This is a genomic window from Spiractinospora alimapuensis, assembly GCF_018437505.1.
In the GTDB taxonomy this organism is placed as follows: domain Bacteria; phylum Actinomycetota; class Actinomycetes; order Streptosporangiales; family Streptosporangiaceae; genus Spiractinospora; species Spiractinospora alimapuensis.
Window position 1 is genome coordinate 2,459,539 of record NZ_CP072467.1, and the last position, 228,428, is coordinate 2,687,966.

The window sequence follows — 228,428 nt, forward strand, 5'->3', positions numbered from 1 at the left end:
TCGGTGCCCGCGTCGCGCAGGTCGGCGGTGGTGAAGGAATCGGTCCGCGGGTAGACGCCCCAGGACTCCGGTACGGGAAGTGTCATGCCCCGATAGTCCGCGTCCTGGGTGGCGGCCTCGTCCGCGTCCTCGTCCTCATCGTTTCCGGAGTTCTCGCCGTTGTCAGTGTCCTCGCCATCGTCGGAGTCCTCGCCGGCCCCTTCCCCGTCCGGGTCGGGGGCCTCCTGCTCGGGGGCGGCCTCTCCCGGCTCCTCGGCGCCGTCGTCGGACACGAGAGCGTAGCCGCCGGTCGCCAGGGCCGGCGGCGACGATCGATCCGACTCCGATGGCGACCTTGGCACCGAGGGAGATCCCGGTGGCGGTGCCACCCGCGCCGGTCATGCCGCCGATCTGCCCACCGGCCGCGCCACCGGAGGCGGTGGCCGCGGGCGGACTCGCGGCCACCGGGCCTCCCTTCAGTGGTACTCCTCCTCGCATGAGCGCGGTGAGTCCGGCCGTCGCTCCCGCGGCCGCGACACCGGATCCGAGCGCGGCCCAGGCACGTGGATCGTGGCCGGCGGCGTCGAACCCGGTCCAGGCGCGCGCGAGCGTGGTCACGAGCCGGCCGCGCTCCTCCTGCGTGGCGGGAACGGTGTCGATCTCGTCCACGGAGAGCACCTCGACGGTGGGCGCGGCCATCCGCAGGCTCTCCCGGAAGCACTCGACCGCCGTGGGCCGGTCCACGGCGTCCCCCGACAGGGCGCGCTCGACGAGCTCGCGCAGGTCGTCGGGGACGCCGGTGAGGTCGTACTGCCCGGAGCGCACTCGACGCAGGACGTCCTGGGTCTCGCCGCGGCCGAACGGCGGTCGGCCGGTGGCCGCGAACGCGACCATCCCGCCCCAGGCGAACACGTCGCCCGCGGTGGAGGAGGGTTCTCCGGCGAGGCGTTCCGGTGGCAGGTATCCCGGAGTTCCGTGGACGCCCTGCTCCGGCGTGGACTCGGTGGCACCGCGCGCGATGCCGAAGTCCAGGATCTTCGGCCCGTCCGGGGACAGGATGACGTTGCCCGGCTTGATGTCGCGGTGGATCACGTCGGCGTCGTGGATGGCCCCGATGGCCTCCGCGGTTCCCGCGGCGAAGGCGTGCAGCGTCGGCCCGGCGAGGGGGCCGAACTCGCGCACGTGTTCGCTCAGGGTGTGGCCGGGAACGAATTCGGTCGCCATCCACGGCTGTTCCGCGTGGGGGTCGGCGCCGAGGAACGCGGGCACGCATTCCGCGTCGAGCCCACGCAGCAGGTCGACCTCACGCTCGAACCGTTCGCGGTATTCGGCTTGTTCGGCGAATTCCGGATGAATGACCTTGACCGCGACACACTGTCCGGTCCCGTCAAGCGCTCCGTACACCACACCCATTCCACCGGCACCCAGTCGGCCGATCACCTCGAAGGGACCGATCGTCCGCGGATCGGCTTCCTCCAGTTCGGCGAGTTCCTCCGGCAGGGGCGTGGGCTGGTCAACCATGACAGCGCCTCCCCACGCGAATCGTGTGTCCGTTATTGGGACGCGTCCCTGGGGTGTTTGGTTTCCTTCGCCGCGGCCTTGTACCACGCGCCGGGGTTCGTGATCGCCGTATTCGTCGCCCATGGGAAAGGCCCCCGCAGGGTGACCTGCGGGGGCCTTTCTCTACTGAGTGCAGAATTGGCCGGATGAGGCCACCATCAATGGCTTCATCCGGAATTGGTTACATTCCTGGGGTCGTTCCGATGCCTTTACGGCGGCGCACCATGAGGGCCGTTCCGGTGGCGGTGAGGGCCACGGCGGCGAGCACGATCGCGAGGATCCCGGGGCCGGTCTGGGGCAGGCCGCCTCCGCCGCCGGCTCCGTCGCCCGGACCCTGCTTGTCGTCACCGTCGCCCCACAGGTCCACGTCCTCCGACGTGGTCAGGGTGATGGTGACGGGGTCGAGCGCGTCGCCCTCCATGTAGAAGTGATCGAAGGCGGGCACGCCGTCGCTGGTCAACTCGGCGGGGATGTCCTCCCAGACGATGAGGTCGCCGTCGATGTCGGCGTCGCTGACCTCGAGGTCGGCGAGCGCGACGTCGGGGTAGTCGACGAGTTCACCCTCGATGAGTCCCCGGCTGGTGACGTCCGCGAAGAGGGTTCCGTCGGCACCGTCGAACTCGACGCGGGGGTCGCTCAGGGTGAGTTCCAGTTCGGGGCCGGACCCGTAGTCGTGGCCGTCGAACAGGACGGTCCCGCCGAACGAGAGGTCCGCCGTCGGCGGGGTGAGCGCGCCCTCGGTGTAGCGGAAGGCGAAGGTGCCGTCGTCGTTACGGCGGGCGTCGTCGGAGACGGAGATGCTGCCCTCGGCGATGTCGCCCTCGATGTAGGTGCGGAAGGACTCCTTCACGCCCCAGTCGATGCGGCCATCGACGATGTCCCCGGTCTCGGGGATCGGGTCTTCGTCCTCGTCACCGTTGCCGTTGCCGTCGCCGCCGGGCTGGGTCGTGGTGGCGAAGGAGAAGGGGTCCATCGGGTCCCCCTCGTCGTAGAAGTCCGCGAATCCCTCCACGGCCTCGGCGTGGAGGGAGCCCGCCTCGCTGTCGAAGGAGAAGGCGTCGTCGTCGAAGGTCGCGTCCACGCCGTCCAGTTCCGCGACGGCGACCGTGCCGAACTCGACCAAGTCGCCCGGCGGGATGGAGGGGTCGGCACCGTTGAACTCGCGGCTGGAGAGGTCGGCGTAGACGGTCGCGCCGTCCTCGTCACCCTCGACCCGCGGGTTGGCGACGTGGACCTCGAGCACGGGGCCGGATCCGTAGTCGTGGCCCTCGAAGGCCACCGAGCCGGAGAACTGGACCGAGAACTCACCGGAGTCGCTGTCGGCGGTACCGGACTCGACCGGCCAGGCGAAGGTGCCGTCGTCGTTCCGCGACGCCCCCTCCGACGGAGTGATCTCCCCGTCGGCGACCGGACTCCCGAGGTAGTTGCGGAAGGACTCCTTCACACCCCAGTCACCGGAACCGTCGACGATCTCGCGCTCGCCGCCCTCGTCGTCGGAGTCCTCGCCCTGAGCGAAGCTCACCGGCGTCGCGACGTCCTGGGACCGGTCGGTGATGGCGGTGTGGTCGTTGGCCACCAGTACGTAGCACTGGTCCTCCAGACAGTCCACGACCTCCTGGTCCTCGGCGCCGTCCTCGCCTTCCTCGTCGTCGCCGTCACCAAGCGTGTAGCTGCCGACGACCTCGATCTCGGCGGTGAACGTGCCGTCGTCGTCGATGGCGTCGGCGCGGATCCACGCCTGTGCCGCGCCGGGGGCCTGCCCCGACGGGGCCTCCCCTTCCTCGGGGAGGGTCGCGGTGAGCATGGCGTAGACGCCCTGGTCCGGGGCGAAGCCGGTGCCGGTCACCTCGACCGTCTCGCCCTCGGGGTCCAGGTCGGTGGACTTGGAGAGTTCCACGCTGGGGCCGTCCGGGTCGGTCTCCCCTCCTCCGTCGTCGGAGTCGAGGGACGCGGTGAACGCGAAGGGGTCCATGGCGTCCCCGGCGTCGTAGAACTCGGCGAAGCCGGCCACCGCCTCCTCGCGCAGGCTGCCGGACTCGGTGGTCACGGTCAGCGTGTCCTCGGCGACGGCGACGTCCACGCCGTCCAGGTCGGCGACGGCGACCGTTCCGTAGTCGACCATCTCGCCCGGTGGGATGTTCGGGTCGGCGCCGTGGAACTCGCGGCTGGAGAGGTCGGCGTAGACGGTGGCACCGTCCTCGTCGCCCTCGACCCGCGGGTTGGCGACGTGGACCTCGAGGACCGCGCCCTGGCCGTAATCGTGGCCCTCGAAGGCCACCGAGCCGGAGAACTGGACGGTGAACTCACCGGACTCCGCGTCGGCGGTACCGGAGTCGAGGGGCCAGGCGAAGGTGCCGTCGTCGTTCCGCGACGCGCCTTCGGACGGAGTGACCTCACCGTCGGCGATCGGGCCGCCGACGTAGTTGCGGAAGGACTCCTTCACGCCCCAGTCACCGGATCCCTCGAGGGCGGTGTCCGCGGACGCGGCGGGCGCGAACGTGAACAGCCCAGCGGCGGCGACGCTCGCCGCGGCGAAGCCGGCCAGGCCGACACGGCCGGCACGGCCGCGCCGAGAGGATTGCGGGGGTCTCATCTCTGCGTGTGCTCCTGTCAGTGCTGCGAGGGTAGGGGGTGGATTGGGCCGGCGGGGTCAGCGCGTGGTCGACCGGCGACGGGCGAGGCGCATGGTCGCGCCACCGGCGACGCAGGCCGCGGTGGCGACCGCGACGAGGCCGGCGAGCGCCGCGCCGGTCCGCGGCAGCGACCCCGACGAGCCGGACCCCGATGGACCCGCCCCTCCGTTCGCGCTGTTCGGGCCACCGCCGGCGTCGGAATCGTCCCCGGATCCGCCGGAACCTTCCGATCCACCCGAACCATCTTGACCGGCGAAGGTCACGGGCACGAATACGTCCTGGCCGCGGTCGCTTCCGCGTGTGTGGTCGTTGCGGGTCGCGACGGCGCACTCGGTGCCGGAGTCCAGGCAGTCGGTGAACTCGTCGGCGGCCTGGACGCGGAGTTGGACGGTGAAGCCGCCGTCGGTGCCGCTGCCGTCGTAGGGTTCCGCGAGTCCCTCACCGTAGGGCGGGGGGTTGGAGGAGATCCACACGGAGTGGCCGCCTTCGCCCTCCATGTCGACGCCGCCGAGGCAGGGGCTGGGCGGCTGGGAGGAGCTGGCGCCGGAGACGTCGCAGAGGGCGACGTAGATGCCCTTGCTGGTGTCGTAGCCGGATCCGGTGACGGTCACGGTCTCGCCGTCGGGGTCGAGATCCGAGGTCTTGGAGACGGAGAGTTCCTGCCCGCCGGACCCCTCCTCCTCACGCGGGGAGGCCGGGGCGTTGGCGGGGGACTCGGCGCCGGAGGAGTCGGCGGGCGGGTCGGAGTCGCCGGGCGCGGCTGGGCTCGCGGGGGCCGCGGCGGGCTGGGCCGCGGCGAACTGGAGGGGGAGCCGCGCCGGATCGGTCGGGACGCTCGCGGCGACCGTGTCCGCAGCCGGGTCTTCCTCGGCCGGGTCCTCGTCGGGCGACCACACGCGGAGTTCGAAGGGGTCCGTCTCGGGGTCGAAGCCGGCGTCGTGGGCGAAGTCGGTGGCGACGTCGAGGTCGGTGCTGAACACGCCCCGCGCGTCCACGTCGATGTCCACGGTGCGTTCCGCGTCGGGCGCTCCGTCGGGCGGGGGCGGACCGTCCTCGGGGATCTCGCCGTGCCCTTCCGGCAGTACCCAGAGCTGGACGCGGACGGTGGCGTGGGGCGTGTACCCGGTGCCGACGACGGTGACTTCGTCCCCGGTCGGGTCCAGGTCCTGGTCGCGGTCGACCGCGGTGAGGACCTCGCGGTCCGGCGTCGCGTCCGTTTCGGTGCGCGAGGTTTCGGGCGGCTCCGCCTCTCCCGTCGCGCCGTGGGCGGCGGGGGCCAGGAGGAAGACTCCGGCCGCCGCGATACCGGCCGTGGCGGTTCTGGCTAGGCGGCGCATGTGCCCTCCCGTCGTGCACGAGAGGTGAACGCACTGTTCAGAGGAATCACGGGGGCTCCGTTCCCGTCGGAGAACAGGGGTGGTCGGCGACCGGGAGGAACCGGCGCACCCGCTCGGACGGAAGGTCTGAATAGGTTAGGCTTACCAACGAGAATTAGGTTCACCTAAGTTGCGGCGGTAAGCCTAACCTAATTCCGGACAATACGGAAGTGACCCCCTCATGTCTCCTTCGCCCCGGAACGCGCGGCGCTCCGTCGCCGTCGCGCTCCTCCTCCCGGTGCTCGGACTGCTCGGTTGCGTTCCCACCGTGGAACCCGACGACGAATCCGGGACGGCCTCCTCGGACGTCCCCGAACTGGCGGAGAACCGCACCCAACCCCTCGACGAGACGGCGGACCCGGAGCTCCCGGTGACCGTCCCCTCCGTCGACCTCGACTCCGTGGCCAGTGGCGCCGACGCCGAGGAACTCACCTACGAGGACGTCGAGGTCACCGACACCAGCCGGATCCTCCCGCTCACCGGAATGATCGCCGAGGTGGTGTTCACGCTGGGGCTCGGCGACAACGTCGTCGGACGCGACGCGGCGGCGGACTTCGTCGAGGCGGAGGACCTCCCCGTCGTCAGTGAGGGACACGACGTCTCCCCCGAGAACGCCCTCGCCCAAGAACCGACCGTCATCCTGGCCGACACCTGGACCGGGCCGCCCGAGGCACTCGACCAGCTCCAGGCCTCGGGGATTCCGCTCGTGATCCTGGAGGAGGCCTGGACGTTCGACGACATGTACCCCCGGTTCGAACGCGTCGCGGAGGCGCTGGGGGTGCCCGAGCTCGGGACGCGGCTGGTGGAACGCACCCAGAGCCAGATGGAGGAGGTGGGCGAGAACGCCCCCACCGGGGACCCCCTCTCGGTGGCGTTCCTCTACCTCCGCGGCACCGCCGGCGTGTACCTGCTCGGCGGCCGGGGCTCCGGGGCGGACGCGCTGATCGAGGAGGTCGGCGCCGTGGACGCCGGTGTGGAGATCGGACTGGAGGAGCCCTTCACCCCGATCACCACCGAGGCGCTCATCTCGGCCCAACCCGACGTCCTCCTCGTGATGTCCAACGGCCTGGAGTCGGTCGGTGGCGTGGACGGCCTGGCCGAGATTCCCGGCATCGCCCAGACCCCCGCGGGTCAGGAGGGGCGCGTCATCGACATGCCCGACGGCGTGCTGCTGAACTACGGCCCTCGGACGCCCCAGGTCGTCGCGGCACTCGCCGAGGAGCTCTACGGCGCGGACGAGGACACCGACGGCGGCGACACCACCGGCGCGGAGGACGGCCAGTGACCCTGCGCGTCGCGGATCGCGCGTCCGAATCCCCCCAACGCCACCTCCGCGGACCCGCAGTCCTCACCACGCTGGCGGTCGGGCTGGTGGCGGTGGCCGTGGTCGCCTCGGGGTTAGGGGCCTACCCCGTCCCGCCCGCCGAGGTCCTCGGATCCATCCTGCACCGCGCCGGCCTGGATCTGGGCCCCCGACCAGACCAGGTCGCCGAGACCGTCCTGTGGGAGGTGCGGTTCCCCCGCGTCCTGCTCGCGTTGGGCGTGGGAGCCGCTCTGGGCTGCGCGGGGGCCATGATGCAGGGCATCTTCGGCAACCCGCTCGCCGAGCCCGGCGTCATCGGTATCTCCTCGGGCGCCGCCGTGGGCGCGATCCTCGTCATCTTCAGCGGGCTGTCCGTGCTGGGCTACTGGACCATCATCGCCTCGGGGTTCGTGTTCGGGCTGGCCACAACACTGTTCGTCTATCTCTTCGCCCGTTCCCAGGGACGCACCGAGGTCGTCACTCTCCTGCTCACCGGCATCGCCGTCAACGCGGTGGCGGGCGCGGCCATCGGGCTGATGATCAACTTTTCGCAGAGCGCCGAGATCCAGTCGATCACCTTCTGGCAGCTCGGCAGCGTCGGCGCCGCGAACTGGCCCAAGGTCTGGGCGCTGCTGCCGTGCCTCGCCCTGGGCTTCCTCGCCGTCCCGATCTACGCGCGACGACTAGATCTGTTGGCGCTCGGCGAGGGGTCGGCCCGACACCTCGGCGTCAACGTCGAACGGATGCGGTTGTGGCTCATCGTCGCCCTCGCATTGCTGACCTCGGCGGCGGTGGCGTTCGCCGGCATCGTGAGCTTCGTCGGCCTCGTCGTCCCCCACATCGTCCGCATGCTGGCCGGCCCCGGCCACCGGGTGCTGCTGCCGGCCAGCGTCCTCGGCGGTGCGTTGCTCGTGGCCGCCGACCTCGCCGCGCGCACGGTCGCGGCCCCGGCGGAGATCCCGCTCGGGGTCGTCACCGCCCTCATCGGCGGCCCCTTCTTCTTCTGGCTACTGCGCCGGGCCCGTGGACGTCAGGGAGGGTGGGCGTGAGAACACTGTCACGGATGGCGCGCGAGGCGCTCAGCCGCGCCGGGCTCCGCTTCGCCGGCCCACCCCCCGCCACCACGCCCGGCGAGACGGTGCTGAGCGCCCACGGCGTCACGGTCCGCTACGGGTCACACACCGTGCTCGACGACGTGGACATCGACATCACCGCCGGCGAGCTCGTCTGCCTGGTGGGGCCGAACGGCGCGGGCAAGAGCACACTGCTCTCAGTGCTCAGCGGCGACACCGGCCGATCGGCGCGGGGCGGCGCCGTACTCCTGCACGGTCGGCCGATCCAGGAGTTCACGGCCGCGGAACTCGCGCTGCGCCGCTCCGTTCTGTCGCAGGACCACGCGGTCAGTTTCCCGTTCCCGGTGGGCGAGATCGTCGCCATGGGGAGGGCCCCCTGGGCTGGGCTCCGCTCCCCAGAGGAGGACGAGTCGATCGTCGCCCGGGCGATGGAAGCGACGGATATCACACACCTCGCGCACCGCCGCTTCCCGACCCTGTCGGGTGGCGAACGGGCGCGGGTCGCGCTGGCTCGGGTCATCGCCCAGGAAGCCCCGGTGACGCTGTGGGACGAGCCGACCGCGGCCCTGGACATCCGACACCAGGAGATGGTGCTGCGCATGGCCCGCGAGCACACGCGGCGGGGGGACGCCGTGGTCGTGGTTCTCCACGATCTGGATCTGGCTGCTGCCTATGCGGACAGAGTCGCGATAGTCTCCGATGCGAGGATCGCCGCGTTCGGCGCTCCGGAGAAGGTCTTTACGGCACCGTTACTCGGCCGGGTGTATCAACAGGACGTCGAAATCGTGTCCCACCCCCGCACCGGTATTCCGCTGGTTCAGCCAGTCCGGGAGGGGGTAACCCCGCCGGGGATCACGTAACTCCACGGGTAGGTGAGATGACCTCAACAGCCGATCGGTACGTGGGTCGCCGACGGTACGGGGGAGACGGCCGATACGGCTCCCCCCGCGAGCCACGCACCGGGGGCGACTACGTCCGCGGTGCGGTCCGCGTCTTCGGTGAGCTGCTGTTCACCGCGGGCGTGATCATGCTGCTGTTCGCCGGGTACCAGGTCTACGGCAAGCAGTTCGCGACCAACGCCGAACAGGACCGGCTCGTCCAGGCGATGAACGACGGCTTCGAGGGCGACGTCGAGGCCGAGCCGCTGCCCGGTGAGGCCCACAGCCGCATGTACCTGCCGACTCTCGGCATGGACTGGGTCGTCGTCAACGGCGTCACCCAGGCCGACATCGAGTACGGCCCCGGACACTATCCCGGTACCGCGAACCCCGGCGAGATCGGCAACTACGCGATCGCCGGCCACCGCGTGCCCGCTGTCTTCTGGGACGCGGACCTGCTGAACGACGGCGACGAGATCGTGCTCGAGGGCGCCGACGCGTTCTACAGCTACGAGGTCGTGGAGAGTCTGACCGTCACCCCCGACCAGGTCCAGGTGGTGGATCCCAACCCCTACGACCCCGGTGCCGAGCCCGACCGCGCGCTGCTCACCATCACGACGTGCGCGCCGAAGCTGAGTAACTCCCACCGGCTCGTCGTCCACGCGGAACTCGTCAGCGAACACGACAAGGAGGACGGCGTGCCCGCCTCCATCCAGGACATGGTCGGGGAGGCCTGATCGTATGTTCTCCCTTCTGTGGCGGATCCTTCCCGGACCCGCGTTCGTCAAGTTCGTCCTCATGCTGGGGATCATCGGTGCCGCCGGCTACGGCCTGTGGTTCCACGCCTTCCCCTGGGTCGACCCCTACCTCCCCTTCAACGACGTCACCGTCGAGGCCGAGGGCGGCGGCGTCCCCGACGAGACCGTCCCCGAGGGCGAGGACGCGCCGGTGATGGGCGAGGACGGTGAGGGCGGTGACGAGGAGGGCATCGTCGGCGTCGACATCCCCATCGGCGACGAGACACCCGAGGAGTGACCCGGCGGCGGGGTCCTGACGGCTCCGCCCTGGCGCCCCGCCGACACGCCCCTGACCACGGTGCTTGGGTGGGGTGGCGGCGCGCCGGCCCGCTTCCCAGTACCGTGTCACCCACCCCATGTCACCGATGACGTGACCTCGGCGTGCCCTGTGCCGATGTGGCACACCCGACGGGCCCGAACCGCGTCCAGCCCCGTCCCGACGCCGGTGGTCGGTTAATCTCGGTGTCGTGCGTATGTCAGGAGCCCCGCCACGATGACGATCACCGACCCCGCGACACGGGCGGACGTGAGCGGGCTGCGGGAATGGCAGCGCGAGGCCTTCACCTCCTACTTCGACCGCGAGCCCCGCGACTTCCTCGCCGTCGCCACTCCCGGAGCCGGAAAGACCACCTTCGCCCTCACCATCGCCGCCGAGCTGCTCGCGCGCCGCACGATCCGGTCCATCACCATCGTGTGCCCCACCGAGCACCTCAAGAAGCAGTGGGCGGACGCCGCCGCGCGCTTCCGACTCGCGATCGACCCGGAGTTCAAGAACGGTCAGGGGGCGTTGGGCAGCCACTTCATCGGCGCCGCCGTCACCTACGCCCAGGTCGCCGCGCAGCCGATGCTGCACCGCAACCGGACCGAGGCCCGCCGCACTCTGGTGATCTTCGACGAGGTGCACCACGCCGGCGACGCGCTGTCCTGGGGTGAGGCGGTGCGGGAGGCCTTCGACCCGGCCGCGCGCCGTCTGTCGCTCACCGGCACCCCCTTCCGTTCCGACGTGAACCCGATCCCGTTCGTCGACTACGTCGCCGACCGGAACGGGGTGCGTCGATGCGCCTGGGACTACAGCTACGGCTACTCCCCCGCGCTCGCCGACGGCGTGGTTCGGCCGGTCATCTTCCTCGCCTACTCAGGCGAGATGCGGTGGCGAACCCGGGCTGGTGACGAGCTCGCCGCCCGACTCGGTGAGCCGCTCACCCAGGACGCGCTCGCCCAGGCCTGGAAGGCGGCGCTCGACCCCAAGGGCGACTGGATCAAGCGGGTGCTCGCCGCCGCGGACCGCCGACTCAGCGAGGTCCGGGTCACGAGCCCCGACGCCGGGGGCCTCGTCATCGCCTCCGACCACGAGAACGCCCGCGCCTACGCGCGGATCCTGCGCCAGATCACGGGGCACGGCGCGACCGTCGTGCTGTCCGACGACCCGAGCGCGAGCAAGAAGATCAAGCGGTTCGCCGAGTCCGAGGAACGCTGGATGGTGGCGGTCCGGATGGTGTCGGAGGGTGTGGACGTGCCGCGCCTGATGGTGGGGGTCTACGCGACGTCCACCAGCACCGCGCTGTTCTTCGCCCAGGCGGTCGGCCGGTTCGTGCGGGTGCGGCGCCGTGGCGAGATGGCGTCGGTGTTCCTGCCGTCGGTGCCGACCCTGCTGGAGTACGCGGGCGAACTCGAACGGGAGCGGGACCACGTCCTGGACCGGTCCCCCGCCGAGGACGGCCTGGACGACGAGGCGTTGGACGAGGCGAAGAAGCGCCGCGACACCCCGGACGCGGGCGACGAGATCCCCTTCGAGACGATGGAGGCCTCCGCCGAGTTCGACCGGGTGCTCTACGACGGCGGCGAGTTCGGGGGCGGGGCACCGGGGTCGCCGGAGGAGGAGGACTTCCTCGGACTCCCAGGGCTGTTGGAGCCCGAACAGGTCTCCCAACTCCTGCGCAAACGTAAAGCCGAGGAGGCGGCGGAACGACGCCGTGGGGCGGCCGAGGAGTCAACCGCCGACCGCCGCGCCGAACACGAGATCGTCGCCGAGTTGCGCAAGGAGCTCAACGCGCTGGTGGGGGCGTGGCACCACCGCACCAACCAACCGCACGGGATGATCCACACCGAGCTGCGCCGTTCCTGCGGTGGCCCTCCGGTGGCCCAGGCCAGCGCCGACCAGTTGCGGGAACGGATCACGGCCCTGCGCCGCTGGGCGACCTCCCGCAGTAGCTGAGCACGCCGCGATACACGACGCCCGTGCGCCGGGTATCGCGCGGACCACGCCACGGCAAACACTTCGCCATGCCACGCGTGCCCGTGTCGTCCGTAGTGTCTGATATGCATACGGTCGCCCCATATGTGCATCGCGACGATCGGTCACGGCGGGCGCCTGACGTCCGCTCTGGCCGCCCTGGCGATCAGCACGGCGGGAACCCTCTTCCTGGCCGTGGCGGACAACGAACCGGCCGGAGGTGACCCGCCCGCGCGGGTGTGTGGCAGCGGCACGGTCGAGGACGGCCGGGGACAGATTCCCCGCGTCCCCGATCCACACGCGATCACCCCGGAGGAGGCCGCCGAGCTCGACGAACAGCTCCGGCGCGACGCCCCCGACCGGGTGGCCCAGGGGGCGCGCGAGGTGACCATCCCCGTCGTGTTCCACGTGATCTCCGGCTCCGACGGGACCGGTGCCCACTCCGACGCCTCCGTCGACGACCAGGTCGAGGTCCTGAATCAGGCCTTCGCGGGCGAACTCGGGGGACACGACACCGGTTTCCGCTTCACGCTCCGCGACACCACCCGCACCGCGGACGACGACGCCTTCCACGACTTCCCGACCCACGAGGAACGACTGAAGTCCGACCTCCGCCAGGGCGGGGCCGACGTCCTCAACATCTACAGCGTTGACCTCGGCGAGGGGATCCTGGGCCGGTCCACGTTCCCCCAGCGGGTTGGCGAGAACCTCGCCGACGACGGGCTGGTGGTGGACTACCGCACCCTCCCCGACGGGGGACGCACCGACTTCGACCTGGGCCACACCGTCGTCCACGAGACCGGCCACTGGCTCGCCCTGTTCCACACCTTCCAGAACGGCTGCTCCGCCCCGGGAGACTACGTGGACGACACCCCCTACGAACGCGAGGCCGCCAAGGGATGCCCCGTCGGCCGCGACACCTGCCCCCACCGGGCCGGCGAGGACCCGGTCACCAACTTCATGAACTACTCCGACGACGCCTGCATGCGCGAGTTCACCGCCGGCCAGTCCGACCGCATGTGGCGCGCCTGGCTCGCCTACCGCGCCCCATAGACGTGAGGTGTGGTGGTGTGTCCGTGGGGGTCGCGGGTGCGCGTCGACCCGGGCGGCGCGCGGTCCCGGCCGACGGCTGGAGTCCGTCAGATCACGCAGGGTCCGCCCCGACGCGCGGGGATGAGCGTGGATGCTCCCCGGTGCGTCGCCGCGTGAGGGGCGCGGTGTGTCCGCTCTGGGGGGGGCCGGCCGGGGTCGCACCGCGCACTCATCGTGACTCCGGTGAAGGGAAGACGGTCTCAGGCTCCCGCTCGCGGTCACCTGTCGCGGAGAGCGATCCGGGGCCACACCCCCGGGACCACACGGGTGAGCAAGGTTCCCGATGCCCCGCCCGCTGATGCGAGGCGGAAAGCGTGTCCCTTGGGGGGCCGGGGGAAGGGTGCGCGGGCACCCACCCAGGGAAAGGCGCGCCGTGCCCGCCAGGGCCCGTGGGCACGCGGAGACCGCCCTTCCGGAGGCGCGACGCCGTGCGGGAGATGGGACCTGTCAGACATGTTCGGACGGCGACGGATCAGGCCCAGCAGAACAGGGCCCCTCCGACCTCGACCATCAGCGATCCGCGTGGACGCTCCCCGCGAAGCTACGGGCCCACGTCCGAACGTGCGGGTCCCTATCGCCCAGGCGTCGCCGCGCGAACGGCCGAGGCCACCGCCCGAGCGGAACGCGCCAGCCAGAAGGCACAACACGCGAAGCGTGTCCGTTCGGGGGGCGGGGGACCCGGCTGGGGTGGTACCACACACCATCGTGCCGGCGGGAAAGGCGGTCTCGGGCTCCCGCTTACGGTCACCCGTCGTGGAGGGCGCCCCGGGCACGCCCCAGAGCCCCACGGGCGAGTGAAGATCCCGACGCCACGCCCGCTGGTACGAGGCGGAAGGCGTGTCCCTTGTGGGGAGTGGGGGCCGAGGGCGCGTGGGCACCCGAACCCGAGGACCCAGAGAAAGGCGCGCCATGCCCGCCAGGGCCCGTGGGCACGCGGAGACCGCCCTTCCGGAGGCGCGACGCCGTGCGGATGATGGGACCTATCAGACCTGTTGGGACGGCGACGGATCAGGCCCAGCAGAACAGGGCCCCTCCGACCTCGACCATCAGCGATCCGCGTGGACGCTCCCCCCGAAGCTACGGGCCCACGCCCAAACATGCGCGTCCCTGACGCCCAGGCGTCGCCGCGCGAACGGCCGAGGCCACCGCCCGAGCGGAACGCGCCAGCCAGAAGGCACAACACGCGAAGCGTGTCCGTTCGGGGGGCGGGGGACCCGGCTGGGGTGGTACCACACACCATCGTGCCGGCGGGAAAGGCGGTCTCGGGCTCCCGCTTACGGTCACCCGTCGTGGAGGGCGCCCCGGGCACGCCCCAGAGCCCCACGGGCGAATGAAGGTTTCCGGCGCCACGCCCGCTGGTGCGCGGCGCCCAGTGGGCACGCGGAGACCGCCTTCCGGAGGCGCGGCGCCGTGCGGGTGATGGGACCTGTCAGACCTGTTGGGACTGCGATGGACCCGGCCCAGTAGAACAGGGCCCCTCCACCCCCGACTACCAGCGATCCGCGTGGATGCTCCCCCCGAAGCTACGGGCCCGCGCCCAAACATGCGCGTCCCTGACGCCCAGGCGTCGCCGCGTGAGGGGCGCGGTGTGTCCGCTCGGGCGGAGGAACGGGGGCGTGCAGGCGCACGGAAGGGTGGGCGCGTGTCACCTCGGCGGGGCCGGGGTGACACGCGACGGTCGAGGCGACGTGGCCATGACCTCCGTTGGGTCGGTCAGCCCATCATCTCTTCGTAGATCTTCTTGCAGTCAGGACAGATCGGGAACTTCTTCGGGTCCCGGTTGGGGACCCATACCTTGCCGCACAACGCGATCACGGGGTTACCCGTCACCGCGCTCTCGGTGATCTTGTCCTTCTGCACGTAGTGCGCGAAGCGCTCGTTGTCGCCGTCGTCACCGTGTGATAGGTCGGGCCGAGTCTCACTCTCGGGGACGACCTTGTTCAGGATCTTCATTGCCACCGCGCTCACCTGCCCGTCGACTGCCTCAGCTACGCCCCCCGCGCAGCGCCGCGTCCCGAACGGCCGCGGCGACCGACTGGGCGACGTCGGCGTGGAACACGCTCGGCACAATATAGTGCGGGCCCAGCTCCTCGTCCGACACTGTACCCGCAAGAGCGTCGGCCGCGGCCGCCATCATGTCCGTCTCCACGGTACGACTCTGCGCGTCGAGCAGCCCGCGGAACATTCCCGGGAAGACCAACACGTTGTTGATCTGGTTAGGGTAGTCGCTGCGGCCCGTCGCGACGACCGCCGCGTGGAGCTGGGCGACGTCGGGGTCGATCTCGGGGACCGGGTTGGCCAGGGCGAAGATGATGGCGTCGTCGGCCATGCCCGCGATGTCGTCGCCGCCAAGGAGGTTGGGGGCCGAGACACCGACGAAGACGTCGGCGCCCTGGACGGCTCCGGCGAGGTCCCCGGAGTAGTTGTCCTTGTTGGTGTGTTCGGCGATCCAGGCAAGGTTGGGGTCGCCGTCGCCACGGTTGGCGTGGATGGCGCCGTGGACGTCGCACACCACCACGTTCTCCGCGCCCGCGTGCAGCAGGAGCTTGAGGATGGCGGTGCCCGCCGCGCCCGCGCCCGACATCGCGATCCGGACGTCGGCGATGTCCTTGCCGACAACGCGCAGGGCGTTCTTGAGGGCGGCGAGGACCACGATCGCGGTGCCGTGCTGGTCGTCGTGGAACACGGGGATGTCGACCAGTTCACGCAGGCGTGCCTCGACCTCGAAGCAGCGCGGCGCGGAGATGTCCTCGAGGTTGATGCCGCCGAAGGTGGGGGCGAGGAGCTGCACGGTGCGGACGATCTCGTCGACGTCCTGGGTGTCCAGGCAGATCGGCCAGGCGTCGATGTCGGCGAACCGCTTGAACAGCGCGGCCTTGCCCTCCATCACGGGCATCGCCGCTTCGGGGCCGATGTTGCCGAGCCCGAGCACAGCCGATCCGTCGCTCACGACCGCGACGCTGTTGCGTTTTATGGTCAGGCGGCGGGCGTCGTCCTTGTTCTGGGCGATCGCCTGGCACACGCGGGCCACGCCCGGGGTGTAGGCCATGGACAGGTCGTCACGGTTGCGCAGCGGCACCTTGGACCGCATCTCGATCTTCCCGCCGAGGTGCAACAGGAAGGTACGGTCACTGACCTTGTGGACAGTGACGCCCTCGACTCCCTGCAGGGCCTCGACGATCTCGCGTGCGTGGTCGGTGTCGCGTGCCGCGCAGGTGACATCGATCCGGATCCGGTCGTGTCCCGAACCGGCGACGTCGAGGGCGGAGACGACTCCGCCGACGCTCTCGACGGCTCGGGTCAGGCTGCTGACAGCGCTCCCCTGACCGTCGAGTTCGAGACGCACCGTCATCGAGTAGGACACGCTGGGGACTGCGGCCACGTCAACTCCTTGTCGCTCACTCATGGAGCCGCGGCCACGTCCTCAGCAGGCGCTGACTCCCCCGAGCACTGCTCACGGTGGGACCCGTGGTGGCTGGCGCAGCGCGGGCCCGCGGAAAGGGGCCGCACGGACGGGCTGTTCGCTGTCCGTCAGGGGGACGCCGCGAGACTTCCCGGCTCCTCCTGGCGGACACTATATGGCCTGTTCGCGGGCGAGCTGTCCCACTTCTGCGGATCGGCGACGTCAGAAAAGGGCTGATGTGAGGTCGCGTCGGCCCTTGATGAGGCGCGGGTCGTTCGCCGGGAGTACGTCGAAGAGTCCGAGGAGGTGCTGGCGCGCCTGATCTCTCGCGTCCTCGCGGGTGCGGCGCACCAGACCGACCAGGCGGGTGAAGGCCTCCTCGACCTGCCCGGCCGCCATCTCGGCGTCGGCCACCTCACACTGGGCTGTGACGTCGTCGGCGTTCTCCGCGACCCGGCGCTGGGCGTCCTGCACGTCGATCGCCTGTACGCGGGCGACCAGCCGGACGTAGCCCAGGCCGGCCTTGGCCTCGGCGTCGTTCGGGTCGGCCTCCAGCGCGCGGGTGAACGCCGCCTCCGCGGCGGGGATGTCGCCGCGCTGCAGAGCCGCCGCGGCTTCGGCCTCGGCGCTGCCCTGCTCCGGTTCGTCCAGGTCGTCGGTCTCCGGCCCCACGCCGGGCGCGTCCTCGGGGATCACGCCCTGCTGGCGCAGCGCGTCGAAGATCTGGGTCAGCCAGTCGCGGAGCTGCGGCTCGGTCGCGGGGCCGGCCGGGCCGGGCACGACCTGACCGCCGACGACCATGGCGACCATGGGCACGGTCTGGGCGCGCAGTGCCTGCGCGAGCTGCGGCGACGCCTCGGTGTCGATCTTCGCGAGGTGCCACTGGCCGCCCGAGGCCGCGACGAGCCGGTCCAGCGCCGTCTCCACCTGCTGGGACTGGTCCGACCACGAGGCCAACAGGGCCAGCACCACCGGGACCTGGGTCGAACGCTCCAGAACGTCGGTCTGGAAGTTCTGTTCCGTGACGTCGAAGGAGAACTGGCTGGCCGCACCGGAGGACCCGGCGGACTGCCGTTTGGCTTCACGCTCCATGGCGGCCTTGCGGGCTCCGAGGTCTACCGCGCCGTGCGAGGAAAAGTCCGATGGCTGCATGCTTCCATCCTGCCCTATACGGAGCACCGCACGTGGCCGGTGGGCGGGGTTGTCGCGGGCTTGGCAGCGGGAACGTGTTGGCGGCGTGGCGGGCGCCTCACTCCCCGCCGTCGCGCGGGCCGCCACCGGGTCGCTGGCGTCCCCGTCGCGTTCGGTGGGCCCGCCGGGGCGGTCGTCTTCGGGGCCTCGGCGGGCGGGTGGGTCAGAAGCGTGGGGTCTCCACGTAGGGACCGAACTCCTGGCCCATCGTCGAGCAGATCTCGCCCAGCGTGGCCTCGGCGCGCACGGCGGCGAGGATGGCGGGGATGAGGTTCGGGGTCGCGGGGTCACGGGTAGCGGTGAGCAGCGCGGCGAGGGTGTCGTCCACGGCCCGCTGGTCGCGTTCGGCGCGGCGTTGGGCGAGGCGCTCCCGCTGGCCGCGCTCCACCTCGTGGCTGATCCGGAGAATCTCCAAGGGGCCGGAGATGGTGCTGGTGTGGGTGTTCACGCCGACGATGCGCTTCTCGTCCTTCTCCAGCGCCTGCTGGTGGCGGGTCGCCGACTCCGCGATCTCGGCGGAGAACCAGCCGTCCCGGATCCCGGCGAGGAGCCCGGAGGTGATGGGCCCGATCGGGTGGTCGGCCGTGCCCTTGGCGCGGATCTGCTCGAAGATGAGCTCCGCCTGTTCCTCCATGCGGTCGGTGAGGGCCTCCAGGTACCAGGATCCGCCGAGCGGGTCGGCGACGTTGCCGACACCGGTCTCCTCCATGATGACGGCCTGCGTGCGCAGCGCGATCTCCGCCGCCTGCTCGGTCGGCAGGGCGAGCGTCTCGTCCAAGGCGTTGGTGTGCAGGGAGTTGGTTCCCCCCAACACCGCCGACAGCGCCTCCAGCGCGGTGCGCACCACGTTGTTGTAGGGCTGCTGCGCGGTCAGGGACACACCGGCCGTCTGGGTGTGGAACCGCAGCCACTGCGCCCGTTCGGTGGTGGCGCCGAAGTGGTCGCGCATCCAGCGGGCCCAGATGCGGCGCGCGGCGCGGAACTTGGCGATCTCCTCGAAGAAGTCCACGTGGGCGTCGAAGAAAAAGGACAGCCCCGGAGCGAAGGTCTCGATGTCGAGCCCGCGGGAGAGCCCCAGCTCCACGTACCCGAAACCGTCGGCGAGGGTGTAGGCCAGCTCCTGCGCGGCCGTGGCTCCGGCCTCCCGGATGTGGTAGCCGGAGACGGAGAGCGGCTTGAAGGCGGGGATCTCGTTGGTGCAGTGCTCCATGAGGTCGCCGATGAGCCGCAGGTGTGGCTCCGGCGGGTACAGCCACTCCTTCTGCGCGATGTACTCCTTGAAGATGTCGGTCTGCAGCGTCCCGTTCAGGCGGGAGACGTCCCGCCCCTGCCGCTCGGCGGCCACGAGGTACATGCAGAAGATGGGGATCGCGGGACCGCTGATCGTCATCGACGTCGTGACCTGGCCGAGGTCGATCCCGTCGAAGAGGGCTTCCATGTCGGCCACCGAGTCGATGGCGACGCCACAGTGGCCCACCTCGCCCAGGGAGAAGGGGTCGTCGGAGTCCCGGCCCATCAGGGTGGGCATGTCGAACGCGACCGACAGTCCGCCGCCGCCGGAGGCGAGGATCATCTTGTAGCGCTCGTTGGTCTGCTCGGCGTCGGCGAACCCCGCGAACTGCCGCACCGTCCAGGTGCGCCCGCGGTATCCCGTGGGGTACAGGCCGCGCGTGTAGGGGAACTCCCCCGGCCAGCCGATCCGCTCGAAGCCGGGGACGTCGACCCCGGGGGGCGGCCCGTACACCGGTTCCACGGGTTCCCCGGACAGGGTGGAGAAGTCAGCGTCCCGAGTCCGAGCCGCGTCGTACCGCGCCTGCCACCGCGCGTGCCCCTGGGCGATCTCCTCAGCGTCAGCCATACCCCCAATACTAGGACGTCCAATTAATTTCCGAAAGGGTGGGGGTGCCAGGCGGCGGACACGCTGCCCCGTCGGGGATCTCCCGCGCGTGGGGCGTCGCGGCGGACCCCGCGGATAGGGGTGGCTCGAGACGGGCGGGGCGGTAAGCCATGACCTACCCTGAGGAACTATGCGGGAATTCGACAGGGTTGGCGTGATCGGGCTCGGCGCCATGGGTGCTGGAATCGCCGAGGTGTTCGCACGAGCGGGATTCGACGTCGTTGGCGTCGAGATCGACGACGACGCGCTGGAGAAGGGACGACGACGTCTCCACTCCTCCCTCGCGCGCGCCCTCGACAAGGGGCGGATCTCGGCCGAGGAGGAGAGCGCGATCCGGGGCCGCGTGTCGTTCTCCACCGACCGCACCGCGCTGGCCAACGCCGACTTCGTGGTGGAGGCCGTCCCGGAACGAATGGACATCAAGCGGGACGTCTTCACCGACCTGGACCGGATCTGTGCCCGCGGCACGATCCTGGCCACCAACACCTCGTCCCTGTCCGTCACCGAGATCGCGTCCCTGACCTCACGCCCGCACAACGTCGTGGGTCTGCACTTCTTCAACCCCGCACCCGTGATGAAGCTGGTGGAGGTCGTCGGCACCGTCGCGACCGACCCCGGAGCGCTCGACGTCGCCCGGGAGGTCGCCAAGCGCCTGGGCAAGACGCCCATCGTCGTCTCCGACCGCGCGGGTTTCGTCGCCAACGCGCTGCTCGTGCCCTACATCAACCACGCGATCTCGTTGTACGAGCGCCGGGTGGCGAGCCGCGAGGAGATCGACGCCGCCGCCGTGGCGGCGGCCGAGGTCCCGATGGGCCCGCTCACGCTCGCGGACATGGTGGGGCTGGAGGTGTGCCTCGCGGTGATGGACGTGCTGTGGGAGGAGTTCCGCACGCCACGCTTCGCCGCCGCCCCGCTGCTGCGCCGGATGGTCGCCGCCGGGATGCACGGCCGTAAGTCGGGACGCGGATTCTACGACTACTCGGCCGGCGCGACCGCCACCGCCGAGCCCAGCCCGGACAGCCCCCTGGCCGCGCTGATCGAGGAGTCTCCGTTCGCTCTCGGGGACCTCATGTTCGCCCCGCACCTAAACGACGCCCTGTGGATGGTCACCGAGGGCTACGCCTCCGCCGACGACGTCGACACCGCCGTCCGGCTCGGTTGCGGCTACCCGCGCGGGCCCATCCAACTCGCCGACGAGTACGGGCACGACGCGCTCCTGGCCACCCTCGCCGCCATCCACGACGCCGGGTTGGGGTCCGGGTCCGTCCCGGCCCCGCTGCTGTCCAGTGACACCGGCGACGCCGACGACCCCGAATAGCACCGTGCCCCGCCGCAACACACCCCGTCGACGCGGGGACAACGGCCGAGCCCACGCGCCGATCGACCTCCTGCGGGCCACCGGCGCCGAGCGACGCGAGAGCGCGCCGGACGGCGACTGGGCGGTGCGCAGCGTCAGTGCCACCGCCGCCACGAAGGCCTACTGGTGTCCCGGCTGCGGACAGCAGATCCCGCCCGGCATGCCCCACGTGGTCGCCTGGCGCGCCGGTGGGCAGGGTGAGGACCGGCGGCACTGGCATTCGTCGTGTTGGAGCAAGCGGGCCGACCGTTCGACGCGACCGCCGCGCCGGTAGTCGACTCTGGGGAAGGAACTCGTATGGATATCCGTGCCAGCACCGTGCTGCCCGCCGCGCGGCACAACATCACGCTGCACACCGCCGACGGGCTGAAGCTCGTCGGCGAACTGGCGCTGCCTCCGGAGGATCGCACTCCGGTGGCGACCCTGGTCTGTCTCCACCCCCTCCCCACCGCGGAGGGCATGATGGACAGCCACGTGCTGCGCAAGGCGTCCTTCCGGCTCCCCGCACTCGCCGACGTCGCGGTGCTGCGCTTCAACACGCGCGGTACGACCTCACGTCGCGGCACCAGTGAGGGCTCGTTCGGTGACGGCGAGACCGAGCAGCACGACGTTCTCGCCGCCATCGAGTTCGCGGAGTTCGAGGAGCTTCCCCACCCCTGGCTGCTGGGATGGTCGTTCGGCACCGAGCTCGCGCTCAAGTGGGGCTGCGACCCCGACGTCGCGGGCGCCATCCTGCTGTCCCCACCCCTCAAGCGCGCCGACGACGCCGACCTCGCGGTCTGGGCCGACTCCGGCAAACCGGTGGTCGCCCTCATCCCCGAGTTCGACGACTACCTCCGCCCCGAAGAAGCTAAGCAGCGCTTCGCCGCCATCCCCCAGGCCGAGGTGATCCCCGTCGAAGGCGCCAAACACCTCTGGGTCGGCGAACCCTACGTCCGAACCGTCCTCAACGAGATCACCCGCCACATCGCCCCCCAGTCCGCCCCCCTCCCCACCGAATGGGACGGCGAGTACGGAGTCGACAAGGGCCTGTAGGAGGCCGCGAGCCCGTGGACGATGTGCGGCCACTTCCCCGCCCACGCAGGGATGGACCGGTTCTCGGGGTGTGTGGCTTGCCCCCGTGAGATCCACAGACGATCCGTGCGCTTTGGGCCCTGTACTTCGGAAGCGGTTGTGGTCTGATGGCTGAGGGAGTCACGGAGTTGACGTTCGAGCCGACCACGGGACAGGTGCCTGATATGTCCGAATTTCGAGAAGTGATGAAATTCGAGGCTTGCCAGTGGTAAGCGCGCAGGTCAGAGAGTATGCGTCCCCCGCGCGCGGGGATGGTCCCATGGGTCTCTGTCTGACGAACTGATGCGACTGATGCGTTCCCCGCGCGCGGGGATGGTCCCTCGATTCCGGCCTCTTGCATGCTGGCCAGGTGGTGCGTTCCCCGCGTGCGGGGGTGACCGCTCTTGCGGTTCGCTTCAGCTCACTGGGCGGGACCAACCACTTGACTTCAAGGTCACTTGAATTTCTAGGGTCTCCCCCATGACGACATCAACGCACCGCACCCAGATCGCGCCGGAGATCGTCGACAAGGGTGGGGACCATGAGGCCGACCGGGTGGCGATCGCGGCGATCGTCAAGGATGTGGAGGACGGGTTCAACGGGAACGACGCCGGGCTGTTGGTGGAGCACTTCGCCGAGAACGGGTACACCGTCAACGCTTTCGGGGGCGTGCTGACGGGACGTGGGGCGATGGCGGAGACGAACGCCGCGTTGTTGGCGGGGCCGTTGCGGGAGGAGACCGCGCGGTACGAGCTCGACCACGTGGAGTTCCTGCGGCCCGACGTGGCGGTGGCGCGGAAGCTGGCCTGGGCCACCGACGCCGACGGTACGCCGCGGTCGGAGCGGCACTCCATGATCGCGACCTACGTGCTGGTGAAGGAAGGCGACCGCTGGTGGGTCACCGCGCGGCAGAACACCACGGTGCCCGAGGCGTAGCGCCACACACTCAACGACTGAGGCCCGGCCTTCACGGCGAACCACCGCGAGGGCCGGGCCTCAGTCATTCACGCTTGTTGGTCAAGGACCGGCGGCCTACTCCTGCCACCACTCCTCGTCGTCCCCGGACTTGGCCTTGGCCTGCTTGGGCGCCGCGGGTGCGGGAGCCTCGGCCGGGGCCGCTTCGGCGGCGGGGGGCGGTGTCCGGTCGATCGCCGGCTGCTCGGCCTTGGGCGCCTGCTCGATCGTCGGCGCCTCCTGCTGGGCGGCGACGGCGGCCTGCGCGGCGAGGCCCGCTCCTCCGCTGCCGAAGCTCGACAGCATCTGCTGGAACTGCGCCGCCGCGGCCTCGATGCCTTCCTTCTGCTTCTGCAGTCGGTCGACTTCCTGCTGCATCGCGGTGACCTGGCGGTCCCGCTCGGCCTTGGCGTCGCTGACCATGTGCTCGGCCTTGGCCTTAGCGTCGCTCAGGACCTGCTCGGCGTTCTTCTTCGCCGTGGACTGCACCTGCTTGGCGTGGGCCTCGGCGTCGCGGCGGGCCTGGTCGGCCTGGGCGTTGGCCTTGTCCTTGCGCTGTTCGGCGGCGTAGGCGAGCTCCTCGGCCTCCGACACGCGCTTCTGGATCGCGGCCTGGGACTCGGCGAGGCGCTGCTCGTCCAGACGCTCCGCCTCTTCGCGGCGGGCCGCCATCTGGATCTCGAAGTCGGCCTCTTCCTGCGCCCGCTTGGCCTCGCTCTCCTCCAAGACCCGCTGGGCCTGCGCGCGCATCTCGTCGGCCTGGCGCTTGGCGGCCTGGATGGTGTCGTCGCGCTCCCGCTTGGCGGTGGTGCGGAGCTGGGTGCACTCACGCTCGGTGGTGGTGCGCAGCTTCTTGATCTCGGCGTCGAAGGAGCGCTGCTTCTCCGCGATTTCCTGCTCAGCGGCGGAGCGCTTCTTCAGGACCTCGCGCTCGGTGGTGGAGGTGAGCTCGTCGGCCTCGCGCCGGGCGGTGGTGCGGATCTCCTCGGCCTCGGACTCCGCGGCGTTGCGCATCTCCGTGGCCTCGCGCTGCGCGGTGGAGCGCGCCTCGGAGGCGTCGTTCTCCGCGTTGGCCCGCATGTCGGCCGCTTCGACCTTCGCGGCAGCCTCGATCTCGTTGGCCTCGGTGCGCGCGCCCTGCACCAGCTCGATGGCCTGTTCCTCGGCCAGACGCAGAAGCTGCTCGATCCGCGCGCCGAGTCCCGCGTACGTGGGGCGCTCCTGCTCCTCCAACTGGCGTCGCGTGTCGGCTAGGTCCTGCTGGTACTTCTGCGCCGACTCCTGCGCCTGTTGCTTCTTGCTCTCGAGCTCGGCGATGAAGGCGTGTACCTGCGGCCGGTCGTACCCGCGTAGGACCACATCGAACTCGGCCGGCTGGTTATCGCTGTTGTGGATGTCTTGGAGCTGGGAATCAATGTTCGACGGCATGAGGTGAAATCCTGAACGGGAGACGAGACGGCTGTTTGCTTATCGTGCGCCGGGGCGCTGCCGAGGGTGACGACAATTACGGTCCTTCGTGCATTGCCTCAACTTCGGCTTCCCCGAGCCTGGTTGAGTCGCGAGCTGCGCCCCACCCCGTGGCTGCGCTAGGCAGGTTACTGCGGCGAGTTCTCAATCAGCGGCGAACGTCGCCAAACCGGCAGTGAGGCGACTTTATCAAGACCGCGCCAGTCGGGAAGGGGTTTCGGGGGGAGGTCTCACGCACCTTTGGACGTCCGACCCAGTAGACATGGGCGAAAAACGAAAAGTGACGACCTTGTTACGTCTGGTGTGTCTCTGTGCCGGAGGCCTGGACCATCTCGGTGAGTACCCCACCACAGTCCTTCGGGTGCAGAAACATGATGGACGAGCCCATTGACCCGTTTCGGGGATGTTCACTCAGAGTTCTGAGGCCACGGTCGCGCATCGCCTGGCCGGCGGCGGCGACGTCGTCGGTGCCGAAGGCGACGTGGTGCACGCCCTCACCGTTGCGGGCCAGGAACTTCCCGACCGGGGAGTCCTCCCGCAGCGGCTGCAGAAGCTGGATGTAGCTGGCCTGGCCGTCGTCCGTGCCGTTGGCCCGCAGCATGGCCTCGCGGACGCCCTGCTCCTCGTTCACCTCCTCATGGCTCACGGTGAACCCGAAGGTGTCCCGATAGAAGGCGATTGAGGCGTCGAGGTCGTGGCACGCGATCCCGACGTGATCGATCCGAGAGAACACCGGCGACTACCTCCATACCGACACTGCCCCACCGCTTACCTCCGGACATGATCTCAAACGCGGGGCCGGCCACCACTTCGCCCCCGCTCGAGCCGCTGGCCGGGAATCCCGGAAGGGGGTCACCATGCTTTCATGGGAGGAGGAGCGCATCGCAGAAAGGTCCACGCCATGCCTGGTGCCGTCATTGTCAGTGCAGCCCGCACCCCGATCGGACGCCTGATGGGGGCGCTGTCTCCCCTGACCGGGGCGCAACTTGGGGGCGCGGCCATCGGCGCGGCGCTCGACCGGGCGGGACTCGCCGGCGAGCGGGCGGGCGAGGTCGACTACGTGGTCATGGGCCAGGTTCTCCAGGCCGGCGCGGGACAGAACCCGGCGCGCCAGGCGGCCCTGGCCGGCGGTCTTCCCCTCCCCGTACCGGCGCTGACCATCAACAAGGTCTGCCTGTCCGGGCTGAACGCGATCGCCCTCGCCGACCAGCTCATCAACGCCGGCGAGTGCGAGGTCGTCGTCGCGGGCGGCATGGAGTCGATGACGGGGGCGCCGCACCTGCTGCCCAAGGCGCGCGGTGGCTACAAGTACGGCTCCGTCGAGGTGCTCGACGTCATCGCTCGGGACGGCCTCACCGACGCCTATGACGACGAGTCGATGGGCGCCGGCACCGAACGCGGGAACGCCAAGCGCGGGATCACCCGCGAGGAGCAGGACGCCTTCGCCGCCCGCTCACACCAGCGTGCCGCGGCCGCCATGAAGGACGGCCGCTTCACGGCGGAGATCGCCCCGGTGGACATCCCGCAGCGGGGTGGGCAGGTGAAGACCGTCGCGGAGGACGAGGGCGTGCGCCCCGACACCACAGCCGAGTCCCTCGCCCGGCTGCGTCCCGCGTTCGCCAAGGACGGCACGATCACCGCGGGATCCGCCTCCCAGATCTCCGACGGCGCCGCCGCCGTGGTGGTGATGAGTCGGGCCGCGGCTGAGCGTCACGGCTGCGAGATCCTCGCCGAGATCGGCGCGCACGGCGCCGTCGCCGGACCGGACGACACCGACCTGCACTCCCAGCCGTCCAACGCCATCCACAAGGCGCTGGACAAGGCCGGACTGCGCGTCGCCGACCTGGACCTGATCGAGATCAACGAGGCGTTCGCCAGCGTCGGTATCCACTCGGCTCGTGACCTCGGCCTCGCACCCGACTCCGACGTGATCAACCCCGACGGTGGCGCCATCGCCCTCGGCCACCCGATCGGAGCCTCCGGCGCCCGCCTGGTGGTGCACCTGGTGCACGAGCTGCGGCGACGTGGCGGCGGGCGGGGCGCGGCGGGGCTGTGCGGTGGCGGCGGTCAGGGTGACGCGCTACTGCTGGACGTCGCCGGTGCCTGATCTCCGTGCACACCCCGAGCATGATGTCCCTATCCCGACGGTAGGAGGCCAGGTGGATCCGGAGGATCTGGTCAAGCGGCTCATCAACGGGGATCGGCGCGCTCTGGCGCGCGCCCTCTCCCTGGTTGAGGCCGGTGCCGAGACCCAGGAGGAGGTGATGGCCGGCCTCGCCCCGCACGCGGGGGGAGCCCGCGTGATCGGGCTCACCGGCCCGCCCGGGGTCGGCAAGTCCACCTCCACCAACGCGCTGGTGTCCGCGCTGCGTGCCCAGGGCGAGCAGGTCGCGGTGCTGGCGATCGACCCCTCCTCACCGTTCACCGGCGGCGCCCTGCTCGGGGACCGGGTACGGATGCAGGACCACTCGGGCGACGCCGGGGTGTTCATCCGGTCGATGGCCAACCGAGGGCACCTCGGCGGCCTGTCCCGCGCCGCTCCGCACGCCGTCCGCGTGTTCGACGCCGCGGGCTTCGACACCGTGCTGTTGGAGACGGTGGGCGTGGGCCAGGCCGAGGTTGCGGTGGCGTCCCTGGCCGACACCACGGTCGTGCTCGTGGCGCCCGGCGGCGGCGACGGCATCCAGGCGGCCAAGGCGGGTGTGCTCGAGATCGGCGACGTGTTCGTCGTGAACAAGGCCGACCACGACGGCGCGCGCAGCATGGTGCGCGAGATCCGGGAGATGGCGGCGCGCGGGGAACGCGCCGAGCACGACTGGCGCCCACCGGTGTTGACCACGATCGCGAACACCGGTGAGGGAATCGACGAGCTCGTGCAGCGGCTCGACCAGCACTCGGATTACCTGATGGAGAGCGGCGAGGGGGCGCGGCGACGGCGGTCACGCACCCGGGCGGAGGTCGAGGCGATCGCCGTGGACCGCATCCGCGCCTGGCTGCACGCCGGCCCTCGGGGGGAGCGCCTGGACGGCCTGGCCGAGGAAGTGGCCGAGGGGAGGATCGACCCCTACGCCGCGGTGGACCGGCTGCTGAGCTCGCACGAGAACCAGTCGGGACTCCTCCGGGCGATAGAGTGACGGAGTGTTGAACCTGCCTTTCGACCCCATCGAACGTGCGCACGAAAACTGGGTCAACCGGTGGGGAGCGTCGCCTCCCATGGCAGCGGTGACGTCGATCATGCGGGCACAGCAGATCCTCATCGCGCAACTGGACGCGACCTTACGCCCCTACGGGCTGACCTTCGCCCGCTACGAGGCCTTGGTGCTGCTGACCTTCAGCTCCACCGGCGCTCTGCCACTCAACAAGATCGGCGAGCGGCTGATGGTGCACCCCACGAGTGTCACCAACACGATCGACCGCCTGGAGGTCCAGGGTCTGGTCCAGCGCCGCCCCAACCCCAACGACGGCCGCGGCAAGCTCGCCGAGATCACCCCCGAGGGCCGCAACGTCGTCGAGAAGGCCACCCGCGACCTCCTCGCCATGGACTTCGGCCTCGGCACCTACACCGAAGAGCAGCACTGGGAGCTCTTCACCGTCCTCCGCCAACTCCGCGTCAGCCACGGCGACTTCCAGGACCCCACCCCCCACACCCCACCCCTCGCGGACTGACCCGGTCCGCGATCCCCACCCGACAGAACGCGCACCCCTCGGAGATCTGGGCGATATCGCACCGCTCACCCGATTAGCCCAACTGAATTATGGCCACCTTTCGTCCACGCGCCCTCATTGACCATTGCAGAACGGTAACGCCCCCACATCACCCCAGCTCATTCGCTGAAACCCCCGCGCACGCGGGAATGGACCGCGCACGTGACACGGTGGCCCGGGAGCATTCCTGAAACCCCCGCGCACGCGGGAATGGACCGACGTCGACGTCGAACATGACCCTGCGTTCGCCGAAACCCCCGCGCACGCGGGGATGGACCGGCACGAGTGCCTCGAGGTCTGATGTCGGCTCCGAAACCCCCGCGCACGCGGGGATGGACCGTCGACGCATTCACCGTCTTTCTGGTGGTCGTCGAAACCCCCGCGCACGCGGGGATGGACCGCTCGATCGGGGCGTGGCCCAGCCCTGCGTTGGGAAACCCCCGCGCACGCGGGGATGGACCGCCACTGGTGTCCGGGCATGGTGTGCTCGGTGAGAAACCCCCGCGCACGCGGGGATGGACCGGTGCCATTCAAGGCCGCATGGGCCCCATCCGAGAAACCCCCGCGCACGCGGGGATGGACCGTGGTTGCGCTCAACCGCCCAGAAGCTGACGACGAAACCCCTGCGCACGCAGGGTGGACCGCCGGTCGGGTTCCTGACTTCGGACGGCGGGGCCTAGCCCCCACACCACTCGGGGCTGGACCTGGGTGGCGGGGCCGCTGGGCGGGCACGTCCGCCACATGAAAAGCGGCCGTGCGTCGCACGGCCGTTGGGGCCACGGGCGTGGGGGGTTACGCCCGTGGGTGGGGCGTGTGGGTTCCCCCTAGCGGTGGTGGCCGCGAACCCACACGAGAGTGCGCGTTAGCAGTCGACCAGTTCTGGGGACTGGTTGAGCAACTGGGCGCGGGGGGTGACGAAGGCCGCGTGGGCCGCTGTCTCCGTGGCGGCGAACAGGGCGACCTTGTGGCAGTTCTGGAACGCGATGCGCATCCCGAAGTGGCGTTCGAGTGCGGCGCGCATCGCGTCGCTGGCCATGGCGCGGAGGAGCTGGCCGCGTTCGGCCTCTCCCGGTGGGGGTACCTCGTTGGCGGCGGAGGGCGCCCCCGCGCGGACCTCCTCCGCGAGACCGCTGACCGTTGCCCACGCGTAGGGCAGCGACTCCCGGATGCAGTCGATGAAGGCGGCGTCCTCGACCTCTCCCCGCTCGGCCCGTTCCAGTAGCTGTGGCGAGACCGTCAGCGACATGAAATCCCCTTCCCAATGGTCGATCGTGCAGTGGAGACGTTAGGGCCGAGCGGGGCCGCAGGTCATGACTCCTGTAGGTGAGAAGTGCGTAGCGCCGACGCCACATGAAAATGGTTATGGCGTTCATTGTGGTCTTGGATGACGCACAGGGTCCCTGTTCGCGGTAACGTGCGTTGCTGTGCGTCTCGTTATCGCCCGCTGCAGCGTCGACTATGTGGGGCGGCTCACCGCCCACCTCCCGATGGCCCCGCGTCTGGTCCTGATGAAGGCCGACGGTTCGGTGTCCATCCACGCCGACGATCGCGCCTTCAAACCGTTGAACTGGATGAACCCGCCGTGCACCGTGCGCGAGCGGGTGGACGAGGAAACCGGCGACGCCGTGTGGACCGTCACCCACGACAAGTCGGGGGAGAAACTGGTCCTCACGATCGAGGATTTGATCCACGACAGTTCCCACGAGCTCGGCCCCGACCCCGGCCTGCAGAAGGACGGGGTGGAGGCGCACCTCCAGGAGCTGCTCGCCGACCACATCAACGTCCTGGGCGAGGGCTACTCGCTGATCCGCCGCGAGTACCCCACGGCGATCGGCCCGGTGGACATCCTCTGCCGCGACGCCGACGGCGCCACGGTCGCGGTGGAGATCAAGCGCCGTGGCGAGATCGACGGGGTGGAGCAACTGACGCGCTACCTGGAGCTGCTCAACCGCGACACCACCCTGGCCCCGGTCCGGGGTATCTTCGCGGCGCAGGAGATCAAGCCACAGGCGCGGACCCTGGCCGAGGACCGCGATATCGGGTGTGTGGTGCTGGACTACGAGGAGATGCGCGGCATCGAGCCCGACATGCTCCGCCTCTTCTGACCCCCACACCCCCAGCCCTGCTCCCCCACCAGGATTCCGCCACATCCAACCGGTGGGTGTGCACGTCCACCTGCCCTGGCGGGGTCAGTTCCCCACGACGCAGTCCAGTCCCCACGGGCGTCCCGCGCGTTGGGGTTCGCGGAGCTCGACGTGCCAGTCGAGCTCGGTGAGGTCTCGGGCCAGGTCCTGTGGGGACTCGGGGGTCGCGTCGGCGGCGATCAGGGCGCGGGCCACCGCGCCCCGGGTCGCCTTGGCCATGTGGCTGACGACGCTGCGCCGCCCGTCCACCTCGCGCAGGACGCGGACCGTGACGCCGCGTTCGCCCGGGTTCCAGGCCGCGGCGTAGGCGGCGGAGCGCATGTCCACCACCAGTCCGTCCCGGGCGCCGAGGGTCTCCTGGAGTGCGGGCCGCCAGGCCGCGCCGAGTGGTCCCACGGGCGGCAGGGTGACGCCCATGGACAGTCGGTAGGGCGGCACCCGGTCCTCCGGTGAGAGCGCGCCCCACAGGCCGGAGAAGATGACGAGACGCTCGGTGCTCGGCAGGGTCGCCAAGCCCAGGTTGTCGTAGAGCACTCCGGTGTAAAGCGTGGCCGCGCGCAGGGTGGGGGCGGAACGCAACGCCCTGTTGTGGTCCAGGGCCGTCGCCTGGCGCGGGGTGAGCCCGAGGACGTCGGCGGCGTCGGGGGCGTGGGAGGTCTCGACGAGAGCGTCGACCACCTTCTCGCGGGTGGAGGTGAGGCCGGGGAGGCTCAGCCGGCTCAGGTCCAGGGGCGGTCCGTCACCGGCGGACGCCTTGCCTTCCGAGGGGGGCAGGAGGATCAGCACGCCCGCCGAGCTTACCCGTGCGGCGGGGGCCGGGTGTGCGGTTCGCGGGGGTGTCGCGCGGTGATTGTGTGGTCTCTCGCGCCCTGGCCGGAGGATCACTGCCTCCTCCGATCGGAGGAGGCGGGTCGGACCTGGTGGCGGTGCCGCCGACGGGGGTCCGCTCGACAGACTCGAAGGTATGACCAAGACAACCAGTACAGACGCGGCGGTGTCCGTGTCCGAGCTGCGCAAGGCCTACGGCGCCAACGTGGCCGTTGACGGGATCGACCTGGAGATCCACCGAGGCGAGATCTTCGCCGTGCTGGGGCCGAACGGGGCCGGAAAGTCCACCACCGTGGAGATCCTGGAGGGGTTCCGAACGCGTGACGCCGGCACGGTCCGCGTCCTCGGCGTCGACCCGGGTGCGGCCGACCGCGCGTGGCGGGCCCGGATCGGGATCGTGTGGCAGAAGCCGGTGGAGAGTTCCCCACTGCGCGTCGTGGACATCCTCGAGCACTTCGCCACCTACTACCCCAGGGCGCGTCCCGTGGCGGAGGTCCTGGACCTCATCGGCCTGACGGAGAAGGCCCGCGCCTCGGTGCGTTCGCTCTCCGGTGGGCAGTTGCGCCGGTTGGACGTGGGGCTGGGGATCATCGGCCGCCCGGAGCTGCTGTTCCTGGACGAGCCGACGACCGGCTTCGACCCCGCGGCCCGTCGCCACTTCTGGGAGCTGATCCGCGGACTGGCCCAGGACGGCACCACCATCCTGCTCACCACCCACTACCTCGACGAGGCCGAGGCGCTCGCCAACCGGGTGGCCGTGATCGCCAGCGGGCGGATCGTCGCCGAGGGCGACCCCGACACCCTGGGCGGACGCGCGGACGGACGCGCCACGGTGAGTTGGCTGGAGGACGCCCAACGCCAGGAGGTCACGACCGACGAACCCACCAGGGTCGTGGCGGGGCTGGTCCAGCGGTTCCCCGGGGAGATCCCAGAGCTGAGCGTGCACCGGCCGACGCTGGAGGAGACCTACCTGCGGCTGATCGCTGAGAACACCGTCGAGGACGCAACCACGGAAACGCAGGAGGTCGCGGCATGAGCGACACACGCACGCCCCCGGCCGCGCGCCCCACGACCGACGCCCCCGCCCTTCCCGGTGCGCTGCGCATCGGGGCGGCCCGGGCGTGGTTGGAGACCCGCGAGTTTTTCCGGGAGAAGGAGACCGTCTTCTTCACCTTCTCGCTGCCGGCCCTGATCCTGGTCCTCTTCTCGTTGATCTTCGACGGCGGCACCGGGGACATCAATCCCACCGCGTTCTTCCTGCCCGGCCTGATCGCCATGGGCCTGATGTCGGTGTCCTTCCAGAACCTGGGCATCAGCATCGCCTACGAACGCACCTCCGGCGTACTGCGTCGCCTGCGCGGTACACCGATGCCGCCCGCCGCCTACTTCATCGGCAAGACGTTCCTCGTCTTCGTACTCGCGCTGGGCCAGTTGGCCCTCCTGTTCCTCATCGCGACGGTCTTCTACGGGGTGACCCTCCCCGACGACGCGGCCGCCTGGCTGACGTTCGCCTGGGTGATGGTGCTGGGCACCATCACCTGTGCCCTGCTCGGGATGGCGATCAGCAGTGTCGCCCGCAGCGTGAACTCCGCGTCGGGCATCGTCGTCGGCCCGTTCCTGATCCTGCAGTTCGTGTCCGGCATCTTCGTTCCGATCTCGGAGCTGCCCGACTGGGTGGTGAACGTCGCGTCGGCGTTCCCGCTGAAGTGGATGGCGCAGGGCATGCGCGCGGCCCTCTACCCGGACGGTATGGAGGCGATGGAACCCTCCGGTGCCTACGACCTGCCCCTCGTCGCCGGGATGCTCGGCCTATGGTGTGTCGTTGGGTTCGTACTGTGTCTTCTCACCTTCCGGTGGAAGACGGCGAGAGACGGGTAAGGAATCACCGGTGAACATGCAGGCTGGGGATGGGACGGCGGAGACTCTCGATCCCATGAACCCCGTGTCCACGAGTTGGCAGGTGTTCTTCGCCGTCGGCCTGGTCGTGATCACCGTGGTGTCGGCCGTCACCAGTGACCCGCCGTGGATCTGGGTGGCGCTGCCGCTCGTGGCGCTGCTGGCGATCTGGTACCTGACGCTCGGGATGCGCATCCTGCGGGACCAGGACCGCTACTACGAGAGCGGGACCGCCTGGGTGTTCGCCATCGGCGCGATGGTGCTGTATCTCCCCGTCGTCCTCATCTCGCCGATGGCGCTGTTCGGGCTGTTCATCATCTCCCCGTTGCTGTTCATGACGGCGGGGGCGGCGGCCGGCACCCTCTCCGGGGGCGCGATCCTGATCCTGCCGGAGCTCGTCAGGGCCTCCACAGGGGCGGTCGAGTGGTCGGACCTGCCGATCACGATGATGGTCAACGTCCTCATCCTGCTGTTCGCCTACTGGTTCGGTACGTGGATCAAGCGGGTCGTGATGGAGAGCGAGATCCGGGGCGAGCTCATCGCCCAGCTCCGCCGCAGTCAGGCCGACGTGGAGCGACTCTCGGAGGAGACGGGGGCAATGGCCGAACGCGAGCGGCTCGCCCGGGAGATCCACGACACGCTCGCCCAGGGATTCACCAGCATCGTCACCCTCGCCCAGGTGGTGGAGTCCGAACTCGACACCGATCGTGAGGCGGCGCGGCGCCACGTGGGCCTGATGCGGGAGACGGCGCAGGAGAACCTCGCCGAGGCCCGGGCGCTGGTGGCGGCGTTGGCTCCGGTGCAGCTGGCGGAGAGCACGCTGGACGCCGCCCTGCGCCGACTCGCGAGCCGGCTGGGCGACGAGCTCGGCATCCGCAGTCACCTGGACGTCGTCGGGGAGTCGACCGACCTGGGCCAGCCGGTACAAGTCGGCCTGCTCCGCGCCGCCCAGGAGGCGCTCGCCAACATCCGCAAGCACGCCCGGGCCGAGACCGTGGTGCTCCGCCTGGAGTACGGGGAGGACGCCGTTCGTCTCACCGTCACCGACGACGGGGTGGGCTTCGACCCGACGGCCGCCTCGTCCGGCCATGGCCAGGACAACATCCAACACCGTGTACGTCACGTCGGCGGGACCTGTACCGTGCGCAGCTCCCCCGGCGAGGGGACCACCGTCTCCCTCGACGTACCCCGACTCCGGACCGAAAAGAGCCCCGCATGATCCGCGTGCTCCTGGTGGACGACCACCCCATCGTGCGGGAGGGTGTCCGCGGCATGCTGACCGCCGAACCCGACCTGGAGGTCGTGGGCGAGGCCGCCTCCGGCCCCGAGGCCGTCACCGTCGCCGCCTCACTGCGCCCGGACGTGGTGCTGATGGACCTACGCATGCCGGGCGGCGACGGTGTCGACGCGACGACCGACCTACTACGCGACCAACCCGACTGTCGGGTCCTGGTGCTCACCACATACGACACCGACTCCGACATCCTGCGCGCCGTGGAGGCGGGCGCCGCGGGATACCTGCTCAAGGACACGCCGCGGCGGGAACTCGCCGACGCGGTGCGTTCCGCCGCGCGGGGCGAGACCGTGCTCGCCCCCGGTGTCGCCGGCAAGCTCGTGTCCGGGATGCGGGAGCGCCGCGACACCCCACAGCTCACCGAACGCGAACTGGAGGTCCTCCGCCTGGCGGCGGAGGGGCTGAGTAACGCCAGGATCGCGGGGCGGCTGTACATCGGCGCCACCACGGTGAAGACCCACCTGATGAACTGCTACGCCAAGCTCGGAGTCTCTGACCGCACCGCCGCGGTCACCACCGCGATCCGGCAGGGGATCCTGCCGCCGCACTGAATCTCGGGAACGGGTTCCCGGTCGGCGACTATCTGGCCCGACCGCGATGCGTCGTGTCCGCGCGACGCCGGAGGCGAGACACATGACAGCGCCACGATTGAGCACGATACTCAGAATCATGAATGAAATTCCCCCTTCGGAGAACAACGATCCATCCCAGATGCGCGCCTCGGACGCCGAACGGGACGCGGTCGCCGCCCGGCTCCGGGAGGCCTTCGCCGAAGGTCGACTCGACGCCGACGAACACACCGAACGCCTCGACAAGGCCTACGGCGCGAAGACGACGGGGGACCTCGTTCCGCTGCTCGCCGACCTCCCCGACGCCCCCGGCAACGCGGTGGAGAACCAGCCCAAGGCCGCTCCGGCCGAGGGATCCTCGGCCCCGATCTACGGCGCCAGCCGGATCGTGGACAAGCAGCCCACCTCCCGGTTCTCCTTCGCGCTCATGTCCGGGTCCGGGGTGTCGGGCGGCTGGACCATGTCGGAGACCTACGTCGCCGTAGCGGTGATGGGGGCCGTGGAGATCGACCTGCGGGAGGCGAGTTTCACCGCGCGGGAGTCCACCATCCACGCGAACGCGGTCATGGGCGGCGTGGAGATCATCGTCCCGGACGACGTCCGGGTCCGGGTGCACGGTATCGGGATCATGGGCGGCTACGGGCTCGAGGGCGACCAGCCCAGCGTCAGCGACCCCGCGGCCCCGATCGTGAACATCGTGGGCGTGGCCCTGATGGGAGCGGTCGAGGTTCGTTACGCCCAGCGGAAACACCAGAAGCGGATCCGGCGCCGCAAGCGCGGCCAGATCGAGGATTAAGGGCGACACTCCGACGTTATCTGGGCCTTGTGGGAGGAACCGGACGGTGGCAGGCTGCCGCTCATCCGGCACACCCTGTGCTGGCGTCCGTCAATCCGTGGCGGACCCATGGGACCCACTTGGAGGACGATCGATGTCCCAATCCCGCGGATCCATCCCCCCGTCGCGTAAACGGCGCGCTCTGACCACAGTCGGAGCCGTCACCGCGACGTTCGGACTCACCCTGTCCCTCGCGCCTGCCGCGGCGGCGGACCCCGGCGATCTCGGGGTCCTGGTGAAGACCGAGAACATCCTGACGCACATGGAGCGGCTGCAGACCATCGCGGACTACAACGATGGGAACCGCGCCTTCGGGACCGACGGCTACGAGGTCTCGATGATGTACGTCATGGACCAACTGGAGCAGGCCGGCTACAGTCCCGAACGCGTCCCGTTCGAGTTCGAGGTGCCCGTCGAGCACAGCGACCCCGGTCTGTCCCGGGTGGAGCCCGACCCGCGTGACTTCGTCGCCGGCGACGACTTCCTGACGCTCCAGTACTCCGCGGCCGGCGACCTCACGGCCCAGGGCGTCCCGGTGGAGCCGGACGCCGCCGACAGTGCCTGTTCCGCGGACCACTTCGCGGACTTCCCCGAGGGGGCGATCGCCATCGCCCAGCGTGGGGAGTGCGACTTCGCCGTCAAGACGCAGAACGCGGCCGACGCCGGGGCGGCCGGCATCGTCATCTTCAACAACGTGGACGAAGGGCCGATCGACGGCACGCTGAGCTACCCCGCGGACATCCCCTCGCTGGGTGCCGCCCAGGACGTGGGTCAGGAGCTGGTCGACAACGCGGCCAGCGGGGAACTCACCCTGAACATGGTGGTCGACACCGAGATCGTCACGGAGACCGGGTACAACGTCGTCGCCGAGACCGAGGGCGGCGCCAAGGACAACGTCGTGACCCTGGGCGCCCACCTCGACAGCGTGGAGAACGGCCCGGGCATCAACGACAACGGCAGTGGCAGCGCGACGATCCTGGAGATCGCGCTTCAGCTCGCCCGGCTCGACGAGCCGAACAACGCCGTCCGCTTCGCGTGGTGGGACGCCGAGGAGCTGGGCCTGCACGGCTCCGAGCAGTACGTGTTGGGGCTGAGCGAGGAGGAGCGGGACGACATCGCGCTCTACCTCAACTTCGACATGCTGGGCTCCTCCAACTACGGGCGGTTCGTCTTCGACGGACGCAACGAGCTCGGAGGGTCGGACGTGGACCCGGCCCCGGGTTCGGTCGCGATCCAGAACATGTTCGAGGAGTACTTCGACGACGCCGAACTGGTGACGGAGCCGACCGCGATCGACGGACGGTCCGACTACAAGGCGTTCCTCGACCACGGGATCCCGGTCGGGGGCCTGTTCTCCGGCGCCGACGGATACAAGACCGAGGAGCAGGTCGAGTGGTACGGCGGTGTCGCGGGTGAGCCCTACGACTTCTACTACCACACGCCCGATGACACCTACGAGAACGTGAACGTCGACAGCCTGGACGAACTGTCCGGCGGTGTGGTGCACGCGGTGGAGACCTACGCCGACAGCACCCTCCCGGTGAACGGGCGCATCCGCAGCATGTGGCAGCCCGGGGAGATCCAGTGGGAGCGGCACGGAGACGCCTGGCTGCGCTGACACCCGCCACCACCGTTGCGGGATCGACACCGGGCGGACGGTGCGTCTCGCTCGCCCAGTGCCCCGACAACGACGCGGCCCCCTCCAGCGCCATGCGCTGGAGGGGGCCGCGTCGCGTCAGCCCTGTTTCGCGTCCGAACCGTCCGACGCCACGGAACCGGCCGCGCCGTCCGCGCCGTCGGCTCCCGAGGTCATGTCCGAGGTGGTCGCCCGCACGTGGCTGTTGGACTCCGCGCGGGATCGCAGCAGGCTGGCTACCGTGGTGACGACGAGGATGACCCCGATGACACCGAGGGAGAAGAACTCGGTGGGTTCCCACACGTTGAGGTCGGTGGTGTGCGCGACCGCGTGCAGCATGAGGGTGATCCCGATGTAGCCGAGGATGAGCGCGAGGCCCTTGTTCAGGTACACCAGGCGGGTCAACAGCCCGCCGACGAGGAAGAACAACTGGCGCAGCCCCATCAGGGCGAAGGCGTTCGCGGTGAACACCAGGTAGGGCTCGCGCGTGATCCCGAAGATCGCCGGGATGGAGTCCAACGCGAAGACGATGTCCGCCAGGCCCACCGCGAGCATGACGAGCAGCAGCGGCGTGATGTGCAGCCGGCCGTCGATGCGTGTCACGAGCTTGGCGTCGTGGTACTCCCGCGTCGTGGGGACCACCTTGCGGATCGACCGCAGCAGCACGTTCTCGCGGTACTCGCCGTGGTCGGCGGAGTGCGCGCTGGAGACGAGCAGCTTGATCGCGGTGAAGAGCAGGATCGCGCCGAACAGGTAGAAGACGCCGATGAACGCCTCCACCGCCGCCGCACCCACCGCGATGAACACGGCGCGGAACGCGAGCGCCATGACGATACCCACCAGCAGCACCCGCTGGCGGTGTTCCCGTGGCACCGCGAAGGAGCCGATGATCAGCAGGAAAACGAAGAGGTTGTCGATGCTCAGTGAGTACTCGACGATCCATCCGGTGAAGAACGCGACGCTCTGCTGGACGTCGGTCACGACGCCCAGCACGATGCCGAAGATGATCGCGAAGCTGACGTAGACGCCCACCCAGGCCGCTGACTCACCGAGTCCGGGTTCGTGCGGCTTGCGGATCACCAGCACGAAGTCCACCGCGATGATCAACAGCATGACCGCGATGGTCACTGCCCAGACCAGGAACGGGACGTCCACGGATCAGCTCCTCATTCGTTCGGTACTACCGGTGTGTCAGGCCGAGCGTCAGGTTCCACGCCCAGCCTCCGGTAGCGCAAGAGGCGTTGATCCCGCCGATCGGTGGGGTCGGTTCGAAGTAGGTCCACCAATTCGTGGCGCAGGTGCTCGCCCACCCGCTCGCAGAATGATATGACCTCTTCGGCCGCGTCGTCGTGCTCGGGCACGATTCGGTCAACAATCCCGGACCGCAACAGGTCGAGAGAACGCACTCCCTGTTTCTCCGCGAGTTCGGGCCCCCGGTCCACGGTCCGGTAGACGATCGCGCTGGCCCCCTCCGGCGGGAGGGGGGACAGCCAGGCGTGCTGGGCGGCCAGCACCCGGTCCGCGGGGATGAGCGCGAGCGCCCCGCCGCCGGTTCCCTGCCCCAGCAGGACCGAGACGGTCGGCGCCGGCAGCATCACCAGTTCGGCGAGACAGCGGGCGATCGAGGCCGCCATGCCGCGCTCCTCCGCTTCCTTGGAGAGCGCCGCGCCCGGGGTGTCGATCACGGTGACCAGTGGGATGCCGAGTTCCTGGGCCATGCGCATGCCACGGCGGGCCTCCCGCAGCGCCGCCGGTCCCAGGGGTCGCTCCGGGGTCTGGCGTGCCCGGTCCTGGCCGAGCAGCACGCACGGCGCTTCCCCGAACTTGGCCAGGGCGAACAGCAGCCCCGGGTCGCGTTCGCCGTCGCCCGTCCCGTTCAGGGGAATCACGTCACGAGCGGCGTGCCGCAGCAACTGGCGCACACCCGGCCGGTCCTCACGTCGTGACCGGAGGATCGAGTCCCACGCGGGGACGTCGGTGACAGGCTCCTGGCGCCGCTCCGGGCCGGGTTCCAGGCCGTCCGTGGAGGCCATGAGCACGTTGAGGGCGCGGTCGGCGAGCTCGGGCACGTCCTCGGGCTCCAGCACGGCGTCGATCAGCCCGCGCCGGTAGAGGTTCTCCGCGGTCTGGACCCCCTCGGGGAACTCCCGCTCGTAGAGGGCCTCGTACACCCGCGGGCCCAGGAACCCGATCAGGGCGCCCGGTTCGGCGACGGTGACATGCCCCTGGGACCCCCAGGAGGCCAGCACGCCGCCGGTCGTGGGATTGCGGAGGTACACGAGGTAGGGCAACTGGGCCGCCTTGTGCGCCGCGATCGCCGCGGAGATCTTGACCATGGACAGGAAGGCGACCGTGCCCTCCTGCATGCGTGTTCCCCCGGACGCGGGCGCGGCTAGGAGCGCCAGACCCTCGGCGGTCGCACGCTCCACGGCCTCGACGAGCCGTTGTGCGGCCGCGACCCCGATCGATCCGGCGAGGAACGAGAACTCGCAGGCCACGACCGCCACGCGGCGGCCCCGGATCAGCCCTTCGCCGGTGATCACGGCCTCGTCGGCGCCGCTGCGTTCCCGCGCGGCGGCCAGTTCCGCCGCGTACTCCGGCGAGGGATTGACGTCCAGTGGCGTCGAGTCCCATGAGACGAAGGAACCCGCGTCGAGGGTGCGTTCCAGCAACTGTCGTGCGCTGATGCGACTCGCCATACTCTCCCCCCGGTCCGTGGACCGTGACCGCCCCAGACGGTGGGGCAATACTGTGTGCCTGACACTCGCCACGATTGGCTCAGTGGCCTAGCCAAAATAACCCGCCGAGCCCCCTAACGGAAAGGCAGGCATGTCCCAGCGCTCCGTCAATCCCCGCCCGGTCTCTCGTCCCCGGCTGTACGAGCAGCTCGTGCAGCGCTTGTGTGAGTACATCGGTGACGCCGGACTCGGCCCCGGCGACCGGCTTCCGCCCGAACGTGAGCTCGCCACCGCACTTGGAGTGAGTCGTGCCACGCTCAGCCAGGCGCTCGTCGCCATGGAGGTGCACGGCGTCATCGAGGTCCGGCACGGCGACGGCGCCATCATCCGACGCACGGTGGTCGAGGAACAGGTGCTGGCGATGCTGCGCGACCGGGGGAACCGACACGAGGAGGTGATCGAGGCACGGCAGGCCCTGGAGGTGAAGCTCGCCGAACTCGCCGCGCGGCGACGCGAACCGGCGGACCTCGCCGAGATCGACGACGCGCTGACCCAGATGCGCGAGGAGATCCACACGGGCCGGCGCGGCGTCGGTGGGGACGAGAGGTTCCACGCCGCGATCGCCACCGCGGCCAGGTCCCGCCTCCTCTCCCGGATGATGACCGAAATCGCGCCCCTTATCGCCGAAACCCGGCTGGGCTCCCTCTCCCAGCCGGGACGCCCCGACGCCTCGCTCGCCGGACACGAGCACGTCGCCGCCGCCATCCGGGCCGGCGACCCCGACGCGGCCGCCACCGCCATGCGCGACCACCTGCGTCTGGTGTCCATCATCGACAGCGAGGAGTGAGTGGCCGACCCTCTTCTCGCTGGTCCGGGGTACCGCCGGCCAGGTCGGGAACAACCCAACCAGGACACCGGAGCGTGCCGGGGGGAAGACATGGGAGTCACTCGATTTCAGGTGGCGGTCTCGCTGGACGGCTACATCGCCGGCCCACGACAGAGCCAGAGCGAACCGCTGGGCGAGGGCGGGGAGCGGCTGCACGACTGGATGACCCCGCTGGAGGCGTGGCGCCGCCAACACGAGGGCTACGCCGGCGGCACGGCCACCCCGAGCACACCTGTGTTGGAGGAGGTCCAGGCCAACATCGGCGCCGTCGTCATGGGACGCAACATGTTCGGGGGTGGCCCCGGTCCCTGGAAGGACACCTCCTGGCGCGGCTGGTGGGGCGAGAACCCGCCCTTCCACACCCCCGTATACGTCGTCACACACCACGCCCGCCCGTCGGCGGAGATGGAGGGCGGGACCACCTTCCACTTCGTGACCGACGGGGTCGACGCCGCGATCCAGGCCGCACGGGACACCGCGGGCGAACGCGACGTCCTGATCAGCGGCGGCGCCAACGTCATCCAGCAAGCCCTGGCCCTCGGAGCCGTGGACGAGTTCTTCCTGCACATCACGCCGCTCATCCTGGGCGACGGAGAACGTCTGCTGGTCAACGTCGGCGACCTGCGGTTGCGTCAGATCCGGGGCGTCGTCGCCTCGAACGTCACCCATCTCAAGTACCACGTCGAACCGCCCGAGCGGCGCGCTCCTTCCTGACGTCCGGAGCTCCGAGGGCCGAACGGATCGCGACGGATCGCGACGGAGCGCGACCGGCCCTGTCTCGAGAGTCCCCACCACTGTTAGGGTCCGGATGAGTCGTCCTCGATCCCCCGGAGTGACCTCCATGCGTGACACCTCGAGCAAACGCCGTGTGATCAGCCCCGGCGGCTTGCTTCTGGTCGCGGTGTGCTTCTTCCTGCCCTTCCTCACCGTGTCGTGTGAGTCAAGTTTCGGTGGGGGGAGTGTCACCTACACCGGTTTCGACCTCGCCTTCAACGGAGCCCCCTCGGTGAGCGGCTTCGGGGGTGAGGCCTCGTCGTCGGACCTGGACGACCTGCGGGCCGGGTTCCAACCCCTCGCGATCCTGTCCCTTCTCGGCCTCGTAGCGGGCATCGGGCTGGGACTCGCGCTCCCCACGCCGTTCGCCCGCTGGCTCGGCGGCGCCACGGCCACACTCGTCGCCCTGGCGAGCGCCATCGCCCAGCAGGTCTGGATTCGCCGGGCCCTCGACGAAGCCATCGAGTCCGAGGCGTCCGGGGCCGGCTTCGGTATCACCGCGGACATGCTGAACACCAGTACCGAGTTCGGGTTCACGATCGTCCTCACCCTGCTGCTCGTCGTCCTGGCCTACAACGTCGTCGAAGCGGTGTTCCAGGCCCGGCCCGATCTGCTACCCGGTGGGAACGGGCCGACCCACGTTCCACCGCCGGGATTCCCGCCCCAGGGCCCACCGCCTCCCAACCATGCGGTCTGGTCTCCGCCACCCGGCCACCCGAGCGGAGGGACACCACCGGGATACGGTCCTCCGCCGGGCACCCCGCCCCCGGGTCCCGCGACAGGCCCCCACCCGCACGCCCACCCCGCTCCCGCTCCGCCACCTCCCCCTCGGACACCGCCACCGTGGGGAAACACACCATAACCTCCGGAGAGCTCTCCGCCCCCACGGTGAGTATCGGAGGCAGCGAGCCAGCGCCGAGGGGAAACCGTAGAGTCGGGACATGACCAAGCGCGACATCGACAAGCCCGTGGTGCTCTCCCGCATCTACACCCGAACCGGGGACGGCGGCCGCACCAGTCTCGGCGACGGGAGCGGGACCTCCAAGAACGATCCCCGGCTGGTGGCCTACGCCGACGTCGAGGAGGGCAACGCCGCGATCGGAGTCGCCCTGGCACTGGGGGACGTGCCCGAGGACGTCCGGCGGCTGCTGCTGCGGGTGCAGAACGAACTGTTCGACGTCGGCGCCGACCTCGCATCCCCCGTGGTGGAGAACCCCGAGTTCCCGCCGCTGCGGGTGGAGGAGGACTACGTCACCCGGCTCGAGACCGAGTGCGACACCTACAACGCCGACCTGCCCACCCTCCGCAGCTTCGTCCTGCCCGGCGGCAGCCCGGCCGCCGCGCTGCTCCACACCGCGCGCACGGTGGTCCGACGAGCCGAACGATCCGCCTGGGCCGCCGTCGCCGAACACGGCGACACCGTCAGCCCACTGCCGGCGAAGTACCTGAACCGCCTGTCCGACCTTCTGTTCATCCTGTGCCGGACGGTGAACCCCGGCGGCGAGGTGCTGTGGAAGCCGGGCGGCGAGCGGAGCTGACCCGCGAGCGGCAACGCCTCCCACGCGGGAGAGGCCGGCGGGCCAGGCTGCGGCGAATGGCGCCCCCAGGGGAAACCGCCGCGGAGCACGCTCCCCCCGACCGTCTATCCCGCGGTGCGCGCGGTGTCGCTGGTGCACCGCGCGCACGCCGATCCGGCGGGACCTACCGCCCGCCTGGAGCCGCCTCGGCCGCCAAACACCACCGTCGGCCTCAACACCGCAGTGGTGCGCGGCACTGCCGCGCACCACGCACACAGTAGCCCGGCGGGCCAGGCTGCGACGGAACGCCGCCCGGGGGGAGGACAGCCGCGAAGCACGCCGTGTGGCTTCAGGGGTACTCCCCAAGGGCCGCCACCTTGTGAGCATGGCCCTCAGACCACGCCCCTCCCGGATATCCGCACTGTGGGGTACAACTGACCCGCACGATGGGGCGGCTGGGGCACCGCCACGCACCCCACGCACGCTGATTCGTCGAGGCCAACCGTCCGTCGGGGGCGACACGACGGTGAACACCAGCGCCGCCCCCAGGGCGGCCCGTCAGGAGCCGCGGAGGTGCTCCTCTACGGCGTCCACCTTGTGGGACAGGCCGTCGACCATGCCCTCGCGGATGTCGGCCTTCAGGGTGAGGCTGACCCGTGAGGCGCCCTGGCCGGCGGCCTCGACCGCTCGGCGCACGACGTCCATGACCTCGTCCCACTCCCCTTCGACGCTGGTGAACATGGCATCGGTCCGGTTGGGGAGCCCACTCTCGCGGACCACCCGCACGGCTTCGGCGACTGGCTCGGCAACGGATTCGCCGACCCCCATCGGGGTCACAGAGAACGCGACGATCATGTGGGCCAGCCTACGGTTCACGGCCCGCGTTGGCACGCCCTCGTTCAGCGCGCCGAGGGGTCAGGAAAGGTAGCGGGGGCCGGGCGGAACGGCCTCCACCCACGACAGGAACCCGGTCAGAGCGGCCTCGCTCATGGCCAACTCGTGGGTGGGCACGCCGGAGTCCTCGTCGTGGTTGTGGGTTCTCCCCACCTCGACGACGACCATCTGGGGGCGGTTCCGGAACTCCTGCGCGTCCGGCTCCCTGCGCCCCAAAACGACAAGACCCCTGCGCGGCAGACGAACTGCCGGCAGGGGCCGAAGTGAGAAGGTGCGGAACCAGCGAAGCTCCTCGCTGCCGTACCGCACACAACCGCGGCGCCACGGTCCGTGGGGGCGTTTCGCCCCTTCACCCGTCTCCACAGCGTGGGAGAGAGGAACCGTGCGTACGGAACAGGGCACGGTCCCGCGCCGCAACGAGTAGCGGCGCAGGCCGAACAGCACCAGGAGCGTGGCCGCCATCACGGCCACGACGATGACGAGTGACTCCCCGGTACTGGACAGGTGCACCTCCACCGTGGCTCCTGGTACGCCGCGTGCCTCAGACGCTGACGTCGGCGCCGGCCGCGCGGAGACGGGCGCGAGCGTGCGCGGCCCGGTCCCGACCCTCGTCGTCGTCGGCGTCCTTGTTCTTCGCCAGCTGGGCGCGCGCGCTCTCGACGTCCACCCGGTCCCCGAGCTCCGCGAGCTCGGCCAGAACGGAGACGCGGTTGTCCTCCATGGACACGAACCCACCGTGCACCGCGGCCGTGAGTTCACCGGTTTCGCGGGCACCCAGGACACGCACGACGCAGTCCGGGGCCAGGGCGGCGAGCACCGGAACGTGGTCGGGCAGGATCCCGATCTCACCTTCCACCGTCTTGGCGATCACCATCTCGCCCTCGCCGGACCACAGCTCACCCTCGGGCGTCACCAGCGCAACCTGGAGCTTCTTCGCCGACAACGCGGCCACTTGTCATCAACTCCCGTCGCTAATGCCGCGGGACCGACGGTCCCGCGGCACCCGATCAGCCTTGCAGGGTCTCTGCCTTCTTGACGGCTTCCTCGATGTTTCCGACCTCGAGGAACGCTTGCTCCGGCAGGTGGTCGTACTCGCCCTCGGACAGAGCCTTGAACGACGCCACCGTCTCCGACACCGGGACGAACACGCCCGGGTTCTGGGTGAACTTCTCGGCGACGAACATGTTCTGCGAGAGGAACCGCTCGATGCGACGCGCCCGGTTGACGATGATCTTGTCCTCTTCGGACAGCTCGTCGATACCGAGAATCGCAATCTGGTCCTGCAGGTCGTTGTAGCGCTGCAGGATCTCCTTCACGCGCTGCGCCACCTGGTAGTGCTCCTCGCCCACGAACTGCGGGTCCAGGATCCGCGAGGTCGAGGTGAGCGGGTCCACCGCCGGGTAGATACCCTTCTGCGAAATCGGCCGGGAAAGCTCCGTGGTCGCGTCCAGGTGGGCGAAGGTGGTGGCCGGTGCCGGGTCGGTGTAGTCGTCGGCCGGCACGTAGATCGCCTGCATGGAGGTGATCGAGTGGCCACGCGTCGAGGTGATGCGCTCCTGCAACTGGCCCATCTCGTCAGCCAGGTTGGGCTGGTAGCCCACCGCGGAGGGCATCCGGCCCAGCAGGGTGGACACCTCCTGGCCGGCCTGGGTGAAGCGGAAGATGTTGTCGACGAACAGCAGAACGTCCTGCTGCTGCACGTCACGGAAGTACTCCGCCATCGTCAGACCGGACAGCGCCACCCGGAGACGGGTCCCTGGCGGTTCGTCCATCTGGCCGAACACGAGCGCGGTGTCGGGCAGTACGCCCATCTCGTCCATCTCGAGGAAGAGGTCGGTACCCTCACGGGTCCGCTCCCCCACCCCGGCGAACACCGACACACCGCTGAACTCGCGCGCGATACGGGTGATCATCTCCTGGATGAGCACGGTCTTGCCGACACCCGCACCACCGAAGAGTCCGATCTTCCCGCCACGCACGTACGGCGTGAGCAGGTCGATGACCTTGATGCCGGTCTCCAGCATCTCGGTCTTGGACTCGAGCTGGTCGAAGGGCGGAGCCTCACGGTGGATCGGCCACCGCTCCTGGACCTTCAGCTCGGAGGTCGGCACGTCCATGGACTCGCCCAGGGCGTTGAACACGTGCCCCTTCACGACGTCGCCCACGGGCACCGAGATCGGGCTTCCGGTGTCGCGGACCTCACGGCCACGCACCAGACCGTCCTGCGGCTGCAGGGCGATGCACCGCACGAGGTTGTCACCCAGGTGCTGGGCGACCTCGAGGGTCAGGGTCTTGGTCTCGCCGTCCAGCTCCACCTCGGTGTGCAGAGCGTTGTAGATGCCGGGCAGGGAGCCGACGGGGAACTCCACGTCGACGACCGGGCCGGTCACCCGGGCGATACGGCCGGTGGTCACGCCAGGCCCGGCCGCCTTGTCAGCAGTCGAAGTCACTTTCCTACTCTCTTCCCGCGCTGGCAGCAGCAAGAGCATCGGCACCACCGACGATCTCGCTGATCTCACTGGTGATCTCCGCCTGGCGGGCCTGGTTGGCCTGGCGGGTCAGGGTGTTGATGAGTTCCTCCGCGTTGTCCGTCGCCGCCTTCATGGCGGCGCGACGCGAGGCCCACTGTGACGCCGCGGACTCCAGGAGTGCGAAGTAGATCCGGTTCGTTACGTAACGCGGCAGGACCTGCTCCAACACGCCCTCGGCGCTGGGTGGCTCGAACTCGTAGAGCGGCAGCACCCCACCCTGGTGTTCGGTCAGTTCCTCTTCCTCGACCTCCTCGACCTCCAACGGCAGTGCCCGACGGGCCGAGGCCCGCTGCGTCAGCATGGACACGAACTCGGTGGAGACGATGTGGATCTCGTCCACCCCGGATGCGTTGTCCTGCGCGTCGAGCAGGAACGCCTCCTGGAGCGCGGAACTGATCTCCATCGCGTCGGCGTAGGTCGGGCGTTCGGTGACCCCCACCCACTTGCGGACCAAGGGACGATCGCGGAACTCGAAGTAGTCCACGCCCTTGCGGCCCACCATGTAGGTGCGGACCTCCTTGCCCTCCTCCTCCAACAAGGCGGTGAGGGACTCGGCTTCCTTGATGGCGTTGGCGGTGTAGGCGCCGGCGAGCCCCTTGTCGCTGGTCACCACGAGAACGGCCGCACGCACTGGCTGCTCGGCCTCGTTCAGCAGCGGATGCTCGGAGGTGTGTGTCGCCACCGCCGAGACGGCGCGCATCAGCTCACGGGCATAGGGACCGGCAGCCTGCATCTGCTGCTGCGCGCGCGTCACCCGCGTCGCGGCGATCAGCTCCATGGCCCGCGTGATCTTCGCCATCGACTTGGTCGAGCGAATCCGCCGGCGATAGACGCGAAGCTGTGCTCCCATGGGCTACTTCCCGCCGCGCTTGCTGATCTTGATCTTTTCCTGGCCCACGTCCTCGGCCTCCAGCGCCTCGGCCTCCTCCTCGGTACCGAGCAGGGTGCCGGAGCTGGTCTCGAAGGTCCGCTTGAACTCGTCGACCACGGACTTCAGGGCGTCCTCGGTCTCGGAGCTGAACTTGCCGGTCTCCCGGATGTCGTCCAGGATCTTTCCGTGCTCCAGCGCGAGGTGCTCGAGGAGGTCCCGCTCGAACCGGCGCACGTCCTCCACCGGGACGTCGTCGAGCTGACCCGTGGTTCCGGCCCAGATGGACACGACCTGGTTCTCGACCGGGAAGGGCGAGTACTGGCCCTGCTTGAGGATCTCCATCAGGCGGCCACCGCGCTCGAGCTGCGCCTTGGACGCGGCGTCGAGGTCGGAGCCGAAGGCGGCGAAGGCCTCCAGCTCGCGGTACTGGGCGAGCCCGGTCCGCAGGCCACCACTGACACTCTTCATGGCCTTGGTCTGCGCGGCGCCACCGACACGGGACACCGAGATACCGACGTTCATGGCGGGCCGCTGGCCCTGGTTGAACAGGTCGGACTCCAGGAACACCTGACCGTCGGTGATGGAGATGACGTTGGTCGGGATGTAGGCGGAGACGTCGTTGGCCTTGGTCTCGATGATCGGCAGACCCGTCATCGAACCGGCGCCCATCTCGTCGGACAGCTTGGCGCAACGCTCCAGCAGCCGGGAGTGGAGGTAGAAGACGTCACCCGGGTAGGCCTCACGGCCCGGAGGACGACGCAGCAGCAGCGACACCGCACGGTAGGCCTCGGCCTGCTTGGTGAGGTCGTCGAAGACGATGAGGACGTGCTTGCCCTCGTACATCCAGTGCTGCCCGATCGCCGAACCGGCGTAGGGGGCGATGTACTTGAAGCCCGCGGGGTCGGAGGCGGGAGCGGCCACGATGGTGGTGTACTCCATCGCGCCGGCCTCTTCCAGCGCTCCGCGCACACCCGCGATGGTCGAGCCCTTCTGGCCGACCGCGACGTACACGCAGTGCACCTCCTTGTCGGGGTCTCCGGAGTCCCAACCGGCCTTCTGGTTGATGATGGTGTCCACGCAGACCGCGGTCTTCCCGGTCTGGCGGTCGCCGATCACCAACTGACGCTGACCACGGCCGATCGGCGTGATCGCGTCGATCGCCTTGGTTCCGGTCTGCAGGGGCTCGCCGACCGGCTGGCGCTCCATCACGGTGGGGGCCTGCAGTTCCAGCGCACGGCGCGCCGACGCCTCGATCTCGCCCTTGCCGTCGATCGGACGCCCCATGGCGTCCACGACGCGGCCGAGGAAGCCGTCGCCAACCGGCACCGAGAGAACCTCGCCGGTGCGGCGCACCGACTGTCCCTCCTCGATGCTGACAAAGTCACCGAGGACGACGGCACCGATCTCGCCAACCTCAAGGTTGAGCGCCAGTCCCAGCGTCCCGTCTTCGAATTCCAGCAGCTCGTTCGCCATCGCCGAGGGAAGGCCACCGACACGCGCGATGCCATCACCGGAGTAGGTGACGGTTCCGATTTCCTCCGCGCGCGCGGCGTCAGGCTCGTACGACTGGACGAAACGCTGCAACGCGTCCCGGATTTCCTCCGGCCGGATTGTCAGCTCCGCCATCTCAACGTTGTCCTTGCTCCTCATGGCGCCTGGTTGCGCGGCGCCGTGCGTACTGTCCAGTTGCTCGGCCGAGTGCCTGTCAGCCGGCCAAACGGCGCCTGACCTCAGCGACGCGTCCCGCGATCGTGCCGTCCATCTCCTCGTCGCCGACGCGGATGGACATCCCGCCGATAAGCTCCGGCGCGATCTCGATGTCCAGGTGCATCTCGCGCCCGTACCGAGTGCTCAGCAGCCGCCGCAGTCGGGACTGCTGCTCGTCGGTGAGCGGCGTGGCCGTGCGGATGACGGCCACGTAGCGCTGTGCGCGCTCTGCCACCAGCAGCCGGTAGGCCTCGAGGCCCTGTTCCAGGGTACGTCCCCGCGGATCCGCGACAACCTCGCTGATCAGCAGAGACGAGGCGGGGGTGCCCTTGCCCTGGAGCAGGTCCGCCACGAGCGCACGGCGGTGCGTCTCGGCGACCTCGAGCTGGGTGAGCGCGGAGCGCAGCTCGGGCTGCGCCGCGACGACCCGGTCGAACCGGAAGAGGTCGTCCTCCAGCTCCTCGACCTGTCCGGCGCCGCCGGCGATCCCGACCGCGGCGAACACGGCCAGGCGCTCCACGGCGTCGGTCATGTCACGTGCCGACGACCACTCCGCCTTCGCGACCTCGTTGACCACCAGGATGGTGGCCGGAGAGACCTGCGACTCGAGCAGTTCTCCGACCAGTCCGGTCTTGCGGTCACCGTCGGCGGCGGAGTCGGCGAGCAGGCGCCGCAGGCCGTGCTCCCGGTCGAGCAGGTGCAGGACCTGGAACAGCTCCCGGGACAGGGTGCTGGCGTCGGCCGACTCCAGCACCGTGTCCAGGTGACGCGTCACCTCAACGAGTGATCCTCGGCTCGCCCCGAACATCAGCGCACCTCGGCCTTGTCGGAGGACTGCTCCTCCAGCTCGGCCAGGAACCGGTCGACGACCCGCTCCTGCGCCTGCTGGTCCTGTAGCGTCTCGCCGACGATCCGACTGGCCAGCTCCGTGGAGAGCTGACCGATCTCGGCGCGCAGCCGCACGATGGCTTGCTGCCGGTCGGCCTCGATCTGAGTGTGCGCACTCGCAACAATGCGCTGCTTCTCGGCCTCGGCCTCATCGCGCATCTCGGCGAGGATGGCCTTGCCCTGCTCCTTGGCCTTGTCCCGAAGCTGCGCGGCTTCCTGACGGGCCTCGGCGAGCTGCGCCTGGTAACGCTCGAGCGTCTCCTGGGCTTCGGCCTGGGCCGCCTTCGCGCGCTCCAGTCCACCCTCGATCTCGTCCTGGCGCTCGTCCAGGACCTTGGTGATCCTCGGGACGAACTTGCGAGCGACGAAGAAGTAGATCAACGCCAACGCGATCAGGCCGAACAGCGCCTTGACGGGGTCAATGCGCAGGATCTCGAAACCGCCAGATGCCAGTTCCAATGCCATGGTCAGCGCTCCTTCGCTTCCATAGTCATCACGCGTCCGGTCTCAGGCCGGATCAGCTGATGATCGCGAGGACGAAGCCGAGAACGGCCAGGGCCTCGACCAGTGCCATGCCGAGGTAGATGTTGATCTGGATCACGCCGCGCGCCTCGGGCTGACGGGCGATGGCCTGCATGCCCATACCGAAGATGATGCCGACGCCGATGCCGGAGCCGATCGCACTCGCGCCGTAACCGATGACGCTGAGGCTGCCCTCCATGGATGTTCTCCTTCTTTCTGTCCGGCGGAGCGGTTAGTCGAGCCCGCCGGGGCTTTGGTGTGCTTCGCTGCCGGCGGTTGCGGCCGCGGACTTAAGACGGTCAGACGGTCAGTGAGCTTCTTCGAGCGCTTGGCCGAAGTAGAGACTGCTCAAGAGGGTGAAGACGAAGGCCTGGATCAGCATGATCAACACCTCGAAGAGCACGAAGCCCACGTAGGCGGCCAGCGCGATACCAGCGAAGGCGGTCGACAGCGCACCCAGCGCCGGTCCGGCCGCCCAGTTCATCATGTAGGCCCCGCCGTAGGCGAACACCGCGAGCACCAGGCTTCCCGCGAACATCGTCGCGAAGAGACGCAGGGTGTGCGTGAACGGGTAGACGAGGAAGGATGAGACGAACTTGATCGGGGTGACCAGGACGTACAGCGGCGCGGGGACACCCGGGGGGAAGATCTGGCCCTTGATGTACTGCCATCCGCCCTGGTACTTGACCGCCAGGTAGAAGCGCATGATGAAGATCACCAAGGCGAGCACCGCCGGGAAGGCGATGTTGCTGTTCACCGGGAACATGCCGGGGATGATCCCGGTCAGGTTCATGAACAGGATGAACGTGAACAGCGAGACGAGGAAGGGGATGAGGAAGTCACCCTTCTTCCCCATCGTGGGGCGCGCCACGTTGTCCCGGATGAACTGCACGAGTATTTCGGCCAAGCTCTGACGCCGGCTGGGCACCAAACGCGCGTTCCTGCTGAACCAGGCCCACACACCGATGGTGACGAGCACCGCCACAATCAACAGCGGCGTGTAGAGATCGATGCCGTTCGACCACGGGATGTTCAGCGGGATCCAGGGTTCTGGGCTGAACATCGCCGGGGACGGAGGCTTGAACTCGCAACCGGGATCGAACAGGCGGCAGTCCGGCTCAGCCGCGAGAGTGCGCACGTCAACACTCACGGCGAATCCTTTCGTCGTGACGCAAGAAGACCTCGTTGGTATTTACTCGGACCGCCGCACCGGACAGTCCACACAGCTTCGGACAAGCGGAGAGAGTCAGGAGGGAATCGACTGACGCCAGATCAAATAGATCGCGCCCGCCATCCCGAGCACCATTCCGATGGGAAGGAACAGTGCGTCGAAATCCAGTAAGGCGTCGGCGATCCAGCCGATGCCGCCCCACAGGAGAATGCCCGAAAGCAGTAGGGATACGATCGCCCAACCGTCGGACCCGTGCGGTGACACGGAGCCGCGCTCCTCTTGGGTTTCTGCAGGCCGGTCGCTCATCTCGCTCGTGAACATAGCACACGCCCTCCAGGTCGATTGCACCCCCCGGGGAGCACCGGTTGGCCGCCCCCGCTCCGTTCACTGCGTCCGCTCCGCGTCGGAGCCGGACTCAGACGGTTCGGGCTCCACATGCGGGATCTTGGCGGAGGCCATGCCACGCATCTGGAGGGTCAGCCAGGTCAGTACACAAAGGAGTGCGGTCACCGCGAAGGCCGTGCTGTGCAGGCCTTCCATGAACTCGCTGCGTCCCAGGGTCACGAGCAGGATGCCCAGCACCGCGATCTTGAGGATGAAGCCGAACATGGAGGCCGGCAGCATCAGGTCGCGGTTGTACCGGGTCGCGAGGATGACGAGCAATTGTCCGACACCGAAACAACCCAGAACGATGCCGTAACCGAGGGCTGCGCCCCAGGCTCCGGGGGTACCGACCATGAGTGCGGCGACAACGATCGAAACGATTCCGCACAGGGTGGTGGCGATCGCGGCGCCGCGGAGAATCCGGGCGTCGTGTTGCTGCATGCGTTAGGGCTCCAGTGTCGGCAGGTGGTGAACCGTGTGTGCTGAACCGCAGCACACGCCCACCGTCGATACATCAATCCGCCTTGTGAAACGTATCACAAGGCAGCGGGAGATCCCTGCCCGACCACTGGGGCAGGGCAGTCACTTGTACTTTATGTCAGTTTCATCTGTGCTCTGGCCAAGGGCCCTCCTCCGTCGCGCGCGCATTCGCCGCAAACGCGGCCATGTTACGAGGAGTACGGCGCACAGCGCGACGAGAGCTGTGACGGTCAGCACCAGATATGGGGTGTTGAAGACCGACAACGTCACCGCGGCGAAGGCGATGATCGCCGCCCACAGGTACATGAGCAGCACCGCGCGGGGGTGGGAGTGGCCCAGTTCCAACATGCGGTGGTGCAGGTGCTTCCGGTCGGGTGCGACGGGCGACTGGCCGGCCAGGGTGCGGCGGACCACCGCGAGGAGGAGGTCGAGGAACGGCAGCGCCAGCACCAGGAGCGGCAGCACGATCGGCAGGTATACGACCAGGCCGGAGTCGAAGAACCCTCCGGTGCTGAGCTCACGCGCGGTGTTGGCGTCGAACTGCCCGGTCACGGTGATGGTGATCGAGGCAAGGAGCAGACCGATCAGCATCGCGCCGGTGTCGCCCATGAAGATGCGGGCCGGGTGGAAGTTGTGCAGGAGGAACCCCACACAGACACCGGCCAGGATGACGGCGATCATCGCGGGGTAGGTCTGCCGGTCGAAGCCCTGGTCGACGGCGATCACGTAGTAGTAGGCGAAGAACGCGAACGCGGAGATCGCGACGATGCCGGCCGCCAGGCCGTCCAGTCCGTCGGCGAAGTTCACGGCGTTGATCGTGACCACGATCAACAACACCGAGAGCACCGTCCCGAGCTCCGGGCCGAGCACCAGTGTCATCCCGGGCAGGGGCAGCCAGAGGAGCTGGACCCCCTTCCAGACCAGGATCCCGGCCGCGGCCACCTGCCCCGCCAGCTTGGGAAGCGGATCCAGCCCCCAGCGGTCGTCGACGATGCCCACCACCGTGATCACGGCGCCGGCCAGCAGGAGTCCCTGCCAGGTCGGGCCGAGGAACACCTCGCTGAGGTGCGGCAGCCGGTAGGAGATCAGCAGCGCCGCCGCGACCCCGAAGAACATGGCCACACCACCGAGCCGTGGCACCGGCTCTGTGTGGACGTCCCTCTCCCGCACGGGCGGCACGGCACCAAAGGCAACGGCGACCCGACGCACGAGTGGCGTCAACAAGTAGGTAACGGCGACGGCAATGACGAAAGTCAGCGCGTACTCACGCACCCCAGCAAGTTAGCAGTTGTCGCGGAACGCTCAGGCCCACGGACTCCCCGCACACCCCGCGCGGCGGGTGTGGCCGGAGGGACGGGTGACGCCTGGCTCGGGACGCTCTGGCGCGCTCCGTGCGGCCCGCCCACACGGAACGCCCGGTGGAGGAGGGGACGCCGTGGCAGGGGCTCGGGTCGCCGTCGCCGTGACGCGTCACGGCGACCTGGGGATCGTCCTGCTGGTCTTCGACCACCGCGACCACGTCAGGGTTCCCACCCAGGTTCCCGCTGGAGGAATGGTCCGCGGCGTGACGGTGTCCAACGCCGTGCGCCACGAGGGACGCGAGGAGGCGGGCGCCGACACCATCGCGCGGCGCACGGTGCTGGGGGTGCGGCGGAGCCCACACCCCGTGATCGGCGACGAACGCGTGACCGCCGGACGCACTGGCATCACACGGTGCGCGGGGACGACGATGAGGACGACGGTTTCGTCTTCTCGTGCCTCTTCGTCCCGCTCGGACGAGCGGACGAACTCCTCAGCGATGACGACTGTCCGAACCGCCGACTGAGGCCCACCCCGCGTCTGGATCGAGTTGTTCTCCCGCTGTGCCATCTGGGGTATCGGAGGCGCTGGGGCTCGCGATCGTCAGCATGACGTTCGCTACGCCGATCCTCTCCAACAGCCAACCAGGATGCTCCGCACGGACCGCCGTGCGAGGGGCCGCTCATCGGTGGTGGGTGTTGTCGCCCCCGGTATAGCGGGTCGATGTGCGCCCCCACCGGATGGATGTGGCGTAGTCCCGGCGGGGTGGAGAAATCCTGATGGGGGGACTCATCACTGCGACCAGCCCGCTCACGAAAGACGACCCAGCGGCCGCGGCCCGCTCCCTCGCCCGGGAGCCCGCGAAAGAGGCGCCCTAGCGCTCGGGCTCGGCGTCCGGGGGCTCGCTCTCGTGCCGCTCCCCTGCCTCGGCCTTGTCCGTCGCCCCCGTCTGGTCTCCCGCCTCGGCCTTGTCCGTCGCCTCGTCCTGCTCCGGCGTGCGGCGGCGCGGTCGCTTGGAGACACCGATCACGGTGCCGCAGATCTTGCGGAGGTCCTCGATCGGGATGGCGCCCTCGCGCAGGACGCGCGGGACGGCGTAGGTGAGGTCCACGATCGTCGAGGGGGTCACGTCCTCGGGGGCGGGCCCGTTCTCCAGGTAGACCGAGACGCTGTCCCCGAGCTGCTCCAAGGCCTCGGCGGCGGTGAGCGCGGGCGGCTCACCGCTCAGGTTGGCGCTGCTGACGGCGGTGGGTCCCACCTGCCGGAGGAGGTCGAGGGCGAGCTCGTTGTCGGGCATCCGCACGCCGACCGTCCCCTTGGTGTCACCGAGGTCCCAGGTCAAGCTGGAACGTGCCGGACACACGAGGGTCAGCGGGCCGGGCCAGAACGCGTCGATCAAGTCCTGGCCGTGCTTACCGAAGTCCTCGACCAACGCGGACGCGGCGTCGACGGTGCCGACCAACACCGGTGCGGGCATGTCCCGGCCGCGTCCCTTCGCGTCCAGGAGGACGGCCACCGCCTCGGGGTTGAAGGCGTCGGCGCCGATCCCGTACACGGTGTCGGTGGGCAGGACCACCAGTTCGCCCTTGCGCAGCGACGAGGCCGCGTCGGCGATACCGGCCGTGCGGTTCTCCTCGTCCCAGCAGTCGTATACCCGGCTCACGTGCTCCTCCGTCAGTCCTCGCTCTCGGCTCGACGCATGACGACGAAGCGGTCACGTCGCGCGAGATCCTTGTGGTTGACCACGTCCCGCCAGCCCGCTGACTCGGGGAAGAGACGCGGCATCTCGATTCCCTGGCCGTCGCCGTGCTCGATGGCCATGTGTCCCCCGGGGCGCAGGAGTCGGGCCCCCGTGGTGGTGAGGCCGCGGACGGCGTCCAGGCCGTCCTGACCACTCCACAGGGCCAACTGTGGGTCGTACTGGCGCACCTCGGGCGGCACCTGGTCCCGCTCCGCGCTGGGCACGTAGGGAGGGTTGCTGATCACCAGGTCCGCGCGGCCGTTGAGTTCGGGCACGGCGGAGTGCATGTCGCCCAGGTGCACGGTGACCCGCCCCGCGTGCCCGGTGGTCTCCACGTTGTGGCGCGCCCACTCCGCGGCCTTCGGGTCGAGTTCGACCGCGTGCACCCGGGACCGTGGCACCTCCTGCGCGATCGAGATCGCGATGGCGCCGGATCCGGTGCCGAGGTCGACGACGAGCGGGTCGGCGACGTCCATGGCGTGCAGGGTGGTGATCGCCCAGTCGACCATGATCTCGGTCTCGGGCCGCGGCACGAACACCCCGGGGCCTACCTGGAGCTCCAGGTAGCGGAAGTAGGCGCGGCCCGTGATGTGCTGCAGGGGTTCCCGCACCTCGCGACGCGCGACACACTCCCAGTAGAGGGCGTCGAACTCGGCGTCGGAGACGGTGTGCAGGGAGTCCCGACGGACGCCGTGGACGAAAGCCGCGAGTTCCTCGGCGTCGGTTCGTGGGGAGGAGATCCCGGCTTCCGCGAGCCGTTGGGTGGCTCGTGCGATCTCGTCGAGCAGGAAGTTCATTCTCCCGCGCTCTGCATCCTCTCCGCGGTGTCGGCGTCGATCAGGGCCTGGATGACTGCACTGAGATCGCCGTCGAGCACCTGGTCCAAATTGTAGGCCTTGAAGCCCACCCGGTGGTCCGAGATCCGGTTCTCCGGGAAGTTGTAGGTCCGCACGCGTTCAGACCGGTCCACGGTACGCACCTGGCTCTTGCGCTCGGCCTGGGCCTCGGCGTCGGCCTGCGCCTGGGCCTCGGCCAGCAGGCGGGCCCGCAGGATGCGCATCGCCTGCTCCTTGTTCTGGAGCTGGCTCTTCTCGTTCTGGCACGAGACGACGATGCCGGTGGGAAGGTGGGTGATCCGCACCGCCGAGTCGGTGGTGTTGACGCTTTGGCCGCCAGGGCCGGAGGAGCGGTAGACGTCGATGCGCAGGTCGTTCTCGTGCACCTCGATCTCCACCTCCTCGGCTTCGGGAACCACCAACACACCGGCGGCCGAGGTGTGGATGCGTCCCTGCGACTCGGTGACGGGGACCCGCTGCACGCGGTGGACGCCGCCCTCGTACTTGAGCTGGGTCCACACACCGCGCCCGGGCTCCATCTGGCCCTTCATCTTGAACGCGATGGTGATGTCCTTGTAGCCGCCGAGGTCGGAGTGCGTGGCGCCGATGACCTCGGTCTTCCAGCCCTGCCGTTCGGCGTAGCGCAGGTACATCCGCACCAGGTCGCCGGCGAACAGGGCGGACTCCTCGCCGCCCTCCCCGGCTTTGACCTCCATGATGACGTCCTTGTCATCGTTGGGGTCGCGGGGGATCAGCATCTGCCGCAGGCGCTCGGTGAGCTCGTCGCCACGACGGCGCAGCTCCTTGGCCTCCTCGGCGAAGGCGGGGTCCTCCTCGGCGAGCTCGAGTGCGGCCTCGGCGTCCTGCTCGACCTGCTCCAGCTCCCGCTGCGCGGTGACGATCGGGGTCAGCTCGGAGAAGCGTTTGCCGAGCTTACGGGCCTGTGACTGGTCCGCGTGCACGGCGGGATCCGCGAGCTGGGCCTCCAGCTCGGCGTATTCTCCCAGCAGATCGTCGAGTTTCACGGTGCCGTCCTCTTCGGGCGAGTGAGTCTGATAGCCGCAGCGGCGCCGACCGGAACTCCTGTGTCGGGTCCGGCCGGCGCCGCGGAAAGCGAGCTATCGGCGCTTGCCGAAGCGCTTCTCGAAGCGGGCGACCCGGCCACCGGTGTCGAGAATCTTCTGCTTGCCCGTGTAGAACGGGTGGCAGGCGGAGCAGATGTCGGTGCGGATCTCGCCGCTCTCCTGGGTGCTCCGGGTGGTAAAGCTAGCGCCACAGGTGCACGTCACGTGCGTGACGTTGTACTGCGGGTGAATGTCGGACTTCACGGGGAATCTCCTCGCTTAGGGCGGTCGCCGGGCGCGCGTGCGGGAACCGGTACCGCGGCGGTCGATATACCAGTCTGCCAGACGTCTCAACCACTCGTGTCTGGAGCTATTCCCTCCCCGAGCACCCCAACCGTGGGGGCCGCACGCCCGTGAGCAGGAAGAACGGTACGGGCGGTGCGGCCCGGCGGGGTCACGTCCGTGCGTCACCCGCCTTCGCCTGGGTGGCGTAGGCACGGCCCGACGCGCGGATCCGGAGCGCCAACGCGACGAGCGCGGCGACGAGCAGGGCGAACATGACGGTCCCGCTGTTGAGTCCGATGCCGTAGATCCACATGTAGGCCACCGACCCGGCGGCCAGCAGGTAGTAGGTCATCGGGATGATGGTCTGGCGGATGAGGTCGCCCTCGCGTCCGGCGAGCCCGACCACCGCGGACGCGGCCACCACGTTGTGCACCGCGATCATGTTCCCCGCCGCGCCGCCCACCGCCTGCGCGGCGACGATGTTCTCCGGGCTGACTCCGATCTGTTCCGCGGTGGAGAACTGGAACAGGGAGAACATGAGGTTGGAGACCGTGTTGCTTCCGGCCGCGAACGCCCCCAGGGCGCCGATCCAGGGAGCGAGGAGCGGCCACTGGGCACCCATCACGGTCGCCGCTCCCTCCGCGAGGGTGAGCGGCATGCTCGCGAGGTCGGAGGCGCTGAACTCGGTCCCGGAGTTGATGAAGACGCGCACCATCGGGACGGCGAACAGCAGCGCCACGGCGGCGCCGGCCAACTGTCGGCCGGCGAGGGAGAAGGACTCCACCATCGCGCGCGGACGCATGGCGAACAGCCCGAAGGTCATCAGTACCGCGATGAGGAACAGTCCGCCAGGCGAGTAGAACGGCTCCACGCTGGCGGCGATGCCGGTGCCGAAGATGCTCTCGCCGCCGATCGTCATCGCCTCGCCGAAACCGACCGTGATCGACTGCGCCCACTCCTGGACCGGTTCGATCAGACGCGTGAGCAGGATCAGTCCGACGACGAAGACGTAGGGCATCCACGCCCGCACCTGTCCGATGTCGCTGGCCTTGGTGGCGTCCTCACCGTCGCCCGGGGCGAGCTTCCCGGTCCACCGGTCGAGCCAGCGCTCCTTCGGCGGGAAGTCCCAGGTCTCCTTCGGCAGGAGGAACCCCCGGCGTGCGGCGAAGACCACGATGAGCAGCCCGGTTGCCCCGCCGAGGAGGGAGGTGAACTCGACGGCCAGGAAGTAGTTCCACAGAACCGACGGGATGGTCATGGCGAAGGCGGCAAACAGGGCGAACGGCCACACCTTGAGGCCGTCGGCGAAACCGGCCAGCCCCGGTTTGCGGCCGTAGAAGCCGCAGAGGAGACAGCACATGAACAGCGGGACCAGAGTGCCGGCTACCGCGTGGAGCAGGACCACCTCCAACCCGATCTGGGAGATGTACCCGGCGTAGTCCAGGTTGAGGGCGCTCGCCCGAGCCGCGACCTCCGAGGTACCCGACCCCAGGCCGTCACCGACGCCGACCAGGACCGGTGTCCCGACCGCGCCGAAGCTGACCGGTGTGCTCTGGATGACGAGGCCGACCATGACCGCGGCCATCGCGGGGAACCCCAGGGCGAACATGAGGGGGGCGACGACGGCGGCCGGGGTACCGAATCCGGAGGCGCCTTCGATGAAGCTGCCGAACAACCAGCCGATGATGATGGCCTGCACTCGACGGTCCGTGCTGATGGTGGTGAACCCGGAGCGGATCGTCTGGATGGCGCCACTGCGGGTCAACGTGGCCAGCAGGAGGAGGGCGCCGAAGATGATGTAGAGCAGGCCGGCGGCGATGATGAGGCCTTCGAGCGTGGAGGCCACCACGGCGAGCCACTCCACGCGCCAGACGAAGGCGGCGACCAACACCGCGACGAGGTAGCCAAGCGGCATGGCGTACTTGGCGGGCCATCGCAGCCCCACCAGGAGTACGCCGACGACCAGGATGGGGAGCAGGGCGAACAGACTCAGTACCGCGAGATTGTCCATCGGGCGCACTCCGAGGGGGAGGAGGGGGCCTGCGTTGGTCCATGACGTAGGTCACATCATTCACCTCCAACACGAACCGGTCAATCATTCCGCGGAATCGTTCTTCCACATTCCGGACGGCTCGTCCCTCACCGCTCCCACGGCTCCATCCCCCGACACGACGAACGGCCGCCGGGAAGGACTCCCGACGGCCGTTCGTCGTGTGCGTTGTCGTGCGGTCAGCCCTGGTCGGGGCCCACCGTGGTCTTCTGCACCTGCAGCAGGAACTCCGCGTTGCTCTTGGAGTCCTTCATCCGGTCCAGGAGCAGCTCCACCGCCTGCTGCGTGTCCAGGGCGTGCAGCACCCGGCGGAGCTTCCAGATGATGCTGAGCTCCTCCGGGCTGAGCAGGATCTCCTCCTTGCGGGTGCTGGACGCCTCCACGTCCACCGCGGGGAAGATCCGCTTGTCCGCGAGCTGCCGGTTGAGCTTGAGCTCCATGTTGCCGGTGCCCTTGAACTCCTCGAAGATGACCTCGTCCATCCGGGATCCGGTCTCCACGAGCGCTGTCGCCAGGATCGTCAGCGAACCGCCGTTCTCGATGTTGCGCGCCGCGCCGAAGAACTTCTTCGGCGGGTAGAGCGCGGTGGAGTCCACACCACCGGAGAGGATGCGGCCACTCGCCGGGGCGGCCAGGTTGTAGGCCCGGCCCAGACGGGTGATCGAGTCCAGCAGGACGACGACGTCCATGCCGTCCTCCACCAGACGCTTGGCGCGCTCGATCGCCAGCTCCGAGACCGCGGTGTGGTCCTCGGCCGGACGGTCGAAGGTGGAGTGGATGACCTCGCCCTTCACCGTGCGCTGCATGTCGGTGACTTCTTCGGGGCGCTCGTCGACCAGCACCACCATCAGGTGGCACTCCGGGTTGTTCTCCGTGATCGCGTTGGCGATGGCCTGCAGCACCATCGTCTTACCGGCCTTCGGCGGCGAGACGATGAGCCCACGCTGGCCCTTGCCGATGGGCGCGATCAGGTCGATGATCCGCGTCGTCTGGATATTGGGCTCGGTCTCCAGGCGCAGCCGCTCCTGCGGGTACAGGGGCACCAGCTTGGAGAAGTCCGCCCGGTTGCGGGCCTGGTCCGCGGGCCGGCCGTTCACCGTGTCCAGCCGGACCAACGCGTTGAACTTCTCGCGGCGCTCGCCCTCGCGCGGCTGACGCACGGCGCCGGTGACGGCGTCGCCCTTGCGCAGGCCGTTCTTGCGGACCTGTGCCAGCGAGACGTAGACGTCGCTCGGCCCCGCCAGGAACCCGGTCGTCCGGACGAACGCGTAGTTGTCCAGGATGTCCAGTATTCCGGCGACGGGGATCAGCACGTCGTCATCGCTCACCGTCGGCTCGGCGTCCTGACGGTCGCGGTTGCGCTGACGCTCCCGGTTGCGGAAGCGACGCCCGCGCCGCCGGCCACCGCCGCCGTCATCGTCGTCGCGGCCGCCGCCCTGCTGCTGGTTCTGCGGACCCTGCTGGCCCTGTTGACCTCCGGACTGCTGCTGGTCGTCGTCGCGGCCCTGCCGGCCGTCGCGACCCCGTCGGTTGCGCTGACGCTCCCGGGGCTGCTGTTCCCGGCCGTTCCCCTGGCCGCCACCCTGCTGGGCGCTGCCCTGGTCACCGGAACTGGTCTTCTGGGATGTGTTGGACACGCTGTTGGCCGTGGTTGAGGAGTCGGCGCCGCCACCGCGCGCCTGCTGGTCCTTGGAACCGCCCGACGACTTCCCAGACGTCTTGCGCTGAGAACTCGACTTGGGGGACTCCGCGGCGGCTTCGGGGGTGGCTTGGGAGTCGCGGTTCTTGCGCTCCTGGCCGCCGGCGGCCTCGACCTTACCCGTGTCGGCGGCCGCCTTGGTGCCGTTCCCGGAACTCGACGAGCCACCACCGCCCTGTCTGGCTTCGATGGCCTGGATGATGTCGTTCTTGCGCATTCGCCCAGTACCGGTGATGCCCAGACTCGAGGCCAAGCGTTGAAGCTCGGTGAGCTTCAACGCGGACAGGCCGGTACCGCCGGAACGGCCCCGAGAACGCGGCCGGGCGCTCTGGTCGGTCGCGGCCTCGCCGGATTCCACACCGGAGGAGGCATCGCTCCCGCTCACCGCCCTATCCGTGTGGAGTTCGGTGGTGTCGCTCACTAAGGGTCCTTCCCAGGAAACGGACTGGCTGGCCGAATGGTGGCCAGTCCGGAAATGCGATCCGGCGGGGGCCGGTGCGGTCATGTCCCACGCGGACAAGGCAAACCGTCAGAGGACGGAACCCCATCCATTCGCGGTGGACTCTGGACACGGCCATATGTCAAGGTGACGGGCTCGTCGAGCACTTCGCGGCCCGGTGCATCCGCCAGTCCGCGACCCTCGCGAACGAGGACCGAACCCGCGGTGGCCCGGTGGGCGCCACAACCATGCGTCTCGCATGGCGGCTGCGCACAGCGCTCGGGGAACCGCCGACACGGAAGACGCTGTGGTGGATAAGCACCCGACCCACGATGGGACATCTGGCGCTCCACCAAGACTAACACCACCAGAGCCCACAGCTATTCCTCGAAACAGGTCTGCCGATGAGTCTACGAACGGGAGATACTCACGTTGACGCCCACCGGATCAATCGTCGAGGGGCGTACGTGCCAATGCGTACCCGCCCGCGCGCGGATTGAACCCACTACGGGCACGAAGTTCTCGTCTTCGTTCACGGGGTTCGCCGCGCCCGAATCGGTGAGAACCAGGACGGACGGACCCGCCCCGGAGATCACCGCAGGCAGGCGCTCGTCGTCGCGGAGCGCGTCGAGGAGTTTCGCGGTGTCGGGCATGGCCGACGCGCGGTACCGCTGGTGCAGTCGGTCCTCCGTCGCGTCCCAGAGGACCTCCGGATGGCCGGTCATGGCCGCGGCGAGCAGACCCGCGCGCGCCGCGTTGAACGCGGCGTCGGAATGTGGCACGGCTTCCGGCAACAGCCCGCGGGCCCGCTCCGTCGACAACCGCTCCCCCGCGACACACACGACCGGGCGGATCCGCGGCGACGGATCGAGACGCAGGGCCCGAAAACCCTCCTCGGTCGCCCACGCCTGGGTGAAACCGCCGTAGACACACGGCGCCACGTTGTCCGGGTGGCCCTCCAGGTCCGCCGCGAGGGCGAAGACGTCGTCCCGGTCGGGCGTGTCTCCCTCCTTCGCGAGCAGGGAGAAGCCCGCCGTCACTCCCGCGACGATCGCCGCCGCCGAGGACCCGAGGCCACGCCCGTGCGGAATCCGGTTGTGACACCGCACCTCCGCCGGGACGGGTTGTCGCCCTCGGGACTCGAAGGCCGCGAGCATCGCCCGGACCACGAGATGGGACTCGTCGGCCGGCACCTCACCGGCCCCCTCCCCCTCCACCTCGACCTGGAACCGGCCGCTGGCCGACGCCCGGGCCTCCACCTCGTCGTAGAGGTCGAGGGCGAGCCCGAAGGTGTCGAATCCCGGCCCGAGGTTGGCGCTCGTGGCGGGGACCCGCACCCGCACGGCGGCCATCAGACGAGACCCAGTGCGCCCGCCGCCGCGGCGGCGTCCACCGGAACCACGATCGGCTTGGGCGCACCCGCGATGGCCCAGTCCGGGTCCTTGAGGCCGTTGCCGGTCACCGTGCAGACCACCCGGCTCCCGCGCTCGATGTAGCCCTTCTCCACCGACTGCATCAGACCGGCGACGCTGGCCGCGGAGGCGAGTTCGACGAACACGCCCTCCTCCTGGGCCAGCATCCGGTAGGCGGCGATGATCTGCCGGTCGGTCACGGCGTCGATCCGTCCATCGGACTCCTCGCGCGCCCGCTCGGCCTGCTGCCAGGAGGCGGGGTTACCGATCCGGATCGCGGTGGCGACCGTCCGCGGCTGCAGCACCGGCTCGCCGCTCACCATCGGCGCCGCGCCGCTGGCCTGGAAGCCGAACATGCGGGGGAGCTGACTCCGACCCTGCTCGTGGTACTCCTGGTAGCCCATCCAGTAGGCCGTGATGTTGCCGGCGTTGCCGACGGGGAGACAGTGCACGTCCGGCGCTTCCCCCAGCGCGGCCACGACCTCGAACGACGCGGTCTTCTGTCCCTGCAGCCGGTAGGGGTTCACCGAGTTGACGAGGGCGACCTCGGAGTACTCGGCGGACAGCTTGCGGGCCAGCTCGAGACAGTCGTCGAAGTTTCCGTCAACCTGCAGCAGCTTGGCGCCGTGCACCAGGGCCTGGGCCAGCTTGCCCATCGCGATCTTGCCCTGCGGGACCATCACCGCGCAGGTCATGCCCGCCCGAACGGCGTAGGCCGCGGCACTGGCGCTCGTGTTCCCGGTCGACGCGCAGATGACCGCCTTGGCCCCTGCCTCCGCCGCCTTGGTGATCGCCATCGTCATCCCACGGTCCTTGAACGACCCGGTGGGATTGAGGCCCTCCACCTTGAGGTACACGTCGCACCCCGTATGGGCGGAGACCTGTGGGGCCGGCACCAACGGCGTGTTGCCCTCGAGCAGGGTGACGACTGGGGTGGTCTCCTCGACGGGGAGATGGTCGCGGAACTCCTCGACCACTCCACGCCATGCCCGTACGTTCACGGCGGGCCCTCTCAACGATTTCAACGGAAGGTTCAGATGATCGCGCACGCGGCAGACGACCTGCGTACACGCCTGAAAGTCTAAGACCACGGCAAGCACCCGGCGAACAGGAGAAACAGGACACGGCCCGACAGCACCAAAGGTCACACCGCACGGTTGCGCCGGGACGGCGCGACGCCCTGCCCGGCGGCGCTGCCGCACCCCGATCGCCGTCGTCTTCTCCAGCTTTCTCCAGCGCGGCCCTCCCGAACGAGGTGTGGGACATCCGCGCTCGGTGCGTCCACGCCATGCACCACGCGAGCCCGTCACCGCGACAGTCCCGCCCCCTGGTGGCGGCGCCTTCCGTCCGCGATGTCGTCGATTCGGTCGCGCGTGGCGAGGCGAGATCCGCCCAGGGAGTGTTTTGTGAAGGCTTTCGGGTGGGGGGAGCGCCCGTGGCGCCTACCGGGGCCGCTTCGCGGATTGTGCCCCGCCGGGGTCGAGCTGCGGCTCGCGAGACGGTCCGTGACGGGCACCGTGGTTGGCTGTTCGAAAGGATCGACACAGCGAACGCGATCCTGGCGGCCACGAGCCCCGGCGCCCCCTCACAGCGGTGCAAAAACACGACCCAGGCGCCAGGGCGACAGCACTCCTTGCGGCGGCACTGAATGTGCGCCCTTCCTCGACACGGTGTCTCTCGGAACTGACCGTGGACCACGCGGCCGGGCTGGTCGTCGGTCTGGGCTTCGAAACGGTGGATTGGACGACGTCAAGGGCCTGGTCCACCGCCCCGGCCGTCGCGCTCCGTGGGATTCGGTGGGGCCAGGCATCCACACTGCGGTGGCTCCCTCGCGCGGCGCCGTCCAGCCCGCGTCGGCATGCGGAACTGCCGACGATCCAGACCACCAAGGCGAAGCACCCCTTTGCGCTGGGGCGAGAACGGCGTATGTCGAGTTCGCCCGCGGCGCGGTGGACCTCGAGAAGCGCGGCGCGTTTGGGCGCCCCGGACTCGCGGCCCAGGTTTCCAGGCGGGCCCCGCTTACCATCCGATCACTCCCTACCCATGAGGAACCGGCGGGGCGAGGCACTCACCCGCTGGTGACTCCCTCACAAGGGGCGTCCAGCCCGCGTCGGCGCGCGGCACTGCCGAGGCACCTCGTCACGACAGGCGAGAACGGATGTGTCGAGTTCGTCTGGGGCACGGCGGCCAGCAGGACCGTGTGACGTCCCGATGGTGAGCCAGGTCGCGGGTCTCGCCAGTCGGGTCGGGCGGTCCATCCCCCACCCGGCTTGGCGGGTGGGGGGTGGAGACGCCGCTAGTTGTCGGTTTGGGCTTCGACGCGCATGACGCCGGCCACGGAGCGGACGACGTCGAGGCCGCGGACTCCGCGGACGGTGTTGGATAGCGCCTCGTCCGGGGCTCGGTGGGTGACGATCACGAGCTGGGCGTCGTCCCCGTAGCCCTCCTGGCGCACGTTCTTTATGGAGACACCGTGGTCGGCGAAGGCCTCGGCCACGCGGGCGAGGACTCCGGGACGGTCGGCGACGTCGAGGGCGACGTGGTAGCGCGTCACCGTCTCGCCCATGGGGTGGACGCGCGCGGCCGTGCCGTCGTTCGGGGCGACGTCGCTCGCGTGCACTCCGGCGATCCGGTTGCGGGCCGCGGCGACCAGGTCGCCCAGCACCGCACTGGCCGTCGGGGCGCCACCGGCCCCGGGGCCGTAGAACATGAGCTGCCCCGCGGACTCGGCCTCCACGAACACCGCGTTGTAGGCCTCCTTGACGCTGGCCAGGGGGTGTTCGCGCGGAAGCATGGCCGGGTGCACCCGGACGCCCACCGAGCCGTCGTCCTTGGAGCGTTCGCAGATGGCCAGGAGTTTCACGACGCAGCCCATCGCCTGGGCACTCGCGATCTCGGCCGACGTGACGTCGGAGATCCCCTCGCGGTGCACCTCCGCCGCCGTCACCGGGGTGTGGAACGCGAGCCGGGCGAGGATGGCGGCCTTGGCGGCGGCGTCGAATCCGTCGACGTCGGCCGTGGGGTCGGCCTCGGCGTAACCGAGTGCCTGCGCCTCCTCGAGGGCCTCGGTGAAGCCGGATCCGCGACTGTCCATCCGGTCGAGGATGTAGTTCGTGGTGCCGTTGACGATGCCGAGCACCCGGTGCACCCGGTCACCGGCGAGTGACTCGCGCAGCGGGCGCAACAGCGGAATGGCCCCGGCGACGCTCGCCTCGTAGAAGACGTCGACACCGCTGTTGTAGGCGCCGGTGAGAATTGTCTCGCCGTCCTCGGCCAGCAGTGCCTTGTTCGCCGTGACCACCGACTTTCCGGCCTTGGTCGCGGCGATGATGAGGGAGCGCGCCGGCTCGATCCCGCCGATGACCTCGACCACGATGTCGATGTCCTCGCGTGTGGCCAGACCCATGGCGTCCGTGGTGATGAGGGCGGGGTCGATGCCCGCGCCACGCGTTCGCTCCGGGCGGCGCACCGCGATCCCAGCGATGCGCAACTCCTCTCCCGTGCGCGCTGCGAGCTCGGCCGACTGCTCATTGACCAGCCGGAACACTTCCGATCCCACGACGCCGCATCCGAGCAACGCCACGTTCAATGCCACGGAACCGACTCCTTCTCGAGTTGCGGGGCCTCCCGATGACCGGTGACCGTCTCTCAGCGTACGTCCAGTCGCAACAGGTCATCTTCGGTCTCGCGCCGCATCATGAGCCGCGCGGCACCGTCGCGCACCGCGACCATGGCGGGTCGGGGCAGGTGGTTGTAGTTGTTCGCCATCGAGTAGCAGTACGCGCCGGTGCCGGCCACCGCCACGAGGTCGCCACGATCGATATCGCTGGGGTAGTAGGGGTCACGAACGACGATGTCGCCGCTTTCGCAGTGCTTGCCGACCAGACGGCTCAGCATCGGGGGCGCGTCGCTGGCGCGCGAGGCCAGTACCGTCGTGTAGTCGGCGCCGTACAGGGCGGTGCGGATGTTGTCGCTCATCCCGCCGTCCACGCTGACGTAGGTGCGCAGCCCCTCGACCTCCTTGACCGTGCCGACGTCGTAGATGGTGACGCCGGCCTGGGCCACGATCGCGCGCCCCGGCTCGACCGCGAGGCGGGGCACGGGCAGGTCCCGCGCGGCGCACTCCTGGGACACGATGTCGGTGAGGCGCTTGGCGGTGCTGGCGGTCTCCTGGGGGGTGTCCTCCGGCCGGTAGGCGACGCCGAGCCCGCCTCCCAGATCCAGCTCGGGCAGCACGACGCCGAGCTGCGCGTGAATGGTGGCCAGGAACTCCGTGAGACGGTGGGCCGCCACCTCGAACCCGGCGGTGTCGAAGATCTGGGACCCGATGTGGGAGTGCAGTCCGGTCAGGTTCAGGTGCGGCGCCGCCAGCACGTCGCGCACCGCCCGCATCGCCGCGCCGCTGACCAGCGAGAGCCCGAACTTCTGGTCCTCGTGGGCAGTGGCGACGAACTCGTGGGTGTGCGCCTCCACCCCGGTCGTCACCCGGATCATGACGTCGACGACGCGGTCCCGGTCCGCGGCGATCCGCTCCAGGAGGGCGATCTCGGTCAGCGAGTCGACGATGATCCGGCCCACGCCCGCCTCGACGGCGCGCACGAGCTCGGACTCCGACTTGTTGTTGCCATGCAGCCCCATCCGCTCGGCCGGGAACCCCGACGCGAGCGCGACCGCGAGCTCCCCACCGCTGCACACGTCGAGCCCCAGGCCCTCCTCGGCGACCCAACGGGCGACGGTGGTGTTGAGCAGCGCCTTACCGGCGTAGTACACGTCCGCGCCGGAGAACGCGGCACGGAACTCGCGGGCCCGGGTCCGGAAGTCCTCCTCGTCGACCACGAACAGCGGGGTGCCGAACTCCCGCGCGAGCTTCGCGACGCCCACCCCGCCGATGGTCATCTCACCGGACTCGCGGCGCGCCGTCAGCGGCCAGAGTCGCGGGTCGAGCTGGTTGAGGTCGACGGGAGCGCCTGGCGGGTTCCCTTCGGGGATGAGGTCGGCATGACGTGGACCCGCCGGGTGGGCGTAACGGCTCATGGTGGAGACGGTCCTCTACAGTTCGGTGGGCGCTGGAACACCGAGGAGAAACAGTCCTGTGCCCAGGACCCCGGCCACGGCGAGGCTGAGGTCGAGTCTGGGATCACGGGGCGGGGTGCCTCCGGCTGCCGGCGGATGCGCGGGTGCGGGCGCGGCACTCGCGGTCCTCGTCCACTCACGGTAGGCGGCGGCGAGCTCCTCCAGGTACCTCACCAGGATAGAGGGTCGGCCACGATGGTGAGTGCTTCGCACCGTGCCGGGCCCCTCGAACAGGACCCCGACGGTGTGCGCCGCCGCGGGACATCCCAGCAGCCGTACCGCCTCGACGCTGTCGGGGCGCGCGCCGGGCACGACGCCCATCCCGACGCCCCAGGAGTGCACCGACGTGTGAGCGTGCGCGTGGGCGTAGCGCAGCGCGAACGCGGGGTTCTCGGCGATCTGGCGTTCCCACACTCCGGGGTGGGTGGCGGTGGGGGCGGGTTCGGCGGCGACGCAGCCGGCGATGCGGACGGCGGCCTCCCCGACCACCGCGAGAAGGTCGGCGACGGGGCCACCGCGCGAGGGTTCGTCCAGGTAGGGGTCGCGCCAGCTCCCACCACCGTGGATCGGGTTCACCTGGGTCGGTCCGGTCGGCCCGCAGTAGAGCGTGAGTCGTTCCCGGGCGTCGGCCCGCGCCCACTTCGCTGCCTCATGGAGGGAAGGGGCGTCCTCCAGGGCCCGCCGCGGCCACGGCGCTGGGTCGTCCGGGGAGCCGGCGTCGTGGGCGCCGGGGGCCAGCACGGAGAGGTATTCCCACCCGCGAGAGGCCGACGTCACCACGGCGTACCGGGCGGCGTTGGTCAGCGTGATCTCCACGAAGCCGCCGGGGGTGGGCGCCGCGGCGACGATCGCCGGATCCTCGACGAGGGCCTGGGCGATCCGCCCGGCCAGCCGTTCCGGCGTGGAGCCCGCACGCCCCGCGAGGCGGGTGGGGATCGGGGACACGAAGTCGGCGCCCGACCCGGCCTTGGAACGGCGAACATCGGCTGAAGGGACGTCACCCCCACCACTCGCCCGCCTGGCGGCCGCACCCACCAGCCGCTCCAACGCGTCAGGGGTCACGAATGGTCCAGTTCGCCGGGACCGGCGAGTCGACGCACGATCTGGATCAACTCGGTGGGATCGAACGGCTTGGCGAGAAACGCGTCCACCCCGATCGCCTCCCCCCGCCGTTGGTCGGCCTCCTGGGCCCGCGCGGTGATCAGCAGCACCCGGCCCCGACACCGCGACTCCCCCTCCAGGAGCCGAGTGGCCGTCACCCAGCCGTCCAACCGGGGCATCATGATGTCGAGCGTGATCACATCCGGATCGATCTTGCCGACCTGGTCCAGACAGTCCTCACCGTCCACCGCCGTATGGACCTCGAAGCCCTCCATCTGGAGATTGACGGCGATCAGTTGACGGATCACCTCGTCATCGTCGACCACTAGTACCCGCGCCTCACCCACGTTGCGAGACTAACCCGATGGACCGTGCCACCGCTGGCGTATCGCAAACCGTTCGGAGGAAATCCCCAATACTGCTACAGTGGTGACGCGAAAGGCCCCCTTAGCTCAGGGGATAGAGCACCGGCCTCCGGAGCCGGGTGCGGAGGTTCGAATCCTCCAGGGGGCGCCAATCCGCATCGTGCGGAACCACACTCTGACCAGCGGAGACGTCGAGACGTCCGCTGGTCTTCGTGTTTCAGGTTGTGTCATCGTGAAGCAGGTTTGCCGAGCTGCTGTGGGCCAGTGGTGGACCAAGGCATTTCTGGCAAGCCGGCGGATCGCCGGGCCAAGGCCGCGGCGGGCCCGATGCGCACTCTGCCTCGACTCGCTCCCATAGCTCCCGATACTCCCCGCGTCTGAGGTTGGTATTCGGGAGGGAACTCGGTCGTGGAGACCTCGTCACACCGGTCAACGGATCGGCACCGGGGCGACTGGGCCCGGACAGGCAGTAGGTCTCGCCCACTCGTGGTCCGGGATCGGACGCCCGACGTTCTGCGGTCGATGACACACCGAGTGGCCGCGCGAGGAGATTCACGCCCCATCCCACCTGGTAAGGAAGATCTTGAGGCCCAGACGGGCCGCTGGAGGGGCACCGATGGAAGCGTGGAACGAGGAAGACGCACGGGCCGCCGCGTTCACGGCCATCGAGGAGCACCTCACCGGCCGTCTCGAGGCCGTCCAGAGTGCCGTCTGTCGGGCGCGGCTGTCGAGCGGCGGTGATGACCCTAGCGGGAGAGCTCTGGAAGAGGTGCGCGCACGGGACCTGGCGGCGTGGCAGGAGCAGGGGTATCTCAGCCATCTCAACGCCGCGGCCGTGGCCGGCCGGTACTACGAACGACGGATCTCCCAGGCCGCCCGTGCGCTCCAAAAGGAACGCGCGCGGACCGGTAGCCGCAAGGCACGTCTTCTCTCTGAATTCCACCGGCTCCGCCACGAACGCGCGGCGGTTCACGCGTGGCTCGTAGCACATGGATGGGACCCCGACTTGGAACGCGTCGCCGCGGGCGACGACTGGGAGGTCGCGGGGCACTGCTGGATGTCGGGCTGACGCTGGCGTCGATCCTGGTCGGGGCTTTGTGGCCTCTGGCGGTGGCCGATCAACTCCGACCGGGTGGAAGCACGCCCACGAGCGCGCGTTCCAGCGTCGTGATCGACATCGTGAGTAGTGGGGTGGTCATGCCCATGGCGAATTCGCGTCGTGGAGCGGAGTGTCCGTCAAGGAAGTCCAGGACATCACGCATGTCGTTGCGGGCGAAGAGTCGGGCGAAGAATTCGGCCCCGGACAGACGCCCGGTGTCCAGGGCACGGAGGAGAATCGCGTCCATGGCCCGGTGCCGCCTGTGGTGCGGGAGCGGTGGGACGGGTGTACGCCCCTGCTCCAGATGGCGCATCACCGAGTCGACCTGACGCTGGATCCCACTGAACGTGTATCCGGTGGACGGCCGGGTGGCCCCGCCGGCCGCTCCGATGCGAAAGGTCCGTCGGCCGGTGCGGGGACTGAAGGCTCCGTCCGTCATGGGGATGACTCCCTGCTCCGTCCTGACGAGTGTGAGGCCCTTCAGGCCAAGCACTTCTTCGGTGTACTGACGCAGTGCCCGGTCGTAGCCGCCGTCATCGAGAACCTCCCGGGTGAACTCGGTGTACTCCACCAGGGCTTCGCGCGCGGAGAGTGGAAGCACGTAGCCGAAGGCGACGCCGTTTCGGGGCTGTGGGGTTCGAAAGTCCATCAGCAGCGCGGAATCGGCGTCGAAGACGTCCGTGTCGGCGCGAACGAACCAGCCACGAAAGTGCTGCAATAGGGTGGTGTGCGCGCGGGGCGGTGAGGCCAGGGGACGCGAGTCGAACGCCCACCGGGCCTCCAGTTCGAGCGGTTGACCGTCGGGGCGTTCCGCGGACACCGTGGCGTTGTCCGCGCCGTCGTCGATGTCCGTGACCGTCGCCGTATAAAGGTCGACTCCGGCTCCGAGCCGGGAGTGGACATACGCCTCGAAATCCCGGGAACGCAGCATCTTGTAGGACTGGGGCGAGATCCCCCGTGTGTACCTCTCGCCGGGGTGGGAGATGACCGTCAGTGTGTCCCATCGCGCCGCCAGAATGCCGTCCCACGGCCCGACGCCCCGCTCCCAAAAGCACCACGTCCGGTCCTTGGAGCGCGGCGCACCGGCGGGAGGCTCGACGAGGGCGATTCGGGGTGTCCCAACGCCGGGAAGGACCACACTGGACGCTCTGTGTGCCAACGTCAAACCGGCCGCGCCGGCTCCGACGATGACAAGGTCGTATCGCCCCATGCCGGCTAGCATGTCATGTGGCCTTCCTCAGAGTCGTTCGAGTCGTGGGGGAAAATGACACGCTCCGTGCGCGCCATGAAGACCGGACCAGTCACCGAGGAGTTCGACCACGCAGCCGCCTCTTATGACCGACTCGTGGGCGCCAATCCGGGATATCACCGACATCTGCGCGTTTCCGCGCGCCGCCTGCGGCTCGCACAGGGAGGAACGGGGCAAAGGATCCTGGATGTGGGCTGCGGTACGGGCGCGTCCACGGCGGCCCTCGCCAGGGTGTTTCCCCGGGCGGAGATCATCGGGGTGGAAGTCTCGCTCGGCATGCTCTCCCGGGCTCGAGAGAAGCCATGGCCGACGCGCGTCCGTTTTCTGCACGCGCGTGCCGAGGAGCTCACGCCCGAGGACCTGGACGGGCCGGTGGACGCGATCCTCGCCGCCTACCTGATCCGCAACTGCCCCGATCCCGACGAGACGCTGGCCACCATGTGCGGACTGCTCCCTCCAGGAGGAAGGATGGCGCTCCATGAGTACTCCGTCGCTGACGACGCCATGGCCCGCGCGGTGTGGACCGCTGTCAGTTGGGGTGTCATCATCCCGCTCGGCCGCGCCGTCACCGGCCGTTCGGACCTGTATCGCTACCTCTGGCGAAGTGTCCTGGACTTCGACGGCGCCGCTCGCCTGCGCCTCCGTATGAGATCCGTGGGCCTGGAGAACGTGCGCACCGTCGCTCTGGGCGGGTGGCAGCGCGGTATCGTGCACACGTTTCTCGGCCGGACTCCTGTCGGGCGTCGCGCCTCGTGACGATCACCCCATGCGATCCTCTCGCCGAGACGATCGCACCGCCCGCTCCTCGTGGCCCTCGCCCAGCGCTTCCACCACGTGCGGCGGTCGTGGGTGGGGGGATCGCCGGCATGGCCGCGGCCACGGCACTGTGTGAGCGCGGAGTGCACGTCACCGTCTTCGAGCGCGAATCGAGCCTGGGTGGACGACTCCAGGGCTGGCCCACTGTACTCAACGACGGTTCGGCGGCGACGATGAGCCGCGGTTTCCACGCGTTCTTCCGTCAGTACTACAACCTGCGCGGGTTGCTGACCCGGCTCGATCCCGACCTCGGCATGCTGAGCCCGCTGGCGGACTATCCGCTCGTGCACGCCAACGGCCCGCACGACAGTTTCGCCGGCCTTCCTTCCTCGCCGCCATTCAACGCGTTCGCGCTCGCGGCGCGCAGCCGGAGCTTTCCCGCGCGTGAACTGGTCCGCGTCAACATTCCCGCGGCGGCGCAACTCCTGGATGTCGACGTCCCCGGCGTGTACGACCGGTTGGACCACTGGGACGCGCTCACGCTCCTGGACACCATCCGTTTTCCACCGGCGGCGCGGCACCTCGCCTTCGAGGTCTTCTCCCGGAGCTTCTTCGCCGATCCGAGTCAGCTTTCCGCGGCGGAGCTCGCGATCATGTTCCACCTCTACTTTCTGGGTTCGAGCGAGGGTCTTCTCTTCGACGTCGCCAACGCGCCCTTCCCCCAGGCGCTGTGGGACCCGTGGGTGGAGTACCTGACCCGATCCGGCGCGATCGTGCGGACGTCGACCCGGGTCTCGCGTCTTGTCTCGGGAGAACGGCATCGTTTCGCCGTGCACACGGTGAGCGGTCGGCGCGCGAGTGCCGAGGAGTTCGACGCCGTAGTGGTGGCCACAGATCTTCCCGGCCTGCGCACCCTCACCGACTCCTCGCCAGGCCTGGGGGCCGAGGAGTGGCGTCAGCGGGTCCGTGACTCGCCCAGCGCGCCCCCCTTCCTAGTGAGCCGCCTGTGGCTTGACCGACGGGTACGGTCCGACAGGCCGGGGTTCCTCGGCACCGCTGGCTATCGCACCCTCGACAACGTCAGCGTGTTGGAGCGCTTCGAGGACGAGGCCGCGCGGTGGGCCGATCGCAACGGTGGTTCGGTGGTGGAGCTGCACGCCTACGCGTTGCCCGAACAGTGCGACGAGCGAGGCGAGCGTGAACGTCTGATCAGCCAGCTATGGCGGGTTTTCCCGGAGACCGAGCACGCGACGATCGTAGATCAACGCCATGAGCTACGCGCTGACTGCGCGCTCTTCCCTCCAGGGGGATACGAGCGTCGACTCACCCCGACCAGCCCGGATCCCCACCTGGTCGTGGCGGGTGACCACGTTCGGGTTGACCTGCCGGTGGCCCTGATGGAGCGGGCGGCCACCAGCGGGCTCATGGCCGCGAACGAGTTGCTCTCCGGTTGGGGATTCCCCGGACACCCACTGTGGAGTGTGCCGCGCCAAGGACGGTTGGCACCGATGAGGAGGTTCGCCCGGTGGGGCCGTAGCCTCGGTCAGCCCGGCCAATGGCCGGAGGCTCGCAGGGCGTAGCGTCGTTCGGCGTATGCGAGGTCGTCGCGCCACAGCCGGCGCGCGGCCGCGCGCATGAAGGGGCGAACCACTGGTGCCACTCTGCTGGCCACGGAGAAGCCGGTGCGAGGCGAGGTGGCGATCGTCGCCTCGATGACCGCCGTGGAGGGGACGCCATCGCGCACACCCAACGGGGTCGCGTGGGTCTCCACGATGCTCCCGCTCCCTTCACCCTCGATGATGTGCATGACCACGGTTCGGGGCTCGGGACAGCTGAACGCGGCCCGCACCGGGACGCCCCACCATCCGGCGACCTTGAACGCCACCTCGACGACCATCCGGTCCGGCTCGGGTTCGGCGTCCGACGCGGTTTCGATGACCCGCAGACCCACGAAGGAGTACGGGTGGAACCAGGAGCCGTGCCAGGGGTCGAGACGGTTGGCCACGACGTCCTCGGGTTCGCAGCGTCCCGCCAGTGTCGCGACCGCTGTGAGGGTGGTCGACGAGCGAGGTCGTTCCGGGAGGACCGGCTGGGGCAGTGGCTCCTCTCCCCCGGCCTGATCCAGTCGGACCCACGCCAACGTCCCGTCGTCATGGGTGGGGAAGGGCTGCCAACCGGGAAAGCCGTGTGCGCCGAGAGCCAGACCGTGCCAGCGGCAGATCACCTTGCCCTCCCGAACGGCGCCGCGGCAGAGGGGTGCCCCGAGGTGAGGACACGCGCCCGGTGCCGCGTGGAGGTGCCCGTCCTCGTCTCGCCAGGCCACGATCTCGGTACCGGCGATCACCCGCCCGAAAGGACGGTCCGGACGTATCTCCGCGCTGGAGGCGAAGACGAACCAGTTGCCGGAGGGGCGGGCCAAGGCGCGCTTGAGCGCCGATCCGATCACGGCTGGGGAGGCCGCACTCCAGGTGGGACTCTGGCGACTCCAGGGGGTTGTGGGCAGGGTACGCAGTGGAAACCAACGCGGGTGGGGATCGGGCATTGACACGGGTTCCGTCCTTCGTTGTGTCGGAAGCTGGTGTTCGTCCGCGGCTAGGCGATGGCCAGACGCGTCGCGAGGGCCCTGCTCAGCGCGGGGAGTGCTATGCGCAGCCGGCGAGAACGCGCGACACGGTGCCGCCCCGACCACACGTCGTAGTCGGCCGTCTCGATCTCGTCCAAGATGCCCTCATACAACCGCAACGCCGTCTCCACGCAGAGGCGTGCCACCGGGGCCAACATGGCGCATCCCGGTTCGGCTTCACGGTAGATCTCGCGATTCAGCGCGCTCAGTTCGGCGAGCGCTCGGCGCACCCGAGGGTCCTGCGTTCCGGTATGGCGGCATCTGAGAAGCAGGTCGCGGTCGACACCGTGTCGATCGAGCACGTCGGCGGGCAGGTAGATCCGTCCACGGTCGAGGTCTCCGGCCACGTCGCGCAGGAAGTTGGTCAGTTGGAAGGCCACCCCAAGGGCCGCCGCGTGCGGTTCCGCCTCGGCGCGCGGCACGACTGTTCCGAGGACCGGCAGGACCTGCAGACCTATCACCGCCGCAGACCCGTGCATGTAATCGAGGAGCTCGTCGTAGTTCGCGTAGTCGGTCACAGTGAGGTCGGTACGCATGGACCTCATGAAGGCGATGAAGTACTCGTGGGCGATGGCGTAACGGCGGACCGTGTCGACCAGGGCCCGTACCGGTGCCGCTCGCGCGTGTCCACCGGAGAGAGCGGCACGTAAATCCCGCTCGACGGCGTCCAGAACAGCGGCTCTCTCCTCGGGCGGGCATTCGGGTGGGGCCTCGTCGACCATGTCGTCGACCCAGCGCGCGAACCCGTACAGGGCGTGCACGGCGGGGCGCCGCGCCGCGGGAAGCACCCTGGTCGCGAGGTAATAGGTCCGCCCGTGGCGCGCGTGCAAGGCGCGGCTGCACGCGTAGTCCCGACGTAGCGCCACCCCGGTGATCCCCGCGGCGTCCAGTTCGGAGACGGTGCCCATCAGGATGTTCCCTTCCGCGCGACCGCTTCTCCCGCGATGCGGGCGGCGGCGAGTTTCCCGGACAGCAGCGCCGTGGGTAGGCCCACTCCTGGAGTGGTTCCGCACCCGGCCAGGACGGCGTTCTCGGCGCTGGAGACGGTGTTGCCGGGGCGGAACGGTCCGGTCTGGGCCAGGGTGTGGGAGGTGGCGAAGGGGGTGCCGAACGCCATGCCTCTGCGCGACCAGTCCAGTGGCGTGTCCAGGCGTTCGGTCACGATGGCGGACCCGAATCCGGTGAAACCTCGTCGCTCCAGGGTCCGCACCAGTGCGTCGCGGTAGGTGGTGGCGGTGCGTTCCCAGTCGACGGATCCGACCCGGAGGTTGGGGCAGGGAGCGAGAACGGAGTAGAGATCGTGTCCTTGCGGCGCTAAAGCGCTGTCGGTGACCGTGGGACGGGTGACCAGCAAAGATGGGTCGCTCATCGTCGTTCCGCGCTGGAGGATCTCGTCGAAGGTCCGCTCCCAGGCGGCACCGAACGAGATGGTGTGGTGTGGGGTATCCGGCCAATCGCGGTCCACCCCCGCGTGAAGGACCACCGCCGACGGGGAGAAGCGCAGGGGCACCGGCCGCCACGGCATTCGCCCCAGCAGGCGGTAGGCCATGGGCAGGTCGAGTGTCAGCACCACTGCGTCACAGTTCAGATGTGCCCCTTCGGCGGTGCGAACGCCGGTGACGCGATCACCACGGCGCACCAGGCGGTGAACCTCCTGGTCGTAGTGGATGGTGCCACCCGCGTCCAGCACGGCGCCGGCGAGGGCGTCGCCTAGGGCCCGCATGCCGCCCTTCGGGAAGTACACGCCCGCGACGGTGTCCATGTAGGCGATGACCGCGTACGCGGCCAACGCCTGCTGTGGAGCGACGCCGGCGTAGAGCGCCTGGAAGGAGAAGATGCGGCGCAGTCGCTCGTCGGAGACGAAGCGTCCGACGACTGACGCGAGCCGGCCGAAGCCCCCCATGGCCGCGAGTCGGGCGAGTTCGGGCGTGAGCAGTTGGAGCGGCGAATCGAAGTTCGCGTCGATGAAGGAGCGTATCTGCAGTCGGTACAGGCGGCTCAACCAGTCACGCAGCTTCAGATAGCCGTTGGCGTCACGGGGGCCGACCGTTCGGGCGATCTCCTCGGCCATGGCGGAGGCGTCCGTATGCACGTCGATGGTAGAACCGTCGGCGAACCGAGCCTGGTATGCGGGATCGATCCGCACCAGGTCGAGGCGAGCCTCGAGGGAGTCGCCCACGGCGGCCAGCGCCTCGTCGATCAACTCCGGCATTGTCAGCACGGTTGGTCCCGTGTCCAGGTGAAACCCGTCGATGTCGTCGCGTCCGGCGCGTCCGCCCGGGTGGTGCTCACGCTCGACCACGGTCACGGACCGTCCCGCACCCAACAGGTGCAGTGCCGCGGCGAGCCCTGCGACTCCGGCACCAACGATGACGATGTCGTCGGTACGCCCCGGAATGGTCCGTGGTCCTGTCCTGGCGGCCCTCATGAGTTCCCTTCCTCATCTCTGGGCGTACTTCCCCCGACCCTGGGCTGGCTCTGGGCCCCTTGGCGCGTCTGGTGTGGCGTGCCATCGTCTTCCCGCGCGGGTGGGTGCACGGGCCTGTTCACCGTGTTCGGCTCGTCGCCAGGTCAGCCAACCGGCTGAGTTCCTGGCGTGCCGACGCCGCGATGGGTGTGGTCGCGAGAGACCGCTTCGCCTCCTGGATGAGGCTGTACAGCCGGCGTTCGACGTCATCCTTCGCTCCGAGTTCCACCAGCAGGTCGGCGACGACGCGGACGTCCACGTCGGTGAGTCCCGGTTCACCGATGGCCGCGCGCAGTGTCGCCACCGCCGCTGGACCGCCCCGTTCTCGCGCGCTGCGCAGGCCCAACGCGAGGATCAGTGGGCGTTTGCCTTCGCGGAGGTCGCCCCCGCGTGGCTTGCCGGTCCGCTCAGGGTCGCCGTACAGATCGAGTAGGTCGTCGCGCAGCTGGTACGCACAGCCGATCGCCGTGCCGTAGGTACGCAGCCCTGACGTGACCTGGTCGCTGGCCCCGGCCAGGCTCGCACCGAGGTGGAGTGGGCGTTCAACGCTGTAGGCGGCCGTCTTCAGCTGGTTCACACGCACCGGGGTAGATGCCGCCTCGTCACCGCGGGCTTGGGAGTTGAGATCCATGAACTGCCCTACGACCATCTCCGTCAGCATCCCTCGCCAGGGAACCCGGGCGCGCTCCCGCGCGTCGGGGCACTGGGCGAGCGCGTCGGCGAACAGGTCCTCCGCCCAGACCAGTGGAGGTCGGCGGTGAGTACGGCGATGTTGGATCCGTACCTTCTCGGGTCGCCGAGCCAGGCTCCCATCTCGTGGTCGGTCGTGAACTCCCGGTGCAGCGCCGGGCGCCCCCGACGCAGGGCCGAACGATCCATCACGTCGTCCTGGATCAGGGCGAACGCTTGGATGAGTTCGAGGGCGGATGCGGCGCGCAAAGCGGCCGTCGCCTCAACGCCGCTCTCGGATCCTCCTGCGGAGCGCCACCCCCACCAGGCGAAGATGGGCCGCGTCCTCTTGCCTCCACCGAGAACGAATGCGGTCAATCGACCAAGCACCTCGTCGGTAAAGGCCGCGTCCAAGCCTGAGGCCTCGTCGCTTCGGCGGGCCATGAACTCCCGCAGGTGCTGAGTCACGGCGTCGCGTAGTGGCTCGTCGATCAGTGTGCTGGCAGTGGACTCTGTGTCATCGCTGAGCGTCATCAGTGGGCCGCCTTCGAGCCGCGTCGCGTCCTCTCCTTGGTCATGGATGTGTGGTAACTCCGTTCGCTCGATACTTCTCTCTAAAATCGAGATTACAGTAATACATGATTCTCGATTTTCAAGGCTTTAGCGAGGAGCATCGGCCGGCCGCACGCGAACCATCACCGACGACCGAGTTCACGAAGCGCCCGTCGGCAGAAGGGACGCTCTCGCCGCCAACCCCACGGGAGGCGGCGACACACTCCTCGTCCGCGTCCCTCGCCCACCCGGATCGTCGTCCACAGTCCCTCCCCGTCACGACCGAGGCGCGGAGGACGACAACCGACGCGCGAATTCATCGATACGCATAATCACAACAAGGCCGCAGGTTATCGCCGGTGGGTTTTCCCTCCCCGTTGACACGCCGAAAGCGGGAACGCCAGATCGCGGAGTCAGATAGATCCAGTGTGTTGAGGTTCATCGTCAAATCGTCGAACACGGATCGAGATCGCCATCGTGATCACCGAATCCGAGTCGATCACCATCTCACCCTCGGGCCACGGGAACACCATGCCCCTTCCTGAAGTCCATCGTGTTCACGCCACGAATTCCTTGCGATAGGCCGAACCCGTGCTGATTCGGTCAAACGAAAGCGACAGGTTTCCAGCTTTCACCGCCAAGCGTTGACTCACTCACCGATAGCGGACGACCAAGCTGGCCAGTGGGAAGCCCGCGGCAGCCCAGTACGATTGGATCCATGGAGAACCCAGGTGGCACCGACCATAGAGATGGACCGGGCGCCCTGGCACCTCAACGCCACAGCGATCGAGCTGACCTGTACCGGGCCATCCAACGGGACGGCCAACGTCTGTCCATGGGCCTGATCCATTACCTCCACGCGGCCGCCGACCACGCCGAACTCAACCCGACCGACTACCAGTGTCTGCTACTGCTCCGGTTCGGGGGGCCACTCAGCCCCAGCGAGATCTCCCAGCGCCTGCGACTCGCGAGTGGGTCGACAACCGTGGTCATCGACCGACTGGAGACCCGAGGGCTGGTCTTCCGAACATCCCACCCCGATGACCGCCGCAAGCGGATCGTCAAGTGCGTTGATGACCTAAGGGGTGCCACGGGGGCGGGGGGTACCGGAATGCGCGAGGCGATGACAGCCCTCCACGATCGCTACAGCGACGCGGAACTCGCGACCATCTCTGGCTGGCTACACCAACTGAGCGAGGTTCTCCTTTCGATGAACGGCGGTCCCCCGGAACCGCGCGACTGACCCAGGCCATATCGCCCCGATCACCTCGTGGGTTTCCATCGGGGGGCACGAACGAGGCGGGCGCGGAGGTTCCCGTTGGACCGAAGGTCCAACGGGACTGTGTCGAACACACCACAACCGGCGGCCCTCCTGAGAACGAACACTTCTTCCCTTTGACCCGAGAATTGCGTCTTTGGACGTCCAAACCACATGCCCCCTTATCCGCGACGATGTGTCGGTTTAGTTGACATCATCATTCGGCGGAGGGTCGTGGATATCCATCCTCTCCAGCCGCTCGGCCTGCTTCGAGATCCCACGAACCATGGAGCCGAAAACCACCCCGTGCAGCGGAGTCACCACTGCCCAATACAAGTGCCCCAGTAGCCCGATGGGACGAAAGAGCGCGCGCTGTCGGTACACGCTTGTGTTTGGCCCCTCATCAGCGGGGTGATCCCGCTCGACGCGCAACTCCAGCCACGCACGACCTGGAAGGCGCATTTCGGCTCGAAGACGAAGCAGCTCGCCAGGAATGACCTCCTCCACCCGCCAGAAGTCCACCGAGTCGCCCACCCTGAGATAGCGGCGGTCACGTCGGCCTCTGTGCGCCCCGACCCCGCCCACCGCCAGGTCGATCCACCCCCGCGCGGCCCAGGCCAGCGGCCAGGAGTACCACCCGTTCTCGCCACCGATCGCCTCGACGACGCGCCAGAGGTTCATCGCTCGAGCGACAACGCGCTGAGAGCGCTCATCCACGTATGTGCTGCCACCGGACCAGTCCGGGTCGCCGGGAAGCGGGTCTGAGGGCAGCGCCGGCCCGGTCGCCGAGGACCAGCGCGTGTCCACCTGGGCCTCGCTCGTACGGCGGATCGCCAACTCGACCGCACGGTCGAAACCGAGCTCGCCGCCAGGACTGAGATCGTCCGCCTCCTGGTCGTGGGCATTTCCCACGACCGCGTCGTGACGTAGCGACTCCACAAGTGGCCGCGCCACCTTGGGTGGCACCGGCGTCACCAGACCCACCCACATACTCGACAAACCCGGCGAGAGCATCGGAAGGGGAATGATCAAGCGCGGACGGAGGCCCGCGATCCGCGCGTAACGACGCACCATGTCGGCGTAGGTGAGCACGTCCGGCCCCCCGATGTCGATGATGCGGTTGGTTCCCTCGGGGAGGCTGTCGGCCCGTATGAGGAGCCTCAACACGTCGCGGATCGCGATCGGCTGCACCCGACTGCGCACCCAGCGCGGCGTGGTCATCACCGGTAGCCGTTCGGTCAGGTACCGCAGCATTTCGAAGGACGCGGAGCCCGAGCCGATGATGACCGCGGCGCGCAAGACCACCGCGGGCACCTCGCCCCTGAGGAACACCGCGCCAACCTCGGAACGTGACGCCATGTGCGCGGAGAGACGCGCCCTCCCCGGAGCGAGACCACCGAGGTAGACGATCCGCTCGATACCCGCGTCCGCGGCGGCACGGGCGAAGGCGCTCGCTCCCTCGAGGTCACGATCACCGAAACCCGCCCCTCCGCCCATGGAGTGCACCAGGTAGTAGGCGACGCGCACGCCGGAAAGCGCCTCCTTCAGCCCCGCACCGGAAACGACGTCGCCCCGCGCCACCTCGACCTGGGGCCGCCAGGGATGATCGCGGAGCTTCTCCGGAGAACGGGCCATGCAGCGCACCTGATACCCCGCGTCCAGCAGCTCGGGGACCAGGCGCCCCCCGATGTACCCTGTCGCCCCGGTGACTAGGACGAGGCGCCGTGTCTCAGTGCCCGGGTCAGCCATGACGGAACGTGGTCGCCCGAACGGTCCAGCGGGGCTTCCCGACGAGGCCAGGTGGTGTCTTCTGCCGCTCGCGATGCCTGCGGAACGGGTTGTCCTCCGGCAGACCACCACTGAAACGTCCGTCCATGCCGCAATACATGATGGCCAGGCCGACGACGAAACTGCAGATCACGTTCGGCATCGAGAACGCGAAGACGTTGTGGTTCGTGTTCATCAGCACGAGGTGGACGAAGCCGCTCCCCACGAATGCGACACCCACCAGAAGACTGACTGTCGAAGCGAACTTCCCCCCGATGACAGACGCGCCGACGAGTAGTGACCCAACAGCGAGCGAGATGAAGCTGAGTGCTCCATTCGTGGCCACCCCGGCGATCACCTCACCTTGGGTGTCGAACAACGGCAATCTTGTCACCAGCCCAGCGCCCCCGAACCCGACCAACACGAGACCAGTCATCGCCGCGCCGAAGCGATAGACCAGATCCAGCCTTCGGTCCGGCGGCCGCACCCTGTCCAGATCCATGGCTCTCCCCCCTTGGAACCCAGTGGCTAGACTCTCTCGACGCAAGCCCCAGAACAAGTCGCATCGACTCCGCATCGTTTTGGAGAGGCGCCATGCTCACGCCCGCGGCGACCGCCCGCCTGTTGGGCGTCGCGCCCACCACACTGCGCAGCTGGGATCGGCGATACGGTATCGGGCCTGATCAACGCAGCTCGGGAGGACACCGCCGCTACTCTTCATCTGACATCGAGCGGCTACGTGAGCTGTGTCGATTGGTGGCCGAGGGAATGCCACCCGCTCTTGCGGCCCGGCAGGTCCGGGACGCCCCCGGGGACGACAGTCTCGTGCCACGGGTCCGAGGGCACCGCCCAGGCGGGAACACCCTTCCGTTGGCGACGGCCTCGTCCACGTTGCAGGGAGTGGCGCGAGCCGCCATGCGCATGGACTCCGACCTCGTCGAGCGTCGACTCCAGGAGGCGATGACCGAGCACGGAACCGTAAGAACGTGGGAAGAGATCGCCCAACCCCTCCTCTACGGAATGGGACGAAAGTGGCAGGACACTCGGCGTTATGTTGAGGTCGAGCACCTGCTCTCCTGGTCGATCTCCACGGTTCTTCGTAGAGTGCCGAGCCCCTCGGAGAAGGTCGACGCGCGTGAGAGGCCCGTCGTCCTCGCATGCGTCCCCGACGAGATGCACTGTTTACCGGTCGAAGCCCTGGCGGCCGCCCTGCGCGAGGTCGGCACCCCACACCGCGTCTTGGGGCAGTGCACTCCGACCGACGCGATCGTGCACACCGTGGACCGCCTGCGGCCGCGCGCGGTCCTGCTCTGGTGCCAAACGCCCCGCGCGCCAGCCGGCTCGTGCCTGCTCGCCACCGTGCGAGCGGCCGCCCGCACCACGCAGACGACACAGGTGCACAGGGCTGGCCTCGGATGGCACGGCGTGGACCCCACGCTGTTCGGTGACAGTGCGCCGCACTCGTCGCTCACCAGCGCGTTCATGGCTCTTCGGAGCTGACCGCCTCGGCGGCCCGCACCTGTTGCGGCGTTTGCGGGCGCGAACCAGCCAGAGGACGAACAGGATCAGGGACAGGGAGGAGGGCAGAACGGCGGGGAGGAGCTGGAGACGCCCTCGATCCGCGCGTAGCGACGCACCATGTCGTGGATTACGCGCCCCCACCCCTCACCGCGTCGGCGATCTCGCGTAGGGCGTGGCGGAGGCGTAGGTCGGTGGGGGCGCCGTAGCCGAAGACTATGCCGTTGGGTTGGGGGTGTGTGTCGGGGTAGTAGTACGCCTCGAGGGGGGTGACGCGCACTCCGCGTTTTGCGAGGGTGGTGCGGACTTGGTCGGCTGGGGGGTCGCCGTCCCAGGTGAGGGTGGCGTGTAGGCCGCCCTCGATCGCGTCCAGGTGGATGTGGGGGGGCGAGGTCGGCGGTGGCGCCGATGACGAGGGATCGGCGGTGGGCGTATTCGCGTCCGACGCGGACGAGGTGTCGGCGCAGGCCTCCCCTGCGTAGGAACTCCGCCACGGCGCTTTGGAGGACCCCGGAGACGGGTTGGCCGAGGGTGTCGCGGACGTCGAGGATTCGGCGGCGCAAGGTCTGGTCCGGGACGACGAGGTAGCCGCAGCGCAGCCACGGGGTCAGCGTCTTGGAGTAGCTGCCGACCAGCACGACTCGGTCATCGGTGTCCAGGGAGGCGATGGCGGGGAGCGGTGGTGCGCCGTGCCGGAACTCGCTGTCGTAGTCGTCCTCGATGACGACCGCGTCGGTCGCCTTGGCCCAGGCCAGCATCGCCAGACGTTCCGCGACGGGGAGCCGTCCGCCGAGCGGGTACTGGTGGCTTGGGGTGAGGAGCGCCGCCGCGAGCGGTCCCGGGGCCTCGGCGAGCGCGTGGGGGTCCATGCCTCCGTCGCGTACGGGGACCGGCACGGGGGTGGCTCCGAGACGCGCGATGACCCGGCGGGCGGTGAGGTGTCCCGGGTTCTCGGTCGCGATCCGGGTGCCTGTCGGGCCCTGGGGGCGAATCCCGTGGACCAGTAGTGCGAACCCGTCGCTCGCGCCTGCGGTCACCACGATGTCCTCGGCGTCGCAGTGCACGCCGCGTGTGGTGCGGAGGTGGTCCGCGACCAGTGTCCGAAGTTCCTCGATGCCCGCGGGGGGCGGCGGAACGGTTGGTGGCTCGCGCCGCACCGCGGTACGCCAGGCCGCCGCCCAGTCGCGGTTGGTGTGGAAGCTGGCGGACGGGCTTCCCGGCGAGAGGTTGATCGGTTCGGGGGCATCGGTCGCGGCGTTCCGGCGCTCTCGGCGGGCCTCGCGCGACGGAGAGCGTGTCAAAGGCGCGCCGTCGGTGGGGAGGTCGTCCGCGACGAAGGTTCCCGATCCGGGGACGCTCACCACGTACCCCTCCCCGGCGAGGTCCTCGTATACGGAGACGACGGTTCCGCGCGAGAGGCCCGTCGCCGCCGCGAGGGAGCGGGTCGAGGGCAGGGGGTCGTGCGCGGCGACCTGTCCGGAGAGTAGTGCCACGCGTAGCCGCTCGGTGAGGTTCTCCCGCGCGGTGAGCTCGGACGACCGATCCGTCCCGAGCACGAGGTTCATCGGGAACGCGTGCCGCATGGGCCCATTTTACTGGTCCAACGGATTCTCGTTTTTCCGGCCTTGGTGGGGGACCAGAAATCTCCCTACCGTGGACCCACGGGTGCGGAAACCGGTCCAGACCCGCAGCGACGCCGTTCGTCGCGCCCACGACCCGAAGGGGGACGAGAGGCGACCATGACCGACACATCCACGGTTTCCGTGCGTCCGCTCGACGCCGCGGACGAGCCACGGTGGCGCGTGCTCTTCCGCGGCTACCGCGCCTTCTATCGGCTGGAGGAGTCGGAGGAGGTCGTCTCGCGCGTGTGGGGCTGGCTCACGGACCCGGAGCACGAATGTCACGGGCTGGTCGCCGAGATGGAAGGCACGGTCGTGGCGATCGGCCACTATCGCCGGTTCGCGCGCCCCACGACGGGGACGGTCGGCCTGTGGTTCGACGATCTCTTCACCGATCCCGACAGGCGTGGTGTCGGCGCGGGACGCGCGCTGATCCGTCGTGTCACCGAGATCGCCGAGGCCGAGGGCCGCTCCGTCGTGCGGTGGATCACGGCGGAGGACAACCACCGGGCCCGGGCACTCTACGACCAGGTCGCGACCCGCACGCGGTGGGTCACCTACGACGCCGCGCCAACGGACTCGTGACGCACACGGAAAGCACACCATGACACTGACGAACGAGTACGGACAGCCCGTCGGCGTCCCGGTCCCGCACTGGGCGCCGGTCGCGCTTCCGAGCGCGACGAGACTGCCCGGGCGGTACTGCGCTGTCGAACGGCTCGCCCCCGACCGCCACACCGACGACCTGTACTCCGCCTACGCGAACGCCCCCGACGACAGCGACTGGACCTACCTCTCGGTCGGACCGTTCCCCACGCCGGAGTCCTACCGCGACTGGGCGACCACCGCCGCGTTGGTCGAGGATCCCCGGCACTACGCCGTCGTCGCCACCTCCACCGGACGTGCCCTCGGGACTCTCTCCCTGATGCGGCATGACCCCGCCAACGGTGCCATCGAGGTCGGCTATGTGACGTTCTCCCGCGCGATCCAACGCACCCCGATCTCCACCGAGGCGCAGTTCCTGTTGATGCGCTACGTCTTCGACGATCTCGGATACCGCCGGTACGAGTGGAAGTGCGACAGCCTCAACGCGCCCTCGCGCGCGGCCGCCGAACGTCTCGGCTTCACCTACGAGGGAACGTTCCGCCAGGCCGTCGTCTTCAAGGGCCGCAACCGCGACACGGCCTGGTACGCGCTCACCGACCGCGAGTGGCCGCGCGTCCGCAAGGCGATGGAGGCGTGGCTCGACCCCGCCAACTTCGACGCCGAAGGTCGCCAGCTCCATCCTCTGCGAACCCACTGATCGGCGAGGCCGCCCTCCCCGGGTGACCGCCGTTCGGTCACCGAGGCGAGGCGTTCGGATCGTAGTGCGCCCCGTTCTGGACGTCGCCCGGCGCCGCCTCGGCCTTCGCCCGCTTGCGGCGTTTGCGGGCGCGCACCAGCCAGACGACGAACAGGGCGAGGACGGGGAGGAAGAGCAGGACGGCGAGGGGAATGAGGATCGCGCAGACGGTGAGGGTGAGGCTGGAGAGGTCCTCGACGAAGCTGGTGACGGGTCCGCCGATACCGACCGTGACGGTGTTGATGACGGGGCGGGCCAGGGACTTGACGACGTGGACCGCGAAGGCGATCACCACCCCGGCGACGATGGGCCACACCGAGCCGTCGCCACTGGCGGCGCTGTTGGCGGGGTCGAGGGCAATCGCGTCGTCGAAGGAGATCGAGGCGACGCCCGCGCCGAAGCTGATACCACCGGAGGTGGGGCGGACCACGGTCTGGATGGCGTCGTTGACGCTGTCGACGACGGGGAACTTGTCGGCGAGGAACTCCACCAGCATGAGCACGGCGAGAACCCCGAGGGTGGCGGGGTGTTCCAGCCACTGCCATCCCGGGGCGAGGGGGAACCAGTCGGTGTACCGGGCGATGAGTCCGACGATGAGGAGGGGGAGGTAGGCGTTGAGCCCGGCGGCGGCCGAGAGTCCGGTGCCGGTCAGGACTGTGAGCATGCTGCTCCTCGGTAGGGGGTGGCCCGTCGGGGGGCGGGGCGCTCCGTGGGGCCGTCGAGGCTGGCATCCGTATTTCATCACGCGGTGCGGGGGCTCGCGAGGGTTTCGGTCGTTTCCCGCGCCCGGGGCCGGCCGAGCTGCGGAGAAGCCGTCACATGACGCGTCCCACACGGGTCCGGGTGCACACGAACCACCCGAGCGCGAAGCACAGCACGATGCCGAGGGCCCCCACGGCGACGGCCTTGACCTCCGCCGGCACCTCGAGCGGGCGGAAGGCGACCGCGAGCAGGATCAGCACCGGCCCCTGGAGCGCGAACGCGAGGAACGAGCCTCGGGCGACGGCGCGCATGAACCGGCTCTCGCCGGAGAAGGCCCGTTGGGCGAAGCCCAGCAGCCACACCGAGCCGAAGACGACGAGGATCGCCTCGACCGTCGCCATGAGCAGGGACTGCGGGGTTCCGCCGCCCAGGAACGCGGCCAGGTCCCCGTCGAGGCTGCGGACGCCGAGGCCGACCGCGATCGGGGGAATCGTCACCAGGGTGACGAGGACGATCACGCCGCTGGTGCGCCAGACACCGGTGGGCACGAGACGGGCCAATCCAAGGCGGGCGCCGAGGATCCCCAGGGCGAACATGGCGGCGAGCTGGGGCCACTGCCACAGGTGCAGGTCCAGCGGTTGCGTGGACCGCGCCGGGACGCAGATCCGCAGCAGGTAGGTGGTGACGGTGATGGCCACGACGAACAGCAGCAGAACCCTGAGACTCAGGGTGCCTTCGGCGGCGTGCCGGGGACGGTGCGGCGCGAGCAGGCTGACGAGCGCGTAGGCCAACGAGAAGATGAGCAGGACCTCGGCGAACCAGAGGGCCCCGGAGTCCAGGACGCGATCGCGCCCCGTGAGTAGCCAGCCGTAGGTGACCTGCTCGCCGGCGGCCCAGTAGGCGACCCACATGCACAGCGGCCACAGCGCCAACACACTCACGGCGAACGGGACACCGAGCCGCAGTGTGCGGTCGATCGTGAACCGGGCCCGCCCCTTCCGGTCGAGGGACTGCGCGGTGAACAGGCCGGACACGAGGAAGAAGGTGCCCATAAGGAACAGGGCGGTCGGGCCGACGAAAGCTCCCAACGCGGTCTCGACGGGCCTCGCGAGGGTCACCTCGTTGACCTCGTCGTAGGCCCATCCACCCACGGCGGCGTAGCCCAGCAGGGCGTGTCCGCCGATGATCCACGCCACCAACCCGGTACGCAGCACGTCGAGGGACGCGATCCGGCCGGTCGTCGCCTCTGGAACGGTGAGGTTCACACCGGGGATTGTTCCCCGTTCTGCCCGATCAACCGCCTGGTCAGGTAACACTCCCGGGGAAGGTCCCCTCAAACCGTCCCCGGGAGCGTGTCCCCCCGTGGCGTTCTCAACCGCCGCGAGATCGACACGACCAACGTCCTCATTGTTGGTCGCGTCCCCCCTGTTCGGTATGCCATCACAGCCAAGGGACTCCACCGTGCGGGGCGCTTGCCATCGCGTGCACCCCTCATTGGCATGCCGTGCACGCCACCACGAACCACATCGCGGACTTATCCGGCATCCTCGCGACGAATCGGCCGATTCTCCTGCGGCTGACGCGCGTCCGCGGTTACGCTCCCCCAACACGCCGTCCAGCGAAAGGCGCCGGGGGTACCGCAGGTGCACACAGTTCTCGACACCAGCCGTCTGGATCCCAGTCACCGTCTCGAGGCCTGGGGCACGATCATGTCGCGGCGGGCGGTGACGTTCCGTACCCGCGACGAGGACCCCAGGAGCTTCCACGGCCTGATCCGGGGCAGCCAGGTGGGGTCGCTGGCCATCAACTACCTCCAGAGCAGCTCCCAGCTCATCAACCGGACCGATCGGTTGAGCGCCCGCCACGAGGACGACCACTGCAAGGTCATGCTCCAGTTGTCCGGCACCTCGACGGTGACGCAGTTCGGCCGCGCGGCGGAGCTGCGCCCGGGCGATCTCACCCTGTGCGACCACGGTCGGCCCTACACGCTGGGGATGAACGGACGCGTCCGCATGTTGATCATGCTGTTTCCGCGTCCGTTACTGCACTCGTCGCTGGACCGCCTCGGTGCGGTCACGGCGAACAGCGTGCACGGCGACGAGGGTGTGGGCGCGGTGCTCAGCAGCTACCTGACCACGGTGGCGCGTCGGCTCGACGAATGCTCCACGCCCGCCGCCGAACGGCTGGCGACCAACGCGGTGGCGCTCGTGGACACGCTCATCGAGGAGATGCTGGAGACGTCGTCCCCCGCCCGGCAGGATCCCCACCACGCGATGCTGCTGCGTATCCAGGCCTACATCGACCAGAACCTGGGCGACCCCAACCTGTCGCTCGACGAGGTCGCCGCCGCGCACAACGTGTCCCGACGACACCTCTACAACCTGTTCTCGGGCCGGGGCTGGACGGTCGCGCGGTGGATCCGGGAACGCCGGCTGCAGGGGTGCGCCCGGGACCTGGCCTCGCGGACCCTGGCGCACGAGGGAGTACGGACCATCGGATGCCGGTGGGGGCTCCCCGACGCGGCCAACTTCAGCCGGATGTTCAAACGCGCCTACGGCCTCACGCCGAGCGAGTACCGACTCTCCATGCTGGAGGGTGAGGGCCCCGGCCTGTGACCGACGCGGGGCGCGGGGCGGGCCCTAGGTCGCCTCGTCCCCGCCCGTCGGCGCGATTCCACGCGAGGGGGCGACGCGCATCCCGTCGAAGGCGATCTTGGCGATGGCGTCGGCGAGCTCCGCCACGGCCGCCTCTCCGCTCGGGCGGTACCACTCGATCGTGGAGTTCACCATTCCGAACAGCAAGCGCGCGGTGAGTGCCGGGCGGATGTCGGTACGAACGTCGCCGTCGGCCTCGGCCTCGGCGACCAGCTCGGCGACGTAGCGGTCGAACTCCCGGCGGCGGGCCAGGGCGTCGCGTTCGATCTCGGTGTTGCCCCGCACCCGCAGCAGCAGGGTGACGAACGGCAGTTCGGCGCAGAGCACCCGCACGCTCGCCCGCAGGAGGTGCTCCAGGCGTTCGATCGCCGACCCCTCGCTCCGCCTGGTCTCGGCCGCGACCGCGAAAAGCTGGTCCAACGCCCGGTCCACCGCCATGCGCAGCAGCTCCTGCTTGCTGGACACGTGGTGGTAGATGGCGGACTTGGTGATCCCCAACGCGCGGCTGAGGTCCTCCATACTCGTGCCGTCGTAACCGCGCTCGTTGAACAGCTTCGCGGCGATCGCCAGCAGCGACTCCACGTCGTACCCGGGCCGCCCCCGACGCTTGGGCGGGGCCGCGGAGGTCGCCGCCGCCCGGTCCGGCTCTACCATCGTCTCTGTCGACACCACGAAAGTGGAGGATATCGCCACCACCGCGTACGGACCGGGTGTCCTCCCCGCATTGGTGTCTCCTCCCCCCGGCGCGCCCCCCGCACCTGGCTCCAGTGTCAGCGTTCGTCGACGACCCGACGCATCTTCCCCACGGACCGTTCGATGGCGTCCTGGTCCACGACGTCGACGGCGACCTGCACCCCGACGCGGTCCTTGATCTGGCGTTCGAGGTCGGCTCCGGCCTGGAGCCTTTGACCGGGGTCCGCGTCGGCGCGCGCCTCGACTCGCACGATCATGTGGTCCAGTCGCTCCCGCTTGCGCAGCACGAGCTGGAAGTGGGGAGAGAGGGCGTCGGTGCGCAGCACGAGTTCCTCGATCTGAGTCGGGAACACGTTCACGCCGCGCAGGATCACCATGTCGTCGCTGCGTCCGGTGACCTTCTCCATCCGGCGGAACGCGGGGCGCGCGGTTCCCGGGAGCAGGCGCGTCAGGTCCCGGGTGCGGTAGCGAATGATCGGCATCGCCTGCTTGGTGAGGGAGGTGAAGACGAGCTCTCCCCGCTCCCCCTCCTCCAGCACGGTGCCGTCCACGGGGTCGATGACCTCGGGGAGGAAGTGATCCTCCCAGATGTGCAGCCCGTCCTTGGATTCCACACACTCCTGGGAGACGCCGGGGCCCATCACCTCGCTGAGGCCGTAGATGTCGACCGCGTGCAGGTTCGTGCGGCTCTCGATCTCGGTACGCATCCCCTGCGTCCACGGTTCCGCGCCGAAGATCCCCACCCGGAGGGACGAGGACGCGGGGTCGATGCCCTGGCGCTCGAACTCGTCGAGGATGGTCAGCATGTAGGACGGCGTGACCATGATGATCTCGGGTCGGAAGTCGTTGATCAGTTGGACCTGGCGTGGGGTCATGCCGCCGGAGGCGGGGACCACGGTGCAGCCGAGCCGCTCGGCTCCGTAGTGCGCGCCCAGGCCGCCGGTGAACAGTCCGTAGCCGTAGGCGACGTGCACCTTGTGGCCCGGGCGTCCTCCGGCCGCGCGGATGGAGCGGGCCATGAGGGTCGCCCAGGTGTCGATGTCGCCCTCGGTGTAGCCGACCACGGTGGGCGTGCCGGTGGTACCGCTGGAGGCGTGGATGCGGCTCACCTGGCTGTCGGGCACGGCGAACAGCCCGAAGGGGTAGTTCTCCCGCAGGTCGTCCTTGGTGGTGAAGGGGAACTTCCGCAGGTCGTCCAGGGTCTGGCAGTCCTGCGGGCTCACTCCGGCGGCGTCGAACGCGGCGCGGTAGTGGGGCACGTGGTCGTAGGCGCGGCGCAGTGTGGCCTGGAGCAGACGCAGTTGGTGCGCGCGCAGCTCGGTGACGCTCAGGCGTTCGGCCGGGTCCAGGGTGGCGGGGTCGGCCGGGGCACCCAGACGGATGCGTGGGGGGACGTCCGTGCTCACTCGTCGTTCCTGTCTGGTCGGAGGGATCGGCTGCGCCCTCGGAACTCCGCGACCACGGTGGAGCCGTCCTCGTCCACGCGGTGCACGGTGACGTCGTAGATGCCGTTGCGGCCGTAGCGGGTGCGCTCCGTGGCGGTGGCGATGAGTTCGTCGCCCAACCGCGCGGGGGCGACGAACGTGATCTCGGCGCCGGAGGCGACGGTGACCGGGCCCTCGCTGTTGCAGGCGCAGGCGAACGTCGTGTCGGCGAGGAGGAACAGGTAGCCGCCGTGCGCGATGTCGTGCCCGTTCACCATGGACGCGGTGATCCGCATGCGGGTCCGCGCGGCCCCGTGTCCGGCCTCCAGCAGTTCGATGCCGAGAGACTTGGAGGCGACGTCGTCGGCGAACATCGCCAACGCGGGGTTGTGGCTGTCTTCGGCGGCCGACGGCACGGGCGTCACGCTACCCATCTAACTGACCGAACGGACGGTTGCTAATCGGTAGGGGCCCAGTTAACGCGTGCCGTCACAACCGTGTCAAGGGTTACGTCCGCCGCGCCGAACGGGCGCGGATCGGCCCGAGCACGGGACACCCCGACCCCGTGGGACACCCTTCCCCGCCGGCGCGCTCTACGTTAGGCTAATTTCCCGAACGTTCGGTTGGTTATTCGTGGCGCGACGCCCCGGACCCGCGTCCGCACCGACTCCGGGACACACCGTCTCCGTGAAGTGGCGACAAGGGAGGACAGCACTCCGATGACGACGCTGCGCAGCTATGTCAGCGGTGAGTGGCACGCCCCGACCGGTGACGGCACCCCGATCCTGGACGCCGTCACCGGCGACGAGGTGGCCCGCGTGTCCGCCGCCGGGGTCGACCGGCCGGCGGCCGTGACGTACGCCCGTGGTGTGGGTGGCCCGGCCCTGCGGTCGCGGACGTTCCACCAGCGCGCCGCGATCCTGAAATCCCTGGCCAAGCACCTGCGCGACCACCGTGAGGAGCTCTACGCGCTGTCCGCCCGCACCGGTGCGACCCGGGGCGACGCACGGTTCGACGTGGACGGGGGCATCGGTGTCCTGTTCAGCTACGCCAGCAAGGGGCGACGCGAGCTCCCCAACGACACCGTCTACGTGGACGGACCGGTGGAGCCGCTGGGCCGACAGGGCACGTTCGTCGGCCAGCACGTCATGTCTCCGCTGCACGGCGTGGCGGTGCAGATCAACGCGTTCAACTTCCCCGTGTGGGGTCCGCTGGAGAAATTCGCGCCGGCGTTCCTGGCCGGTGTCCCCAGCCTCGTCAAGCCGGCCAGCCAAACCGCCTATCTCACCCACCGACTGGTCGAGATCATCGTGGATTCCGGCCTGCTGCCGGACGGCACCCTCCAGCTCCTGTGCGGCGCCGCCGGCGACCTGCTCGACCACCTGACCGAGCAGGACCTCCTGTCGTTCACGGGCTCGGCCGCGACGGCACGTCAGCTACGGACCCACCCCACGATCGTCCGGGACTCGGTGCGGTTCAACGCCGAGGCCGACTCCCTCAACATGTCCGTCCTGGGGCCGGACGCCACCCCCGGCGGCACGGTCTTCGACCTGTTCGTGGACCAGCTCGTCACCGAGATGACGGTCAAGGCGGGGCAGAAGTGCACCGCGATCCGCCGCGCCCTCGTCCCCCGGGAACTCATGGACGCGGTGTCCGACGCGGTCGCCGACCGGCTGTCCCGCGTGGTGGTGGGCGACCCCGGAAACGAGACGGTCACCATGGGGGCGTTGGCGAGTCTGGAGCAGCGTGACGAGGTGCGTCGTGGCGTGAAGGCGCTGGCGGCCGCGACCCGAACCGTCTCCGGCGATCCGCGACACGTGGACACGGTCGACGCCGATCCCGAGCGTGGCGCGTTCCTGGCGCCGATCCTGCTGCGCGCCGACGACCCCAACGCGGCCGAGCCGCACGAGATCGAGGCGTTCGGCCCGGTCAGCACCCTGGTTCCCTACACGTCGGTGGAGCAGGCCGTGGAGCTCGCGGCGCGTGGCCGGGGAAGCCTCGTGGGTTCGGTGGTGTCCGCCGACGCCGACGTCGCCGCGCGGGTGGTGCGCGGCGCGGCGCCGTGGCACGGACGGATCCTCGTCCTGGACCCGGACGACGCGGCGGAGTCCACCGGGCACGGATCACCGCTACCGATGCTCAGCCACGGCGGCCCCGGCCGTGCCGGCGGCGGGGAGGAGATGGGTGGCGTCCGTGGGGTGCTGCACCACATGCAACGCACCGCCGTCCAGGCGAGCCCGAAGGTCCTGGGCCGGGTCACCGGACGCTGGGTTCCGGGCGGCCCCCGGCGCGAGGACAGCCGGCATCCGTTCCACAAGTCCCTGGCCGAGCTGCGGGTGGGTGACCACGTCACGGCCGGGCCGAGGACGGTTACCGCTGAGGACGTCGCGCACTTCGCGGAGTTCACCGGCGACACCTTCTACGCGCACACCGACGCCGAGGCCGCGGCCGCCAATCCGTTCTTCGACGGGATCGTGGCGCACGGCTACCTGGTGGTGTCGCTGGCGGCCGGGTTGTTCGTGGCGCCGGAGCCCGGTCCGGTCCTCGCCAACTACGGGCTGGAGAACCTCCGGTTCCTCACCCCCGTGGCCCCCGGTGACGCGCTGACGGTGACCCTGACCGCGGGCCAGATCACGCCCCGGGTGGACGCCGACTACGGGGAGGTGCGCTGGGACGCCGACGTCGTGAACCAGAACGGGGAGTCGGTCGCCCGCTACGACGTGCTCACTCTGGTGGCCAAGGAGTGGAAGAGATGACGACAACCGCAACGGACGAGGAACTGAACGAGGAGTTCACCCGGCTGGTCGACCGGGACCAGCGGATCGAGCCGCGCGACTGGATGCCCGACGGCTACCGCAGGACACTGATCCGGCAGATCGCCCAGCACGCCCACTCCGAGATCATCGGGATGCAGCCTGAGGGGAACTGGATCACCCGGGCGCCGTCGCTGCGCCGCAAGGCCATCCTGCTGGCCAAGGTGCAGGACGAGGCGGGGCACGGCCTCTACCTGTACTCGGCGGCCGAGACGTTGGGCGCAGACCGGGGCGACCTCACCCAGCGCCTGGTCGACGGGCGCCAGAAGTACTCGTCGATCTTCAACTACCCGACGTTGAGCTTCGCCGACGTGGGCGTGATCGGTTGGCTCGTCGACGGCGCCGCGATCTGCAACCAGGTCCCGCTGTGCCGCAGCTCCTACGGACCCTACGCGCGCGCGATGATCCGCATCTGCAAGGAGGAGTCCTTCCACCAGCGGCAGGGCTACGAGCTCCTCCTGACGATGATGCGCGGGACGCCGGCGCAGCGGGCGATGGTGCAGGAGGCGACGGACCGGTGGTGGTGGCCGTCGTTGATGATGTTCGGCCCGCCCGACGACGCCTCGCCCAACAGCGCGCGGTCGATGGCGTGGAAGATCAAGCGGCACACCAACGACGAACTGCGGCAACGCTTCGTGGACATGTCGGTCCCACAGGCGGACGTGCTGGGTGTGCGCCTCCCCGACCCCGAGCTGCGGTGGAACGAGGAGCGCGGCCACTACGACTTCGGGGCCATCGACTGGGACGAGTTCACCGAGGTCGTGCGGGGCAACGGGCCGTGCAACGCCGAACGTGTGGCGCACCGCCGGCGCGCCCTGGACGACGGCGCCTGGGTGCGGGAGGCCGCCGCGGCGCACGCCGCCAAGCACGCCGCGCCGAACGCTGGAGGGGAGGCGGCATGAGCGAGACAGTCCAGCAGGAGTGGCCGCTGTACGAGGTGTTCGTGCGCAGCAAGCGAGGGCTCAACCACGTCCACGTGGGCTCGCTGCACGCGGCCGACGACACGATGGCGGTACGCAACGCGCGGGACCTCTACACCCGTCGCAACGAGGGCGTCAGCATCTGGGTGGTCCGGGCCAGCGCCATCACCGCGTCCAGCCCGGAGGAGAAGGACCCGTTCTTCGCACCGTCCGCGGACAAGGTCTACCGCCATCCCACGTTCTACGAGATCCCGGACGACGTGCCGCACATGTAGCGCCCACGGGGCCGGCAGCACGCTGGGAAGACAGGGAGACATCGGTGTCCTTCGACAACGCCTACGAGTCCCTCACCGAGGGGGACGACGACGCCCGCTGGGCCTTCGGCACCGGTTTCGTCAACCCGCTGGCGGGCGTGGACACGCGCCTGCCGGTCGGGGTCGACCCCGGCGACCTGGAGGCCTACTGCCTGATGCTGGGCGACGACGCGCTCATCCTGTCGCACCGGCTGCAGGAGTGGGTGACCAACGCCCCGGAGCTCGAGGACGAGGTCGCCCTGGCCAACATCGCCCTCGACCTGCTCGGCCAGGCGCGAATGCTCCTCACCCGCGCCGCGACCGCCGCCCCGGGCGGAGACGACGGCCCAGCGCGCGGGAGCGAGGACGACTACGCGTTCCTCCGTGCCGAGCACGAGTTTCGCAACGTGCGTCTCGCGGAGCTCGACAACGGCGACTTCGCCTTCTCCATCGCGAGGCTGCTGGTCATGTCGTCGTGGCGCCTCGCGATGACCGACGGGCTGCGGCACAGCGCGGACCCGGTGCTCGCCGCGATCGCCGCGAAAGCGGTCAAGGAGATCACCTACCACCGCGACTACGCCGCCCAGTGGACCGTCCGTCTCGGCGACGGAACGGAGTACTCGCGGGCGCGGATGTCGGCGGCGCTGGCGGACGTCTGGCCCTACGTCCCCGAACTGTTCCGGACCCACCATGTGGAGGAACGCCTCACCCACACCGGCGTCGCGGTCGACCCGCGATCCCTGCGCGATGAGGTCGAAGGCGTCCTGAACCAGGTCCTCACCGCCGCGACCCTCCAACGCCCCGACACTGCCCCACGAGCGGGAGTCGCGGGCCGCACCGGCCGGGACGGAATCCACACCGAGTCCTTCGGCTACGCCCTGGCGGAGCTCCAAAGCGTCGCCCGCGCCCACCCGGGGGCGACATGGTGAGCACCGAAAACCACGTCGCGCCGTCCCGGCCAACAAGGCCCCGCGAGGAACGCCCATCGCGACGAGTCGACCAGGCCCCGGCGGTCGGTGGGATGCCGAGCGGGGCTTTCGCGGCGGCTTCACCGCACCCGGCCGGGGAAACGGAGGTGCCGTGGTGACGTCGCTGGAGATCGCGCGGGCGGTCGCCGAGGAGGTGACCGACCCGGAGCTGCCGATGGTGACACTCGCGGACCTCGGGGTGTTGCGGGGGGTGGGCGAGGAGAGTGGGACGGTCGTCGTGACCATCACTCCGACCTACAGCGGCTGCCCGGCGATCGACGCGATGCGTGACGACCTGGAGCGCGCGCTGCGTGGCGCCGGGGTGAGCGACCTCGAGATCCGGACCGCGTTGGATCCGGCGTGGACCAGCGACTGGATCACGGCGCGTGGGCGGCGGCGGTTGGCCGAGTCGGGGATCGCCCCGCCGGACCCCGCGCCGGTCCACACGTCAGGGCCGATCCCGCTGCGGTTGAGGCCCACCGTGCGTGTCGTCCCGTGTCCTCGGTGCGGTTCGCGTGACACCGAGGAGTTGTCACCGTTCTCCGCCACGGCGTGCAAGGCCCTACGGCGCTGCCGTACCTGTGCCGAGCCGTTCGAGAAGTTCAAGGAACTGTAGGCCCGGCCGTGGGTGCGAACGACCCGCCTGTAGCAGGTGAATATGCACGATCACTCGATGGATGTGAGCGGATACCGATGGGTGTGGAGAAATCCTGATGGGTGGAGTTACCGCGAGTGGGGTGCGCGCCGAGTTCCATGAGCTCACCGTCGCCGAGGTGACCGCGCTGTGCGACGACGCCGTCGCGGTGACCTTCGCCGTGCCGCCCGATCTTCGAGACCGATACGTGTTCCGGCCGGGCCAGTCGGTCGTGCTGCGGCGCTTCGTCGACGGACGTGAGGAGCGGCGTAACTACTCGATCTGCGCGCCGGACGGAGAACGCCTGCGGATCGGGGTTCGGGCGATCCCCGACGGTCTGTTCTCCACCTGGTTGGTGCGGGAGGTGCGGACGGGGGACCGCGTGGAGGTGTCCACCCCGACCGGCACCTTCACGCCGCCGGCCGACAGCGGACGCCACCACGTCCTCGTGGTGGCGGGCTCCGGCATCACTCCGTCGCTGTCGATCGCCGCGTCGCTGCTCCGGGACCCCACGTGCACGGTGACCCTGTTCTACGGGAACCGCCGCGCCTCCACGGTGATGTTCGCCGAGGAGCTGGCGGACCTGAAGGACCGATACCCCGCGCGGTTCCACCTGGCGCACGTCCTGTCCCGGGAACCACGGGAGGCCGAGCTCTTCTCCGGCCGCCTGGACGCGGAGAGACTGCGTGCGCTCCTGCCCCGGACCGTGTCCACCGACCAGGTGGACCAGTGGTGGCTCTGTGGACCGTTCGCGATGGTGACGGAGGCGGAGGAGCTGCTGGCCTCGATGGGGGTGCCACGGGACAGAACCCACCACGAACTCTTCTACGTGGGCGACGCGCCACCGCCACCGGTGGACCGCGTCGAGCCCACACCCGAGGGGAAGACCAGCGATGTCACCGCCGTTCTCGACGGCCGGAGCTCCACGGTCTCCGTTCCCCAGGGGGTCTCGGTGCTGGAAGGGGCGCAACGTGCCCGTCCCGACCTGCCCTTCGCCTGTAAGGGAGGCGTCTGTGGGACGTGCCGAGCCCGGCTGGTGTCGGGCGAGGTGCACATGCGACGCAACTACGCGTTGGAGGACTCCGAGGTCGAGGCCGGTTTCGTCCTGACCTGCCAGTCCATCCCGATCACCGAACAGGTGACCGTGGACTACGACCACTGAGAACCGCCACGGACGAACGTCGCTACGCGGTGGAACGGGGGCGTCGGGGGTGGTCAGTAGTCACAGGTCTCCACGTCGGCCAGCTCGAGCAGTGTCCGGACGTGCGCCTCGGTCGCGTCGCCGTAGGTGCACCGCGCCACGGCGAGCAGCGGCGCCATGGCGGTGCAGACGTCCAGCAGCCGCTCCTCGGTGGTGCCGATCCGCGGCGCCAGGACGCGCACCCGACGGTCGACCTCGTCGCGGCTCTCCGCCTTCCACAGCGCCCAGTCGACCGCGTCGAAGGCGGGGTCGCCGAGGCATCCCTGGGGGTCGATGGCCACGAGTCCCCGGTTCGGACCGCCGTACAGAACGTGGTTGGGGTACAGATCTCCGTGCAGGGGGACCAGGGTCTCCTGCGAGTCCGCGAGAGCGCGGGCGCGTCCGAAGCCGCGGTGGAGGAGCGCCAGGGAGATCCGGTCGGCGGCGGGGCCCTCCGCCCGGCGCTGCTCCCAGTGATCGTAGAAGAAGTGGATCCGCCCGATCAGCGACCGCAACTGGGCGATCTGTCGGTCGGTCATGCGCACTTCGTGCAGTTCACTGAGCAGGTCGCCGACCTCGCCCATGTCCGGGACCACACCACGCTCGAAGACGGTGTCGCCCGGCTCTATGGCCTCCTGCAGCAGGACACCGGCGGACGGGTCAACCTCCAGGACGCGGGGTACCCGCCTGGACTCCTCCCAGAGGCGCAACATGCGTGCCTCCGCGGCGATCAGGCCGGCGTCGGGACCGACCTTGAGCATGCACGCCGTACCGTCGGCCCGCTGGCACCCGTAGACCGCGGAGGTCCGACCGCCGCGTCGGACACCGGTATAGGTGATCTTCCAGCGTTCCGCCACGGCGGTAAGGCGCTGCGGGAGTCCCGACGCCCAATGTCGGGCCCCGACCCCGAACCGTTCCACTAACAACGAGAGATGATCTTCGTCCACCGAACCCACTGTGACCCACTCCATACTCCTCACTGTACGGGGAAGGTCCCAACGCCCACGGAGCCCAGACGGCACAGGACTTACGCGCGCAGCCGGGTGGCCGCCGCGCGGTGCTGGGCGAGCAGCGCCTCCACGACGAAGTCCGCGGGCCACAGCGGATCGGCGACGGCCGTCGCCCCGACCTCACGCAGGAGTGCGTGGTCGGTGCCGCCGACCAGACGCCACGGGGCGACGGCGACGCGGTCCCTGCCGTCCCGCCGCATCCGCTCCACCGCGTCCAAGGCCGACGGATCCGAGGCGCGCACGTAACCGACCTGCACCGGGGCCTCGGCATGGCGGCGCAGCATGCGTGCGGCGAGCTCGACCTCGGTCCGTTCCTCGGCGTCGGTGACACCGTCGACCGCGAGCACCACGGCCTCTCCCCTGCGCCATCCGGCGGACTCCAGTCGGCGCACCAGGTGCGCGACGATCGACGGGGCCGCGCCGAGCGGCTCGACCGCGAAGGAGTCGAATCGGTTGTCCAGGTCGAGCGTGGCGAACTGGTGTGCGCTCGCGGTGTCCTCGCCGGCCAGGAACGCCGGAACCGCGATGACGGAGCGCTCCAGTTCCTCGATGAGCGCGGCCGCGTCGCCGTCGAACGCCGGTATGACCTCGACCTCATTGCGCGCGGCGGCCGCGTTCGCCAATTCGTTCAACGCGTCCATCCGCGTGGGGTCATTCGAGCCATCAGCAACAAGAACCATTGCCGGAACCATGTTCGTCTCCTTCGAACCGTCCCCCGAGGGGTCGCGAAATCGCCTCGGGCTGTCGTTCGAGAGAACGCGCGTCGCGCACGCGAAATCGCGACTGCGTGTGACGCACAGCCGCCGGTCGCCGTCCCTCCAGTCGGCGACGAATTCGCGGATCACCCGAGGGGGATTATCGCTGGGCGGAAATATCAGTATATGCGGGAAGTAACGTTTTCGCCATAATGATCAGTGTTATCCACACCACCAGAATCAAATCCACTTACCATTCTTCGCTTGGACTGACCGGAATGGGAACCTCCCGGTCCACGGCCTCACCTGCTAGATGACCGTGTCGGGCGACTTGCCAAGGCCGTGCGCGGATCCCACACTGAGATGAGGGCAGGCGCCGCGCCCGTGAAGACGGCCTGACTGGAGACCTGACGCATGCCGATTCACCCCCATGTGCAGACCGTCGCAGAAGCGTTTCTCAGCGCAGCCGATTCCGAGGCCCCTGGCCTGGTCGAGGGCCTCTACCTGACCGGGTCGGTCGCGTTGAGCGACTTCCGGCCCCACGTGTCCGACATCGACTTCGTGGTCGTGACGGCGCGCACATGTCGGGACACCGACCGCGACGCGCTGCGTCGCGTCCACGCCCGGGTACGGGCCGCGCACTCGCGTCCGCAGTTCAACGGGATCCACGTGACGTGGGAGGACCTCGCCAACGACCCACGCGCCTGCTCCGCCGTCCCCTCCGTGCTCAGCGGACGTTTCCGCTCCCGCGCCAGCGCCGACGTCAACCCGGTGACCTGGCGGGTGCTCGCGGAGAAGGGCATCGCGATGCGCGGCCCCCTCCCGGTGGAGCTGGACGTCTGGGACGAGCGCGAGGGCCTGCTGTCGTGGTCCATGGGCAGCCTGGACGAACAGTGGCGGCGCTGGCGCGCGAAGGCGGGGCGGCTGCTCACCCCGCGTGGGCTGGCGGTACTCGGCTCGCTCGCGCCCTCCTGGAGTGTGCTGAGCGTGAGCCGGCTCCACTTCACCCTGCGCACCGGCGAGATCACCTCCAAGTCCGGTGCCGGCTTCTACGCGTTGCACGCCTTCGAGGAGCGCTGGCGCACCGTCGTCAACGAGTGCCTCCGGGTCCGGCGCGGGTCCAGCGTTCCGTCGCTCTACCCCAACTCCCTCGCCCGCCGCCGTGCCGCCCTCGATTACATCGAGATGGTGCTGGACGACGCGCTCCACCCCAGCCCGGCCTAAGCCCCCACCCCCACCCCGTGGATCTTGCTGCCAGCGACAACCTGGGCGCCATCAGATGCGACAGCTGCAAGATCAACGAAGGGGAGGCAGTTGGAGGTCCGCACTGACCCACCCACCGGACACCTTCACTCTCAGGGCATGAGACGCGGTGCAGCCAACAGAGTCGCCCCATCGTCCGAAACCGACCGCGCCGACCCACCCACCGGACACCTTTACTCTTGGGGCATGACCTACCGCCCCATCGTCCGGTTCGGCGATCCGGTTCTGACGACGCCGACCGAACCCGTCACGAGCTTCGGTCAGGACACGCGGAAGCTGGTGCGGGACCTCTTGGACACCGTGGACGCGCCCGGGCACGCTGGGGTCGCGGCGACGCAGATCGGTGTGAGCCAGCGGGTCTTCAGTTACAACGTCGAGGGCACGATCGGCTACCTCATCAACCCTTCGATCGTGGAGCTGTCGGAGGATACCCAGGACGGTGAGGAGGGGTGCCTGTCCATTCCGGGCTTGTACTTCCCCACGGTCCGCGCGCAGCACGCGGTGGCCAGGGGTGTTGATCTCGACAATGAGCCGGTGACGCTCGAGGGGTCCGGTCTGATGGCCCGGTGCCTACAGCATGAGATCGACCACCTCGACGGCATGCTCTACGTCAGCCGGCTGGAGCGTGAGTTGCGCCGTACCGCGATGCGTCAGATCCGTCAGTCGGAGTGGTTCCTCCCGGATCAGGAACCGGTCAAGGGCGGACTCCCGAGCGCTTTCGGGGGTTGATTGCCCTGACCATGGGGCCGGCCCTGGCACGCCCCACCTGAAACACCCGGCTCACCCGACTAGGCAGATCACACATCGATCACATATGGTGCCGGCCGGGACATTTTTCCCTTCCGGGGGCCCTCCGCCGGGCTTCGAGTCCCTCTTCGATGCCGAGTGCCCCGGTGACCCCACTGTCTCCGACGGAGTTTCTCAGTGAGTGACAGATCTACCTCCTTTTGCCTGAACGCCCACGGCACGCGGCGTATCGCCGTGGGCGTCGTGGCCCTGGCCCTCGGCCTCACCACGTTGACGCACCCGGCGGCGGCCGACGATCTGGATGATCTCGACCTCGACGAGCTCAACGATCGCGCGGAGGAACTGGAAGAGGAGTACGACGGCGAAGTGCCGGAGTTCACCAACGCCAAGGAGGAGGCCGAGGCGGCGCAGGAGGAACTGGACCAGGTCAACGAGGACCTGGAGGCCGCGCGCCAGCGCGTGTCGCAGCTCGCCGCCGCCCAGTACCGCGGCTCGGGTCTGGATCCCACGATGGAGCTCATGGTCTCCTCCGATCCCGAGAACGTGTTGGAGGACGCCAGCGTGGTGGGCCACATGGCGCACCGGGAGAGCGGACTCGTGCTGAACCTCGTCGACGCGAAGGCGGAGTCGGAGGACGCCGCGGACACCGCCGCGGAGGCCCTGTCCGCGGCCGAGGAGATCATCGAGGACCTCGAGAGCCGCCGTGACGAGGTCGCGGAGCGCATCGAGGAGTTGGAGGCGGAGGAGCTTCCAAGTGGTGGCGGCGACGGCACCATCCCCGAGAGTGTCAAGGGCTGGGGATGGGACGGGGCGACGCCGCGGATGGCGGCCGCGCGCGATGAGATCATCATGGAGCTCGGGACCCCCTACGACGTGGGATGCCTGCGGCCGGGCGACCCCGGAGACCACGGCACCGGAAACGCCTGCGACTGGATGATGAGCGTGGGCGGGACGATGCCCACGGACGAGAACCTGGCCTGGGGCGACGCGATCGCCGACTACGCCATCGAGAACGCCGACCGGCTCGGCATCAAGTACGTGATCTGGAAGCAGCGAATCTACGACACCCGGACCTCCGGTGGCTGGTCACAGATGGGCGACCGCGGCAGCATCACCGAGAACCACTGGGACCACCCGCACATCTCCGTGTTCTGAGCCGACCGGCACACGCCACCCCCGATGGACTGTGGCCGGGCGGGCTATCCGATCCCTCGGTGAAGGGTCAGGAAGAGCAGCGCGGTCGACAGGAGCAGGCCACCGGTCAGGAAACAGACCCGTGCCGGTGCCGCCTGTCGTCGGGTCTCCGAAGTGGTGAACATTACCGTGGCCGTGCCCAGGGAGATCATGAGGGCCATCACGATGTAGACCGGCGTTTGGTACAGCCACGAATAGAGCACGAAGTGCATCGACGTGATCCCCGCGAAGGCCAGGGGCACGAGGGTGTACTGCTGCTTGACGACGAGGTAGATCAGGAACGGTAGTCCCAGAAGTTGGGAGGTCCCGACCAGGATCGACAGTTGCGTGATCTCCTCCGCGACGGGCCGATCCTGACCCACCGCCCCGATCAGTGCCGAGAGGGCAAAGGCCACGGGGAAGGCGACCATGCCCTGGAACAGCGTGGCGAGGGCGGCCGTCCTCGCTGACGCCCACCGCCAGAGGGCGCCGCAGATCAGCCAGGTCGCGCCGTAGGCCGAGAGGAAGGCCACGCCGGACACGTTCTCCTCGGCGAGGAGCCGCAGCGACTCAACCAGTTCCATTGTCGCCCCTCCGCCGCCCGTGTCCCTCACTCCGTGGAGAGGCGTTCCGCGACCCACTCGGCGATGCTGTCGACCAGTTCCTCGGTCATGGCGGACTCGCCGTGCCGGAGTCCGGGCACCAGCCACAGCTCCTTGGGTTCGTTGGCGGCCTCGTGGATGCGTTGGGCGTGTTCGACCGGGAAGTAGTCGTCGCTGTCCCCGTGGATGACGAGCAGTGGTCTGGGAGTGACCGAGCCGGCGAGCTCCGTGGGGTCCGGTGGGATCGGGTCCCACTCGTGCCGCGTGACCCGGACGTTGCGGGACATGCGGAGGAAGAAGCGACCGATACGGTGCTCGACCCCGATGTGCAGTAGCCGCATGCGCAGGGTGCCGCGGTAGTACCAACGGCTGGGCCCGGACACGGCGACGACCGCGTCCACTCCCCCCATGAGCGCGGCGTGCCGGATGGCCACGGAGGCACCCATGGAGAAACCCACCGTGACGATGCGGGTGTAACCCCGCTCCGTGAGGTGGTCGACGACGGCCCGCAGGTCGTGGATCTCGCGGTCGCCGACCGTACTCTCGCCCGTCGACCCGTGGTGACCACGGAAGTCGAAGGACATGACGTCGGCGACGCGCAGTAGCCCGCTCGCGATCCTCCGGTTGGGTTCCATGCGCCAGCCGCCGGTGAATCCGCTGGCGACGACGATGACGTTGTCACGGGGCTCGGCGGCGGTCAGCAGCGCGGTCTCGAGCTCGACACCGTCGCGCGTGGTGACCATGCCCCGTTCGGGTTCTGGGAGATGGGCCGAGGCCCGCACCGTTTCGGACACGTCTTCATGGTGCCCGATGACGGCGTCCCTTACCGGTCATCAACAGCAGGGAAACGCCCAAGAGGACGTGAGCCACGATCGCGACGACGAGGCTGCCGGTACCCAGGTAGAGGACCATGTAGAGCACGCCGAGGAGTCCGGGGCCGAGGAGTCCGCGCCAGCCCTGGTAGATGTGGCCCACCGCGTAGAGCACGCAGGAGACCGGGGCGACGATCCAGAGGGGCAGCCCCATGCTCACCCCGAAGGTGACCAGGAACCCGCGGTAGAGAAGTTCCTCGGCGATGGCGGCGACGATGGTGGCCAGGAACGACATGCGTCGCTCGGACCGGGTTCGCGGTGCGAGGACCTCGCCCTGCGCCGAGTCGTCCTCGTCGTGTCGCTCGGTGGACGGGCTGAACGTCTGCGTCGCCGCACCGTGCGGCTCCGCCCCGGGGGGAGCTCCGTAGGGGTCCGCCGGGGGCGGGAAGGCCTGCGTGTGGGCGCCGTTGTCCGGCGGGCCGTACTCCTCGGGTGGGGAGTATCCCTCGGGAGGGCCAAGCTGGTCCGGCGGACCGGTGGGCGCGCGTGATCCACGCAGGAGCGGGAGCAGGAACGCCACGCCGATGGCCGCCGCGAAAGCGAGGACGGCACCGATGAGCGGGATGAGGTTGTGCGGGACGCGGAGTCCCAGGTCGCCGAAGGCGACACCGGGCGAGAGCACGATCGCGGCGACCACGGCCAGGATCCACACGGCGTGGACGGCCATCGCGATGAGATAGGTACGGGTCAGCGCGCGGCGGTCCCGCACCCGCCTACGTTCCAGGCGGCGGTACAGCCACCGGTTGACCAGAGGTTCCCCCACCGCGGCGTAGACCAGCAGCGCCAGTCCCACCGGCGCGATGAGAAGGGTGAACTCGGGATTCACGTCGGACCAGGGCACGTGGGACAGCCTAGGAGATTCCCGGACCGCTCGGACACGTCCGCTCGTCCCGCCGACCCACGGCCACCTCCCGTTGTTCGTTCCAGGACTACCACACCCCGGGGAACCTGGGCGTCCCCTCTTGTGATATAGGCGCTCCGGGTAGACGGTTAGTAGTGGCACGTGTCACACCGGACACGGTTCGACCGATGGCTGGGAGGCGATGAGCATGGCTGAGAAGAACGGTCCGGCGACCGCCGGCAGGGCACCGACGGCCGACCGTCCCACGCGGATACGCAACGTGGCGGTGGTCGGCCCTTCCGGAACCGGGAAGACGACCCTCACCGAGGCCCTGCTCTTCCACGCCGGCGCCACCACCCGCCAGGGGCGGGTCGAGGACGGGACCACGGTCAGCGACTTCGACGACGTCGAAACCCGCCAGGGACGCTCGGTCAACCTCACGCTGTCGCCGTTCCAGTGGGGCGACATCAAGATCAACCTGCTGGACACCCCCGGATACGCCGACTTCCTCGGCGACCAACGCGCCGGGATCCGCGGCGCCGACGCGGTCCTGTTCCTCGTCTCCGCCGTGGACGGTGTCGACGCCCGCTCCCGACTGGCCTGGGACGAGTGCGCAGCGGTCGAGGTGCCCCGCGCGATCGTGATCACGAAGTGCGACCATCCCCGAGCCGACTTCCCCGGCGTGGTGGCCCAGTGCCAGGAGGCGTTCGGCGCCGACTCCCTCCCGGCGTTCGTTCCGGTCCGGTCCGGCACGGGCGACGCCACCACACTCACCGGGATCCTCACCCTGCTGTCCCAGCGCTACTACGACTACTCCTCGGGCACCCGGCACGACGCCACCCCACCGGAGGACCTGACCCTGGAGATGGAGGGCGAGCGGGCCGCGCTGATCGAGGGGATCATCCAGGAGAGTGAGGACGAGGCGCTCATGGAGCGCTATCTCAGCGGAGAGGACATCGACGCGGCGTCACTGGCCGACGACCTCCGCGCCGCGGTCGCGCGTGGCGGCTTCCACCCGATCGTCCCCGTCTCTGCCACGACCGGCATCGGTGTCCTGGAGCTGCTGGACGAGATCCCCACGGCGTTCCCCTCACCGGTCGAACGCTCCGCCCGCACGGCGACGGACGCGACCGGCCGAGAGCGGGCCGTCCCCTGCGATCCCGACGGCCCGTTGGTGGCCCAGGTGCTGAAGACCATCAACGACCATTACGTCGGCCGGATCAGCCTGGTCCGTGTCCTGTCCGGACGTCTGGCCGCCGACGCCACGGTGCGCGTGAGCCACGCTCGCGTCGACACGGATCCACAGCGGCTCGCCGACAGCGACGAACGCGTCGGGGCGGTGTCGGCGCCCCTGGGCAAGCAGTCCCGCTCGGCGGGTGAGGTCATGGCCGGGGACATCTGCGCCGTCGCCAAGTTGAGCCAGGCGGAGACCGGCGACACGTTATCCGCGCCCCAGACACCCCTGCGCCTGGAGGCGTGGTCGTTCCCGGAACCGCTGCTGCCGACCGCCCTGCGCGCCCGGTCGAAGGCCGACGAGGACAAGCTCGCGCAGGCGGTGGCCAAGCTCTCCGAGGAGGACACCACACTGCGGGTCGAGGTGAACGCCGAGACCCACCAGATGGTGCTCTGGTGCCTGGGTGAGGCCCACCTCGACCTGGTGATGGACCGGCTCGCCAACCGACACGGTGTGGCGGTGCTCGACGAGCCGGTGCGGGTGCCGCTGCGGGAGACGTTCACGGTCCCCGCCCAGGGCCAGGGGCGCAACGTGAAACAGACCGGCGGACACGGAGAGTACGGGGTCTGCAACATCGAGGTCGAACCCCTTCCCTCGGGATCGGGACTCCAGTTCGTGGACAAGATCGTCGGCGGGGTGGTGCCGCGCCAGTTCATCCCGTCGGTGGAGAAGGGCGTCCGTAACCAGATGGAGCAGGGCGTCGTCGGCGGCTACCCCGTGGTCGACATCAAGGTCACGCTCTATGACGGCAAGGCCCACTCGGTGGACTCCTCCGACAGGGCCTTCCAACGCGCGGGCAAACTCGCCCTCAAGGACGCGGCCGAACGGTCGACACTGACCATGCTGGAGCCGATCGACACGGTGTCGGTGCTGGTGAACGACGAGTACGTCGGCGCGGTGATGAGCGACCTGTCCGCCCGCCGCGGCCGCGTGCTGGGCAGCGAGCCCGCCGGGAACGGCCGCACGGTGATCCGCGCCGAGGTTCCGGAACTGGAGATCACCCGCTACGCGATCGATCTCCGCTCGGTGTCCCACGGCACCGGGACCTTCACCCGCAGCTATCTCCGCTACGAACCGCTCCCACCCCAGCTCGCCCAGAAACACCACGACGCGGACGACGCTCCCTAGCTGCCCGCCCGGTGGGGTGGCGGGCAGCACCCCCACCCGTGCGGGGCCCAGTCCGGCAGGGCCCCGCACCGCGGTCACGTGTCCGGGCGGGGACCGATCGAGGGAGGTCCACTCAGAGTTCGTAGGCCTGGTTGGGGCCCGGGCCGTGTGGGCCGTCGTCGTCGGGCGGGACGACGGGCGGGCCGGCGGGGGGTGGTGGTGGCGGGTAGGGGGCGGCGGGGTCGAAGGTGAAGGCGGGTTGGCCGCCGGAAGGGGTTGGGGGTGCTCCGTGGAAGGGGGCCGGACCGGCCGGGTCGAAGGTGAAGGGCGGCGGGCCGTCCGGCGGCTCCTGGGCCCCACCCTCCATCGGGCCCTCGGACGGTGGCGGCGCCGCGAGAGGCGCGCCCTGGGGCGGTGGCGGAGGCGGCGGCGCCGCGAACGCGGGCCCTGACGGCGGAGGGGGAGGTGGCGCGGCGGGACCGGGGGGAACCACGGGCTCGGGCCCCGCGGGCGCCGGGCCCTCGACGACGTCACCGAGGAGTTCCGGCATGTCCGCCTGCTGAGTCATCACGGCGGGCTCCACCGGGTGGGGTGCGCCGTCGTCGACGATCGGGGGTGTTCCACCGCCGCCGTCGGTGTCGTCGAGGTGGATCGCGAGCGCCGGTCCGGTCTCGGGGGCGGCCGGCGCGAACTGCGCCGGCTCGGCGTCGGCCTCCGTGAGGCCGCCGGGGACGGCGAGCGGCGTCGCCGGGACCTCCTCCGTGCCGAGGTAGCTCATCGCCGCGACCGTCATCGCGGCGACACCGGCCCGCAGGGTCGGTTCCCGGTCCGGGGCGAAGAACGGGGAGTGGTTCTCCGGGACGTTCACGAGCTTCTCGTAGGGGGTGTCGCCCGGCGCCTTCTCCCATACCTCGTGCGGAGTGCCCCCGAGCAGCCAGTAGACCGTCGGGATCGGGTCCTCGGAGTCCGGGAGACCGAACTCGCCACAGTCCTCGCTGCCGGTACGGGGGTCGAGCAGGTCCACCACATGGGGTTCGCCGAAGTAGGCGCGGTGCGCGGCGCGCACTTGGTCGGTGTTGCCGGGATCGTTGGCCGTCGGGGCGACGCGCGCCTTGAGGGTGACCTCGGGCTCGCGGGGCGCGGCGGCGGCCAGGGCCTCGGCCTGGATGACGCGCCGGACCGCGGCCTCCACCCGCGCGTGGACGGCCAGGTCGAAGGCCCGGATGTCGACCTCGAAGTAGGCCTCGTCCGGGATGATGTTGCTGCGGGAGCCCGCCGAGAGGACGCCCACCGTCACCACGGCCATGTCGGTGGGATCGACCTCGCGGGCGACGATGCCCTGGAGCCGGGTGACGATGTTGGCGACGACCAACACCGGGTCCACCGTGGCGTGGGGGCGTGAGGCGTGGCCGCCCCGGCCGAAGACGCGCACGCCGTAGGAGGCGGCGGCCGCGAACATGGTGCCCTCGCGGTGGATGACCATGCCGGCCGGGTAAGGGCCGACGTGCTGCGCGAGCACCACGTCCGGGCGCGGCGCGATGGAGTACAGGCCGTCCGCGAGCATCGCCCGCGCGCCGGACACCGTCTCCTCGGCCGGCTGGGCGACGATCACCAGGGTGCCCTGCCAGTTGTTCCGCGCGCTGGAGAGCAGGTCCGCGGCGCCGACCAGGCAGGCGGTGTGCAGATCGTGGCCACAGGCGTGCATCACCGGGACGTCGGAGCCGTCGACGTCAGTCGCCCGCGCCGTGCTCGCGTAGGGGAGCCCGGTGCGCTCCAGGATGGGAAGGGCGTCCATGTCGCCCCGGAGCAGGACGGTGGGTCCGTCGCCGTTGCGCAGCACCCCGACCACACCGGTGCCGCCGACGCCCGAGGTGACCTCGAACCCACACCGGTTGAGCCACTCCGCGACGGTGCGCGCGGTACGGAACTCCTGGTTGGACAGTTCCGGGTTGTGGTGGAGGTCGACGTAGATTCCTTCGACGAGAGGGAACACCTCTTCGGCGAGCGGCATGATGGCACTCGCGTGGCGTGCGGTCGTCTGCGGGTCGAGCGCTCGCGGCACTGATCCACCGCCTTCCCGGGTGTTGGCGCCGATGCCGGCGCACCGTGCTCGGCGTCACTCGACGCCATACCGGACGCGGGGGCGTAGGAGCACGGTTGGTTGTCTGATTGTCTCGGCCGCTCCACAGCGGCGCAAACGCGGCCCATCATCCGTGGAGGGGATGAACATGGCTGGGCCGCCAGAAGGGTACCAATCGACGTGACTCTATCGTTATATCCTTGTAGGATCGCGTAGCTAACGGGCCACAGACCGGACATCGCATTTCACTCGTCGGCCCACGCGCTCCGCACCGCGCAGTTTCCCCCTGAACAGTTGTCTCCGAGACGAGTCGGGAGTCCTCAGTGACCGCGACACGCACCCCAGACGCGCCTCAACGCTCCGCTCCCGCGGCGGCCTCCGGGCGCGACGCGCACTTAGATAATGCGAAGTTCCTCCTGATCGTGTTGGTCGTGCTGGGGCACGCCTACGCTCCGATCAGGGACACCCTCCTGACGGAGACGCTGTACAAGTGGATCTACCTGTTCCACATGCCGGCGTTCGTCCTGATCTGTGGGTACCTCTCCAAGTCCTTCGACGGTTCCGGCCGTCGGGTGGAGAAGCTGGTGACAGCGGTAGGTGTTCCCTACCTCATCTTCTGGACCGTGTACTCGATCCAGGCCTACACCTCCGACCGGGGCGTGCCCACGTCACCGTTGGAGCCCATCTGGATCACCTGGTTCCTGGTGGCCCTGTTCATCTGGCGGCTGAGCACTCCGCTGTGGAAGGCCATGCGCTGGTCCGTGGTGATCGCGGTGGTGATCTCGGTGGCGGCGGCCGGACTCGTCACCGGCGACATCCTGATGCTGTCCCGCGTGCTCAGCCTGCTGCCGTTCTTCGTGCTGGGCCTCTTCCTGGAGCCGAAGCACCTGACCCTGCTGCGTTCCCCCGCGGTACGCGTGGTGTCGGTACTGGTGGTGGCCGCCACCCTAGCGTTCGCCGCGCTGTACCTCGTCGACATGAGCACGGAGTGGGTGTACTGGCGGGAGAGCCTGGAGGACCGCGAAGTCGACCTGCTGCCGCTGGGGCTGCCGGCGCGGATGGTCTTCCTCGGACTGGCGTTGGTGCTCTCGCTGGCGTTCCTGTCCCTCGTACCGGGGCGCCAGATGTGGTTCACCAAGCTGGGTGAGTACACGATGTTCGTGTTCCTGCTGCACGGTCTGCCGATCCGGATCGCCGATCAGTTGGGTCTCTACGACCTCGTCGACGGCTACGTCGCGCTGGCGGTCACGACCGCGGCCTCGCTCCTGCTGTCGGTGCTGCTGTGCACCCGCCTGGTGCGCAGGGCGACGTCGTGGGCCGTGGAGCCCTCGGCCGACTGGCTGCTACGCCGGAAGGCGCGGGACACGGGGCCGGGTGAGAAGGCGAACGCGACGGCGGGACCCGAGAAGGAACCCGCCGTCAGCCGTCAGTGAGCGGCGCGGCGCGCGGCGGTGACCCGACGCGCGTAGCGCCACAGTCGGTACACGATGACGGCCTCGAACAGCAGTAGTCCCACCGTGGCCAGCACGGTGACCGTGCCGATGAGACTGTGGAGTGGGCTGACGAGGGTGATGATGGCGGTGAGCGGCGCGACGACGCACACCGCCATCTCGAACTCGATACCGCTCACAAGGTGGGTGCGGACACGGTGACGTGCCAGACAGGCCCGGACCCCGCCGCCCGCGCCAGCGGGCGTGGCGACGGAGGTCGGCTCCGCGCCTTGCGGCTCCGCGGACTCGTCCTCGGCGGAGACGGGTTCGGCGTCGCGTGAGGCCTCCACGGCCTCCGGATGCTCCACCAGGAAGAGTTTGCGGCGCGTCGCGGCCACCTGCGGACCGTTCAGGTAGCGCAATAGGTCGACGAAGGCCGCCACCGGGGCGAGCAGCAGGTAGAGAACCTCGCCCGTGTGCGCCCACTGGCCGATCATCAACGCCATCATGCAGCCGAAGAAGCGCACCCGGTCGAAGATGAAGTCGACCCAGCCGCCGAACTCCGAACCGGTCCCCTTCAGGCGGGCGATCTTGCCGTCCATGCAGTCCAGGACGAAGCTGAGGTGGAACAGCACCGCGCCGAGCACCAGCCAGGGCCACGTGCCCATCGCGAAGGAGACCGCCGAGCCGACCCCCAGCAGCCCCGCCCCCAGGGTCAGGTGGTTGGGCGTGAGCGAGGTGTGGTTCGCGGTCAGCACCACCAGGCGTCCCGCCAGCGGGTCGACCAGGAAAACGGTCCACCAGGAGTCGAGCTTCTTGTAGGTTCCCTTGACCTCGGCCAGGGTGTAGTTCCGTGCCACGCTCGGACCCGTTCTCCTGTCGTTCCCTTGGGGCGTAGCCGGCACCAGGTGATCACGCGGGCCATAATGGAAAATGTCAGGGTCGTCACCGATTCCGGCTGGCGGCCACCCGCGAGTCACTGAGGTGCGGCGTGCGCTATCTCCATGACGAGATGCCCGGTTTCGACCTGACCTATAACGACGTGTTCATGGTTCCCCAACACTCCACGGTGGGGTCCCGGCTGGATGTGGATCTTACCGCCCAAGACGGAACCGGAGCGACGATCCCCCTCATCGCCGCCAACATGACGGCGGTGTCGGGCCGGCGGATGGCGGAGACGATGGCGCGTCGCGGTGGGTTCGCCGTCATCCCGCAGGACATCCCGATCCAGGTGGTCACCGAGGTCGTCCAGTGGGTCAAGGGGCGGCATCCCGTCTTCGACACCCCGATCACCCTCACGCCGCGCGCCACGGTGGGTGAGGCCATCAACCTGCTGCCCAAGCGCGCGCACAACGCGGTCATCGTGACCGATGACGACCGCCGTCCGGTGGGGGTCGTCACCGGGGAGGACTGCACGGGGGTCGACCGGTTCACCCAGTTGCACGAGGTCATGTCCCGGGACCTGCTCACACTGTCCGACACGACCGACCCCGTGGACGCGTTCGCCACGCTGCACGACTTCCGCCACCGGTTGGCGCCGGTGGTCGACGCGTCGGGCGCGCTGGTCGGCGTGCTGACCCGAACCGGTGCCCTACGCGCGACCCTCTACACCCCCGCGGTGGACGGTGACGGCGGCCTGCGGATCGCCGCCGCGCTCGGGGTGAACGGTGACGTCGCGGGCAAGGCCAAGGCGCTCATCGCCGCCGGGGTGGACACCCTGGTGGTCGACACCGCGCACGGGCACCAGGAGAAGATGCTGGCCGCGCTGCGCCTGGTACGCGAGCTGGATCCGACCGTCCCGATCGCGGCCGGCAACGTCGTCACCGCCGCCGGGGTGCGGGACCTCGTCGAGGCGGGCGCCGACATCGTGAAGGTCGGCGTCGGCCCCGGTGCCATGTGCACCACGCGCATGATGACCGGGGTCGGTCGGCCCCAGTTCTCCGCCGTCGTGGAGTGCGCGGAGCAGGCTCGCGAACTCGGCCGCACCGTATGGGCGGACGGGGGCGTGCGCCACCCGCGTGACGTCGCGCTCGCGCTCGCCGCGGGCGCGAGCAACGTGATGATCGGCTCGTGGTTCGCCGGCACCTACGAGTCCCCGGGGGACGTGCAACGGGACCCGCAGGGCCGGCAGTACAAGGAGAGCTACGGGATGGCGTCGGCGCGCGCGGTGCAGTCCCGGTCCGCGAAGGACTCCGTCTTCGACCGGGCGCGCAAGGCGTTGTTCGAGGAGGGCATCTCCTCGGGTCGGATGTACCTGGACTCCGAGCGTCCGGGTGTGGAGGACCTGATCGACGAGATCGTCGCCGGTGTGCGGAGTTCGATGGCCTATGCCGGCGCCTCCAGCCTGCGGGAGTTCGCCGAGCGCGCCATCGTCGGCGTCCAGACCGCCGCCGGGTACACCGAGGGCGCTCCCACGCCGACCAGTTGGTGACGGCGTCGGGCTCGCTCCGAGCCGGAGTCGGTCGCCGGGCCCGCGGGTGATCCGGGGCCCGGCGACCGACTCCGTCCGTACTCCGCCCGTACACCTCAATCCGGGAGCGGGCGTGGTGTCAGCGACGAGCGTCGACAGCCGCTGGAGCTATGTTCCTATCCGCCGTAGCTGATCTCCACCCGACGGTTCTGCGCCGCCGCGTCGGGGTTGTCCTCGGTCTCGGCCACGACCGGATCGTCCATGCCGCGGCCACTCGAATCGAGGTCGGCGCCGTCGAGCCGCTCGCCCAGGGCGTCGGCGACCGCGTCCGCTCGTTCCTCGGAGAGCTGCTGGTTGTAGTCGGCGTCACCGACGCCGTCGGTGTGCCCCACGATTTCGACCGTGCCGGTGACGTCCGCCAGGTCGGCGGCGATGTCCTCGATCGTGGACTCGGCGCGGGAGGTCAGATCGGCCTCGTCGAAGTCGAACAGGACGTCGGAGGCCACGGTGACGGTGGTGACGTCCCCCTCCACGTCCTCGGCCGCGAGGGGTTGGACGGACTCCTCCAGCAGCAGGGAGGAAACGGACTCCTCCAGTCCCAGGTCGAGGATCGACTCGTCGATGGCGTCCATCGGCACGGGGGACTGTTCCACCTCCTCCGGCGGGGCGTCCTCGGCGGAGTCGGCGTTCGCGGCTGGGGCGAGAGGGAACGTCATCGCGATGGCGCCGAGGAGGATGACGCCTCGGCCCGGTCTCGGCCACTCCATCAGCGCACCAGGGGAATCTCGGTGAAGGGCGGGTAGTCACCGATGTAGACGTCCATGGTTTCCACGTCCTCGGGCGGAGCGGCGAAGGCCGCGCCGAAGGACAGGGTGTCGCCGTAGTCGAACGCCTCGTGCGCGTTGATCCCGATGGACTGCTCGTTCTCGTCCATCACGGTCGCGTGCCGGTTTCCGTTGTCGTTGTCGACGAGATAGACCGTCAGGTAGGAGCGCCAGTGGTCCCAGAGGGTCGGTCGTCCCGACCGTCCGTTGCCTTCGGGATCCTCCACCGTCATCGATAGTGAGAGCTGCGCCAGCTCCCCCTGCACCTTGAGCTCGTGGATCTCGAAGTGCGCGCTTCCTCCCTCGAGGTCGGGCACGTCGTAGGTACCCTCGGCGACCACGTTGTCGGTGTCGGCCGCCCCCGGTTCCGCCTCGGCGGCGTCAGTACCGCCGTCGCCACCGTCCGCGCCGTCCTCTCCGTTGTCGCCGTCGTCGGAGCCCAGAAGTCCGCATCCGCTGGTGAGCAGGATCAGGGACAGCGCGAGGGCGCCTGTGTGTCGTCGAATAATGACAAACCATGGTGTCGGATCATGATCCACATGGCAATGTGCCGAGAAATATCATTAGCCGACGACGGCGACACGATCCCGGCGCAGGGTCGTTCGCCCCGCGGACATCACCGTGGTCGTCCGACCGCCGGACGTGGGGTCGACGGCGGCTCGCTCGCCCGCGCCGGCGAGGCTTCGCGGTTGACGCTCGAGGGCCAACCGACGGCACCCCCGCTGCCCCGCGCGCCAAGCCCCGCGCACTGTCAGCCCACGACGCACATGGCACTGTGATGAGAATTACCATTAGCCGACGGCGGCCGTAGCGGGTCGTTCCTCCTCGTCGGGAAGTCGGAGCAGCACCATGCGGGTCGGCGGCCGGCCCTCGATGCTGAAGCGGGTGGCGACTCGGAGTCCCGTGACCAGGTCCAGCAGCCCCGCACGCTCGGGGTGGACCAGCGCGGGCGCCGCGTGGACGGCGAGAACCACCAGGCTCCACATCGGCAGGCCGAGGCTGAACAGAGCGACCACCGGACCGTAGAAGAGGAGCCCCCGAACGACGACCCGGACGCGGGGCGCCGTCTCCTCAGCCCGCTGGAGGGCGAGGCCCGTCGCGAGACGCCCGATCGTGGCCCGGCCGGTGGTCACCTGGGGCAACACCAACCCAAGCACCACCGCGCATCCGACGAGGGCCACGGTCGCGGGCCGTGCGAGCGAGGTCCCGCGAAGCAGCTCGGCGAGCAGCGTCGCCGCCGACCACCAGATCGCGAGGTCGATACCGACGGCGAGGAGCCGACGGGAGAGCGTCGGAGTCCCCCAGTCCGGGACCGCGCCGGGCCAACCACGGGGAAGCCACTGGTTGGTGAACCGCGCCACGGCCCAACCGAGCCCCGCGCCCAGCGCCCCGCCCAGGAGGCCAACGAGCGCGGGTGTCGCGCTCACCATCGGGTCGGCCCCGAGGTCCGCCACCACTCCGGTACAGGCTGGGGAGGCCTCGGCGCGCGCCAGCGCGGCCACCAGGCCCACTCCCCCACCGACGAGCAGCGTGACCAGCACACCCCGGCGGTAGCGGTGCCAGGACAGGAACCCGACGGCCATGGCCAGCACACCGAGAACGAGGGAGGTCAGGACGTTCCCCACGGTGCCCGTGCCGGCACCGGTCCCGCCCACGCAGCCGCCCACAGGCCAGACCACGAACACGGCACCACCGGCGGCCACGATCGGCACCGCGCGCGTCACCTTCCCGGGCCACCCACCCAGACGCCCATAGCGGCGATGCTCCACCCCCAGGTAGCAGGCGGCGAACGCCGCGATCAGCCCTACCGCCACGGCACCCCACAGGCCCAGGTCCCGCCATCCGTCTTCGATCGCTCCCATGGGTCCGTCAGGCTAGTCCGTAGTTGATCGACTCCGCAGTGTTTTGCGCTATTTGGTGGTGGTCGGACCGCGCGGGAGGCCGCGCTGGGGGCTCTCCCGGAATGACGGTGAAGACGCTACGATTCGTCGAAACCTCCCACATCACGCCATACCCCCAGGTGACTCGTGCAGCTCCCGAAGAAACGCAGAACCCCGAAGATCTGGGCGCGGCTTCGCCGGGTCGTCGCACTTCCCGTCGCTCTGTTGCTGGCTTTGTGGATCGGCGCCAGCGGATACCTCGCGTACAACGCCTCGGTGAAGTTCGCGGTGGCCGAAAGCGTGGACACGCTCTCGATCCCGGCCGGGCAGACACTGACGGCGCTCGCGGACGAACGCTCGACGGCCATGTCCTACCTGGCGGACCCCGAGGCGCACGAGGAGTCCTACGCCGAGGCGCGCGGTGGTGTGGACGAGGCGATGGAGCCGCTGCTGAGCGCGGTGGACGAGCTCCAGCCCCGCCTCCACGAGAGCGTTCAGGAGCGCACGGACCAGATCGCCACCGAGCTCGCGTCCCTGGACCGGGTACGCGAACGGGTGTCGGACCTGGAGATCCGGGAGGGTGACGCGCTCCGGGAGTACGGCTCCCTGACCGCCGCGGTGCTGGACCTCTTCGAGGCGCAGGTGCGCAGCACCGACAGCACGGAGGCCTCGTTCCAGCAGGTCGGCGGGATCGAAGTGACCCGGTCCCTGGACCATCTGAACTCCGCGGACGCGCGGATCCAGTCCTCGCTGGCCACGGGCGAGCTCAGTCCCCGCGCGCAGGACGAGTTCGCCCAGTCCATCGGCGCCTACCGGGACCGGATCAACGCCATCGGTCCGCTGTTGGACCCGGACAACCACGCGACGTTGGAGGCCGCGACGTCGAGTGAGCCGTGGGACGAGCTCCAGGATCAGGCCGACACGGTCATCGCGTTCGAACCGCGCACCGAGTCCGACCCGACCACCGGGCGGATCACGGCCGACCGAGCGACCCCCATCTCCGCGGACGCCTGGGACGCAGCGGTCGCCGAGGTTCGCCACGACCTGCACGAGCTGGCGGAGGAGCAGGCGGCACTCGGTGGAGACGTGATCCATTCCGAAGCCGTGAACAGCGCCTGGCTCGCGGTACTGATCAGCCTCGGCATGCTGTCGGCGATGGTCGTGGCGTTGTGGGGGGCGCGGCGGACCTCGCGCTCGATCGCGAAGCGCCTGTTCCAACTCCGCGACGAGACCCAGGACCTGGTGCGGACGCGCCTCCCGGAGATCGTGGCCGGACTCAGTCGCGCCACCCCGGTGGACACCCGCGGCGAGCCGTCAGCGTTGACCCACGACTCCGACGAGGTCGGTGAGGTCGCGCGGGCGTTCGGGGAGGCGCAGGAGATCGCGGTGCGGGCGGCGGTCCGCCAGTCCGAACTCCGGCACGGCGCGAACCGGGCCTTCCTCAGCATCGCGCACCGCAGCCATGCGTTGCTGCAGCGGCAGTTGCGCATCCTGGACAAGATGGAACGGGAGCAGCAGGACCCCGAACACCTGACGGACCTGTTCACCTTGGACCATCTGACGACGCGGTCCCGCCGGACCACGGACAACCTCCTCATCATCGGCGGGGAGTCGGTCGGACGTCCCCGCCGGCAGCCGGTCGCGCTCATCGACGTGTTGCGGGCCGCCATGTCGGAGACCGGCGACTACTCCCGCATCACCCGGGAGCAGGCGGTCCGTGCCTCCGTCCGGGGCGAGGCCGCCCCGGACGTGATCCACCTCGTCGCCGAGCTGCTCGAGAACGCCACGACGCACTCCCCACGCCACACCGTCGTCCACCTGCGGGCGGTCGAGGCCGCCAACGGGGTCGCGATCGAGGTGGAGGATCGGGGTGAGGGCATGACCGCGGAGGCCTACGCTCGGGCGAACGCGACCCTCGCCTCCCCACCGGAGTTCGACGTCACCCACTTCGGGGACGACGTCCAGTTGGGGTTCAGCGTGGTGTCGCACCTGGCCGCCCGTCACTCGATGCGAGTCCAGTTGCGGGACTCGCCCTTCGGCGGGGTCCAGGTGATCGTCCTGCTTCCCCGCGAGCTGTTGACCGCCGACGAGCCCCAGGCTCTGGAGTCCAGCCACGCCCCCGCCGACCCGCCCGAACAGCCCGGACCCCTCCCCGGTCCCGACCACGCGCCCGCCGGGTTCGGTACGGCCGTGGTCACCGAGGCGGTCGCCGCCGAACCGGCCGTGGCCGGGCCGGTGGCCACCGAGGACGAGTCCGCCGCCCCGCCGGCGCCCGCGGAGACCGCCACCCCCGGTGCGAGCGACCCTGCCCCAAGCCCCCTCCAGGAGGAGGGGCCGCTGCCTCGTCGGATCCGCCGCACGACGGCTCCGCCCGCGCCCACCCCGATGCCGTCCGACGACGCGCCCGTGGACGAAGCCGAACGCCTTCGGCGCATGAAGAAGGCACTTTCTGGTTTACAACGGGCGAAATCCGCGCAAGCCGATGACGAGAGTTCACGCCGACGCACGGCAGGGGAACCCGGCGAGGGTGGACCGGAGAGGGGCAACCATGCCGAGAACGGACCGTGGCGTTCCTGAGGCATCCCCGGGGGTTCGCGCATGATGGCGTTGGAACGCGAGCCAACCCACGAAGAGGACCCGTTGGTCCGCCCCTACATTCTGACCGTGGGGCGGGACCGGAGCGGCTGCCCCGCGCTCGACGTCGCCAGTCTGGTGGTCACCACCGACGCCACGGTGGACGAAGACACGGTCGAACCCGAGCAACTGCGCATGCTGTCCCTGTGCCGCGTCCCCCAGTCAGTCGCCGACGTCTCCGCCAGTCTCGACATGCCGCTCGCGGTGGTGAAGGTGCTCCTGGGCGACCTCATCACGCGCGGCTACCTCCGCGCCCACGCCCCGGCCCAGAGCGCCGCCCAACCGGAGCTCCTCAGCGAGGTCCTGGCCGGCCTGCGCCGACTGTGACGCGGATGACCGATCGCTCCAAAGAGGTCAGCCCTGCGAAGCCCGACCCCACAGGGGTGGAGGCGGCGGCGGGCGGGCGCAGCACCAGGTCGTGTTTGTTGAGCGGGCTGCGGAGCGGGCCGGTTTTTTGGGACCTTTGGTCTCGTGGTTCGACACCATGAACCCAACGACGAGGAGTGGGCCGCTCGCCCGCTCGTGTCCGCCCGGTTACGCAGGAGCAAGCGCTTGGCCGGACACCGCAAGGTCATCAACGCGATCCTGTTCGGAACCCGCACCGAGCCCCCTGGCGTGACGCGCCCGAGCGACACAGCCCCCTGAGAGACCGTCGCCGGACGCCACCACCGCTGATCCCACGACCTGGAACCGCGTCACCCAGGCCCCACGCATCGACGATGCCACCCCCAGCCCACGGAGGCCGGCATCGACCGAACCACCGTGCCGCCCGCACCCAACCGGACGGATCCCCCACGATCCACCTGCTCGCCGACAACCACCGCCGCCTCACTCGCCGCTGGCCACCCGCCCCGGCCACCACGGGGTGGCACCCACATCGTCGAGCCGCCGACGGCCCCGTTACGGCTGCCGCGCCACGCCGGCCGCCCGCGGACTCGCCCCGGCCCTCTGCTGGCAGACGCTCCCTAACGCGGCAGTCGTCGCCACACTGGACGGGGCAGGAGGCGCAGCACTCCGAACAGGGGCCGCAGCACGGCCGGGCACCATACGGTGTCCCGGTCCGCCCGCAACGCCGCGACCACACGGGTGGCGACGTCGGTGGCGGTCGTGGGGAACGGGGCCGGAGCGACGTGCCGGGACATCGAGGTGAAGACGTGCCCAGGCCGGACCACCAGCACGCGTGCGCCGCTGCCCCGCAGGGAGTCGCCGAGGGCGACGGCGAACCGGTCCACGCCGGCCTTCGCCGCCCCGTAGACCATGTTCCCGCGCCGCACCCGCACCCCCGCGACCGAGGACAGCACGACCAAGGCGCCGTGCCCCTGACGCCGTAGGCGCCGCGCCACCGCGAGACTCGCCGACACCAGCCCCCCGAAGTTCACCCCCACGTCGCGCGCCGCGGACGCCGGGTCCTCCTCGTAGGCGCCCTGGTCCCCCAGTACGCCGAACGCCGCGATCACGACGTCCAGGTCCCCGACCAGTTCGACCGCCCGTGCCACGACCTCCGCGTGCCGCCCCGGCTCCGCCGCGTCGAAGTCCACCCCGTGCAGCTCCACCGGTCCCGCGTCGTGTAGTCGGGACGCGACGTCCCCGAAGTCCTCCACTCGGGTGGCCCCCCGCGCCGCCAGGACGACCCGCCGCGCCCCGTCCCGGACGAGCCGCTCCGCGATCGCCGCCCCGATCTCACTGCGCCCCCCAAGGACCAAGACGGAGTCGACGGAGCCCACGGCGTTGCGCATCGGTACTCTCCCTGTTCTCGCGAGCGAGGAGACGGTCTCTCACTCAGTGACAATGCCCCGTAATTCAACCAACCCACGCGACCGTCCACACCCGCACGGCGCCTCCGGGGTCGCCGATCCGAGGGACGACAGCGCTGTCCTGCTCCTACTCACCGCAGCTCCAGACGGCGGGCGAGGTCCGAGGTGAGGCGACGGTGCGGGTCGACGCGGTGGCGGGTTCGGCGCCATTCGGGGAGCCGGGGGTACATGGCGGCCAGAGAGTCCGGGTGGGTGCGGGCGTCCTTGGCAAGGTAGACGCGGCCACCGGCGGCGGCCACCCACGTGTCGAAGTGGGTCAGCATCGCCGACGCTCCGGGGAGGCCGGCGGGGAGGTCCAGCGCGAGGGTCCAGCCGGGGAGGGGGAAGGACAGCGGTCCGGGGGTTGGGGGGCCGAGCCGTTTCAGGACCGCGAGGAAGGCGGGGACCCGGGCGCGGGAGCAGGTCTCGACGATCCGGCGGAGGACGGACTCGGCGCCGTGGGGAACCGCGCACTGGTACTGGAGGAGGCCGGCGGAACCGTAGAGCCGGTTCCAGCCGCCCACGCCGTCCAGCGGGTGGAAGTAGCGGGTGATGGTCTGTGGTTCGTCCTGCCGCCGTCGGGGAGCGCGGTGGAAGTAGGCGGTGTTGAACGCCGCCACGCTCAGGGGGGTGAGCGGCGAGAGTGGCGGGGTCACCGGGACGGCGAGGGGTGTGGTCGGCGCGTAGCGCAGGGTCCCCCGGCGAGCCGCGAGTGGGAGCTCGTCGTGGTCCGCGTGGTTCGCGCGGGTCAGTACGCCGCGGCCGAGGTGGCGACCACGTGCGAGCAGGTCGAGCCACGCCACGCTGTAGCGATGGTCGCCCGCGTCGTCGCTCATGGCGGCGAACGCGGCGTCGAGGTCCGGGAGTCGGAGGGTGTCCACCCGCAGGTGTCCGCTGGTGACCGGGAGCGCCGCGAGCTCGACCTCGGTGATGACCCCGGTGAGACCCATACCGCCGACGGTCGCCCACAGCAGGTCGGGGTCGTGGTCGGGGCTGAGGTGTCGCCCGCACCCGTCGGGCGTGACCAGGCGCAGGGAACGGATGTGGGCACCGATGGAGGAGTCGACGTGGTGGTTCTTGCCGTGGATGTCGGCGGCGACGGCACCGCCCAGCGTCACGTGCCGCGTCCCGGGAACCACGGGCGGGAAGTATCCGCGGGGCAACAGGTGGGCGATCAGGTCGGCGAAGGCCGTCCCGGCGGGCGCGGTGACGACGCCCCGCTCCGGATCGAGGTGGATCGGACCGGTGAGGCCGGTGCAGTCCAGCACCCGTCCACCCGCGCACTGGGCCGCGTCACCGTAGGAGCGGCCCAGGCCACGAGGGATGAGCCCTCGGTCGGCCCCGGGCTCCCCCGCCTCTGTGAGCGCGACCGACACCTCCTCCACACTGGTGGCACGAAGCCGGTGCGCCACCGTGGGGGACGTGCCACCCCAGCCACTGAACAGCACCCGGTCGGCGGTGGTCTCACCCACCCTGGCCCCCTGGCCCCGACCGCTCGAGGAACACGGCGACGGCACCCCCGGGCCGGCCCCCGGCAACGCACTCGGCGGTCCGCCGCGCGGGGGTGTGGGGAACGGCGCGGCACGACCTCCGGGCCCGACGCTCGCCCGCCGTCCACGCACGACTGTGCGCCCAACGCCCGGTGGCCGCCTCACCCACCGTAGACACCCCACAGCAGCAGCCCGGCGAGTGCGGCCAGGCCCAGTTGGAGGGGGCGGTCGCGCAGGGGGAGTTCTTCGGGTTCCTCTCCCCTGCCCTGGCTGATCAGGAGGTTGAGGCGCATCACGACCATGATGAACGGAACGATACTCGCTGCCTCCGCACCGAGTTCGGTCGCGTGTTCGTGTTCTTCCAGGGCCCACAGGCAGTAGGTGACGATCAGCGCCGCGGAGGCCATGGTGCGGAGTTGGGTCAGGAACGCTGGTGTGTAGTGGCGGAGGGCCGCGCGGGTCTCGCCGGGGCCGTGGTTGGTGAGTTCGGCTTCGCGTTTGCCGGCGACGACGAGGAGGGCGCCGAGGGAGACGGCGAGCAGGAACCAGCGGCTGGTCGGCACGCCGACGGCCGCCGCCCCCGCCACCGCGCGCAGCACGTGGCAGCCCGCGACGGCGGTGATGTCGCAGATGGCCACGCCCTTGAGCCACACCGTGTAGGCAAGGGTGAGGCCGATGTAGCCGACCACGCAGGCGAGGAGAGCGCGGTTGCCGAGGGTCGCGGTGGCCACGGATGCCGCGAGGAGGAGGGACCCGCCGAGGTACGCCGTCACGGTGGGCACGGTTCCGGCCGCGACGGGGCGGTGTCGTTTACGGGGGTGGCGTCGGTCGCTGGCGACGTCCCAGGCGTCGTTGAGGAGATAGGTGCCGCTCGCGGCCAGGCAGAAGGCGGCCAAGGCCAGACCGACCCCGGTCCAGGCCTGGGGCGTGGCGAGCGTGCCCGCCGCGGCCGGGGCGACGACGACGAGGAGGTTCTTGGGCCACTGCCGGGGCCGGGGCGCGCAGCAGCCCGCGGGCGAAGCCGCCCGGGGGTGCCGGCGCCGCTCCGGTCGTCACTGGCGGAGGTCGGTGGAACGGCCGCGAAGGACGTACAACGGCACGCCGCTCAGGATGAGGACTCCGCCGAGCACGAGGAAGGTGAGGGGAAGGGTTTCGCGGAGGAGGGGGATCATGGTCATGCCGCGTCGGGCGTTCTCGTAGTAGGAGTCCGTGGTCTCCTGGGTCCACTCGAGGTCGGCGTCGAGCAGGACCAGCTCCTCGCCCGTCTCGGCGCGCGCCACGCGGCTCTGCTCCTCGCGCTGCTTGAGCGGGGTGCCAGTCACGGGATCGATCCAGTACGTGCGGGTGATCTCGAAGATCTCGTCGGTCTCGACGTCGGTCGGTGCGTCCTCGTCGTCTTCGTCCACCTCGATGTCGAGGAGGTCGGCGGGAACGTCGCGCTCGTCGATGGCGATCTCGTCGATGCGCTGTACGTAGCGGTAGGCGTCCACGTGCCACGGTGAGCCCTCGTGGGTGCCCTCCACCGTCTCGACGCCGTCGAACTCCATCGGGGCGCTCTGCTGGGAGGTGGTGTCGTAGAAGTCGTAGCTCCGTTGTTCGGGGAGGAACGGGAACTTGTACGCCTGCCCCGCCTGGACCACCGGGCTCTCGTTGATGGCGGCGTCGTAGCCGTCCACGGCCTCACCGGTAAGCCGGTCGTGGCCCACCCGGCGGGTGTTGGAGGAGATGCCGTACCCGGTCTGGGCGTCCTCGATCCAGGTGAACTGGTCCCACACCACGACCTCGTCCTCGGGACTGCTGGCCGCGACGTCGGCCCGCAGGGTGGTGTAGGCGTGCACGGTGGCGTCCTCGACCACCTCGACGTCCTCGATGTTGAAGTAGGTCGCGTCCACCGCCTCGTGGGTCACCTCGGCGTAATAGTCCATGGGGGTGCGCATCATCTCGTTCGCTACCCAGAATCGCAGCAAGGGGGCAAGCGCGAGGAGAAAAACCCCGAAAGCGACAAGGATGACTGCGGCAATCCGGCGCATCGACCCTCCCAGGGGCCACTAGGGCGTTTCGTCCGACAGGCACGTGTTCTTGTGCGGGCCAAACCCCGCCCGGCGGTAAAAAGGCGTTGAAGTATCGTAATTGGCGCAAAGCCAGGCGTCACCCACACGTGTCCGGATTTTTATAACATGTTCTAACTGGACGCGTTCAGGAAGGCCCCCCGTGCCCCCCACCCCTGACACCCGCGACACCACGCTCCCGCAGATCCACGGACACCACCTCCCGCTGGACGGTGTTCGTGCTCTCGCCGCGCTCATGGTGCTCGTGTTCCACGTCGCGGTGGAGAGCGGCACGGCGCTCGTCCCCGGGCTGCGCGGTGCGCTGTTCTCCGGCTTGGAGCTCGCCGTCCCCCTGTTCTTCGGCCTGTCGGGCATCCTCCTGTACCGGCCGTGGGCGCGGGCGACGTTGTACGGGACGCCGGCGCCCCGGGCCGGCGCGTACCTGTGGCGGCGGGCCCTGCGGGTCCTTCCCGCCTACTGGTTGGTCGCGGTGGCGGCGCTGCTGCTCTACTCGCGCGAGTACCTCGCCTCGGTCCGGGTGTGGCTCGAGGTCCTGACGCTCTCGTTCGTGTACACGCCCGACCCCTGGTACGAGGGGATCGGCCCGCGTGGTCTCGGTCAGATCTGGAGCCTGTGCGTGGAGGTGGCCTTCTACGTGCTGCTCCCGGTCCTCGCCTACCTGCTGCACCGGGTCGCTCGTGGTGGCTCCGACGTGGACGCGCGGGCGCGGCGGCTCCTCGTCGGCCTCGGGGTGGTGATCGTGTTCTCGGTCGCCGTCCTGGTGGTGCAGTTCTATCCCGAGCACCGGCCGCAGATGCACATGTGGCTGCCACGCACTCTGGGCATGTTCGCCGCCGGCATGGCGCTCGCGGTGATCTCGGAGTGGGCGTGGAAGGAGCCCGACCGCGACGGTCCGGTGCGCCGGTTCTGCCACACGCTCGCGACCGCGCCGGCGACCTGTTGGCTCGTGGCCCTCGGCGCCTACCTGGTGACCGCGACGCCGGCCACGGGTGTTCGGTTCGCCGGGGCGGACTCGATTTGGCCGGCCGTCGCCCAGTCCCTCGCCGCCCTGGTGTTCGCGTTCTTCTTCCTCGCGCCGATCACCTTCCTGCCCATGGAGCGCCCGTCCGCGGCGGAGCGGTGGCGGGGCAGCGGCGCGTGGTTGCACACCCTGATGACCGGGCCGGTGATGGCGTGGTTGGCGAAGGTGTCCTACGGCGTCTTCCTGTGGCAGTTCATCGTGCTCTACCTCTGGCGGGACTTCACCAGCCAGGAGCCGTTCACGGGTTCAATGCTGCTGGACCTCGGGCCGGTGGTGCTCGGGACACTCGTGCTCGCGGCGCTGACACACCGCTTCGTGGAGCTCCCGACCCGTCGCGCCTATCACCTGCTGGCGGTGCGGGACCGGCCCACGTCTCCTCAGTCGGAGTCGCCCGCCTCGGAATCCTCACGTTCGTCTTCGTCGGAGCCCTCATCCGCGTCGGTGTCGGACTCGGCCTCGGCCCAGGGGTCGCCCTCCGACACCGGTACCAACGCGCCGTAGGTGAGCAGGCGCAGGCAGGTGTCGGGGTCGGTTTGGAGGGTGATGTGTTCTCCGCTCGCGGCCTCGGGCACGTACCACACGCCGCCGTCGGGCGCGGGCGGGAGCGCGGTCTCGGTGACGGCCGTCCCCACGGTGACCGTCAGGGGTGGGGCGACGGCCGTGTCGTAGGCGATCCCCAACGCGGTGGTCGGGCCACCACCGGCGCGGACGTCCCACCGTAAGGCGCCGTCCTCCAACGGGAGGCACTCCTCGTCTTCGGGCGGCCCCCACAGTTCGGTCTCCGGCGCGGGCTCGGCGTCGACCAGGAACCCCTCCCCGTTGAACTGCATGGGTTGTGCGCTGGGCACCGGTACCGCGACCCGCGGCCCGTCCTCCCCGAGCAGCGGGGGCAACACGAAGGAGCTCAGCCGGTCGTCGCCGTTCCACGGCAGGACGACGTCCTCGGGGACGGGGTGGGGGTAGACGGCGGCGTCGTCCGGGATGTCGGTGGCCCGCACCGTGTCGAAGTACCAGCGGACCCGGTCGCCGGAGAGGGTGTCGACGTAGGTGATCGTGGCGTAGCTGGCGGCGACGGCGTAGGCGGTGGTCGCGGCCACGACGGCGACGAGGAAACCTCGGCGCCGTGGCGGCTGTCGCCGGTACCCGGTCCCGCGCTCCCGTTCCTCGCCCGTGGGGAGGAGGGCGAGCGCCAGGCAGACCACGAAGACGACGGCCGCGTCTGCGACGTAGCGGGGGTCGTATCCGACGAGGGCCTCGTAGCGGCCTCGCGCGATGAGGGTCGGCACCAGGTCGACGGCGAGGACGTAGCCGAGGACCAGGCCCCAGGCGCGCCACGCGCGCGGCCGGAAGAACACGGTGGTCGTCACTAGCAGCAACAGCACCGCCCAGGCGATGACCGCCCCGAGTGTGGTGGCGGCGACCAGTCCCCCCGCCGGCGTGACCGGTCCCCACGCCCAGGGGCCACCCACGACTCCCAGCGGGAAGGTCTCCCCCACCAGGGCTCGGGTCATGGACAGCGAGACCTCGGGGTCGGGCATGCCCGCGCCGTCGTCGCCCGCCTGGGACTGTCGGGTGAGGTACAGGGCCAGGTGACCCGCGGTGAGGAGTCCGAGCCCCGCCCAAAGCCGCGGCCGGCGGTCCACGGCGGTGACCGGAGCACTGGTGAGCCGGCCGGGGGTGAAGAACGCGACCACGACGGCGAAGAGGAAGACCGGGAGCAGCATCGCCTTGACGGAGAACGCCATCCCGAACGCCACCGCGGCCAGTGTGCACCACAGGTGGCGTCGCTCTCCCGTGCGTACGTGGCGCACCGTGAACAGCAGGGCGGCGACGATGGCGAGCTGGAACGGTACGGCGTTGAGGGCCGCCGACCACCAGGTGAGGACGGGGAGCGTGAGCGGGGCGAGGGTGTAGACGGTGAGGGGAACCAGGAGGGACCAGCGCCGGCCGAACAGTTCCCACAGCAGCCGGAACAGGGTGAGAGCGGCGGCGGCCTGCGTCAGGAGCATCACTCCGCTGACCGCGCCCCAGTCGTAGGGGGTGAGGGCGGTGTGCAGGTACACCAGGAGCATCGCACCCGGCATGAGGTGGCCCTTGTGCAGGTCCAGCAGGTAGCTCCAGGTGAGCTCGCCCGAGGCGTACGCACGCCCGAAGAAGACGAGGTCGTCCTCGATGAAGAACGCCGACCGCAGCGCCCACGCCTTGAGTCCCATCCCCAGGAGGACCACCAGGACCCCGAGCACGACGATCCGGTCCACTCGCCGACCGTCTCCCCGTGGCTCCGCTGACGGCACTGTCGCTCACCCCGTTCGGTAGCCCGTCGCACATCGCTGCTGCGCGGATCATCCCGGACCGATATGTTCTGCACAAGCGTCGCAGAGCACGCATCCGGTGGGGAGCGTGCTCGGTGGACGACGGGCCACGGCGTGGGTCGGTGAGAGGGGCCGCGGTGACACTGGAGGAGATCCGGCGCGACTGGACTCGGCTCGGCGAGGTCGAGCCGCTGTGGGCGGTGTGCGTGGACCCGACGAAGCGCGACGGCGGCTGGGAGGACGAGGCGTTCCTGTCCTCCGGCGCCGCGGAGGTCGACTCCTCCCTGCGGCGGTTGGCCGACCTGGGCTGGCGGGTTCCGGCGTCCGGGCGGGCGCTGGACTTCGGCTGCGGCGCCGGTCGGTTGACGCACGGCCTGCGTGCCCACTTCGCCGAGACCGTGGGAGTGGACGTCTCCCCCTCCATGGTGGCCGAGGCGCGACGCCTCCTGGGTGACCCGCCCGACGTGACCCTCCTGCTGAACGAGTCCCCGCGCCTGCCCGCGCTGGAGAGCGACTCCTTCGACCTGGTGTACTGCGACCTGGTGCTGCAGCACATGCCGGGCGACCTGGCCCGTGGGTACCTCGCGGAGTTCGCGCGGGTGCTGCGCCCCGGCGGTGCGCTGGTGGTCGGGGTCCCGGTCCGGGAGCGGCGCACGGTCAAGGGTCTCGTCTTCCGCTACGCCCCCAACGCGTTGATCCGGCTGGCGCAACGGTGGATTCTCGGCTATCCGGCTCCGATGCGCATGCACACGGTGGCGACCCGCGCCCTGAACGGATTCCTCGCGGGCCGGGGCGGCACCCTGCTGGCCTGCGACGAGTACTGGGCCGGGGACCACTGGGAGCATCGGCGCCACTTCTTCCGTTTCGACCAAGGCGCCGGCTGATGTCGGCTCCGCCCGCGCCGGAGGGCTTCCGGCCGACGCTCGCCCGCTCGGCACGGCTGTTCGCCGCCTTTCGACAGGAGCAGCGCGACCCGGACCACTTCTACGGCACGCTCGCCCGGGACACCGTCGCCCAACTCCGCCACTTCACCGACCTCGACGGCGCGGTCGTCGCGGACATCGGCGGGGGGCCGGGGTACTTCGCGGAGGAGCTGCGTCGCGCCGGCGCCCAGTGCTTCTGTGTCGACGCCGACGCCGGCGAGATGCGACTGCGGGACGGCGTGGTGCCGGACAAGGCGGTGCTGGGCAGCGCCCTGTCGCTCCCGCTGCGCTCTGGCTCGGTGGACCTGTGCTTCTCCTCCAACGTGTTGGAACACGTACCCGAGCCGCGGACCATGGCCGACGAGATGGTGCGGGTGACACGCCCCGGTGGCCTGGTCTACCTCTCCTACACGTTGTGGTGGTCCCCGTGGGGCGGCCACGAGACCTCACCGTGGCACTTCCTCGGCGGGGAGTTCGCCGCCCGCCGCTTCCAACGACGCACGGGTCACGCGCCGAAGAACCAGTTCGGCGTCAGCATGTTCGCCGTGACGGCCCGCGAGATGCTCCAGTGGGCCCACCACCAACCCGACACCCACCTGGTCGCCGCCATCCCCCGGTACCTCCCCCGCTGGGTGTGGCCCGTGCTGCGGGTCCCGGTGCTCCGCGAGGTCGTGACCTGGAACCTCCTGCTCGTCCTGCGCCGAGTCGGGTAGACCCGGCCCTCCAGGCCCGTAAGTGGCACCCCGCAGAACCGAAGCCGCCATAGAAGAGTGGGCCACGCGAAGCGTGGCCTTGTAGTGCGGGGTCCGGTGTTGGGCGAGGGGTGGCCCTGGCCCGCGCCCGGACGTGGGCCAGGGGGTCGAGTGGTCAGGTGATGTTGACGTCGACGCAGGCGTAGAAGGCGTTGGCGGTGTCGGCGACGTTCCACCGGGCCAGTACGGTCTGCTGGCCGCTGTAACCGGACAGGTCGACGTTGTGGGTGAAGTTGGACGGCGGACGTGCGCCGCCCTCGTCGAAGCTGTCGACGAGCTGGCCGTCGATGAAGTACTCCCACGTGGAGGTGGCGTGGGTGACCGTCAGCGTCCAGTCGAAGGCGGCGTTGGTGCCGACGTTGGCCACCTCCCAGCCGTAGTTGTCGTCGTCGAGCTCGGAGAAGCGCGCGTTGCCACCCGAGCAGCTCATCAGCCCCTTGGGGCCTTCGACACTCTGTGGCTCCCACCGGATGTCCCCACACTCGACGACGCCGGCGGCGCACTGGGCCTGCCGACTGGCGGGGTTGGAGACGTAACCGTGCGCGTTCGCCGTCCCGGCGGGCATCAGCGCGAATATCAGCACGGAAGCGGCCGCCACGGCACCCGTGGAACGGAGCTTATTGTTCTTCATACGTTTCTCGCCCTTCGTGGAGGGTCGCGAACCACCGGGACACACCCGGCACTACGACGGAGTGGGCGGGACCATTCGGCACCACAGGACAAACGGGCGACACATTCTCGATCGGGAAATAGATATCCAGACGAATGACTGCCAACCGGTGGTATTACCGAACCTCCCAACCCCTTATTCCGTCAGTCATGGGAAGCATAGACAGGCACCAAATAGCCCGTCAAGATACCCTTTCCCGCCAATCCGAGTCGGGTTTCCGCCGGAAAACGGAAGACTCCACCCATCGATCCTCCCCACACTCCACCCCACCCTGGGCTGCGCAGACCCCTGAACTGGAAAGACTCTTTCCAGATCTGCCATGCATCCCCAAGAAAAGGTCGATCCCCATCCACGGAAGGGGCGGAAAAACCTGGCACCTCACCTTGGGGATACATTTATCCCCTGACACGGTGACGGCCACCTCAAACCGGTGATCCACTCTCACACCGCCTCGGGGACCCGGGAAGTCGGCACGGGCTTGGTGGACGACAATCGGGAAACACTTCACTCCGATCAGCCGCCACGAAACAGCGATCCGCGATTATCATGACGAGATTCGCAACGAATACGACGGAATTGCCGCGGACTATCCGGTGGTTCAGTCGCCGGTCCGGCCGGCGCCGTTCGCGCTGTCGGGAGCGGCGTCGGGATCGGAAACGGTGCGCGCCTCGGGGTCGTTGGCGGCGTCGAGGGCGCGGCTCCGCCGGTAGCGGATCAGCCCCAGGGTGACGAGCGGGGGTGAGAGGACCAGGAGGAGTCCAGGGATCCAACTCTGGGTGGCCCGCAGCAGGGTGGCGCGCTGTCGCGCGTGGTCGGCGTTGGCGGTGACCTGCGCGGGTGGGGTCTCCAGGTCGGCGGACAGCAGGACGACCTCTCCTCGGCCGTCGACGCCACGCAGCGCCTCGCGGCGGCGTTCCTCCCGGTGGACGGGGAGGCCACTCTCCGGCTCCACCCACACGGTGCGGGTGAGGTCCAGCCACCGCGCCGCGTCGACCACGCCGTCGCCGTCCTCCCCCAGGACCTCGGCGGGGACTGATCGGACGGAGTCGGGAAGCTGGGTGGCCTCGATGGTCTGGACGTAGCGGCGGGTCTCGATCCCGCCGATCTCCTCGACGCCCTCGTAGCGCATGGCGGGGGCGGCGCGGATGTCGGCGTCGTAGTAGGGGTGATCCTCCGGGGCCGCTCCCGGGGGCCAGTACAGGGTCAGCCCGGCCTGGCGCACGGCCCGGTCCCCGTTCACGTGTTCGCCGCAACAGTTGATCGCGGTGCCGTCCGCGCGGTCCACGACCACCCGCCGGTCCACGTGGTCGACGGGCCGCTCCTCGGCCTCGGTCCCGCTCTGGACCCACCACACGCTCCAGCCCGCGTTGCCGGGCGACTGCTGTGCGAGGACCTCCTCGGTGCGGACGACCGACACGTCCTCGACGGTCTCCCACTGGGTGGTGTCCAGGTACTCCGCCGCCTCGTCCTCCAGCACCACCTGGTCGGTCACGGTGCCCGGCAGCAGGGCCAACTGCGCGTAGACGTAGGTGCGCAGCAGGATCGCGAGCGCGGCGAGGAAGGCGCCGAGGCCGACGAGGAGCACCGCGGCGTGCCTCCGCGCGGCGGCCACCCCCCGCGAGGCCGGGCCGGCGCTCATCGGTCGTCCCCGTCCTCGAAGCGCCACAGCGACACCACGAGCCTGGCCAGCGCGGGCAGGCACAGGAGCTGGGGGATCCAGCCGCGCAGGGGGTCGGCGAGCAGCGCCGTGACGGCGTGGAAGGACAGGTTCTGGTGCAGGTGCCCGCCGAGGGCGAGGGCGCAGCCGGCGAGCAGGAGGGCGCCCACCGCCACGCCGGGGCCGGAGACCGCGCGGGCCAGGCGTAGGAGGAGGCTGGGCCGGGTGGTGGGGCCGGCGGTGGTTGCCGTGGTGCGCCGGCGGGACAGCCACCACGACAGCGCGAGTGCGCCCCCGAAGACGAGCGCGCCGGCGGGGCCCGCGATCCACGTCCCGAAGAGGAGCGCGAGAACCGTGAGCAGCGCGGTGGGCATGCCGCCGGCCGGCGCGGTCGGCAGGGCCCGTCCCCCGCGCACCACCTGGGCGTGGGCCCGTCGGGGAACCAGCGCGAAGAGGGCGGCCAGGCCGGCGAGGACACCGCCGATGGCGAGGGACCAACGGTAGGGCTGGTCCGGAGCATAGGTGAGGGTGACGGTCCCCGACGTCCCCTCAGGGATGGCCCAGGCCTGGCGCCACCCGTCGAGGCGGTAGCCGTCCAGGTCCACCCGCGCGCCGTCGGCGGTGGTGAGCGTCGCCTCCCACCCGGCGTTGTGGTTCTCGTTGACGACGAGGTGGGACTCCTCCTCTGTGTCCACCGCGAGGCGGCGGGTCCGTGGACCCCATTCCAGGACCTCCGCCACCGGTTCCATGACCACGGGGTCGTCGGCGCCGTCGGGGCCGCCGCCCGACGGGGTGAGGGTCGTGGCCTCGATCCGGTAGGAGGTACCGCCGTCGACGGACAACGCGTTGTCCCCCTCGTCCAGGGTGACCTCGTCGCAGGCCTCGAAGCGGACGGGCAGTCCCGCGAGCACCTCGGCGGCGTCGGCGTCGGGTAGCCGGGTCGCGACGCGCTGGCCGTTGACGCGCACCACGGGGCCGTTGCCGCAGGCGTGTGACACCCCTCCGGACAGCTCGTCCATCGGGTCGGCGGCGCCGGAACCGGGGAACACCACGCTGGCGAGTTCGAGCGGCTGGTTGGCGGGCGGGGTGAACCGCAACCGCAGTTCCTCGGTGGTGAGCTCCCCGAAACCGACGAGGCCGTTGCTGTCGAGCCAGGCCTCGCGCGAGGTGTCCGGGGTCTCCACGACGACGCGGATCGGGGACTCCACGCTGTCGGCTCTCGGGAAGCTGAAGAGGATGCCGTCCAGGTTGGTGGGTTCGCCGAACGCGACGTCGAGGGTGGGCTCGGGGTCCTGGGGGTCGGGGTACCAGATGGTGCCGGCGTCGCTGTCGAGCGCGTTGCGACCGAGCGCCGCCGGGTGGTCGGCGGCGACGGAGGACGAGGTGACGGCGGGGGCGTCGGCGGCGCGGTTGGCGATGTTCTCCAGGGTGCGTGGGTTGGTGACCACCACTTCTCCGGCCACCTCCTGCGGGGTGTCCGCGGTGTCGGCGCTGGCGGTGAAGGAGCGGTGGACGAGGCGGGCGTCCTCTCCGTGCACCGCGAGTTCGGGGGCGCACACCCAGGTGGCGGAGCCGCGCATGCATCCGGAGACGGTCCCGGTGGATCCGGTGAACACGGCGGTGCCGGCTTCGTCGACGCCGGGGACGTCGAGGGTGCGGACCGGGTCGACGCCGGGGATGTTGAGCTCGGTCACCCCCACCCGGGAGCCGAAGCGGAACTCCGGTTCCCAGGCCAGGTCGGTGACCCTGATCCGCACCCGTTCCGTCTCCCCCGGCGGGGTCGCGATCTCCTGGGTGCCGGCGTCGTCGTTGGCGTCGACCGTGGCCCGGACCCGCCCGGCGTCCGTGATCACCTCGAGTTCGGCGGGTGGGGGCTCGCCGGGGATGGGCTCGAAGGCGACGCTGAGGCCGGAGACGTCGCGGGGCTCCTCCAGCTCCACCTCCAGCCACTCGCCCACCGCGCCACGGAATCCACTCGAGCGCCACGCGGTGGCGGCGTTGCCGTCGACGGCCGCCGCCGGGGCGCGCCCGGGATCCCTGGTGGTGGCTCCGCCCTCGGCGCCGGCCTGGGAGCTCGACGCCCGGATGCCGGCGATTCCGTCGTAGGACACGGTGGCGGTGGAGGGATCCCAGGCCGGGTCAGTGATGTCGGGAGCGGGGACGTCGCGTTCGTACTCCTCGTCGGCGGTGAGCGTCCCGCTGACGTTGCGGCGGACGTCGGGGTAGACCATCTCCCGGCGTCGCACGGTGTCGGTGGCGATGGTGTCGGCCGCGTCGACCTGCTCGGCCCCGGGGTCGGAGCCGATGACGACCGGCCGTTCGTCGTCCAGTACGCCGGTCTCCAGCAGCGGCAGGAGGGACTCCGGTGCGCCGAGGACCCGGAGTGTGTCCTCCCGCGGCAGGGTTCCGACGAGGGGTGCGGGGTCGGCGACGGTGTAGATGTCGACGGCGCGGTAGGGCTGTTCGAACCGGCCCACGTCGGGGTCGGTCTCCGCGTCTCCGATGATCGGCCCGAAGCCCCGGTCGCGGCTGATCCCGGGCGAGTCCTCCAGGGCTTGGTGGACCTGCGCCGGCCACGCGCCGTTCGCCCCGTCGCGTTGCAGGTCGTTGCGGACGAGGAGGTGGGAGACGCCCATGCGGGCGAGGAACGGCGCGAGTCCGGTCGAACCCTGCCCGGAGGCCAGCCGACGGTCCACCTCGTGCAGGATCCGGGAGGAGCCGGGGGATCCCCAGGGGATGATCTGGTGATTGGTCCACCGCCCGTCCATGAGTGGCTGCATGGGCTCGTCGAGGGGGCGGCCCCACATGTACTCGCCGCGCGCGGAGCCCGGGACGGCCATCGTCATGCCGTCGCCCGTCTCGGCGTCGAGGTAGGCGATGGCGTCCCGCCAGTGGTCCGGGATGTCCTCGAAGCCTCCGCGGGTGGCGATTCCGGCGGTGGCGATCGGGGTGAGGGTGACGGCGACGGCCGCGGCGCAGGTGACGGCGGTGGCACGTCGCACCACGTCCGGAGGGGCGTTCCGGGTGAGGCGGCTGGGCCGGCCCTGGGTGCGCTGGACGACGGCGAGCGGCAGGAACGCGAGTCCGAGCGCGAGCGGGAGCCGGATCACCGCGTCGAACTTGTGCACGTTGCGGAAGGGGGCGAGGGCGCCGTCGTAGAGCCCCCGCATCGTCTCGGCCAGGGGGCCGGTAAGGTCACCGGTGTGACCGCTCACCACGATCGCGACGCCGGTGAGGAGGGTGACGATGAGGAACGCGCGTTCGGGCAGGCGCCGGTTCGCCAGACCCGCCAGACCGAGTCCCGCGACCACGGCGGTGACCGCGATCAGCAGAGGCGCGTTGGCGAGCTCGGCCCCGGCGGGGAGCGGGGCTTGGCCCTGGGTGGAGAGGTAGCCCATCCAGTTGGAGGAACCGCGGACCGCGTTGATCAGTGAGGCGACGCTGGTGGTGGTGCCCGCGTCCTCGGTGAAGGGCATGAAGTCGTAGACGTAGCGCCCCAGGATGATCAACGGCGCCAGGTACCAGAAGGTGACCAGGGCGATCGCGAACAGCCACCACCCCAGGAGCCGCCAGGTGCGGGCACCGTTGCGGCGGGTGAGGAGGTACAGCAGCGGCACGACGAGGATGGCGAGTTCCGAGGCGGCGTTGGTGCCGCCGCACAGCAGGAAGGCCGTCGCGGACAGGAAGGCCGCGCGGGCCGGACTGGCGCCGTGCCGCGTCCCGTGGATCAGGGGGAGCAGCACCCACGGCAACAGCATGGTCGGCTGCAGCTCCGCGGAGTTGTACGACAGCAGCGTCAGCACGCGGGGCGACAGCGCGTAGGCCACTCCGGCCACGATCTGGGTGGAGGTAGTGCCGATCCCCAACGCGCGGGCCACGCAAACCACGCCGAGGAACGCGGCGCACAGCAGGACCGCCATCCACACCCGCTGCACCATCCAGGGGGGCATGTCGGCGGCGAGCAGGAGCGCGTGGAACGGACCGTTGGGGAAGAGGTAGCCGTAGGCCTGGTTCTGCAACTGCCCGAAGTAGGCGCCGTCCCACAGGTGCAACGCGCGTTGGAGGAAACCCGTGGGGTTGATCGCCAGGTCGATCTTGGTGTCGCCGAGGATTCGTCCCGGGTCGACGCTGAACGCGAGCGCGGTGAGGAAGAGGCACACGGCGAACAGCGTGAGGCGACGCGTGAGGGTCTCTTCCCCCCGGGCTCGCGGCGTGGGAGAGGAGGCGTGGGTCATAAGGTGTCGCGCAGCAGCCCTGCCATCTCCCGTCCGGTCCGTTCCCAGGTGAACTGGGCCGCCCAGGCGCGGCACTCGCGCTCGATCTCCCGCGCGCGCACCGGGTCGCTCAGCTCCTTGAGGGCGCGGCCCATCACGTCGGGGAGGGTCTCGCCGTCCCGCACCAGCCAGCCGGTGACGCCGTCGCGGACGGAGTCGCGCAGGCCGTCGACGTCGTAGGCGACCGTGGGGATGCCCAGCGCCGCGGCCTCCATGACCGTGAGCCCCCACCCCTCGAACTCCGAGGCCGTCACGTGCAGCCGGCAGGAGGCGATCACGGCCCGCTTCTCGCCTTCGGGAAGGAACCCGTGCATCGCGACCCGGTCGGCCAGATCATGCCGTTCGGCCCGCTCCACCAGCGGCGCCGCCTGGGGGCCGCGCCCCACCACGTGCAGGCGCAGGCCGGGCCAGTCCTCGCGCAGCGCGTCCACAGCGTCCACGATCCGGGTGACGCGTTTCTGGACGACCAACCGGCCCAGGACGAGAACTCCCGGTGTTCCGTCCTCGGCCGGCCGCTGCTCCGGGACGGGGTGGGGGGCCGGGGCGCCGTTGTGGATCACGGTGATGTCGGAACGCCAGGCGAGCTTCGTGCGCAGGGCCTGGCGAGAGGACTCCGACACGGTGACGGTGCGACACCGGCGGTACACGCGGCTGGCGATGGGGCCCTCGACGAACTGGCCCAGCCGAGCCAGGAGGTCCGGGAAGTAGGCGCGGAACTGCAGGTCGTGGACGTGGTGCACCAGGCAGACGACGGGGGTGCGGCGTGGGAGCACCAAGGGGGCGAAGAACGGGACGCCGTTCATGCAGTCGATGACCGCGTCGACGCGACGGCGCCGCCACAACAGGCGCAGGAGCGTCGCGGGGTAGACGGAGAACTTGCCGCCGCGGCGTTCGATCCGGATCCCCGCCCGGCTCTCGCGGCGCGGCTGGCCGGGTTCCCGGCTGGTGTGGAAGGTGACCTGGGCGCCGCGGCGGGCGAGGTCATCACTGACCCGCCACGCGTACTCCTCGGCGCCGCCGGCGACGGACTGCCACGGGCAGCGCCAGTTCAACACCGCCACCCGGACGCCGTCCAGCCTCGGTGGGGCCTTGTGACTCTGCCGGGCAGGAGTGTCCCGGTGCATGAGACCCGGGTCAGCGATCACCGTAGTTGTACAACGACTCGTTCACCGGTTCGGTGGTGGTGGAGGCGGTCGTGGCCAGCGAGGCCCCAGCGAAGCTCACCGCTACGGCGAGCGCGACCCCGACGGCGGCCGCGGAGAGGATCTTGAACACGGTGGGGGGCTCCTTTGCGCGTCGTGGTTCGGGGGCGTGGCATCACCGGCGAGGGCGCCGCGGACTGGAGCTGTTCCTCGAGGTAGGCCCTCGGAGACTCCAACTAGAACGTGATGCAGCGATTGACCAAACGACTGCCCCAACTGTAACTAACCATCCAGTAACTTCCAACCCCGAAATATCGGACTCCCCCGACCGATTTGGTGCTGCTTCCTGCGACGCTGCGGCGTCAACACGCAGCAGTAGGAGCTCGGTGCCGCTGTGGACGCCGACGAATCCGGGCGCCTCGGGGGTGAACATGTTCTGGTTTTCCGGCGGCGCGTTGTCGTGCACGAGGACGTAGCGCACGCCGAGCGCGGCGAGCTCGGCCGCGAGGCGCGCGGAGTCGGGGTCACCGGGTTCGGCTCCCCCGCTGTCGGGGGCGCCGGTCACCTCCGGGGGGAGGAGTTCTCCCACGGCGCGCGCCCACGGGTCCTCGCCCTGGGCCACGCGCAGGCCGTCGGGGGTGTCGACGCGGAGGGCGTCGTTCCACACCACGGGGCGCTCGAAGAGTTTGACGGCGGGGTCGAGGACGACGGTGTGGCCCCCGTCGGCGCGGTCCATGCCGCGGTAGGCACTCCAGGGCAGGGTGAGTACGGCGCCGGGGGCGGGGTCGTCGTCGACCATTCGTTGGACCCGCTGCCACTCTTCCGAGTAGTGCACCGGGGACAGCGCTCCCGCTCCTCCCCAGGCGAGCCCCGGGAGGAGCGCCACGCTGAGCAGGGCGAGAGCGGCGCCGGTCGCCCGGCCGAGGGGGGTGGGGCCGGTGTTCTCGCTCGCCGCGCGTCTGGGGGTGCCGATCCACTGGGCGACGCCCGCGATGCCCACCGCCTGGAGCAGGGCGAGGGGGGCGAGGTAGAGCTGTCCGTCGCGGAGCGTGCCGAACCCCGGCCACGCGGAGATCGCGGCGGCGAGGGCGGTCTGTCCGGCTGACGTGGAGCCCACCAACGCGATGGTGAACCCGACGGCCGCCGCGACCGACAGGGCGACGCCGTAGGGAGTCCGGGGGCCCCGACGCAGCAGCCACACCCAGCCGGCGAGGGCGGTGAGGGAGAGGAGGAGCTGGCCCAGGGCCAGGACGACGGAGTCGTAGCCCGCCGGGACGGCCTGGGCGTTCCAGATGCCGCCGAGCGCGAGCAGTGACCCGGTGACGCCGAAGGGGGTGTCGGCGCGCGCGGCGAAGAGCTCGGCCCCGGCGGGGTCGGTGCTCGCCGACGCGCCGAGGGCGGGGACCAGCCACGGAAGACTGACGACGGTGAGGGCGCCCGCGACGACCCCGGCACGGACGAGAACCACGCGGCGGGCGGGTGAGGAGGGCGGCGCCCGCCAGGAGTCCGGACAACAGGATCGAGGAGAATCCCCCCACGGCGGCGGGGACCATCGCGAGCACCATCCGGGGGGCGTCCCGGGGGGTGTGGACGCGGGTGGCGGCGGCGAGCACCCAGGGCAGGCCCGCGTATCCGAAGAGGAGGGCCCACTGTCCGAGGAGCAGCCGCTCCGCCAGGAACGGGTTCCACACCGCGAACACCGCCCCCGCCAGCCGCGCGGGCCACGGGCCGGGAACGATCCGCCACACACCGGCCGCCGCCACCATGAAGACGCTGAGCAGGAGGAGGGTCTGCACCAGATCACCGGGGAGCACGCTGCCGAGCGCCCCGACCACCGCGTCGCTAGGCACCGCCCGGGGAAACCCTTCCCCGCCGGTGAGCACGTGCCAGGACAGTGGCGGGTTGGGCACGAACACCATGTCGTACCGAAGCGCGAACCCCGGCCCCACGGCCGGCCCCAACGCCAGGAGCCCGGCCGCGAGCCCCACCCCCCACGGCGCCAGAGCGGCGAGGATGCGAAGGCAGCGGGTCACAGGTGCACCCTACGAGAGGCCACTACGTCCCCCGATTGCAAAAGAGGATCCCGGCAGTGTCCAGGCCGGCAAGGCAATGCCGTCAGTCGCGGACGGGGTCGGCGGTGAGACGTTCTGTCACGCCACGCAGCCAGTCCTCGTTCCAGGCCAGGCGCCCCGCGCAAGTCGTCCACGACGGCGTTCACCCACCGCAGCTCTGCTTCGGTGAGCGCCCGTTGGTAGTCGTCCTCCAAGGTGAACAACCGGGGCAGGCCCATGGCGCCGGCCTGCGCGGCGTCGGCTTCGGCTTGCCGCAGGAGGTCCTGCAAGCGCCGCGCCCGGGCTTCCAGGAGCCCCGCGGCCCGGTCCGGCGTGAGGTGCGGCAGCGAACCCAGCGCCACCGGAAACTCTGGGAACTCGCGCCGGGGTGGTGAGCATCTCCTCGAACCACTCCTCCAACGTGTTGTGGCCTTTTTCGGTGAGCCGATAGACCGTCCGTTCGGGCCGGCCCTGCTGACGCGCATTGTCCCGCTACCGGGCGTACCTGACTCCGCTCGCGCAGGTGAAAGCGCACCCCCACCCGTTGGGTGCGGCACGCCCTTATGGGGGTGGGGGTGGCCTGGGGGTGGCCCGCCGTCACGGTCCGCTGTTCCGTTCCAGGGCTTCCGCGATCGTGCGCGCCGCCGTGGGGAACGCGCCGGGGTTCGGGCCGGAGTAGTTGAGGCGTAGGTGGGGTCCGGTGGGTTCGGCGGGGAACCATTCGTCACCGGAGGCGACGATGACGCCGGCGGTCTCGCAGTCCCGTACCAGCCTCGCCACGTCGGTGCCGTCGGGGAGCCGCACCCACAGGTTGAGTCCGCCCTGGGGGACAGCCGCCACGTACGCCGTGGGAACGTGCTCGCGGAGGGCTCGGGCGAGTAGGTCGCGGCGCGGTGCCAGCTCGCGGCGCAGGGTGCGCAGCGAGGTGCGCCAGGCGGGTTGGGTGACGACGTCGAGTGCGGCGGCCTGGAGGACGCCGCTGACGTACATGGACTCGGCCTGGGCGTCGGCGTGGATGCGCTCGCGGGCGGGACCTCGGGCGATGACTCCAGCGATGCGCACGGCCGGCGACACGCTCTTCGTCAACGAACGCAGGTACACCACGTGTCCCCCGTCGTCGCGGGCGGCGAGGGGCACCGGATCGGCCGTGATCCCGAAGTCGTGCGCCCAGTCGTCCTCGATGAGGAAGGCTCCGGACTGGCGCACGGTATCCATCACCCGGCCGGCGACAGTGGATGACCATCGGGCGCCGGTGGGGTTGGCGAAGTTCGGTTGGGCGTAGAAGGCACGGGCTCCGGTGCGATGGAACGCGCGGGCCACATCATCCGGGTCGGGCCCGTGGATGCCGCTGGGGATGGGAACGAGCCGCACACCGACCTGGTTCGCCGCGAGGATCGCCCCCCAGTAGGTGGGTGATTCGATCAGGAGCGGACGTCCGGCACCGACCACAGAGCGGAAGACCGAACTGAGTCCACTCTGGCTCCCCGGAAAGATGATCACGTCGCTCGGCGCCGGCGATGCGGTGCCCATGGTGGTGGCCGCGCCGAGTTCGCTCGCGAACCACGCTTGGAGTTCCGGCAATCCCGCGGCTGGTGGCCTGCTGATCGCCGCGTCAGAGCGGGCGGCCCGGGTGAGCGCGGCACGGACCAGGCGTTCGGGTAGCAGCTCCCTGTCCGGGTAGCCCGAGTGCAGCGCGATCACGTCGTTGGGTGGGCTCCGCAACGGGGCGGGCAGGTGCGGCGCGCGGTGGACCGGTGTGCCGAGGGCGGCGGTCTGCCACCCGTAGTCGTGCGGCCGTGCGACCCGTGTCGCGCGCACGAAGGTTCCGACCCCGGGACGACTCTCCACCGTCCCCTGCGTCACCAGGGTGCGGAGCGCTTTCTGCACGGTGACCGGGCTAGCGGCGTACTGGGCCACGAGTGCCCGGGTCGAGGGCAGTTTCGCGCCGGGTGGGGCGGTCGCGATCCATTCGCGCAACCCGGCGACGATCCGCGCACTGCTATCCTCATACATGTCAGACAATAGTAGCGCTACTGCACTCGCCGCGCCGGCGCTATCGCTCTCCCGAGCCGGACTGTGGTGGGGACTCCTGGGCGTCGCGGCCTTCTCCTGCACGGTTCCCTTCACTCGGGTCGCGGTCGGGAGTGGCGGGATATCACCGTTGTTCGTCGGCTCGGGCCGTGCGGTCATCGCCGCGGCCCTCGCCGCCGCGGCCCTCGTACTGACCCGTCAGCGCCTTCCGCACGGCGTCCAGTGGGCCCGCCTCGGGGTGGTCGCCGGCGGCATCGTCGTGGGTTTTCCGTTCCTGACGTCCTACGCGCTCACCACCGCCCCGGCGAGCCACAGCGCCGTCGTGATCGCGATCCTGCCCGCCGCGACCGCGGCGGTCGCGGCCCTGCGCGGGCAGGAGCGCCCGTCTGCGTTCTTCTGGGGCATGGCGGTCGTGGGCGCGGCGGTCGCGATCGTGTTCGCGGCGCTCTCGGGCGGCGGCTTCACCGGCCTGCACTGGTCGGACCTGATGCTGTTCGGTGCGGTGATCGCGGCCGCGATCGGCTACGCGGAAGGTGGGCTGCTCGCGCGTGAGCTCGGGGCGTGGCAGACGATCTCCTGGGCTCTCGTGATGTCCGCACCCGCGATGGTCCCCGTCCTGGGGGTATCGATGGCCCAGAGCCCGCCGAGCGGCACCCCGGTGGAGTGGGCCGCGTTCGGCTACCTGGCCGTGGTGAGCATGTATCTGGGTTTCTTCGCGTGGTACCGAGGACTCGCGATCGGTCCGATCGCGCAGGTCAGTCAAGTGCAGTTGGTGCAGCCAGTGCTGAGCGTGTGCTTGGCGGCCGTTCTCCTGCACGAGCGGCTCACCTGGGTCACCGTCGTCGGCGGATTCGCGGTGCTCGTCTGCGCCGCCGTCACCGTGCGCACCCGCCTCCGGTTCGTCGCCAACCCGCGTTGATATTGCTGCCAGCGACAACCGGGCCACTGTCATACGCGACAGCTACAAGATCAACGGGGGGTGATGGCTGGTGGAGGAGCGGGTTCACCAGACGGGGCGGAGGGGCGGCACCCCGTCCTCGGTGCGGGCTCTGATCAGGGCGATCAGGGTGTGCCGAAGGGTGTCCGCCTCCACGGGGCCGATCGCCTCCGAGACTTCGGCCTCCAGTGCGTGGAGGGCGGACCCGGCCACGGTGAGGTGGCGCCGCGCCTTGTCGGTCAGCACGACCAGACGCCGCCGGCCGCCCGCCGGATGGACCACGCGGCGAACGTACCCGCGTTCCTCGAGGTAGTTCACCACCTGCCCGGCCGCCTGCTTGGTGATTCCGAGAGCCTCGGCGAGCTCGGAGCTCGTCGCACCGTCGTGGCCCAAGGCCTGGAAGGCCAGCCCGTGGATGGGCCGCAGCTCCGCGTAGCCGGCATCGTCGGTCCGGCGGACGAACTCTCCCAGCATGAGCTGGAAGCCCATGCCGAGGAGGAACGTCAGTTCGGTCTGCTCCAACGGATCTCGCTGCGCCATGCCCCCATGTTGACACATGCGAGTCAAGCCGCTTTACTCACTGAGTAAAGCTCGTTTACTCAGGAGGTCTGATGGTCATCATCCGAGAGACAGAAGCACGCACGACCACCACGCCGGGCGGCACGATGGCGGCGCTCGCCGGTCCCAGTCAGGGCAGCGAGGAAATCAGCACCTGGCGGGTCCACATGCCGGCCGAGGCACGGTCACCCATCCACAGCATCGACCGTGACCAGGTGTGGATGCCCCTCGCGGGGACCTTCGAGATCACCGTCGCCGAGGAGCCGTTCACCGTGTCAGCGGGCGAGGCGGCGGTTGTCCCCGCCGGAGCGGAACGCGTGGTCGCCGCGGCCAAGGACGCCGAAGCGCTCGTCTGCATGCGCCCCGACGGCACAGTCAGCCGCCCCGGAGTTCCCGGCACCACGCCCGTTCCGTGGGCCCAATAGGAACACCGCGCCAAACCCCCAAGGCCCTGGGGGTTTGGCCACTCCCCCACACCAGGCCAGGAAGTGGCTACGGCGAGCACCCGGAGTCGCCGCAAGAAATGAGTCACGCGCAGCGTGGCGGTCTCTCCTAGCCCGCCACGTTCTCTCGTACTCGGGGACTCAACTCCTCCGGGGTGACGTTGTGCAGGCTGTCACCGTCGGCGATGTCCAGGGCGTGGGCGGCGGCGAAGCCCATGGCGGCGCAGGGGCCCATAACGCGGATGCTGGACAGAGCGGCGGGCTCACCGTCGACGCAGCGGCCGGCCGCCACCAGGTTGTGGGCCGTCGGGGGCAGCATGCTGCGCAGCGGGACGTAGTGCACGTGGTCCGGCTCGTAGGTCTCCCACACGTAACCCTCGGGCCGGTCGTGCAGCTCGATCGGCCAGGCGGTGCGGGCGACCGCGTCGTCGAACCGGACCCCGGAGCGCACCTCGTCCACCGTGAGCTGGTGCGTCCCCTGGATCCATCGCGTCTGGCGGCGTCCCGGGAACCCGTAGGCACGCACGCGGGCCTCACCGAAGGCACGGGGGAACTCCTGGCGCAGGAAGTCCACCACCCGGTCCGCCTGGACCCGGCCGTCGAGTTGTGCCTTGGCCGCGCCCACGGCGTCCAGCGGGGACTCCACGTGGGTCATGTTCATCACCGCGGTGTTGCGGCCCGGGAAGAAGAAGGCCAAGCCGTCGCGGCGGATGAGCCCGTAGGCGTCGGCCTTGGCGTCGATGCGGGCCACCAGCTCCTTGGGGTCCGGCTTCCACTCCTCGTCCAGGTGCTCCAGCCGGACCTGCTGCGAACCCCACACTGTGCGCTCGGGCACGCGGCAGGGGAAACCGGCCTCCCAGGCGAGAGCCGCGTCTCCGCTGGCGTCGACGAACCCCGCGGCCGTGACCCGCACCCGCCCGTGCCTGGTGGCGAACCCACACTGGTGGACGCCCCCGTCGTTCACGTGCACGTCCAGAACCGACGCCCCGAGCACGACCTGGATCCCGAGCTCCCGCACCAGGTTCTCGAACCAGCGCGCCAGAACCACTTCGTCGTAGCTGACCGTCATGGTGTGGCTGCGGTTGTAGTGGATGTCGTTCGTCCGCCCGAGGTCCTCGAACATGGCGTCGAAGATGCCGTGCGTCAGTTGCCGGTACTCCGGGGCGTTGCCGTAGACACCGCAGAACAGCCCGATGAGCGAGTTCACGCACTGCCCGCCGAGAACGGGTTGGGCGTCCACCAGGGCCACCGAGTGGCCCAGGCGCCGCGCCTCGACGGCGGCCGACAGGCCCGCGATCCCCGCCCCGACGACGCAGACGTCCGCCGTGAGTTCCTCCGACGGCTGGTCCGCGGTTCTGCGTACGGTGCGGACGTTGAGCTCGGTGAGCTCGTGCGGCATCTTCTCTCCTTGTCTGGCCGCGGCGCGGCCGTGCTGCGGATGGGGACGCCCTGGCTCAGAGGCTCAGGTCGCGCTGGCTGTAGACGGACTCGTGCCACGGGATGAAGAGCCGCTTGAGTCCGCTGACGATGAAGTACAGGATCAGCCCGATCGCGGACAGCAGGATGATCACCGCGAACAGGGCGGGGGCGTCGAGGTCGTTCAGGGTGCGGACCACCAGGAAGCCGAGCCCCTCGTTTCCGCCCAGGTACTCACCGACGATCGCCCCGATGATGGCCAGGACGATGCCGACCTCCATGCCGGTGAAGACGTAGGGGAGGGTGCTCTTCATCTCCAGGTGTTTGAAGGTCTGCCAGCGGCTCGCGTTGAGGCTGCGCATGACCTCCCGGTGCCCGCTCTCCACCGAGCGCACCCCGAGCTGGGCGTTGAGCATGATGGGGAAGAACGCGAGCAGCGCCGAGATGATGATCTTGGGCGCCATGCCGAAGCCGAACCAGATCACGAACAGCGGGATCAGCGCGACCTTGGGCACGACCTGGGAGGCGACGATGAGGGGGCGGAGGCTGTTCTCGAGCCAGGGCAGTTTCCCCAGGATGGCGCCGACGGTCACGCCGACCACCAGGGCGATCAGGAACCCGGCCAGGATCTCGGTCACGCTCGTCCCCGCGTGCCGCCACGTCTCCGGGTCCACCACGAGCTCCCCGAACGCGGCGAACACCGTCGTGGGCGGCGGGAGAACGAGTTCCGACATGTCGTTGAACCGGACGAACAGGTCCCACGTGACGAAGAAGACCAGCAGGATCGCGGGGGTGCTGATCCAGGGCAGTAACCGTAGGGATCGGGAGCTGGCGATGATCCTCACTCCTCTTCGTCGAGCGTGTGGCGCAGGTCGCGCACGATCGCGGCGAACTCCGGCTCGGTCTGGACGTCGATGTCGCGGGGCCTGGCGAAGCCGACGGGCGTGATGTCGCGGATGCGGCCGGGCCGTGGGGTGAGGTGGACGACGCGATCACCCAGGAACACGGCCTCGGTGATGTCGTGGGTCACGAAGACGACGGTCGCGCCGGTCGCCAGCGCGATCCGTTGCACCTCGAGGTTCATCCGTTCCCGGGTGAGGGCGTCCAGCGCTCCGAACGGCTCGTCCATGAGGAGGAGTGTTGGCCTCATGCTGAGCGCCCGCGCGATCGCGGCGCGTTGCCGCATCCCGCCGGAGAGCTCCCGGGGGTAGGACCGCTCGAATCCGGACAGCCCCACGAGGATCGCGAGTTCCTCTGCTCGCTCCCGCTGCTCCTTCCTGCTGTATCCACGCAGCGTGAGCGGGAGGGCGATGTTCTCCTCGACCGAGTACCAGGGGAAGAGGTTGGGGTCCTGGAACACGACGCCCAACTGGGCGATCACCGACGAGTCGACGCGTGTCCCCCGCCAGAGCGGCTGGTCCTCGACCAGGACCTCTCCCGTTGTCGGGCTGGTCAGGCCGGCCATGATGCGCAGGAGGGTGGTCTTTCCGCACCCGGAGCGCCCGATCAGTGAGACGAACTCGCCGTCGGCGATCCGTAGGTGGATGTCGTGGAGCGCGTCGGTGTGCGCTCGCCTGCTGTGGAAGCGTTTACCGACGCCGACGAGCTCCAGCTTGGTGGCGTCCGGCGGAGACGGGGATGTCGGACGGGGTTCTCCCACTGAGGGGCTGCTCATGGACATCGGGCTCCTCTGGAGATTGGTGTCAGGCCCCGGGCAGCAGACTGTTGTCGAACCAGGCCGACGCGTCCCCGTCGGGGCTGGCGAGGCCGGCGGCGACGAGCTCCTCGTATCCCGAGACCCACGCCTCGTCGTGGGTGACCAGCAGCGGGGCGTCGGCGTCCCCGCCCGACCACAGGTCCCGCAGTTCCGTGAGGGCCTGGCGTGCGATCTCGTCGTCGTCCAGGGCCGTGAAGGAGTTCTCGCCGCGCAGGGTCTCCAGAGTTTCGTCCAACGACTCGTCGGCGACGACCGACGCGAGTGCGTCGTGGATGGCCCTCATGAACGCCTCGAGCACCTCCGCGTTGTCCTGCAGGTCGTCCTCCGTGGTCACATAGACCTGGGAGTCGGACGCGACCAACGTGGCGGGATCGAAGACCGCCGCGTCCTCGTTCTGCGCCACCACGGTGTGGGCGGTGTCGATGCTGACGACGTAGCCGGCCAGCTCCCCCTGCTGCACGAGGTTGAACGTTCCGGGTGTCAGGCCCACGACCTGTTTCGCGGTCTGGTCGGGGTCGAGTCCGGCGTTGGCGAGGACCAGGGAGACCACCAGGTCGCTCGTACCGCCTTCGGACGGGACACCGATCGTCTGGTCGAGGAAGTCCTCGGGGGTCTCCAGGCTGAGGTTCTCGGTGCTGTAGACGACCCGTTGGGACGTGCCGCGGGTCAACGAACCGACGCAGACCAACGGCTGGTCGGAGTCCGCGACGGTGGTCATCAAGTCGATCTGGCCGATCCTGGTGATCGGTCCGAGCCCCGAGATCAAGGTCTGCATCGCCTGGGGCGAGCCCTGCACCTCCTGGAGCTCCACGTCGAGGCCGTGTTCCGCGAAGTGTCCGCCGGCGAGGGCGAGCAGCTCCGGCGTCATCGACAGGGTCTCCAGCGGCAGGTAGCTGAGGAAGGTGGTTGCGTCTCCCCCACCCCGGGAGCCACAGGCGGACAGCAGGCCGGGGCCGGCGATGGCCGCGGCCGCGGCGAGCGAGGAGCGGGCCAGGAAGGCTCGGCGGCTGACAGGTGACGACGATCGGACAGGCACCATCGGTCCCCTCTTTCCCTATTGCCGAAGCAGGGGTTGCGACCGGCTCGAGAAAGAATCACCTCGGGGAAGATCGACCGGCTACCCGCGTTTCCGGAGAACGGAAGACTCATACATCCGGTTCGGGATCCTTCTGTAGCTTCCGGGAGATGCCGCGCGTGGTGACCTGCACGAGGTAGGCGAGGCTGGGGCCGTAGGGCTCGGTGTGCGGGATGATCAGGGACAACGCCGCGACAACCTCCCGATCGGCGTCATGGATGGGCGCCGCGATTGACGCGAACGCCGGGTTGATCTGGCGGTCACTGACCGCGTATCCGGACCGGCGCACCTCGGCGAGCACGTGCCGCAGTTCCCGCGAACTCGAGTAGGTATGTGGTGTGTAGGACTCCAGCGGGCCGCCGAGGACCTCTTCCTGTACCTCGACCGGCGCGTGCGCGAGGAGCACGAGGCCCACGGCGGTCGCGTGCAGGGGATAGCGACCGCCCACGCGCGGCCCCGAGGAGGCCGAGTCCGGGGTGACGAAGCGTTCGACGAAGATGACCTCGTTCCCCTCCCGAACGGCGAGGTGAACGCCCCGGTGGGTCGTCTCGTACAGATCCTGCATGAAGGGCAGGGCCGTGCGTTGGAGTCCGACGGACCGCGGTGCGTGCGCGGCGACCTCCCACAGGCGCAGTCCAATGCGGTACCGGCCCTCGTGGTCGCGTTCGAGGGCGCCCCACTCGTGCAGCTCGTTCACGATCCGGTGCGTGGTCGTGAGGGGGATGCCCGAACGTCGACCGATCTCGGAGAGGGTCAGTGGACCGCCCGAGTTCTGGAAGGAAGCGAGGATCCGCAGCGCGCGTTCGAGCACGGACCGCCGCTCACTGGCCATTGGTGCAGTGTAGTTCGGCGCTTGGCGCCCATCGTGACCCGGGTCACGATGGGCACCGGCGTGGCCGCACCTCCGGTGTAGGGACGGCACGCTCCCGTCGCGCGGTCAGGAGGTCAGGTCGTACAGCGCCGCCGCGTTGGTGTGGTTGACCGCGGCCGAGGTCGGGGCGTCGAGCGCGGCGTGGAGTCGTTGGGCTCCCTCCCCGTGGTCGTGGGGGTGGTCGCTGGCGTGCATGAGGAGCTTGTCCGGACGGAGCATGGCCAGGACCTCGGCACACTGCCGTTCGTCTGCGGGGAGCTGGGCCGGCTGGGTGGTGAGGCGGAAGTGCCGGTAGAAGTACTCCGAGGGCGACTCCCGCACCCAGGGCACCTCCCGCCAGATCCCCTTCCACTCCTTGTCGAACCGCCAAAAGAGGGACGGGACCCAGGTGAACCCACACTCGGCCAGGCAGACCCGCAGGTCGGGGAGAGACTCGAAGACACCCTCGGCGATGAGGCTGACCACCTGGCCCTGCACGACTTGGGAGTTGCTGAGGTAGTCCTCCAGGTAGGTGTGGGTGGAGCCGTGGAACGTCGGCCCGCTGGCCACGCGTCCCCAGGCGTGCAGGCCGAGGACGAGGCCGTGTGAGCTCGCGGCCTCCAACAGCGGACGGAAACGCGGGTGACCGTAGCGCACGTCCTGCCCACGGACGGGTAGCAGCACCTGGGTGAACCGGCGGTCCGTACCGAGCCGTTCGATCTCCGCGACCGCGGCCGTGACGTCCTGGGTTGGCACCACGATGCTGGCGCGCAGCCGGGAGTCCCGCTCCAGCCACTCCGCGACGAGCCAGTCGTTGATCGCGCGGCACAGTGCGGTCTCGAAGTAGGGGTTGCGGTTCGCCGTGAATGCCGTGACGCAGTTGAGGATCGCGTGGGTGAGGTCGGACCCGTCCAGCAGTTGTCGACGGAGGACGTCGACGGTGTCCGGCGGAACTGTACCCAGGTCTCGTGCCCGCTGGGTGGAGGTGGTCGGAGCCGCCGGAGGGTAGGGAGCCCCGACCGCCGGGGAGAGGGTGACGGTGGCGTCGTCGATGTAGTCGCGCCAATAGGCGTCGAGGTAGGGACTCAACGCCTCCCAGGAGGCGGGGGCACAGTGCACGTCAGTGTCGATCCTCATGCCGCCGGCCCTTCCAACCGGTAGCCCCGGTGCGCGTTCTCACCCAGCATCGCCGTACGCATCGCCTTGGGCAGCGACCGCAGGGCCATGGTGGGCGAATCGAAGTCCCAGTGCGGGTAGTCGGAGGCGAACATGATGCGCTCGGTCATCCCGGTGTGCTCCAGGGCCTGCAGGAGCTGCACGTTGTCCTCGGGCTCCTCGATCGGCTGGGTCGTGAACCAGAAGTGCTCACGGAAGTACTCCGAGGGTTCGCGGCGCAACCAGGGAACGTCCCGGCGCAGCCGCGCCGCGGCGTCATCCATCGCCCACATCTGCGGGGCCGCCCAGGAGATGCCGCCTTCGACGAGAACGACCTGTAGTTCGGGGAATCGTTCGAACACGCCCTCGAGGATCATGTCGCAGGCGGTGAGGGCCATCGAATTGCCGTACCAGGCGTGCTGCTCCAGGTAGAAGGAGGGCCACCCGTCCGAGCGGTGGTTCTCGATCCCGCCGAGGTGCACACCGACCGGGAGGCCGGCGTCCACGGCGGCGGCGTAGATCGGGTCGTACTTCCGGTTGCCGAGCATCGCCTCCGCGCCGGAGGGCAGGAGCACCTGCACGAACCTCGGGTCGCCAGCCCTGCGGCGCACCTCCCGGACCGCGAGTTCCGGTGACTCGTGGGGAACACAGATCGAGGCACGCAGACGGGGCTCGCGGTCGAGCCACTCATCGACGAGCCACTCGTTCAGCGCGTGACACAACGCGTCGGCGAACTCGGGGTACTCGGCCCCGAAGGTGTGGGCCTGCAACGGGATGAGGATCCCGTGGTCAACGGAGTACAGGTCCAGGAGTTGCCGCTGGACCAGCCCCAGGTCGCTGCCGGGGATCCCGTCGGCGGGCCAGGAGTCCCGTCGCATGCCGCCGTTGCGAACCCGCGGATAGACCAGAGGTGGCGCGGGGACCCGGTTGCCCTGGTTCTCGTACCGTTCGCGCCACGGACTCGCGAGCCTGGGTGCGATGTGGCGCGGCAGGGCCGCGGGGTGGATGTCGGCGTCGACGACGGTCGTCGCCTGTTTGCGGGACGTGTCGGGTGTCGTGTTGGGGGCGGTCAGCGTCATGACCTGTCACCTGTCCTCTCCGTCGCGTCGACGTCCCCGGGGCCGGCGTTGGTCGTGGTGTCCACGATCACGTAGTCGTCCTCGACCCGTACCGGATAGGTCTCGGCCACGTACGGCCCGGGGGTGCGGCCCGGCACGCGAAGGTCGAGGTCCTGGTCAAGGGTCTCTCCGGAGGCGACGGAGACCTGGTAGCTACGCGCGGGTGGCTCCGTCGGCCCGAGGAAGGACCGTCCGGTGGCCAGTTCGTACTCCCAGCCGTGCCAGGGACAGGCCAACATCACGTGTTCCTCCCCGGTTCGCGCGCTCCCCGGCCCGTCGGAGTGCGTCCACGGGGCGGTGCGGCCCGCGCAGAGGGGGCCGCCCTGGTGGGGGCAGTGGTTGCTGATCGCGTAGAACCGGTCGCCGACACGGAACACCCCGATCGAGCGGCGCCCGACGTCGACGACGCGCCTTCCTCCAGGTTCGAACTCGTCAACTCGACCAACGACAATCCGCATCAGCCGTTCCTCACCCACTGCCCAGCGCAGTGCGTTGACTCGGGCATTGCTCGCAGGGGTCGGTGACGTCGCGGGCGTGACGTCACCAGGCCCGCGGTTCCTGTCCTGTCGCGGTCGGGGACGTCCACGACCGGCGCCGCCAGGATGACGTGTGGCTGGGGGCCTGCCTACCCGGATTTCCGAATATCGGAAGGGCTCCCCGGGGCTCGGGTCAGAAGCAGAGGTCGTTGATCACGGCGGCGGTGGTGTCGGGGGCGGCGGTGTAGAAGTTGTGTCCGCCGGTGACGGGAACGGGTTCCACGCCTAGTCGGTCGTGTGCTGCCCGGGTCATCCAATCGGGTCGAAGCGCGCGGTCCTCGGTGGGGAGGACGTAGGTGGAGGGGAGACGCGCGGGGTCCTCCGCCGGGGTCTCGGCGTAGATCTCGGAGAGGTCGCACAGCGCCACCGTCGTGAGGGCCTGGCGCAGTGTGGCCAGGTCGGCGTCGTGGAACAGGAAGTACGCGGCCACCACGGGATCGTCGGCCGGGTTCTCCCCCAGCCACTCCGGACTGAACATGTCATGGGGATCCTGCTGGAGTTCGGCGAGCAGGCTGCGCTGGCCGTGGAAGTCGGCGACGGTGGCCGCCAGCCACACCTGGTGCCGCGCGCCGACGCGGCGGGCGATCGCGGGCAGCAGCAGCCCCGACGCCGAGTGCGCCGCGACCACGGGGTCCCGTAGGTCGTCAGGAAGCTGCCGCGCGACCAGCGCCGCGTAGCCGGCCGCGCTGGACGCGCCACCCGAGGGAACGTCGACCGCCGACGCGCGGTGGCCGCGCTCCGCGAACGCCTCGACCAGGCCGGTGAAGCCTTCCGCGGTCTGGGTCGTTCCGTGGACAAGGACGATGTCTCCCACACCATCTCCTCCTCAGTCGGACACTCACGCACCGTGCGCGCGGACGTCAAGCACCCACGACCCAGACAGGGAGAACCGCCGATCAGGAGGAGGACAGGTGCGAGCCACGGGTCAGTTCAGCAGCGAGCCCCGGGCGTCGTCGGTCACGAACAGGGGCAGCCGTGGGCCGATCGAGTCCAGCAGTCCCCGGGCTCCGCCTCCGCGGGCGGCTTCGTACTCCGGTTCGGTGATCCCCACGACTTGGAGGAAGGTCACCCTCCCGTTGTCGGTATCGATGGAGCCGAGTTCGGGGTCCTCGACGAAGGTGATCGCGCGAATCGCGGTTTCGGGCCGCTCGGGGTTGATAGGACCGTTGACGCCGATCGTGTGCCCCGGCGCGAACGGGTTGCCGTTGTCGTACACATACTTCGCCAGCGTTCCCAGCAACGTCACCGGCCACATGGGCGCGGAGTCCCCCCGAGTGTCACCGGTCGCCCGCATGGTGAATTCGAACCCCCAGCCCGACTCCTCCGGATCGTCGGATTCCTTGCCGTACAGCTCGCTCATGCCGTAGGTGACGATGTGCCAGTGCGGCACGGGGGCGGCGCGGGGATAGAGACTGACGCCGTCCAGCGGGTTCTCACCACCCAGCGCCCAGGGAACCTCGGGGGCGTAGTGCAGCGGATCGGTGTCGGGGTAGACGGGGCTCAGGGCCGCGTCGATCGCGTCCCAACCGGGTGCCGCGTCGGTTTCCTCATGGTCCATGTCGGTATGGACGTGCGGTGGTGGGTCGCGGTTCCTGCGCCTTCGCTCCGAAGTGTCACGTTACGGCCCCCCGCCGTGGGCCTCTCGGAGAGACCCCTGAGACTCGAGGTGCGAGCCGCCTGGTGAGCCGATTGACCCAGAGAACATGGAGGTCCTCATGGCAGGCACCCGGAGCACGAAGTCGAAGCGGACGCGCGTCGCCCGAGGGGTCGTACGCGCCGTACTGGCCGGCACGGGAGTGCTGGGCCTCACGACCGGCAGCCTCATCGCCGCTCGTGGTGGCGCGGCGCTTCCCGGTGGACGCGAGTGCGGCCCGAGTGAGGAGAGCGCCATGCGCTTCTACGCGGTCTGGTGGGCGCTGGGCGGTGCGGTCATGCTCAACGCCGCCCGTAGTGAGTCGCCCAACCCGGTGGTCGCCAACACGGCCGCGGGAGCGATATTCGTCGGCGGGCTGGCGCGGCTCGGCGCGGCCTGGAAGACGGGCTGGCCCCACCCCTTCTTCCGCGCGATGATCGCCATGGAGATGCTGGCTCCCCCGGCCTTCGTCGCCCTCAACCGCCTCGCCCAGCGGGAGGACGACACCACCTCCACACGTTGAGACGTGGACCACACCTCGGTGCTGTCACGTTGGGGGTCGGCTCCTGCGTCGAGACGTTGACGGATCGACCGCGACAAAGGAGCTCACCATGGAGGCTCGACTCAGCGCGTCCGGCAACCCGATAGCGGAAAGGACCCTGAAACACCTAACGTCGATCAACGCGACGATCGCCAACTCCCCGCTGCCCACCGCGACCCAGGAACTCGTGAAGATCCGGGCCAGCCAGATCAACGGCTGCGGGTTCTGCGTCGACATGCACACCAAGGACGCCGCCGCGTCGGGCGAGAGCCCGGTCCGGATCAACCTCGTCGCCGGCTGGCGGGAGGCCACGGTGTACACCGACGCCGAACGCGTCGCCCTGGAGCTCGCGGAACAGGGGACCCGCCTCGCCGACAGCGCGGGAGTCAGCGACGACCTCTGGGCCGCCGCCACCACGCACTACGACGAGGCCCAGCTCAGCAGCCTGGTGTCCCTCATCGCGGTCATCAACGCGTTCAACCGGATCAACGTCATCACCCAACAACCCGCCGGCGACTACCAGCCCGGCCAGTTCGGCTGACCGCCATATCGTGACCCACCCCGGACAGGGGTGGGTCACGATTCCGCGAACTACCGTGCCGACTCATCCCACTTGTCGCGCAGGCTGGCGGGGGCCTTGCGGCGCCAGGACTCGACGAGGAGTCCCCACAGTTTGTCCTCCTCGACGTGCTTGAGATCGACGATGATGGTGCCGTGTCCCTTGTGGTGGGGAATCGTGTAGTAGGCGGGGTTTCCGGAGGTGACCAGGGCCTCTTTCGTGGCGAGACTGCAGTAGAGGACCAGCCCACCCTCCGTGCCCCGGCGCCACGCGAAACTCTTGCCGCGGACGTTCAGGGCGGGGGTCGACATCGATCGTCCCCGCTCGACCTCGGGAAGGTCGCGCGCCATGGCCACGACCTCTTTCCAGGTGATCATGCACACTCCAACGGATCACTCCGCGACCGAGGCGAAGGGTGCTCGTCGAGCAGAGCCCCAAGGCTCACGTCACCAATTCCTATCGTGACCCAGTGCCGGCCCCCGACCGGGGACCACTTCCGGCGTTATGGGGGGCCGCACGGAGCCTGGCCTACGACCGCGACTCGTCGAAGCGTTCGCGCGGGGTGACGGGAGCCCTGTGACGCCAGGGCGAGGACGACGATGACGGCACTGTGACCGTCGTAGCGGGAGGTCGCAGATAGGCGGGGTCTCCCGAGGCCACCAGGGCCTCCTTCCGTGCGAGACGGCGGTGGAGGACCAGTCCGTACACGTACGCGCTACGGAGACGGGTGAAGCCTCGCCACGGACCTTCAGCGCGGGCATGAGGTAGAAGCTTCCCTCCTCCAGCTCGGGAAGGGCGCGGCCCAGGGCGACGACCTCTGTCCAGGTGACCCATGCGTGACCCCTTCGGTCCAGGTGGTGGGAGGTACGGCGGCGTCCGAGCGGCGGATGCCGCACGGTCCTCACCGGACCGGCGGAGCGTGGCCCGTTCTATCGCGCCGACTCGTCGAAGCGTTTCCTGAGGCTGGCGGGGGCCTTCCGGCGCCAGGACTCGGTGAGGAGTTCCTCGAGCTCGTCCTTCGCCACCTGGGTGAGGTCGACGATGATGGCGCCGTAGCCGTCGTAGTGGGAGGTCGTGTAGTAGGCGGGGTCGCCGGAGGCGAGGAGGGCCTCCTTCTCGTCGAGGCCGCAGAAGAGGACGAGTCCGCCCTCGTACTCGCTGCGGAGACGGGCGAAGCCCTTGCCGCGGACCTTCAGCGCGGGAGTGCGGTACGACGTACCCTCCTCCACCTCGGGGAGCTCACGTCCCAGGGCGACGACCTCTTCCCAGGTGACCATGCTCGGCTCCCTCAGTCGGTGCTCGTGACGGGTGCGGAGAACTCCCCCTCGACGAAGTCACGGTGGGATCGCACCAGGAATTCATACCCCGAGGCGCCGACAGTGTCGACCTCCCACGACGATTCGTCGGTGACCGTCACCGCCTCCCAGGAGTCGGGGGCGTCGGCGGGGTCGTCATCGTCCACGGGCTCGCAGTCCGTGGGGTCGTCCTCCGCGCAGTCCAGGGCGCGGCGCCACACGGCGAAGTGGGTGGCGGTGGTGTCCCCGCTCCACTCCAGCGACACGTTCCCGCTCGTGAACGTGAGGTCCTCGGGGGCCGCCGGGGCGGGCAGGTCCAACTCGACCCGCACCTCGGCCTCCTCCCCCGCGTCCTCCCCCCGCAGGGGCCGTACGACGAAGGAGTAGGTGGCGCCGGCCAACAGATGCTCCACGCGGAGACCTCGGGGGTTGTCGGCGAACCCGGTGACGGGGCCCGGCACGGGCACCTGGTCGTCGGGGTCCGGCTCGACCCGCCGCTGCTCCACCTCGTAGTTGGTCGCACCGGGGACCGGGTCCCAGGTGAGGCGGACGCTGCCGTCGTCCTCGGGGTCGGGCTCCACACTGACCTCCGGGGCGATCCGTGGCCCCACGGGTAGGTCGGGGAGCGGTCGAGCGTAGGGCTCCCCGAGACCGAGCTCGTCGGCGAGGGTGTCGGCGAACGCGGCGGCGATCTTGACCTCGCCGTTGGCGTTGGGGTGGACCGGATCCCAGTTGTCGTCGGCCGGCGCGTACTCCTCCGCCGACCGCGCCACCACGACGGGAGAGTCCTCACCCGTGAGTTCGGCGGCGAGCCCGGGCAGGGCCGCGTTGAACGCCGCGATCTCCTCGTTGAGACGGCTGTCGTCGGTGGTGCCCCACACGGGTGGGAGCTCCGAGACCACGACCTGCAGGTCCCCACGGGCGACCCGGGCGGTGGCGACGAGGTCGGCGATCCGGTTGCCCACCGCGTCGGCGTCGCTCCCGGTCAGCATGTCGTTGAGCCCGGCCATGACCAGGAGGTAGTCCGGCTCGAACTCCGCCACGTGGCCGCCGATCTCGTCGGCGAGGCGCTCGACGGTGGTGCCCCAGACGCTCGCGTGCTCGGTGTCGAAGTCCGGCTCGGCGTAGGCGGTAGCGGCGTCCTCTCCTCCGGCGAGGCTGAACAGCTCGTCGTAGGGGCCGACGAAGCGCGCCTCCACCTCGGAGTCCTCGTTGAGATGCGTCCACAGTCGGTACCGCCATGTGTAGTCCCCCGCGCTGCCCTGCGCGGTGGAGTCGCCCACGATCATCAGCTCGGCGATCCCCAGTGGTGGGGTGGCGTCGACGGTCACCGACTCCGGCTCCGCTTCGCCGAAGCGCAGCCCGCCCGGTCCGAACGGGGTGAAGGGGAGGGTGACCGCGAAGGCACCCACGCAGATAGCGAGGAGCCCGAACACGCCAGGCTGCCAGCGGGCTCGGCGCCGCGACGGCTCCGGGGGGTTCTCGTTCGCCACGCCTCGAGAGTTACACGTCCCCGCCCCGCACCACCAGAGTCGCTCACTCCGTGCCGGGTCGGACGAGGGGGATCCCCTACGATGTGAGAACCAGTTCTACTCCCGGACCAGGCGAGGGGTTGGCGTGGCCGGATTGCTCGTCGCGTTGGTGTCGGCGGTGATCTACGCCGTGGGCCTGATCATCGAGCAGGGCGCCCTGCACCGGTCGGAGAGTCTGAGTGTGCGGCGGCCCCTGCACCTCGCCCGCATCCTGGTCTCCAACCCGCGATGGCTCGGCGGATGCGCGCTGGCCGCGATCGGGAGCGTCGGGCTGATCGTGGCGCTCGGCCTCGCGCCGGTTTCCGTGGTCCAGCCGTCCTTCGCCAGCGGAATCGCCGCGATCCTGCTGCTGCGCGCGGCCTTGGCCGGCGGGACTCGGGCCATCACCCGTGGCGAGTGGGTGGCCCTCGGCCTGATGCCCCTGGCCTTGGGCCTGCTCGGCCTCTCCCTCGGCGGCGAGAACGAAGTGGGCACCAGCGCGAACCTCCCCGCTCTCGTGGGCCTGAGCCTCGGCACCGTCGCGGTGTGCGTGGCGGCCGTCGCGTGGCGGGGTACCGGTCCGGCCGTATCCGCCGTCGCCCTCGCCATCGCGGCCGGCCTGTCCCAGGGGGTGGCCGGGCTCCAGGGCAAGGGGATGGGCGGCGCGCTCGCCGACGAGGGCGTCATCGGGGCGATCCCCGCGGTGCTCACCTCGCCGTTCCCCTACCTCTACGTCGTGGGTTGGGCCGTGGGCATCGTGCTGTTCCAGACCTCGCTCCAGCGCAGCCGCGCGTCGGTGACCGCTCCGGTGTCCAACGTGGTGGGCAACCTGTTCGTGGTCACCCTCGGCACGGTCATCTACGCCGAACCGTTGCCCGACGATCCCCTCGACCTGCTGCTGCGGGTCGGTGGCATCGCCCTGAGCCTGGCCGTGATCGTCCTGGTGCGTTCGGACGTGGCGAGCGTCGAGGCCGACACCGCCCGGCTGCGTTCCCGGATCGGTCCGGACGGCGGGGCTGACCGGGGCGGCGACGGGCGCGCCTCCTAGGTCGTGTTTTTTGAACGGGTGAGGTCGCGGAGCCAGATCCGGATGGAGGCGATTTGCGTGGTTCCGTCGTAGATCACGGCTCGTTTGTCGTATCTGGTCGCGACCGCTCGGTTTTGCTTGAGCAGGTTGATGGACCGTTCGACGGTGTTGCGGTTTCGGTAGGTGTCCCGGTCGAAGGTCGGGGGTCTGCCGCCTTTGGCTCCTTTGCGTTTGCGGTTGGCGCTTTGGTCGGCGGGCTGGGCGATGGTCGCCCGGATGCCTCGTCTGCGCAGGTGGGCCCGGATCGCTGATGAGGAGTAGGCCTTGTCTGCCAGCAGACGGTCCGGGCGAGTCCGTGAGCGGCCGGCGCCGCGCGGCAGCCGTAGCGCGGCCATCAGCGGCTCGAACATGCGGGTGTCACCGCGCTGGCCGGGGCTGGTGGCGATGGCCAAGGGGCGGCGACGGTTGTCGGCGATCAGGTGAATCTTGGTGGTCAGTCCTCCCCGGGAGCGTCCCAGTGCTTCGGACCCGTCCGGTTCGTTCCGGGCCGCTCCCCCTTTTTTGTGGCGCCGGCGGCGTGGTGGTGGGCGCGCACGGTGGTGGAGTCGATGCCGACCTCGAGGGCCTCGCCGGTGGCGGCGTCGATACGCAGCCGTTCGGCGATCCTGTCCCAGGTCCCGTCCAGTGACCAGCGGCGGTGCCGCCCGGCAGCGGTCTCCCAGGGCCCGTACCGCTCGGGCAGATCCCGCCAGGGGATCCCGGTGCGGGTTCTGAACAGGATCGCGTTGATGACCTTGCGGTGGTCGGCCCACCGCTTTCCTTTGTGGGGGTGGGCGGGCATGAGCGGGGCGAGCAAAGCCCATTCCTCGTCGGTGAGTTCATGGCGTCGAACCATGCCACCCAACACTTCCAGACCACCCACCCACCCCGCAGACCCTCCACAAAACACGACCTAGCCGACGAGGAGGAGGACCCCGACCACCAGCACCGCGAGCGCGGTGGCCCCGTGGACCCCGTAGACCGCCGACCTCGGTCCCCCGCCGCGCAGCACGATCAACGCGTCACCGGTGGGGATGACGGTCGCCGCCAGCACGAGCCAGCCCAACAGGTGCGTCGACCCGCCGACCAGCACGATGAGGATGAAGAGCCCGGCACCGAGGTCGCGCACGGCCTTGACCGCGAGCCACGACCGGAAGGTGGGGTCCTCCGTCGGCGTGTGCGGGATGCCGAAACCCGCCGCGAACCGCGGGGCGGAGAGGCCGACCACGCCGAGGAAGAAGACCCCCGCCCCGATCAGCCCGGCGAGCACGGTGGCGACGGTGGTGACCATGGCTGACTCCCTTCGGTGCCAGCCGGTGGCTAGCAACGCTAGAAACTGTGTCGACGATAGCATTACCTCCGACAGGGTTCCTAGCACTGCTAGGGTGTGCGCATGTCAGCCGTCAGAGAGCGTCGTGAACGGGAACGCGCCGCACGCCATCAACTGATCGTGGCCGCGGCCCGTGAGCTCGCCGAGGCCGAGGGCTGGGAGGCGGTCACGACCCGACGGCTCGCGGAACGCGTGGAGTACAGCCAGCCGGTGCTCTACAGCCACTTCAGCGGCAAGGACGCCATCGTGCGCGCCGTCGCGATCGACGGCTTCGGTCGGCTCGGCGCCCACTTGCACCACGCACGGACGGCCACCCCCTGGCGGCGCGAGGCGCTCCGGGCCGCGTGCCGCGCCTATCTGGAGTTCGCGAGCAAGCGGCCCGCGCTGTACCAGGCCATGTTCGTCATGCCGACGGACCTGAAGTTCGCGCACGCCGAGACGCCGCCCGAGCTGCGGGCGGCGTTCGACGAGTTCGTCAGTTGTTTTCGCCCCGACAACGCGCGCCGCGAACTGTTCGCGGAGGTCATCTGGAGCGCCCTGCACGGCATCGCCGTCTTGTCGGAGAGCGGACGCATCCCGCCGGACAGCGAGGAGGAACGCCTGGACTTCCTCATCACCCAGCTCGCCGACACTCCGAGCTCGGGTTAACGCTCCATCAGGCCCGTGAGGAGGTGCCGGTACCAGGGGTCGGTCGCGACCCGCTCCGGCGCGCTCGTCAGGCCCACGCTCAACGCGGGCACGGAGGACGCTCGGCCGATGACGTCGGCGACCGTTTGTCGCACCCGCTCCTTCCCGGCCCCGTTCGCGGTGGGGAAGAGCTGTCCCGTCAGTTCCGCGGGGTCCACGACGTCGGTGTCCAGGTGGACCAGGTGGGGGCGGGACGCGATGTGGTCGGCGACGGGGTCCTCCACGGCGGCCCGGCGGATCCGCGACGTCCGCAGGTATTCAGCCTCCGACGGGTCCAGGTCGCGTGCGCCGACGAGCAGGATGTCGTCCTCGAGGAACGGGCGCAGCCCCATGGGCCGACCCCACAGCTCGGGCCGGTAGCCGAGCAGAACGCTCAGGGGCATTCCGCCGAGGTAGCCGGACGGGGTCGTCTCCAGGGTCTGGAGGTCACCGTGCGCGTCCAACCACACGATCCCCGGCTCGACGCCGGCCCGCTGGAGCCCCGCTGCGACCCCGAGCGCGACCATGCAGTCGCCAGACGCGACGACCACCTGCTCGCCACGTCCCACGATCGCGGCGACGTGCTGGGCGACCACCTCGTGCAGGGCGACCATCCGACCCAGACGTCCGCGTCGGGCAAGGTGACGGCCACGATCGTGGCCGGAACACCGTCGGGGACCGCGAGGTCGGGAAGGTACTCGTCGAGGTGGTAGGGGACCCACAGCAGCGTTCTCATCGCGGCATTCTAGCCACGAGGGGGCCCGCCACCACGCGTGCGTCAGGCTCCGACGGCCAGGGCCTCGTTGAGCGCGGGGGCCGCGACAGCGGCCCAGGCGCGGACGACGCCGGCTGGGTCGCCGAGCTCGGACTCCGAGAGCAGCAGGCCCGGCTCCGCGACCCACGCGCCGAGGTCGGAGAAGACGAGGCGGAGGTCCTCCTCCACCCCGTGCCCGTTGCGGAGGTCGGGGACCGCGGCCACGGGAACCACGACGGCGTGGCCGAGAGCGAGCTCCGGCAGCCGGTCGAGGAACACCTTGAGCAGTCCGGTGTAGGTACCGTGCGCGAACGGTGACGCGACCACGATGATCTCGCTGCGCAGCACGGTGTCGACGGCGTCGGCGACCGGCCCGTTGGGTGTCGGGTCGAGCAGGGCCTGTCCGAAGGCGGCCAAGTCGATGACATCGGGCGTCGTCGAGAGGTGTGCGTCGGCCGCGAGGGCTCCAGCGGCGTCGACCGCGGCGTCGCGCAGGGCGGAGTGGGGCTGGGAGTGGGCGACGAGCACGCTGAGATTCGTCATCAGTATTCTCCTGGGTCGGCCGCCGTTGGGCGGCCATGCAAAGACGACTAGGGGTTGAGGCAGATCCCTAGCCGTGACACAGCGCGCTGGCCTGCTGTCGAAGATCGACATGCAGGCGGGCCACGAGCAATTCACCAGGAGACATCTCCGCCATCATCCGGTCACCCGCGCGGCCGCGTCAATGGGCGGGGCGCCATCGGTCGCGAATTCGGGTGTGGTCTTCGGCATAGGCACCCCAATGTCACTACTCTGTGAAATTACTGAGGGACAATGAGTAGCCAAAGCGACGAACGAAGGGGGACCGTTCGATGGGCAAGGCCAAGCGCACCCGTGCCGCGAACGTCAGAAGCAAGGCCGCGGTGGGCGCGGCGAACACACCTGAGCGGCGACATCTCGCGTCGCTGGCCGGCGCGCTGACCTCGCACCAGGTCTGGGCCCGGGTCATCGAGGAGGACACCCCGGTCCTGCGCGTGAGCAACCCGGACTCGATCTACGCCACCGAGGACGTTCTCTGCGAGAGGAACGGCAGCGGACACGCCTTCCGGGCGTCCTTCGGAGTGGATCTGGGCACCACGGAGGACATCCCCGCGACGGCGGACCGCATCGCACGGCTCCTCGGCACCTCCTGAGGGCCATTCGCCCCGTACGCGGGGGTGCGGCCACGGGGGGTGGCTACACGATCTTGCGTACGGGCGAGTACGTTCCCAGGCCATGGGCTGGCAGGGACACGATTCGTAGCATGGAGGCGTGTCCACTCGCTGGCCCCCTGTGCTCCTCGACGTCCTCGTCGCGCTGGCCCTGTCCGTCACGTTCTTCGCCCCGCACTTTCGCGACGTGGCGCGGGGGTTCCCTCCCGGCGCCGAGGTCGACCCCACGGGCTCCGTTCTGCTGATCGCCTGCGGTCTCGCGTTCGCGCTGCGTCGCCCCTGGCCCGGCCTGTATGTCGGCATCACCGTCGCCATCGTGTTCGTGTACACCGCGCTGGGCCACGAGCCCGGCCCCGTCTTCCTCGCCCCCACCATCGCCCTGGCCGTGTGTTTCACCACGGTCGCGCCACGCTACTGGTTTCCGATCCTCCTGACCTGCGGTGTCGGCTACATGATCGCCCTCAACTGGCAGAACCCGACCCTCGGCTCGGTCCTGTACACCGCTGCCCTCTGGTTCGGCACGGGTGGGGCGCTGGCCCTGGGCATCTCCCTGTACCGCAACAACCTCATCGCCGTCACCCGACGGGCGGAGCACGCCGAACGAACGCGGGAGCAGGAGGCCCAGCGGCAGGTCGCCGACGAAAGGATCCGGATCGCCAGGGAACTCCACGACGCGGTGGGCCACCGGCTGGCGACCATCAGTCTCCAGGCCGGGGTCGCCAACCATCTCGCCGGCGCCGCGCGACCCACCGACGAGCCCGACCCCACCCAGGAGGCACTCGCCGCGATCCGGCAGGAGAGCACCGACGCGCTCCGCGAGCTCCGCACCACTGTGGGGATCCTCCGGGAACACGACGCCACGGAGGCCGATCGGGCCCCGACGGACCCCGCACCCCGGCTCGAGGACCTACGTTCCCTGGTGCGGACCATGGGTGCCGCCGGGATGGAGCTCCGCGCCGAGCTGGACCTCAGCACCGCCGAGGTGCCGGACATGGTGGCCGCCGCCTGCTACCGCGTCGTGCGGGAGGCCCTCACCAACGCCGCCCGGCACGCCCCCGACACCCCCGTCACACTCCGCGTCGCGCCGCTGCCACACGGCCTGGAGATCGACGTACGCAACGGCCTGGAAGCATCAGGTGGCGGAGGGGGGCAGGGCGTCGGGCTGCTCGGCATGCGGGAACGGGTGACCGCCCTCGGTGGCGTGTTCGAGGCCGGCCCCGAGCCCTCCGGCTCCTTCCGGGTCTGGGCCGTCCTCCCGTTCGATCGTGCGGTCGCACCGCCGGTGGGTGCGTCGTGACCGCGATCCGCGTCGTCCTCGCCGACGACCAGAACCTGGTGCGTGCGGGGATGCGCTCCCTGCTGTCCGCCGAGCCGGACATCGAGGTCGTGGGCGAGGCGTCGGACGGCGACCACGCGATGCGGGTGATCCGGGAGGTGCGGCCCACCGTCGTGTTGATGGACATCCGGATGCCGCACCGCGACGGTCTCCAGGCCACGCGGGACATCGCGGAGGACCCTCACCTCGCGGACGTGCACGTGGTCATCCTGACGACCTTCGAGCTGGATGAATACGTCTATGCCGCGATCCGGGCCGGCGCGACGGGCTTCCTGCTCAAGGACGCCGAACCCACCGAGCTGGTCCGGGGCGTTCGGGTGGCGGCCACCGGCGACGCGTTGCTGTCGCCGGCGATCGCGCGGCGGCTCATGGCGGGCTTCGCCGCCGCCCCCGACGGTCCGCCCAACCACGAGCGCGCGCGGGACCTGCCCCTGCTGACGGAGCGGGAGCGCGACATCGTCCGTCTCGTCGGGCACGGCCTGTCCAACGACGAGATCGCCCAGCACCGGGTGATCAGCCCGGCGACGGTGCGGACCCATGTGTCCCGCTCCCTGCTCAAGACGGGGTCGCGGGACCGGGCCCAGCTCGTGGTCTTCGCCTACGAGGCGGGGCTGGTCGTCCCCGGCCGGGGACTCGGTTCCGAGGGCACCGATTCCCCTCGCTGAGCACGCTCTCGCAGTAGGCCGGTCACGATGAGGAACTGGGCGACCGTGTAGGTCGCCATGACGAGCTGCCCCAGTCCGTCGACACCGCCGGCGCTGAGTCCCACCATGAAGTCGGAGACCACGAAGACGAGCGCCCCGACGGCCACACCGAACCGCACCCCGGCGGCGGTGGCGGCCATCACCGCGAGCAGTGCCCCGTACAGCGCGACCGCGACGGCGCTGATCAGGTCGTCCATCATCGGCCACAGCAGCGTGACGGCGCCCGCCCACACCACGGCGTAGACCAACGGGACCGGCCACCGGCCCCGCAGCCGCCGAAGCGCGCCCAGACTCAGGAAGACCCCGGTGTAGGCCAACTGGGCGACACCGAACAGGCTCACGCCGACGAGGAACGCCCGCGTCCCGGGAAACAACAGCGCGATGTCGGCCAACCATGACGCCGCCAGCGCCAACATCACCACCGCGGGGATCCCCCGCGTCACCCGCCCGCCGACCGACGCCGCGACGTAGCACGCCAGCAACGGCATCAGCAGCGACTTGGTGACCCAATGCCACTCCGGCGACCCCACCGTCAGCCCGACGAGGTCGAGTGCGACCGTCACCCAGAACAGCACGAGAACGACACGAGCGAGCATGAGATGTCCCTTCCCGACCACCGAAGGCACCAATCCGCCTGCCTCAGGGGAAGGACGGTCCCGGGGGTTGGTCCCGCGTCAGGCGGGAACGTTGCCCGGGGCCGCGCCCTCCTGGTGGGGGGTGCGCGGCGCGTCGGGATCGGCGTCGACCGTTGGGGCGCTCCCGTTGGCTAGGGCGTTGAGGACGGGAAGCGCGTTCGGTCGGAGGGCGTGGGGGAGGTTGTCGCCGAGGGCTTCGAGGCGGGTGGTTACGCGGTCGTGGACTTCGCGGCCGAGGCGGGCTCCGTCTGTGGTCAGGCCGATGAGGGACGCGCGGCGGTCCTTGGGGTTCTGGCGGCGGCGGACGAGGCCGCGGCGTTCGAGACGGTCCACCATGCCGGTCACGCTCGACTTTTCCAGGTCCAGGACGCGTCCGATCTCGCCCATGACCAGGGCCTGACCATCCAGGAGGCACAGCACGTGGGTCTGCTGAGGCGTGAGGCCATGCGCTCGGCCCTCCTCGACGAAGATGCGCTCGATCGTCGACGAGAGTGCGGCCAGCGCCGAGGAGATTCCCAGAGGCCGCGGCGTCTGTGTCATGGGCACACCTCCGTCCCGTCCGAGCTTAGTTGACTTTGGTTCACGAGACGAACTAATTTGGTTCGTGTTACGAACAGTACGCACAACGAACCAAAGGATCGAGAGATGACCGAGACCGTTGTGATCGTCGGAGGCGGCTACGGCGGCATCACCGCCGCGAAGGCCTTGGACGAACATGCCGACGTCGTCCTGGTCGAGCCACGGGACACGTTCGTCCACAACATCGCGGCCCTCCGTGGGGTTGTGGACGCCACCTGGATCGACCGGATCTTCATGCCCTACGACCGTCTCCTGAGCCGTGGGCGGGTGGTGCGGGACCGCGCCACGGAGGTGACACAGCAGGGGGTACGCCTGGCCTCAGGAGAGTGGATCGCGGCGGACTACCTGGTCCTCGCGACCGGATCCTCCGTCCCGTTCCCCGCCAAGCCCGAGTCCCCCGACAGCGAGACGACGCGCGCCCGGATGCGCTCAGTCCAGCGGGACTTGGCGGACAGCGACGACATCCTGGTGCTCGGCGGCGGCCCCACCGGGCTGGAGCTGTCCGGGGAGATCAAGTCGGCCTGGCCGGACAAGCGCGTCACCGTGGTCGACCCGTCACCGGTGCTGCTCCCCGCGCTCCCGGAGGAGTTGCGGGTCGAGGTGCGTCGCCAGCTCGACGAGCTCGGCGTCACGATCCGCTCGGGCACACGCCTCGTCGAGGACCCACCAGGCCACCCCGGTGACCGGGCCTCGTTCACGGTGCGCACCGAGGACGGGGACCAGATCCAAGCGGACCTGTGGTTCCGGTGCTTCGGGTTCACCCCGCACACCGACTACCTTGGCTCCGACCTACTGTCCGCCCGTCGAGACGACGGCCTGTTGGACGTCACTCCCCAACTCCGCCTGGCGGGACAACCCAACGTGTTCGTGGTGGGCGACATCGCCAACCTGCCGGAAGCCAAGATGGGTGGAAACGCGCAACGACAGGCGAACGTCGTCGCCGAGAACATCCGTCACCTCCTCAACGGCGACTCGGCCCTCGACAGCTACGCCCCCCTGAAACCCTGGGTCCTCCTGCCCCTCGGTCCCAAGGCAGGGGCCAGCTACACCGAGGAGACCGGCCTCCTCGACGCGGTCACCACCAGCGAGTACAAGGGAGCCGACCTCATGGTGGAGTACTTCCGCACGGAGCTTGGGCTCGACAGCGAGTAACGGGACGCACGGGGTGGGTGAGGCGTGGCATTCTATACAGCACCCAGCCGGCCTAATGCTGTATACACAATAGAAGAGGTTATGTCGTGCCCACACTCCCCTTACGGCTCCCCGCTCTCCCCTTCCTCGTCGTCGGAACACTCCTTCTGTCCGCGTGTGGCTCCGACCCCGCCCCGGAGGAGGACGACGCCGGGGGCGCCGCCGAGGAGACCACGGACACCGAGGAGTCCGAATCGGAGGACGCGTCCGCGGGGGACCTGCTCGCCGACGCGGAGTCCCTCCCTGTCGAGGCGCTCGGCCTGAGCGTTCCGGTGCCCGAGGGTTGGAGGCTAGAGGACCAGGGGCTGGAGTTCGGTGACGCCGCGGTCGTCGCTGAGGACGAGACGTCGCTGGTCGTCATGGGTGGATTCGACGGGGTGATGGAGCCCCCGGAGGCGGGACTCGCTCCGCCGGATCTCGCCGCCCACGGGATGACCGCACTCGCGGAGTTCTACTATCCAGATGGTGTGACCCGCACCGGCCGCAGTGACGAGGAATGGGAGCTGGACGGACTGCCCGGCCACATGGTGGAAGAAGAGCTCACGCCGCCGGATCCCGACGGCTTCTCGGGCACCGTCCAATACCTGGCACTCGACCGGGGAGACGCCGACCCCGTGTTCACGGCAGTCATCCACGAGCCGGGGAACGACGATCAGCAGGATCAGGCCGTCGCGATCCGGGATGCGATCACTTTCGACTGACGTCGATGAGTGGAGCGGCGGGGCCTGGTCCGGCCTCGCCGCTTGCTTGTGGCTCGCTGGCGACCCCGGCGATGCTGAAAGTCGAAGCCGTCGAACAACGAAAGCCGAGGCGCCGCGTGATCCAACGGTGCACCCAGTCCCTGATCCCCGTCGTGGCCCTGTTGGCCCTGGCCGCGTGCGCGGGCGGCCCAGGTGGGGAACCTGGTGCGGACGACGAGGAACGACACCACATTCCCGAGGCGGGTACCCACGTCGTGGTGCCCGACGGCTGGGTGGCGGACACCGAGGACCTGCTCTTCGGTGAAGTCTCGGTGCAGCCGGACGTGTCCGCCATGGAGGCGGACGAGGCGCCGATGGCGATCGTGCTCGTGGGACGGTTCGACGGGCTGTTCGTCGGTCCGGAGAGCGGGTCACTCCAGGACGTCGCCACCTCCAACGCCGCCAGCTTCGCGGAGTTCCTGTTCCCGGAGCCCGGGGAGCGCACGACCCTGGTGGACGAGGAACGGGAGATCGACGGTAATCCCGCGCGTGTGGTGGAGTTCGAGATCACCCAGGGGGAGACGCTGACCTACAGCCGGTTCCTCGTCGTCGACCGGCAGAACGACGACCCCGTGTTCGCCTACTTCGCGCACACCGAGACACCGGACGACCTCGTGGAGGAGGGAAACCACGTGCTGGACTCCCTCAGCTTCGACTGACAGGCACCGGCTGGCCCGCACCCCCAGGGTGCGGCGGCTAAGCGGCGAACCGTCCACCCCCGTCGCCGCTCCGCCTAGGCTGGAATGATGTCCTCGTCCAACTCCCTCGTTCTGCGTCCTTGCGCCGGCCCGTCGGAATGGCCGCACCTCGCCCGGATCTGGCGCGGCGCCGTCACGGCCACGCACGACTTCCTCACCGAAGCCGACATCACCTACTACGAGGAGCGCCTGACGACGACGTACCTGCCGGCCGTGGAGGTCACCGTCGCAGAGATCGACGGTGAGGCCGTGGGCTTCTCCGGCGTCGCCGACGGAACCCTGGAGATGCTGTTCGTCGACCCGTCCCGACACGGCCACGGCACCGGAACAGCGCTCCTGTACGCCGCGTTCATGCACAACCCGGAGTTGCGCGTGGACGTCAACGAACAGAACCCCCAGGCGGTGGAGTTCTACCACCGCCGAGGGCTCGTCACCATCGGCCGCAGCCCGACCGACGGCGAGGGGCGCCCCTTCCCCCTGCTGCACCTCCGCGCGCCAACCACCCAGTAGCGAGGGACCAGGCCCCGGCGACCTCCTGGACACGACGCCTCGGACTCAGCGATATTTGCTGGGTGACGCACGCGGACGCGACGGCCACACCACGCCGTGTGGCCCCGACAGGAGGTGTGAACGTGGGGTTTCCCCCCGCCGCATACCAGGCCACCTCGGGTGGAGCGCTCGACCTTGACCGCGACTTCTATCGGCGTCTCGCCGAGGCCGACCACGAACTGGTGGACTCATTCGAGATCCCCATCCGATCGGGCCGCGCGTGGTCCGTACCCGAGGGCCATCTGTGCCGGATCGTCACGGTGGACGGCCCCCAGGTGGGGGACCTCAACGTCTGGAACGCCAACGATCCCCGCGAACGGATGTGGGCGGCACGGACCCGGCAGCTCCAGCGCGCACACGTCACCACCTACGACCGGCTGTGGTCCAATCTCCCTTTCCTCCGCCCCCTGGTCACGATCACCAGCGACACCCTGGCCGACTACGGCACCGACGCCGAGGGCGGTCGCGTACACGACCTCCTCGGAACGCGCTGCGACCCCTACGTCAACCAGATGCTCACCGGTGAGGCCTTCGACTACCACTGTCACTCCAACCTCGTCCGGGCCGTCCTCCCCCACGGACTCACCGAGTTCGACGTCCACGACGTGCTCAACGTCTTCCAGTGCACCGGGCTCAACGACGAGGACCGCTACTTCATGAAGGCCTGTCCGGCCCAACCGGGGGACCACTTCGAGTTCTTCGCCGAACTCGACCTGCTCTGCGCACTGTCCACGTGCCCCGGCGGCGACCTCTCCGTACCCCTGTGGGGGCCGGAGGCCCGCGACCCCCTCGACACCTGCAACCCCATCGGCATCGAGGTCTACCGCCCCGACCCGGCCCTTCTCGAGGGCTGGCACCCACCCCAACGCGCGGCGTACGCAAACCTGCACGGGATGCGGCTCCCTGAGTGGAGCGAGCGGGGGCAGAGTAGCTAGGGGCGGATCCGCCAAGCACGGGAACCGGCCTCTCCGTCGCGCGGCCACACCGTGGAGTCGGCGCGACGACCCTCGAGCGGAGGGGCTGGTTCCTCCACGCTCACTCGTCCACCATGTGCGCGGCTGAGGGATTCGGCGCGGGACGTGAGCGGTCACGAGCGCTGGCTCGGCAGCGTGCCGTACTGGTTGGCGTAGATCTTGCCGGGCAAGGGACGCGTGAACTTGATGCCAGCCCAGGTGTCATCGATGCGCAGACAAGTGCTCTCGACCATGTTCAAGTCGTAGCCGATCGCGATCACCGACCTCATGGTCAGATCCGTGCCGAGTCGACCACCCTTGGGCCAGGACACCCAGAGCATCCCGCCGACCCGCAGATGGTCCCGGAGACCACCGAAGGACGCGCGCATGTCCTCCTGGCGGATGACGAACAGGTGCAGGTAGTCGAAGTCACCGGCCAGCTCGCCGGGCAGGTCCAGGTCCGGCAGCTCCATCGCCGCCACCGCGACGTCTGGAGCCCCGACCAGATGGGCCCTGCTCCCCGCGCGCACGCCCATCTTCCGTGCCACGGTCTTGGTCGTCATGAACGGATTCTAGGTTCCCCGTATCGCCCCACCGGCGAAACCCACGCCGCTACGACGCCCGCGCCCGCCCTCCACCGACCGGGGAGGGCCGATCCTTGGCGAATCGGCGCCGGTGCGCGGACGGGGTCGTACCAGCCACGGCCCGAAGCTGTTTGCGCAGGGCCGCACCAGTACCGATGCCCACCTTCTCGGCGATGGCCTCGACCGCGAGGTCGGTCGACTCCAGAAGCTCCTGCGCCCGGCGGATCCGCTGCTGGGTGAGCCACGTTCCCGGGGAGATCCCCGTCTCCGCGCGGAAGCGCCGACTGAAGGAGCGGACACTCATGTGGGCCTGGGCCGCCCATTCCGGAACGGTGATCCGGGTCCCCAGGCGTTCCAGGGCCCAGGCCCGACTCGCCGCGGTCGAGGAACCGGTACCCGTCGGGCGGGGCAGCTCGATGTACTGGGCTTGGTCGCCGTCGCGCCACGAGGGGGCGACGCAGTGGCGCGCGACCCGGTTCGCCGCCTCCCACCCCGCGTCGCGGCGGACCACGTGGAGACACAGATCGATTCCGGCGGTCAGCCCGGCGGAGGTCAGGACGCTCCCCTCGTCGACGAACAGCGCGGTCTCGTCGAGGTCGACGTCCGGATAGTGCTCGCGGAAACGGGAGGCGTGGTTCCAGTGTGTCGTCGCCCGACGTCCGGCGAGATACCCGGCGGCGGCCAGGGCGAACGCCCCCGTGCACAGCGAGATGACGCGGGCGTCCTCCGGGATGAGCGCGACGGCCGCCGCGGTCTCCGGGTCCATCGTCCCCTGCCGGTAGACCGATTCCCGCTTCGTTCCCGGAACGACCACGGAGTCGGCCCCGGCGAGTGCGTCCAGTCCCGATCCGGGAGTGAGCACGTAGTCGGAGGCGGTGTGGGCGGGCGTGCCACCGACGGAGCACACGCTGACGTCGTACAGCCGTCGTCCGTCCTGGTCCACCGCGCTGCCGAAGATCAGGGGCGGGATCGTGGCGTCGAAGCCGACGACCGGTGGCAGGAGCAGCACGACGACGCGGTGCGGCGTCCCCTCGGGCCGCTCGCCACGTCCATTACGATCATCGGCCATGGCCGGATTGTTTCACAGCGCATCGATCGGGCCACAGCCCCGGCCGCTCCGTGCCTTCGATCCGCCGCACCACGGTTGGCCGAATCGTTTCTGATGTTGACCTTTCGGCCACTGGCCACCGCCGACCGGACCACACAGACTGACGGTCGTGCGTAACAGTCGTTCTCCCTGGTACATAGCGATCGTCATCGCCGCCTTCTGCACGCTGATCGGGGCGGCCGGGTTCCGGTCCGCTCCCGGCGTGCTCATGAATCCCCTCCACGAGGAGTTCGGGTGGTCCCACGGGACCATCGGCGGCGCCGTCTCGGTGAACCTGATCCTCTACGGCCTCTTCTCGCCCTTCGCGGCCGCCCTCATGGAGCGGTTCGGTGTCCGCCGTGTCGTCGCGACCGCGCTGCTCCTCGTCGCCGTGGGAAGCGGACTCACCGTCTTCATGCAACAGGCGTGGCACCTGTGGCTGCTCTGGGGCGTCGTCATCGGGGCGGCGACCGGATCCATGGCGATGTCCTTCGTGTCGATCATCGTCGGACGCTGGTTCGTGGCCCGCCGTGGACTCGTGTCCGGTGTCCTCACCGCGGCCGGAGCCACGGGCCAGTTGGTGTTCCTCCCGCTGATCGCGGCGTTGGCCGGCAGCTACGGTTGGCGCACACCGGCCCTCGCGATCGGCCTGGCCGCCCTGCTGACGATCCCCGTGGTCCTCCTCATGCTCAGGGACTACCCCAAGGACGTGGGGCTGCTCCCCTACGGTGCGCCGAAGGACGATCCCTCGGTCCAGGAGCCCACACGACGCCCAGGCTCCGCCGTGCTCGCCACGTTCACCACCCTGGGCCAGGCCGCCAGGACACGGACGTTCTGGCTGTTGGCCATATCGTTCGCCATCTGCGGCGCCAGCACCAACGGACTGATCGGAACCCACTTCGTGCCCGCCGCGCACGACCACGGGATGCCCGCCACCACCGCCGCCGGACTCCTCGCCCTGATCGGTGTGTTCGACATCCTTGGCACGGTGTTCTCCGGCTGGCTCACCGACCGGTTCGATCCGCGCCTGCTGCTGGTGGCCTACTACACCCTGCGCGGCGGATCACTCCTCTTGCTCCCCGCCCTGCTCGGCCCCGAGGTGCATCCACCGATGTGGGCGTTCATCCTCTTCTACGGCCTGGACTGGGTGGCCACGGTCCCACCCACCATCGCCCTGTGCGCCAACCGCTTCGGACAAAGCGCACCCGTGGTGTTCGGCTGGGTCTTCGCCTCCCACCAGGTAGGCGCCGCGATCGCCGCCGGCGGCGCCGGCTACCTCCGGGACACCACCGGAAGCTACGACGCGGCCTGGACCATCGCCGCCGCCCTATGCGGCGTCGGAGCCGTCCTGAGCTTCCTCATCGCCAAACCCCTCGTCCTCGCCGCCCAACACCGCGCCGACCAGGAGCGGGCGGAGAACGAAGAGGAAAGACCGGAGCCACTCCGCACAGGTTGACGAACACCCCCGACACACGAAGAGATCCCCGCGACACGATGGTGTGTCGCGGGGATCTCCTCACTTCTGGTGGAGGTGGCGGGAATCGAACCCGCGTCCTTCAGTACCGAATCAGGGCTTCTCCGGGTGCAGCCTCGTGTGTCGTTCTGCTTGGCCTCAGCGCTCGTACGAGGCGCGTCGCTGACAGGCCCAGCCACGTAGATTTCCCAGTTAGGCCCCGTGGCCTGATCTAACCGGTGAGTCCCCTAGACGATGCCGGGTCCTGAGGCGGGGACGCACTCAGGCCGACAGAGTCGCTACTCGCTTATGCGGCGAGGGCGAACTCAGTGCGCTTGTTATCGGCACTTGTATTTATACGATCGCATTATTGACGAGGTCACGATCGCCACCCTCGACCCGCTTCCCCTGAAGCGATCACCGAAGTCGAAACCGATCACCCCCATGTTGAGTTGTCAACCGGCGCCGGAACGCCGGGCACTGGAGCCGCCGAACGACTCCAGGTTCACCGTACCGTGAGAACGTTCCGCGCTCCAAGTTGATTCCCGTCGGGGGCAGAGAAGAACCCTCGTGGGCGCGGACGAGAACCGTCTGACGCGCCCGACGAGGGCGGCCGGCTGGGTCGTGCGCCGGCTGGGGCAGAAACTCCCCCGAGACGAGCATCTGCCCGGGGACCGGTCTCCGTGACCCCCCTTCACGGACCAGTCACCCGGAAAGACGCGGACACACCACCAGGGGGTTGATCCGCGCTGGCCTGGGATCGGTAAAACTCACCCCAGGAAGGCGTCAACCACCTTGGTGCTCGAGGTCCTCCGGCGAGGGCTGATCCGCCTGGGAGTCGGGGTCCCCGACGTAGTCGGGGGGCAGGGCGACCAGGAAGTCCGCTGACGCGCCCACGGCGTACTGGGTGCCCAGGCCCACCACGAGGTGCTCGTAGGGGGCGTCGACCTCGATCGCGGTGGCGAAGGCGACATGCCCCTGGTAGCCCACGAACCACTGCACGACGCGGTCCTCGCCGTCCACGTTCTGGGGGACGGTCGCCACCTGGCCGTGGACCGGCACCGTCCCGACACCCGCCGCGGAGGCGCGGCCGGAGGTGACGGTGGTGCGCATGAGCTCCCGCAACTGCTCCAGCGCGTCGGAGTCCAGGCCCGCCTCGGCGAGGTCGGTGTCCTCCGCCGTCACCTGGTCGAGTTCGTCGGAGCTGACCAGGGTGGGTGAACGCCACGTGCCGTCGGCGACGGCACCGGCGGCGAGCGCCATGCTCAGCGGGCTGACCGTCACACCCGTTTCACCCGCCGCGGTGGCGGCGGTGTCACCCGGTCCGGCCGGGGTCTCCACCGATCCGGGGAACGCGTCCACCGGCAGTTGCCACTCCGCCCCGATCCCGAACGTGGCCGCGGTGTCGGAGAGCGCCTCCGCGTCGAGGTCCTCTCCGAAGGCGGCCAGGCCGGCGGAGCAGGCCTGCGCGAAGTTCTGTTGCAGGGTGGCCTCGCCCCAGAGCTGCTCCCCGCTGAGGTTGGCGACCGAGTGATCACCGAAGCTGCCCTCGGGGTCGCAGGCGGCGGTGTCCTCGGGCGAGACCCCGGCGGCGAGCATGGCCGCCCCCGAGACCACGCTGAAGGCCGCGCCCGGACGGTACTCGGCGGTCAGGGCCGCGTCCTCGTCGAGATCGGTTGGATAGTCCGCCGCGGCGAGGACGCTTCCGTCCCGGGAGTCGACCGCGACCATCGAGCCGCGCACGACGGGTTCCTGCACCTCACCGCTGGCCAGCGCCTCCTCGGCGGCTTCCTGGACCTCACGGTCGAGGGTCGTCTGCAGCGTCCCGCTGGCGCTCCCGCTCCACTGTTCGACGTCGTCGACGTGCGCGCCGTCCTCGTCCAGGGTCACGATCCGCGCGGTGGCCGTCCCGGAGAGACGCTGTTGGTAGGCGGCCTGCAGGCCGTTGAGACCGACGGTGTCCCCCGCCTGGTAGGGGCCGCCCACCCGGTTGGCGATGTTGTGCTCGTCTGTGCCGGCGACCTCCCCGACGAGGCTGGGGGCGACCTCGGGGGTGAGGGGCATCGTCGTCTCTTCGGTCTCGACCCCGTCGATCCCGCCGGCGCTGCGCACGAGCCCGGAGTCGACGTCGTCGGCGCGCATCAGCACCAGCGGCTGGAAGTCCTCCGGAGGGGCGGAGCGGACCCGGTTGAGGAACGGTGCCGGGTCCTCGTCGAGGAGCTCGGCGAAGGCGTCGATGCCCGCCTCCATGTCGGGCATCTCGCCGGGGCGCACCCCGAACGCGACGACCTCCGTCTCCTCGACCAAGGGCTCGTCGTCACGGTCGAGGATCTGGCCACGGTCGGGGACGTCATAGGTGACGGCGAGTCGTTCCTCGCTGTCCAGCAGGGGGTGGATTACCGTGGGCCCCCAGTCGATCAGCCAGCGGCCGCCGTCACGGTGCAGCGACATCGTGCCCGAGTACTGCCACACCGGGTCGCCGATGCCGAGGTCGGCGTCGACCTCGAAGGTGGCCTCAGCGGTGTCGCCGTCGCGGGAGACCGCACCGAGCGCCAGCCGCAGGGCGGCGAGGTCGAGCTGGTCGTGGAACGCCGTGAGCTGGGCGGCGACCTCCTGCGGGTCACCGTCGGTACGTTGGGCCGCGGCCTCGTGGTTCCCGCTCTGCCATTCCAGCAGGAACTCCCGGACCGCGACCTCCGCGCTGGGTTCGGCGCCGCATCCGACTAACGCCCCAGCCGCGGTGAGACCGAAGGCAACCGCGGCGCTCCGGCGAAGACGGCCAAACAGCACCCTGGTTCCTTTCGACTAGCGGCGGCGACGCATCGCGCGTTCGATGTCGCGTTGCGCGTCGCGGGCCGCGATGTCCTGGCGCTTATCGTATTCGCGTTTACCGCGTGCCAAGGCGATCTCGACTTTAGCCTTGCCGTCGGAGAAGTAGAGGGACAGGGGCACGATAGTGAGTCCCGCCTCCTTGGTCTTCGCCTCGAGCCGGCCGATCTCCTGACGGTGCAGCAGCAGCTTCCGGGTGCGGCGTGGCGTGTGGTTGGTCCACGTCCCCATGACGTACTCGGGGATGTGCACGTTGTGCAGCCACACCTCCCCGTCCCGTATGGAGGCGAACCCGTCGGTGAGCGATGCGCGCCCCGCGCGCAACGCCTTCACCTCGGTGCCGGTGAGTACCAGCCCCGCCTCGAACGTATCCACGATGGCGTAGTCGTGCCGCGCGCGCTTGTTCTGCGCGATCAACTTCCGCCCTTGCTCTTTTGCCACCCTTGTCCGGCCTCTCTAGACCATCTAGACCTTCAGATATCGCCGCAGGGTGATGAAGGATGCCACAAGACAGATCAAAACGCCCAGGATTATCGTCACGCCGATCACGTAGAACACCGAGCCCAGGCCGAGCGTGATGTCGAACTGGAACCAGCTCTGGACCCGGTCCAGCAGGGTGAACTTCGCGCCGACGATGAACGCCGAGGCGATGAAGCCACCGAGGAGCCCGGCGACCACGCCTTCCAGCAGGAACGGTAGCTGGATGTAGAAGTTGGAGGCGCCGACGAGCCGCATGATGCCCGTCTCCCGCCGTCTGCTGTACGCCGAGAGGCGGATGGTGTTGCCGATCAGCAGCGCGGCGGCGGCCAACTGGACGAAGGCGACGGTCAGGGCTCCCCACTTCAGCCCGTCGAGCAGTTCGAAGAACTGATCGAGCACGGCCTGGTCGTCGGAGATCGAGTCGATGCCGTCCATCGAGGCGATGCGGTCCGAGACACCGTCAACCTCGCCGGAGTCCCGCACCGACACCCGGAAGTTGTCCGGGATGTCGCCTTCCTCGGTCGCTTCGACCAGCGCCTCGTCACCGGCGAAGCGCTCCTCGAAGTCCGCGTAGGCCTCGTCCAACGGCACGTAGCGGACGTCGGTGACCTCCGGCATGGACCGAAGTTCGTCCTCGATGGCCTGACGGTCCTCGTCGGTCGCCGCACCTTCCTCCTGGCAGACGCTCGTGGTCGAGCTCTCGGTGCAGAGGAAGACCGTCATCTGGATCCGCTCGTCCCAGAAGCGGCGCATCTCGTTGACCTGCTGGTTGATCAGCAGACCTGTGCCGAACAGCGACAGTGAGATGGCGACGGTGATGATGACGGCGATCGTCATCGTCAGGTTTCGGCGCAGGCCGATCCAGATCTCGGAGAGTACGAACTGTGCTCGCATGATGTGTAAAGGGTCCGTCCTTCAGTGGCAACGCCCGCGGGGCGGCCTAATACGCCTGGCCGTAGACGCCGCGTGACTGGTCGCGGACGACGACGCCGTCCTCAAGTTCGATGACGCGCTTACGCATCGAGTCGACGATCGCCGCGTCGTGGGTCGCCATGAGGACCGTCGTCCCGGTCCGGTTGATCCGGTCCAGCACCTTCATGATGCCGATGGACGTGGCGGGGTCGATGTTTCCGGTCGGCTCGTCGGCCAACAGGATCTGTGGGCGATTCACGAACGCCCGCGCGATGGCGACGCGCTGTTGTTCACCACCGGACAGTTCGTCCGGCATTCGGTTGGCCTTCCCCTCGAGGCCGACCAGGTCGACCACCTCGGGGACGACCTTCTTGATGAACCGTCGGGGCTTGCCGATGACCTCCAGCGCGAAGGCGACGTTCTCGAAGACGTTCTTGTTCGGCAGCAGCCGGAAGTCCTGGAACACGCATCCGATGCGGCGCCGCAGATGCGGCACCTTCCAGTTGGACAGGCGGGCGAGGTCCTTGCCCGCCACGTGAACCTGCCCACGGGACGGCCTTTCCTCGCGTAGCACGAGCCGCAGGAAGGTGGATTTCCCCGAGCCCGAAGGCCCAACGAGGAAGACGAACTCGCTCTTGTCGACGTGGATGGACACCGATTCAAGAGCGGGTCGCTTTTGGGTCGTATAGACCTTGGTGACGTTCTCGAAGTGGATCACAGGCGAATCACAAGGTTCCCGGAGTCAGGTGTGCCCTAACGGGTAGTCCTAAGCCGTACTTGGCATGACGACCTCTGGGCCAACCGACAGTGTAGAGGCGGCAGCGAAGTGCCATGGCCAGAAGCGCGACCGTCCCGTCGGGAGCGTGTCAACTGCTGACGGCCACGATATCCGTATTCAGATCGTTAGCAACCCCGACGCGATGATTTTACTGTTCGTGACTCCGCAACCAGCGGATTTCCGAGTCGATGAAAGGATCTAGATCACCATCGAGAACCCCGGTCGGGTTGCCCGACTCCTCGCCGGTACGGAGGTCCTTGACGGTCTGGTACGGGTGCAGCACGTAGTTGCGGATCTGCGTGCCCCAACTGGTGCCGCTGTCCCCCCGCAGCTCGTCGAGTTCGGCCTGCTCCTCTTTGCGCTTGCGCTCCAGCAGCCGGGCCTGGAGCACCGTCATCGCGGTCGCCTTGTTCTGGAGCTGACTCTTCTCGTTCTGGCACGAGACGACGATCCCGGTGGGGACGTGGGTGATGCGCACCGCGGAGTCGGTGGTGTTCACGCTCTGCCCGCCCGGGCCCGAGGACCGATAGACGTCGATACGCAGCTCGTTCTCGTCGATCTCGACGTGGTCGCTGGTCTCCACGACCGGTACGACGTCGACCCCGGCGAAGGAGGTCTGGCGCCGGTTCTGGTTGTCGAAGGGTGAGATTCGCACCAGTCGGTGGGTGCCGTGCTCGCCCCGCAGGGTGCCGTAGCCGTAGGGCGCGTCCACCTCGAAGGTGGTGGACTTGATCCCCGCCTCCTCCGCGTAGGACGTCTCGTACACCTTGGTCGGGTAGCCGTGTCGTTCCGCCCACCGCAGGTACATGCGCTGCAGCATCTGGGCCCAGTCGGCGGCGTCGACACCGCCCGCCTGGGAGTTGATGGTGATCAGGGCCCCGCGCTCGTCGTAGGGCCCGGCGAGGAGGGTCCGCACCTCCAGGTCGGCCATGTCCTTGCGCAGGGAGGCGAGCTCCTGCTCGGCCTCGACCCGCGTGTCGGGGTCGTCCTCCGCCTCGGCGAGCTCGAACAGGACGCCCAGGTCCTCGACGCGCTGGCGCACCGACTCCACCTTGTTCACCTCGGACTCCAAGGCGGACAGCCGGCGTGTCACCACCTGCGCGGTGGCCTGGTCGTTCCACAGCTCGGGATCGCTGGACTGCTCGCGGAGCTGGTCGATCTCGGTGTGCTTGGCGTCGAGATCCATGACGGCCTCCACGCTCGCCAAGGTCGACGTGAGATCCCTCATCTGCTGTGTCGCGTCGATGTCTGCCACGTGCCCAATTCTAGGTCGTTTGGGGTGGCGACTCCCCCGCGGCGGTCCCCGGGGGCGCGGCGGCGCACGAACGGGCCCCCCGTCCACCAGGACGAGGGGCCCGCACATCCACAAGGTTCGGGGCCGGTCTAGACGAGTTCCCGCACCGAGCGCACCGCGACCGAGAGTGTCGCCAGGTCGAAACGTTCGGTCTCCCAGATGTCGGAGAGCACCGCGCTCGCCTGGGCCAGCCGGTGGGCGTTCTGCGCGCTCCAGTTGGCCAACAGCTCCTCGGGCTCGGCGTCCGCGGCGCCCGAGACCAACACCGACTCGGTCAGGTCCGCGTGGGCGGCGTAGAGGTCGTCACGGACCGAGGTCCGCGCCATCGTGTTCCACCGGTCGTCCCGCGGCAGGCCGATGATGCGTTCCCGCAGTCGGCTGAGCTGTAGCTGGTCGGCCAGGTAGAAGTAGACCCGCGCCACCGACCGCAGCGGCCGGTTCGTGTCGCCCGCGACCGTCACGAGGCTCAGAGTCGAGTAGGCGGGGACCAGACCCGCGACCCGTTCGGCGAGCTCGTGGGGCACGCCCCGGCTCTCCAGGCTGCTCCGCCGTTCCTCGAACGCGGCCAGGTCGCGTCCCTGGAGCAGGTCGGGAAGCTGCGGCACGATGGCCTGCGCGGCGGACCGGAAGGACTCGATCTCCTCGGTCAGCGCGAAGGGCGCCGTCCGGTTGCTGAGCAGCCAGCGACTGGCCCGCTCGGCGAGCTTGCGGGCCTCCAGCATCATGGTGAGCTGGGTGTCGATCCCCACCCGGCCCCGCAGCTCCTCGACGTCGTTCCAGAACTGGGGCAGGTCGAACACCTCCCGCACCACGAGGTAGGCGCGGGCGATGTCGGCCTTGCGCACCCCCGTCTCCTCGTTCACGCGGAACGCCAGGGTGGAGCCCATCCGGTTCACGAGGTCGTTCACGACGCTCGTCGTGATGATCTCGCGCTCCAGCGGGTGGGTCTCCATCGCCTCGGCGTAGCGTTCGCGCAGCGCCTCCGGGAAGTAGTCGCGCAGAGTCCGCCGCAGGTAGGGGTCGGCCGGCAGGTCGGAGGCGAGGATCTCCTCCTCCAACTGGATCTTGGTGTGCGCGATCAGCACCGCGAACTCCGGGCTGGTCAGGCCGGTCCCCATCGACCGCCGCTCGGCGATCGCGCGGTCGTCGGGCAGGAACTCCAGCCTCCGCTTGACCTGGCCGGACCGCTCCAGGTCCCGGATGTAGCGAGCGTGCACGTGCAGCATGCTGGACGCCTGCTGACGGGACGCCGCCAGTGCGACGTTCTGCTGGTCGTTGTCGGCGAGCACGAGCTGCGCGACGGTCTCGGTCTGGTCCTTGAAGAGCTGGTCGCGTTCCTCCTTGGACAGCCGGCCGGCCCGTACCTCCCGGTCCAGCATGATCTTGATGTTGACCTCGTGGTCGGAGGTGTTCACCCCGGCGGAGTTGTCGATGAAGTCGGTGTTCACCCGGCCACCACCGAGCGCGAACTCGATCCGGCCCAACTGGGTGAGTCCGAGGTTCCCGCCCTCTCCGACGATGCGGCAGCGCAGCTCGGCGGCGTCGACGCGCACCGAGTCGGTGCTCTTGTCCCCCACCGAGGCGTGGGACTCGGCGGTCGCCTTGACGTAGGTGCCGATCCCCCCGTTCCAGAGCAGGTCGACTGGAGCGCGCAACACCGCCTTGATCAGCTCCTGCGGTGTCAACGCCGTCACCGGGGCGCCGTCGACGTCCGGGATGTCGAGGGCCTCCCGCACCTGCGGGGTGATCGGGATGGACTTGGCCGTGCGCGGGTGCACACCGCCGCCGGCCGAGATGAGGGACTGGTCGTAGTCCGCCCACGAGCTGCGGGGAAGCCGGAACAGGCGTTCCCGCTCGACGTAGCTGGAGGCCGCGTCCGGGTCGGGGTCGAGGAAGACGTGCCGGTGGTCGAACGCCGCGACCAGGCGGATGTGGCGGGACAGCAGCATCCCGTTGCCGAAGACGTCACCCGACATATCGCCGACGCCGACAGCGGTGAAGTCCTGACGCTGGACGTCGACGCCCATCTCCAGCCCGTGGTACTTGACCGACTCCCACGCGCCGCGGGCCGTGATCCCCATGCCCTTGTGGTCGTAGCCGACCGACCCGCCCGAGGCGAAGGCGTCGCCCAGCCAGAAGTCCCGCTCCGCCGCGACACCGTTGGCGATGTCGGAGAACGTCGCCGTCCCCTTGTCGGCCGCGACCACGAGGTAGGAGTCCTCCTCGTCGTAGCGCACCACGTCCTCGGGGTGCACGATCCCGCCGTCCACCCGGTTGTCGGTGACGTCCAGCAGGCCGCTGATGAACTGGGTGTAGCAGGTGACCACCTCGGCCTGGACGGCGTCACGATCGCCGCCCACCGGCAGCCGCTTGCACACGAAGCCGCCCTTGGCGCCGCTGGGCACGATGACGGCGTTCTTCACCATCTGCGCCTTGACGAGCCCGAGGATCTCGGTGCGGAAGTCCTCCTGCCGGTCCGACCAACGCAGCCCACCGCGCGCCACCGAACCGAACCGCAGGTGCACACCCTCGAACCGCGGGGAGTACACGTACATCTCGAACCGTGGCCGGGGCGCGGGCAGGTCCGGGATGCGCTGCGGGTCCAGCTTCAACACCACGTAGGGCTTGGGCTGGCCGGCGTCGTCAGGCTGGAAGTAGTTGGTGCGCAGCGTGGCCTGGATCGTCTCGAGCAGGGCCCGCAGGATGCGGTCGTGGTCCAGGCTCTCCACCTGGTCCAGCACCCCGTACGCCTCCTCGGCGATGGCGTCGGTGCGCTCCGCGCGCTCCTCGGCCGGCAGGTCACCGGGGGTGAACCGGGACTCGAACAGCCGCACCAGCACCGCCGCGAGGTGCCGGTTCGCCGCCAGAACCCCCGCGATGTAGTCCTGGCTGAACGTCGTCCCCGCCTGACGCAGGAAGCGGGCGTAGGCGCGCAGGATCCCGACCTGACGCCAGGTGAGCCCGGCCCGCACCACCAGGGTGTTGAACAGGTCGGACTCGGTGTCGCCGCCCCACAGCGCCACGAAGGCGTCCTCGAACAACGAACGCAGCGTGGAACGCGACACGTCGGCGCCCGGAAGGTCGCCGAGCCCGAAGTCGTAGATCCAGAACCGGTCACTCGGGTTGTCCGGGGAGGCCACCTCGTAGGGAAGCTCCTCGACGATCTCGGCGCCCATGTGCTCCAGCAGGGGGAGCAGCCGCGACAGCGACAGGTGCGCACCGGCGCGGTACACCTTCAGCCGCCAACTGTCGCCGGACTCGTACAGCTTCACCTGGAGGGTGTCGGGGTCGAGGGTGTCCAGGCGCGCGACGTCGTCGACGGCGACGTCCGGGCTGACGTCGATCTTGTAGCTCTCGGGGAGCGCCGCGGTGAAACGTCGGGCGAGCGCGCCGGCCCGGTCCGGGCCGAACTCCTCGCCCAGCTTCTCGAACAGGTCGTCGTCCCAGGAACGCGACGCCGCGGCGACCTGGCGCTGGAGATCGGCCTGGTCGACCTCGGCCAGGGAGTGGCCCTGGTCCCGGTTGGCCCGCACGACCAGGTAGAGCATGGCGAGGGGGGCCGAGGTGACCATGACCGAGTGGTCGATGGTGGCGCCCTCGAAGGTGTCGAGGAGGACGTCCTGGATGTCCATCCGCACACGGGTGGTGTAGCGGTCCCGCGGCATGTAGACGAGGCAGGTGACGTAGCGCCCGTAGTCGTCGCGCCGCATGAACAGGCGGGTGCCCCGTTGCCCCCGCAGGCGCAGCACGCCGTTCACGGCGTCGTGCAGGTCCTGCACGCTGATCTGGAAGAGCTCCTCGCGGGGGAAGAGGTCGACGACCTCGATCACGTCTCGCCCGTCGTAGCTGTCGGAGGACAGCCCGGAGATGTTCAGGACCTCGGCGAGCTTGCGGCTCAGGATCGGGATCGTGGACACGCTGGTGGCCTCGGCCTCGTGCGTGTACAGGCCGAGGAAGCGGCGCTCCCCGACGACCCGTCCGGCCTCGTCGAACTTCTTCACACCGATGTAGTCGAGGTACTTCGGCTGGTTCACGGTCGAGCGGGAGTTCGCCTTGGTGAGGACCAGCACCTTGGGGTCACGGGCACGTTCCTGGGCCTCGGCCGGGAGCGCCGCGAAGCTCTCCGAGCGCGGGGCGTCCTGGCGTAGCAGGCCCAGACCGGAGCCGGGGACGGCGCTGAGCGCGAGCGCGCTGTGGTCGACGTCCTCCGGGGCCTCCCCCTCGGTGGTGACGAGGTCGTACTCGCGGTAGCCCATGAAGTTGAAGTTGCGTTCGCCGAGCCAACGCAGGAACTCCGCCGCCTCGCGCACCTCCTGCTCCTTGATTCCCGCGGACAGCATCGGGCCGAGGTCGGCGGACAGCTCGTCGGCGAGCGTCGCGGCGCGACGACGGAGCTTGTCGGCGTCCTCGTCGACGTTGCGGACGTCGCCCAGGACACGCTCCAGGCCCGCGAGCAGCGCGTCGTTGCCCGCTGGATCGCTCTGGCGGTCCACCGTGATGTGCATCCACGACTCGGGGATGGGCTTGAGGTCCGGGTCCCGTGGCTCGACGCTGCGCAGCTCGCCAGTCAGTTCCCGGTCGACCTCCAGCTGTGGGTGCAGCACGCGGCGCACCGCCAGCCCGAACCTGGTCAGCTCGCTGGTCACCGAGTTGACGAGGAACGGCGCGTCGTCGGTGACGATCTCCACGACCGTGTCCTCGGCCCCCCACTCCCCCGAGCTGGGACTGAAGACCCGGATCTTCGGCCGCCCCGGGACACGGTCCTTGCCGAGCTCCAGGTGCGTGTCCGCCGGCCCGCAGATCTGGGCGGCGGAGAGCTCCGCCAGCTCCTCGGAGGAGACATGCCGGTAGTAAAGCTGGAGGTACCGTTCGGCGAGATCGGTGTCGGGATGGGCGTCACGCCAGGTCCCCAGGGCCTCGCGCAAGATCTCGTACTTCGCGCGTGCGGGAAGCTCAGACATCGGCTCACTTCCTTGTGAGTGGTTAAAAGTGGTGCGCGCCACCCCGTCGGCACGCACCGACACATCCTTCGCGGGGGACGCCGTTGTCCCTTTCGCCGCATTCCAGACCAGGCTACTTCGCGGGCCTCGTCCACCTCGCTACCGACACCACACAGCAAAGACTGACCAGTGGGGACAGGGAGGACTTACCGCCCAGTTACTCATCGACCGCGACACAGCCGCCATCAGGGAGAATCCGCACAGATCCCCCAGAACGCCACTCTCGCTTTGACGTGCCGAAATACGCGTGGTGGTAGTGCACGGACCCGGGATCCTCCCAGAATCCCAGTGGCAGGGACGGCATCGCGCGCGTGAGAGTGAGTTCCCCCACAGTGCCGGGCGCGCCGTCCGCCGGGTCCCGCGCGTCCAGTGCCTCCACCCGCGCGCCCAGGAACCGCGCCGTCGGCACGCCGGAGCGAACCGGAAGCAGGGGAACCGGGCCGGCGAGCATGGTGCACGCCTCCGCGGACTCCAGGAGCGCGCCCAACTGCACGTCCGGCCCCATGTTCGCCACCGCCCACTCCGTGGCGGCGGGTGGTGGTGTGGGCCCGGTGGTGACGACGCCGCGCAGCGCGCCCAGGTCGAAGCGTTCTCCCGGTCGGGCCCCGGCCCGTTGACTATCCGCGAGGTAGCCCGACGGCATGCCGAGGCACGTGACGCCACTGTCGGCGGCGACCGACCACAGGGTGTCGGTCCGGGGGTAGGTGGGGCTGCCCGCGTACACCAGGGCCGTGGCCCCGGTGAGCAGCGCGCCGACCAGGTAGTGCCAGGACGTCTGGGCGGGGTTGGCGTGCCAGCCGAGGACGTCACCGGGACCGAGATCGTGGTGGAAGCTCAGGGCCTTGAGGTGCTCCAGGACCACACCGCCGTGCCCCTGCACCACTGGGCGTTCCCGACCAGGGACCTGGCGCAGCCACAGGGGGTGGTCGAAGGGGACGAATGCCGCGCGTGTGGGGTCCTCGCCCTCCCCGCCGGTGAGGCTCTGCCAGGGGACGGCACCCGGGAGTTCCCGGCCCTCGGCGGAGGGGACCTGGATTGTGGCGGTGAGACTGGTCAGCGCCGAACGGACGGCGCCGACGGACTCCCGGAGGTCCCGGGGACACGCCCTCGACCCGGTCGGAGTCGGTGGCGACCAGGACCTTCGGTGTCACCCAGGCGAACCGCCGAACGGCCTCGCGTGGGTCGGTGTCGGGGGCGGCGGCCGTCCACACGGCGCCGAGGCTGGCCGTGGCGAGCATCGAGACCACGGCCTCGGCGGTGGCGGGCAGGAGGCACGCCACCCGGTCCCCGGAGCCGACCCCGAGCTCCCGCAGGGCGTGGGTGACGTGTGCGGTGGCCGTGGCGAGCTCGGCGTAGGTGAGTCGCGTCTCTCCCCCCGCCTCCGAACGGGCGATCACCGCGACCTGGTCGGGCCGTTCCCGGGCGTGCCGGAAGACCTGGCGTACGTAGTTCACTCGGGACTCGGGGAACCACTGGACGGAGGCGACGTCGTCACCGGTGCTGACGGGGCCCCACCCCCGTTCCCCGGCCACGTCGAAGTAGGGCCAGAGGGAGTCCCAGAAGTTCTCCGGCTCGGTGACCGACCATCGCCACAGCTCGCCGTAGGAGGTGAGGTGCTGACCACGGTCACGGGCGAGCCAGTCCATGTAGGCGGTGGCCCGGGCCCGCTCCCGGATGACCACACTCGGTTCCCACAGGAGGGACGAATCGACGACGGACGGTCCACTGGTGTGGACACCTGGACGGACTTGAGTCAACGACGACAGGCTGGACATGCTGAATGCGACCTCCCAAGGGTGGCCGGCGACCGCGCGTGGAGCACCCCTCCTGGGCATGCCCGCTTTCGGAAGGGACCCTACGTGGTTGTCGTATCACCCGAAGGGGGTTTTCCTGTCACCATTCGGTGAGCTGGATCACTCGGTGGCTCGCTGGATCGCGGTGACGACGGCCACGGTGTCCTCCAGGTCGTCCAGCACGATCTCGGCACCGGCCTTGCGAAGCTGGGCCGCGGTGTCCAGGCCGGAGACCACGCCGATGGGGGTGACCCGACCGATCAGCGCGGCCTCGACGTCGCGGACGGAGTGACTGACGTAGACCGTCGAGGCGTCGGGGAAGCTCGTGCCGCGGCTCTGCTCCGCCCGCATCCGGGTGAACTGGATCAGACTCGCCTTGAGGTAGTTCTGCGAGCCGAACCCGCCGACCTCGAGGTTGAGCAGACTGTCCAAGCCGAAGGCGGCCAGCTTGGCGACCGCGTTGGGCTTGATGCCCCCGGTCACGACCGTCTGCACCGTGTCCGGCAGCGCGGCGACGGCGCGCAGCGCGTCGGTCGCCCCCGGCAGCAGACGACCCTTGGTGCCGACCTCGCGGCGCCGCGCCGCGAAGGCCTGCTCCAGCGCGTCGAGGTACAGCGGCAGCAGCGTCTCGTCGTCGGAGGGGACGTTGTTGCGGGCGAGGAACGCGAAGAACAACTCCGAGTCGGTGGCCCCCGCGGTGGGAGCGAGGTAGACCAGCGGGTGTCCCGTGACCTTCTCGAAGGCCTCCGCGTACGCGGCACGAGCCACCCGCTCGACGTCGACCAGGGTTCGGTCGATGTTCCAGAGCACCAGCCGGCTAATGATTGGCTCCTTGAGTCACAGGGGGGACAGCGCTTTGCCCCTATATTGCCCTACTACGCCGGGATCCCGCAGGGGACTGACGTGCGAAGGCGCCGGACCGCGCGAACCGCTGTCCCGGTGCGGCGGGCGCGCACGCGCGGGCGTCGACGCCGGATCAGCCCATGTGCGGGTAACGGTAGTCCGTCGGGGGCACGAAGGTCTCCTTGATCGCCCGGGGGCTGGCCCAGCGGATCAGGTTGAACAGCGACCCCGCCTTGTCGTTGGTCCCGCTGGCCCGCGCCCCGCCGAAGGGCTGCTGGCCGACGATGGACCCGGTGGGCTTGTCGTTGACGTAGAAGTTGCCGGCGCTGAACCGGAGCCGTTCGCTCGCGCGCCCGATGGCGGCGCGGTCCCGGGCCAGCACGGCACCGGTCAGGGCGTAGGGCGCGACGTCGGCCGCCTGGTCCACGACCGCGTCGAAGTCGGTGTCGTCGTAGACGTGCACGGACAGGATCGGGCCGAAGTACTCGGTGGTGAAGACCTCGTCCTCCGGGTCGGTGCACGTCATCACCGTGGGCCGCACGAAGTAGCCCTCGGAGTCGTCGGTGTGTCCCCCGGTGAGGACGTCGATCGTGTCCGTTTGGCGGGCGCGCTCCAGGGCTGCGGTGTGCTTGGCGAAGGCCCGGTCGTCGATGACGGCGCCCATGAACGTCGACAGGTCCGCCGCGACGTCACCCATGCTCAGTGACTCCACCTCGGACAGGAACCCGTCACGCATGTGGTTCCACAGGCTGCGGGGCAGGTAGGCGCGGGACGCCGCCGAGCACTTCTGCCCCTGGTACTCGAAGGCGCCGCGCACGAGCGCGGTGCGCACCACGTCGACGTCGGCCGAGGAGTGGGCGATCACGAAGTCCTTGCCACCCGTCTCCCCCACGATGCGGGGATAGGAGCGGTAGTTGGCGATGTTCTCGCCGGCGGTTCGCCATAGGTGTTGGAACGTCCGGGTGGAGCCGGTGAAGTGCAGGCCGGCGAAGTCGGGTTGGGCGAGCGCGACCTCGGAGACCGCGGTGCCGTCGCCGGTCACCAGGTTGATCACGCCGGGGGGAAGGCCGGCCTCCTCCAGCACCCGCATGATGAAGTACGCGGAGAAGGTCTGGGTGGGGGCGGGCTTCCACACCACGACGTTGCCCATCAGCGCGGGCGCCGTGGGCAGGTTGCCGGCGATCGCGGTGAAGTTGAACGGGGTGACCGCCAGCACGAAGCCCTCGAGCGGTCGGTACTCCTGACGGTTCCACACCCCGCGCGTGCTCAACGGCTGCTCGGCGTAGACGCGTCGGGCGTAGGCGACGTTGAACCGCAGGAAGTCGATCAGTTCGCAGGCGGCGTCGATCTCGGCCTGCCAGATCGACTTGCTCTGACCGAGCACGGTGGCGCCGTTGATCGTGGCCCGCCACGGCCCCGCGAGCAGGTCGGCGGCTCGGAGGAAGATGGCGGCGCGGTCGTCGACGGACATCGCGCGCCAGGCGGGAGCGGCGTGACGCGCGGCGTCGACGGCCTCGGCCGCCTCGGCCCTGGTGGCGTTGCCCATGTAGCCGAGCACGTGGCGGTGCTTGTGGGGCTGGACCGCGGCGATGGGCTGTCCCGTGCCCGCCTGTTGCACGCCGCCGATGGTGTGGGTGAGGTCGAGCTGGTGGGCGGTGAGCCGTTTGATCTCCGCCTCGACCTCGGCCCGTTCCGCGCTGCCCGGCGCGTAGGTGAGGTTCGGTTCGTTGACGGGAACGGGCACGGTCGTCTCGGCGTCCATCGTGGCCCTCCTCTGTCTGAATCACGGCTGAATCACCGCCGCAGGACGGCGGGCCCGTCCGGTGACCGACTCCGCGGTACGGCGGGAGCGGCGGTCGCTCGGTGGTCCTCCGCGGGCCGCTGGGTCGACGGCGCGGCCGATCCCCGGACGGACCGCCGGTGTCGCGTTCGCCTGACCTCGGCGGCCACGGGCGGGTCGATGCCGGCTGGGCGGCCACTGGTAGCCCTACCCACGGCGTCACCCGCGCTACCGCGCGAGCTCCACCCATGGCGACGGAGTGGCGCGCGTTACGATGCAAATTCGGACAAACTTCCCAGCCGGGGGTGTTTTCCCTGGTAGGGACCAGACCTGTGGGAGGACCACACACCGTGGACGTCAACAACGAGCAGTTACGACGGGTCTACAAACTCAGTGGGCCGGACGAGGCCCGGGACATCTATGACGAGTGGGCGGCGTCCTACAACGAGGACCTGCGGGACATGGGCTACGTGGGTCCGCGCGTGGCCGCCCAGCGGCTGGCCGAACTCGCCACACCGGGTTCGACCGTGGTCGACACCGGATGCGGGACGGGGCTCGTGGGCGCCGCGCTGCTGGAGCTCAAGGCGGACCTGATCCTGGACGGGGTGGACATCTCCCCCGGGATGCTGGAGGAGGCGCGCGGCACGGGCGCCTACCGGAACCTGGTCGCGGCGGACCTGACCCAGCCGCTTCAGGTCCCCGACAACAGCTACGACGCGGCCATCTGCGTCGGAACGTTCACCGACGGGCACCTCGGCCCGGCCGGGTTCGACGACCTGGTGCGTGTGGTGCGCCCGGGCGGCATCATCGTGGCCACGGTGCAGAGCCAGGTGTGGGAGGCGGAGGGCTTCCGCCACCACCTGGAGGAGATGACGCGCGCCGGTACCGCCACCCTGCGGGAGGCCAACGAACGCCCCTACCACGAGATCACCTGCCGCCTCTGTGTGCTCGACGTCCCCTGACCGGGCCCCTTCGTCGGGCGGCGAGCGGAGCGGAGCCTGAGCGCCCTGGGGGCGCCGTGGTCTAAGCTGGCCGGCGTGATCGACCTCAAGGCAGCCCGACAGGACCCTGAACGCTTCCGCGCGGCGCTGGCGCGCCGCGGCGCCGCCACCGACTTCGACGAGCTCCTGGCCGCCGACCGCGTCTGGCGCGAGGCGACCGAACGCACGGAGGGTCTGCGCGCCGAGCAGAAGCGATCGTCCAAGGGCGCCCCCGACGAGGAGACGATCGCCCGGCTGCGCACGCTGAAGGCGGAGATCGCCGAGTCCGAGCAGTCCCTGGCCCAGGCCGACGAACGGCGCCAGGAACTGCTCGGACGGATCCCCAACCTCCCCGACCCCACCGCGGCGGAGGGGTCGTTGGAGGAGGACGCCGAGATTCTGCGCACGTGGGGTGAGCCGCCGTCGTTCGCCTTCGAGCCGCGGGACCACCTGCAACTGGGGTCCTCCGCCGGCTGGGTCGACATGCAGCGCGGCGCCCGGCTCTCCGGCTCACGCTTCGCCTACCGCTTCGGCGACGTCGCCCAGACGGAGATGGCGCTGTACCGCTTCGTGCTGGACCACGTCGCGGCCAAGGGCTTCATGCCGGTGCTCGCCCCGGTCCTGGTGAACGAGCGGGCCATGTACTCCACCGGTTTCCTGCCGACGGAGGAGTCCAACCTCTACCAGGTGGAGCGGGACGACCTCTATCTCACCGGGACCTCCGAGGTGGCCCTCGCCGGTATCCACATGGACGAGCGGCTCTCGGGGGACGAGCTCCCATTGCGCTACGTCGCCTACTCGACCAACTTCCGGCGGGAGGCGGGCGCCGCGGGCAAGGACACTCGGGGCATGTTCCGCGTGCACCAGTTCGACAAGGTCGAGATGTACGTGTACTGCCTGCCGGAGCACTCCAAGGACATCCACGAGGAGCTGCTGGCGAACGAGGAGGAGATCGCCCAGGCGATCGGTGTCCCCTACCGGGTCATGAACATCGCCGTCGGCGACCTCGGCGCGCCCGCCGCCAAGAAGTACGACATCGAGGCGTGGTTCCCGACGCAGCGGCGCTACCGGGAGATCACCTCCTGTTCCAACACCACCGACTACCAGGCTCGCCGGCTCAACACCCGGTTCAAGCGGGACGAGGACGGACCGACGGAGTTCCTCCACACCCTGAACGGCACCGGCACCACCGCGCGAACCCTGCTGTCGTTGATGGAGAACTTCCAGGACGAGGGCGGCGTCGTCGCCGTCCCCGAGGTCCTGTGGGCCTACGGAGCCCCCAAGACGATCGGCCGCGCCGAGTAACGACTGAGCGATTCGGTGTCCGCGCGGTCGATGTCCGTGGGGACGCCTAGGATCACGCCTGCCCGAATCACCGGCACGGTGCCAGCCGCCCGAGTGATCACGTCCGGGGGGCGGATCCGACGCGACACGGTCGTGAGGAAGCGCTTCCCTTGTCGTTTGGGAGGTACAGGTGAGGATCCACCACGGGGATGAGCTGTCGGTCTCGAGTGTCGGCCAGGGGCGGTGACCGCCGAGGCGGAGCCGGGAGCGCTCCTCGATCTGGTTCTCGCCCCGGGCAATGACCCCTGGACCGAGGAGATCGTGCGGGCCGTCGCGGAGGTCGCGCGGCGCGCGGGTGTCGAGGTCGGCGTCTCCACCGCGTCCGGTGCGATCGAGGATGTGGACCGGTGGACGAGGTCCATGCGCGCGCGAGGGACACGTGGCGTGATCCTCGTCAACTCCGCCTCAGCCCACACGATCCAGGACGGCGTCACGCGCGACGGCGGACTCGACGTGCCCCTCGTCGTCGTAGACCCCTCGGGTGGAACCGCGGCGATGTCGCGATGGTGGGTCCCACCAATTGGCTGGGGGCGGTGGCCGCTGTAGGGCACCTGGTGGATATCGGGCACCGCCGCATTGGTGTATCACGGGGCCGTTGTCTATGCGGCACAGCAGTGACCGGGTCGAGGGGTACCGCGCGGCGCTGGAAGCCGGCAGGACCGAGGTGGACGAGTCGCTGATCATCGAGGTCGATCGACTACTGGTCGAGGGCGATCTCGGGCAGGTGTGTGGGGGGAGGGCTGCCCGCGCGTTGCTCGATCGCGAGGATCCGCCGACCGCGATCTTCGCCTGCGACGACCACCTGGCGCTCGGGGCTTTGGAAGCCGTCCCAACCGACTACTCGAGCCCCCGGGCCGTCAGCGTTGTGGGATTCGACGATTTGCCCTACACCATGTTCAACCTGCCCCTGCTGACCACGATCGGGCAGCCAGTGCGGGAGATGGCGATGTACGCGACACGCATGGTCCTCAACCACGTTCCTGGCACACCGCTGCCGGCTGAGCGCGTGGAGTTCCCCACGGAGTTCGTACTGCGGGAGACCGCGCACGGCCCAATCCCCTCCACCGCGGACTGACGTGAAGGGCTCGGGACGCCGGTCACAGGCGTGGCGCCCCGAGCCATCCCCAGAGTCGCGGGGGCTACCGGACCCGAGACGGGGTGTGCAGCGGGCGGTCGTGGCCGAGGAGCTGGTGGGGGGTGGAGACTCGGCCTCTGACGTGGTGGTGGGTGTGTTCGCTGGAGGAGGCGAAGAGGAGGTCCACGGCGCCGGGTTCCAGGACCCACTCGCCGGCGCGGCCGACGAAGGCGAACCGGCGGGCGTCGATGTCGAACTCCACCCGGCGGGCCTCACCCGCCTCCAGGGCGACCCGGTGGAAGGCCATCAGGCGGGTGACGGACGGCGTCACCTCGGCGACCGGGTCGCGGAGATAGAGCTGGACGATCTCGCTGCCGGCGCGGGGCCCCGTGTTGCGGACGCGGACCGAAAGCCGGACCGGTGACTCGGCCGCGAACTCGACGGTTTCGTCCTCCCCCAAAGGACGGTCGTCCACCCGTACGTCGTCCCAGTCGAAGCGGGTGTAGGACATCCCGTGCCCGAACGGGAAGAGTGGGGTGGGGTCGAGGGTGCTGACCGGGGTCTCGCGTCCCAGGCGTGGGGAGAGGTAGGTGCTGGGCTGTCCGCCGGGGATGCGGGGCACGCTGACGGGGAGCCGTCCCGACGGGTTGACCCGCCCCGACAGCACCCCGGCCACGGCCGGGCCGCCCTCCTCACCCGGGAAGAAGGCCTGGATCGCCGCCGTGGTGCCCTCGACGTGGGCGCCGAGGGCGTAGGGCCGGCCGGACATCACGACGACGACCAGGGCGGTCCCGGTGCCGTCCAGCCGCTGACGGAGCGCCGTCAGGAGCGCGTCCTGGGCGCCCGGCAGGGTGAGGTCGGCGGCGTCGCAGCCCTCCCCGGAGGTGGCGTGGGTGAACACTCCCGCGTGGTCGCCGACGACCGCGACACAGACGTCGGTGTCGGCGGCGGCCTCGACCGCCTCGGCGATCCCGCTGGTGTCGGTGTCCCGCACCGTACATCCGGGGACGGTGCGGATGTCGGCGTCCGGCAGCTCGCGACGCAACGAAGCGAGGACGGTGGGAACCTCCACCCCCAGGCCGACCTCCGGGTGTCGGCGGCCGACGTGCCGGGGGAAGGAGTAGCAGCCGAGCATCGCCTCGGCGGCGTCGGCGAGCGGCCCCACCAGGCTGATCCGGACGCCGTCGGGGATGGGGAGGGTGCCCGTGTTGCTCAGCAACACCACGGAGCTCTCCGCGATCTCGCGGGCCAGCTCCCGGGACGCGGGCGGGTCCAGGTCGATGGGGGCGGTCTCGGCGTCCGCCGACGCCAGGCGGGCGGGGGTCGCGCTCCAGTCCGGGTCCAGCAGGCCCAGGCCGGCCTTCTGTTCCAGGACGCGCAGCGCGGCGCGGTCGACGAAGTCCTCCGACGCGCGTCCGGCGCGGACGGCGGCGACGAGGGGCGCGCCGAAGCAGTGCACCATCGGGAGTTCGACGTCCAGTCCCGCCTCCAGGGCGGCCTTGGCGGCCTCCCCCTCATCCGCGGCGACACCGTGGAACGTCTCCAGGAACTTCACGCCGAAGTAGTCGGCGACCACCACGCCGTCGAATCCCCACTGCTCCCGCAGCACCCCGGTGAGCAGTGCCGTGTCGGCGTGGGCGGGCACTCCGTCGACGGCGACGTAGGTCGCCATGACGGACCGGGCCCCGCCGTCACGGACCGCCATCTCGAACGGGAGTAACAGCTCGGCCCGTTCCCGCGAGCCCATGGAGACCGGAGCGTGGTTACGGCCGGCACGGGAGGCGGAGTAGCCGACGAAATGCTTGAGGGTGGCGTGGACGCCTTCCGACTGCAGACCTCGGACGTAGGCGGTGGCCAGTAGGCCGACCAGGTAGGGGTCCTCGCCGATGGTCTCCTCGGTGCGGCCCCACCGAGGATCGCGGGTCACGTCCAACACCGGTGCGAGACCCTGGTGCACGCCCAGGGACCGCATGTCCGCCCCGATGCGGGACGCCATCCGTTCGACCAGGGACGCGTCGAAGGTCGCTCCCCAGGCGAGCGGGGTGGGGTAGATGGTCGCGCGCCAGGTGGTCCACCCGGTGAGGCACTCCTCGTGTGCCAGCGCGGGGAGGCCGAACCTGTTCGCGGCCGTGACGTGCTCCTGGAGGGCGGCGAGGTGACGCGCGCCGTCCCGCGGGGCGACCGGTGCCGTCCCGAACGGTCGGGTGAGATGTCCGAGGCCGCGGCGCGTCGTGGCGTCCCAGTCGAACTCCTCGTCCGACATCTCCTGTTGCATGGGCGCGACGTCGCCGGCGGACGATCCGGTGTCCAACCAGACCCCGACCAGTTGACCAACCTTCTCCTCCAGCGTCATCTCCGCCAGCAGGGCCCGTGCCCGCGCACCGGGTGAGGCGGTGACATCGCGCCAGGCCGGCGGGGTGGGGTCGTTGGGGGTCGCCGTCGCGCGGTGGGAGTCGTTTCCGGGCTCGACAGTCAAAGATCAGTCCTTACCTGGTCGCGAAGACTGCGGGCGTCGATAACTGCGGTCATACTTTTCGACACTTTCCGGAAAGTATGTCGATGACGGGACGCGCGTCAAGTTCGGTGCGATGGACATGTCACCCGGGGAAACGAACCGTAACCCGAACGATACCTCGAGACTTATTGACCGGATGTCCCGATCGGTCCTACGTTCTCAGCCACAAACTATCGGAAACTTTTCGAAACGAGTTGTTCCGAGGCGGTGTCCACATGCGACCCCTTTCCCCCCGTCACGCCACACTCGCCGCGGCGATGGCCCTCGGACTCACGGCCGTCACGGCCTGTGGTGGGTCCGGAGCCAGCGACGACGGCACCCTGGAGATTTGGAGTCTCGAAGACGAGGTCCTCAACCCCCTGCTGCAGGAAACCATCGACGCCTACAACGAGGAGAACTCCGGGGATGACGACGTCCAGTTGGAGTTGGTGACCTTCCAGAACGACCCCTACAAGGAACGCCTCCAGGTGGCGATGGGGTCGCCGGAGCATCCGGACGTCTTCTTCAACTGGGGCGGGGGCAACCTCGCGCAGTACGTGGAGGCCGGACAGGTCTACGACATGAGCGACCACATGGACGCCAACCCCGAGTTCCGGGACGCGTTCATCCCGTCGGTCATGGACGTCGTGGTGATCGACGACGCCACCTACGGTGTGCCGATGCTCGGCACCCAACCGGTGTCGTTCTTCTACAACGCCGCGGTCTTCGACGCCGCCGGCGCGGAGCCGCCCGAGACGTTCGACGAGCTCCTGGACCTGGTGGAGGTGTTCGAGGCCGAGGACGTGACTCCGGTGGCACTCCCCGGCGCGGCCCCCTGGACCCTGCTCATGTGGGTGTCCTACCTGGTCGACCGAATCGGTGGCCCGGAGGTCTACCAGGCGATCTCCGACGGCGAGGACGGCGCCTGGGAGGACCCGGCCGTGGTCGAGACCATGGAGACCGTCCAGGAGCTGGTCGACGTCGGCATGTTCGGCACCAACTACACCGCCGTCGACTGGGACGGCGGCCAGGCCACCACACTCGTCGCGGAGGGTCAGGCCGCGATGATCCTCATGGGGCCGTGGTTCACCCAGGACGCGGAGGCCAACGCCCCCGAGTTCTTCGAGTCGGGCGACCTCGGCTGGTTCCCCTTCCCCGAACTGGAAGACGGAGCCGGGGATCCCGCCAACGTGGTCGGTCCCCCCTCGAACTACTTCTCCATCCACGCCGAGGCCTCCGACCCGGATGCCGCGCTGGAGTGGTTGACCGAGTACATGGCGTCCGACAGCTACGTCGACGGCCTCATCGGCAGCGGCGCGGTGCCCACCGTCACCGGGATCGACGACAAGCTGGCGGAGACCGACGACGGCGAGTTCCCGACCTGGCTGTACGAGCGCACCATGGAGGCCCCCACGTTCACCCCCGCCTGGGACCAGGACCTCGACCCCGGCGTGGCCGAGAGCATGCTGACGAACTTCTCCCTGGTGTTCGAGCAGGAGATGTCCCCGGAGGAGTTCGCCGAGTCGATGGAAGCCACGTCCTAGTGTCCGGGACCGTAGTAGAGAGTCCCGGCAGTCACGCGCGAACGCGGCGCCGAGTCCGGGAGGAGCGCCCCGGGGTCCTCTGGGTGGCGCCGGCGCTGCTCTTCTTCGGGATCTTCGGCATCGGCCCGGTGCTGGGGGTCTTCGGACTGAGCTTCACGGACTGGCGGGGGCTCGGCGACCCGGTCTGGACGGGTCTGGACAACTGGCGCGCCCTCCCGCAGGACCAGGCGGTCACGGGAGGGCTCCGGCTCTCGCTCATCCTCACGGCGCTCTGCTGGGCGACCCAGACCCCGATGGCGCTGATCTTCGGGGTCTGGGCGGCGGGCCGGCAACGCTTCCGAGCCGTGGTGGGCGCCGTCTACTTCATGCCGCTGCTGCTGTCCGGCGCGGCGATCGCCCTGCTGTGGGGCGCGCTGCTGGACCCGAACTTCGGCCTCGCCGCCGACATCGGACCCTTCGTGGGGGTTCCCGACGGCAACTTCCTCGGCGACCGGAACCTGGCGTTGTACGTGATCGTGGCGGTCATCCTGTGGCAGTGGATGCCGTTCCACATGCTGCTGTACCAGGCCGCCGCGCGGCAGATCCCGCGTTCGCTGTACGAGGCGGCGATGATCGACGGCGCGGGGCGAGCCCAGATGTTCTTCCGCATCACGGTCCCCCAGCTCAAGCACACCATCGTCGCCTCCTCCGTGTTGATCGTCGTGGGCGCGATGACGTTCTTCGAGACGGTGTTCCTGATCACTGGTGGCGGACCGGGAACGGCGACCCGCATCCTTCCCCTGCACATGTACATCCAGGCGTTCCGTGCCTTCGAGATGGGCTACGCCAGCGCGATCGCGGTCGTCCTCGTGGTGCTCGGCTTCGGACTCGCCCTCGTCACCATCTGGGTGTCCGGATACTCACGCATGACCAGTCAACGGGAGGGTGCGTCGTGACCGGCGTCCGGCTTCGCACGTGGCGCAGACCCAACTGGCTGATGGGCGGCGCGGCCCTCGTCTGGCTGGCGCTGGTGTCGATACCGCTCTACCTGCTCCTGGCGACGAGTCTGCGCGGCGCGGGCAACTACATCGTCGACGGGCCACTGTCGATCCCCGACGCCCTCACCCTGGAGAACTACCGCACCGTCTTCGAGATGGGGTTCCACCGCTACCTGTTCAACAGTGTGGCGGTCGCCGTCTGCTCCATCGTCATCGTGGTCGCGGTGGCGCTGCCGGCGGCCTTCGCCATCGTGCGCAGCCGCAGTCGCGTCGTCCGGGTCGGCTTCGGGATGTTCCTCCTCGGGCTCGCGATCCCCGCCCAGGCCGTCATCATCCCGATCTACCTGATCATCTCGAGGATCGGTCTGTACGACTCCCTCGCCGGGATCATCCTGCCCACGGCGGCGTTCTCGCTGCCCATCTCGATCCTGATTCTGACCAGTTCCTTGCGCGATATTCCGCACGACCTCTATGAGGCGATGGCGATCGACGGCGCCCGCACCCGGCAAATGTTCGTGAACCTGGTACTTCCGGTGGCGCGTCCTGGCATCGTGACAGTGTCGATCTATGTCGGGCTGCAGGCCTGGAACAACTTCATATTCCCACTGGTGCTGACACAGAGCCCGGAGGTGCGCGTGCTCCCGATGGGGCTGTGGCAGTTCCAGGGCCAGTACACCACTGACGTACCGGGCCTCATGGCCGCTGTGGTGGTCTCGCTGGTGCCGATCTTCGCGCTGTATCTGTTCGGTCGACGCCAGCTCCTCAGCGGCCTCGCCGCGGGCGCTCTCGGCAAGTGAGCACCCGCACCCTCTCCCCTGGGCGTCCGGACCGGGCCCCTCCCCCTCCGGTCCGGGCGCCCCACCCCGCGCTCACGTCAGCGCGACGCGAGCGCGGATGGTCAGCTACTCCTCGATGTAGCGCAGTTCCTGGGTCGCGAACCAGAGCAGGTCGTGGTCCTCCAACCCGGCCGCGTCGCCGGGGCCCAGCGCGGCGGCGACCGCCTCCTCCGCGGCCGGGTCGTCCACGTGGGCGGCGGCGACCCGTTTCCGGGGGATCTGCGCCTCGACCGTCACACCGGCCGGGCTGGCGCCGGGCGCCCCGGCCGGGTCGGTGTCCACCACGGTGTCGGTGATCTCCACGGCGAGCACGACGCGGCGGCGGGGGGCGTCGGGGTCCTCGGCCAACAGTTCCAACGAGGCGTTCGCCGCGGCGGTGAACGCCTCGTACTCCAGCTCCTCCTCGTCGCCCTCGACCGCGGACCGCAGGGCGTCGGTGACGGCGAACCCCTTCAGAGGCGCGGGGGCGACGGTTCCGGAGGCGACGAGCTCGCGAATCCGCGGCAGCGTACTGGGCAGATACACGCGCATGGCGCCGTCAGTCTCCGATCCGTGGGGCCTGGGTGGTTCCGGGGCAGCCGGTGTGGGCCTCGGGTTCAGGCCTAGTCTGTCAAAGCCGAGCCGCTGCTCGGGACCGGCATGCCGCACAGTTCCGCGACGCGTTCCCGGGTCTCGGCGGGCGTGCGGTGCAGGACACCGACCATGCCCAGGGCCTCCGCGGCCACGATGTTGTGTTCGACGTCGTCGATGAACACGCATTCCTCCGCCGGGAGCCCAACCGCCTCCAGAGCGTGGGAGAAGATCTCCGGCTCGGGCTTGCGCATCCGGACCTCGCCGGAGATGACCACGGCGTCGAACGTCGCGTCGAACAGGTCACGGGGGTAGGAGTTGCCCCAGGAGTTGGACAGCAGACAGGTCCGCAGTCCGCTCGCGCGGGCGGCGCGGAGGGTGTCGTACATCTCGGTCACGGGATGGAAGCCGTGGAACATCCGGTCGAGCATGCCCTCGGCCGGAACCACGCCGCCGTCGACGAGGCGGAGCTCGGCGGCGAGCAGGCGTTCGAATTCCCGGGGGTCGATCTCGCCGCGCTCAAGGAGGTGGACGGGGTTGCTGGGGCGGTTCTGGACGTCGCCGTAGGCGGTCTCCACCCACTCCCTGACGACGCCGAGGTAATGGTCGACGTCGATCCGTTCGCGCTCCAGCCACTGGCCGATGCCCTCGCGGAGCGGCGGGGTGAGCACCCCGCCCCAGTCGGTAATGATCCCACGGTAGGTCGCGGTCATGGTCCTCCCTCTGTCTCGGGGTACCGAAGTTTTCCCGGTTCCCCCGCTGTCCAACCTCGGGGTTCCTGGGGTATCGCGTACGGCTGCCCTCCGGCCAACGAGCGGCACCAACGGGAGATTCCGTACGGATCTCCCCGTTTCGCGCATATCATCGATCTGCTATCAATGATTATGGTTTTCATTTCAGATTGGAGTCCCATGCGTCGCAGCGCACGGCTCGCGCCCCTGGCACCAGCACTCGCGCTGGTCGCCTCCTGCTCCACCACCAGCCCGGACGAGGACGCCCCAGCCGAGACCACGGATGTCGAGGAGCAGGAATCCACGGAGGTCGAGGACACCTGGGAACCGCGGGAGTCCGACGCCCACGGGTCCGCGGAGCCGCGCCTCGTCGTCGCCGACGAGGCGGGCGGACAGGTGCACGTGATCGCCGTGTCCACCGGTGAGCCGCTTGACAGCTTCGACGTGACCGGGCCACTCGACCTCACCTCGGTCGACGCCGACGGGTCCCAGGTGCTGGTGGGCGACGACACCGTACTGGACACGGGAATCCGGTGGGAGCCACACGGCGGCCACCTCGACCCCGACAACGGCGACCCCGCGCTCGTCGCCGACGAGGACGAGGTGACGGAGGCACGGGAGACGTCCGAGGACGACCCCTTCGACGCCACCGCCATCGAGTCCGTCGACGGCCCCACGGTCACGGTGCACCCACCGGAGGGGACTGAGCTGTCGGTCGAACTCCCGGACGAGGTCGCCGCGGCGACATGGGATCCGTACTGGGAACAGGCGCTCGCGCTGACCGTGGACGGAACGCTGCACACGATCGACCCCGAATCGGGCGAGATCTCCGGGTCAGAGCGGGTCACGGGCGCCGTCGACGGCGAGGAGGGAGGCGCCACGATCGCCGCCGCGGAGAACCACGTCTACGTCAGTGACGCGGCCACCCGGACGATCGTGGAGGTGGATGTCAGTCGGGACGGTCTGGAGACGGACCGGGTTCGTGTACTCGACTTCGCCCCCTCCGACCTGCTCGCCGTCGGAATGGAACCACTGGCCCACGAGCACCACGACGAGGAGCACGACGACCACGACCACGAGCATGACGATGAGGAGCACGACCACTGACTAACCGCTGGGGGGCTCAGCCGGTCAAGACCGGGGGGCGGCCGTCCCGTCCTGGCCGTCCCGAAGGGCCCGCGCGTAGCGTCCCTCCGCCAGTTCAGATGACCGCCCATCCCAGCCAAGGCTCGAGAACACATGTTCTCAATCAACGACCGTACAATCGAGAACGATCATTCTCAAGGGCCGTGGGAGGGAAGTCATGACCACCATCGCTGCGACCAGGAACGATGGCGTGCGAGTACTTGACGCAGCCGACGAGCTCTTCTATGCCCACGGCATACAGGCGGTGGGCATGCACCAGATCCGGGACGCCTCGCAGATCCCGCTGAAGCGGATCTACCGGGTCTTCCCGTCCAAGGCCGAGCTGGTGGAGGCGTATCTTCGCCGTCGTGACCACCAGGCCCGCGCCGCGCTGCGCGCGCACACCGCCACTCCCCCGACTCCGGAGCGACGCATCCTGTCGGTGTTCGACTGGCTGTACACGTGGTACCAGCTTCCTGAGTTCCGGGGCTGCGTCTTCAACAACGCCTTCGGCGAGCTCGGCGGGACCGACGCCATCGGACGTGCGGTGCGCAAGCACATGAGCGCCATCCGCGAGCACCTGCACACCCTGGCCGCGGACACCACCGCTCCGGACCCCGCGGCGCTGGCCATGCAGCTCCACGTCCTCGTCTGCGGAGCGACGTCGCTGGCGGCGATCCACGGCGACCCAACGTCCGCCCTCCACGCGCGGACCAACGCCGAGGCCCTGCTGGCGTCCCTGCCCGAACGGACGGCGCCGTAGCGGAGGCACTTGGCCGCCCAGCGCCGCGCGGTCCGACTCAGGACGTCTGGGTCACCTTGTTCAGGCCACGCGGGGTGTCGGGGTCATGGCCGAGACGGCGGGCGAGGCGTTCGGTGAGCTGCTGGGCGGGGACGATGAGGCCGATGGGCGCCAACCACTCGGGGAGGTCGGGGCCGGGGATGGCGAGGTCGCAGGCATCGGCGAGTGCCGCGCCGCCGCCGATACCGAAGGCCGGAGCACCCGCGGCGACCACCCGGCGGGCGAGTTGTGCGGTGCCCTCAACCGTAGGGCCGTCGTTCGCCGCCACCAGGATGGCGGGGGTCTGTTGGTCCACCACGGCGATCGGCCCGTGGAGGAGGTCGGCGTAGGAGAGGCCCATGGCGTGGAGGTAGCAGGCCTCCTTGAGCTTGAGGGCGGCCTCCAGCGCGGTGGAGAACGCCAGTCCGCGCCCGGAGATGACCGCGCCGTGCACGTCGCTGAGGCGCTCGACCACACGGTCGACGGAGGCGGTGGGTTTGGCCAGCAGGTCCTCGACGGCGTCGGGCATGGCCCGCAGCGCGTCGGGGTCCAGCTCGGCGCCCAGGCCGAGCGCCAGAACGGCCAGGGCGGCGAGCTGGGTCGTGTAGGTCTTGGTGGCGGGAACCGCGACCTCGGGGCCGGCGCGGGTGACCAGCGTGAGCTCGGCGGCCTCCGTGAGCGTCGATCCGGGACCGTTCGTGATGCCGAGGGTTCGGGCGCCGCAGTCGCGCGCCCACGCGAGTGTGTCCACGATCTCGGCGGTCTCACCCGACTGGGAGAGGCCGACGGCCAGGACCCCGGAGAGGTCGACCCGCGCCTGATACGTGGTGGCGATCGACGGGGACGCCAGCGTCGCGAGCCGCCCGGCATGGGCCTGGATGAGGTAGCTGCCGTAGACGGCGGCGTTGTCGGAGGACCCTCTGGCGATGAAGAGCACCTGGCGCGTCGAACGAGCCAAGGCGGCGATCTCCTCGCGCTGTGCCATCAGGCTGTCCACCGTGTCGCGGAGCACGGCCGGCTGCGCGGAGATCTCCGCACTCATGAACGTAGGCATCGACTCTCCTGGGGGCTGGTCTAGACCACTGGGATCAGCCTAGGACATGCCGGTTGCCTACCCGCGCACCCCACCCCACACTCCGGCCCCCGACGCGCGGTCCGCGCTGGTCGGACCTGGAAACGTGAATGCCGGGCACGTGCCGTGTCACTCGGCACATGCCCGGCGGGGTCCCCCGGTGGGCGGTGGTCAGCGGGCGACCTGCTCCGTGACGCGTTCGATCGCCCCGAGCGCGGCGTCGGGCTGGTCCACGTGGATGTAGTGGCCGGCCTCCTCGGCGGTGCTGAGCTCGCTGGCGCTGGAGACCGCCGTCCACTGCTCCTGGCCCTCACTCCACACCCGCTCGAGCTCGTCGCCGTACTCGGGAACCTCACCGAGGTACTGGACGCCGTGCTGGACGATCTCGGTGGGAATGTCCCCGGCGGACCGGACCGCCGGGTCGCTGTCGATGGTGATGGCCTCGGGGTTCTCACCGCCGAAGAGGGCGAGATTCTGCTCCCGGACGTCGGCGCCCTCGCCGGTGGCGTCCTCGGGAATCACCCCGGTGATGTCGTCGATCATGGTCGGGGAGGTGGCGTCCAGGAGCACCAGTCCGGCGACCTGATCGTCGTCGGGGGCGTGGCGGGCGGCGATCAGGCCGCCGAGCGAGTGGCCGACCAGGACCACCGGGGTGTCGTCGCCGGCGACGTCGTTCACGACCTCGCTGAGTGTTCCTCCGGCGTCGGCGATGCTCTGGGGCCCGGCGGGCTCGTCACTCTCCCCCTCACCGAACCGGTCGTAGGAGCAGACGCGCTCCTCCTCGGCGATCGTCTCCTGGAAGTCGACCAGGGTGTCCAACCCGTCCCCCATGCCGGCCATCAGCAGGATGACGGGACGGCCGTCGGCGGGAGTGCCGGAGCAGGAGACCTGGACCGCCCCTCCCTCGACGTCCAGCATCTTCGTTCCGGTGAACAACTGCCCCTCGTTCGCGAGCTCCTCCGCCGCCGACTCCACGTCATCAGCGGCCTCCTCCAGGTCGGACCGCGCCTCGGACAGCTCCGAGCAACCGGTGAGGCCGGCGGCGGAGAGGCACAGTGCGGTCAGGGCGGTCGCACGGAGAGCGCGGGGCATGATGACTCCAGGAGGGGTTCGGGATGTGGGAGACACAGGCGCCGGTGCCGAGGCGACCGCCGGACGGGTGCCCCGGTGGCCGCGCCCCGCGAACGGAGCGCCGTAACTGGGTGACAACGCTACGGATGTGGCGCCCCGGGGACATCACCACTCAGTGGACACGTGCCTGTCCCCCGCACGGGGGACAGGCCAACCGATGGCCCCAGCCCCCTCTTTCCCACCGACCGAGGAGGATCCGAAGTGACCAGCAAGTTCACCGAGCTCGTCATCGACTGCGCCGATCCCGTCTCCCTCGCGGAGTTCTGGTGCGCGGTCCTCGACTACGAGGTCCAGGAATCGGAGGACGGGTTGGTGATCATTGGTTCGTCCGCGGTCCCCGAGGGACGTACGCGGCCCGGGCCGGTGCCGCCCGCCCTCACCTTCGCGCGTGTCCCCGAGGGCAAGACGGTCAAGAACCGGCTCCACATCGACCTCAACCCCGTCGACCGGGACCAGACCGACGAGGTTCGCCGGCTCCTGGCCCTCGGCGCCCGCCACGCGGACGTGGGACAGGGCGAGCAGAGCTGGGTGACCCTTGCCGACCCGGAGGGCAACGAGTTCTGCGTCCTCGCCTCCCGCCACCCCTGAGAGGCCGCGACACCGCTACGCGGACGCATCCGCGGCTCGGGCGCCGGTGGCGGCGTGACGTGCGGCTCCCCAGACGACGAGCGCGCACAGCGCGAAGCCGGCACCGAGCACGCTGGACCCCGCCCACCCGTGACTGGCGTACACCGTGGTGGTCGCGACCGCGCCGAGGGCCGAGCCGAGGGCATAGAACAGCATGTACCCACCGATGACACTGCTCGTACGGTGCGGGTGGGCCGTGGTGAGCACGTGTTGGTTGCTGACGTGCACCGCCTGCACCGCGAAGTCGAGCACGACGACGCCGGCGACGACCAGCCACAGCGACCAGGCCGCCTGTCCGGAGGCGAGCCACGAGGCGGCGAGCAGCACGATCGCGCCACCGGTGACCAGGTGGGCGTGCCCGGCGTCGGCCCACCGTCCCGCCCGGACGGCGCCGAGCGCGCCGGCGAGTCCGGCGATTCCCAGGAGTCCGACCTGGGCGGTGTCGAGATGCCACGGCGCCGCCGCGAGCGGGAGTGCCAGGCCGCTCCACAGGGTCCCGAAGGAGGCGAAGAGGAAGAACGCGATCAGCCCGCGCGAGAGGAACAGCCGGTCCCGGAAGAGCAGCCGGAGCGACACGAGGACCTGGCCGTAGGGCGCCCGGGCGGAGCGTGGGTCGGCGGGGAGGAGCCGGAATACCAGCGCTGTCAGCGCCACGAGGAGCAGGGTGAGCGTCACGTAGACCGCCCGCCACCCGAGGAGCGAGGCTAGGGCTCCGGCGACCACCCGCGCACCGAGGATGCCGATGATGACGCCCGAGGTGACGACTCCGATCGTGCGTCCTCGCTCGGCCTCCGCCGAGAGGTCGGCGGCGAAGGCGACCGTGGTTTGGACCACGACCGCGAAGAGGCCGGCGAGGACCAGGCCGACCAGGAGCAGCCAGTACTGGCCGGCGACGGCGGTGAGCACGGTTCCGGTCGCGGCGAGGAGCAGGTGTCCGGCGATGAGCGCGCGCCGGTCGAAGATGTCGCCCAGCGGGACGAGCAGGACCAGGCCGACGAGGTAGCCGAGCTGACCGGCCGTGACGATCCATCCCAGGTCCCCCTCGGCGACCCCGAGGTCGCCGCCCACCCGCGTGAGGACGGGTTGGGACACGTAGATGGTGGCGACCGCGACGGCGCACACCACGGCGAGCAACATCCTGCGGCCGAACGTCAGACTCACGACCATCCTCCAATTGGTTGCACATTGAAACCATTTGGAGGCTAGGGCAGAATGGTTTCAAACCGCAACCGTTGAGGAGGGGTGATGACCGAGGGGACGACCCACGCCGACGGCATGGACTGGACGGACCCCCACTGTCCGGTCGCGCGCACGCTGGACCTGGTGGGTGACCGGTGGAGCCTGCTGATCATCCGCGACGCCATGGACGGCGCGCGGGCCTTCACCGACTTCCAGCACCGCACCGGGATCGCGCGCAACATCCTCACGCGACGCCTGCGGCACCTGGTCGAGCGCGGAATCCTCGACCGGCACTCCGCACCGTCAGGCCGCCGGCAGGTGTACGCCCTCACCGCGGCGGGCCGGGACCTGTTCACCACCATCGTGAGCCTGCGCCAGTGGGGCGAACGGCACGCGTTCGCGCGGGACGAGGGGCACTCGCTCCTCGTCGACGAGAGCGGTGTGCCCCTGCCGGAGCTGCGCCCCACCGACTCGCACGGAATCCCCGTGGACGTCGACACGACGACGGTCCAACGGGCGAACTGAACACGGCGCCGCAGACCTCGCCGCCTGGCGGCGCCACGGGACCGGATCGGGTGGAGCGTGCCCCACGGCCCCGAACGCACACAGGGCCGGCGGCAAGACTCCCGCCGGCCCCGCCACCACGTCGATCAGCGCGTCTTGGGGTCTCCGTGACAACGCTTGTACTTCTTGCCGGAGCCGCAGGGGCACGGGTCGTTACGGTTCACCTTGGGCAGCGTGTCGACCTTGGTGGCGCCCTGCTGGGCCGCCGCGTCCGGGTCCGCCGGTTCGGTGTGCCGCTCGATGTCACCCTGCTCGTCGGGAGCGGAGTACTCCAGCTCCTCCGGGTGGCCCTCGGCGTCGACGTCCGGGATGACGACGCCGTCCTCAGCCGCCGTGGGGGCCTCGGTCGTTCCGGTCGCGGAGCCGCCCGTGCTGGCCAGGGATCCTACGGCCACGGCGGTGCTCGCGGCGCTGGCGGCCGTGATGGTCCGCTCCTGCCCCGGCATCTGGACCTGGGTCTGGAAGAGCAGCGACGCCGACTCCTCCTTGCTGGCCTCGTGCATCTCCTTGAACATGTCGAAGCCCTCCCGCTGATACTCGATCAGCGGGTTGCGCTGGGCATAGGCCCGCAGCCCGATACCGGACTGGAGGTAGTCCATCTCGTAGAGGTGCTCACGCCACTTACGGTCCCGCACCTGCAACAGGATGCTGCGCTCAAGCCTGCGCATGATCTCGGAGCCGTACTCCTCCTCACGCGCGTCGTAGACGTGCTCCGCGTCCTCGATGACCCGATCCCGGATGATGTCCGGAGTCAACGCGTTGATCGAGCCGCCGTTCTGCTCGACCAGCTCCTCGTGGGTGAAGGTGATCGGGTAGACCTGCTCGAACGCCGTCCACAGCTTGTCGAGGTCCCACTCCTCCGGGTCGCCGACGCTCGTGGCGGAGTCGACGTAGCCGCCGAGCACGTCCTCGATCTGGTCCAGCGCCTGTTCCTTGAGATTGGCCCCCTCGAGGATCTCCCGGCGCCGCTTGTAGACGACCTTGCGCTGCTCGTTGAGCACGTCGTCGTACTTCAGGAGGTTCTTGCGGGCCTCCATGTGCTGCTGTTCGACGGTGCCCTGTGCGGTCTGGATCGCCCGGGTGACGGTCTTGGACTCGATCGGCTGGTCATCGGGGATGCTCAACCGGTCCATGATCATCTCGACGCGGTCGCTGTTGAACAGCCGCATCAGGTCGTCGCGCAGCGAAAGGTAGAACCGCGACTCCCCCGGGTCCCCCTGGCGACCGGAGCGGCCGCGCAACTGGTTGTCGATCCGGCGGGACTCGTGCCGCTCCGTGCCCAGCACGTACAGACCACCGGCCTCGATGACCTGCTTGTGCTCGGACTCGACCTCGCTCTTGGCCTTCTCCAGCGCGGCCGGCCACTCCGCCTCGAACTCCTCCGGAGTCTCCAGCGGGGTCAGCCCCCGGGCCTGCAGCTCCTCGTTCGCCATGAACTCGGGGTTGCCGCCGAGCATGATGTCGGTACCGCGACCCGCCATGTTGGTCGCCACCGTGACGCCGCCCAACCGACCCGCCCGCGCGATGATCGACGCCTCACCGGCGTGGTTCTTCGCGTTGAGCACCTCGTGCGGGATCTTGCGTTTGGTGAGCATGCGGGAGAGCATCTCGGACTTCTCGACGCTGGTGGTGCCGACAAGAACGGGCTGGCCCTTCTCGTGGCGCTCCTCGATGTCCTCGACGATGGCCTGGAACTTGGCCTCTTCGGTCTTGAAGATCATGTCCCGCTCGTCGGAGCGGACCATGGGCTTGTTGGTCGGGATTTCGACGACGCCGACCTTGTAGGTCTGGCTGAACTCGGCGGCCTCGGTCATGGCCGTACCGGTCATCCCGGCCAGCTTGTCGTACATCCGGAAGTAGTTCTGCAGGGTGATCTTCGCGAGAGTCTGGTTCTCGTTCTTGATCGCCACTTTTTCCTTGGCCTCGATGGCCTGGTGCATGCCCTCCTGGAACCGACGGCCACGGAGCACTCGCCCGGTGAACTCGTCGACGATGAGCACCTCACCGTCCTTGACGATGTACTCCTTGTCCCGCCGGAAGAGCTCCTTCGCCTTGATGGCGTTGTTCAGGAAGCTCACCAGCGCGGTGTTGGAGGACTCGTACAGGTTGTCGATGCCGAGGGTGTCCTCGACCTTCTCGATCCCGGCCTCGGTGATCGCGACGGTGCGCTTCTTCTCGTCGACCTCGTAGTCGACCGTGTCCCGCAGCTTCGGCGCGATCTTGGAGAACTCGGTGTACCAGCGGGAGTTCTGCTCCGCGGGGCCGCTGATGACCAACGGGGTACGCGCCTCGTCGATGAGGATGGAGTCCACCTCGTCGACGATCGCGTAGACGTGGCCGCGCTGGACACAGTCCTCCAGCGCGCGGGCCATGTTGTCCCGCAGGTAGTCGAAGCCGAACTCGTTGTTCGTCCCGTAGGTGATGTCGGACGCGTAGGCCTCTTTGCGCTCGGCCCGGGTCATCTCCGGGTGGATCACGCCGACCGTCAGACCGAGGAAGTTGTAGATCCGGCCCATGTTCTCCGCGTCACGACGGGCCAGGTAGTCGTTGACGGTGACGATGTGCACGCCCTTGCCGGGCAGGGCGTTGAGGTACGCGGCGAGCGCGGAGGTCAGGGTCTTGCCCTCACCGGTCTTCATCTCCGCGATGTTGCCCTGGTGCAACGCGGCGGCGCCCATGAGCTGCACGTCGAACGGGCGCTGACCCAGGGTCCGCTGCGCCGCGACCCGGACGGCGGCGAACGCCTCGGGCAGGACGTCGTCCAGGCTCTCGCCATCGTTCAACCGCGAGCGGAACTCACTCGTCAACTCGCGAAGGTCGCCATCGCTGAGCTCGGTGAACTCCTCCTCGATCGCGTTGACCTGTTGCGCGATCCGGTTGAGTTTGCGCAGGACCCTGCCTTCACCAGCACGCAGGATCTTGTCGAGTATGGCTGGCACTTGGTGTCGCTCCTCGGGAGAGTCGTGGCCCGCACACCCGCTGGCGTGTCGTTCCTAGCTTTCCATCGTAGGGGAGCCGCGCCACATTACGCGCCGTCAACCGTGCTCTGGGGAATCGGAACCGCGCGTGCGCGGAACAATCACGCGCGAACAATTCCCGGCGGCCGGGACATGGGCGAGTACCGGCCCCCGTGCCACGGCCCGACGAACCCGAACGACCCAGGCCACACCGGACGTGTCGGTCGTCCGACGACGCTCGCCGCCGGACGACCGGCACGCGCACGCCGCTCACCGCGGCGCGGTGGCCACACTCATGAGGGAGGTGACTCAGTCAACCAGTCGGAGCACTCCGTAGTCGAAACCCTTGCGCCGGTAGACGACGCTGGGCGCGTCCTTCTCCTCGTCGTGGAACAGATAGAAGTCGTGACCGACGAGTTCCATCTCGTGGAGCGCCTGGTCGATGCTCATCGGTTTGGCGCGGTGCACCTTCTCGCGCACGATGACCGGGCCGTCCCCCTGGGTGTCGAGCTCGACCTCGCCGTCGACATGGTGACGCCGGGCGGAGGGGCCAGGCTCCTCGAGCGTCGACGCCTCCTGTTGCCCGGGGACGGCGGCCGGCGCCGGGTCCAGGTCTCCAGAGAGGTGGCGGGTGGCGGCGGCCACCGATACGGGGGTGTGGTTGCCTCGGTGGATCTTGCGCTTGTCCACCACGCGGCGAAGGCGGTTCTCGACGCGCTCCAAAGCGGCGTCGAGCGCGGCGTAGCGGTCGGGAGCCGAAGCCTCTCCCCGGATCACGGGCCCCACGGAGTGGATCGTCAGCTCCACCCGTTCCCGCTCGTCCTGAACCCGCGAGTTCGGGCCCTTGGACACCTCCACATCGATGGTCATTCCCTTGCGCTCCCACTTGGAGAGCTTGGCCAGCTTGTCCTCGACGTAGCGCCGATACTTGTCGCTGACCTCCGCGCGCCGACCCTTGACGATGATGTCCACATGTCCCCCTTCATCGCACAACTGGCGGATCCTCGGGCAACAAGCCCGGAAAGCTTCGCGTCCTCTCGAGTTGTCGATGCCGTATACCCGAAGTACCCGCGCACATCCGGAGCGAACATGCACCCGCCTGGCCGACCTGGTCTTCGTCCCCACATTCGCCTGCTGAGGATCCCGCGGCGCTTCATGGCCACTACTGTCCTTCTCCCGAGCCCAGGGGTATCGGACCCCTGGTCCAGGGCAGGGCTTACATCTAAGCCGCACCGTGATCGGTCGACGAAAAGTCGCCTTACGTGGGCCGTTTCGCCTGCGGCTGGCATCGGCTTGCCAGTGCGACGGCCGGCGATGCCGGCGTCCCACTCGACGCAACCACGGACCCAGGCGGGTGCCATACCTGGAACGCTAGTCGCAGATCGCGCCGATTAACAGGGGTAACGGCCCACTGGTCACATGCGCTCCGCCACGACCACCGCGCCACACGAATCGAATCCCCCACCATGCAGGGCACGCGCGGCCTCGCGGAGCGTGGCGCCGGTCGTCACGACATCGTCGACGAGGACGACGCGGACGTCGGGGTCCCGTCCACGGGCCAGACGGCGCCCCGCGCCCTTGAGCGTCATCGTCCCGCGCAGGTTCGCGCCGCGTTCCGCGGCGGAGAGCCCGACCTGGTCCCGGGGAACGCGGCGAAACCGCAGGACGTCCGCCACCCGCACCGCACACCCCCGCGACCGGGCGACGGTGGCCGCCGACCGGGCCAGGGTCCGCACCGGGTCGGTGTGCCTGCCCGCCGGCCGCGTCCGCCGGCCGGGCACCGGAACCAGCGCCACCCGCCCGCCCCGGGGAAGCAGCGCCGGCAGCGCCGCGTTTCCCAACGCCTCCCCGGCCGCGGTGGCGACGTGCCGATGCCCGTCGCGCTTCATGGCGAGGACGAGCTCACGCAGGGCGCCGGCGTAGGGCCCCAGGGCCCAGGAGGAGGGGCCCCCGGCCCGAGGCGCGCACATCCGGGGCGCCGCCCCAAGGACGTCCCGACAGTCCGGGCACAGCATCCACCCCGCGCGCCCGCAGCCGGGACAGCGCGCGCCCCACAGCAACTCGGCGAACCCGGAGAGAAGCGCGAGACGTGGACGAAGGTGGAGTCGCATACCCCCACGGTGGGCGGCCCGGGGCGCGCCCGCCAGCGCGCGACACATCCTGTGGACGGACTCCCCACCCCAGTCGGGACCCACCACGCGGCACGGGTGGCCGCTGCGTTAGGTTTCTGCCCATGGGTCTACGACACACCGTCCTGTTCCGCTGGACTCCGGAGGTCACGGAGAACCAGATCGCCGAACTCACCAGTCGTCTGGAGAAACTCCCCGAACTGATCGACGTCCTGCGCGCCTACTCCTACGGCCCCGACCTCGGGATCAGCTCCGGCAACTTCGACTTCGCCATCGTCGCCGAGACCGCAAGCGTTGAGGACTTCGTCACCTACCGCGACCACCCCGAACACCAGGCCGTGGTCACCATCCTCCGCACCATGGCCGCCGACCGCGCCGCCGTACAGTTCTCCGTCTAGCCCGAGACATGTCCCGCGCCCCGGCCGCCCCTACCCCGGGTAGACCGGTCGGCTGCCTTCCGCGACGCGTTGCCACATGAGGCGGTCGTTGGTGAGCCAGACGTGGCCGTCGTCGACGCCGGCGAGGATGGGGACGCCGGGTGCGGCGTCGATGCCCATCATGCCGGCGCCCGTGACGGCTCCGGCGCTGGTGGACTCGACTCCGCCGCCGGCAGAGACGAGATAGGCCTGCATGGCGCCCCTGCCGCTGCGGCCCAGCACCGCGAGCTGGTCGGCGGTACGCCAGGCGACGTCCTGGTACTCGTCGAGGTCGGTCGCCAGCGGGATGAACTCGCCCAGGAAGACGCTGTCGCCGTCGTCAACGACGCGACCGATCACCAACTGGGTCTCCTCGCCGTCACGGACGAGCGCGGCGACGCGGCTGCCGTCGCGGGACGCTCGGAGTTGGGGGATCTCGGCGTCCTCGAGTTCGGGGGCGTTGACGCGGACGGGGTCGGTGCCGTCGCGCAGGAGCCAGACCTGGCTGGTGACCTCCTCGTCCTCGCCCTCGGAGCGGTCCTCCACGACCCACAGGTCGCCCTCGGCGTCCCACGACAACGCGCCGTAGGTACCGTCGGCGAGCACCTGCTCGAAGTCGGCACCCTCGGCCATGTCGGCGACGAGCACCTCCTCCTTGCCCACGGCGACGCCGGCGACCCGCTCCTCGTCGAGGTCGACGGCGTAGCGTTCCACGGGCACGTGGCCGGTGCCCGCCTCGCCCTCGACCGGGGTCTCCTGCAGGTCCTCGTCGAACCGCACCAGGGCGCCCTCCCGGGCGAGATACCCGGGCGCGCCCTCGGGCAGCCCGGAGGGGTCGACGCCGTTCCAGGCGGGATCGGCGGTCTCGAGCCATCCGCTGCCGGCGCCGGGGATGTTGATGTCCTCCCCGTCGACCCGCATCCGGAACTCCTGGACCTCGGGCAACTGCTTGAGTGTCCACGCGAGCTGGGCGGCCATCTGGAAACGCTGTTCGCCCGACGCCTCCTCGACCTCGCCGCCGAGGTCCACCGTCAACTGTCCGGACTGGTAGGCGGTCGCGATCTGAAGGTGCGCGGGGAAGGAGGTGGACACCGCCGGGGCGAGCCAGTCGGTGGGGCCGGCCAGCAGGTGGTTGGTGAGCTGGTGGACGAGGTCCTCGGTGGAGTGTTGGGGCAGGAGCACGTTGTCGGGGACGAGCGTTCCCGACGGCGCGAAGAAGTAGAGGTTGAGGGAGCGGTAGGCGCGTTCGACGTCGTGACTGCTCAGGAGCAGCTCGTCGGGGAGGGCGGCGATGCGCCACTCATCGTTGACCCGCTCCAGCGCGAGGGTCGCCTCGACCTGGGCGCCCTCGTTCGCGGTGCGGAACTGTCCGTCGGCGGCGACCGTGGCGACCTGGTTGGCGCTGAGGACGACCTCGGCGGTTCCCTCGTCCTCGTCCATCTCCACGACGTCGATGTCCATGGGCTCCTGGCCGTCGTAGACCAGGGCGGTGTCGTCCGGGCGCCACTCGGACTGTTGGTCGGGGGTCATGAAGGCGCGCGCGGCCCGGAACTCGTTCTCGAAGCTGCCCATGGAGGCGAGGAACTCGCGCACGAGTTCGCTGGGGGTCACGCCGGGCTGGGGAGGCACGGGGACGAGGCGGACGAAGGGGTCGCCCTGGTCATCGGGGTCCAGGTGGGCCTGGCCCTGGGAGACGGGACCGCTGGTCGGGATGCTGGCGCAGCCGGTGAGCACCCCGAGGGCGCACGCCACCGCCACCACACCACGCCCACGCCGGGTTCGGATCACTGTGCCTCCTCTCCGGTGCGCGACGGCGTCGCGTCGACGTCCACCTGTACGGGCGTCTGGTAACTGGAAGCGGGTTGGGTGAGGGAGATCTCCGGTGGGGCCAGCGGCAGGGGCGAGCCCTCCAGGACGCTGCCGTGGGTACGCGGCAGCGAGAGGCGGAACTGCGACCCCTTGCCGGGCGACCCCCACGCCTGCAGCCATCCGCCGTGGAGCTGGGCGTCCTCCTTGGCGATGGACAGCCCCAGCCCGGTGCCGCCGGTGGTGCGGGTCCGCGCCGGGTCAGCGCGCCAGAAACGGTCGAAACAGAGCTGGGCCTCTTCCTCGCGCAGCCCCACCCCGAAGTCGCGGACGGCCACGGCGACCGCGTGCGCGTCGGCCGCGGCGGCCACCACGATGTCCTTGTTCTCGCTGTGCTCGACGGCGTTGACGATGAGGTTGCGCAGGATGCGGTTGATGCGTCGCACGTCGACGTCGGCGGTGCAGGGCTCGGCGGGCAGCCGGAGCTGGATGGTGATCCCCCGCCGCTCGGCGAGCTGTTCGGCGTCGCCGGCGGCCTCCATGACGAGGTCGCGCAGGTCGGCGGTCTCCACCGAGAGGGTGACCGCGCCCGCGTCGTGCCGGCTGATCTCCAACAGGTCGGCGAGGAGCTCCTCGAACCGTTGGAGCTGGCTCTGCAGCAGTTCCACGGAGCGCGCCATGGTGGGATCGAGCTCGTCGCGGTCGTCGTAGAGGAGGTCTCCGGCCATCCGGATGGTCGTGAGGGGCGTGCGCAGTTCGTGGGAGACGTCGGACACGAACTGGCGTTGCACCTTGGAGAGTTCCTCCAGCTCCTGGATCTTCTCCTGGAGGTTCCACGCCATGTCGTTGAACGACTCGGCGAGGCGCGCCAGGTCGTCCTCACCACGCACCTGCATCCGCTCGGCGAGGTCACCGGAGCTGAGCCGTTCCGCCGAGCGCGCGGCCTCCCGCACGGGCGTCACGACCTGGCGGGTGACCAGGGACGCGATGGCCGCGAGGAGGAGGATCAACGCGAACGCCGCACCGATCATGGTGCGTTCCACGAGCTGCAGCATCTCCTGCTCGGCCGTGAGCGGGAACACGTAGTACAGCTCGAACGCGGTGGAGAGTCGGGCCCCGACCACCAGCGCCGGCGTCGTCTCGCCGCCCTCGGAGAGCGCCGCGTAGGTGTGGAACTGCGAGCGCAGCTCCGATGCCTGGACCTCCTCACGCAGGCGATCCGGCACCGTGTCGGCCGTGAGGCCGCCACTGATCCGACCTGGCATGTCGTCCTGCGAGGAGAGGATGGCCACTTCGTACAGGCCGGTCGCCCCGCTGCGCGCCGTCAGGTCGGCGGTGATGTCGTCGAGCTCGCGCTCAGGCTGGTCGGTGTTCTGCAGTTCGTTGAGGGCCGTGTTCAGGCCGACCTGGTGGTCGTTGTAGGCAGCGCGCTGCTGCGCGTCCAACAGGCCGTCCTGAACCTGGTACATCAACATGAACCCGATGGCCAACGTCACCACACTCGAGAGAAGCAGTGTGGTGGCCACCACCCGAACCTGGAGCGACTGACGCCATGTCGCCCGGACCGCGAGAACGAACCTGTGGACGGAGCGCCTGGTCGCGTTCACGACCCGCCACCCCGCACCACCGAACCGTTGCCCGCGCCTCCGGGACGTCTCAGAGTCAGGCACTGTGCACGTCAGCCCGTGCCGGCCTTGTAACCAACGCCCCGCACGGTCACCACGATGTCCGGACGCTCAGGGTCACGCTCGATCTTCGCGCGCAACCGCTGCACGTGCACATTCACCAGGCGGGTGTCGGCGGCGTGCCGATAGCCCCACACCTGCTCAAGGAGAACTTCACGGGTGAACACCTGGCGCGGCTTGCGCGCGAGGGCCACCAGAAGGTCGAATTCGAGAGGAGTCAGACTGATCGGCTCACCGTTGCGACGCACCGAGTGTCCGGCGACGTCGATGGTGATGTCACCGATCTGCAGCACCTCGGGCGCTGGTTCCTCCGTGCGGCGCAACCGGACCCGCACCCGCGCGACGAGCTCCTTCGGCTTGAACGGCTTGACGATGTAGTCGTCCGCCCCCGACTCGAGTCCGAGCACGACGTCGACGGTGTCGCTCTTCGCGGTCAGCATCACGATGGGGACGCCCGACTCGGCGCGGATCTGACGGCACACGTCGATGCCGTCGGCGCCGGGCAGCATGAGGTCGAGCAACACGAGGTCCGGCTTGGTCTCCCGGAACACCTCCATTGCCTTGTCCCCGTCATGCACAAACGATGGTTCGAAGCCCTCACCTCTGAGCACGATGCCCAGCATTTCCGCAAGAGCGAGGTCGTCATCGACGACCAGTACGCGTCCCTTCATAGAACTCCCGGCGCTCATGGACACTCCCCGTAGTCGAGAGGCCACTGGGGCGCCCTCTCCTTTCGGACACATCTGCCGCGCGGGACCGACTTTGGTCCGGTGTCAGCGGGTTTCGGCGCGGAACGCGCCTCACGTGGAACACCTACCTTGCCGTCTCACCGTCGGCGCGTCCAGACGGCAGATATCGAAAGGATACAAAACCCACGGAAGTGCCGACCGCTGTACAGGACGTCACCAGGTCTCCTGACATCCACAACGCCGCGCGCCACGGGCCACGCGTTCTTCCATCTCGCATACCGTGGGGCTCGCATACCGTAGGACGAACAATCCGGACTCCGCTGCCCCAGGAGGTGTCGGTAAGTGAGCCAGGACGACAGCCAGGGATGGCGGGCGCCCGACAGCGCGCGCCCCTCCGAGCCGGCTGTCGACTCCCCGTGGGCCGTCCCCGGTGGAACGCCGCCTCCCTCCCCGACCTCGCCCACGCCGCCGCGGCACGACCCCGGCTACGGTTACGGAGCGTCCGCGCCGGGAGGCCCCCCGCCGGGCTATCCCCCTGGCGGGTTCGCCGCTCCGGGCTACTCCACCCCCCACCAACGGCCACCCGAGCCGAGGCCGGGCATCATCGCCCTGCGCCCGATCGGGATGAGCGAGATCTTCAACGGCGCCTTCGGATACATCCGCCGCAACCCGCGCGCGACGCTGGGCCTGTCGGTGATCGTGATGGCGGCGGCGAGTGCCGTGGAGAGCTACGGCGCCGCCGTGTTCCTCGACGAGACCGTGACCCTCGTCCAGGACGCCTTCGTGGATCCCACCGTCCTGGACCAGGATCCCGAGACCATGAGCGCGGGAGGGACGTGGAGCACGGTCGCCGGCCTGGTGATCACCCTGTTCTCGTCGATGATCCTCACCGGCCTGCTGACCCTCGTCGTGAGCCGCGCGGCGCTGGGGAACACCACGAGTCTCGGCGCGGCCTGGCGCGGCGCGCGTGGCCGGCTGCCGGCGGTGGTGGGAGTCACGGTGCTGGTGACGCTCACCGTGCTGGCGCTCACCGCGGCGTGGGTGGGATTCATCGCCCTGATGACCGGTCTACTGGGCAATGTCACCGGGGTGATGGTCTCCGTCCCCGTCATCATCGCGTTGGTGGCGGTGACCGCGTGGATCTACATCCGCTTCGCGCTCGCCGTCCCGGCCGTCGTGCTGGAACGGCTCGGCCCGCTCGCGGCGATGCGCCGCTCCTGGCGGCTGATGCGTGGGAGTTGGTGGCGTTGTTTCGGCATCATCCTGCTCGCCTCCGTCATCATCTACGCGCTCCAACAGTTGCTGACCATTCCGTTCACCGTCGGAGCGGGCGTCGTCAGTTGGGTGGGGCAGGGCGCGGCGTGGACGCTGCCGGCCAGCACGGGCGTGCTGTTCCTGGGCACCCTGCTGTTGGTGGCGCTCAGTTACCCGTTCCTGACCGGCGTCAACGCGTTGCTCTACCTCGACCTGCGGATGCGCCGGGAGGGCCTGGACCTGCACCTGCAGACCATGCACCGCTCTGAGGAGCCGCTGGACGAGAACGCCCTCCTCCCCGTTCCGGCCCCGACCGCGGGTGCCAGCGCGGGGACCGGCCCCGCCGCGGGCTCCGCGGCGCCGGGGGCCACCGAGTGACTCCCCCGCTGGGCCTCCACGTGGATCGCGACACCGCGGACCGGCTCGCCCGTGAGGAACTGTCGAAGCCGGAGTACGCCGAGGGGCAGCCGTCGCTGATCGAGCGGTTGTGGCGGGCGTTCTGGGAGTGGGTCGACAGCCTGCTCTCCGACATCGCGCCCGACATCCCCGGATCCGTGGTCGTGGGGCTCGTACTCCTGGTGTTGGCGATCGCCGTCGTCGTGCTGGTCATCTACCTGCGCCCCGCGCGGCGCGCGCGCGGCGCGGGGCTCGGCTTCGACGTCGACGCGGTGTTGAGCGCGGCGGAGCACCGGCGGCTGGCCGACGAGCGCGCCGCCGCAGGCGACCACGCCGACGCGATCCGCGAACGCCTGCGCGCGATCAACCAGGAGCTCGAGGATCAGGTGATTCTCTCGCCCCGCCCCGGCCGGACGGCCACCGAGATCGCCAACGAGGCGGCGGAGTCCCTCGGCGACAGCGCCGCGCCGCTCCACGAGGCGGCCCGCGTCTTCAACGACGTCTGGTACGGCACGCACCCGGCGACGGCCGAGGGCTACCAGACCCTGGTGTCGGCCGACGAGGCCGTCCAACACCACGAGACCTCGCCAGAACCCCACCGGACGCACTCATGAGCGGCCCCACCCCGACCACCGTCGTCACGCCCTCGCTCTCCCGCCAGTGGCGCCGCTGGCGCGGCCCGGTGGCGGTGATCGCGGCACTGTGCGGCGTCGCCCTCCTGCTCGCCTGGGGTACGGCGGGGTCCCAGGCCGAGGGAGACCTGGACCCCGAGGCGGTCGACTCCTCCGGGAGCCGCGCGGTCGTCTCGATCGTCGCGGACCAGGGGGTGTCGGTCACCCCCGCTCGGGACTTGGACGAACTGAACGACGCCGTCACCGACGACACGCTCACGGTGGTCACCCAGAGCCAGCGTCTCGACGTCGACCAACTCGACGAGCTCGCCGCGATGCCCGGTGACCTGCTCCTGGTCGAACCCTCGGCCGCGGCGCTGGACACCCTGGCCCCGGGGGTCGCGCCCGCGGGGGAGGCCGCGCGCACGACGCTCGAGCCGCGCTGCTCGCTTCCCGCCGCGGACGCCGCCGGCGCCGCGACGGTGGGAGCCCAGGTGTACACGCCGCGGGACTCCGACGACGCGGAGGGCACCACCACCGTGGAGGAGTGCTACCCCTCAGTCGGCGGCGCGGCGCTGCTGCGGTTGGACGTCGAGACGGGGACCGGGCCGGACGCGCGGGAACGCACCGTGACCGTGTTGTCGTCCGGAGACCCGCTGCGCAACGGCCGCCTGCGCGACGCGGGCAACGCGGCGCTCGCGCTGAACCTAGTGGGAGAGTCCGCCGACACCGTGTGGTTCATCCCGGACCGGGGCATCAGCAGCGGCCAGTCCTCCGTGTGGGACCTGTTGCCGCGCGGGTTCTACCTCGCTGTCGCGCAGGTGGGGGTCGCGGCGGTGCTGCTGTTGCTGTGGCGCGCCCGCCGGCTGGGGCCCCTGGTGCACGAGCGGCTCGCCGTGGTGGTGAGCGCGACCGAGACCACCGAGGGACGAGCCCGGCTCTACCAGGCGCGGCGCGCGTCGCAACGCGCGGCCGACGCGCTGCGGGCGGGGTTCCTGAACCGGGTACGCCCGGTGCTGGGCCTCACCTCGTCGGCCACCCGCGAGGAGATCCTCTTGACCCTCACGGAACGCAGCGGACGCGACCGAGCCGAGATCGAGTCGCTGCTGTACGGTACGCAGACCAACAAGGGCAGATCCGCCGATGCTGACCTGGTGAGTTTCGCCGAGAAGCTCGACGAACTGGAAAGAGAGGTGCTGGGCGGTGGACGCCGAGGTTAAGGACGGGGTGCCCACTCCGGAGGAGGCCCGCCAGGCGCTGGTGGCGCTGCGCGGCGAGGTCGCCAAGGCGGTCGTGGGGCACGAGGAGACCGTGGCCGGGCTCGTGGTGGCGCTGCTCTGTCGCGGGCACGTACTGCTGGAGGGTGTGCCCGGCGTGGCGAAGACCCTCCTGGTGCGGGCCGTCTCCGCGGCGCTGGACATGGACCACAAGCGGGTCCAGTTCACGCCCGACCTGATGCCCGGCGACGTGACCGGGTCACTGGTGTACGACTCGAGGACCTCGAAGTTCGAGTTCCACGAGGGCCCGGTGTTCACCAACCTGCTGCTCGCCGACGAGATCAACCGCACGCCGCCCAAGACGCAGGCGTCGCTGTTGGAGGCGATGGAGGAGCACCAGGTGTCGGTGGAGGGCAAGCCGTGGCCGCTTCCCGACCCGTTCGTGGTCGCCGCGACCCAGAACCCCGTCGAACACGAGGGGACGTACCCGCTTCCCGAGGCGCAACTGGACCGGTTCCTGCTGGAGCTGATCGTTCCGCTGCCCGGGCGGGACAACGAGGTGGAGATCCTGCACCGGCACGCGACCGGGTTCGACCCCGGTGACCTGGAACAGGCGGGGATCAAGCCGGTGGCGAGCGCCGCACACCTGGCCGCCGCGCGGGCGGCGGTCGCCGCGGTGCAGACGACGCCCGAGGTGCTCGGCTACATCGTGGACATCTGCCGGGCCACCCGCGAGTCGCCGTCCCTGCAGTTGGGGGTTTCCCCGCGTGGCGCGACGGCCCTGCTGCGGACGAGCCGCGCGTGGGCGTGGTTGTCCGGACGTGACTACGTCACCCCCGACGACGTGAAGGCCATGGCCCGCGCGACGCTACGCCACCGGATCGCGCTGCGTCCCGAGGCCGAACTGGAAGGCAGCACCGCCGACCGTCTGCTGGCCGGGGTGCTCGCGGCCGTTCCCGTACCGAGATAGGTGGTCCGCTGTGGCGATCACCGGCAGGGCCGTACTCCTCGCGGTGTTGTCCGCGCCCCTTGCGTGGCTGCTCGCACCGTTGGGCGGCTGGGGCGTCTTCCTGGGCCTCACCGGCGTGGTGGTGGCGCTGATTCTGCTCGACACCGCGCTGGCGGCCAGTCCCCGACGGGTGGGGCTGACCCACGACGGTGACAGCTCGGTGCGGCTGGGTGAGTCGGCGTCGGTGCGCCTCGTCGTCGTGAACGAGTCCGGGCGCCGGTTGCGGGCGGTCGTGCGGGACGCGTGGCCACCGAGTGCGCACGCGACCCCGCGCACCCACACCGTCGACGTCCCGGCGGGGCGGCGGCGGGCCGTCGGGATGACGCTGACCCCGTCCCGGCGGGGGGACCAGCACGCCTCCGGTGTGACGATCCGCAGCCTCGGGCCGCTGGGGCTCGGTGCCCGGCAGGCCACCCACGCGGCGCAGTGGACCGTGCGGGGCCTCCCACCCTTCAAGAGTCGCCGACACCTCCCCGGAAAGTTGGCGCGGCTGCGGGAATTGGACGGCCAGCAACGGGCGCTGGTCCGGGGGCAGGGCAGCGAGTTCGACTCGCTGCGGGAGTACATCCCCGGCGACGACGTGCGCTCGATCGACTGGCGGGCCACCGCGCGTTCGACGTCGATGGTGGTGCGGACCTGGCGACCGGAGCGGGACCGGCGGATCCTGCTCGTCCTGGACACGAGCCGGACCTCGGCGGGCCGGGTCGGGGACACCCCCCGGCTGGACCACTCGATGGACGCGGCCCTGCTGCTCGCCACCCTGGCGGCGAAGGCGGGCGACCGAGTGGACATGCTCGCCTACGACCGACAACCCCGCGCCCGGGTGGAGGCGCACGGCCGGGGTAGCGGCGTCGAGGCCCTGGTCCGGGCGATGGCCCCGCTGGAGCCCGAACTGCTGGAGCTGAACGCCCCCGGACTGGTGACCAGCGTGCTCACCAGCCAACCCAAGCAGCGCCACCTCGTGGTGCTCCTGACCGACCTCAACGCCGCGGCCCTGGAGGACGGCCTCCTCCCGCGTCTGCCGGCCCTGACCGCCCGTCACCTGCTGTTGGTGGCGGCGGTGTCCGACCCGCGCGTGGACGAGATGGCCCAAGGCCGCGGCGACGCCCGCAGCGTCTACGAGGCCGCGGCGGCCGAACACACCCGCGCCGAACGCCGCCGCCTCACCACCGAACTCCAACGCCACGGCGTGGAGGTCATCGACGCCCCACCCGACAAGATCGCCCCCGCGCTCGCCGACGCCTACATAGAACTCAAGGCCGCGGGCCGGTTGTGAGACGCGTCAGAAGGACCGTTCCTCGGCGATAGGCCCCTGACGCACCCTCCCCCCTCGGTGGCACCGACCACGCACCAGGCCAGGAAGTGGCGCCAACGAGCAACCAGAGGCCTAGCGGCGGGAGTCACGCGGAGCGCGTGGCCTTTTTGCTTTGGTCTCTTTCGTTGGGCGGTGGGTCACAGTTCGTCGCGGCGGACGGCGTCGAGGAAGGCTTGCCATTCGGTGGCGGGGAGGGTGAGGTGGCCGAGGTGGCGGTGCTGGGTGTCGCGGACGAGGACTGTGTGTGGGGTTTCGGCGACCTCGACGCAGTCTCCGCCATTGCCGTAGCTGTAGCTGTAGCTGTAGCTACTGGTGTGCCACGTCGTCATAGCTTTCTCCAAGGATCCTGAGTATGAGCGTGTGAGAGTCTGATGGTGAGAGCGCTTGGCCTTGAAGCTGGCCGAAGAGGTTGCTCAGCTCATCAACGACTCCTGGTGCGTCGAACACCTCGCCCTCGGTGACGTGTTCCACGTAGGCAACGGTGCCCCGTGTGTCCGCGCCCTCAAATTCCACACCCACCACACCATCACCGCCAAACTCACCACCAGCTAAACCCACAGGGCCAGCAACCCACCACCACGAACAACCAAAGCCGCCAAAGAATCTTGAGCCACGCGCAGCGCGACCTCGCTCAGCCCACCACGGGTGCGTTGGCGGGGCGTTCCATGATGTCGCCGCTGACTCCGCGTTGGGCGGCGGTGCGGCCGAGGGTGAAGACGTAGACCAGGAACAGGCCGAGGGCGGCGGCGCCGATGGAGATGCGGAGCCAGGTGATGTGGACGTAGCCGGTCACGAAGCCCTCGATGAGGCCGGAGACGAAGAGCACCGCGACGAGACCGAGCGCGACCGCGATTCCGGAGCGGCCCTCCTCGGCCAGGGCTCGGCCTCGGGTGCGCGCCCCGGGTTCGATCAGGCTCCACCCCACCTTGAGTCCCACTCCGGCGGCGACGAACACCGCGGTGAGCTCCAACATGCCGTGTGGGAGGAGGAGGCCGAGGAAGATGTCGCCCCTGTCGTTGGCGAACATGAACCCGCCCAGTACTCCCACGTTCGCCGCGTTGAGCGCGAGCACGTACAGCACGGGAAGCATCAGGAACACGCCGAGCACAAGGCACTGCGCCGCCACGAGCGCGTTGTTCGTCCACACCTGGGCGGCGAAGGCGGCGGAGTCGTACTCGACGTAGTAGTTGGCGAACTCGTGCTCCACGAGGTTCTGGATCTCGTCGGGCGTGGCCAGCGCGGCCTGCACGTCCGGGTTTCGCGCCACCCAGGCGCCGACGCCCGTCGCGAACAGGATGAACGCCGCTCCGGCTGTCAGCCACCACCAGCGCAGCCGGTAGACGGCGGCCGGGAACGTCTCGGTGAAGAAGCGGCCGACCTCGCGCCACGCGGACACGTGACCACCGACGATCGCGGCGCGGGCCCGAGCGACCAGCCCCGACAGCCGTGCGGCGAGGGCTGGGTCCAGTCCGCCGGAACGGACGACCGAAAGGTGGGTGGAGACACGCTGGTACAGCTCCATGAGCTCGTCGACCTCGGCCCCGGTGAGGCGACGACGGCGCTTGGTCAGGCTGTCCAGGCGGTCCCAGTCGCGTCGGTTCGCGGCGACGAACAGGTCGAGATCCACGCACCTGACTCTACTTGGCCGCTCGGTGTTACCCGTCAGTGCCGCCGATGGGCCAGACTGGAATGGTCGGATTGCGGTACAACGGGTGGAGGACCAAGGGTGTCCGAAACATGGGCGCACGATCGTGGCCCGGAGCAGGAGCCGGTGGTCACCGGGGACGCTGTCGTCCTGGATCTCCCTCCGGCGGGGTTCGCGACCCGCATGGTCGCGATCGCCATCGACGTGGCCGTGCAGGCGATCCTGTTGTTCTGTGTGATCGTTCTCGGCGCGGTCCTCACGGCGACCGCCGTCAGCGGCGCCTCGATCACCGCGATCCTCACGGCGCTGCAGGTGTTGGTCATCATCGGCTATCCGACACTGTGCGAGACGCTCACCCGCGGCCGCAGCCTGGGCAAGGCCGCCCTGGGCCTTCGGGTGGTGGGCACCGACGGGTCCCCGGAACGCTTCCGGCAAGCCCTGGCCCGCGCCCTCACGGGGTTGGTCGAGCTGTGGATGACCTTCGGCGTCGTCGCCCTGATCACGTCGCTGCTGAACCCCAACGGGCGCCGTATCGGTGACTTCCTCGGCGGGACGATCGTCGTACAGGAACGCGCCCCCAGCCGCACGACCGGCACGGTCCCGATGCCGGACCGGATGGTCCACTGGGCGGCCACCGCGGAGCTGTCGCAGATCGACGACAAGAGCCTGGCCATGGCCCAGCAGTACGTGCAGCGCTACAACGAACTCGTGGACCCCGCCCGGCACACCATGGGAGTCCAGGTCGCGATGGCCGTCGCCCGCCGCGTCACCCCTCCTCCCCCACCGAACACGAGCCCGGTGGAGTTCCTGTCCGCCGTGCTCGCCGAGCGCCGCCGGCGGGAGCAGACGCGCCTCACCGAGATGACCGCCCGCCGCGAGGACCGCGGCTGAGCCCACTCCCCTCTCACGCCGACACCGCCCCCTGGAGAAACCGTGTCCCCTGTCCACGTCGTCGCCATCGCCGACCACGAGATCCCCACCCGTCCGGCGCTTCGGATCGCCCCCGGCGACGTCGCGGAGGTGGGCGAGAACGACACCACATGGCCGGCCTTCGTGTTCGTCACGACGGCCTCCGGCACTGGTTGGGTCCCCGAACGCCACCTCGGCACCGAGCGCCCCACCACGACGGTCGTCACCGCCTACAACACCCGAGAGCTCCCCGTCTCAGCTCAGGACGAGCTCACCGTGCACGAGGACGACCCCGAGTCGGGGTGGAGCTGGTGCACCAACAGAGACGGCCACGCCGGCTGGGTCCCCCACACCGTGCTCCGCAACAGCGAGGACTGACGGCGCCAGGCTCGTCACCACCCCCAAGGCCAGCCGACGTGGCCAAGAGAATAAGCCGCGCGCAGCGCGACCTTTGTGGGGTGACACCGACGTTTCCGAGGGCCGCAGTTCCCCCGACCGCGCAACCTGGGTGAGGGACCCGGCCTCGCCGAGTTCGTGGCGAAGCGGGGCACCGGGGATCGCCCGGGGCCCTACCGGGGTGGGCGACTTTCTCGCCCACCCGACCAGGGTCACCCAGGCGATCCGCCCCGCGCCGTACGGACCTCATACGTCGACGGCTCGCCGGCCACAAAGACCCACATGCCAAACAGTGCCCGCCAGGCATCTCCACACGATGCGCGAGAGGTAACGGTCCCAAGGAGAAGCAAGGCGCGAAGCGCGTTGGGGCGATGGCTCCGCCTTCGCCCACCACCGCAAACAGGGCGCCGGGCAATGGCCGAACCCATGACCAAGCCCGTCACCACCACCCAAAGGCCAGCCAACGTGGCCAAGAGAATGAGCCGCACGCAGCGCGGCCTTCGTGGGGAGAGGTCTGCCGCTCCCGGCTCCCCCGGGCGCGCACCCGCCGGGTTTGCGGCGCGCGAAGCGTGACCCCACTACGACGGCCCCGGTGAGGCGCCGCCGGGGCTCAGTGGTGCCAGGAGCGCTGGTAGGCGATCTGTTCGTCGGAGAGGGTGTCGATCTGGAGCCCCATGGCTCCGAGTTCCAGGCGGGCGACCTCGGTGTCGATCGCGTCGGGGACGTCGTGGACACCGGGGGCGAGTTCGGTGCCGGTGGCGAGCCACTCGGTGGAGAGGGCTTGGACGGCGAAGGACTGGTCCATGACGGCGGCGGGGTGGCCCTCGGCGGCGGTCAGGTTCACGAGGCGTCCCTCGGCGAGGAGGATCACACGCCGCCCGTCGGCGAGGACGTACTCGTCGGCCTGGGGCCGGACCTCGCGGCGGATGTCGATGGCGAGGGCCTCCAGCCCGGGGAGGTCGATCTCGACGTCGAAGTGGCCGGCGTTGGCGAGGATCGCGCCGTCCTGCATGCGGGCGATGTGCTCGGCGCGGATCACGTCACGGTTGCCGGTGACGGTGACGAAGACGTCGCCGTGGGCGGCCGCCTCCGTCATGGGCAGCACCGTGTAGCCCTGCATCGCCGCGTCGAGGGCCTTGACGGGGTCGACCTCGGTGACGACCACGCGGGCCCCCATCCCCCGGGCACGTTCGGCGAGGCCGCGCCCGCAGAACCCGAACCCGGCGACGACGAGGGTGCGCCCTGACAACAGGGTGTTGGTGGCGCGCATGATGCCGTCCAGGGTGGACTGCCCGGTGCCGTACCGGTTGTCGAACATGCGCTTGGTGGCGGTGTCGTTGACGGCCACCATCGGGATCCGCAACGCGTTCTCCGCCGCCATCCGGCGTAGCCGGATCACTCCGGTGGTGGTCTGCTCGCAGCCACCGATCAATCCCGGGAGGAGGTCGGGCCGCTCCACGTGGATGAGGTCCACCAGGTCGCAGCCGTCGTCCAGGAGCAGGTGGGGGCCACCGTCGATGACGGTGCGCAGGTTGCGTTCGTAGTCGGTCGCGGAGAGCCCGGAACGGGCGTAGACCGCGACTCCGACGTCGCGCACCAGGGCCGCGGCGGTGTCGTCCTGAGTGGTGAGCGGGTTCGAGGCGGCCAACTCCACCTCGGCACCGCCTTCCCGCAGGACCCGCACCAGGTTCGCGGTCTCCGCGGTCACGTGCATGCAGGCGGCGACGCGAAGTCCCTCCAGGGGGCGCTCCTCGACGAACCGTTCCCTGATCCGGCGTAACGCGGGCATCGCCCGTGCCGCCCACTCGATACGGCGGACCCCGGCCTCCGCGAGGCCGAGGTCCGCGACGTCATGCGGGGACGCCATGAGCCGTCCCGCGCGGGGTGTCGGTGCCCATCAGTACCGGTAGTGCTCCGGCTTGTAAGGGCCCGCCACGTCCACACCGATGTAGGCGGCCTGCTCCTTGCTCAGCTCGGTGAGCTTCACGCCGAGCGCGTCGAGGTGCAGCCGCGCGACCTTCTCGTCGAGGATCTTCGGCAGCGTGTAGACGCCGATCGGGTACTCATCGGTCTTGGTGAACAGCTCGATCTGCGCGATCGTCTGGTTGGTGAAGCTGTTCGACATGACGAAGCTGGGGTGCCCGGTGGCGTTGCCCAGGTTGAGCAGCCGGCCCTCGGACAGCACGAGGATGCTGTGGCCGTCGGGGAACTGGTACTCGTGCACCTGCGGCTTGATCTCGAGCTTCTTGATCCCTGGAATCCGCTCCAGGTTGAACATGTCGATCTCGTTGTCGAAGTGCCCGATGTTGCCGACGATGGCCTGGTGCTTCATCCGGGACATGTGGTCGGCGGTAATGATGTTGAAGTTACCGGTGGTGGTGACGAAGATGTCGGCCGTCTCGACGACGTCCTCCATGGTCAGCACCTGGTACCCGTCCATCACGGCCTGCAGGGCGCAGATGGGGTCGACCTCGGTCACGATGACGCGCGCGCCCTGGCCGCGCAGCGCCTCGGCGCTGCCCTTGCCCACGTCGCCGTAGCCGGCGATGACGGCGGTCTTGCCACCGATCAGCACGTCGGTCGCACGGTTGATGCCGTCGGGGAGGGAGTGGCGGCAGCCGTACTTGTTGTCGAACTTGCTCTTGGTGACCGAGTCGTTGACGTTGATCGCCGGGAAGAACAGCTTGCCCTCGTTATGCATCTCGTACAGGCGGTGCACACCGGTGGTGGTCTCCTCGGTGACGCCCTTGATCCGCGAGGCGATCGTGGTCCACTTCTTGGAGTCCTTCTTCAGGGACTCCTGCAGCAGCTTCAGCACGACCTGGAACTCCTCGGAGTCCGCGGTCGCGGGGTCCGGCACGGCGCCGGCCTTCTCGAACTCGGCGCCCTTGTGGACGAGCATCGTGGCGTCGCCACCGTCGTCCAGGATCATGTTGGGGCCCTCACCGTCGGGCCACGTCAGCGCCTGCTCGGTGCACCACCAGTATTCTTCGAGCGTCTCGCCCTTCCAGGCGAAGACGGGCACGCCCTGGGGGTTGTCGGGGGTGCCCTTGGGGCCGACGACCACGGCGGCCGCGGCGTGGTCCTGGGTCGAGAAGATGTTGCAGCTCACCCAGCGGATCTCGGCGCCCAGCTCCACCAGGGTCTCGATCAGGACCGCGGTCTGGATCGTCATGTGCAGGGAGCCCATGATCTTGGCGCCACGGAGCGGCTTGGAGTCGCCGTACTCGCGACGCGTGGCCATCAGGCCCGGCATCTCGTGCTCGGCCAGCCGGATCTCGTTACGTCCGAACTCGGCCAGAGACAGATCGGCGACCTTGTAGTCGAATGCCATGCGTTTCTACTCTCCTCCGATCGCACACGCGCGCCCCCGGCGGTCCGCGGTAGCGCCACCGAGCCGGTGTGGATCTTCGTTGAAGCTGGGATACATCGTGAGTCTAGAGCCGGATCCCTTGATCCCACACCCGCGAGTCGAACAACTTGACAGTACTTTGTTAGATTTGCCGTATGGAGCGGGCGACGAGGGACACTCCCCAGGAGGCGGCGCGGCGGATCGCGGAACGGACGGCGCGTCCCACCGGACCAGGCACGACGCGGGGACCAGCCGCCCCGGGCCCGGAGCCGGAGCGCCGGGAGCCCGCGGCGGCCGCCTCAAGCGGGACACCGCAGGCCGTGGGCGAGGTCCCGATCGGGGACGCGGCGGCTCGCCTGGGCACCACTCCACGGATGCTGCGCTACCGCGAGAGTCTCGGCCTCCTTCCCCGCACCAAGGAGCTGCCCAGCGGGCGGGGACACCGGCACCGGCGCTTCTCCGAGGGCGACCTGTCCGCCATCGAGGAAGGGCTGCGGATGGAGCACGACTACGACATCACGCCCACCGCACTGGACTTCGCACTCCAGATCCTCGCCGACCCCAGCGCGATGGCGCGGGTCCGCGCCTACGGGGAACGGGTGGGCCGGCTGCGACCGCCGCCGACGCGCGCCCTGGACTTCGAGAAGCAGAAGGCGCTGCGTCTGCTCTCGGAACGCTCCCAACCACGGTGAGTCCACGACGCCCCGGCGGTCCGCGCCCGGCGCCCTGGGCGGGATGCCGGGGAGAGCGCTGAGCGGAGCGCGCCGGCGAGGGTCAACTGGCGAAGACGATCAGGATGATCAGCAGCAGCAGGATGATGATCGCGATGAAGACGGCCGGCAGCACCCACCCCTGCGACAACACGGGGTCGTGGGACTGCGGCGGTTGGGGCGCCTGCGGAGGCTGCGGGGCCTGACCCGGCGGCGCCATGTGCTGCGCCGGAGGACGCCCCATGGCCGGCTGCCACCCGGTGGGCTGTTGCTGTGGCGGCGGCATGGGCCGCATGGGCTGCTGGGTCACGTGCGGCGGCGGATACG

Annotated in this window: 210 protein-coding genes, 1 tRNA gene, 1 other RNA gene, 2 pseudogenes and 1 CRISPR repeat array (2 of these 215 only partly in view); of the genes and pseudogenes, 89 read left to right on the forward strand and 125 right to left on the reverse strand. The window is 69.7% G+C overall.

Translation table 11 applies throughout. The features are described from left to right. The 4 genes from J4H86_RS11215 to J4H86_RS11230 all read right to left on the reverse strand — a co-directional run. On the reverse strand, positions 1-272 hold the 5' end (the start) of the coding sequence (locus J4H86_RS11215; RefSeq protein WP_236543440.1) for a hypothetical protein. 400 nt of this gene lie to the left of the window's left edge; only the first 272 of its 672 coding nucleotides appear in the window; its start codon is at positions 270-272; the stop codon falls past the left edge of the window. After that, entirely contained in the window at positions 163-1,500 is a 1,338-nt protein-coding gene (locus J4H86_RS11220) for a serine/threonine-protein kinase (protein WP_236543441.1), read from the reverse strand. Before J4H86_RS11220 ends, J4H86_RS11215 begins: the two co-directional genes overlap by 110 nt. Before the next feature lie 220 nt (positions 1,501-1,720). Next, on the reverse strand, positions 1,721-4,132 hold the full coding sequence (locus J4H86_RS11225) for an HtaA domain-containing protein (protein ID WP_236543442.1): 2,412 nt from the start codon (positions 4,130-4,132) through the stop codon (positions 1,721-1,723). Between the two features lie 57 nt (positions 4,133-4,189). Next, positions 4,190-5,509: a cell wall protein gene (locus J4H86_RS11230; RefSeq protein WP_236543443.1), complete on the reverse strand. Its 1,320-nt coding sequence runs from the start codon at positions 5,507-5,509 to the stop codon at positions 4,190-4,192. Positions 5,510-5,729: 220 nt separating this feature from the next. Between J4H86_RS11230 and J4H86_RS11235 the strand changes: the two genes are divergently transcribed. The 7 genes from J4H86_RS11235 (at position 5,730) to J4H86_RS11265 (ending at position 12,885) form a co-directional block, all read left to right on the forward strand. After that, a complete protein-coding gene (locus J4H86_RS11235; RefSeq protein ID WP_236543444.1) occupies positions 5,730-6,833 on the forward strand; it encodes a heme/hemin ABC transporter substrate-binding protein in 1,104 nt (367 codons plus the stop codon). Next, positions 6,830-7,900, forward strand: a complete 1,071-nt coding sequence (locus J4H86_RS11240) for a FecCD family ABC transporter permease (protein WP_394356480.1) — start codon at positions 6,830-6,832, stop codon at positions 7,898-7,900. Before J4H86_RS11235 ends, J4H86_RS11240 begins: the two co-directional genes overlap by 4 nt. Further along, positions 7,897-8,784, forward strand: coding sequence for a heme ABC transporter ATP-binding protein (locus tag J4H86_RS11245; protein ID WP_236543445.1), 888 nt, complete (start codon positions 7,897-7,899; stop codon positions 8,782-8,784). Before J4H86_RS11240 ends, J4H86_RS11245 begins: the two co-directional genes overlap by 4 nt. A 17-nt stretch (positions 8,785-8,801) precedes the next feature. Continuing rightward, positions 8,802-9,539, forward strand: a complete 738-nt coding sequence (locus J4H86_RS11250) for a class E sortase (RefSeq protein WP_236543446.1) — start codon at positions 8,802-8,804, stop codon at positions 9,537-9,539. A gap of 4 nt (positions 9,540-9,543) precedes the next feature. Beyond that, positions 9,544-9,837, forward strand: coding sequence for a hypothetical protein (locus J4H86_RS11255; protein ID WP_236543447.1), 294 nt, complete (start codon positions 9,544-9,546; stop codon positions 9,835-9,837). Positions 9,838-10,092: 255 nt separating this feature from the next. Next, a complete protein-coding gene (locus J4H86_RS11260; protein ID WP_236543448.1) occupies positions 10,093-11,814 on the forward strand; it encodes a DEAD/DEAH box helicase in 1,722 nt (573 codons plus the stop codon). 123 nt (positions 11,815-11,937) lie between these two features. Next, complete coding sequence (locus J4H86_RS11265; RefSeq protein ID WP_236543449.1) at positions 11,938-12,885, forward strand: zinc metalloprotease; 948 nt, start codon at positions 11,938-11,940, stop codon at positions 12,883-12,885. Between the two features lie 1,752 nt (positions 12,886-14,637). On the opposite strand, the gene J4H86_RS11270 is transcribed toward J4H86_RS11265, so the two are convergent. The 4 genes from J4H86_RS11270 to J4H86_RS11285 all read right to left on the reverse strand — a co-directional run bounded on the left by J4H86_RS11270 (position 14,638) and on the right by J4H86_RS11285 (position 19,376). After that, complete coding sequence (locus J4H86_RS11270; protein WP_236543450.1) at positions 14,638-14,883, reverse strand: DUF3039 domain-containing protein; 246 nt, start codon at positions 14,881-14,883, stop codon at positions 14,638-14,640. 25 nt (positions 14,884-14,908) lie between these two features. Next, the gene (locus tag J4H86_RS11275) at positions 14,909-16,306 is read right to left on the reverse strand and encodes an NAD-dependent malic enzyme (protein ID WP_236543451.1); all 1,398 of its coding nucleotides are present in this window, start codon (positions 16,304-16,306) and stop codon (positions 14,909-14,911) included. Positions 16,307-16,549: 243 nt separating this feature from the next. Continuing rightward, positions 16,550-17,479 (reverse strand): tetratricopeptide repeat protein, encoded by a 930-nt coding sequence (locus tag J4H86_RS11280; protein WP_236543452.1) that lies wholly within the window; start codon positions 17,477-17,479, stop codon positions 16,550-16,552. 202 nt (positions 17,480-17,681) lie between these two features. Further along, positions 17,682-19,376 (reverse strand): acyl-CoA mutase large subunit family protein, encoded by a 1,695-nt coding sequence (locus tag J4H86_RS11285; RefSeq protein ID WP_236543453.1) that lies wholly within the window; start codon positions 19,374-19,376, stop codon positions 17,682-17,684. A 169-nt stretch (positions 19,377-19,545) separates the two neighbouring features. Here J4H86_RS11285 and J4H86_RS11290 point away from each other — a divergent pair, with 169 nt between their 5' ends. The 4 genes from J4H86_RS11290 (at position 19,546) to J4H86_RS11305 (ending at position 22,761) form a co-directional block, all read left to right on the forward strand. Further along, positions 19,546-20,733, forward strand: coding sequence for a 3-hydroxyacyl-CoA dehydrogenase (locus tag J4H86_RS11290; protein ID WP_236543454.1), 1,188 nt, complete (start codon positions 19,546-19,548; stop codon positions 20,731-20,733). Between the two features lie 4 nt (positions 20,734-20,737). Further along, entirely contained in the window at positions 20,738-21,046 is a 309-nt protein-coding gene (locus J4H86_RS11295) for an LIM domain-containing protein (protein ID WP_236543455.1), read from the forward strand. Between the two features lie 23 nt (positions 21,047-21,069). Continuing rightward, positions 21,070-21,807 carry an alpha/beta hydrolase gene (locus tag J4H86_RS11300; RefSeq protein WP_236543456.1) on the forward strand — a complete coding sequence of 246 codons (738 nt, stop codon included), beginning with the start codon at positions 21,070-21,072 and terminating at the stop codon, positions 21,805-21,807. A gap of 498 nt (positions 21,808-22,305) precedes the next feature. Continuing rightward, on the forward strand, positions 22,306-22,761 hold the full coding sequence (locus tag J4H86_RS11305; RefSeq protein WP_236543457.1) for an SgcJ/EcaC family oxidoreductase: 456 nt from the start codon (positions 22,306-22,308) through the stop codon (positions 22,759-22,761). A 96-nt stretch (positions 22,762-22,857) separates the two neighbouring features. On the opposite strand, the gene J4H86_RS11310 is transcribed toward J4H86_RS11305, so the two are convergent. Both J4H86_RS11310 and mce read right to left on the reverse strand, forming a co-directional pair. Further along, entirely contained in the window at positions 22,858-24,207 is a 1,350-nt protein-coding gene (locus tag J4H86_RS11310) for a DivIVA domain-containing protein (protein WP_236543458.1), read from the reverse strand. Between the two features lie 331 nt (positions 24,208-24,538). After that, positions 24,539-24,979 carry a methylmalonyl-CoA epimerase gene (gene mce / locus J4H86_RS11315; RefSeq protein WP_236543459.1) on the reverse strand — a complete coding sequence of 147 codons (441 nt, stop codon included), beginning with the start codon at positions 24,977-24,979 and terminating at the stop codon, positions 24,539-24,541. A gap of 168 nt (positions 24,980-25,147) precedes the next feature. Between mce and J4H86_RS11320 the strand changes: the two genes are divergently transcribed. The 3 genes from J4H86_RS11320 to J4H86_RS11330 are packed head-to-tail and all read left to right on the forward strand — an operon-like array spanning position 25,148 to position 27,912. Next, the gene (locus J4H86_RS11320) at positions 25,148-26,353 is read left to right on the forward strand and encodes an acetyl-CoA C-acetyltransferase (protein ID WP_236543460.1); all 1,206 of its coding nucleotides are present in this window, start codon (positions 25,148-25,150) and stop codon (positions 26,351-26,353) included. 52 nt (positions 26,354-26,405) lie between these two features. After that, the gene (gene meaB / locus J4H86_RS11325; RefSeq protein ID WP_236543461.1) at positions 26,406-27,380 is read left to right on the forward strand and encodes a methylmalonyl Co-A mutase-associated GTPase MeaB; all 975 of its coding nucleotides are present in this window, start codon (positions 26,406-26,408) and stop codon (positions 27,378-27,380) included. Between the two features lie 7 nt (positions 27,381-27,387). Beyond that, the gene (locus J4H86_RS11330; protein WP_236543993.1) at positions 27,388-27,912 is read left to right on the forward strand and encodes a MarR family winged helix-turn-helix transcriptional regulator; all 525 of its coding nucleotides are present in this window, start codon (positions 27,388-27,390) and stop codon (positions 27,910-27,912) included. 167 nt (positions 27,913-28,079) lie between these two features. After that, positions 28,080-28,535: a CRISPR direct-repeat array (repeat unit 29 nt; unit sequence GAAACCCCCGCGCACGCGGGGATGGACCG). A gap of 278 nt (positions 28,536-28,813) precedes the next feature. Here J4H86_RS11330 and J4H86_RS11335 read toward each other — a convergent pair. Beyond that, positions 28,814-29,197: an SCO5389 family protein gene (locus J4H86_RS11335; RefSeq protein WP_236543462.1), complete on the reverse strand. Its 384-nt coding sequence runs from the start codon at positions 29,195-29,197 to the stop codon at positions 28,814-28,816. Between the two features lie 178 nt (positions 29,198-29,375). On the opposite strand from J4H86_RS11335, the gene nucS reads away from it, so the two are divergent. After that, a complete protein-coding gene (gene nucS / locus J4H86_RS11340) occupies positions 29,376-30,056 on the forward strand; it encodes an endonuclease NucS (protein ID WP_236543463.1) in 681 nt (226 codons plus the stop codon). Between the two features lie 84 nt (positions 30,057-30,140). Here the strand turns inward: nucS and J4H86_RS11345 are convergent, their stop codons facing one another. After that, on the reverse strand, positions 30,141-30,881 hold the full coding sequence (locus tag J4H86_RS11345; protein ID WP_236543464.1) for a YaaA family protein: 741 nt from the start codon (positions 30,879-30,881) through the stop codon (positions 30,141-30,143). 178 nt (positions 30,882-31,059) lie between these two features. Between J4H86_RS11345 and J4H86_RS11350 the strand changes: the two genes are divergently transcribed. From J4H86_RS11350 to J4H86_RS11375, 6 genes are all read left to right on the forward strand, one after another. Continuing rightward, positions 31,060-31,959 (forward strand): ABC transporter ATP-binding protein, encoded by a 900-nt coding sequence (locus J4H86_RS11350; RefSeq protein WP_236543465.1) that lies wholly within the window; start codon positions 31,060-31,062, stop codon positions 31,957-31,959. Beyond that, a complete protein-coding gene (locus J4H86_RS11355) occupies positions 31,956-32,801 on the forward strand; it encodes an ABC transporter permease (RefSeq protein ID WP_236543466.1) in 846 nt (281 codons plus the stop codon). The genes J4H86_RS11350 and J4H86_RS11355 overlap by 4 nt, the downstream gene beginning before the upstream one ends. 55 nt (positions 32,802-32,856) lie before the next feature. Next, positions 32,857-34,038: a sensor histidine kinase gene (locus J4H86_RS11360; protein WP_236543467.1), complete on the forward strand. Its 1,182-nt coding sequence runs from the start codon at positions 32,857-32,859 to the stop codon at positions 34,036-34,038. Then, a complete protein-coding gene (locus J4H86_RS11365) occupies positions 34,035-34,664 on the forward strand; it encodes a response regulator (protein ID WP_236543468.1) in 630 nt (209 codons plus the stop codon). Before J4H86_RS11360 ends, J4H86_RS11365 begins: the two co-directional genes overlap by 4 nt. A gap of 118 nt (positions 34,665-34,782) precedes the next feature. Beyond that, positions 34,783-35,478, forward strand: coding sequence for a DUF1707 SHOCT-like domain-containing protein (locus tag J4H86_RS11370; protein WP_236543469.1), 696 nt, complete (start codon positions 34,783-34,785; stop codon positions 35,476-35,478). Positions 35,479-35,611: 133 nt separating this feature from the next. Then, positions 35,612-37,135, forward strand: coding sequence for a M28 family peptidase (locus J4H86_RS11375; protein WP_236543470.1), 1,524 nt, complete (start codon positions 35,612-35,614; stop codon positions 37,133-37,135). A 117-nt stretch (positions 37,136-37,252) separates the two neighbouring features. Here the strand turns inward: J4H86_RS11375 and J4H86_RS11380 are convergent, their stop codons facing one another. Continuing rightward, positions 37,253-38,308: a TerC/Alx family metal homeostasis membrane protein gene (locus J4H86_RS11380; RefSeq protein WP_236543471.1), complete on the reverse strand. Its 1,056-nt coding sequence runs from the start codon at positions 38,306-38,308 to the stop codon at positions 37,253-37,255. A gap of 11 nt (positions 38,309-38,319) precedes the next feature. Continuing rightward, positions 38,320-39,852, reverse strand: a complete 1,533-nt coding sequence (locus tag J4H86_RS11385) for a carboxyl transferase domain-containing protein (RefSeq protein ID WP_236543472.1) — start codon at positions 39,850-39,852, stop codon at positions 38,320-38,322. A gap of 130 nt (positions 39,853-39,982) precedes the next feature. On the opposite strand from J4H86_RS11385, the gene J4H86_RS11390 reads away from it, so the two are divergent. The 4 genes from J4H86_RS11390 to J4H86_RS11405 all read left to right on the forward strand — a co-directional run bounded on the left by J4H86_RS11390 (position 39,983) and on the right by J4H86_RS11405 (position 43,029). After that, positions 39,983-40,678, forward strand: coding sequence for a FadR/GntR family transcriptional regulator (locus J4H86_RS11390; RefSeq protein WP_236543473.1), 696 nt, complete (start codon positions 39,983-39,985; stop codon positions 40,676-40,678). Between the two features lie 90 nt (positions 40,679-40,768). Further along, positions 40,769-41,431 (forward strand): dihydrofolate reductase family protein, encoded by a 663-nt coding sequence (locus J4H86_RS11395; RefSeq protein WP_236543474.1) that lies wholly within the window; start codon positions 40,769-40,771, stop codon positions 41,429-41,431. Between the two features lie 127 nt (positions 41,432-41,558). Continuing rightward, positions 41,559-42,353, forward strand: a complete 795-nt coding sequence (locus J4H86_RS11400; RefSeq protein WP_236543475.1) for a hypothetical protein — start codon at positions 41,559-41,561, stop codon at positions 42,351-42,353. Between the two features lie 79 nt (positions 42,354-42,432). Then, positions 42,433-43,029, forward strand: coding sequence for a cob(I)yrinic acid a,c-diamide adenosyltransferase (locus J4H86_RS11405; protein WP_236543476.1), 597 nt, complete (start codon positions 42,433-42,435; stop codon positions 43,027-43,029). Positions 43,030-43,566: 537 nt separating this feature from the next. Here the strand turns inward: J4H86_RS11405 and J4H86_RS11410 are convergent. From J4H86_RS11410 to J4H86_RS11470, 13 genes are all read right to left on the reverse strand, one after another. Beyond that, complete coding sequence (locus J4H86_RS11410) at positions 43,567-43,863, reverse strand: MTH1187 family thiamine-binding protein (RefSeq protein WP_236543477.1); 297 nt, start codon at positions 43,861-43,863, stop codon at positions 43,567-43,569. A gap of 60 nt (positions 43,864-43,923) precedes the next feature. Then, positions 43,924-44,418, reverse strand: coding sequence for a DUF2550 domain-containing protein (locus J4H86_RS11415; RefSeq protein WP_236543478.1), 495 nt, complete (start codon positions 44,416-44,418; stop codon positions 43,924-43,926). Between the two features lie 25 nt (positions 44,419-44,443). After that, positions 44,444-44,854, reverse strand: a complete 411-nt coding sequence (locus J4H86_RS11420; RefSeq protein WP_236543479.1) for a F0F1 ATP synthase subunit epsilon — start codon at positions 44,852-44,854, stop codon at positions 44,444-44,446. A 55-nt stretch (positions 44,855-44,909) separates the two neighbouring features. Then, positions 44,910-46,352 (reverse strand): F0F1 ATP synthase subunit beta, encoded by a 1,443-nt coding sequence (atpD, locus tag J4H86_RS11425; protein WP_236543480.1) that lies wholly within the window; start codon positions 46,350-46,352, stop codon positions 44,910-44,912. 4 nt (positions 46,353-46,356) lie between these two features. After that, the gene (locus J4H86_RS11430) at positions 46,357-47,283 is read right to left on the reverse strand and encodes a F0F1 ATP synthase subunit gamma (RefSeq protein WP_236543481.1); all 927 of its coding nucleotides are present in this window, start codon (positions 47,281-47,283) and stop codon (positions 46,357-46,359) included. Between the two features lie 3 nt (positions 47,284-47,286). Then, positions 47,287-48,930 (reverse strand): F0F1 ATP synthase subunit alpha, encoded by a 1,644-nt coding sequence (atpA, locus tag J4H86_RS11435; RefSeq protein ID WP_236543482.1) that lies wholly within the window; start codon positions 48,928-48,930, stop codon positions 47,287-47,289. A gap of 79 nt (positions 48,931-49,009) precedes the next feature. Next, positions 49,010-49,819 carry a F0F1 ATP synthase subunit delta gene (locus J4H86_RS11440; protein WP_236543483.1) on the reverse strand — a complete coding sequence of 270 codons (810 nt, stop codon included), beginning with the start codon at positions 49,817-49,819 and terminating at the stop codon, positions 49,010-49,012. Then, complete coding sequence (locus J4H86_RS11445) at positions 49,819-50,364, reverse strand: F0F1 ATP synthase subunit B (protein ID WP_236543484.1); 546 nt, start codon at positions 50,362-50,364, stop codon at positions 49,819-49,821. Before J4H86_RS11445 ends, J4H86_RS11440 begins: the two co-directional genes overlap by 1 nt. A gap of 52 nt (positions 50,365-50,416) precedes the next feature. Beyond that, the gene (atpE, locus tag J4H86_RS11450; protein WP_236543485.1) at positions 50,417-50,620 is read right to left on the reverse strand and encodes an ATP synthase F0 subunit C; all 204 of its coding nucleotides are present in this window, start codon (positions 50,618-50,620) and stop codon (positions 50,417-50,419) included. 108 nt (positions 50,621-50,728) lie between these two features. Continuing rightward, complete coding sequence (gene atpB, locus J4H86_RS11455) at positions 50,729-51,559, reverse strand: F0F1 ATP synthase subunit A (RefSeq protein ID WP_236543994.1); 831 nt, start codon at positions 51,557-51,559, stop codon at positions 50,729-50,731. Positions 51,560-51,667: 108 nt separating this feature from the next. Then, positions 51,668-51,913, reverse strand: coding sequence for an AtpZ/AtpI family protein (locus tag J4H86_RS11460; protein ID WP_394356481.1), 246 nt, complete (start codon positions 51,911-51,913; stop codon positions 51,668-51,670). 63 nt (positions 51,914-51,976) lie between these two features. Then, positions 51,977-52,417 (reverse strand): hypothetical protein, encoded by a 441-nt coding sequence (locus J4H86_RS11465; RefSeq protein ID WP_236543486.1) that lies wholly within the window; start codon positions 52,415-52,417, stop codon positions 51,977-51,979. Between the two features lie 141 nt (positions 52,418-52,558). Next, a complete protein-coding gene (locus J4H86_RS11470; RefSeq protein WP_236543487.1) occupies positions 52,559-53,728 on the reverse strand; it encodes a glycosyltransferase family 4 protein in 1,170 nt (389 codons plus the stop codon). 163 nt (positions 53,729-53,891) lie between these two features. Between J4H86_RS11470 and J4H86_RS11475 the strand changes: the two genes are divergently transcribed. Continuing rightward, positions 53,892-54,281 carry an NUDIX domain-containing protein gene (locus J4H86_RS11475; RefSeq protein ID WP_236543488.1) on the forward strand — a complete coding sequence of 130 codons (390 nt, stop codon included), beginning with the start codon at positions 53,892-53,894 and terminating at the stop codon, positions 54,279-54,281. A 348-nt stretch (positions 54,282-54,629) separates the two neighbouring features. Here J4H86_RS11475 and J4H86_RS11480 read toward each other — a convergent pair whose 3' ends face one another. The 12 genes from J4H86_RS11480 to J4H86_RS11535 all read right to left on the reverse strand — a co-directional run bounded on the left by J4H86_RS11480 (position 54,630) and on the right by J4H86_RS11535 (position 69,802). Then, positions 54,630-55,418, reverse strand: a complete 789-nt coding sequence (locus J4H86_RS11480; RefSeq protein WP_236543489.1) for an L-threonylcarbamoyladenylate synthase — start codon at positions 55,416-55,418, stop codon at positions 54,630-54,632. Between the two features lie 11 nt (positions 55,419-55,429). Further along, a complete protein-coding gene (gene prmC / locus J4H86_RS11485; RefSeq protein WP_236543490.1) occupies positions 55,430-56,293 on the reverse strand; it encodes a peptide chain release factor N(5)-glutamine methyltransferase in 864 nt (287 codons plus the stop codon). Beyond that, a complete protein-coding gene (prfA, locus tag J4H86_RS11490) occupies positions 56,290-57,357 on the reverse strand; it encodes a peptide chain release factor 1 (RefSeq protein WP_236543491.1) in 1,068 nt (355 codons plus the stop codon). The genes prmC and prfA overlap by 4 nt, the downstream gene beginning before the upstream one ends. Positions 57,358-57,450: 93 nt before the next feature. Beyond that, positions 57,451-57,660, reverse strand: coding sequence for a 50S ribosomal protein L31 (gene rpmE / locus J4H86_RS11495; protein WP_236543492.1), 210 nt, complete (start codon positions 57,658-57,660; stop codon positions 57,451-57,453). A 190-nt stretch (positions 57,661-57,850) separates the two neighbouring features. Next, positions 57,851-59,692: an L-lactate permease gene (locus J4H86_RS11500; protein ID WP_236543493.1), complete on the reverse strand. Its 1,842-nt coding sequence runs from the start codon at positions 59,690-59,692 to the stop codon at positions 57,851-57,853. A gap of 218 nt (positions 59,693-59,910) precedes the next feature. Further along, the gene (gene rho, locus J4H86_RS11505; RefSeq protein ID WP_236543494.1) at positions 59,911-61,851 is read right to left on the reverse strand and encodes a transcription termination factor Rho; all 1,941 of its coding nucleotides are present in this window, start codon (positions 61,849-61,851) and stop codon (positions 59,911-59,913) included. Positions 61,852-62,279: 428 nt separating this feature from the next. Then, the gene (thrB, locus tag J4H86_RS11510) at positions 62,280-63,221 is read right to left on the reverse strand and encodes a homoserine kinase (RefSeq protein WP_236543495.1); all 942 of its coding nucleotides are present in this window, start codon (positions 63,219-63,221) and stop codon (positions 62,280-62,282) included. After that, entirely contained in the window at positions 63,221-64,282 is a 1,062-nt protein-coding gene (thrC, locus tag J4H86_RS11515) for a threonine synthase (RefSeq protein ID WP_236543496.1), read from the reverse strand. The genes thrB and thrC overlap by 1 nt, the downstream gene beginning before the upstream one ends. A 1,295-nt stretch (positions 64,283-65,577) precedes the next feature. Continuing rightward, on the reverse strand, positions 65,578-66,876 hold the full coding sequence (locus tag J4H86_RS11520; RefSeq protein WP_236543497.1) for a homoserine dehydrogenase: 1,299 nt from the start codon (positions 66,874-66,876) through the stop codon (positions 65,578-65,580). A gap of 53 nt (positions 66,877-66,929) precedes the next feature. Further along, complete coding sequence (lysA, locus tag J4H86_RS11525) at positions 66,930-68,315, reverse strand: diaminopimelate decarboxylase (RefSeq protein ID WP_236543498.1); 1,386 nt, start codon at positions 68,313-68,315, stop codon at positions 66,930-66,932. 15 nt (positions 68,316-68,330) lie between these two features. Continuing rightward, entirely contained in the window at positions 68,331-69,416 is a 1,086-nt protein-coding gene (locus J4H86_RS11530) for a DALR anticodon-binding domain-containing protein (RefSeq protein WP_236543499.1), read from the reverse strand. After that, positions 69,413-69,802 (reverse strand): response regulator transcription factor, encoded by a 390-nt coding sequence (locus J4H86_RS11535; RefSeq protein WP_236543500.1) that lies wholly within the window; start codon positions 69,800-69,802, stop codon positions 69,413-69,415. The genes J4H86_RS11530 and J4H86_RS11535 overlap by 4 nt, the downstream gene beginning before the upstream one ends. A 94-nt stretch (positions 69,803-69,896) precedes the next feature. Here J4H86_RS11535 and J4H86_RS11540 point away from each other — a divergent pair. Together J4H86_RS11540 and J4H86_RS11545 are read left to right on the forward strand one after the other, a co-directional pair. Beyond that, positions 69,897-69,971, forward strand: a tRNA-Arg gene (locus J4H86_RS11540). A gap of 465 nt (positions 69,972-70,436) precedes the next feature. Further along, complete coding sequence (locus J4H86_RS11545; RefSeq protein WP_236543501.1) at positions 70,437-70,889, forward strand: hypothetical protein; 453 nt, start codon at positions 70,437-70,439, stop codon at positions 70,887-70,889. A gap of 49 nt (positions 70,890-70,938) precedes the next feature. Here J4H86_RS11545 and J4H86_RS11550 read toward each other — a convergent pair whose 3' ends face one another. Next, a complete protein-coding gene (locus J4H86_RS11550) occupies positions 70,939-72,129 on the reverse strand; it encodes a lycopene cyclase family protein (RefSeq protein ID WP_236543502.1) in 1,191 nt (396 codons plus the stop codon). A gap of 54 nt (positions 72,130-72,183) precedes the next feature. Between J4H86_RS11550 and J4H86_RS11555 the strand changes: the two genes are divergently transcribed. Both J4H86_RS11555 and J4H86_RS11560 read left to right on the forward strand, forming a co-directional pair. Then, entirely contained in the window at positions 72,184-72,924 is a 741-nt protein-coding gene (locus tag J4H86_RS11555; RefSeq protein WP_394356483.1) for a class I SAM-dependent methyltransferase, read from the forward strand. Next, positions 72,921-74,504 (forward strand): FAD-dependent oxidoreductase, encoded by a 1,584-nt coding sequence (locus J4H86_RS11560; RefSeq protein ID WP_236543504.1) that lies wholly within the window; start codon positions 72,921-72,923, stop codon positions 74,502-74,504. Before J4H86_RS11555 ends, J4H86_RS11560 begins: the two co-directional genes overlap by 4 nt. On the opposite strand, the gene J4H86_RS11565 is transcribed toward J4H86_RS11560, so the two are convergent. The 5 genes from J4H86_RS11565 to J4H86_RS27255 form a co-directional block, all read right to left on the reverse strand. Further along, positions 74,468-75,472, reverse strand: a complete 1,005-nt coding sequence (locus tag J4H86_RS11565) for a DUF5914 domain-containing protein (RefSeq protein WP_236543505.1) — start codon at positions 75,470-75,472, stop codon at positions 74,468-74,470. The genes J4H86_RS11560 and J4H86_RS11565 overlap by 37 nt on opposite strands. A gap of 44 nt (positions 75,473-75,516) precedes the next feature. Further along, the gene (locus J4H86_RS11570) at positions 75,517-76,458 is read right to left on the reverse strand and encodes a phytoene/squalene synthase family protein (protein WP_394356509.1); all 942 of its coding nucleotides are present in this window, start codon (positions 76,456-76,458) and stop codon (positions 75,517-75,519) included. After that, the gene (gene crtI / locus J4H86_RS11575) at positions 76,455-77,975 is read right to left on the reverse strand and encodes a phytoene desaturase family protein (RefSeq protein ID WP_236543507.1); all 1,521 of its coding nucleotides are present in this window, start codon (positions 77,973-77,975) and stop codon (positions 76,455-76,457) included. The genes J4H86_RS11570 and crtI overlap by 4 nt, the downstream gene beginning before the upstream one ends. Before the next feature lie 118 nt (positions 77,976-78,093). Further along, positions 78,094-78,675: a polyprenyl synthetase family protein gene (locus tag J4H86_RS27250; RefSeq protein WP_330932520.1), complete on the reverse strand. Its 582-nt coding sequence runs from the start codon at positions 78,673-78,675 to the stop codon at positions 78,094-78,096. Continuing rightward, a complete protein-coding gene (locus tag J4H86_RS27255; protein ID WP_269134556.1) occupies positions 78,669-79,217 on the reverse strand; it encodes a polyprenyl synthetase family protein in 549 nt (182 codons plus the stop codon). The genes J4H86_RS27250 and J4H86_RS27255 overlap by 7 nt, the downstream gene beginning before the upstream one ends. A 736-nt stretch (positions 79,218-79,953) precedes the next feature. On the opposite strand from J4H86_RS27255, the gene J4H86_RS11585 reads away from it, so the two are divergent. Then, on the forward strand, positions 79,954-80,478 hold the full coding sequence (locus J4H86_RS11585) for a MarR family winged helix-turn-helix transcriptional regulator (protein WP_236543508.1): 525 nt from the start codon (positions 79,954-79,956) through the stop codon (positions 80,476-80,478). Between the two features lie 219 nt (positions 80,479-80,697). Here J4H86_RS11585 and J4H86_RS11590 read toward each other — a convergent pair whose 3' ends face one another. Together J4H86_RS11590 and J4H86_RS11595 are read right to left on the reverse strand one after the other, a co-directional pair. After that, positions 80,698-82,242: an SDR family oxidoreductase gene (locus J4H86_RS11590; protein WP_236543509.1), complete on the reverse strand. Its 1,545-nt coding sequence runs from the start codon at positions 82,240-82,242 to the stop codon at positions 80,698-80,700. Next, positions 82,235-82,762 carry a DUF4383 domain-containing protein gene (locus tag J4H86_RS11595; protein WP_236543510.1) on the reverse strand — a complete coding sequence of 176 codons (528 nt, stop codon included), beginning with the start codon at positions 82,760-82,762 and terminating at the stop codon, positions 82,235-82,237. The genes J4H86_RS11590 and J4H86_RS11595 overlap by 8 nt, the downstream gene beginning before the upstream one ends. 92 nt (positions 82,763-82,854) lie before the next feature. Between J4H86_RS11595 and J4H86_RS11600 the strand changes: the two genes are divergently transcribed. Further along, positions 82,855-83,760, forward strand: coding sequence for a MerR family transcriptional regulator (locus J4H86_RS11600; protein ID WP_236543511.1), 906 nt, complete (start codon positions 82,855-82,857; stop codon positions 83,758-83,760). Positions 83,761-83,825: 65 nt separating this feature from the next. Here the strand turns inward: J4H86_RS11600 and pdxR are convergent, their stop codons facing one another. Further along, positions 83,826-85,361 carry a MocR-like pyridoxine biosynthesis transcription factor PdxR gene (gene pdxR, locus J4H86_RS11605; RefSeq protein ID WP_236543512.1) on the reverse strand — a complete coding sequence of 512 codons (1,536 nt, stop codon included), beginning with the start codon at positions 85,359-85,361 and terminating at the stop codon, positions 83,826-83,828. A 156-nt stretch (positions 85,362-85,517) separates the two neighbouring features. On the opposite strand from pdxR, the gene J4H86_RS11610 reads away from it, so the two are divergent. After that, positions 85,518-85,982: a GNAT family N-acetyltransferase gene (locus tag J4H86_RS11610; RefSeq protein WP_236543513.1), complete on the forward strand. Its 465-nt coding sequence runs from the start codon at positions 85,518-85,520 to the stop codon at positions 85,980-85,982. Between the two features lie 19 nt (positions 85,983-86,001). After that, a complete protein-coding gene (locus J4H86_RS11615; RefSeq protein WP_236543514.1) occupies positions 86,002-86,700 on the forward strand; it encodes a GNAT family N-acetyltransferase in 699 nt (232 codons plus the stop codon). Positions 86,701-86,737: 37 nt separating this feature from the next. On the opposite strand, the gene J4H86_RS11620 is transcribed toward J4H86_RS11615, so the two are convergent. Together J4H86_RS11620 and J4H86_RS11625 are read right to left on the reverse strand one after the other, a co-directional pair. Further along, a complete protein-coding gene (locus tag J4H86_RS11620) occupies positions 86,738-87,403 on the reverse strand; it encodes a DUF4126 domain-containing protein (protein WP_236543515.1) in 666 nt (221 codons plus the stop codon). A gap of 151 nt (positions 87,404-87,554) precedes the next feature. Continuing rightward, positions 87,555-88,706: an acyltransferase family protein gene (locus tag J4H86_RS11625; RefSeq protein WP_236543516.1), complete on the reverse strand. Its 1,152-nt coding sequence runs from the start codon at positions 88,704-88,706 to the stop codon at positions 87,555-87,557. A 378-nt stretch (positions 88,707-89,084) separates the two neighbouring features. On the opposite strand from J4H86_RS11625, the gene J4H86_RS11630 reads away from it, so the two are divergent. Beyond that, positions 89,085-90,056, forward strand: a complete 972-nt coding sequence (locus J4H86_RS11630) for an AraC-like ligand-binding domain-containing protein (protein ID WP_236543517.1) — start codon at positions 89,085-89,087, stop codon at positions 90,054-90,056. 24 nt (positions 90,057-90,080) lie between these two features. Here the strand turns inward: J4H86_RS11630 and J4H86_RS11635 are convergent, their stop codons facing one another. The 3 genes from J4H86_RS11635 to paaI form a co-directional block, all read right to left on the reverse strand. Continuing rightward, the gene (locus J4H86_RS11635) at positions 90,081-90,764 is read right to left on the reverse strand and encodes a TetR/AcrR family transcriptional regulator (protein ID WP_449451344.1); all 684 of its coding nucleotides are present in this window, start codon (positions 90,762-90,764) and stop codon (positions 90,081-90,083) included. 101 nt (positions 90,765-90,865) lie between these two features. Continuing rightward, positions 90,866-92,194, reverse strand: coding sequence for a phenylacetate--CoA ligase PaaK (paaK, locus tag J4H86_RS11640; protein WP_236543518.1), 1,329 nt, complete (start codon positions 92,192-92,194; stop codon positions 90,866-90,868). After that, positions 92,191-92,646 (reverse strand): hydroxyphenylacetyl-CoA thioesterase PaaI, encoded by a 456-nt coding sequence (gene paaI / locus J4H86_RS11645; RefSeq protein WP_236543519.1) that lies wholly within the window; start codon positions 92,644-92,646, stop codon positions 92,191-92,193. The genes paaK and paaI overlap by 4 nt, the downstream gene beginning before the upstream one ends. A gap of 285 nt (positions 92,647-92,931) precedes the next feature. Here paaI and paaZ point away from each other — a divergent pair, with 285 nt between their 5' ends. From paaZ to paaE, 6 genes are all read left to right on the forward strand, one after another. After that, positions 92,932-94,968, forward strand: a complete 2,037-nt coding sequence (gene paaZ, locus J4H86_RS11650) for a phenylacetic acid degradation bifunctional protein PaaZ (protein ID WP_236543520.1) — start codon at positions 92,932-92,934, stop codon at positions 94,966-94,968. After that, positions 94,965-95,927 carry a 1,2-phenylacetyl-CoA epoxidase subunit PaaA gene (gene paaA / locus J4H86_RS11655; RefSeq protein WP_236543521.1) on the forward strand — a complete coding sequence of 321 codons (963 nt, stop codon included), beginning with the start codon at positions 94,965-94,967 and terminating at the stop codon, positions 95,925-95,927. The genes paaZ and paaA overlap by 4 nt, the downstream gene beginning before the upstream one ends. Then, complete coding sequence (gene paaB, locus J4H86_RS11660; protein ID WP_236543522.1) at positions 95,924-96,220, forward strand: 1,2-phenylacetyl-CoA epoxidase subunit PaaB; 297 nt, start codon at positions 95,924-95,926, stop codon at positions 96,218-96,220. The genes paaA and paaB overlap by 4 nt, the downstream gene beginning before the upstream one ends. A gap of 44 nt (positions 96,221-96,264) precedes the next feature. Continuing rightward, positions 96,265-97,167 carry a 1,2-phenylacetyl-CoA epoxidase subunit PaaC gene (gene paaC / locus J4H86_RS11665; RefSeq protein ID WP_236543523.1) on the forward strand — a complete coding sequence of 301 codons (903 nt, stop codon included), beginning with the start codon at positions 96,265-96,267 and terminating at the stop codon, positions 97,165-97,167. Positions 97,168-97,318: 151 nt separating this feature from the next. Beyond that, positions 97,319-97,822, forward strand: a complete 504-nt coding sequence (paaD, locus tag J4H86_RS11670) for a 1,2-phenylacetyl-CoA epoxidase subunit PaaD (protein WP_394356484.1) — start codon at positions 97,319-97,321, stop codon at positions 97,820-97,822. Between the two features lie 97 nt (positions 97,823-97,919). Further along, complete coding sequence (gene paaE, locus J4H86_RS11675) at positions 97,920-99,002, forward strand: 1,2-phenylacetyl-CoA epoxidase subunit PaaE (RefSeq protein ID WP_236543524.1); 1,083 nt, start codon at positions 97,920-97,922, stop codon at positions 99,000-99,002. Between the two features lie 53 nt (positions 99,003-99,055). Here the strand turns inward: paaE and J4H86_RS11680 are convergent, their stop codons facing one another. Together J4H86_RS11680 and J4H86_RS11685 are read right to left on the reverse strand one after the other, a co-directional pair. Beyond that, complete coding sequence (locus tag J4H86_RS11680) at positions 99,056-99,991, reverse strand: aminoglycoside phosphotransferase family protein (protein ID WP_236543525.1); 936 nt, start codon at positions 99,989-99,991, stop codon at positions 99,056-99,058. Between the two features lie 56 nt (positions 99,992-100,047). After that, positions 100,048-100,671, reverse strand: coding sequence for a sirohydrochlorin chelatase (locus J4H86_RS11685; protein ID WP_394356485.1), 624 nt, complete (start codon positions 100,669-100,671; stop codon positions 100,048-100,050). Between the two features lie 468 nt (positions 100,672-101,139). Between J4H86_RS11685 and J4H86_RS11690 the strand changes: the two genes are divergently transcribed. The 3 genes from J4H86_RS11690 (at position 101,140) to J4H86_RS11700 (ending at position 103,890) form a co-directional block, all read left to right on the forward strand. Next, entirely contained in the window at positions 101,140-101,949 is an 810-nt protein-coding gene (locus J4H86_RS11690; RefSeq protein ID WP_236543527.1) for an aminoglycoside adenylyltransferase domain-containing protein, read from the forward strand. A 225-nt stretch (positions 101,950-102,174) separates the two neighbouring features. Next, on the forward strand, positions 102,175-102,717 hold the full coding sequence (gene def / locus J4H86_RS11695) for a peptide deformylase (RefSeq protein ID WP_236543528.1): 543 nt from the start codon (positions 102,175-102,177) through the stop codon (positions 102,715-102,717). Between the two features lie 195 nt (positions 102,718-102,912). Continuing rightward, the gene (locus J4H86_RS11700; RefSeq protein WP_236543529.1) at positions 102,913-103,890 is read left to right on the forward strand and encodes a coiled-coil domain-containing protein; all 978 of its coding nucleotides are present in this window, start codon (positions 102,913-102,915) and stop codon (positions 103,888-103,890) included. Between the two features lie 44 nt (positions 103,891-103,934). Here the strand turns inward: J4H86_RS11700 and J4H86_RS11705 are convergent, their stop codons facing one another. Genes J4H86_RS11705 through J4H86_RS11715 form a run of 3 tightly spaced genes read right to left on the reverse strand, consistent with a single transcriptional unit; the run spans position 103,935 to position 106,223 of the window. Then, positions 103,935-104,492 (reverse strand): DUF7010 family protein, encoded by a 558-nt coding sequence (locus tag J4H86_RS11705; protein ID WP_236543530.1) that lies wholly within the window; start codon positions 104,490-104,492, stop codon positions 103,935-103,937. Positions 104,493-104,518: 26 nt separating this feature from the next. Next, positions 104,519-105,304, reverse strand: coding sequence for an alpha/beta hydrolase (locus tag J4H86_RS11710; protein ID WP_394356486.1), 786 nt, complete (start codon positions 105,302-105,304; stop codon positions 104,519-104,521). Between the two features lie 4 nt (positions 105,305-105,308). Beyond that, the gene (locus J4H86_RS11715; protein WP_236543531.1) at positions 105,309-106,223 is read right to left on the reverse strand and encodes a CPBP family intramembrane glutamic endopeptidase; all 915 of its coding nucleotides are present in this window, start codon (positions 106,221-106,223) and stop codon (positions 105,309-105,311) included. Positions 106,224-106,431: 208 nt separating this feature from the next. Here J4H86_RS11715 and J4H86_RS11720 point away from each other — a divergent pair, with 208 nt between their 5' ends. Continuing rightward, a complete protein-coding gene (locus tag J4H86_RS11720) occupies positions 106,432-108,585 on the forward strand; it encodes an elongation factor G-like protein EF-G2 (RefSeq protein WP_236543532.1) in 2,154 nt (717 codons plus the stop codon). 112 nt (positions 108,586-108,697) lie between these two features. Here J4H86_RS11720 and J4H86_RS11725 read toward each other — a convergent pair whose 3' ends face one another. Further along, positions 108,698-110,626, reverse strand: coding sequence for an amidohydrolase (locus J4H86_RS11725; RefSeq protein ID WP_394356487.1), 1,929 nt, complete (start codon positions 110,624-110,626; stop codon positions 108,698-108,700). Between the two features lie 341 nt (positions 110,627-110,967). On the opposite strand from J4H86_RS11725, the gene J4H86_RS11730 reads away from it, so the two are divergent. Beyond that, positions 110,968-112,077, forward strand: a complete 1,110-nt coding sequence (locus J4H86_RS11730) for an acyltransferase family protein (protein WP_236543533.1) — start codon at positions 110,968-110,970, stop codon at positions 112,075-112,077. On the opposite strand, the gene J4H86_RS11735 is transcribed toward J4H86_RS11730, so the two are convergent. Then, on the reverse strand, positions 112,071-112,934 hold the full coding sequence (locus tag J4H86_RS11735; protein WP_236543534.1) for a CDP-alcohol phosphatidyltransferase family protein: 864 nt from the start codon (positions 112,932-112,934) through the stop codon (positions 112,071-112,073). The two genes, J4H86_RS11730 and J4H86_RS11735, sit on opposite strands and share 7 nt — an antisense overlap. A 131-nt stretch (positions 112,935-113,065) precedes the next feature. Here J4H86_RS11735 and J4H86_RS11740 point away from each other — a divergent pair, with 131 nt between their 5' ends. Continuing rightward, a complete protein-coding gene (locus tag J4H86_RS11740; protein WP_236543535.1) occupies positions 113,066-114,505 on the forward strand; it encodes a GuaB1 family IMP dehydrogenase-related protein in 1,440 nt (479 codons plus the stop codon). Between the two features lie 155 nt (positions 114,506-114,660). On the opposite strand, the gene J4H86_RS11745 is transcribed toward J4H86_RS11740, so the two are convergent. The 3 genes from J4H86_RS11745 to J4H86_RS11755 all read right to left on the reverse strand — a co-directional run bounded on the left by J4H86_RS11745 (position 114,661) and on the right by J4H86_RS11755 (position 117,170). Further along, complete coding sequence (locus J4H86_RS11745) at positions 114,661-115,251, reverse strand: OmpA family protein (protein ID WP_236543536.1); 591 nt, start codon at positions 115,249-115,251, stop codon at positions 114,661-114,663. Then, entirely contained in the window at positions 115,251-115,847 is a 597-nt protein-coding gene (locus J4H86_RS11750) for a hypothetical protein (RefSeq protein WP_236543537.1), read from the reverse strand. The genes J4H86_RS11745 and J4H86_RS11750 overlap by 1 nt, the downstream gene beginning before the upstream one ends. Before the next feature lie 252 nt (positions 115,848-116,099). Continuing rightward, a complete protein-coding gene (locus J4H86_RS11755; protein WP_236543538.1) occupies positions 116,100-117,170 on the reverse strand; it encodes an RDD family protein in 1,071 nt (356 codons plus the stop codon). Between the two features lie 165 nt (positions 117,171-117,335). On the opposite strand from J4H86_RS11755, the gene J4H86_RS11760 reads away from it, so the two are divergent. The 3 genes from J4H86_RS11760 (at position 117,336) to J4H86_RS11770 (ending at position 120,467) form a co-directional block, all read left to right on the forward strand. Next, complete coding sequence (locus J4H86_RS11760; protein WP_236543539.1) at positions 117,336-119,765, forward strand: sensor histidine kinase; 2,430 nt, start codon at positions 117,336-117,338, stop codon at positions 119,763-119,765. Positions 119,766-119,786: 21 nt separating this feature from the next. Continuing rightward, positions 119,787-120,149, forward strand: coding sequence for a DUF742 domain-containing protein (locus J4H86_RS11765; RefSeq protein ID WP_236543540.1), 363 nt, complete (start codon positions 119,787-119,789; stop codon positions 120,147-120,149). Between the two features lie 144 nt (positions 120,150-120,293). Continuing rightward, positions 120,294-120,467: a hypothetical protein gene (locus tag J4H86_RS11770; protein WP_236543541.1), complete on the forward strand. Its 174-nt coding sequence runs from the start codon at positions 120,294-120,296 to the stop codon at positions 120,465-120,467. A gap of 320 nt (positions 120,468-120,787) precedes the next feature. Here the strand turns inward: J4H86_RS11770 and J4H86_RS11775 are convergent, their stop codons facing one another. The 4 genes and pseudogenes from J4H86_RS11775 to J4H86_RS11790 form a co-directional block, all read right to left on the reverse strand. Then, positions 120,788-121,558, reverse strand: coding sequence for an SDR family NAD(P)-dependent oxidoreductase (locus J4H86_RS11775; RefSeq protein WP_236543542.1), 771 nt, complete (start codon positions 121,556-121,558; stop codon positions 120,788-120,790). 149 nt (positions 121,559-121,707) lie between these two features. Continuing rightward, the gene (locus J4H86_RS11780) at positions 121,708-123,087 is read right to left on the reverse strand and encodes an FAD-binding protein (protein ID WP_236543543.1); all 1,380 of its coding nucleotides are present in this window, start codon (positions 123,085-123,087) and stop codon (positions 121,708-121,710) included. A gap of 179 nt (positions 123,088-123,266) precedes the next feature. Then, a pseudogene (locus J4H86_RS11785) lies at positions 123,267-124,088 on the reverse strand (decaprenyl-phosphate phosphoribosyltransferase); the annotation flags it as partial. 69 nt (positions 124,089-124,157) lie between these two features. Next, positions 124,158-125,072 (reverse strand): DUF3068 domain-containing protein, encoded by a 915-nt coding sequence (locus J4H86_RS11790; RefSeq protein ID WP_236543544.1) that lies wholly within the window; start codon positions 125,070-125,072, stop codon positions 124,158-124,160. A 244-nt stretch (positions 125,073-125,316) separates the two neighbouring features. Between J4H86_RS11790 and J4H86_RS11795 the strand changes: the two genes are divergently transcribed. The 3 genes from J4H86_RS11795 to J4H86_RS11805 all read left to right on the forward strand — a co-directional run bounded on the left by J4H86_RS11795 (position 125,317) and on the right by J4H86_RS11805 (position 130,143). Next, positions 125,317-126,696: an acyltransferase family protein gene (locus tag J4H86_RS11795; protein WP_236543545.1), complete on the forward strand. Its 1,380-nt coding sequence runs from the start codon at positions 125,317-125,319 to the stop codon at positions 126,694-126,696. A gap of 1,774 nt (positions 126,697-128,470) precedes the next feature. Beyond that, the gene (locus tag J4H86_RS11800) at positions 128,471-129,391 is read left to right on the forward strand and encodes a class I SAM-dependent methyltransferase (RefSeq protein ID WP_330932521.1); all 921 of its coding nucleotides are present in this window, start codon (positions 128,471-128,473) and stop codon (positions 129,389-129,391) included. Then, positions 129,391-130,143: a class I SAM-dependent methyltransferase gene (locus J4H86_RS11805; protein ID WP_236543546.1), complete on the forward strand. Its 753-nt coding sequence runs from the start codon at positions 129,391-129,393 to the stop codon at positions 130,141-130,143. Before J4H86_RS11800 ends, J4H86_RS11805 begins: the two co-directional genes overlap by 1 nt. A gap of 154 nt (positions 130,144-130,297) precedes the next feature. On the opposite strand, the gene J4H86_RS11810 is transcribed toward J4H86_RS11805, so the two are convergent. The 7 genes from J4H86_RS11810 to J4H86_RS11840 all read right to left on the reverse strand — a co-directional run bounded on the left by J4H86_RS11810 (position 130,298) and on the right by J4H86_RS11840 (position 141,989). After that, positions 130,298-130,813, reverse strand: coding sequence for a lytic polysaccharide monooxygenase auxiliary activity family 9 protein (locus J4H86_RS11810; protein WP_236543547.1), 516 nt, complete (start codon positions 130,811-130,813; stop codon positions 130,298-130,300). 637 nt (positions 130,814-131,450) lie between these two features. Next, positions 131,451-132,491, reverse strand: coding sequence for a porin PorA family protein (locus tag J4H86_RS11815; protein ID WP_236543548.1), 1,041 nt, complete (start codon positions 132,489-132,491; stop codon positions 131,451-131,453). Continuing rightward, positions 132,488-136,744, reverse strand: a complete 4,257-nt coding sequence (locus tag J4H86_RS27260; protein WP_269134559.1) for an alpha-(1->3)-arabinofuranosyltransferase — start codon at positions 136,742-136,744, stop codon at positions 132,488-132,490. Before J4H86_RS27260 ends, J4H86_RS11815 begins: the two co-directional genes overlap by 4 nt. Beyond that, on the reverse strand, positions 136,741-137,907 hold the full coding sequence (locus J4H86_RS11825; protein ID WP_236544001.1) for a glycosyltransferase family 4 protein: 1,167 nt from the start codon (positions 137,905-137,907) through the stop codon (positions 136,741-136,743). Before J4H86_RS11825 ends, J4H86_RS27260 begins: the two co-directional genes overlap by 4 nt. Positions 137,908-137,917: 10 nt before the next feature. After that, positions 137,918-138,058, reverse strand: a complete 141-nt coding sequence (locus tag J4H86_RS11830) for a hypothetical protein (protein ID WP_236543549.1) — start codon at positions 138,056-138,058, stop codon at positions 137,918-137,920. Positions 138,059-138,100: 42 nt separating this feature from the next. Further along, positions 138,101-139,393, reverse strand: a complete 1,293-nt coding sequence (locus J4H86_RS11835; protein WP_236543550.1) for a hypothetical protein — start codon at positions 139,391-139,393, stop codon at positions 138,101-138,103. Positions 139,394-140,573: 1,180 nt separating this feature from the next. Beyond that, positions 140,574-141,989 (reverse strand): aminotransferase-like domain-containing protein, encoded by a 1,416-nt coding sequence (locus J4H86_RS11840; protein ID WP_236543551.1) that lies wholly within the window; start codon positions 141,987-141,989, stop codon positions 140,574-140,576. Between J4H86_RS11840 and J4H86_RS11845 the strand changes: the two genes are divergently transcribed. Beyond that, the gene (locus J4H86_RS11845; RefSeq protein WP_236543552.1) at positions 141,988-142,926 is read left to right on the forward strand and encodes a DMT family transporter; all 939 of its coding nucleotides are present in this window, start codon (positions 141,988-141,990) and stop codon (positions 142,924-142,926) included. The genes J4H86_RS11840 and J4H86_RS11845 overlap by 2 nt on opposite strands. 84 nt (positions 142,927-143,010) lie before the next feature. Here the strand turns inward: J4H86_RS11845 and J4H86_RS11850 are convergent, their stop codons facing one another. Continuing rightward, on the reverse strand, positions 143,011-143,484 hold the full coding sequence (locus J4H86_RS11850) for a MarR family winged helix-turn-helix transcriptional regulator (RefSeq protein ID WP_236543553.1): 474 nt from the start codon (positions 143,482-143,484) through the stop codon (positions 143,011-143,013). A 71-nt stretch (positions 143,485-143,555) separates the two neighbouring features. Between J4H86_RS11850 and J4H86_RS11855 the strand changes: the two genes are divergently transcribed. Next, positions 143,556-143,927 carry a cupin domain-containing protein gene (locus J4H86_RS11855; RefSeq protein WP_236543554.1) on the forward strand — a complete coding sequence of 124 codons (372 nt, stop codon included), beginning with the start codon at positions 143,556-143,558 and terminating at the stop codon, positions 143,925-143,927. A gap of 127 nt (positions 143,928-144,054) precedes the next feature. Here the strand turns inward: J4H86_RS11855 and J4H86_RS11860 are convergent, their stop codons facing one another. The 10 genes from J4H86_RS11860 to J4H86_RS11905 all read right to left on the reverse strand — a co-directional run bounded on the left by J4H86_RS11860 (position 144,055) and on the right by J4H86_RS11905 (position 153,370). Further along, positions 144,055-145,344: an FAD-dependent oxidoreductase gene (locus tag J4H86_RS11860; protein ID WP_269134560.1), complete on the reverse strand. Its 1,290-nt coding sequence runs from the start codon at positions 145,342-145,344 to the stop codon at positions 144,055-144,057. 55 nt (positions 145,345-145,399) lie between these two features. Beyond that, on the reverse strand, positions 145,400-146,206 hold the full coding sequence (locus J4H86_RS11865) for an ABC transporter permease (RefSeq protein WP_236543555.1): 807 nt from the start codon (positions 146,204-146,206) through the stop codon (positions 145,400-145,402). Further along, positions 146,203-147,036, reverse strand: a complete 834-nt coding sequence (locus J4H86_RS11870; RefSeq protein WP_236543556.1) for an ABC transporter ATP-binding protein — start codon at positions 147,034-147,036, stop codon at positions 146,203-146,205. Before J4H86_RS11870 ends, J4H86_RS11865 begins: the two co-directional genes overlap by 4 nt. 28 nt (positions 147,037-147,064) lie before the next feature. Continuing rightward, positions 147,065-148,117, reverse strand: a complete 1,053-nt coding sequence (locus J4H86_RS11875; protein ID WP_236543557.1) for an ABC transporter substrate-binding protein — start codon at positions 148,115-148,117, stop codon at positions 147,065-147,067. 106 nt (positions 148,118-148,223) lie between these two features. Next, complete coding sequence (locus J4H86_RS11880) at positions 148,224-148,985, reverse strand: IclR family transcriptional regulator (RefSeq protein WP_236543558.1); 762 nt, start codon at positions 148,983-148,985, stop codon at positions 148,224-148,226. Positions 148,986-149,090: 105 nt separating this feature from the next. Beyond that, positions 149,091-150,140, reverse strand: coding sequence for an amidohydrolase family protein (locus J4H86_RS11885; RefSeq protein WP_236543559.1), 1,050 nt, complete (start codon positions 150,138-150,140; stop codon positions 149,091-149,093). Next, on the reverse strand, positions 150,137-151,237 hold the full coding sequence (locus tag J4H86_RS11890) for an amidohydrolase family protein (RefSeq protein ID WP_236543560.1): 1,101 nt from the start codon (positions 151,235-151,237) through the stop codon (positions 150,137-150,139). The genes J4H86_RS11885 and J4H86_RS11890 overlap by 4 nt, the downstream gene beginning before the upstream one ends. After that, positions 151,234-151,734, reverse strand: coding sequence for a Rieske (2Fe-2S) protein (locus J4H86_RS11895; RefSeq protein WP_236543561.1), 501 nt, complete (start codon positions 151,732-151,734; stop codon positions 151,234-151,236). The genes J4H86_RS11890 and J4H86_RS11895 overlap by 4 nt, the downstream gene beginning before the upstream one ends. Before the next feature lie 211 nt (positions 151,735-151,945). Continuing rightward, entirely contained in the window at positions 151,946-152,626 is a 681-nt protein-coding gene (locus J4H86_RS11900) for an alpha/beta fold hydrolase (RefSeq protein ID WP_236543562.1), read from the reverse strand. A 111-nt stretch (positions 152,627-152,737) separates the two neighbouring features. Next, the gene (locus tag J4H86_RS11905) at positions 152,738-153,370 is read right to left on the reverse strand and encodes a suppressor of fused domain protein (RefSeq protein ID WP_236543563.1); all 633 of its coding nucleotides are present in this window, start codon (positions 153,368-153,370) and stop codon (positions 152,738-152,740) included. A 157-nt stretch (positions 153,371-153,527) separates the two neighbouring features. On the opposite strand from J4H86_RS11905, the gene J4H86_RS11910 reads away from it, so the two are divergent. Together J4H86_RS11910 and J4H86_RS11915 are read left to right on the forward strand one after the other, a co-directional pair. Then, a complete protein-coding gene (locus J4H86_RS11910; protein ID WP_236543564.1) occupies positions 153,528-153,968 on the forward strand; it encodes a DUF4345 domain-containing protein in 441 nt (146 codons plus the stop codon). Between the two features lie 88 nt (positions 153,969-154,056). Continuing rightward, a complete protein-coding gene (locus tag J4H86_RS11915; RefSeq protein ID WP_236543565.1) occupies positions 154,057-154,527 on the forward strand; it encodes a carboxymuconolactone decarboxylase family protein in 471 nt (156 codons plus the stop codon). A 50-nt stretch (positions 154,528-154,577) separates the two neighbouring features. Here J4H86_RS11915 and J4H86_RS11920 read toward each other — a convergent pair whose 3' ends face one another. The 3 genes from J4H86_RS11920 to J4H86_RS11930 form a co-directional block, all read right to left on the reverse strand. Then, positions 154,578-154,922, reverse strand: a complete 345-nt coding sequence (locus tag J4H86_RS11920; protein WP_236543566.1) for an MmcQ/YjbR family DNA-binding protein — start codon at positions 154,920-154,922, stop codon at positions 154,578-154,580. Positions 154,923-155,474: 552 nt separating this feature from the next. After that, a complete protein-coding gene (locus tag J4H86_RS11925; RefSeq protein WP_236543567.1) occupies positions 155,475-155,822 on the reverse strand; it encodes an MmcQ/YjbR family DNA-binding protein in 348 nt (115 codons plus the stop codon). A gap of 11 nt (positions 155,823-155,833) precedes the next feature. After that, positions 155,834-157,333 carry an SGNH/GDSL hydrolase family protein gene (locus tag J4H86_RS11930; protein ID WP_236543568.1) on the reverse strand — a complete coding sequence of 500 codons (1,500 nt, stop codon included), beginning with the start codon at positions 157,331-157,333 and terminating at the stop codon, positions 155,834-155,836. A gap of 124 nt (positions 157,334-157,457) precedes the next feature. Between J4H86_RS11930 and J4H86_RS11935 the strand changes: the two genes are divergently transcribed. Then, a complete protein-coding gene (locus tag J4H86_RS11935) occupies positions 157,458-158,399 on the forward strand; it encodes a DMT family protein (protein ID WP_236543569.1) in 942 nt (313 codons plus the stop codon). Here the strand turns inward: J4H86_RS11935 and J4H86_RS11940 are convergent. Beyond that, positions 158,396-159,273, reverse strand: a pseudogene (locus tag J4H86_RS11940) (IS5 family transposase). The gene J4H86_RS11935 and the pseudogene J4H86_RS11940 overlap by 4 nt on opposite strands. A gap of 57 nt (positions 159,274-159,330) precedes the next feature. Further along, positions 159,331-159,708, reverse strand: coding sequence for a DUF4267 domain-containing protein (locus J4H86_RS11945; protein WP_236543570.1), 378 nt, complete (start codon positions 159,706-159,708; stop codon positions 159,331-159,333). A 102-nt stretch (positions 159,709-159,810) separates the two neighbouring features. Between J4H86_RS11945 and J4H86_RS11950 the strand changes: the two genes are divergently transcribed. After that, positions 159,811-160,395 (forward strand): TetR/AcrR family transcriptional regulator, encoded by a 585-nt coding sequence (locus J4H86_RS11950; protein ID WP_236543571.1) that lies wholly within the window; start codon positions 159,811-159,813, stop codon positions 160,393-160,395. On the opposite strand, the gene J4H86_RS11955 is transcribed toward J4H86_RS11950, so the two are convergent. Beyond that, positions 160,392-161,027: an arginase family protein gene (locus J4H86_RS11955; protein ID WP_236543572.1), complete on the reverse strand. Its 636-nt coding sequence runs from the start codon at positions 161,025-161,027 to the stop codon at positions 160,392-160,394. The two genes, J4H86_RS11950 and J4H86_RS11955, sit on opposite strands and share 4 nt — an antisense overlap. 164 nt (positions 161,028-161,191) lie before the next feature. Continuing rightward, on the reverse strand, positions 161,192-161,710 hold the full coding sequence (locus J4H86_RS11960) for an NADPH-dependent FMN reductase (protein WP_236543573.1): 519 nt from the start codon (positions 161,708-161,710) through the stop codon (positions 161,192-161,194). Between the two features lie 308 nt (positions 161,711-162,018). On the opposite strand from J4H86_RS11960, the gene J4H86_RS11965 reads away from it, so the two are divergent. The 3 genes from J4H86_RS11965 (at position 162,019) to J4H86_RS11975 (ending at position 164,358) form a co-directional block, all read left to right on the forward strand. After that, positions 162,019-162,339, forward strand: coding sequence for a hypothetical protein (locus J4H86_RS11965; RefSeq protein ID WP_236543574.1), 321 nt, complete (start codon positions 162,019-162,021; stop codon positions 162,337-162,339). A gap of 118 nt (positions 162,340-162,457) precedes the next feature. Beyond that, complete coding sequence (locus J4H86_RS11970; protein WP_236543575.1) at positions 162,458-163,654, forward strand: sensor histidine kinase; 1,197 nt, start codon at positions 162,458-162,460, stop codon at positions 163,652-163,654. After that, positions 163,651-164,358, forward strand: coding sequence for a response regulator (locus J4H86_RS11975; RefSeq protein ID WP_269134561.1), 708 nt, complete (start codon positions 163,651-163,653; stop codon positions 164,356-164,358). Before J4H86_RS11970 ends, J4H86_RS11975 begins: the two co-directional genes overlap by 4 nt. On the opposite strand, the gene J4H86_RS11980 is transcribed toward J4H86_RS11975, so the two are convergent. Together J4H86_RS11980 and J4H86_RS11985 are read right to left on the reverse strand one after the other, a co-directional pair. Further along, complete coding sequence (locus J4H86_RS11980) at positions 164,292-164,993, reverse strand: lysoplasmalogenase (protein ID WP_236543576.1); 702 nt, start codon at positions 164,991-164,993, stop codon at positions 164,292-164,294. The genes J4H86_RS11975 and J4H86_RS11980 overlap by 67 nt on opposite strands. Positions 164,994-165,071: 78 nt before the next feature. Further along, the gene (locus J4H86_RS11985; RefSeq protein ID WP_236543577.1) at positions 165,072-165,572 is read right to left on the reverse strand and encodes a MarR family winged helix-turn-helix transcriptional regulator; all 501 of its coding nucleotides are present in this window, start codon (positions 165,570-165,572) and stop codon (positions 165,072-165,074) included. Positions 165,573-165,677: 105 nt separating this feature from the next. On the opposite strand from J4H86_RS11985, the gene J4H86_RS11990 reads away from it, so the two are divergent. From J4H86_RS11990 to J4H86_RS12010, 5 genes are all read left to right on the forward strand, one after another. Beyond that, the gene (locus J4H86_RS11990) at positions 165,678-166,763 is read left to right on the forward strand and encodes an NAD(P)/FAD-dependent oxidoreductase (protein WP_236543578.1); all 1,086 of its coding nucleotides are present in this window, start codon (positions 165,678-165,680) and stop codon (positions 166,761-166,763) included. An 86-nt stretch (positions 166,764-166,849) separates the two neighbouring features. Continuing rightward, on the forward strand, positions 166,850-167,503 hold the full coding sequence (locus tag J4H86_RS11995; RefSeq protein ID WP_236543579.1) for a hypothetical protein: 654 nt from the start codon (positions 166,850-166,852) through the stop codon (positions 167,501-167,503). A 71-nt stretch (positions 167,504-167,574) separates the two neighbouring features. Next, positions 167,575-168,201 carry an alanine and proline-rich secreted protein Apa gene (locus J4H86_RS12000; protein WP_236543580.1) on the forward strand — a complete coding sequence of 209 codons (627 nt, stop codon included), beginning with the start codon at positions 167,575-167,577 and terminating at the stop codon, positions 168,199-168,201. Between the two features lie 87 nt (positions 168,202-168,288). Further along, the gene (locus J4H86_RS12005) at positions 168,289-168,750 is read left to right on the forward strand and encodes a GNAT family N-acetyltransferase (protein WP_236543581.1); all 462 of its coding nucleotides are present in this window, start codon (positions 168,289-168,291) and stop codon (positions 168,748-168,750) included. 122 nt (positions 168,751-168,872) lie between these two features. Then, a complete protein-coding gene (locus tag J4H86_RS12010) occupies positions 168,873-169,724 on the forward strand; it encodes an urea carboxylase-associated family protein (RefSeq protein ID WP_236543582.1) in 852 nt (283 codons plus the stop codon). 152 nt (positions 169,725-169,876) lie between these two features. Here the strand turns inward: J4H86_RS12010 and J4H86_RS12015 are convergent, their stop codons facing one another. Then, on the reverse strand, positions 169,877-170,305 hold the full coding sequence (locus J4H86_RS12015) for a hypothetical protein (RefSeq protein WP_236543583.1): 429 nt from the start codon (positions 170,303-170,305) through the stop codon (positions 169,877-169,879). Positions 170,306-170,354: 49 nt separating this feature from the next. Further along, positions 170,355-171,395: a GlxA family transcriptional regulator gene (locus tag J4H86_RS12020; protein WP_236543584.1), complete on the reverse strand. Its 1,041-nt coding sequence runs from the start codon at positions 171,393-171,395 to the stop codon at positions 170,355-170,357. A 148-nt stretch (positions 171,396-171,543) separates the two neighbouring features. On the opposite strand from J4H86_RS12020, the gene J4H86_RS12025 reads away from it, so the two are divergent. After that, positions 171,544-172,869, forward strand: a complete 1,326-nt coding sequence (locus J4H86_RS12025; protein ID WP_236543585.1) for an MFS transporter — start codon at positions 171,544-171,546, stop codon at positions 172,867-172,869. Positions 172,870-172,936: 67 nt separating this feature from the next. On the opposite strand, the gene ssrA is transcribed toward J4H86_RS12025, so the two are convergent. The 11 genes from ssrA to pruA all read right to left on the reverse strand — a co-directional run bounded on the left by ssrA (position 172,937) and on the right by pruA (position 188,557). Next, positions 172,937-173,310: a transfer-messenger RNA gene (gene ssrA, locus J4H86_RS12030) on the reverse strand. 342 nt (positions 173,311-173,652) lie between these two features. Next, positions 173,653-175,656, reverse strand: a complete 2,004-nt coding sequence (locus tag J4H86_RS12035) for a penicillin-binding transpeptidase domain-containing protein (protein WP_236543586.1) — start codon at positions 175,654-175,656, stop codon at positions 173,653-173,655. 15 nt (positions 175,657-175,671) lie between these two features. Continuing rightward, positions 175,672-176,136, reverse strand: a complete 465-nt coding sequence (gene smpB, locus J4H86_RS12040) for an SsrA-binding protein SmpB (protein WP_236543587.1) — start codon at positions 176,134-176,136, stop codon at positions 175,672-175,674. A gap of 24 nt (positions 176,137-176,160) precedes the next feature. Further along, positions 176,161-177,069, reverse strand: coding sequence for a permease-like cell division protein FtsX (gene ftsX, locus J4H86_RS12045; RefSeq protein ID WP_236543588.1), 909 nt, complete (start codon positions 177,067-177,069; stop codon positions 176,161-176,163). 46 nt (positions 177,070-177,115) lie between these two features. After that, the gene (ftsE, locus tag J4H86_RS12050; protein WP_236543589.1) at positions 177,116-177,805 is read right to left on the reverse strand and encodes a cell division ATP-binding protein FtsE; all 690 of its coding nucleotides are present in this window, start codon (positions 177,803-177,805) and stop codon (positions 177,116-177,118) included. A gap of 208 nt (positions 177,806-178,013) precedes the next feature. After that, entirely contained in the window at positions 178,014-179,093 is a 1,080-nt protein-coding gene (prfB, locus tag J4H86_RS12055) for a peptide chain release factor 2 (protein WP_394356510.1), read from the reverse strand. A gap of 155 nt (positions 179,094-179,248) precedes the next feature. Then, entirely contained in the window at positions 179,249-184,120 is a 4,872-nt protein-coding gene (locus J4H86_RS12060) for an NAD-glutamate dehydrogenase (protein WP_236543591.1), read from the reverse strand. Positions 184,121-184,316: 196 nt separating this feature from the next. After that, the gene (locus J4H86_RS12065) at positions 184,317-185,021 is read right to left on the reverse strand and encodes an acyl-CoA synthetase family protein (RefSeq protein WP_236543592.1); all 705 of its coding nucleotides are present in this window, start codon (positions 185,019-185,021) and stop codon (positions 184,317-184,319) included. Continuing rightward, positions 184,966-185,841 (reverse strand): AMP-binding protein, encoded by an 876-nt coding sequence (locus J4H86_RS12070; protein WP_236543593.1) that lies wholly within the window; start codon positions 185,839-185,841, stop codon positions 184,966-184,968. Before J4H86_RS12070 ends, J4H86_RS12065 begins: the two co-directional genes overlap by 56 nt. Positions 185,842-186,072: 231 nt before the next feature. Further along, positions 186,073-186,762 (reverse strand): HAD family hydrolase, encoded by a 690-nt coding sequence (locus tag J4H86_RS12075; protein ID WP_236543594.1) that lies wholly within the window; start codon positions 186,760-186,762, stop codon positions 186,073-186,075. Between the two features lie 166 nt (positions 186,763-186,928). Next, the gene (gene pruA / locus J4H86_RS12080) at positions 186,929-188,557 is read right to left on the reverse strand and encodes an L-glutamate gamma-semialdehyde dehydrogenase (protein WP_236543595.1); all 1,629 of its coding nucleotides are present in this window, start codon (positions 188,555-188,557) and stop codon (positions 186,929-186,931) included. A gap of 368 nt (positions 188,558-188,925) precedes the next feature. Between pruA and J4H86_RS12085 the strand changes: the two genes are divergently transcribed. The 4 genes from J4H86_RS12085 to J4H86_RS12100 all read left to right on the forward strand — a co-directional run bounded on the left by J4H86_RS12085 (position 188,926) and on the right by J4H86_RS12100 (position 191,974). Next, on the forward strand, positions 188,926-189,537 hold the full coding sequence (locus tag J4H86_RS12085; protein ID WP_236543596.1) for a class I SAM-dependent DNA methyltransferase: 612 nt from the start codon (positions 188,926-188,928) through the stop codon (positions 189,535-189,537). 75 nt (positions 189,538-189,612) lie between these two features. Further along, positions 189,613-190,860: a serine--tRNA ligase gene (serS, locus tag J4H86_RS12090; protein WP_236543597.1), complete on the forward strand. Its 1,248-nt coding sequence runs from the start codon at positions 189,613-189,615 to the stop codon at positions 190,858-190,860. Positions 190,861-191,082: 222 nt separating this feature from the next. Further along, positions 191,083-191,445: a type 1 periplasmic-binding domain-containing protein gene (locus J4H86_RS12095; protein ID WP_236543598.1), complete on the forward strand. Its 363-nt coding sequence runs from the start codon at positions 191,083-191,085 to the stop codon at positions 191,443-191,445. After that, positions 191,381-191,974, forward strand: coding sequence for a LacI family DNA-binding transcriptional regulator (locus J4H86_RS12100; RefSeq protein ID WP_269134562.1), 594 nt, complete (start codon positions 191,381-191,383; stop codon positions 191,972-191,974). Before J4H86_RS12095 ends, J4H86_RS12100 begins: the two co-directional genes overlap by 65 nt. 64 nt (positions 191,975-192,038) lie before the next feature. Here the strand turns inward: J4H86_RS12100 and J4H86_RS12105 are convergent, their stop codons facing one another. Further along, positions 192,039-194,450 carry a beta-xylosidase/alpha-l-arabinosidase gene (locus J4H86_RS12105; RefSeq protein ID WP_236543600.1) on the reverse strand — a complete coding sequence of 804 codons (2,412 nt, stop codon included), beginning with the start codon at positions 194,448-194,450 and terminating at the stop codon, positions 192,039-192,041. Between the two features lie 254 nt (positions 194,451-194,704). Between J4H86_RS12105 and J4H86_RS12110 the strand changes: the two genes are divergently transcribed. The 3 genes from J4H86_RS12110 (at position 194,705) to J4H86_RS12120 (ending at position 197,786) form a co-directional block, all read left to right on the forward strand. Next, positions 194,705-196,012 carry an ABC transporter substrate-binding protein gene (locus tag J4H86_RS12110; RefSeq protein ID WP_236543601.1) on the forward strand — a complete coding sequence of 436 codons (1,308 nt, stop codon included), beginning with the start codon at positions 194,705-194,707 and terminating at the stop codon, positions 196,010-196,012. Positions 196,013-196,095: 83 nt separating this feature from the next. Next, positions 196,096-196,947 carry a carbohydrate ABC transporter permease gene (locus J4H86_RS12115; RefSeq protein WP_236543602.1) on the forward strand — a complete coding sequence of 284 codons (852 nt, stop codon included), beginning with the start codon at positions 196,096-196,098 and terminating at the stop codon, positions 196,945-196,947. A gap of 41 nt (positions 196,948-196,988) precedes the next feature. Then, a complete protein-coding gene (locus J4H86_RS12120; RefSeq protein ID WP_236544003.1) occupies positions 196,989-197,786 on the forward strand; it encodes a carbohydrate ABC transporter permease in 798 nt (265 codons plus the stop codon). 105 nt (positions 197,787-197,891) lie between these two features. Here the strand turns inward: J4H86_RS12120 and J4H86_RS12125 are convergent, their stop codons facing one another. Both J4H86_RS12125 and J4H86_RS12130 read right to left on the reverse strand, forming a co-directional pair. Beyond that, a complete protein-coding gene (locus J4H86_RS12125; protein ID WP_236543603.1) occupies positions 197,892-198,356 on the reverse strand; it encodes a DUF6912 family protein in 465 nt (154 codons plus the stop codon). Between the two features lie 71 nt (positions 198,357-198,427). Beyond that, positions 198,428-199,108: an HAD family hydrolase gene (locus tag J4H86_RS12130; RefSeq protein ID WP_236543604.1), complete on the reverse strand. Its 681-nt coding sequence runs from the start codon at positions 199,106-199,108 to the stop codon at positions 198,428-198,430. Positions 199,109-199,306: 198 nt separating this feature from the next. Here J4H86_RS12130 and J4H86_RS12135 point away from each other — a divergent pair, with 198 nt between their 5' ends. Beyond that, a complete protein-coding gene (locus J4H86_RS12135) occupies positions 199,307-200,233 on the forward strand; it encodes a hypothetical protein (protein ID WP_236543605.1) in 927 nt (308 codons plus the stop codon). A gap of 196 nt (positions 200,234-200,429) precedes the next feature. After that, entirely contained in the window at positions 200,430-201,014 is a 585-nt protein-coding gene (locus J4H86_RS12140) for a TetR/AcrR family transcriptional regulator (RefSeq protein WP_236543606.1), read from the forward strand. Positions 201,015-201,051: 37 nt separating this feature from the next. Here J4H86_RS12140 and J4H86_RS12145 read toward each other — a convergent pair whose 3' ends face one another. After that, entirely contained in the window at positions 201,052-202,074 is a 1,023-nt protein-coding gene (locus J4H86_RS12145) for an SIS domain-containing protein (RefSeq protein WP_394356511.1), read from the reverse strand. Positions 202,075-202,275: 201 nt separating this feature from the next. Next, positions 202,276-203,196 (reverse strand): alpha/beta fold hydrolase, encoded by a 921-nt coding sequence (locus J4H86_RS12150; RefSeq protein ID WP_236543608.1) that lies wholly within the window; start codon positions 203,194-203,196, stop codon positions 202,276-202,278. Between the two features lie 240 nt (positions 203,197-203,436). Between J4H86_RS12150 and J4H86_RS12155 the strand changes: the two genes are divergently transcribed. Next, the gene (locus J4H86_RS12155) at positions 203,437-203,823 is read left to right on the forward strand and encodes a VOC family protein (RefSeq protein ID WP_236543609.1); all 387 of its coding nucleotides are present in this window, start codon (positions 203,437-203,439) and stop codon (positions 203,821-203,823) included. A gap of 15 nt (positions 203,824-203,838) precedes the next feature. On the opposite strand, the gene J4H86_RS12160 is transcribed toward J4H86_RS12155, so the two are convergent. Continuing rightward, positions 203,839-205,029 (reverse strand): MFS transporter, encoded by a 1,191-nt coding sequence (locus tag J4H86_RS12160; RefSeq protein WP_236543610.1) that lies wholly within the window; start codon positions 205,027-205,029, stop codon positions 203,839-203,841. A gap of 78 nt (positions 205,030-205,107) precedes the next feature. On the opposite strand from J4H86_RS12160, the gene J4H86_RS12165 reads away from it, so the two are divergent. Further along, positions 205,108-205,566 carry a winged helix-turn-helix transcriptional regulator gene (locus J4H86_RS12165; RefSeq protein WP_236543611.1) on the forward strand — a complete coding sequence of 153 codons (459 nt, stop codon included), beginning with the start codon at positions 205,108-205,110 and terminating at the stop codon, positions 205,564-205,566. 125 nt (positions 205,567-205,691) lie between these two features. Here J4H86_RS12165 and secA read toward each other — a convergent pair whose 3' ends face one another. The 3 genes from secA to J4H86_RS12180 all read right to left on the reverse strand — a co-directional run bounded on the left by secA (position 205,692) and on the right by J4H86_RS12180 (position 210,673). Further along, positions 205,692-208,544, reverse strand: coding sequence for a preprotein translocase subunit SecA (secA, locus tag J4H86_RS12170; RefSeq protein ID WP_236543612.1), 2,853 nt, complete (start codon positions 208,542-208,544; stop codon positions 205,692-205,694). Positions 208,545-208,871: 327 nt separating this feature from the next. Continuing rightward, positions 208,872-209,534 (reverse strand): ribosome hibernation-promoting factor, HPF/YfiA family, encoded by a 663-nt coding sequence (hpf, locus tag J4H86_RS12175; RefSeq protein ID WP_236543613.1) that lies wholly within the window; start codon positions 209,532-209,534, stop codon positions 208,872-208,874. A 443-nt stretch (positions 209,535-209,977) separates the two neighbouring features. Beyond that, on the reverse strand, positions 209,978-210,673 hold the full coding sequence (locus J4H86_RS12180) for a ComF family protein (RefSeq protein ID WP_236543614.1): 696 nt from the start codon (positions 210,671-210,673) through the stop codon (positions 209,978-209,980). Positions 210,674-210,795: 122 nt separating this feature from the next. Here J4H86_RS12180 and J4H86_RS12185 point away from each other — a divergent pair, with 122 nt between their 5' ends. Beyond that, positions 210,796-211,089 (forward strand): Dabb family protein, encoded by a 294-nt coding sequence (locus J4H86_RS12185; RefSeq protein WP_236543615.1) that lies wholly within the window; start codon positions 210,796-210,798, stop codon positions 211,087-211,089. Between the two features lie 30 nt (positions 211,090-211,119). Here the strand turns inward: J4H86_RS12185 and J4H86_RS12190 are convergent, their stop codons facing one another. The 3 genes from J4H86_RS12190 to mtrA form a co-directional block, all read right to left on the reverse strand. Next, a complete protein-coding gene (locus J4H86_RS12190; RefSeq protein ID WP_236543616.1) occupies positions 211,120-212,895 on the reverse strand; it encodes an LpqB family beta-propeller domain-containing protein in 1,776 nt (591 codons plus the stop codon). Continuing rightward, a complete protein-coding gene (mtrB, locus tag J4H86_RS12195; protein ID WP_236543617.1) occupies positions 212,892-214,520 on the reverse strand; it encodes an MtrAB system histidine kinase MtrB in 1,629 nt (542 codons plus the stop codon). The genes J4H86_RS12190 and mtrB overlap by 4 nt, the downstream gene beginning before the upstream one ends. Before the next feature lie 71 nt (positions 214,521-214,591). Further along, positions 214,592-215,269 carry an MtrAB system response regulator MtrA gene (gene mtrA, locus J4H86_RS12200; RefSeq protein WP_236544004.1) on the reverse strand — a complete coding sequence of 226 codons (678 nt, stop codon included), beginning with the start codon at positions 215,267-215,269 and terminating at the stop codon, positions 214,592-214,594. Between the two features lie 360 nt (positions 215,270-215,629). On the opposite strand from mtrA, the gene J4H86_RS12205 reads away from it, so the two are divergent. Genes J4H86_RS12205 through J4H86_RS12225 form a run of 5 tightly spaced genes read left to right on the forward strand, consistent with a single transcriptional unit; the run spans position 215,630 to position 221,050 of the window. Then, a complete protein-coding gene (locus J4H86_RS12205) occupies positions 215,630-216,919 on the forward strand; it encodes a glycerophosphoryl diester phosphodiesterase membrane domain-containing protein (RefSeq protein ID WP_236543618.1) in 1,290 nt (429 codons plus the stop codon). Next, the gene (locus tag J4H86_RS12210) at positions 216,916-217,551 is read left to right on the forward strand and encodes a DUF4129 domain-containing protein (protein WP_236543619.1); all 636 of its coding nucleotides are present in this window, start codon (positions 216,916-216,918) and stop codon (positions 217,549-217,551) included. The genes J4H86_RS12205 and J4H86_RS12210 overlap by 4 nt, the downstream gene beginning before the upstream one ends. After that, positions 217,548-218,768 carry a DUF4350 domain-containing protein gene (locus J4H86_RS12215; protein ID WP_236543620.1) on the forward strand — a complete coding sequence of 407 codons (1,221 nt, stop codon included), beginning with the start codon at positions 217,548-217,550 and terminating at the stop codon, positions 218,766-218,768. The genes J4H86_RS12210 and J4H86_RS12215 overlap by 4 nt, the downstream gene beginning before the upstream one ends. Then, entirely contained in the window at positions 218,752-219,735 is a 984-nt protein-coding gene (locus J4H86_RS12220) for an AAA family ATPase (protein WP_236543621.1), read from the forward strand. Before J4H86_RS12215 ends, J4H86_RS12220 begins: the two co-directional genes overlap by 17 nt. A 10-nt stretch (positions 219,736-219,745) precedes the next feature. Continuing rightward, complete coding sequence (locus J4H86_RS12225; protein WP_236543622.1) at positions 219,746-221,050, forward strand: DUF58 domain-containing protein; 1,305 nt, start codon at positions 219,746-219,748, stop codon at positions 221,048-221,050. A gap of 176 nt (positions 221,051-221,226) precedes the next feature. Here J4H86_RS12225 and J4H86_RS12230 read toward each other — a convergent pair whose 3' ends face one another. Continuing rightward, on the reverse strand, positions 221,227-221,418 hold the full coding sequence (locus tag J4H86_RS12230; protein ID WP_236543623.1) for a DUF397 domain-containing protein: 192 nt from the start codon (positions 221,416-221,418) through the stop codon (positions 221,227-221,229). After that, complete coding sequence (locus tag J4H86_RS27630; RefSeq protein WP_394356513.1) at positions 221,396-221,536, reverse strand: hypothetical protein; 141 nt, start codon at positions 221,534-221,536, stop codon at positions 221,396-221,398. The genes J4H86_RS12230 and J4H86_RS27630 overlap by 23 nt, the downstream gene beginning before the upstream one ends. Here J4H86_RS27630 and J4H86_RS12235 point away from each other — a divergent pair. After that, a complete protein-coding gene (locus J4H86_RS12235) occupies positions 221,474-221,641 on the forward strand; it encodes a hypothetical protein (RefSeq protein ID WP_236543624.1) in 168 nt (55 codons plus the stop codon). The genes J4H86_RS27630 and J4H86_RS12235 overlap by 63 nt on opposite strands. Positions 221,642-221,720: 79 nt before the next feature. Here J4H86_RS12235 and J4H86_RS12240 read toward each other — a convergent pair whose 3' ends face one another. Then, positions 221,721-222,716, reverse strand: a complete 996-nt coding sequence (locus J4H86_RS12240) for a stage II sporulation protein M (protein WP_236543625.1) — start codon at positions 222,714-222,716, stop codon at positions 221,721-221,723. A gap of 99 nt (positions 222,717-222,815) precedes the next feature. Between J4H86_RS12240 and J4H86_RS12245 the strand changes: the two genes are divergently transcribed. Further along, positions 222,816-223,625 (forward strand): RDD family protein, encoded by an 810-nt coding sequence (locus J4H86_RS12245; protein WP_236543626.1) that lies wholly within the window; start codon positions 222,816-222,818, stop codon positions 223,623-223,625. A 42-nt stretch (positions 223,626-223,667) separates the two neighbouring features. Beyond that, positions 223,668-224,021: an SH3 domain-containing protein gene (locus J4H86_RS12250; RefSeq protein WP_236543627.1), complete on the forward strand. Its 354-nt coding sequence runs from the start codon at positions 223,668-223,670 to the stop codon at positions 224,019-224,021. Positions 224,022-224,649: 628 nt separating this feature from the next. On the opposite strand, the gene J4H86_RS12255 is transcribed toward J4H86_RS12250, so the two are convergent. Both J4H86_RS12255 and ahcY read right to left on the reverse strand, forming a co-directional pair. After that, positions 224,650-225,906 carry an adenosylhomocysteinase gene (locus J4H86_RS12255; RefSeq protein ID WP_236543628.1) on the reverse strand — a complete coding sequence of 419 codons (1,257 nt, stop codon included), beginning with the start codon at positions 225,904-225,906 and terminating at the stop codon, positions 224,650-224,652. Positions 225,907-225,936: 30 nt separating this feature from the next. Then, positions 225,937-227,373 (reverse strand): adenosylhomocysteinase, encoded by a 1,437-nt coding sequence (ahcY, locus tag J4H86_RS12260; protein WP_236543629.1) that lies wholly within the window; start codon positions 227,371-227,373, stop codon positions 225,937-225,939. Positions 227,374-227,711: 338 nt separating this feature from the next. On the opposite strand from ahcY, the gene J4H86_RS12265 reads away from it, so the two are divergent. After that, positions 227,712-228,083 carry a MerR family DNA-binding transcriptional regulator gene (locus J4H86_RS12265; RefSeq protein WP_236544005.1) on the forward strand — a complete coding sequence of 124 codons (372 nt, stop codon included), beginning with the start codon at positions 227,712-227,714 and terminating at the stop codon, positions 228,081-228,083. An 82-nt stretch (positions 228,084-228,165) separates the two neighbouring features. Here J4H86_RS12265 and J4H86_RS12270 read toward each other — a convergent pair whose 3' ends face one another. Further along, on the reverse strand, positions 228,166-228,428 hold the 3' portion of the coding sequence (locus tag J4H86_RS12270; protein WP_236543630.1) for a serine/threonine-protein kinase. Its footprint extends 1,057 nt past the window's final position; the window shows 263 of its 1,320 coding nt (coding positions 1,058-1,320); its start codon lies off the right edge, out of view — the gene reads right to left on this strand; it ends in the stop codon at positions 228,166-228,168.

Excerpts from the sequence above, each read along its gene's own strand:
- J4H86_RS11400 (WP_236543475.1), top strand. The coding sequence starts at position 41,559 with ATGCGTGACACCTCGAGCAAACGCCGTGTGATCAGCCCCGGCGGCTTG.
- paaZ (WP_236543520.1), top strand. The coding sequence starts at position 92,932 with ATGACGACGCTGCGCAGCTATGTCAGCGGTGAGTGGCACGCCCCGACC.
- J4H86_RS11555 (WP_394356483.1), top strand. The coding sequence starts at position 72,184 with ATGACACGCTCCGTGCGCGCCATGAAGACCGGACCAGTCACCGAGGAG.
- J4H86_RS11465 (WP_236543486.1), bottom strand. The coding sequence starts at position 52,417 with ATGCAGCAACACGACGCCCGGATTCTCCGCGGCGCCGCGATCGCCACC.
- J4H86_RS12185 (WP_236543615.1), top strand. The coding sequence starts at position 210,796 with ATGGGTCTACGACACACCGTCCTGTTCCGCTGGACTCCGGAGGTCACG.
- J4H86_RS27255 (WP_269134556.1), bottom strand. The coding sequence starts at position 79,217 with ATGACGCTCAGCGATGACACAGAGTCCACTGCCAGCACACTGATCGAC.
- J4H86_RS11990 (WP_236543578.1), top strand. The coding sequence starts at position 165,678 with ATGACCGAGACCGTTGTGATCGTCGGAGGCGGCTACGGCGGCATCACC.
- J4H86_RS11720 (WP_236543532.1), top strand. The coding sequence starts at position 106,432 with ATGGCTGAGAAGAACGGTCCGGCGACCGCCGGCAGGGCACCGACGGCC.
- paaA (WP_236543521.1), top strand. The coding sequence starts at position 94,965 with ATGACGACAACCGCAACGGACGAGGAACTGAACGAGGAGTTCACCCGG.
- J4H86_RS27260 (WP_269134559.1), bottom strand. The coding sequence starts at position 136,744 with ATGACCCACGCCTCCTCTCCCACGCCGCGAGCCCGGGGGGAAGAGACC.
- J4H86_RS11440 (WP_236543483.1), bottom strand. The coding sequence starts at position 49,819 with ATGTTCGGGGCGAGCCGAGGATCACTCGTTGAGGTGACGCGTCACCTG.
- J4H86_RS11280 (WP_236543452.1), bottom strand. The coding sequence starts at position 17,479 with ATGCAGCCATCGGACTTTTCCTCGCACGGCGCGGTAGACCTCGGAGCC.
- J4H86_RS12140 (WP_236543606.1), top strand. The coding sequence starts at position 200,430 with ATGACCACCATCGCTGCGACCAGGAACGATGGCGTGCGAGTACTTGAC.
- J4H86_RS11300 (WP_236543456.1), top strand. The coding sequence starts at position 21,070 with ATGGATATCCGTGCCAGCACCGTGCTGCCCGCCGCGCGGCACAACATC.
- J4H86_RS11600 (WP_236543511.1), top strand. The coding sequence starts at position 82,855 with ATGCTCACGCCCGCGGCGACCGCCCGCCTGTTGGGCGTCGCGCCCACC.
- J4H86_RS12215 (WP_236543620.1), top strand. The coding sequence starts at position 217,548 with ATGAGCGGCCCCACCCCGACCACCGTCGTCACGCCCTCGCTCTCCCGC.
- J4H86_RS11755 (WP_236543538.1), bottom strand. The coding sequence starts at position 117,170 with ATGGGAGCGATCGAAGACGGATGGCGGGACCTGGGCCTGTGGGGTGCC.
- J4H86_RS11950 (WP_236543571.1), top strand. The coding sequence starts at position 159,811 with ATGTCAGCCGTCAGAGAGCGTCGTGAACGGGAACGCGCCGCACGCCAT.
- J4H86_RS11805 (WP_236543546.1), top strand. The coding sequence starts at position 129,391 with ATGTCGGCTCCGCCCGCGCCGGAGGGCTTCCGGCCGACGCTCGCCCGC.
- J4H86_RS11550 (WP_236543502.1), bottom strand. The coding sequence starts at position 72,129 with ATGGGGCGATACGACCTTGTCATCGTCGGAGCCGGCGCGGCCGGTTTG.
- J4H86_RS11880 (WP_236543558.1), bottom strand. The coding sequence starts at position 148,985 with ATGGCCAGTGAGCGGCGGTCCGTGCTCGAACGCGCGCTGCGGATCCTC.
- J4H86_RS11955 (WP_236543572.1), bottom strand. The coding sequence starts at position 161,027 with ATGGTCGCCCTGCACGAGGTGGTCGCCCAGCACGTCGCCGCGATCGTG.
- J4H86_RS11545 (WP_236543501.1), top strand. The coding sequence starts at position 70,437 with ATGGAAGCGTGGAACGAGGAAGACGCACGGGCCGCCGCGTTCACGGCC.
- J4H86_RS11815 (WP_236543548.1), bottom strand. The coding sequence starts at position 132,491 with ATGAGCGCCGGCCCGGCCTCGCGGGGGGTGGCCGCCGCGCGGAGGCAC.
- J4H86_RS11290 (WP_236543454.1), top strand. The coding sequence starts at position 19,546 with ATGCGGGAATTCGACAGGGTTGGCGTGATCGGGCTCGGCGCCATGGGT.
- J4H86_RS11395 (WP_236543474.1), top strand. The coding sequence starts at position 40,769 with ATGGGAGTCACTCGATTTCAGGTGGCGGTCTCGCTGGACGGCTACATC.
- paaB (WP_236543522.1), top strand. The coding sequence starts at position 95,924 with ATGAGCGAGACAGTCCAGCAGGAGTGGCCGCTGTACGAGGTGTTCGTG.
- J4H86_RS12125 (WP_236543603.1), bottom strand. The coding sequence starts at position 198,356 with ATGCGCGTGTATCTGCCCAGTACGCTGCCGCGGATTCGCGAGCTCGTC.
- J4H86_RS12230 (WP_236543623.1), bottom strand. The coding sequence starts at position 221,418 with ATGACGACGTGGCACACCAGTAGCTACAGCTACAGCTACAGCTACGGC.
- J4H86_RS11590 (WP_236543509.1), bottom strand. The coding sequence starts at position 82,242 with ATGGCTGACCCGGGCACTGAGACACGGCGCCTCGTCCTAGTCACCGGG.
- J4H86_RS11685 (WP_394356485.1), bottom strand. The coding sequence starts at position 100,671 with ATGGACGCGTTGAACGAATTGGCGAACGCGGCCGCCGCGCGCAATGAG.
- J4H86_RS12135 (WP_236543605.1), top strand. The coding sequence starts at position 199,307 with ATGCGTCGCAGCGCACGGCTCGCGCCCCTGGCACCAGCACTCGCGCTG.
- paaI (WP_236543519.1), bottom strand. The coding sequence starts at position 92,646 with ATGGGTAGCGTGACGCCCGTGCCGTCGGCCGCCGAAGACAGCCACAAC.
- J4H86_RS11230 (WP_236543443.1), bottom strand. The coding sequence starts at position 5,509 with ATGCGCCGCCTAGCCAGAACCGCCACGGCCGGTATCGCGGCGGCCGGA.
- J4H86_RS11985 (WP_236543577.1), bottom strand. The coding sequence starts at position 165,572 with ATGACACAGACGCCGCGGCCTCTGGGAATCTCCTCGGCGCTGGCCGCA.
- J4H86_RS11870 (WP_236543556.1), bottom strand. The coding sequence starts at position 147,036 with ATGAGCAGCCCCTCAGTGGGAGAACCCCGTCCGACATCCCCGTCTCCG.
- J4H86_RS11855 (WP_236543554.1), top strand. The coding sequence starts at position 143,556 with ATGGTCATCATCCGAGAGACAGAAGCACGCACGACCACCACGCCGGGC.
- ftsX (WP_236543588.1), bottom strand. The coding sequence starts at position 177,069 with ATGCGAGCACAGTTCGTACTCTCCGAGATCTGGATCGGCCTGCGCCGA.
- J4H86_RS12020 (WP_236543584.1), bottom strand. The coding sequence starts at position 171,395 with ATGGCCGATGATCGTAATGGACGTGGCGAGCGGCCCGAGGGGACGCCG.
- J4H86_RS11460 (WP_394356481.1), bottom strand. The coding sequence starts at position 51,913 with ATGTTCACGAGCGAGATGAGCGACCGGCCTGCAGAAACCCAAGAGGAG.
- J4H86_RS11500 (WP_236543493.1), bottom strand. The coding sequence starts at position 59,692 with ATGGACAATCTCGCGGTACTGAGTCTGTTCGCCCTGCTCCCCATCCTG.
- J4H86_RS11960 (WP_236543573.1), bottom strand. The coding sequence starts at position 161,710 with ATGACGAATCTCAGCGTGCTCGTCGCCCACTCCCAGCCCCACTCCGCC.
- J4H86_RS11260 (WP_236543448.1), top strand. The coding sequence starts at position 10,093 with ATGACGATCACCGACCCCGCGACACGGGCGGACGTGAGCGGGCTGCGG.
- atpE (WP_236543485.1), bottom strand. The coding sequence starts at position 50,620 with ATGGAGGGCAGCCTCAGCGTCATCGGTTACGGCGCGAGTGCGATCGGC.
- J4H86_RS11335 (WP_236543462.1), bottom strand. The coding sequence starts at position 29,197 with ATGTCGCTGACGGTCTCGCCACAGCTACTGGAACGGGCCGAGCGGGGA.
- J4H86_RS11620 (WP_236543515.1), bottom strand. The coding sequence starts at position 87,403 with ATGCTCACAGTCCTGACCGGCACCGGACTCTCGGCCGCCGCCGGGCTC.
- J4H86_RS11920 (WP_236543566.1), bottom strand. The coding sequence starts at position 154,922 with ATGATCACCTGGAAAGAGGTCGTGGCCATGGCGCGCGACCTTCCCGAG.
- J4H86_RS11430 (WP_236543481.1), bottom strand. The coding sequence starts at position 47,283 with ATGGGAGCACAGCTTCGCGTCTATCGCCGGCGGATTCGCTCGACCAAG.
- J4H86_RS11360 (WP_236543467.1), top strand. The coding sequence starts at position 32,857 with ATGAACCCCGTGTCCACGAGTTGGCAGGTGTTCTTCGCCGTCGGCCTG.
- ahcY (WP_236543629.1), bottom strand. The coding sequence starts at position 227,373 with ATGGCATTCGACTACAAGGTCGCCGATCTGTCTCTGGCCGAGTTCGGA.
- J4H86_RS12150 (WP_236543608.1), bottom strand. The coding sequence starts at position 203,196 with ATGCCCCGCGCTCTCCGTGCGACCGCCCTGACCGCACTGTGCCTCTCC.
- J4H86_RS11610 (WP_236543513.1), top strand. The coding sequence starts at position 85,518 with ATGACCGACACATCCACGGTTTCCGTGCGTCCGCTCGACGCCGCGGAC.
- J4H86_RS11895 (WP_236543561.1), bottom strand. The coding sequence starts at position 151,734 with ATGCGGATTGTCGTTGGTCGAGTTGACGAGTTCGAACCTGGAGGAAGG.
- J4H86_RS12110 (WP_236543601.1), top strand. The coding sequence starts at position 194,705 with ATGCGACCCCTTTCCCCCCGTCACGCCACACTCGCCGCGGCGATGGCC.
- J4H86_RS11320 (WP_236543460.1), top strand. The coding sequence starts at position 25,148 with ATGCCTGGTGCCGTCATTGTCAGTGCAGCCCGCACCCCGATCGGACGC.
- J4H86_RS11225 (WP_236543442.1), bottom strand. The coding sequence starts at position 4,132 with ATGAGACCCCCGCAATCCTCTCGGCGCGGCCGTGCCGGCCGTGTCGGC.
- J4H86_RS11385 (WP_236543472.1), bottom strand. The coding sequence starts at position 39,852 with ATGGCGAGTCGCATCAGCGCACGACAGTTGCTGGAACGCACCCTCGAC.
- J4H86_RS12005 (WP_236543581.1), top strand. The coding sequence starts at position 168,289 with ATGTCCTCGTCCAACTCCCTCGTTCTGCGTCCTTGCGCCGGCCCGTCG.
- J4H86_RS11810 (WP_236543547.1), bottom strand. The coding sequence starts at position 130,813 with ATGAAGAACAATAAGCTCCGTTCCACGGGTGCCGTGGCGGCCGCTTCC.
- lysA (WP_236543498.1), bottom strand. The coding sequence starts at position 68,315 with ATGAGCCGTTACGCCCACCCGGCGGGTCCACGTCATGCCGACCTCATC.
- atpA (WP_236543482.1), bottom strand. The coding sequence starts at position 48,930 with ATGGCGGAGCTGACAATCCGGCCGGAGGAAATCCGGGACGCGTTGCAG.
- J4H86_RS12160 (WP_236543610.1), bottom strand. The coding sequence starts at position 205,029 with ATGGTCGTGAGTCTGACGTTCGGCCGCAGGATGTTGCTCGCCGTGGTG.
- J4H86_RS11775 (WP_236543542.1), bottom strand. The coding sequence starts at position 121,558 with ATGCGCAACGCCGTGGGCTCCGTCGACTCCGTCTTGGTCCTTGGGGGG.
- J4H86_RS11690 (WP_236543527.1), top strand. The coding sequence starts at position 101,140 with ATGCCGATTCACCCCCATGTGCAGACCGTCGCAGAAGCGTTTCTCAGC.
- J4H86_RS11885 (WP_236543559.1), bottom strand. The coding sequence starts at position 150,140 with ATGAGGATCGACACTGACGTGCACTGTGCCCCCGCCTCCTGGGAGGCG.
- J4H86_RS11965 (WP_236543574.1), top strand. The coding sequence starts at position 162,019 with ATGGGCAAGGCCAAGCGCACCCGTGCCGCGAACGTCAGAAGCAAGGCC.
- J4H86_RS11890 (WP_236543560.1), bottom strand. The coding sequence starts at position 151,237 with ATGACGCTGACCGCCCCCAACACGACACCCGACACGTCCCGCAAACAG.
- J4H86_RS12255 (WP_236543628.1), bottom strand. The coding sequence starts at position 225,906 with ATGGCGTCCCCGCATGACGTCGCGGACCTCGGCCTCGCGGAGGCCGGG.
- J4H86_RS11615 (WP_236543514.1), top strand. The coding sequence starts at position 86,002 with ATGACACTGACGAACGAGTACGGACAGCCCGTCGGCGTCCCGGTCCCG.
- J4H86_RS12180 (WP_236543614.1), bottom strand. The coding sequence starts at position 210,673 with ATGCGACTCCACCTTCGTCCACGTCTCGCGCTTCTCTCCGGGTTCGCC.
- J4H86_RS11680 (WP_236543525.1), bottom strand. The coding sequence starts at position 99,991 with ATGGAGTGGGTCACAGTGGGTTCGGTGGACGAAGATCATCTCTCGTTG.
- J4H86_RS12060 (WP_236543591.1), bottom strand. The coding sequence starts at position 184,120 with ATGTCTGAGCTTCCCGCACGCGCGAAGTACGAGATCTTGCGCGAGGCC.
- J4H86_RS11355 (WP_236543466.1), top strand. The coding sequence starts at position 31,956 with ATGAGCGACACACGCACGCCCCCGGCCGCGCGCCCCACGACCGACGCC.
- prfB (WP_394356510.1), bottom strand. The coding sequence starts at position 179,093 with ATGAGGGATCTCACGTCGACCTTGGCGAGCGTGGAGGCCGTCATGGAT.
- J4H86_RS11445 (WP_236543484.1), bottom strand. The coding sequence starts at position 50,364 with ATGGCATTGGAACTGGCATCTGGCGGTTTCGAGATCCTGCGCATTGAC.
- prmC (WP_236543490.1), bottom strand. The coding sequence starts at position 56,293 with ATGAACTTCCTGCTCGACGAGATCGCACGAGCCACCCAACGGCTCGCG.
- J4H86_RS12130 (WP_236543604.1), bottom strand. The coding sequence starts at position 199,108 with ATGACCGCGACCTACCGTGGGATCATTACCGACTGGGGCGGGGTGCTC.
- J4H86_RS11255 (WP_236543447.1), top strand. The coding sequence starts at position 9,544 with ATGTTCTCCCTTCTGTGGCGGATCCTTCCCGGACCCGCGTTCGTCAAG.
- J4H86_RS11915 (WP_236543565.1), top strand. The coding sequence starts at position 154,057 with ATGGAGGCTCGACTCAGCGCGTCCGGCAACCCGATAGCGGAAAGGACC.
- J4H86_RS11220 (WP_236543441.1), bottom strand. The coding sequence starts at position 1,500 with ATGGTTGACCAGCCCACGCCCCTGCCGGAGGAACTCGCCGAACTGGAG.
- mtrA (WP_236544004.1), bottom strand. The coding sequence starts at position 215,269 with ATGAAGGGACGCGTACTGGTCGTCGATGACGACCTCGCTCTTGCGGAA.
- J4H86_RS11285 (WP_236543453.1), bottom strand. The coding sequence starts at position 19,376 with ATGGCTGACGCTGAGGAGATCGCCCAGGGGCACGCGCGGTGGCAGGCG.
- J4H86_RS11745 (WP_236543536.1), bottom strand. The coding sequence starts at position 115,251 with ATGGAGTGGCCGAGACCGGGCCGAGGCGTCATCCTCCTCGGCGCCATC.
- J4H86_RS11845 (WP_236543552.1), top strand. The coding sequence starts at position 141,988 with ATGTCAGACAATAGTAGCGCTACTGCACTCGCCGCGCCGGCGCTATCG.
- J4H86_RS11860 (WP_269134560.1), bottom strand. The coding sequence starts at position 145,344 with ATGCCGCACGAGCTCACCGAGCTCAACGTCCGCACCGTACGCAGAACC.
- J4H86_RS11840 (WP_236543551.1), bottom strand. The coding sequence starts at position 141,989 with ATGTATGAGGATAGCAGTGCGCGGATCGTCGCCGGGTTGCGCGAATGG.
- pdxR (WP_236543512.1), bottom strand. The coding sequence starts at position 85,361 with ATGCGGCACGCGTTCCCGATGAACCTCGTGCTCGGGACGGATCGGTCG.
- paaE (WP_236543524.1), top strand. The coding sequence starts at position 97,920 with ATGGGTGGAGTTACCGCGAGTGGGGTGCGCGCCGAGTTCCATGAGCTC.
- J4H86_RS11405 (WP_236543476.1), top strand. The coding sequence starts at position 42,433 with ATGACCAAGCGCGACATCGACAAGCCCGTGGTGCTCTCCCGCATCTAC.
- J4H86_RS12000 (WP_236543580.1), top strand. The coding sequence starts at position 167,575 with ATGCTGAAAGTCGAAGCCGTCGAACAACGAAAGCCGAGGCGCCGCGTG.
- pruA (WP_236543595.1), bottom strand. The coding sequence starts at position 188,557 with ATGGACGCCGAGACGACCGTGCCCGTTCCCGTCAACGAACCGAACCTC.
- J4H86_RS12120 (WP_236544003.1), top strand. The coding sequence starts at position 196,989 with ATGGGCGGCGCGGCCCTCGTCTGGCTGGCGCTGGTGTCGATACCGCTC.
- J4H86_RS11850 (WP_236543553.1), bottom strand. The coding sequence starts at position 143,484 with ATGGCGCAGCGAGATCCGTTGGAGCAGACCGAACTGACGTTCCTCCTC.
- J4H86_RS27250 (WP_330932520.1), bottom strand. The coding sequence starts at position 78,675 with ATGCTGACGGAGATGGTCGTAGGGCAGTTCATGGATCTCAACTCCCAA.
- J4H86_RS11265 (WP_236543449.1), top strand. The coding sequence starts at position 11,938 with ATGTGCATCGCGACGATCGGTCACGGCGGGCGCCTGACGTCCGCTCTG.
- J4H86_RS11350 (WP_236543465.1), top strand. The coding sequence starts at position 31,060 with ATGACCAAGACAACCAGTACAGACGCGGCGGTGTCCGTGTCCGAGCTG.
- J4H86_RS11765 (WP_236543540.1), top strand. The coding sequence starts at position 119,787 with ATGATGGCGTTGGAACGCGAGCCAACCCACGAAGAGGACCCGTTGGTC.
- J4H86_RS11980 (WP_236543576.1), bottom strand. The coding sequence starts at position 164,993 with ATGCTCGCTCGTGTCGTTCTCGTGCTGTTCTGGGTGACGGTCGCACTC.
- J4H86_RS11825 (WP_236544001.1), bottom strand. The coding sequence starts at position 137,907 with ATGCACCGGGACACTCCTGCCCGGCAGAGTCACAAGGCCCCACCGAGG.
- J4H86_RS11925 (WP_236543567.1), bottom strand. The coding sequence starts at position 155,822 with ATGGTCACCTGGGAAGAGGTCGTCGCCCTGGGACGTGAGCTCCCCGAG.
- J4H86_RS11910 (WP_236543564.1), top strand. The coding sequence starts at position 153,528 with ATGGCAGGCACCCGGAGCACGAAGTCGAAGCGGACGCGCGTCGCCCGA.
- J4H86_RS11905 (WP_236543563.1), bottom strand. The coding sequence starts at position 153,370 with ATGGACCATGAGGAAACCGACGCGGCACCCGGTTGGGACGCGATCGAC.
- J4H86_RS11390 (WP_236543473.1), top strand. The coding sequence starts at position 39,983 with ATGTCCCAGCGCTCCGTCAATCCCCGCCCGGTCTCTCGTCCCCGGCTG.
- J4H86_RS11945 (WP_236543570.1), bottom strand. The coding sequence starts at position 159,708 with ATGGTCACCACCGTCGCCACCGTGCTCGCCGGGCTGATCGGGGCGGGG.
- J4H86_RS11375 (WP_236543470.1), top strand. The coding sequence starts at position 35,612 with ATGTCCCAATCCCGCGGATCCATCCCCCCGTCGCGTAAACGGCGCGCT.
- J4H86_RS11305 (WP_236543457.1), top strand. The coding sequence starts at position 22,306 with ATGACGACATCAACGCACCGCACCCAGATCGCGCCGGAGATCGTCGAC.
- J4H86_RS11595 (WP_236543510.1), bottom strand. The coding sequence starts at position 82,762 with ATGGATCTGGACAGGGTGCGGCCGCCGGACCGAAGGCTGGATCTGGTC.
- J4H86_RS11585 (WP_236543508.1), top strand. The coding sequence starts at position 79,954 with ATGGAGAACCCAGGTGGCACCGACCATAGAGATGGACCGGGCGCCCTG.
- J4H86_RS11705 (WP_236543530.1), bottom strand. The coding sequence starts at position 104,492 with ATGGAACTGGTTGAGTCGCTGCGGCTCCTCGCCGAGGAGAACGTGTCC.
- crtI (WP_236543507.1), bottom strand. The coding sequence starts at position 77,975 with ATGAGGGCCGCCAGGACAGGACCACGGACCATTCCGGGGCGTACCGAC.
- def (WP_236543528.1), top strand. The coding sequence starts at position 102,175 with ATGACCTACCGCCCCATCGTCCGGTTCGGCGATCCGGTTCTGACGACG.
- J4H86_RS12145 (WP_394356511.1), bottom strand. The coding sequence starts at position 202,074 with ATGAGTGCGGAGATCTCCGCGCAGCCGGCCGTGCTCCGCGACACGGTG.
- J4H86_RS11410 (WP_236543477.1), bottom strand. The coding sequence starts at position 43,863 with ATGATCGTCGCGTTCTCTGTGACCCCGATGGGGGTCGGCGAATCCGTT.
- thrB (WP_236543495.1), bottom strand. The coding sequence starts at position 63,221 with ATGGCCGCCGTGCGGGTGCGGGTCCCCGCCACGAGCGCCAACCTCGGG.
- J4H86_RS11310 (WP_236543458.1), bottom strand. The coding sequence starts at position 24,207 with ATGCCGTCGAACATTGATTCCCAGCTCCAAGACATCCACAACAGCGAT.
- J4H86_RS12015 (WP_236543583.1), bottom strand. The coding sequence starts at position 170,305 with ATGACGACCAAGACCGTGGCACGGAAGATGGGCGTGCGCGCGGGGAGC.
- J4H86_RS11365 (WP_236543468.1), top strand. The coding sequence starts at position 34,035 with ATGATCCGCGTGCTCCTGGTGGACGACCACCCCATCGTGCGGGAGGGT.
- J4H86_RS12165 (WP_236543611.1), top strand. The coding sequence starts at position 205,108 with ATGACCGAGGGGACGACCCACGCCGACGGCATGGACTGGACGGACCCC.
- J4H86_RS11370 (WP_236543469.1), top strand. The coding sequence starts at position 34,783 with ATGAATGAAATTCCCCCTTCGGAGAACAACGATCCATCCCAGATGCGC.
- J4H86_RS11875 (WP_236543557.1), bottom strand. The coding sequence starts at position 148,117 with ATGGTGCCTGTCCGATCGTCGTCACCTGTCAGCCGCCGAGCCTTCCTG.
- J4H86_RS11235 (WP_236543444.1), top strand. The coding sequence starts at position 5,730 with ATGTCTCCTTCGCCCCGGAACGCGCGGCGCTCCGTCGCCGTCGCGCTC.
- J4H86_RS11250 (WP_236543446.1), top strand. The coding sequence starts at position 8,802 with ATGACCTCAACAGCCGATCGGTACGTGGGTCGCCGACGGTACGGGGGA.